Genomic DNA, 183,187 nt, shown 5'->3' on the forward strand with positions numbered 1-183,187 from the left:
AAACTCACTCTACCTTTTACCCAGAAATCAAGCTCATCTAAGCGGAGAAGAGCCGCTGTGCTAATTAATCTTTATTATTTTTCATCGCTAATCACAGAATCAGACACCCACTCAAATAAACAACTGAACACATACAAATAGCACCATTGACTAGCACTAAAAAATAACAGAACTCTTCAAAACGCTCACACTTCTTGTGCCACTCACAAGTGTTTAGACTCCATCCTTAATACATTAAATCAACCGTTCAAAACAGAACATCACGATAGCACGTCCAAACGCATGCCTCTTTCTACTGTCAATCCTTCATCATAGACAATAAAAAAGCCGCTTACTTTTCAGTATGCGGCTTTGCAAAATTATTAACGGTTGGTCAACACACCACTATGGGCGGTAAACCTTAACGTTGTGGAAGCCTTGCTCTTGCAAGTAAAGCGCTTGCAGGCGGCTCATGACACCACGGTCACAGTACAATAAGTACTCTTTCGATTGGTCTAGGTCACCAAACTGAGTTGAAAGCTTGAAGAACGGGATGTGTTTGATTTCAACACCATCGATCTCTAGCGGGCTTTCATCTTCTTCGTCTGGGCTACGGATATCAAGAACGACAGCGTGCTCAGCAACGGCTTGAACTTGCTCCACTTCTGGTGCCTGTTCTTGGCTCTCTTTCTCGATATCACGGATATCCATAATACGAGCGTTCTCGATCACTTGATCCAGCACTTCGAAGTTAAACTTAGCTTCTTCCGCTTCTAGTTTGCCTTTCTTCGCTTTCACGGTTGGCTTCTTAGAGATAACACCACAATACTCAGGCATTACTTTAGCGAAGTCTTCAGTACCAATCTTACGAGACAGGTCGATGATGTCTTCTTTGTCCCAGTTGATAAGTGGACGAAGGATCAAAGTGTCCGTCACGTTGTCGATATGACGCAGGTTAGTTAGCGTTTGGCTAGAAACCTGACCAAGAGCTTCACCCGTTACTAGTGCTTCGATACCGAAACGCTCTGCAACCATACCACCAGCACGCATGAACATACGCTTAAGAACAACGCCCATTTGGCCGTCTTCAACGTTCTCAAGGATCTCTGCAACTACAGGTTCAAAATCAATAGAGATGAACTTCACCTTTGCAGATGAACCGTATTTATCCCATAGATAGTGAGAAACTTGCTTAACACCAATCTCGTGAGCAGGGCCACCAAGATTGAAGAAGCAGTAATGCACTTTAGAACCACGTTTGATGTGTAAGTAGCTTGAAACACCAGAATCAAAGCCACCAGAGATCAAGCTAAGCAGATCTTCTTGAGTACCAAGAGGGAAACCACCTAGGCCTTTATGACGTTCAATAACTTGGTTTAGCTTATCGTTCTCGACTTCAACTTTAACGGTAATATCTGGATTTTTCAGTTTTACTTTTGCTGATTCAACCGCTTGGTTTAGACCGCCGCCTACGTAGCGTTCTAGCTCGATAGAAGTAAAGTCATGCTTACCACGACGCTTAGCACGTACAGAGAAAGTCTTACCTTCAATAAGAGCACCGCTACGCTCAAGAACTTGCTCGTAGATATTGTGCAGGTCTTTAAATTCTGATTGCTGAACTTCAAGGGAGTGATGAATACCCGGAGTTTGCGTCAATACTTCAAGTGTTTCTTTAAAGTATTTGTCGCCCTCAGACGTCACTTCGATATGGTCACGGCGGTTGAAGACAGCCACAGACTCAGTACGACGCTGAAGAATAGTACGAATATTACGTTCTAGAATCTTTGTGAAGCGCTTACGCACCGATTCACTTTTTACAAAAATTTCCGGGTGGGGCTTAACAATAAATTTCATAGTACTTTCACGCCAATAAGGTTCACAATTTTAATAGGTTCATCACCACGTAAAAGGTCATTTCACATAGTTATTGAAGCAATAATAGATCAATATTAAATCTAAGGGCGCGAATTATACATGAGAAAATCAAACAAGGAAAAGAGTGCGTGCTTTGGTGCCATTAATAAACTCACCTTAGTGACAAACTATCGTCTCGATTTCATCCAAGCTCATTTATCCATATCTTCTCTTCTCTTCTCTTCTCTTCTCTTCTCTTCTCTTGCTAGCTTGGTACAAACCCTTTTGTGTATCACACAAAGAAAAGCCCAATCTACGACAGATTGAGCTTTGGGGTGCATATTCTTGGTAAATACTATTCAGTGATTACTGGGACTTCTTCACTGTAAAGCGGTTCGCCCTGCATAATACTGATTTCAACACGACGGTTTAAGCTACGTTGCCATTCAGTATCGTTCGGCTCTACTGGCTCAGTATCAGCCATACCACGCACTCTTAAGCGTTGATGAGAGAAACCACGGACCTTTTCCATCTCTTGAGCCACAGACACCGCACGCTGCGATGATAAGTCCCAATTAGAGCGATAAAGCTCAGAATCAAGACGTTGATTATCAGTATGCCCAGAGATTCGGACAATGCCTGGAACATCTTTCACTAACTCGGCAACCTGTCTAACCAAAGGTCGGAACTTAGGCTGTAGGAAAGCGGATCCTGATGGGAATGCGCCTTTTTCACGAATTCGAATCACAATCTGTTGGCCAAGGTTTTCCACCTCAATCGCGCCTTGGTCGATCTCTCGCTCCAACGCCTTCTTGATGCTCTCCATCAAGGTTTCCATCTCTTGAGACTGTTCTTGAGCTTGCTGTTGCTGCTGATCTGATTCTGAATTTTGGTTGTTGTGCGCAGAAACCTCTGCTGATTTACCCCCCGTCATCTTGCCCTGATCACGCATCGTACCGCCAGCACGCTCAGATTCCCCTTCATGAAACTCTAGAGTTTGCTGCGTAATATCAATGGTTTGCTGCATGATTACATCAATAGGCGTCGGTTCTGGGCGACCAGGACGAAACTCCTGCGCAATAATGCTGGTACCTTTAGGAATGTCTTTCACTTCCAAGCGGTTTTGTACACCAAACGCGAATTTCATTGAGCCTGCGATCTGTTTAAATTTCAGTACGTCCATCTCAGAGAATGAGAGGAGCAGTACAAAGAAACACATCAACAATGACATCAAGTCAGCAAATGTTCCCATCCATTGTGGCAAACCCGGAGGGGGACATTTACATGGATTTTCTTCATCCATTTTTATTCCCCTTAAGCCATTTCACCATCAATCGTACGTTTACCTTCGTTAAGGTAACTCTTCAGGTAACCGTCAATAACTCGTGGGTTTTGACCATCTTGAATCGCGAGTACGCCATCCATCACCAAACGACGATTCAGTGTCTCTTGGTCACGACGTAGAGCAAGTTTGTCCGCGATAGGAAAGAACACCATGTTCGAAAGAATTGCACCATATAGAGTGGTTAAAAGTGCAACCGCCATCGCCGGCCCGATCGCTTTTGGATCATCCATGTTCGAAAGCATGGCAACCAAACCAACCAATGTACCAATCATACCCATTGCGGGTGCAACATCACCAAAAGCTGTAAATACTTTAGCGCCCTGTTCGTGACGTTCTGTGGTTAACGCGATGTCTTTTTGCAGTGCTGCACGCACTACATCACCATCATGGCCATCAACCAATAGGTCGATACCCTTTTGCATGAAACTGTTGCTGATTTCCATCTCTTCAAGTGCTAAGAAACCGCCTTTACGCGCGGCATCCGCCATCTCTACGACTTTAGCAATAAGATCTTCTGGCTCATCGGCTTTAAACATAAATGCTTTACCGGCAATTTTTGCCGCACCAAAGAACTGTCCCATGGTGAATTTCATTAGAACAACAAACGTTGAACCACCAATCACGATCAAAACGGATGTCGTGTCATAGAACATCCCGAGGCTTCCACCTAGGATCATTGCCATAATTACGAAGGCAAATCCACCAATCAAACCTATTAGGGTTGCTAAATCCACTGAGCACTCCTCATGCTTTTTTACAGTTCTACGTCGACGATAATATTCTTATCGGCAAGACTATAAGATCTTTTAGTTAATTCTTCGTCTAAGTATCACACTTTTCGTTTTTGAATCACAACTATTGGCTTACTTTGGACTTATCCAAAGCGTATAAACTCGATAAAGCCACGGTTATTCAATCAAAGTAAATTCAAGCGCCTTAAAAACGAACTTTCTAGCAAAAATTCTTGGTTACATTTGACCATCTCAGCGGCCTAGGGTAACGTTCGTTCATCTTTCCAAACGCAGATTTATTATGGCTACTAAGAAACCTGAAAATATGAGCTTTGAAGCGGCTATCGAAGAGCTTGATGGCTTGGTTGATCAACTAGAAAATGGTGATCTAGCTTTAGATGATGCGCTGAAAAAGTTCGAACGAGGCATCTCCCTCGCTCGTGCTGGTCAAAGTAAACTAAACGACGCTGAACAGCGTGTTAGCATCCTGCTGCAAAATGATGAAAATGCAGAACTGAGTGACTTTAACCCACAACCTGAATAACAAATTGTATGAGATCCCCTATGATCGAGACGTTATTGTCTTATCAAGCACGTAATAACGAGCAACTTAACCTTTGGCTTGATCGCCTGCCACACCAAAATCAGAATCTCATTAACGCGATGCGTTATGGGTTACTTTTAGGCGGCAAACGCGCACGTCCGTTTCTTGTCTACATTACAGGGGAAATGCTCGGTTGCACTGCGGAAGAACTCGACACTCCAGCTTCAGCAATCGAATGTATTCATGCCTATTCTCTGATTCACGACGACCTTCCAGCAATGGACGACGACGAATTGCGTCGTGGCCATCAGACTTGTCACATCAAATACGATGAAGCAACGGCAATTTTAACTGGCGATGCCCTACAAACTCTCGCGTTTACTATACTTGCGGAAGGCACATTAAGTGCTGACGGGGAAAGCAATCGCGTTCGAATGATTCAACGCCTAGCAGAAGCGTCTGGTGCACAAGGTATGTGTATTGGACAAGCACTTGATATTGAAGCTGAAAACCGCTCTGTCACGCTAGAAGAGTTAGAAGAAGTTCACCGTAACAAGACTGGCGCTCTAATGAAGAGTGCGATTCGTTTAGGTGCTCTTGCTGCTGGCGAAAAAGCGTTTGAAGTGATGCCTCAATTAGATAAGTACGCCGATGCAATCGGGTTAGCCTTCCAAGTTCAGGATGATATTTTAGATATCATTAGCGATACCGAAACTTTGGGTAAACCACAGGGCTCTGACCAAGATTTGAACAAAAGCACCTACCCTTCTTTGTTAGGTTTAGAGGGCGCTCAAGAAAAAGCGCAAACTCTGCTACAGGAAGCGCTTCAAGCTTTGGCTGCAATCCCATACAATACCCAGTTACTCGAAGAGTTCGCCCGATACGTCATCGAGCGCAAGAACTAAGACAATAAGCGCGCATTACCTATGACTCTTGATATATCAAAGTACCCAACTCTTGCTTTGGCTGATAAGCCAGAGGATTTGCGTCTACTTCCAAAAGAGACGCTTACACAGCTTTGTGATGAATTACGTACCTATCTTCTTAACTCAGTGAGCCAGTCAAGTGGTCACTTAGCATCAGGCTTAGGGACAGTAGAGCTAACCGTTGCTCTGCACTATGTGTACAACACGCCTTTCGACCAGTTGGTTTGGGATGTTGGCCACCAAGCCTACCCGCACAAAATTCTAACGGGTCGCCGTGACCGCTTATCGACTATCCGTCAAAAAGATGGACTGCACCCATTCCCATGGCGTCAAGAGAGCGAGTACGACACGCTTTCTGTTGGTCACTCTTCAACATCGATCAGTGCCGGACTCGGTATGGCGATCAGTGCGAAGAAAGAAGGCAAGAATCGTAAAGTCGTCAGTGTGATTGGCGATGGTGCGATCACCGCAGGTATGGCCTTCGAAGCGATGAACCACGCGGGCGATATTCATAATGACATGCTGGTTATCCTGAACGATAACGAGATGTCGATCTCTGAAAACGTCGGTGCTCTGAACAACCATCTAGCTCAAGTTCTTTCTGGCAGTCTTTACACGTCAATTCGTGAGGGTGGCAAGAAAGTACTATCGGGCGTTCCGCCGATTAAAGAGCTCGTTCGTCGTACAGAAGAACATCTAAAAGGCATGGTTGTCCCTGGCACCATGTTTGAAGAGTTAGGCTTTAACTACATTGGTCCGGTTGACGGTCACGATGTGAATGAGCTGATTAAAACGCTGAAGAACATGAGAGACCTTAAAGGCCCTCAGTTCCTGCATATCATGACCAAGAAAGGCAAAGGCTACGAGCCTGCTGAGAAAGATCCAATTGGTTATCACGGCGTACCTAAATTCGATCCTGCACACTCAAGTCTGCCTAAGAGCACCAGCTCTAAACCAACTTTCTCTAAGATTTTTGGCGACTTCCTGTGTGATATGGCCGCGCAAGATCCTAAGCTAATGGCGATCACGCCAGCAATGCGCGAAGGTTCTGGCATGGTACGTTTTTCGAAAGAATACCCAGAACAGTACTTCGATGTAGCGATTGCTGAGCAACACGCAGTGACACTAGCAACTGGTATGGCGATTGCGGGTGATAAGCCAATTGTGGCTATCTACTCGACGTTCTTACAACGTGGCTACGATCAACTGATCCACGATGTAGCTATCATGGATCTACCCGTTATGTTCGCGATTGACCGTGCAGGTCTTGTCGGCGCTGATGGTCAGACACACCAAGGTGCGTTCGACTTAAGCTTTATGCGCTGCATTCCAAACATGGTGATCATGGCGCCAAGCGACGAAAACGAATGTCGCCAAATGCTATACACTGGCCACCAGCACACAGGTCCAAGTGCCGTTCGTTACCCTCGTGGTAATGGTATGGGAACTGAGATTCAAAGTGAATTTACTGCGCTAGAAATTGGTAAAGGTCGTATCGTTCGCGAAAGCGAAAAAGCAAAAGATGGCTCGAAAGTCGCTATCCTGAGCTTTGGTACTTTCCTTGAGAGTGCACTTCAAACGGCTGACGCTATTGATGCGACAGTGGCTGATATGCGCTTTGTGAAGCCACTCGATGAAGCTCTGATCAAACAACTTGCTGCTGACCACGATGTATTGGTTACAATCGAAGAAAACGCGATTGCAGGTGGTGCCGGCGCGGGTGTGATTGAATTCTTGATGAAAGAAAAGCTACTGATGCCAGTATTGAACCTTGGTCTACCAGACAAGTTTATTGCTCAAGGTACTCAAGGCGAACTGCATGAAGAGCTTGGCTTAGATGCTAAAGGCATAGAGAAGTCTATCTCTGATTACCTTGCTAAATAGCCTTAACACGTAAGCTCGTAAGCTCGTAAGCTCGTAAGCTCGTAAGCTCGTAAGCTCGTAAGCAATAAAAGCAAAAAAGGTTGGCCCTAGGGTCAACCTTTTTAGTATCCGAGACTTAGCTTAATGTGCTTGCAACTAAATCTTAATCCTTCAGCTAACTTAAACTAAACTAACCAGCCCGCGAAATGTGCCACTGCGTACAAGGCAACAGCCGCCATAATACCTGCCACAATATCATCAATCATGATACCTAAGCCGCCGTGTACTCGTTTATCTAGCCAGCCAATAGGCCAAGGCTTCACCATATCGAAAAAGCGAAATAGGACAAAACCAGTGAATAACCATTTCCAGTCATCCGTAGGGATATTCAATAAAGGCACTAGACCCATGGTGATCCAAAAGCCCGCAAATTCATCCCATACGATAGAGCCATGGTCGTGTACACCCATATCATCAGATGTCACCTGGCAGATCTTGATACCGATAATACAACTAACAACCACTACTGCGACATAAGCAGGAAAAGGTAACTGAACCAGCAATAGATAAAATGGAATCGACGCAAGCGTGCCCATTGTGCCTGGAATAATCGGCGATAAGCCACTGCCAAAACCCGTAGCCAATAAGTGCCAAGGATTTTTAAGAGAAATAAGAGAAAGTGGATTTGTCATCAATTAACCTTAAAGTGATCGTAACCAGTTAAGTTCCAGCTTAGTGGTTCACCATTATTGTGTAATTCAAAATATTCTACAGGTCTTATCTGGCCAATGCAGGTGACTTTTGTACCTGTGTGCGACAAAGCACTTTCCAATGAACCTTTATTCTCTTCCGGCACGGTAAAGCAGAGTTCGTACTCTTCACCACTGGTAAGCGCATACTGCTGTGCAGAAGCGGTATCAGAAGAGAATTGAAGTAATTCAGCAGAGATTGGTAACGCACTCACATCAATGCTTGCACCGACCTGAGAACGCTTAAGGATGTGTTTTAAATCGGCAATAACGCCATCAGAGATATCAATAGCCGATGAAGCTAGGTTCACGAGCGCCTGACCCGCCAATACTCGTGGAGAGCTGATGTAGTGCCTCTCTTCTAGCTCAAGTGCATAAGGCTTAGCTTTGTTCTGTTCTGGGTCTAATATAACCTCTAGCCCAGCTTTACTGTCACCTAAGTTACCCGTTACGTAAATCCAGTCCCCCACTTTCGCGCCATCTCTACGCAGTGCTCGGCCTTCTGGCACAAAGCCCTGCACGGTAAGCGTTAAACTCAGCGGCCCTTTGGTCGTGTCACCACCAATAAGTTGAATACCAAAATAGTCTGCAAGTTTGAAAAAAGAATCACAGAAGGGAGCAAGCCATTCTTCATCGACTTCTGGCATGGTTAACGCAAATGAAACCCAGGCAGGCGTCGCACCCATCGCCGCAAGATCGCTAATGTTCGAAGCCAAAGCCTTATGTGCCACCCAAGCTGGGTTTGCCTCTGCTAAAAAGTGCGTGCCCGCGACTAAAGTATCCGTGCTAATCGCTATCTCAACATTGCCCGGCGCTTTGACCAAAGCACAGTCATCGCCCGCTGCCAGATGTACGTCTTTACGTTGTGGTTGTCGATTTACAAAATATTTTTCAATCAGGTTAAATTCGCCAGACATCACATGCCCTATCTTTAGTCTTCATACAAATCACCGTAATTATTAATATTACAGAAATTTAGTTACAAAAAAGGCCAGCATAAAAGCTGACCTTTAGATTCAATATACGAACGTCTTATTTCTTACGAACGTGCGGTGCAGCTTTATCAAGCACACCGTTAACAAACTTATGGCTGTCTTCTGCTGCGAATACTTTCGCAAGCTCGATAGCTTCGTTGATAACCACTTTGTATGGTACATCTTCGCGACGAGTCATCTCGTACATAGCTAAACGTAGAAGCGCTAGTTCCATCAAATCCAGATCTTGCATAGGGCGAGATACGAATGGACGAAGCTTGCTATCAAGTTCCATGTGGCTAAGAGCAACACCAGTTAGTAGGTCGCGGAAGTATGCAACGTCTGTTTCTGGCATAGCTAGAGCAGGTTCTGCGGCATGATGCTCTTCTTCATCATACTTACCACCAGATAAGAACTGTTCTTCAACGGTAGCAATATTTTCTTTAGTAATTTGCCAAGAATAAATTGCTTGTAGAGCAAATTGACGTGCGTTACGACGTGCGGCTGGTTTCACACTGGCCCCCATTAGGAATCGATTTCAGAAAGAACGTTGATCATCTCAAGTGCGCTAAGTGCGGCTTCTGCACCCTTATTACCAGCCTTGGTTCCTGCGCGTTCAATAGCTTGATCGATCGTATCAACAGTAAGAACACCAAACGCTACTGGAAGAGAAAATTCCAGAGACACTTGTGCCAAACCTTTATTACATTCACTACAAACATAGTCAAAGTGAGGTGTACCGCCACGGATTACTGTACCAAGAGATACAATCGCATCGAACTTACCCGTTTTTGCAACGCGTTGCGCTACAAGTGGAAGTTCTACTGCACCAGGGCAACGAACAACAGTGATGTTGTCTTCGCTTACTTGTCCATGACGCTTTAAAGTATCGATTGCACCAGAAAGTAAACTTTCGTTAATAAAACTGTTGAAACGAGCAATAACGATAGCAATTTTTGCATTTGGCGCTGGGAAGCCACCCTCGATCACTTTCATAAGCCTTCCTTTAACTATTTTCATCAAGTGAGAATCGCCGGATTCTAGCACAAAACTGTGAGCAATATCTAATGCTAATTTAGAAGAACAGACACCGGAGATGTAAAGATGATAACGCAGCACGGCTCTCAACCATATAGGAGCAACCAGTAGTCAAGCTCGTGTATTTAACACGTTTTGAATCGGGCTTAACTACTTTGCTCTTTTGGCAAAACGAATCACCAAAAGAGCCACTGGAATCATCGGTAAATTATGTTGCTATAAGCAGAGATATATCGACTTACTCGCAAACATACTCAACAACGTTAAGACCAAAGCCACCTAATGCGTGGTAACGCTTGGTGCTTGAAGAAAGCAGACGCATATCATGAACACCAAGGTCTTGTAGAATCTGAGAACCCACACCAACACGACGAGAAGTACCCTGCTTTTTAGCCATGGTTGGCTGCTCGTTCTTATCTTGAGCTTCGAATGTCTTCACTTTGTGAATCAAAGAATCAGACGACTCTTCGTTACCCAGAATAACCAACACACCGCCTTCATCGCCAATGCGCTTCATCGCTTTATCTAGTGACCAGCTACGCTCTGTACCACGGTCTGAGTGAAGTAGATCGGTAAACGTGTCATGCAGGTGAACACGCACTAAAGGAGCGCCCACAGACAGGTCACCTTTTTGCATCGCGTAGTGGATCTGGTTATCAATCGTGTCACGGTAAGTCACAAGCTCAAAGTCACCAAACTCTGTTGGCAAATGACATTGTGCTACACGTTCAATCGTCGTTTCTGTGTTGTTGCGGTATTCAATCAAGTCAGCAATGGTGCCTAATTTGATATCGTGTTTTTCAGCGAAGACTTCAAGATCAGGGCGACGTGCCATGGTGCCGTCGTCATTTAGGATTTCAACGATAACCGAAGCTGGCTCACAGCCTGCTAGACGTGCTAAATCACAGCCTGCTTCTGTGTGGCCTGCGCGCGTTAGAACACCACCTTCTTGCGCTGTCAGTGGGAAAATATGACCAGGTTGAACAAGATCAGCCGCTTTCGCATCTTTCGCCACTGCCGCTTGAACTGTCACTGCACGGTCTGATGCAGAGATACCCGTCGTTACACCCTCAGCCGCTTCAATCGAAACCGTAAAGTTCGTGGTGTACTGTGCATTGTTGTCTTGAACCATAGGGGCTAGACCCATACGGCTTGAACGCTCTTTGGTTAGCGTCAGACAGATTAAGCCACGGCCATACATCGCCATGAAGTTAATCGCTTCTGGCGTCACATGTTCTGCTGCCATGATCAGATCGCCTTCATTTTCGCGATCTTCATCATCCATCAGGATAACCATTTTTCCTAGGCGAATGTCTTCAATAATTTCTTGAGGAGTACTAATTGGCATTGTTCTATATCCTTTGAAATGGTTCTGCTTCCTAGAACCGACACTATTTAAACCTGATGATATTGCTTCGCTTTACAAAGTCTCGCTTAACGCACTTTGTATCAACGGTTAGGCAAAACCATTCTGCTGTAAGAATTCCATCGTTAATCGAGATTCAGGCTCAGACTCTTGCTGCTGACCTTGCAGTAAACGCTCCATGTAACGCGCTAATACATCAACTTCTAGATTCACTTTACGACCGACATTGAATTGGTCGATGGTGGTTTCTGAAGAAGTGTGAGGAACGATAGTCAGCTTGAATGCGTTCTTGCGTAAATCGTTCACAGTCAGGCTGATACCATCGACCGTTACTGAACCTTTTTGAGCCACGTATTTTGAGATTTCTGCTGGCATTTCTACCCAGAACTCAATCGCACGACCAACTTGATTACGTTCAACAATCTCACCCACGCCATCAACGTGACCAGACACGATGTGTCCACCGAAACGCGTGGTTGGTAACATTGCTTTCTCAAGGTTTACCTTGTCGCCAGCTTGGTAATCGACAAAACCCGTTTTTTTCAGGGTCTCAAGCGAAAGGTCTGCACTGTAGCTGTGATCGTTATACTCAACAACCGTCAAACAAACACCATTGGTCGCGATACTGTCGCCTAACTTAACGTCAGCCATATCAAGATTACCAACATTAACCGTTACGGTGATGTCTTCTCCGCGGGGAGTGATTGCACTCAATGTACCTACGGCTTCTACAATTCCTGTAAACATTTTAAAACTCTTTTTGTTGTCAACGACATGTATTTGGTTAGCAGAACTATTTCCACTATGGTTTCGTTATTATTTGTTTCGCGATAATAGGTTTCGCGACGATGCGAATATCCACACCAACCTGTCGAACATCTTTAATTTCTAGGTCAATCACATCAGACATTGAAGTGAGTCCTAATGCGCCCATCAAACCTCGTCCGTCACTGCCCATTAGTTTAGGTGCTAAATAAAGGATTAGCTCATCCACTAGCTGCGCTTCAATCAAGCTTTTTGCCAAGGTAGCGCCCGCTTCGACCCAAATATGATCAATATGGTTCGCTGGCAATTGACGCATTAGATCGTGTAAATCGAGCTGACCTGCATCTGTGGTTTCGACTTCAATATCAGCAGAGGTTTCAGCGACTCTCAATACCGATGTTGGAGTTTGGAATAACTTGAGCTCAGGATACAGTTGATTTTGGCGATCAAGAATTACGCGAATTGGCTGACGCAACTCGTCTTCAACGTAATTTGTTTTGGTACTGCTTGGCAACTCTGCCCAACGAACATTCAGCGACGCGTTGTCTTCAATCACCGTTTGGCTGGTTGATAGCACCGCGCCTGATTTTGCTCGAAAGTTCTGAACATCACGACGCGCTTCTGGCGATGTGATCCATTGGCTTTGACCATTTTCCAATGCCGTTTGTCCATCAAGGCTAGCGGCCATCTTTAACTGAACAAATGGCATGCCCGTTTGCATACGCTTAATAAATGCAGGATTTAAATCGAGAGCATCTTGCTCTAACAAGCCGATTTCAACCTCAATACCTGCGTCGCGTAGCATCTTGATACCACGGCCTGCGACTTTAGGGTTTGGGTCCTGCATGGCACAAATCACTTTTGAAACTTGAGCCTTAATCAAACCTTCAGCACAAGGCGGCGTTCTACCGTAATGAGAACAAGGTTCAAGTGTGACATAAGCGATCGCACCTTTTGCCTTATCACCCGCCATTCTTATAGCGTGTACTTCGGCATGAGCTTCGCCAGCTTTGGCATGGAAACCTTCGCCAACGATCTGGCCATCGGTTTGCACGATGACACAACCCACATTAGGGTTTGGCGCAGTAGTGTAAATGCCGCGTTTGGCTAACTGAATAGCACGCGACATCATTTGAAAATCTAGGGGAGTAAAATTAGACATGATTGAGGGGTTAGTCCTCTAATTTAGCGATTTCTTCGCCAAACTCTCGGATGTCTTCAAAGCTGCGGTAAACAGAGGCAAAACGAATGTACGCCACTTTGTCCAATTCTTTCAATTGGCCCATCACAAGGTTACCAATCATCTCGCTTGGTACTTCACGCTCACCAGTCGCACGGAGTTGTGACTTAATCGTGCTGATCGCAAGTTCAATCGCATCAGCACTCACTGGGCGTTTTTCTAGGGCGCGCTGCACACCACCGACCATTTTATCTTCATTAAATGGTTCGCGGTTTCCATTCGACTTTATGACTTTAGGCATCACAAGTTCTGCCGATTCGAAAGTCGTAAAACGTTCACTACATGCAAGGCATTGACGGCGACGACGAACCTGATGGCCATCGGCTACCAGTCTTGAATCGATTACTTTAGTGTCGTTCTCTGAACAAAAAGGACAATGCATATCACCTCCAAATAATTGAATATCAGTGTAACGGAATTGCCAAACGTTAGGAAAGAAAAAGGGCCAATTAAGGCCCTTTTGTGTGGTAATTCATTGATTATTGCTACTCGAGCGCCATTTCAAAAATGAGCTGAGGAGTAAAATTAACGACCAGCGTTAACCGCGAACTAAATAGTTCGCTTTACCTACCCACTTGTAGCTTGTCAGCTCTTCTAAGCCCATTGGGCCGCGAGCATGCAGCTTTTGAGTAGACACAGCAACTTCTGCACCCAAACCAAACTGTGCGCCATCAGTAAAACGTGTTGATGCATTCACATAGACTGCAGCTGAACCGACTGAATTAATAAAGCGTTCTGAGCTCTCTAGACTGTTAGTCATGATCGCATCTGAGTGACTCGCGTTGTGTACGCGCATGTGGTCAATCGCTTCTGCAACGTCAGCAACCACTTTCACGCCTAGCGTGTAGCTTAGCCATTCTGTGTCAAAGTCGCCTTCAACCGCATCACGTTGGTCTTCAAAACCAGTAAGCAATAATTTAGCACTCGCGTCAGCAACCAAGGTTACTTTGCCTGCTAAACGCTGTGTTAGCTTAGCAAGGAAAGCCTCAGCAACCGCTTCATGCACTAGCAGCGTATCCAATGAATTACACGCTGATGGACGTTGAACTTTCGAGTTTTCAACCACATCAACAGACTTATCAAGATCAGCGCTCTCATCAACAAAGATATGGCTGATACCGAAACCACCGATGATAACTGGAATAGTACTGTTCTCTTTACACATCTTGTGCAGACCAGCACCACCACGAGGAATGATCATATCCACGTAGTCATCCAGTTTAAGCAGTTGAGAGACAAGCTCACGATCGGGTTTCTCGATATACTGAACAGAAGCCGCAGGAAGTTCCGCTTTTTCTAATGCAGACTGGATTACTTTAACCAGCTCCATGTTTGAGAAGAATGTCTCTTTGCCGCCACGTAGGATGCTTGCGTTACCAGTTTTGAGACACAGTGCTGCAATATCGATAGTTACGTTTGGACGCGCTTCGTAGATAACACCCACCACGCCAAGTGGTACGCGGCGGCGAGAGAGTGACATACCGTTTTCAAGTACCTTACTGTCAATTTCGCTGCCAACTGGGTCATTCAGGCTAATCACGTTACGCACATCGTTAGCGATACCGGTTAAGCGTTCTTCGTTCAGCAATAGACGATCAAGCAGTGCATCAGTCAGACCCGCTTCACGGCCAAGTTCGATATCTTTCGCGTTTGCTTCTAAAATCGTTGCTGCGTTTGCTTCTAGCTCATCAGCGATGATCGCCAATGCTTTATTCTTTTGCGCCGTAGATGCGGTCGCTAGGTGGAAAGCAGCGTCTTTTGCTGCAATACCCATGTTAGTTAAATCCACGTTTAACTCTCCCTAAATTCTGTCTGTCTTTGGATACAAAAAGGTGATTCGCCTTCTCATCACGAGCTATTCTTGGATTACAACCAGGTCGTCACGGTGAATGACTTCCGACCCGTAATCGTATCCAAGAATATCGCCAATATCTTTACTGTGCTTGCCTGCAATTTTTGCTAGGTCTTGGCTTGAATAACTGGCGATACCACGCGCAATTACTTTGCCTTTGCTGTCTGTGACTTGGGTGACTTCACCACGAGAGAATTCGCCTTTAACTCGAACAACCCCTTTTGCCAACAAGCTGCTGCCTTTGGTGTTAACGGCATTGACTGCGCCATCATCGACCACGATGTCACCAGCTGAAGCTGGGCCTGCTAAAATCCAGCGTTTACGGTTTTCAAGCGCTTCCGCTAAAGGCAAGAAACGCGTGCCTTGTGGGTTATCACTCAATGAGTCAAACACCACATTTTCAGCACTGCCTGCTGCAATGATCACTTCAATACCCGCACGACGAGCAATATCAGCTGCCTGCAGTTTTGTCGCCATGCCGCCGGTACCTAACGTAGTACCACTGCCGCCTGCGATCTTACGCAGTGTGTCATCAATGGTTTTTACTTCTTTGATGAGCTCAGCATTTGGGTCTTTACGAGGGTCAGCCGTAAACAGGCCTTTTTGGTCCGTTAATAGCAAAAGCTTATCAGCACCGCACAAAATACCCACTAAGGCCGACAAGTTATCATTGTCGCCCACTTTAATTTCGTTGGTGGCTACTGCGTCGTTTTCGTTTACTACCGGAATAATGTCGTGCTCAACAAGCGCATTGATCGTGTCACGTGCATTAAGAAAACGCTCGCGATCATCGAGATCAGCACGAGTCAGTAGCATCTGGCCAATCTTAAGGCCATAGATAGCAAACAAAGACTCCCAAACTTGAATCAACTGACTTTGCCCAACTGCCGCAAGCAATTGTTTGCTTGCCATAGAGTTGGGAAGTGCGGGGTAACCAAGGTGCTCACGTCCGGCTGCAATTGCGCCAGACGAAACCATAACCACAGAGTGGCCTTGTTTTTTTAATTCAGCACATTGACGAACCAGCTCAACCATATGAGCGCGGTCTAATGCCAATGTTCCACCAGTTAAGACACTGGTACCCAGTTTAACAACGACAGTTTTACGCTGTGTTGTTGTCCCGCTTTGATGATTTGTTGTCATGAAGTCTTTTATGGATAAAACAAATAAGAGGTGATGTTTTAGCAATCAAAAGGGGAATTCACAAGCAGAAAAGGTGCGAAATCGCACCTTTTTGCTTTATATAGAAGAGTAACCTTTAAAATCAGACGAATTCGACAGACTCTTCGTCTAACTGAACGCCGATTTCAAATTTCTTTTGAAGTTCATCAACCAGCTTTTGGTGAAAGGCTTCTTGAGTTCGAGAGACCTCAGCGATCGCCTTTTTAGGTAATGGCAAAGGATCCCAGTTACCATCGATGTTGTATTTACCCGTGTTGTACTTCGCCGAAAATCCTTCTTCCGACTTATCCAACTCCAACCACCAGCCCCAAAACTCACGTTCTTCTGGCGATTTTTTATCGTTCACACACACAGACAAGCAATCAAAAATATAGTGGCCTTCTTCTGATTGCGGCTCCCTTAAGTAAGGGCCTATAGCCTTTAAAACATTTAACAAGCGATAATGCGTAGGTTGTTGTGTCACTTCTGACATATTGAATCTCCATTTCAATGTTAAGAATGACGTTACTCAGAATGTTATACGTAGAAACTACGCAATTGGATTTTATAAATTACCTCTGAGTATCAGGTACTTACTTTGTACACTTTTCATGCTTAACTAATTTAGGAGAAATGTCATCTAAATAATTCATCCTCAAGCCACTTTATCGCCAATTCGAGGGATTGCTCATAACCTTGTGTAATTGATTTAGCTTTGATTTTCTTCGCTTTACCGTAATCACTGTAAATAGCAACCAGTTGATTATCCATTGGAGGTGATACTGGGTCGCCCTCTAACGCTAATGCCAAGATAGGCACACTGGTTTTACTGTTTGACAGCAAACCTTGCACCTTGAGTGACCACGCCATCAATTGCCCAGAAAGACTATTGATATCAACGGCCCCTTTACCAAGACGCGAAGCCAACACATCTAAATGCATTTTAGGCATCTGTTTCAATTTGTCGGCATGAACAAAGATATCGTGAATTGGTGCGCCTAAAGAGATACACGCTTTAATCTTATGTTGCTCAAGGAAAGATAATCTCACCATCGCATTGCCACCAAAGCGGAAGCCAAACAAGCCGACTTTATGGTGATCGACCCATGGGATGTTAGGCAGTTCATTCAAGACAGCTTGATGAAGACAAGATGAGTCTTCTGTTAACGGCCAATGTGCACTGTGCCCTATCGATGGCATGTCTACCGTTAGCATTGCAATGTTCTTTGGTGCTAAGTAATCCCTAAACAAACGCCACATATCGGTTTGCAAGCTATCTAGACCAGCGCTGACAATCACAACCGGTTGTGGTTTGTCTGTTTTGGTTAGATGCAAGTTCGCTTTGATCTTCTTGTTTTGGTATGGAATATCAATCTGTTTGACGATCAACTTCGTATGCTTAATTGCTTCAGAATAAGCTGCGTTGGCCAACACTTGAGCTTGAGCCGCCAAATTGTCGTTCTTGAGATGTGGGTAACCCGCAATGCTGAAGCACAACGATGCTGAAAACAGCTCTTCAGCCATCTCTTCACCCTTCTTCTCGTTCGAGCGATTTTGATGCTGCATACCCAGTTTGGTCCATTCATATGCCCAGTTACCACTTCGGTAACCCATGACCGTATCAAGCCACTCATCGGTTGTACGAGAGTTATCTGATGACGCGATGCGAGCCAATACCGCTTCTTGCTCAATGGGGTTAACGCCTTGCCATACCCACTGAAGACGTCTTAGGTTTCGGTACCATGATGAGTTTTGCTGTTCACGCTTCTCATCCAATAGCGCTTCAGAGCTTGGCATGTATTGTGTCAGCATTGAGGTCTCTTTAGCCTGCTTGTGCTTTACAAACAAGGTTTCCGAAAGGTTTGAGCTCGTTTCTTCTGATTCAGACATTGGGATACTTAATAAGAAATGGTTGTTACTAATCATATAAAAAAAAATGACCCTATAAAGGGTCATTTCTCAAAAAACTAAGTTTACGCTTATTTTGACTTGCGATTTACCGGCTCAACGTAGCTTAGGCTAGTATCCCAAGGTTGCTCAATCCATGTGTCTTGAGCAATATCAACGATGTACTCGTCTAACAAGTCAGCACCAGATGGCTTTGCACACACAGCGATCAGTTTCGCTTTCGGGTACATTTCGCGAAGCTTACGTGCAGTGTCACCACTATCAACCAAGTCTTCAACGATTAGGAAGCCTTCGCCGTCACCTTCAGGTGCTTTAACGACTGTCATATCACGTTGGTGATCGTGGTCGTAGCTAGAAATACAAATCGTATCTACGTGACGAATACCTAGCTCACGAGCCAAGATTGCACCAGGAACCAAACCACCACGGCTCACTGCCCAGATGCCTTTCCACTGCTCTGCTGGCATTTGCTTTTCAGCAAGTTGACGACAGTAAGTCTGCATGTTGTCCCAAGTGATAACGAATTTGTTGCTCATAGTATAAAACCTAATAATTTTGTCATGTTATTAGAGGCTACTTCAAACATAGCCTCTTCAGCGATTAAGCAGAAATCTAGACGATTAAGCGAAAGTATATTTAAGAATAAAGATAGCCGACATTACCCACACAGCAGGTGAAACGTCGCGACCTTTACCACTTAGCAGCTTAATTGCAGCGTAAGCGATGAAGCCTAGTGAGATACCCTCAGCGATAGAGTATGTCAACGGCATAAGCAGACATGTTACCACGACTGGGGCTGCTTCCGTAAGATCACGCCAATCAATACCAACTAGGCCAGACATCATCAAAATTGCTACATAGAACAATGCACCTGATGTTGCGTAGGCTGGAATCATACCTGCAAGCGGTGAGAAGAAAAGAGCCAGTAGGAACAAGATACCAACAACAACCGCTGTTAGACCAGTACGACCGCCCTCTGCTACACCCGCAACACTCTCAACGTAAGAGGTTGTGTTTGATGTACCTAACAATGCACCAATAGATGTTGCTGTAGAGTCAGCAAGCAGTGCTTTGTTTAAGCGCGGCAATTTGCCGTCTTCTTTGATTAGGTTTGCTTTCGTTGCAACACCAACCAGAGTGCCCGCTGTATCGAATAAATCGACGAACAAGAAAGCGAATACTACTGAAATCATACCTATTTCAAATACAGCAGAGAAATCAAGCTGCATGAATGTCGGTGCAAGACTTGGTGGTGTCGACATGATGCCGCCGTATTGAACGTCACCAATAGCAATACCAACAGCTGTGATAGCTAGAATAGCAATCATCACTGCACCTTTTACACCACGGTGAACAAGAGCAATCGTAAGGAAGAAACCAAGCGCACCTAGGATAGGAGCAATCGCGGTAATGTCGCCCAGTGAAACTTTCGTTGCTGGGTTAGAAACAACGATGCCTGCATTGCTAAGAGCAATAAACGCTAGGAAAAGACCGATACCTGCAGAGATACCAACACGCAGAGACATTGGGATCGAGTTGATAATCCATTCACGGATCTTAAAGATGCTTAAGAAGATGAAGATCACGCCCGATACGAAAACCGCTGCCAGAGCAACTTGCCACGTATAACCCATCCCCATTACAACAGCGTAGGTAAAGAATGCATTCAAACCCATGCCTGGAGCTTGAGCAATTGGGTAGTTAGCAACAAAGCCCATGATGAAACAGCCAATAGCAGCTGCTAAACAGGTTGCTACAAATACAGCGCCATGGTCCATACCAGCATCAGCTAGAATCATTGGGTTTACAAAAATGATGTAAGCCATTGTTAGGAAGGTTGTTAGACCTGCGATGATTTCAGTGCGCACATTGGTGCCATTTTCACTGAGTTTGAATAGCTTTTCGAACATTATCGAATCCTATAAGGGTAAAAAGTAAACGGTTGCGTAATCGATTGGCTGTGGATTATAAAGTTATCAAATAACAAATTCCAGATAGAATTAAGGCTCTAATCGATCTTTATCAGAATGCAGTATGAAACAGAGCGATTAAAAATGAAGATTGAAAGATAAAGTAACGATTAAAAACAATAAGATAAGTAAGATAAATACGATGAAAGTACTTGGCCATTTTTTAAACCATCAGTTATTTTCATTGAGAATCTAGCTAATAAATTCCGAATTCAAACCCACAATAGTTATGTATTTTTCAACAGGATCAGTAATAAGGCGCAAATTGATATTTCGGCGTTTAAAAAACAACCACGCAGAACAGCAGGAAAAGTGATAAGCGAAAGCGGTTTGGAAAAGTAGCAGGCAAAAAAAACGCCACTCAAAACTGAGTGGCGGTAGAATCTGTCAACCAAAAGGGCTGTAAAATAATTCCAATATATAGGGGTGAACAAAACTGTTCGAGTTACATGCTTGTGGTATTAGTAACCAAAGCTTGTAGGGTATGCAAAGTTGCTAGTGTAAACAGAGCTGTTAATCCAGAACATTGCAGATGGTAAACCTTTCATAACTATCACCTTAATAAATCAATAAAAAACGAATTTGATTTCTCGGTTCCTTGGAGGCGATAAAACGGACTCATCCTTTGAGCATTTACTCTTCACTTCAGAAGTTGGTTATTAATATACCCTAAAGAAAAAAGATTACAAGCATTTTTTGCTATGCGTCACACTTTTGGCTATTTGCGGTTATGTTACAAACTCATTTTTGTAATTAAATTACAAAATAGAATTAAACAAACGTTTGCCTGTGCCGTTTATAAGCATCAACGCGCTTATTTATGATCAGATAGACAAGATCGCTTTCAAAATTTGAGCTATTTGAGGTTTAGAACCGCTACTCGTCAAAACGCTCAAGTGGTATGCTGTTGCCATCAAAACAGACCCATATTTTAGATTTTTGTTCTAGTTTTTTGCCATTACAAAACCTAAATATATGGTTATCAAATAAAAAAGGAGTCATCCGTGTCTGAATTCCATTCTGAGATCAGTAAATTGTCCCCTGCCCCTATTTGGCAGTTTTTCGATAAAATTTGTTCAATCCCGCACCCTTCGAAACATGAAGAAGAACTTGCTCAATACATTATTGCTTGGGCAACAGAGCAAGGCCTAGATGTACGTCGTGACCCAACGGGTAACGTATTCATCAAAAAGCCTGCAACGGCGGGTATGGAAAACAAAAAAGGTGTCGTGCTGCAAGCTCACATCGATATGGTTCCACAAAAGAACGAAGACACAGTTCATGACTTCGCTAAAGATCCAATCCAACCATACATTGATGGTGAGTGGGTTACAGCGAAAGGCACAACGCTTGGCGCTGATAACGGCATGGGCATGGCTTCTTGCCTAGCGGTTCTGGCTTCGAACGAAATCCAACACGGCCCTATCGAAGTTCTACTTACCGTAGATGAAGAAGCAGGCATGACTGGTGCTTTCGGTCTTGAAGCGGGTTGGTTAGAAGGCGATATCCTTCTTAACACCGATTCAGAGCAAGAAGGCGAAGTGTACATGGGTTGTGCTGGCGGTATCGACGGCGCAATGACATTTGAAATTGCACGTAACGCGATTCCAGCTGACTTCGTAACACGTAAGCTAACGCTAAAAGGCCTAAAAGGCGGTCACTCTGGTTGCGACATCCACACAGGTCGTGCAAACGCAAACAAACTGCTTGCTCGTTTCCTAGCGGGTCACGCAAAAGAGCTAGACCTTCGCATCGTCGAATTCAAAGGTGGTAGCCTTCGTAACGCTATTCCTCGTGAAGGTTTCGTAACGGTTGCTGTTCCTGCTGAAAACCAAGAGAAACTGGCTTCGCTATACAACTACTACACAGAGCTGCTTTCAACAGAGCTAGGTAAAGTAGAAGACAGCATCGTGACTTTCAACGAAGAAGCTTCTGTAGAAATGGGCGCACTTGCGTCAGCAGACCAGGCTCGCTTTATCGCGGCACTTAACGCATGTCCAAACGGCGTGATTCGTATGAGTGACGAGATTGAAGGTGTTGTTGAAACGTCTCTAAACGTAGGTGTTATCACAACAGAAGAGAACTCAATCACAGTGCTTTGCCTGATCCGTTCTCTTATCGATTCAGGTCGTAGCCAAGTAGAAAGCATGCTTCACTCTGTTGCTGAACTAGCAGGCGCTAACATCGCATTCTCTGGTGCTTACCCAGGTTGGAAGCCAGATGCAGATTCAGAAATCATGCACATCTTCCGCGACATGTACGAAGGTATCTACGGTCACAAACCAAACATCATGGTTATCCACGCTGGTCTTGAGTGTGGTCTATTCAAAGAACCTTACCCGAACATGGATATGGTTTCTTTCGGCCCAACCATCAAGTTCCCTCACTCTCCTGATGAGAAAGTGAAGATCGATACGGTTGAGCTATTCTGGAATCAAATGGTTGCACTGCTTGCAGCTATCCCAGAAAAAGCATAATTCGATAAACTATGTATGTTCAATAAATGGTGTTTCCAATAAATAGGGATCTTCACTAAATAGCACTTTTCAGTAAACACCGTTTATAGACACAAAATAAAACAGGTACTCAATGAGTACCTGTTTTTGTATCCAATCTTTGTAGCTATGTACTTGTGACTAAATAAACAATTAAGCGCGTGAAGCCGCGTAGCTTTCTAACTCATCAATTGAAGTTTGTGCCACTACTTCGCCGTCGATGAAGTATGTCACCATCTCACCATCACGAACTCCGATCAATGTCGCACGCTCACCAGACTGGTAAGTGATGTCCATTTGGATCGTGTTTTCGTCGATCTGCTGCATTTGACCTTTCTCAATCATATCAGCACTCGTAATCGGACCTACTGGTGCTTCAGTAAGTGACTTATCAAGCTGATGGTTGATATCAAGGTAAGTATCAATCTTAGTATCAAATATATGCGGTGCACCTGTTAGTGGGTTGCTGCCCGTCCAGAACTCTAGTGAGTTGAATACCAAGTAATCAGCTGCAACTGTTAGACCGTAAGCCGGTGCAAGCAATATGTTCAAACCACCACGAGCGTAACGGTTATCAACGGCTTTAAGGTTGAACTTCATTAGGTAACCCGTTACTGCGTTGCTACCAACACAGCCAGATAAAGCAACAGATACCACCGCTAGTGCTACAACTTTTGAAATTGTTTTTTTCATTTTCATCTCGATATTTGAATTTGGCCGCCAAAAAATGGCGGTGGATAATAGCAACCAACCAAATGACAAATATCAGTGTACTGTCAGAAAAACCACAATTTGAAACACCCTATAATGAGTCAAATTAAAACTGGAAGCTTATTTATAGACAACTCCATAGAAAACTTTTGTCGTCACCGTAAACCGATTGATTCGTACTAAAAATCAACGATTGGTACATTCCGTGTTAACGAATTATCACCATGTTGAGAACAACCTAAATGGCAAGACTAAAACCTAATCAACCATTCGAATTACTTGGTTATACTGTTCAGCCAGGACAGCGAATGGAGATTGAACTGCAAGCGGCTCAGCTTTACACGCACTCTCCACTTTCGATCCCGATTGAAATTATTCACGGTCGCCAAGCAGGCCCAACACTGATGGTAAATGCGGCTATCCACGGCGATGAGCTAAACGGTGTTGAGATTGCACGACAACTGACCAATGCGATTGATCCAAAGAAACTGAAAGGTACCTTGATTGTTGTGCCTATCGTTAACGTGTTTGGCTTTATCCATAAATCTCGTTACCTACCAGACCGTCGTGACCTAAACCGTTGCTTCCCAGGCAGTGAGAAAGGATCGCTAACATCACGCATCGCTTACACCTTCTTTGAGAATGTGGCGAAGCACTGTGATTTTATTTTGGATCTACACACAGGTGCGATTCACCGTACTAACTTGCCCCAGATCCGTGCAAACCTGTCGAACCCAGAAACATTGCGCATCGCAAAAGCGTTCGCAACACCAGTGATCATTGACTCACCACTGCGTGACGGATCACTTCGTAGCGAAGCGGAAAAATTGGGTATCCCTGTATTAACTTACGAAGGTGGTGAAGCGTTGCGTTTTGATCACCTAGCGATTCGTGCGGGTTACCTTGGCGTACATCAAGTGATGAAAGAAATCGGCATGCTGCGCCCAAACCGTAAAAAGTTGCCAGAACCAGTGTTGAGCAAATCCACCAGCTGGATCCGCGCTGAGTCAGACGGTATTTTGCGTAACATGGTGAGACTTGGCGAACAAGTTGAAGCAGGACAAACTCTCGCTTACATAAGCTCTCCGTTAGGTCACCAAGAAGGCCAAGTGATCACAACCAAAGGCGGTATCGTGATTGGCCAACAAACTCTACCGTTGGTAAACGAAGGTGACGCAGTATTCCACATTGCTTACTTCAAACAAGATGACGATGAAGTGGGACAATCAGTTGAGAGCTATATTGAAGAAGTAGCGGAAGATGATTGGCTAACGGCGCTTAACAACTAATCAATGAATGACATGTAGTCACTAGCAAGAAGTGGCTACATTTTCGAAAATAAACTCCACAAACTAAAAAGCCCCAATACACTTTTGACTAGAAAGAAAAAAGTTATATTGGGGCTTTTTTTACTTGTCCCTTATCTTAAAATTAAGGAACCTGTAAATTAATTAAGCGCTAAATTACTCAGCGTCTTCTTGCTCTTCTTCACGAGCTTTTGCGCGTGCTTCACGTGCTTGCTCAGCTTTAAGTTCTTTAGTATGACGTAGTTCGTCACGCTCTTTACGCTGCTCTGATTTACGCTCGTTACGTTCAGCTTGGTTTGCGATGAAAGATGCTAGCTCTTTCTCTGCCCACTCTTGTGCTAGAGCTTCAGTTTCAAAACCAGACTCACGCTTAGATACTGTTGTGCTGCGAGACGTTACTTGACGAGTAATCTCGGCACACCAACCGTTGCGTTTTTCTGTAAGGCGGATATCAAATTTTTTGTTCTTAGACATGTTCTATTTTTTCCTAAGGGAGATCATTAAGGGATCGGTCAACTTTGATAACTCCATCTAAGTGAGCATCTTTTAACACCATCCCTTGGTAAGCGCGGTATTAGAGCACAAATCAATGAATATTGCTGCAAATATTTGCAGCGGATCACACTCCAGTGCTGTAAATCGTGTGTGCCGGATTTCAATGGGTTCGTAACTCTCCGATTCACCATCAACTTCTATGCTATTTTATCGACAACAATGAAATGAACTGTTCTCAAACAGAGACAAATTAAAGCGATAACTAGCTGCGATCAAAAAGAGAAGCTCAGTGCTTCCCTTTAAAAATGTGTTAGAAAATCAATACGCTTACCCCGGATGACCATCCACTCTTGGTGTTAACAGCATCATGCCAAACTTCCAGATAAACAGACCAAACGCCAACGTCCATAAACCCGCGCTGATGTTGACCATCTCAAATAAGTAAGCAGGGAAGAAAGTGACACCTAAGCTACGAACTAATGCCGCGATAAAGATAGCCGAGAACGCCAGCGCCATACTTGGCCCTTTATAGATAGCACGGCCAGTGTGTCCCATGGTGACACGTGTGATCATCGCAAGAATGAGCCCACTCAAACCGCCAATCGCAAACAGGTGTAGCATGTTATGGCTTGCAAATGGATTATCTAACAAGCCTCTTAGCAACAAGCTCAAAGGAATACACAAATAAGCCGCATGCAGTGACCACACCAAAGGCTCAGACAACGTTGTCCAAGGCTTCCAACGAACAAAGCGAACCAACTGAGTCACACCTGCAAACACCATCAACTCATTACCCACTTGAGCAAAGGTCAACGGGAAGAAACTCAGCACAAACAATCCAACCAAAGGCAGGTTCGCTAGCCATTCCAACCAAACCAGTGGTTGAGCTTTTTCAAAGTCGAAACGACGAGCGGTGAAGAATGGAATCACTCGTCCACCCATCACGGATAATAGCAACGTAAACCACCACAACATCGCTTGCCATACCGCGGATGAAGGGAATGGAGGCATGCCTTTAATCGTCGCGTAACTAGCAAAGTTGGCGACGATAGCCAATATAAACAGCGGCACAAAAAACAGGTTCTTCCAGCCTTTCGATTTCACGACACGGAAACCAATCTCGTAAGCGGCAAAGATCAAGAACAACGCTTCAACCGATGAGATTAACCACAATGGCGCTGGTGTCCAAAATAGAATACGAGGTGCTAGCCACAAACCAACGAGCGCAGCTAATCGATAATGTTTAGTTCCGTTGACTCCCGTCCATGTTTGCACCGCAGTCAGAACAAAACCAACCACAATCGCCATAGAAAAACCAAACAGCATTTCATGTACGTGCCACCAAAGTGCGGGTACTTTTAACACTTCAGGCTGACCATTTTGGAACATGACAACCCAAGCGACGATAGCAATCACGGCATAGAGGCTGCCAAGAAAGAAGAAAGGTCTAAAACCTAAACGAAGATAAGCTGGAATCGCATCTTCTACGCTTTTATCTGTGATATTTAACAAACTCATTCCTCATTTCAGATAACAAGCCAAGTGTGGCTTATATTGAATTGCTACCAATAGCCAAATTCAAGGTGCAGTAATCATCACCGCAATATTGCCTAACACAATGCATGAAACGCGCCAAAGATATAAAACCAATAAAAACAAGCAACAAGGTGTATTTAGAGGTCAAAAAAGTGTCAATTAAACACACCACCAGAGAGTTATTTAGACTCGAAGGTGTGTAAAATAAAAAACTACTGACATTTGATGAAGCCAAACATATAGTAAGACTAGTCTCAAATACAAAAGAACAGACAGGGAACGCGATGTATATTTTTGGTTATGGTAGCTTGATCAACTCCTCTTCTCGTCAACTCACAGGTCAAACAGGACAAGCGATTCCTGCGATAGTGCACGGCCTAGTGCGTCACTGGAGTAAAATCGACGACAGCTATGTTTTGTCACCGTTGATCGTCAATCTTGGTGAGGGACAAGTGAATGGTGTTTTGCTGGAGGTCGATGATGTTGCGTTGGCTGAATTTGATCGTCGTGAGCGTGGTTATCATCGAATTGAGTTAAGAAACGATCAGATAGAGAGCCAAACCGAGTTTAAAGCGGATCAATCGATCTGGGTATACATCAAAGACAAAATCGAAGCGCCTTGTGAAAACAGCCCTATCGTTCAAACCTATGTTGATACCGTCATGGCAGGATGTTTAGAGGTGTCTGAAAGCTTTGCAGCGCACTTTGTAGAACATACACAAGGTTGGCACCATCCATTAGAAAATGATCGCCACCAGCCGAAATACGGCAACCTTGCTGGGGTTTCTGATCACCACCACAGTGTGATTGATGGCTTGATACTGACCGTTCGTAGCTAGTTGATACTCATAATTTGTCGGTCTACATAGCTCGTTGCTCTTAGTCAGTGAGCTCGACCGTTAACTGTTCTAAATCGGGATTAAACAACTCAAACCTGTAAACACCTAAGGGGTTAGAGCTAACTTCGAACAAAAGAAAAAGCGCTAGAGGGAGCTAGCGCTTTCAAGACCAACTAAGTCCGTTTAGCCTGGTAGTTTTTTAAGCTATATCATTAGGATATAACCCATTTTTTTACTTAGGTAAATCAAAAAGCCTATTCTTTACGACTACTTTTAGTCGTAAATTAAGTATAGTCGGGTTGTGAAAAATGGAAGGTTTTATTTCGTTTATTTTTACCTTAGACACAAGGTTGAAAAGTAGAAAACCAGCTCAAATGAACTAACCTTTAATCATGATAGGAAATCTTGATGAAGGGCTATATGGATTCAGAGACGACCACCGCCAAATCCACTCCTCAAAAAGAACAATCAAACTTGTTATCGTCTTTACTTCATGAATTCAGAAGAAACAAACTGATTCTGTATTATGTTGCATTCATTGCCCCGTTTACCTTAATCATCAACATATTTGTTCCCGAGAATATGAAATATGACATCTATAGCTATATCGATGTTTTGATTACAATTTGCTCTGTCACTTTTACTGTTTGGGCTACGTATTACTACTGCTATTTATTGTTTAAACGAGAAAAAAAACCAACGATACGGTTAATAAAAAAAGTGAAATCGCTGCTATTTCCTATATCCAAGCCTATTTATTTTGTTTTGTTAATGCTCGTTTTAAACATCTCATTCTCGAGCTATACGTTTATAAAATCACTGATACCTCACTTCAATCCATACAATCTAGATCTTACCTTTTATCATTTAGATAAGTGGCTGCACTTCGGTGTATCCCCATGGGAAATAACACATTTCTTCCTGCCTAATGCGGCTTCAACTCTAGTGATTAATTTTCTATACAATTTATGGTTTTTTCTTATGTGGGGGATGTTACTTTTTTTCATTGTCTATCGGAAAAATGACCACCTGCGTAACCAATTTATCCTCACCTTTTTGATATCTTGGTTTCTCCTAGGTAACGTCATAGCGACGCTGTTGTCGTCTGCGGGACCCGCCTACTTTCACCACTTCTATGAACAAGATCTCTATCTTAGGTTAATGGAACGTCTACAAGCGCAAGACCTCCAGTTAAAGCAAGCGAATCTATTCCCACTTTGGATGCTATCCGCGCAGGATATGCTTTGGGATAGCTATGTGACAGGAATAAGAGGCAGAGGAACGGGCATATCCGCCATGCCAAGTTTGCATGTAACAATCGCAGTGTTAATGGCTATGACCACATTCCGGTTAAACAAAAACTGGGGATATATTGCGTGGGTTTACGCTTTCTTTGTCCAAGTTGGGTCCGTTCACTTAGCGTGGCACTACGCAATAGATGGGTATATAGGCGCTCTAATGGTAGTTGCTCTTTGGCACTTAATTGGTTATTTGCTAAAAAGAAACGCGTCATCAATCACTCAGCCGCAATGACAATCTCAACCGCTTGAGAGATCACTTTCCTCAAGTGAGTGTTTTTGTCATCTAATTGCTTTCCCTTACGATAAACCAGCTGTATATCAAAATCAGGAACATCTATCGGCGGAGCAACGGCTATCAGTGAACTGTCGACATTAGGGGCATTTCTAGCGACTAACTTAGGCACAATGCACAATAGCTTTCTGCCACTGATCAATCGTTTTACCGTTAAGAAGTTGCTTGAAGATATCGCCACTTTTCTGGTGTAGCCCAATTCAGACAATTTAGTATCAACTGCCGTTTTTAAGGCACCATTAGGAGACACTAAGGCGTGCTCCACAGAGACAAATGATTGTAATGACATAGGCAACTCAACATCCAAAACGGATGCATCAAGCAAGCAAACATGTTGCTCGGTATAGAGATGTTCAATGCCATATAGCTTAGGCACTTCACCAAAACTGCCTATCGCAATGTCTAGCTTAGCCTCTTCAAATACCTGCTGGTAATTGTTTCGATTAACGTTAAGAAATGCGACTTGAGAGTTTGGCGAAGCTTGTTTAATAAAATCGAAGATCATTGGGCCAAACATCTGTTCCGCGTAATCGGTAAGTCCGATCTTCCAGCTGCCTTTATAACTATCAACTTCGAACATTTTGGACAACAGAACTTCAGATTGAATAGTATTAAGCAACGCATCGACGGTGCTCGATAATTCAATGGCTCGGTCGGTCGCCTCCATCTTGCTACCGACACGCTCAAACAGAGGGTCATCAAACAGCTTTCTCAGTCTTTGTAAGCTATGACTCATCGCAGATTGGCTGACATAACAACGTTCTGCCGCTTTACTCACACTGTTGGTTTTATACAGAGCTTGCAGTGCAATCAATAAGTTAAGGTCAATTCCTTTCCAGTTAAAATCAGCCACAAATCAATCCCATATTATTCATAGTTATAATTAAAACAATTAATTTGAATCATAGTTCAACTCCACCTAAATTACGCTAAACATTTATCTGGAATCGATCATGCTTTCAATTTTTAAAACCTTTTTCTGGCTTGGCTGGATTAGCTTCGGTGGACCAGCGGCACACATTGGCTACTTCCGTAAAGCCTTTGTTGAGAAACTGAATTGGTTATCCGACGAAGAGTACGGGCAAATTGTCGCCCTCAGTCAATTTCTGCCGGGGCCAGGCTCAAGTCAGGTTGGCTTCGCGGTTGGTTACAAAAAAGGTGGCTTAACCGGTGCGATTGCCGCATTTGTAGGCTTCACCTCCCCTTCTGTCATCCTAATGTTGATATTGGCCTTAGTGAGCAATCAGTTGTTGGTAGCACCGCTTTTCATTTCAATCATCCACGGACTTAAGCTACTCGCGGTCGTGGTTGTAGCTGACGCCACTTTCGGCATGTACAAAAACTTTTGCCAATCAAAGATAGCAACAGCACTGTGTGTGATCACCGCGATTGTTCTACTTTTGATTCCTGGGATCTGGCCTCAAGTCTTAGTGCTCCTATTTGCAGCGATGGTTGGCAGTAAGTTCTTAACCTCGCAAGACTTAAAAACAACGCCTTCGACACATAAGATATCCATAACACCGCTAGTGATTTTTGTAGCACTACTGATTGGTCTACCGCTGTTCAGTGCATACTCTCAAGGCATTGAAGTATTTGGTTTATTTTACCAAGCAGGTAGTTTGGTATTCGGTGGCGGGCACGTGGTTCTTCCTCTGCTACAAAATGGTATTGGCGACCAACTGTCCCAAGATACCTTCCTAACAGGCTATGCCGCTGCGCAAGCTGTACCGGGCCCAATGTTTACATTAGCCACTTATCTAGGCTATGAGTTGATGCCATCGGCACCGATTACAGGTGCACTGCTCGCAACAGTTGCGGTGTTCTTACCGGGTTTCTTATTGCTACTGGCTGTACTGAAGAATTGGCAGGCGATTGCAAGCAAGCCTTTGGTGGCAGGTGCTCTTACCGGTGTGAATGCAGCAGTTGTTGGTCTATTGCTTGCGGCTCTATACCAACCCATCTTCACAAGCGCAGTGAGCAGCGGCATAGACTTCGCTCTGATCATTGTTGGTGTGTGGTTATTAAAAACCGTAAAGGTCCCGATTGTAGGGTTAGTGGGTGTGTTTATGTTGTTTGGCGCAATTACAGGTTTGGCGATCTAAGCAATAATTGAGAATAAGAAGTGAGTGGTTTCATCACTTACTTCTTACTTTTAAAAACAGAGGCACCTTTAATTTCCCGATAACGGTTTAATACCATGAAAGTTGAAGAACAAATTGCAATCAATAAGCGGCACAAAGCTCAGCGGCCAAAATGATTTTTGGTGTTCAGGAAGGTAATACCTTAAGAAAGCGATTAAGTTATTGCATGGATTGACATGCTCTCTCGCCATAATGTAATCGTAATGCCACCCCTTCTGTAAGGCGTGTTTTCTTGTCGTCATATAGCGACCGATTTTCCAAGCGACCCCAGGATCGGTAGGAATCAAAATAGACAGAGTGCCTCCAGGCTTTAACACTCTTAACCACTCTTTAATCACCAAGTGAGGCTCGTATAAATGCTCCAATATATGGGTCGCGATAACACGATCGAAGCTATTAGTTTCAAAGTCTAATTGCCGAGCATTAGCCAAATTGAAAACAAGCTTACCGTTAGAACCAATATGATTGAGTTGCTCTTTTGCCACCTCAAGCGCCGCAGCATCGCCATCACTCACGATATACTCGTCAAAGGTGTGTTTGACGTGCAGCAAGTGTTCACCTGTACCGGAGCCCACTTCTAACACTCTCGAAAAGTGTTCACTTTCACCAAATGGCTTTTCACATGCTATATGACCAGCTCTCATCACATAACCCGTTGTATTGCCGTTATAAACTCGCTCATCATATTCGTCACTGAAACGAGATAAATAATCGATCCACTCTTTGTCTTCATCCTTGCTTGTTCTCATGCTTGATTCCTATTCAGATAGCGTTTTATCACTCGTTCGTAATATAGAAAGGATCCTCATCTCTCGCCTACCTCGTGATACGTTGTCGAGTATCAACCCACAGAAAAAAGACATCACCGCTATCAATGCAATTGAACTAGACAAAATAGCAGTAGGCACCCTTTCGACGAGCCCAGTATCGATGAAGTCGATGATAACGGGGATTCCTAAAACCAATGAAATGAAGCAAAGCAACATAGACAATACGCCAAAGAAGAACATTGGCTTTACATCTCTCAATAAGAACAAAATGAAATTGAGAATTTTGAGCCCATCACTAAAGGTATTCAATTTACTGGCTGTGCCTTCAGGCCTTGATTGATATTGCGTCGAAACTTCTTTGATTGGCATATTATGATGTAGCGCATGAACGGTAAGCTCTGTTTCTATTTGGAAGCCATCACTGAAAATGGGTACGGTTTTGACAAATCGATGGCTCATAATTCGATAACCAGAAAACACATCACTCAATTGAGCATTGAATGCTAAATTAATCAGCGATGAAAACAGCTTATTTCCTAGGATATGCCCTTTGGGATAAGCCATTGAAGCTCGCTCTCGACTTCCAATAATCATATCGAGTTTTTCATTATCCAATTGTTCGATCAGCGCAGGGCATATTGACGCATCGTAAGTGTCATCACCATCAGCCATCACATAGATATCAGCATCAATATCAGAGAACATTCTCCTGACAACCTCCCCTTTACCTTGGCGAGGCTCATGTCGAACAATAGCCCCAACCTGCAAGGCCTCGTTTACCGTGTTGTCGGTTGAGTTGTTGTCATACACATAAATAGACGCATCAGGTAAAGCCTGCTTAAAAGACATAACTGTCTTCCCAATAGCACCCGCTTCATTAAAACATGGGAGCAATACTGCTAATTTCTGCTTATTCATTCTCACCCCTCACTTTAAAAACTCGGTAACCATCCTTAACTCCGTCGTATGTCACCTCTAGCCAATCTGGAACATTATCCCCATGAAGCCTTTTAACTAGAGAATTATCGCTTCCCGACGCCTCCAGAAGAGATAAATGAGGGTCATTACCAATCAATATATAATCAACCCTTTTGTCTATTATTTCTTTTCTTGCTAAGAGCATGTCCTCTTCTAGCATCACTTCAATTAGGAATTGGTTGCCAGCAATATTTCGATGGTAAGGCGCTGCAATGATACTGTTGTTGGTTTTTGCTAGTACAGGAGCGCCGGTTTCTATCCCAGAAAGAATTGTATGTGAATTAATACCGTTATCTTTTAATACTTTAAATATATCTGGTGGGTTTTCTATATTATCAAAAACAGTGGTTACTTTTTCTTCTGGTGACAAAATAACAATAAAAAGTGCTAAAGCTAAAGGAGCACCAGAGAAGATAACAATAATTTTTAGAACTGAATATCTAACAACATCGGACAATTTTATAATAAAGTATGCTTGAAAAGGTGCAGCTAAAACAAAGCACAGCCTCATTATTCTAATCTGCCAAAATAGCGCAAGAAATAAATTAAACATAAAGATGATGTACAATATTATTGCATGGTGGTTTTTTAACTTAAATATCGGGGATAGAATTGCGGGAACCAATAGCAACGCATAGTTTTCAACAGAAAATAAACCATGGGTTGATATATAACTAGCAACAGATTTAGCTTCCGTGACTTGATCAAGCCAATACATCTTAAGTATTGGAGGGTAATCAATTAATAAAGCACTAGTAAGTGATGGGTAAACAATAAAAACAGGAAGTAAACACAATAAACCAAGAGTAATAAACAGGAAAGTCCTTTCAATTACACTCTTATCATTACTCGCCAACCTGTGATAAAAATGAACAAACAACCAACCACTAAAGAATAATATTATAATAATAAATGATACTTCATCATATTTTAAAACAAAAAACTCATCGTAAGGCCTATTCAATAAAACAGTAATAGATGACAAAAACGTACAAGTAGCGTATAGCTTGGAGATATAACTAAAGTATCCGTTATTAAAAAAACTGAAATAGACCGTATAAAGAAAAAAGAACGGAAAAAACAACAATAGATTATCCACACCCGTCCACAAAGATAAAGATAGGAAAGTGGATTGTATATAAACACGCCATGATTGATTGAGATTGCGAGTAGTAAGAGGTGTAACTGAAAGAAACAGTGCTGCTAATATAAGTTGAATATTATGGTGATCAATAGAACCTGGCAGGAAATGAATAATTGAAGGAGAGGAAATAGCAAACATCATACTTATGAAACGATATTTGCTCCCAAAGTATTGGTCACATAAATAGAAACATGATAATGCGTAAAGTAACAAGTAAAACAATGGCACAACAGAAATCGAGATTGAATAAGCAAGACTATCATCAATTATAAATAGCAATGGGAAAGCGACTATAGATAACATTAGATCAGGAAACCGAGACCAATGAATAATAATGCCATCGAGAGCATTGAAATTACTCATCGGTTCTAAGTACCAATGACCACTTTTCATCCACGCTTGGAACTGAACATAACGCATATAATCATCGTTATCATTTAGATTGAGTGCGGATACTGCTTCCCACTTGTAAAACAGTATCACTGATGCGCAGGCAAACCAAAAAATAGAGATTACAATGACATCTTTATTAAAACTTTCACGGTTAGGCAATATAAAGATCCTTTTCATTGCACTAAAACTGGCGCTAAGTAGTTATTGCTTCATCTCTCTTACCTCTGATAGCGCTCTATTCAGATTTTCATTGGCGATTTTGTAATAAGAGGGTTTCTTATCAATTGCTTGTTGAAGGTAAGGAACGGCTTCATCTGGTCGACCTTGAATAATTAAAAAATACCCTACATTGTTCAGAGCTTCAGGTGCATCCATATGACGCATAAACACATTTATCGCTTTTTTCACATCACCTGATGCCAAATAAATGAGCGCAAGGTTGTTTTGAGCCTTTTCATTGTTCGGTTCTATCTCTAAAGCCGAACGAGTATATTGATACGCTTCTTTGTAGTTACCGTACATGTAATGGGAATACCCCATATTCAGTAGAGCTTTCACTGATGTCTTATCGATAGTAAGCGATTTTTTAAAGTATTCTTGTGCGATTTGATGTTTTCCATCGACATCTTCCAGCACGCCAATACCCATAAAGGCTGATGCAGGAGACATACTGTCAACCTTCAAAGCGGCTACTTCACTTTGATTTAACGCTTGGTAGTTTTTAATCGTGCTACTACTTTTTAAACGAACTTGGTCTGCATTGATCGCTTTAAAGAAATAGCTTCTTCCCTCATCTGTACGACGCTGTTTGGTATATAACACGCCTAACTGCTCCAGCACTTCCGTATGCGCCGGGTTAAAATCTAATGCCGCCAGATACGCTTTTTCAGCCAGTGCATAGTTGCCTCTCGATGAATGAATCCGGCCGATAGTAAACAACGTTTTATCGTGAAACTCTTGCTCAGGAAAAGACAGAGAACGAATGTATTCGTAAAGACCTAAATCGATATTGTTATCCCTTAAAGCTACATCACCGCGCATAATGGCTTCTTTTTCACTGACAGGGGGATCGTCACTGGTTAAGGTGTCAATTGGCTTCCCCGAATACAACTCGGCATCAAACTGATTGGTTGGTTCATCAGAAGAGGCACACCCTAAAATTAATAACGGCAGTAAAAGTAAAACCATTCTATTCATTAGCATCATAAACCGACTCCTGGCGCACTCAATGCGTCCATAACAATCATCATCCCAGGTCCTAGGGCAACAATAAAAAAACAAGGCCAAATAAATAACAACATAGGAAATAACATCTTAGTGGGTATTTTTGCTGCAATTTCTTCCGCAGCTTGTTGCCGCTTATCTCGAAAATCTTCGGTATAGTCTCGTAAAGTTTGCGCCAAGCTCCCCCCCATTCTTGAGGCATGAGACAGCAAGGATACGAGTCCGTCTAACTCATGAAGTCCCGTTCGTTCAACGAGCTGACTCAAAGCGTCTGGCATGGTGACACCTGCTTGTATCTTGGCAAAAACAGTATCCAACTCATCGGCAAGTTCGGGCTGTGAAATGTATAGTTCGTTAGCAACTCGTCCTAGCGCAGCATTAAAACCAAGACCGGACTCTGTACAAACTACCAGCAGATCAAGAGCATCTGGCACACCATTCTTGATCTTTCTCTGTCTATCTTTTTGCATTTTACTCAATATAAAATTGGGTAAAAACGTACCGACAAAGATACAAGTCACGATCAGTAAGTTGTTGTAACTGCCCCCTATCGCTAAATAAAACACCATAAATGCACAAACAAACCCGACAAGGGCTGAAAGTACTTTGAAAGCATAAAAGACAGAAAGCGCACTTTTTTCATGGTATCCGGCATGCATGAGTTTTTCTGAGTAAGTTTCGTTGTCTTTTTTATTCCCTCGTCCAATAAATGGCGTTAACGACTCTAACGTATTGGTAAAATCGTAAGGTTTTCGACTACTCGTATGACGACCACTGGATATCTGCTTTAGCTTTTTATCCAACGGGGAGCGAGTGCCTACAAAAAGAAAACCAAGCGTGAGGGTCAGTAACATAGTGGTCAGCAAGATCATCCCGTACAGTAAGGCTTGGCTACTGATCCCGAACTCAGAGAGTGCTTGCTTCCATACATCTAAATCAAAGAATTCCATAATCTATATCTCGATATTTATTATTTTTCTTATCCACAACGCCCCAATAGCCAACAAAATAACCCCAATACTGACCATCGATATTCCTCTAGGGTCGGTATACAAAGGTTCTATGTATTCTGGGTTTACGAATTTAAGGCCGAAAAACAGAACAAAGGGAGAAAGAGTCAGTATCCAGGCAGAAAGCCGACTCTCAGCAGAGAGAGTTTTGATTTTTCTTTCTAGTTTAAAACGCGCTCTCAGTACTTCAGATACTTTTTGCAGATTCTCAGAGAGATTCCCCCCAGTCTCTTTCTGCAGCATGACTGCACTAGAAAAAGCCAACATCGAAACCGTGGGTGCTCTTTCTGTCATTTGCATAATAGCGAGCCTCAAATCGTAACCGTAGTTCAACAAGTTGTAGGTGTTCTTAAATTCAACGCCAATAGGTTCAGGCATCTCCTCACCCACCTCATTGAAAGACTGAACCAATGGCTGACCTGCTTGTAAAGCTCTCCTGATAATATCCAAAGCTTCTGGTAACTGTTCTTCGAATCGTGCCATTCTGTATGTCACTCTGTTTTGAACAAACAAGTAAGCAACAACCCAAGCAAAGACAAAAGCCGCTACACAAATGAACCACACTTGATTTGATACTAAAGCAACCAAAGCCAACAAAGTGGCGCACAAGAACACAATCAATAAGAAGCGACTTAAAGTGATCTTCAGCCCCGCCAATTCCAGCATACGTTTTAGGTCTGCAAAGAAAGGAATGACAATCAACTTCCGGTCAAGTGGTGATAGTTCTTTGTTGTAGTGATCTTTTAAGAGCGACAAACTCTCTTCATCAATATTTCTTTGTGTCTCTTTTAAGCGACGAGTCAACTCTTTGTGCTTAGCTTTTTTTCCGGCAGCTGGCAATAATAAGGCTTGTGAAATAAACAACACCGCAACAAACAATAGAACCAATGAAACTGTTACGCTATCCATAATCCGCTCCTCAGCTATGTGATTCGGTAAAGAGCTCAAACGGCAAATCAAGACCACGCTTCACCAATTGGTCATGAGACTGAGGCACCACACCGGTTGCTGTGTAATAACCTAAAATATTGCCATGCTCATCGACACCTTGACGCTGAAAGTGGAAGATCTCAGACATAGTGATGACCTCTCCTTCCATACCATTTATCTCTTGAATGCTCACCATACGGCGCTTACCATCTTCCTGCCGCTCCATCTGCACAACTAAATGGATAGCAGAAGCAATTTGCGCTCTGAGGTTTTTGGTAGAAATGTTCCAACCAGCCATCGAAAACATATTCTCAACACGGCTTAGAGCATCACGGGGGGTATTGGCGTGAATAGTGGCAAGAGATCCATCATGACCAGTATTCATAGCCGCTAACATATCGACAGCTTCGCTACCACGCACCTCACCAACCACAATTCGATCCGGTCGCATACGTAAGGTGTTTTTTACCAATTCTCTTTGACTAATCTCCCCTTTCCCTTCTAAATTAGCAGGGCGGGTTTCTAGGCGAATAACATGGGGTTGTTGAAGTTGTAACTCGGCAGAGTCTTCTATAGTAATGATTCGTTGGTCTCGAGGAATGAAACCAGAAAAGATATTCAGTGTGGTTGTTTTCCCTGACCCCGTCCCTCCTGAAATCAAGATATTAAGCTCACCTTTCACTGCAGCCTCCACAAACTTAGCCATTTGTGGAGAGGCTGATTTATACTCCAGTAAATTATCCATAGTTAAGCTATCCACAGCGAAACGTCGTATGGATACCGATGGGCCATCTAAAGCAAGAGGTGGGATAATCGCATTCACACGAGAACCGTCGGCCAATCGAGCATCCACCATTGGAGAAGCCTCATCAATTCGACGCCCCACTTGGCTAACAATACGGTCAATGATGTTTCTAAGGTGTCGGTCATCTAAGAAAGTATAGGGTGTCTTTTCCAATTTCCCCCCTCGCTCAACGAACACACTCTTAGGTCCATTCACGAGAATATCGGATACCGTTTTATCTGCTAATAACGGTTCTAACGGCCCCAGTCCAAACACTTCATCCTCGATTTGCTTGATAACTCTTTTTCGACCTTCAGCACTCAGGGCATGACTTTGATCGTCAGCCATTAGCTGAACAATCGCTTCATGGAGGTCGACTTTAGCACGCTCCTTATCAAGGCTAGAAAGCAAACCAAGGTCGAGTGTTTCTAAGAGCTGCTTATGGAAATAGTGTTTAATTGATAATTCTTGTTCTAAGACTTTTTTTGCTTCATTAACCGATTTTTCTTGTTCTTCTCTGGCATCTAGCCCTTTTAAAGCAACTGAATCACTAGCATCACCTTGAGGAAAGGCAGCAACGTTTTCGCTCTCCTGCTGCGAAAATTGTTCTGCTTTTTTTTCAAACTCCGGATTTATATTTTTTCGTTTAAAGAACATAACGATCCCTCATCTATATGCTTAGAACAAACAATCTATGAAAATATCTTTTTGAGCCAACTCTTCTCTTCTTGTTCTGGAGGAGAAAGGATATGAGATAAATCGATGATCGACCGTGTAATCGAACTCTTCTTTTTTGACTCAACTAAAGGCTGACCTAAATTGGCACTCTCCAGTGCCACTTTAAAATCGTTAGGCATTAAATGGATATCATGCTTTCCAACGGTCTGTTCTATATCTGATAATTTAATGGTTTGTCGTTTCTCATAACGATTTACGATGATCTCTATTGCATCTTGTTGTAATCCGTACTCAAACTTCAGCGTTCTTACTAAACGGTTACTGTTTTTAACAGACACTAAGGTTTGCTGAGCAACAAGTAGCACCTTGGTCGCAGGAGAAATAGCTGACGCAAAGATATGATCCAAACCTCGAGAGAAATCAATGATAATGTAGCGATAGAAACGGCGTAGTACAGGTAATAACTTTCCAATTTTCTGGGCGTGCTCATAATCATCCGCATTATTTTCATGCTTGAAACTTAAAACATGCAACCCAGATGTATGCTTGTTCACTAAACTTCCTAAAGACATTTCATCCAAATCATTAGAACTGTCGATGGCATCCGAAATACTGTAGGACGGTGTGATATTCAAATATTCTGGAATAACACCAAACTGGAGATCAATATCAAGCAACAGCACCTCATTCGGGTGATAACTTGCTATTTCTACGGCTGTATTGAGCGCTAAGGTGGTCGCCCCCATACCACCTTTAGTATTGATAAATAAAAACACTTCTCCGTAGCTCGAGTTTTCGATTTTCTCCGCTGCAGTTTTCTTAAGAAGCGGTAAAAGGCCTGAAATTGAAATGTCATGAGATAGAAAATCAGAAGCACCAAGTCTTAGCGCTATTTTCAATGAGCCGTTATCACTCTCATCACCAAACACAACTAAAGATAAATCATGCTCTTCTAACTGTAGGTTGTAGCTTTGAAGATCCACCATTTTCTGAGCCCAACCACCACTTGCTTCAACAAAAATAAGATCGGGAGCATCTATATTTTTCACATACTCTTCAGTCATACCTAGCAAAGAAAAAGAGTCAATATGAACATTTCGACAGCGTTTTAATTGCTGTCTCATATGTGCATGAAATTTTTCGTTGCTATAGATAAGCCATACATTCAAGTTGGTTTTAAGGCGAATCGCATCGTCTTCACTTGGTAAAATATCAATTGCTTCGCCCATACTACCCACCCTGTACTGGTTCCGGACACCTTGTCCTAGTATTTGTTTCAGCCTTTATCACACCCAAATTCTCAGCTGGTAAAATTGTCTCAAACGCAGGGGCAGTAAGAAAACCATTGGCCCCTAAAAAGCTTAGGTTACTGATCAGTTGAATGCCATAACCTGTAGCTCTTGCTCTAACAAACTTGATCGCACTCAGGTTCGCTTCGAAATCAGAAGTAATTTCAACGCCAGAAGCATCTAAGTACGCGACCTCCAAATTACTATCACTAAAGCCTAGTAGTGGTATGTCTTCTACGACAACCCCCGCAATGTTATCGCGATCTAGCACGTAACAAACGGTCGCTAACCTAGCTGCTTTTCTGGTCGCCTCATTAACAATCTGCAATGAAAATACGTAAGCCCCTAAAGCTAGAATCAAAAAAATCAGCAAAAACACCAACCAAGAAACAATCGTAAATTCGATGATGGCTAAACCGCTATGTTTCTTGATTGACTCCATCAAAAAACCCTCATCACGGACGACACACTCAAGGGAATTGATAAACTTTCAGATGAAAATGGGACAGATAAGAAATGAGGAACATACTCATAATTCACCGTTATTCTCACATAACTGTCCGCAGTGGGAGGAGTAACAACCACATCAGAAGTTGCAAGACTAGAAAGTATGGCTGTACCTACCGTGTTTTTCCCGTAAACCACGATGTTTTGAATTTCCGCAGTCGGCGCCAATGCTCCACCTTGTGTTCCATAAACTTCGCTAACTGCGTAGCGAGCCCCATTTTGAACCGATTTAGATATCACATTGTAATGAATTAGAATGTTTCCCAACTCAAGAACCAACACTAAGAAAAACAATAAGACTGGTGTTGCAATCATCATTTCAATAGCTGCGAGACCTTGCTGCTTGTTTAATTTCCTATTCATAACTAAGAGCCTCCCCCATCAGGGTCTTTATACAAAACAATTTTGTATGGACCTTCAGTTGATGATTCAGAACCACCAGAGCCACCAGCGACACTACAAGAATGTATAAACTCACCAAATACTGCTGGGGTTCCTGAATTATTACTTGGTGCCTTTTGCAATAAGAAGAAACACCCTATTTTCTGCACGGTAAAACTGGTTACTCCACCACTTTTACCCGAACAATCGACCATCGGAATTGGAAGAATGCGTCGCCATGCTGTACCACCAGAAACACAACCCGAACCATTGTTTGTAATACATGCGTTTGTGTCTGACTCATATTGAGCATAGGTATAAGAGCCATCAAAATTAATGTCGCCCGTTTTTTTATCTATCTTAATTTGGGAGTTAGGCTCGGTAGTGACATAATCAGAAGGATAAGCTGAACTTGATAAACCACCACCATAATCACCAAAGCGAGTGTTCAACCCATCAGCAGTGGGGCCGACAGTTCCCCCGGGCTTGGTAGTGACACTATCGCCAATAGCTACGGAGTAGTCGTAATAACCAGCCAACGCCTCTTTTACTGTTTTTCCCCCAGACCCAAAGTCCAGCAAGTGATAGTTACCATTCCCCATTTGTGACAGTTTTTTATCACCCACTTTTAGAGCATGAACGGTTCCTACTTCATAGCCAAATACATTGGTAATTGCTTCACCGGTCGCATCATCATAGCCGTCTTCATTGATGTCATTATCTGAAGTTCCATCACCAATACATACTCCAATAGGTACAATGTTGTTGACGACTTGCAGTCCAGAACTAGGCCCAGCAACCGCTGTTGCCGATACATCTTTAGCTAAACCAAACATCTGAATGAAAAATTCATCCATATCCAGTGAACTAACATTAACGCGAACATAAACGTCATCATCAGCACCAAACGTAGTTGCCCCCGCAAAACTTTGAGGGTCATTGGAATATTCAACACTTACCACTGCTGTAGAAAAATTAAATTCATGATTACCAGAAGCTCCCGCCATAGCATTCAATGTTGATGTAACTTCTGCAGATACCGCAGCCTGGTCTTTGCTGTTATCCAATATAGTGGCTGCAGCTAATGCAGCGGAGTCAACCGCATTCTGTAAGCGCGTTTTATTCACTAGCATATGGTTGATGTCCACCGCCAAAGCAGACACCGCAAGGAATACGAGTAACGCAATGGTCACAAAGATGACCACCAAACCTCCCTGCTTCTTGGGACTATTTGATACTTGATACGACATAAAGTACCTCCACGCTAATTAAAGCTTTGTAAAACCTGGCTATTATTTCCGGAAAGATCCTCATCACCTTTGCCCACATAGCTGTCATAACTAGCTTGCATACGCTCACCAGTCCCATCAGGTAAAACTTCCAAGTTCTCTTGAGTCGCGTTCGGGTTGTACGTTTGTTCCACTTTCAACTGAACAACCGACTGCCCTAAAGGCGCGTCATTCGCACAACCAACTAATACCAGTGCGAGAAAGACCATCATTGTTCTAATCATATCTATCTCCTTACAAATCATGACCGAATGAACCTTCACTACCACCATCAGTTGGTGTGATAGGTTTAGAAGAACTTACATTACTGTTGTCTTCAGAATCAGAAGGCTCAGCAATATAAGCGCTTCTACCTAACAAGTAATATTCCAGGTCATTCGGGTCAACAAAGGCATCAGTTGGCAGTGTGACTTTGCTTCTGTCTACGGGTTTAGCGAGCCTAGGCGTAACAAGAATGACAAGCTCTGTTTCGCCAGATACATACTCTTGACTATTGAAGAGCTGACCTAAAATTGGCACATCCCCAATACCTGGCATTTTGTTACTGACGTCCCGCACGTTTTCACTCAGAAGCCCCGCAATACCAATAGTTTGTCCATCCGCAAGTTCAAGCGTAGAAGAGGCACTTCGACGTGTGATTGGAGGGATAAAATACGTCGCATTCGTCGAACCAGGGTCAATCGTTAACGAGCTGCTGTTCGCAATTTCACTCACATCCACAGCCAAGTTTAGATTGATCTTTTTATCACTCAGAACCGTTGGGATAAATTTCAGACCGACCCCATACTCTTTATATTCAATCGTAATACCATCTTCATCTGGCACAGGGATAGGGAATTCACCACCCGCTAAAAACTCAGCCTTAGATCCACTTAATGCGGTTAAGTTAGGTTCAGCTAATACTTTCGCTACACCATTCTGTTTTGCTACATCCAGGGCGAATGTAAACAGGGTATTACTATCAATGAACGAGCCTAAAATCCCGTAATCAGTAGAGGTTGGAATATCAAAGACAGGCGTAGCCCCTAATACACCAGCAGGAACCGATGATGCACCCCATGAAAAGTTAGAGCCACTGGTCTGGAAGAAGTGGAAATTGGCATCGAACTTTCTCACTAAGCTTCGCTGAACCTCGGCGACCGTCACTTCTAACATGACTTGTTGAGCGCCACCAATCGACATTAAATTGATGACTCCGGTGGTAGCAACTTGCTCACTACCACTCTCTTTAGAGTCGTCTGCAGCTTGCCCTGCTGCGTAAGTTTCAGCAATTCGCATGGCAACATTCATCTTCTGTTGGTTGCTAATTTGCCCACTCAGTAACAAACGATTCTGCGCGCTGTGAACCTCTATAGTCTCATCAGGAAGAAACTCATACAGCTTGGACTTCAAACTATTTAAGTCATGAGTGACCTCGATATTAATCGACTCAATCAACTGTCCTCGTGAATCCCAAGCCATCAGATTTGTCGCACCTAACTTTTTACCAATCAAAAACACTTCGTTAGATTTTAAAATTACGATATCCAAAACATCAGGATCACCAAGTGAAACCTTGCTCGCTTTGCCTGATAACACCACATGTGTAGATTTATGGTGTGGAACCGTCACTGTTTTTCCCGTTTGCAATGCAGCAACACTTGCGGTCGAAAAACAAATCAGGCTCAAAAATAACGCTAATATAATTCTCATATCTCACCTCAATCCTTGACGCGCACACTGGATGTTTCCGTACCCTTGATAATGGTGACACTGGGTCTAGGCACGTATCGACGAACGACTTTTTTATCAACCTCATGAGGGTTTCTTAAGGTAAGCTGAATACTGCCTTTGCTCTTCGCCGTAAGAAGCTTCTCTGCATCTTTTGGGGTCACCTCAAGTGTTACCGCTCGAACTATGATAGGGCTGTTTTCTTTGGTTCTTGCTGTTTGGTCTACGGCTAACACTTTAATATCTTTCAACACTGTTCGAGTCGCCGCAGAGTTTTTGCCATAGGAAACGGTATTAAGAATATCGACCTTATTTCCTGGTAATAGAAACCCTGCCACACCAATAACATCATCGACTCGAATAGTTACTGCTCGCTTATTTTCAGGAATCAACGCAGCGAGTGTTGAACCTTCACCAGGAACGGTAAAGCGCAACTTATGAAGCACCTCTCCTGCGTAGATAGTATTGGCGACAACTTTTCCAATTAGCTCGTTTTGATCTGAGTAATTATTTTCATTGATCCAATCCACTTCCATCAGCTTCGTCGTTAAGTACTGATCTTCAATTACGGTTCCAGCTTCAATTTCTTGAGATGCGACTACAACCGGGTGACGCTCAACCTCTTCAACTTCAATCGTCGGTTGAACTTGGTTATCCATCCATTGCTTAGCAAAAAATACAGCCGCTAAGCCAAATACTACGGACAGTAAAAACAGTAGGAAAACTTGACTCTTATTCATTATTTTCTTCCTCGTGTCCATCAGAGGTAAAATAGACTTCCCATGCCATGGAAAGAATATCGAAGGTAATAACAGGCGGGAGTTGTTCAAACGAAAGAATATCTTTGCTTATACCAACGAGATCTTTCGGTAAACATGGGAAAAGTGGCACCTTAAGAAGCGTGTGCATTTGAGACAAACGCTCAAAGAATCCATCTTGAAGCTCTACTTCTTTATCAGCAACGACGCTCATCCATAAAGCTTCATAGTCTCGTTGGCAAAGAGGTTTAAATTCAATTTTATAACCCAACCGACGCAAGAACGCTGGGTCACTGATCTTATCCGGGTTTAAGTTGGTAGAGAAAGCGAGTGTGAGCACAAATGGCATCGTAACTTGCTGTCCATTCGGTAACGATAAGTAATCGAAGTAGTGCTCCATAGGTACAATCCAGCGATTAAGGAGGTTGTCCACTGGCATTGGTTGACGCCCGAGGTCATCAATAACCAAAATCCCATTATTTGCCATCATTTGTAAAGGCGCTAGCCAAACTCGGCTGTTCTCAGAATGATTAACTTCGAGCATATCCATGGTCAACTCTCCACCCACCTGGATATTGGGTCTTTCACAATTGAGCCAACGCTTGTCGTACTGATCCTTGAGAGAAACCAATGTTTCACTACCGTTACTGTCTAGCGGTTTATGATGTTGCGTAGAAAAAACTTTAATAATATTACCGAAGGCGTAAACGGCATAAGGGATAAACACCGAAGTATGCAAAGCATTGACGATACGTGTTGCTACAAACGTTTTACCTGTACCAGCATGCCCATAAAGAAGTAGAGCCCTGCCGGAATTAATTGCAGGTCCCAACACTGATATCATTCTGTCGACTCCGTAGACGTCACTAAGAGCCGCTTCAACATGCGATCGAGTCACTAATTCAGAACGTAAATCTTGTTGATTAACAATATTGCTATATTGAGAAAGAGATACGGGAACGGGTCCTAAGTAAGCATCTCGAGTGAAAGCTAAATCAGCTTCTTCTATGCCTTTTTCAGACAGTGAATAACGGACATGGCTGTGTGAAGATGAGTCTAACGTTAAAGCTGAAGTTGGTTGAAAAACTTCAATGAATGATTTTTGTCTAAGTACCGCAAGTCCATTTTCTACAATATGCGTAACCACACACAAATAGTTAGATAGATCCAAGACATCTGACTTAGGGTAAGCGGACAGGTGTTTGAGTAATAAATTTTCAATCACAACCTCAGGTACACCAAGCATTTCAATGGATGTAGGAACCACAGGTGCTGATATTTGAGGCTTTAAATTACTCGGGGACGGTATCCCACTAATATCCATATGCTCTCTCCAACACATCGAATAATAATTCAATTTAAATTACGTAAAATAGCTATACATCGCTAAGCCTATAACAACTGAAGGTGCGAAAGGCATCGTCACCTTATTTGAATACCTAGAATGAACCGTAGACAAATTCTTTGTTCTAGTTGACATTCCACTAACTAACATTAATTTCTCTTCAAAATAGTTTCTAACGGTCAGAGATTCACTGTTTGCATTATTATAGAGCAAGTAAAACGTAGCGATTATCCCTGAGGAAATGAGAATATAATAAGAAGTATCAAGTAGATTTCCCCATCCAACATATAGACCTATCACACCCAAAAACTTGACGTCACCAGCAGACATTGCTTTTAATAAATATAAAAAAAGCCCTGGGAAGAAAAGAGTAATAGCCCCCATCAAAGAAATAACAAGTGAATCCCAAGAAAATCCGCCATTAATCAATAAAATAAAGTACAGCAATACGAATAAAATCAGCACCTTATTCGGTATCCGACTTTCTTTCACATCGAAGACTGAAACAATAATTAATAGCACCCAAAAAACTAGAGATTCACTTATCATTCATTTATATACCTGACACAATTAATATGAACTTACTGAATAAGGCTGTAGCTATACCAGAGAATATGGCCCAAGCAAAAATGACAAGTAAAGCAGCACCGATAACGTACTCGACAATAGTTAGTCCTTTCTGCTTTCTAATTCCCTTTTTATTCATAGTGTCTACGGGGCTGTTGTCGTACTAATAGCATTAACAATAGCACTGAGTTTCGCTGACAAGACATTACCAATTCCACTGAATATGGTTGTCAACCCTAACACGAGCATAGCAGCACCGATCACATATTCGATGACCGTTAAACCTTCTTCATCATTCATAAATTCTTTAATATTTTTCAATAGGTTATTCATAAGAATCTCTCCTTGATTTACGTATCAGGTTTTATTTACCTGTAAACTAAATCTAGAGCTGAACGATATATTAGGTTAGGATTATTTTGCCATTTACTTGCACTTTCTTGTGGTACTTCTAATCTAATTACTATTACTTGTTATTCGGTTGTTTTTAGACAAAAAAACCGATATGAAACGAAGATTATATTGATATGAAAATAGTAACTCCGTTATTGTCGGACAAAGATAGTGATTTCAACTCCGTTATTATTAATAAAATGGGCCACTATTTTTCTATTAAAAACTTCAAACAAGACATATCTATAATCAGTAACTTAGATGTAAGATTGGTATTTTTCATATTGAATAGCGCAGATAAAATCCAACTACTTACCATGGCTTTATCTATTTGCGAAAATTTGAACAAAAGAATTGTCATTATTTGCTCTGACCCGTTACCTAATATCGTTCGAAATCATAAGAATATATTTTTCATCATAGAAACAAACAGTAATCATCTGACCAGTCAATTCGAAGAGCTTAAGGCCAAGACACAGCATATGTTCGAGTCCCACTTCGATATCGACAGAGACACAAACAACAACAACCAACTGCCTGTAAAGGTCTTCACATCCGAAGTTATTAACTTTGTGATGGACAACATCAACAAAGAAATCAGAGAAACAGAGATCGCCGAGAAATGTCACTGTTCAACCACCTATTTTTCTAAGAAGTTTCATCTACACTTTGGAGTAAGCTTTAGAGACTTCGTGTGCGATAAACGCATTCTACTTGCCAAAAAGTTAATCGAGGCAGATACCGAATCAAAAATTGCTGTCATTGCCTATCAATGTGGATACAAGGATGTGTCATATTTCTCGAGAATTTTTAAGAAACGGACTGGAGTAACGCCTGCAAGTTACAGGCGAGCCTGCACAGATAACGGAAAACAAAGAACATAAACGCTAATTTTACTCCCTAAAAGAAAAAATCATGTTACATTTAACATGATTTTAACAAAAATAACTTAGCGAAAAACATGGAGTTAGACAATGATTCAGCCTAACGAGTTTAGCCAAGAACAAGCAACAGCTCTCCCTACACCCAATGACATGATTTTAAAATGGGCAGAAGAACGCCCAGATGAAGTCTACTTAAAGCAAATTATTAACCGCCAATTTGTTGAGTTTACTTTTAAAGAAGTGGCCGACAAAGCACTGAAACTGGCGTCAGCATTAGAAGGACTCGGAGCCCAACCCGGTGATCGAGTCGCTCTCGTATCGAAAAACTGTGCAGAATGGTTTATCTGCGATCTTGCCATGATGTTAGGAGATTTTGTCAGCGTCCCAATCTTTCCAACAGCGGGTGCCGATACCATACAGTACTGTATTGAACACAGTGAAAGTAAAATTGTGATTGCGGGTAAACTCGACGATCCTAAGGCCACTCAAATAGTACTGGATGATAATCCAAACTTGGTGAGTATCTCACTTCCCTACGATAGCGCAGCGAAGTGCCAACATACTTTCGAACAACTCATCGATACCCATGAACCCTCAACCAAGCGTCCTCAGCATCACGATGATAAAGTAATGTCGCTTGTTTATACTTCGGGTACATCAGGGCTACCAAAAGGCGCGATGCTCACATACGGCGCCTTTACGTGGTCAGTTCAACGGTTGATCGATCATATTGGTATCCAACCCGGCGATCGCTTGTTCTCTTATCTACCGCTTGCCCATATTACAGAACGCGTTTACATCTTTGGCTCATCGGTAATGGGCGGTATAGTCACTGCTTTCCCGGAGTCTTTAGATACCTTTATTGATGATGTGAAAATGCATCGCCCTACTCTATTTATTTCAGTTCCTCGTTTATGGACTCTGTTCCAGCAACGAATCCAAGATAAGCTTCCGCAGAAGAAACTGAATTTCTTACTTAAGATTCCGTTTATCAACAACATCATTAAGAAGAAACTGGCTGATGGCCTAGGGTTAGATCAAGCCCGCGTTTTGGGATGTGGTTCAGCTCCGGTATCACCGGCTCTACTCGCATGGTATGAGAGTGTTGGTCTACACATTACCGAGGCTTGGGGAATGACAGAGTCTTTCGCCTACAGCACGATTAATCACCCGTTTAGAGCCGACAAAATTGGTACTGTGGGTAATGCTGGTCCGGGCATCGAACTCAAAATTGCAGAAGATGAAGAAATTTTGGTTCGAAGCAAAGGTATGTTCTCTGGCTATTACAAAAATGACATAGCCACCCAAGAGTCTTTTAACTCTGAGGGATGGCTTCATACTGGTGATATTGGTGATATCGACAGCGAGGGCTACCTAACGATCCGGGGACGTAAAAAAGACACCTTTAAAACTGCGAAAGGTAAGTTTGTGGCTCCAGTGCCAATCGAAAACAAACTGTTTGAATACAGCCGCGTAGAAATGATGTGTTTGATCGGCTTAGGCTTACCTGGTCCTATCCTACTAGTGGTACCGCATGACTTCCCTAATTTTGATCGAGCTCGTTATGAAAGAACAAGTAAACGTGTCATTGAAAAAATGAACGAACAGTTAGCCTCGCATGAGAAGATCAAAGGGGTACTGATGATTAAGGAACCGTGGAGCATCGACAACGGTGTACTTACCCCGACTCTCAAGATAAAGCGACATATCCTTGAGCAGAAATACCATGAAATCGGTCATAACTGGCCGAAAGATAAATTGGTGGTTTGGGAAGAATAACCATTACTTGCACCTAACACTGAATAAAGAGTGCTACTAAACTGAAATTGGCACTAAGAGGGAGCTTAAGAGCTCCCTCTTTTTATGTAATTCTACTTCCTAATGACTGTTCTTCTTACTGACAGTCTTAACGCAAGCAATAACCCGCAGACAAGTATTACAAGGTTAACCTGATAATTACGTCTAACATCTCATCAAAACAAGGGCCTAATGCCTCTTCATCGATGGCATGGCAATACACCCCTTCAAGCTGAGCGGGATCATAGTCGGAACTCAGATCTGGATCATCTAAAAGCGCGCTAGAGTTTGCCATTCGTAACAATAAGTCCTCACCAAACTCACTATCAGGTCCAGTTGCCGATGTAAGTGATGAGCCTAAACCCAACGTAAATACATAAATGTCTTCCGTTCTAGCCTTTTCCGCGATGTCTTCAACTAGATTACGAGCAACCCGATTCACTCTGGTATACAAATCATTTGCTGAATGGCTATTAGGGGCATATTGCGCCACTGGGCGCACCGCATGAGTCGGGTTTAAAATTTTGAATTCAGTGGCATTAGTATCATGGGCTGTGTAGTGCTCAGGAATTTCGCTGATATAGTCATCAATATCTCGCCCCTCGTAACCGCCTGGTAAAGTGGTAGCAATCGTATCATGCCTCCAAAGACCTCTAGGCCTACCACTACTACCGTCGCTCGATCTTATGGCTCCAGTGTGAGTTCCCCCCCCTTCGAAATCAAACGTCGTAGCAAAGGTATTTGGCGCTCCATCAGTAAAGAACACGATCACTTTCAAGTTGGCAGGATCAGTCACCGTTCTGAGTTCATTCAGAGCTCGATACATCCCTTCCGATGCATTGGTGTATTGGGCATTTGAGGTGCTACCAAAGTTAAAACTGTCAATTTCAGATTTGATGGTACTCCGACTATGTCCACGCGTCGCATTGAACCCCACAGGGACTTCAGCTCCAAAAGCGAACTTGACCAATGAAATTCGATCAAATCCTTCATGAAAATTTTCAACGAACGACTTAGACCGATCAATAACATCTTGTGTTACATCACCGATGCTCCCCAGTCTCAAGGAGGTTGTATTATCAATCACTAACACTAGATCTACAGGTCGACGAATGGATTGTGCGGAAACACCAGGGTTAAATGTATCTAACCCTATCAAGGGCAAAAAGATAGTGGGCACTTGCGCTGTGGCCGAAATATCTATGGAGATGTTACCAAAAGAATCATATGCGAAGTTCACTGCACCTAAGCTAGGCGTTGCTGAATAAAAGTCGGCGGGGATATTGGCTGAAAAATATTTTTGAGCTGCCGCACGGCCAGCATCTTCGCCATTAGCGACCGCTCTTGCGGCTGCTATGCTCGCGGCATCAACCGCCGCAAATAATTTAGACTTAACAATATAAGCACGTCCAGCATCCACTGAAAGTCCAACAACTAACAAAATAAAAGGCAGTGCGATGATTGACATCAAAGCCACTAACCCCCGACTATAACGATATTTGATTGGGGTTCCCTTATCCATTTTGACCTCCCTACATATATGTTGTGTCGCTCAGAATATATTCCTCGTCGAATACTCGACTAAAAATAGGTGAATAGTCATAGAATACCTCTACGCTGTAAACGATCTCCCCGTCATCAAGTGCAACGGCTAGATTGTTTATGAGCGGAGGATCATCTGAATCCACATCAGAACACTCCCCATCATTTGCCCAATTACTACAACTAGACCAAATAGCACTATTTTTACTTAATCCGTATTGGTTCCATCGATATTGACTTTTAATGTAGGGGGAAGCATCTTCTTGCCCAACCACCTCGGTAATGTAAATGACACCGTCTTGCGTTAAGTCCAATGTTCCCGATGTCGTCGCAATGATGTCCATCACTTCTTGGGGAGTGTCAGTATTACTCCGAGAAATAATGTTCCCACCTTCTCGACTGATACTGATAATGATGTGATTGGCTTGAATGAGGTGCGTGATATCGACAGCAGCAACAATAAGCAACATAAATAATGGTGCTATTAAGGTCATTTCGATTGCCGCAAACCCTTTCTCTGCGGATTTTTTTATCTGTAAAGGAAACATCCTTTTCCTCCTTAAAAAGCTTCGTTTTTCATCGCTGCGCTAACGGTAAATTTGAACTTTCCATCATCGAGCAAAACATACATATAGGGATTTACAGATGGCCACTCACAATCAAGGTGAATAGAAATAATGTCTCCTGAACCACCAAAGCCGGTGATTGCATTGCCATAGACATCCTCAACACGTATGTTTTGAACATCCATCACTTTGTCGAGTAAACCGCTCGACGATTGAGAAATTTTTTCTAAGATTGCCGCTTCGCGATCACTCGATGAGTCAGGATCCAAGTCAGAACGACCTGTGATGGCATATCTTGCGCCCTCTCTTGCCGAATGTTGCATGGTCAATTTAACAAACCCATATATACCAAGATCAACAACCGTCAAAAAAAGCGCAAAAAACAGGCTCACCACGATCGTAAACTCGATAATAGCGATGCCTTTTATTTTGGATTTTAGACCGCTTCGATAGCGGTTACGTTCTGAACCTCTTGAAATAGATCTCATACAGCCCCCACCCATGCATTTTTCTAATCATCACCTCCGGCCCATTGGAGATTCAGAAAATATAGAAAAACATATCCTACATCTATAGATGTGATGGATTGGTTGTTCAAGATTAATACCCCATACGAATTTAAAGGTCGCAAATAGGAAGTGTAATTAAAGCTAAAATAAATCTAACCATCTTATTTTCAATTACTTAATAGAAGTCACAATAACGAAAACACAATAAAGGCTGAGCCTTAATTTATTAACCCTTCAAATAACTGTATGTTTTATATCCATTATAAGAATAAGGATATAAAGATAACAGTAGTTGTTTTTACAACAAACAAGCCCGGAGTTCTCAATAGTGAGACAGAAGCATATAAGGATAAGTCTCAAGCTTTATAGAAAACAAACACAACAACTTTTAGATATTTCCTCAATAACGAAACACATACACCCGACTTAAATGGTCTGATAATTCATAAAGCGAAACTGGTATACTTAACTCAAATAAATGGCGAGAACATCTCATGACACAAGGCAATAATCCACTTCACGGTATCACTCTACAGAAGCTACTGACTGAATTGGTTGAACATTACGGTTGGGAAGAGTTGAGTTACATGGTGAACATCAACTGCTTTAAAAAAGACCCGAGCATTAAATCGAGCTTAAAATTTTTGCGTAAAACAGATTGGGCACGCACCAAAGTAGAGCAGATTTACATCCAACTAAAAACTAACTAGCTCTCACCTTCAACAAAGCGCACCATTTACGGTACTAAAGTATGAAACAATTGGTGCGCACCTCATTTCCCTCTCCCTGATTCCCTTAATAATCAACAATTAATAAAAATAACGCATTCATTACGTTGAATAATACTTAATCGATACTACTATTATTGAACTGGGAATCGTAGGGATTTACTTCCCTAACCTACCGATTAGTCAAGATTTATACGTGAATAAGTAGAGAGGTCATTAATGGAAAATGATTCTGAACTCGTTTTAGAAATTCATGTTCTCACCCGTAATAACTCATACTTACGGGTGATAAAAGACTTACTTGCCGTATCTCTCCCTAACGCCCAGATAACCCATGATCGATGCTTTATGCAAATACCTAAACTATCGCCAGAAACAGTAGTCTTGTTTGATATTCAGACGATGCCTTGTCCTAAAAGGTACGGGTTTATCCTTCATGAACGACTCGAGTTTTGGTTAGCCGTAAATGTTAATGACAATACATCAACGGTATGGTTAGAAAAGGGATTTTCGGGGCAAGTCGGGCAAAACTTCGAATTCATATCGAAAGCAATCCTATCTGTTTATCAAGAAGATATATGGTTTCCTAGGACTATTCTAAATAAACTTGTCTCTTTTTATCAGAATAATGAACCAAGCCTTGAATCTGCTTGCGAAAACCTCGTTAATTATCAAGAGTTAACAAATAAAGAAAGGGATACTTGCTCATTGATGCTAAAAGGGCTGTCAAACTCTCAGATAGCATCTCAGCAACACGTCAGTATTAACACAGTGAAGACTCACTCATCAAACTTACTTCGTAAATTAAACTTACGATCCAGGTATGAACTTCTTGCTCAGGTAAAAAGCTTTAATTAGATTCGATATATAGCAAGGTCACAAGAAAATAGTAAGATCACAAGAAAATTGGAATATAACAAAACTCATTCTAAACTCACCCTATGTAAGCGATATTTTTCACTCTATGTGATGAGGTTTGGCACTTTGTTCCCTCGTAACCTTTAAAAGTGATGCACGGGTATGCATCTTAACTAACGAGGGATTGAACGATGAAAAAGTTACTTCTTGCTACCGCTGTAGCAGCCGCTTCACTTTCTTTTGGCGCTTCTGCGGTTCAGTTTAATAATGCTGTGGACTTTACAACACTGAGCAAAACGGACCAAAAGACGATTCGAATCGAAGGTCGAGTTCCAAAACGCTGTCTATTGCGAATCGGTAAAAAAGACGTGAAGAATAACGTTCTACGTAAAGCGAACAAAGTTCATACTGATTCGTGGAGCAATGGCTTCAACAACAAGAAAGTTTTAGTAGGTAACTTACGTGCTTGGTGTAATTACGGTGCTGATTTGGAATTTTCAGTTACAGCTTACCAACTAAACGGTGTAACCAAGCACAATATGGGTGAAAAAATTAACTATAAAGTAAGAATTGGTTCAGACATGGTGGCGAACACTGAAAACGACCATGCCATAGAAGTAACGGCACCACCAATTCCATCATTGGGCGAACACTTGGTGAACAAAATCAACAAGCATCCCATTTATGTGAAACCTGAAGATTCAGGATTTGCACGAGCAGGTAAATATAAAGGTAAAATCAAAGTGAGTCTTGCAGCAGCAGGTCCAGCAAGCTAATCACCGAACAACACTTTATGGACATTGTCTTATAGACAAACAAAACTTGGCTCGGTTATCGAGCCAAGTTATTTTATGGAGAAATATCTATGGTTAGGATTACCACTCTTCTATCTTCTTTGTTGTTTAGTTCTATTCTTTTCGCATACGAGGTAAGCCCCATCTATTTAGAACTTGATGATGTGGGCCGGAATTCTCAAGGTTTGTATAAAGTGACTAATGTTGAAGAAGAGCCGATTCTCCTAGAAGTAAACGTCTATCAAACTGATTTTTCTACTGGTGAAGAAATCTTAACCCCGTCAGAAGATGAATTTCTCATCCTACCACCTCAAGCAAAAATTGACGGCCAAAAGTCTCAGACTTTCCGCGTACGTTACATGCCAACAGGGCCAATAAAACAAACCGACACCTACCGTATTGTCTTTACGCAAATTGAGCTAGAAAATCAGATTGAGGAAAATGACGACAGTTCTATTTCCATGTTACTAGAGTTTGCAACTTTGGTTTTTGTATCTCCCACATCCAGTAAATCAATTCCAACCACTACACTTCAAAACCGCCAAGTTACTATCCGAAACGATGGTAAGCGAGTACTGAACATGAATGGTATGGAGTTTAATTTCTCTGGCGATAAAGCAAACAAAACGGTCGATTGGGAAGTCCTAAGCAAAAAAACAAGCGCTTACTTGATGCCAGGAACGACCGTCAAATACACCTTACCAAGTGAACTGGGACAGCCAGAGAAAGTTTCTGTTAAAACAATAGACTAATGATGCTTTCATGAAGAGTCTCATTTTATACCTCACTCTAATAATGACTATACCAACCGCGTTCGCTCAAAGTTGGTTATTCCCATTTCCTGTCACTTGGGGTGAAAACACAATCGGTGAAGTAAATGCATACTCTGACGGTATAAGTGTTGGATCTGTCAACGTAGATCAGATAGCTCAGTCGACTAAAAAATTGATTAACCCTGATACATTGGCTGCACTACGAGATTTTTCCGAAGAGTACATCACAGTCGAACAGTTGGATCGTATGGGTATCAATGCAACTTTTAACTCCTCCGAACAAAGCATAAATTTAGTGATTGATGAAACGGCTGCAGCTGAATTTTTGCTTTCGTTTGGTAGCAAATATGAACCCGCCCAATATTCAGAAAGCGCGTTTTGGACAGTACAAAATACACTGAATGCCAGTACGGATTACTCCTTATTCAACGACTCTAATGCAGAAGACACCCAAACTTGGCTTGGTGAATGGTTATTGAAATCCAATATTGGTGGCGTCCGAGGCGCTAATGTTGAAATATCTGGCTTTGTAACTGGTGGTAGCGATCTCAATTCCGACGTGTATCGAGGTGAAGCTCGCCTGTTCTTCGATGAACCAAATACCCCTTTTCGTCTAACCTTTGGTGATGTCACCCAAGCAAGTGCAGGGCACCTTCCTAGTACACCTCTCGGTGGCCTTGCTTTTGAACGTTTGTATCAAGACTTACAACCTACCCGAAACATCCAGAACGGAGGAACTCAACCGCTAGTATTGAATGAGAGTGCCGATGTGGAAATCTATATCAACGATGTTTTTCTCACCGAGATTCGATTACCCCCAGGTCGATATACACTTGATGATTTGCCTCTCGTTTCTGGTACCAATGACGTTCAGTTAGACATTAGTTATCAATCAGGCAGAACCGATACCATCGTTTATAGCCAGTTCTTTAACTCACGCTTATTAAGAGAAGGCATTTCTGATTTCGGCTTTTACTCTGGTTTAACGTCGACAATTGAAGATAACAACTTTAAGTATGACAACGAGCAATGGGTAACTTCTGGATATTACGACTATGGCATCAGCGATACCTTAACAGTCGGTGTAAATGGTTTGTACCACCCAGAAGGACAACAACTCGGTATGATTGCTACCGTTGGTTCCGATTGGGGTAATTTGGGGATTCGAGCCTCGGCACAAAACAACAAGCCCAATAATGAGACAGGTAGTATCTACAGCTTAGATTACTCTCATCAATTATGGGGAACAGACAGCTACGGCTCCCCAAACTTCCGTCTTGGTAGTGAATATCAAGAGAATTATTTCGCATTACCTTGGCAGATTACGGATGCGAATACTGGCCTCCGCGTCTTTTCAAACTACGTTTTCAGTATTACGGATAACCTGAGCTTAATCCTGAGCGGTGACTATCGTGATTTTGAAGAGGCAGAAGTACAATGGCAGGCCTCGACTGAAATTGCTTGGCAATTTTATAACGTGTCACTCTCTGCAGGTATCGAAAAAGAAGAAAACCCAAACGAAAACATTGACGAAACTCGCTTCACCTTTTCTGCTGATTGGGATTGGAACTCTGACGACGGCAAATACAATGCAAATGTATCTTACTCCAACGAACCAGACACCTATCGAGCTCAATTCCAACGTCCATCGGAGGATTATACTGGCAGCTATGGTTATGCGATGACGGCTGAAGGCGAGAGTGACTCTCAAACTTATTCAATCGAAGGTAATTATGTAGCAAACCGATTTATCACCGACGCTAAAGTTTCTCACCTAGCATTTGATAACTCAGCAAACTACCAAACCGCTTCTTTACGAGCGAGTACTGCGTTTACTTTGGCTGACGGTAACTTGGCTTGGTCACGTCCAATCAATGGCCCTGTAGCAATCATCGCTGTCCATGACTCGTTAGATGCTGATGTAGAAATAAATGCGGTTGCAGACGATCCTGCAGAAGCAATATCTACCTATACTATAAGTAATGCAGTTCAGTTATCTGGAGGGCACCAATTATCCAGTATCTACATTGATGTACCGGATGCGCCAATAGGTTATAACTTCGGTGACCACGAATACAACATTACACCAGGTTCACAAACAGGCCATCTAATAAAAATTGGCTCGGCAGCATCGAAAACCATTATAGGTAAGATTGAGATCGGGCCAAAAACACCACTAAAACTTTTCCAAGGTCAGTTAGTTGGACAACAGAAAACATATGAATTTTTCACTAATCGATCAGGTAGGTTCGTTGTGGAAGGCGTTGCGCCGGGTGACTACACCATCGTCATAGATGGCTTTAGCCCAACAAAATTGAGCGTCCCAGAAATCAATGACAATCTGATTTATCTACCAACTTTACTTATTAAAGAGGGATAAACCATGAAACACTTACTTAAGTTCTCAGTGTTCGGTTTAGCCATGTTATCTCAACCGGTTTTGGCCGAATGCAGTGGCAAGTGGATACTTAACGTCGACAGAAGCAATGTTGAATTTAAGCGAGATTTAGCCGCTTATATTCCCGTTTATTTAGAGTTGTCGCGTGATATTCAGACCTGTCGATTCCCGACGGCCATAGTATCGGTCAACAATAAACAATCTAGCTATTTGAGTTCAATTGGAACAAATTTACCTCTGACTATTCTGGACAAAAACTTCCGCCAATTGAGCCACTTTCCTAGTAAAGGCTTTCAACTACCTCTGGATAACAGCCAAAGAACAAAGTTTTGGATAAAAGTGCCAGAGGCTAAAGTGGCCGCATCTGGTCATTATAACGGACTTCTTGAAGCCTCTATTTCCCTAGATAGAAAACAAGAGACAAAAAATGCCAAAGTGAAACTCAACGTACCAGCGTTTGTGGCTTTCAACTCTGTGCCTAACGCACCAAACCTTCAACGCTCAGGGAGCTCAGGTTATCGCTTCCAGCTTGGTGACCTTGAATCTAACCGAACCTATCGATCCGATTTTGATCTTCTTTCGAACTCGAATGTAAGATTGGTTGTAAAGCAGAGATATGGTGAGTTAAAACAGAAGTCGGAATCCAACGTCACGATCCCATATACATTGCGCTTTAATAACGCCTTAGTAAACCAGAAATCGGTCTATACCTTCTCAAACAATGAGGATACTAAGCGCTGGGGAGTTCCCCTTGAGGTGACGTTAGGTAACATCGAATTTGCGCGTGCTGGAAAATATCAAGATACGATCACGGTTGAAGTTAAAGCTATGCCTTAGAAATACGTACTTGAAAAGTCTGCCATTTATTTTTCGTTGGCCTTTTTAATTTCTTCTCTATGTTCTTCAATCAAAACCAAGATCATCCCATAAGCTCTTAAATATAGGCTTAAGATAATAGAACGACGCTCGCTGGTATCATTGATAATAAAAAGCCCCGCAAGCTTTCACTTGCGGGGCTTTTTTAGCTAATTTAGAAAAGGGCTAATTACTTACCAGCTTCTTTTTCTGCTTTAACTTTTGCAATCACTTCGTCAGCAACGTTAGTTGGACATGGTGCGTATTGTGCGAATTCCATAGAGAATTGGCCACGACCAGAAGTGATAGTACGTAGGTGACCGATGTAGCCGAACATCTCAGAAAGAGGTACGTCAGCTTTAATACGAACACCAGTAACGCCAGCTTGTTGATCTTTGATCATGCCACGACGACGGTTAAGGTCACCGATAACATCACCAACGTGATCGTCTGGAGTGAACACGTCAACGTTCATGATAGGCTCAAGAAGTTGCGCGCCAGCTTTAGGCATAGATTGACGGAATGCGCCTTTCGCTGCGATTTCAAATGCGATAGCAGATGAATCGACTGCGTGGAAACCACCATCGAAAAGTTCAACTTCAACGTCTAGCGTAGGGAAGCCAGCTAGTACGCCGTTATCCATCATGCCAGCAAAGCCTTTCTCAACTGCAGGCCAGAATTCTTTAGGAACGTTACCGCCCACAACTACTGAGTTGAACTTGAAGCCAGAACCTGCTTCACCTGGTTTGATACGGTAATCGATCTTACCGAATTGACCAGAACCACCAGACTGTTTCTTATGCGTGTAGCTATCTTCAATTGCTTGAGTGATAGTTTCACGGTAAGCAACTTGAGGAGCACCAACTGTTAGGTCAACGCCGTAAGTACGCTTAAGGATATCTACCTTGATGTCTAGGTGAAGCTCACCCATACCTTTAAGGATAGTTTCGCCAGTTTCTTCGTCAGTCTCAACTTGGAAAGATGGATCTTCAGCAACCATTTTACCGATCGCGATACCCATTTTCTCAGAACCGCCTTTATCTTTTGGAGATACAGCGATAGAGATTACTGGAGTTGGGAAAACCATTGGCTCAAGCGTTACTTGGTCTTTTGGATCACATAGAGTGTGACCAGTTTGAACGTTCTTCATACCAACGATCGCAATGATGTCACCAGCTTGTGCGCTAGTTAGTTCGTTACGGTCATCAGCTTGCATCTCAACCATACGGCCAACACGCTCAGTTTTACCTGTGAATGAGTTAAGGATCGTGTCACCTTTGTTCAATTTACCAGAGTAAATACGAACGAAAGTTAGAGCACCGAAACGGTCATCCATGATTTTGAACGCAAGCGCTTTGAAAGTTTCTTCAGTAGAAACGATAGCGTGGTTGCCTGTTTCTTCGCCGTTCTCATCCATTAGAGGTTGAGGATCAACTTCAGTTGGAGAAGGTAGGTAATCTACTACAGCATCAAGGATAACTTGCATGCCTTTGTTCTTGAACGCAGAACCACAGAACGTAGGGAAGAATGCGATATCACGAGTACCTTTACGGATACAACGTTTGATGTCTTCGATAGAAGGCTCTTCACCTTCCATGTAAGCTTCCATTAGGTCATCGTCTTGCTCTACAGCAGTTTCGATTAGCTCTTCACGGTATTGCTCAACGTCATCAACCATGTCCGCAGGAACATCAGTGATTTCGTAGTTTTCAGGAAGACCAGTGTCATCCCAAACGTATGCTTTACGGCTTAGAAGGTCTACAACACCCACGAATTCATCTTCGCGGCCGATTGGTAGAACCATAACTAGAGGAGTTGCACCTAGAACGTTTTTAACTTGGTCAACAACGTTGTAGAAATCTGCACCCATACGGTCTAGTTTGTTAACGAAGATCAGACGAGATACTTCTGATTCGTTAGCGTAGCGCCAGTTAGTTTCTGATTGTGGTTCAACACCACCAGAACCACAGAATACACCGATACCGCCATCAAGTACTTTAAGAGAACGGTATACTTCAACTGTGAAGTCAACGTGTCCAGGAGTATCGATAACGTTTAGACGGTGACCGTTCCAGAAACAGCTTACAGCTGCTGATTGGATAGTAATTCCGCGCTCAGCTTCCTGTTCCATGAAGTCAGTAGTTGATTCGCCATCATGTACTTCACCAGTCTTGTGGATCTGACCAGTTAGCTTAAGGATACGCTCAGTGGTAGTTGTTTTACCCGCATCAACGTGCGCGAAAATACCAATGTTTCTGTATTTCGATAAATCTGCCATTGTCTTACTCTGTTAATAGGATATAAAATGCGCGCAGAGTATATCACAATCTGTGAGGACTGATAGCTTTGCATGCATTTGGGACTAAAAAACTTTGCCTTTTTCTAACATATAGAAAAAGGCAATCTGAAGAAACAATCTAAATGATTGTTAAGTTTAGTGCTAACTTAAAGCGAAAATAGCGTTTAAGTTAGACTGAATTTCTGCTGTATAGAGTAGCTGAAGTGAGCTCAATTACAACTCATCAAAAGCATTAATTGCTTCCGATAATTTTTTCACACCGTGGATCTGCATTCCTGGAATGCCACCTTTAGGCATGTTAGCCGCTGGTACAATGGCTCTCTTGAAGCCGTGTTTAAACGCCTCATTTAAGCGCTCTTGACCGCTAGGTACAGGTCGAATCTCACCAGCAAGGCCTACTTCGCCAAAAACCACCACATCTTTTGGCAATGCGCGGTCTCTGAAACTCGAAAGTAAAGCCATTACCAATGCAAGATCAGCACTGGTTTCGGTTACTTTAACACCACCAACGACATTCACAAACACATCTTGGTCAGCCATTTGTAAGCCGCCGTGTTTATGCAGCACGGCTAGTAACAATGACAGTCTATTTTGCTCGAGACCAACAGCGACACGACGTGGGTTAGCCAGCTGCGAATAATCCACTAGCGCTTGGATTTCAACAAGGAGTGGACGCGTTCCTTCCCAAACTACCATCACTGAACTGCCTGAGGTTTCTTCTTCACCACGAGACAGAAAAATAGCCGATGGATTGCTAACTTCTTTTAGCCCTTGCCCTGTCATAGCAAACACACCTAGCTCATTCACTGCACCAAAACGGTTCTTGTGGCTGCGCAAGGTTCTAAAACGACTGTCCGTTCCGCCATCTAACAGTACCGAGCAGTCAATAATGTGTTCAAGTACTTTTGGTCCCGCTAAGGTACCGTCTTTAGTTACGTGTCCCACTAGGAATACGGCAACGTTATTCTGTTTTGCGTAGCGCGTTAATGCGGTTGCCGATTCGCGCACCTGAGCAACACTGCCTGGAGACGATTGAACATCAGCGACATGCATAACTTGGATTGAATCGATAACCATGATCTTAGGCTGCTCTCTTTCTGCAACCTGACAGATTTTATCAACATTGGTTTCAGAGAGCATTTTGAGATGCTCTTTTGGTAACCCTAATCGAGAAGCTCGCATCGCAACTTGTTGAAGAGATTCTTCGCCAGTGACATAAAGTGTCGGTAACTGGGAAGAAAGCTGACACATAGTCTGCAATAACAGCGTTGATTTACCGGCACCAGGGTTACCACCAATAAGAATCGCAGCGCCAGGTACAACACCACCACCAAGTACACGATCAAGCTCTTTGAAGCCACTACTAAAGCGCGGGACCTCTTGCAAGTCGATTTCCGATAGCGTTTGAACCGAAGATTCAGTTGCACCACCAGCGTAACCACTTAGTCGTTCATTGCGCGCGACCTGAGGTGAAGCGGCTAACCTAACTTCTGTAATCGTGTTCCAAGCACCACATGCATTGCACTGCCCTTGCCAACGTGGAAAGTCAGCACCACAGTCATTACACACATAAGCTCGCTTTGCCTTAGCCATAAAACCTCAATAATTTGCTTAGTAACGGGTAAATGTTGCTATTTTGTGACCCCGTTGACCGTACAGGTGAAAATAAAAGTTGCAGTAGGGCCACGAATACCTAAAGATCAAATACAACTCGTCGATAACAATAACGCACCATCCATTCTAACAAGAAAAGTATGCAGCAATCTGAAATTCTATCTGTAGCAGAACGACTTATTCCGGCCTACCATGCCGAAGATTTCGAATTCCTTCTTTCTCAAATGACAGAAGGCGAATCACCGTCTCTAAAACTGCTCGTTAAAATGGAACTGAATCGTATCATGGCTCCGTGCACAAAGAGCATTGATTTACGCGGGCGTATTGATAATGAATGTCATCAATTCACGCTAGACGAGCGTAAACATTGGCTTGATGACATAGCTTTGAACGCGTATCAACGTGGTACTAAAAAATTTAAAGGTTATACCGAGGGCGTGTGGGAGTTAGTGATGACACCTCGCATTCAACCTCTTCGTAATATTGTTAAAACATCCTCTCAAGATGACCACGATATCACTAACGCTGATAGCCCCTATGAAGCAGAAGCTATTAACCTCGGTTACGATTTAAAACGCAAAGAAAACAGGCTCAAGATTAGCTCACAGGTTGAAATCACCACGCCTAAAGGACAAAGCCTACATGGTGTGACAGTTGATATTTCTCCGTCGGGTGCAAAGTTCAAGGTACCAAGGGCGTTTAAATACAACCTAGGGGAAATCATCAGTGTTAAATTCACTGAGCTTGTTGAGAAGTCACTAGAAGCCGATGTTAATGAGGCGGTTGAATTTCGTATTCTGGGTATTGATGAATCCTACGAGAACAATGCAGTCAAATTTTTAAGATGCATGAGAATCAGCGATACAACGAGTGTGGCTCGTTTACTCGATGAATCTCTAAATAGTGTCAGCAAGAAAACCAGCCATGAGAATCAAGATAGGCTCATTCGAACGCGAACTCGCGGTATTGAACACACCTATCTAAAGTACACCTGTAATCTCCCTCTATTCTTCAGTGGTAGTGAGTTGAAGCTCGCGCTGCTCACGGATAACAATCATCCCCAATGGCAATACTGGCATGATGAGCGTAACCAACAGGCTCTGGGTACTTTGTTCAACGAACAACGTATGAACTTACTCGCTAAGCCTGGCGTGAAGGGAACCAGTAACGTTATCTACTCTTTTACCCATGAACATAAAAATAAGACCTTGTTCTACTCGATGATGCTGCCTGAAGCTTCTCGTGAAGAGAGGCAACTGTTCTGGCACATCGGCGGTAAACGTAAAAGTTGGAAGGCGTTCAAATTCTCGGTTTTCGAATTATCCGACTCTGAGCGACAAGCCTTAGCTGAGCATTCAGATACGCTTGCTCAAAGCTCTGCGCAACTGACTCATTGCGGTATCTTGCAAGAGATCGGTGATCACGAAAGTGCTGCCGATTACCTATTAAGTGAAAAACCACGCATTCCAAGCAGTGACCTTAATCGCTTTCGTCATCCGCGAACGGTGGTGGGGAACATTCAAAGTATCTACTTTGATTCCCAAAGTCGTCGTAAAGAACCGAGATATAGCTTTAAATCTCCAATTCAACTCACATCACAAGATAGCCCAACAATAAATGGACACACTGTAGACATATCAAAACGTGGCCTAAGCATTACCCTTGAACACCCAATGGTACTCAAGATTGATGATCCGGTTGTGGTGAATTTTAATGAACTGCAACTCTATGATAAAAACTTGCCATTAAGCACAGTGCCTTACCATGTAATTCGTGTAAGCCCGAACGGTTGCAAGGTTCAATTGGTTATCACCGAGAATGCAAAAACAATGCGTACCATCGCCTTCCTCAATGGGCTTATCGATCAGAACCAAAGTAAGCTAAATAAGAAGCAAGAAATACTGCCCACCGATTCACTGCTTAAATCACTGCACACTGTTTTGCTTAACAAAATGGTCAGTAATCCAATTTTCATTGATAAGCCGGGCTCAACGTTGCGTTGTAAGCTCATTGGTGTGAACTTCCCGCTGAACAAGCATCTAGCGTTACTCGCTAAACTTGGGCACAACCAAAAGTTTTCACTGGAACCGATTTTCAAAGGTCACTCTAATTCACTATTAGCTGAGCCACTGAAAAGAATTGAAGGTGCAGAGCCAAAACATCATGACGTATACATTGCTGCGATAAAGTTTGGTAACAAGATTCAATCTGTACATACGAAGTTGGTAAAAGACTTTGCATCTACGAAAGAACGTATTTCGTTCATCAAGAAGGCGCAAGATCTGGGTGATGTGTATGTACTGCGAGTCACAACCGCCCCTATCTTTAATCCATTAACCAGTTTGTTCCAATCAGACTTAGCCGAGCTTTCTCGCATCAGTATGCACCAAGCGAAGAAGTTAGAGAGTGAGGTCACCGCTTTTATTGGTTATGGTGAGATAGAAGACATTACCGATGAAGTATTGATTCGATTAGAACTCTCGCACTAAATAACCAGATCAACTTACCGGTTTGTCGACTTATCGGATTTAAAAATAGAAAAAGCAGGCTCGTCACCTGCTTTTTTGTATCCGTTATACCGCCCTAAATATGACTAAGGCTTCGCTTGCCAGCTGATTTTTTGCTGCTTAGCTAATACACCTGACAAGATACAAAGCACCCCACCTAAGCCAGCATAACGCACAGCAGTTTGAGCTTGTTGTTCAACTTTCGGTTTTGCATGGTAAGCAATCCCTAAACCGGCAGAACCCATCATAACCAAGTCATTGGCACCATCACCCACGGCAACGGTGTTATGCAGTTCCAGTTCATACTCTTCAGCAAGTTCTACCAAGATATCCGCTTTGGTCTGTGCGGAAACAACATCGCCTAATACTTCACCCGTCAATTTACCATTGACGATCTCTAGCGTGTTTGACTGAGCGTGGTCAAGATCAAGCGTATCTTTCAGGTAGTCTGAGAAATAAGTAAAACCACCCGATGCAATCGCCGTCTTCCAGCCAAGTTTATTCAGAGTATTCACTAGCTCAACCAAGTCTGGCATGAATGGTAATGACTGGCGCACTTGCTCCAGTATCGACTCATCCGCACCTTTCAGTGCCCCAACGCGTTGGCGTAGGCTCTGTTCAAAGTCGAGCTCGCCTTGCATCGCACGCTCTGTGATTTCAGAAACTAACTCTCCGACTCCTGCGAGCTTTGCTATCTCATCGATGCATTCAATTTGAATTGCTGTGGAGTCCATATCCATCACGATCAAACCTGGCTTAGATAAGTCTGGGACCTCGCTAAGGCAAGCATAATCAAGCTTCAATGCTTGTAAAATTTCTTCGTGTGCCGGGGTTAAGTTCCCTGACATCAGTGCCACTTCGTAATGTCCCACCTTCCACGTATTGAGGATGGTGTTGTAGGTACCAGTGAAAAAGTCGATGTCATCAAATGATTGTGGAGATAAGTACTCACCGAACACAATCCAATTGGCTTTAGATTTGGCGAGTTGAGAAGCGAAACGTGTCTCGGGGAGTCGGGTTAATAATGTCGTATGCCTTTTAATCGGCAGATATTTCTGAGCGTCCATGTGTATGATTCCTAATTAACTATGCTAAACGTTAACCTATTGCAATTTGAAAACGCAAGTCTCAATATGTCTTAATCATAACATTTGTTTATTTCAGGCTTCGTGAAACATGAATGAATCATTGTTCTCAATACGTAACGCTTTACGAGTACTAGCCCTAATTCTGTTGGCTGCTATGTTCGTGGTAACCATTAAAAACACAGTAGTGATCAGTAAAGGTAATGAGAAGATCCAAGCAAAACAGTTGGAAACGCTGACCAAACTACTGATCTCACAGGCATCACTTTCAGCCAGTAAGATGATCACTCAGCAAGACCAAGAGCGCCTACTAGAGCTCACTAACCAACTGTCTCAGGATCGATTGGTATTTGATACCACCATCTACGATGCAGAAGGGATCCGACTGGCTTCGAGTGAAAAAGCGCTCTCGGTACGCGAGGTTCTTGGCTTAGACACACCTCTTTCAACGGCAAGTATCGGCAGGCAGCAACTCGTTGAACCTATTTACTCTCCAGAGAGTACGATCATTGGCTTTATCCGCGTGACTTTTGAGACAGGAAAAATGACAGCTATTTCTGATCATCACTACCGTAAGAGCGATCGCTACATGATCGGCATGGTCTTAATGGGATTTGTCAGTGGCGTGTTGTTCATCATGCTTATTCGTAAAAGAAAGGCTAAGTCTGGGGAAAACTGGCTGCTTAAAAATGTCAGCTCTTAACAGCTTATACCAATCACAGTAAGTAAGTGATCAGAAATAGCGCAGGAAAAAGGCTTGAGAACAAGGCGTGATTTTCTGATAAGTAGTTATTCTACAATCAAAAATCACAACGCAGTTATCGAGTGTTTTAACTAGCTAGGCTGACCAGTTATTTACTACGATTGGTATTAGTTTAACAAATCCAATAAAAAGCCCCGAAGCTCAGGCAGCAACGGGGCTTTTGTTATCTATTAAACTTTGCGGTATCTATTAAGCTTTTTGAAATCTATTAGCAGATTAGTCTTGGTCACCAAGAAGCACAGAGTCTAGTGCGATAACCATCATGTCATTGAAAGTCGTTTGACGTTCATCTGATGTGGTTTGCTCACCAGTTTTGATGTGATCTGAAACAGTACAAATTGTCAGAGCTTTTGCGCCGTATTCAGCACATACACCATAGATACCCGCCGCTTCCATTTCTACGCCGACAATGCCGTACTTGTCCATGACTTCGAACATTTCAGGATCTGGCGTGTAGAACAACTCAGCCGAGAATAGGTTGCCGACTTTGACGTTTACACCACGCGCTTTTGCCGCATCTTCTGCCGCACGCACCATTTTGTAATCCGCAATAGCCGCGAAGTCATGACCTTTAAAGCGAATACGATTCACTTTTGAGTCGGTACACGCACCCATGCCGATAACCACATCGCGTACTTTGATATCTTCGCTCACTGCACCACAACTGCCGACACGAATGATCTTTTTCACACCAAAGTCTTTGATCAGCTCAGTCGCGTAAATAGAACAAGATGGAATGCCCATACCATGCCCCATTACCGAAACCTTACGGCCTTTGTAAGTCCCCGTGTAACCAAACATGTTACGAACATCGCACACTTGAACCACTTCTTCTAGGAAGGTTTCAGCGATGTATTTTGCACGTAGCGGATCGCCGGGCATTAGAACTACGTCAGCGAAATCACCCATTTCAGCATTAATATGTGGAGTAGCCATTGAAAATATCCTTAATCTCAAAACAAAAAAGAAGAGAGAGGTTTCCCTCTCTCTTCGTTAACTATTATAGAAAGCTTGTACCGTGTCCCATTGGCGATGTGCCAAAGTAAGACGCTAAGCTTTGACCGATATCAGCGAAGGTATCGCGACGGCCTAAAGAGCCAGCAGGAACCTTGTTTCCGTAAACAATCACAGGGATATGTTCACGAGTATGGTCAGTACCTGGCCATGTCGGATCACAACCGTGGTCAGCAGTTAGGATAAGTACATCATCTTCTTTCATCATATCGATGATTTCATTGATACGGCCATCGAAGTACTCAAGTGCCGCTGCGTAACCTGCAACATCACGGCGGTGACCGTAAGCTGAGTCGAAATCAACGAAGTTAGTGAACACGATAGTGTTGTCGCCCGCTTCAGTGATCGCTTCTTTAGTTGCTTCAAATAGCGCAGGAATACCTGTTGCTTTCGTTTTCTGAGTAATACCACAACCTGCGTAGATATCAGAGATCTTACCGATTGAGTGAACGTTACCGCCCTTCTCATCAACCAACTTCTGAAGAACTGTCGCCGCTGGCGGCTCAACAGAAAGGTCACGACGGTTACCAGTACGTTCGAACTGACCTTTACCTGCGCCAATAAACGGACGAGCGATAACACGACCAATATTGTAGTCAGCTAGCTCTTCACGAGCAATCTGACAAAGATCTAATAGGTTTTGTAGGCCGAATGTCTCTTCATGACATGCGATCTGGAAAACAGAGTCTGCAGAAGTGTAGAAGATTGGCAAGCCACTCTTCATGTGTTCTTCACCTAGGTTATCTAGGATTTCTGTACCCGATGAGTGGCAGTTACCTAAGAAGTCAGATAGACCAGCACGCTCAAGGATGCGATCCGTCAGTTCTTTTGGAAAGCTGTTCTCTTTGTCGGTGAAGTAGCCCCAGTCAAACAATACCGGCACACCTGCGATTTCCCAGTGACCTGATGGCGTGTCTTTACCAGAAGACAGCTCTGCAGCGTGACCGTACGCGCCAATGATCTCAGCGTCTGCATCCATACCAGGAGCAAAGCGACCTGTAGACTCTTTGTGAGCCTTAGCTAAACCTAGCTTAGACAGGTTTGGCAGCGTTAGTGGACCTTTACGATCCGCGTTATCTGCAAGGCCTTGATCACAATGGTCAGCAATGTGACCCATTGTATCCGAACCTACATCGCCGAATGTGTCAGCATCCGCTGTTTCACCGATACCGAATGAATCTAAAACTAAAATAAATGCTCTTTTCATTTTCTTCACCAACTTATTGCTCTTTGCACCAGAACTCTGTTTATCGGTATACACGAGGTATACCGATACCTGTTATTTACACGTCTTCAGAACGAATCTGACGGTAAACATCTGGCGTTGCTGTATATTCTCCACCCACAGTGATTGCATTTTGTAATGCCGTCGCAGCTTCTTGCCACTGTTGTTCATTGCGAGCATGAATCATTGCTAATGGTTTATCGTCGCTTGCTACTTCGCCAAGGCGAATGAAGCTATCAAAACCGACTGCGTAATCAATGCTGTCTGTTGCTACGCGGCGACCACCGCCCATACCAACGACAGCCATACCAATTGCACGCGTATCCATCGCTGATACTACACCGCTTTCGAGGGCGTACACTGGTTTAACAATTTCTGCTTTTTCTAGGTAGTTATCGTAGTTCGCTACGAAATCTACTGGACCACCAAGGCCCGCTACCATTTTACCGAAGCACTCTGCTGCTTTACCGTTATCCAGTACTGCCATCAGTTTTTCACGCGCTTCATCTGAATCTTTTGCTAGGTTACCCAACACCAACATTTCCGCACACGACGCTAGCGTGATTTCCAACAAACGTGGATTACGGTATTCGCCTGTTAGGAATTGAACCGCTTCACGGACTTCAACTGCGTTACCCGCTGAAGAAGCCAGAACTTGGTTCATGTCCGTTAGGATTGCTGTTGTTTTAGTGCCTGCACCGTTTGCTACTGCAACGATAGATTTTGCTAACTCTTCAGAGGCTTCATACGTTGGCATGAATGCGCCTGAACCGACTTTTACGTCCATCACTAGAGAATCAAGACCAGCGGCCAGTTTCTTAGATAGGATTGAAGCGGTGATCAGTGAGATGTTGTCTACTGTTGCTGTGATATCACGAGTTGCGTAAACACGCTTGTCAGCAGGAGCTAGATCGCCTGTTTGACCGATGATCGCCACGCCAGCTTCTTTGGTTACGGCACCAAACACATCGTTGGTTGGTGTAATGTTGTAACCAGGGATAGATTCTAGCTTGTCTAGCGTACCACCAGTGTGGCCTAAACCACGACCAGAGATCATTGGAACGAAACCGCCACATGCTGCCACCATAGGGCCAAGCATCAAAGAAGTTACGTCGCCAACACCACCAGTAGAGTGTTTATCAACGATTGGGCCATCAAAGTTCATGTGGCTCCAGTCAATCACCATGCCCGAATCACGCATTGCACACGTCAGTGCGATACGTTCTGGCATCGTCATTTCATTAAAAAAGATAGCCATTGCGAATGCGGCAATTTGGCCTTCAGAAACGGTATTTTTAGCCACGCCTTGAATGAAGAAGTTAATTTCTTCAGTCGTTAGGACTTCACCATCACGTTTTCTGCGAATAATTTCTTGAGGTAGATACATTAGTGCCTCCCAAACTCTAGTGAGTATGGTGTGTAGGGAAAGAGGTAATATGGAGTGACTTAACACCACTCCATCAAACAGACTTTATTGTTATACCCGATAGGGAAATTAGTATGCTGCTGGATCTGCAGTTTCGTCTGTCACTTCTAATGTATTAAGAAGGTTAGTTAGTAGGCTTGAAGCACCAAAACGGTAGTGCATGTTGTCTGCCCACTCAGCGCCTAGTAGCTCATCAGCCATCGCTAGGTAAGCTTGAGCATCTTCAGCTGTACGTACGCCACCAGCTGGTTTGAAACCCACTGTTTTAGCTACGCCCATGTCACGAATAACTTCAAGCATCATGCGTGCGAACTCAGGAGTCGCGTTTACTGGCACTTTACCGGTTGAAGTCTTGATGAAATCTGCGCCCGCTTCGATACAGATTTGAGAAGCTTTCTTGATCAGTGCTTCTTCTTTAAGCTCACCAGTTTCGATGATCACTTTAAGCGTGATGTCACCACAAGCGGCTTTACATTGCTTAACTAGCTCAAAGCCAACTTCTTCGTTGCCAGCAATAAGAGCACGGTATGGGAATACTACGTCAACTTCGTCTGCGCCGTACGCTACCGCTGCTTTCGTTTCTGCAACAGCAATTTCGATGTCGTCATTACCATGAGGGAAGTTAGTTACAGTCGCGATGCGTACTTCTGGAGTACCTTGCTCACGCAACGCCTTCTTAGCGGCTGGGATGAAGCGAGGGTAAATACAGATTGCAGCGGTGTTACCAACTGCAGTCTTCGCGTCATGACAAAGCGCCACTACTTTTTCAGTAGTATCGTCGTCATTTAGCGTAGTTAGGTCCATAAGTTTAAGTGCACGTAGAGCTGCTGCTTTTAAATCGCTCATTTCTATCTCCGATCAATATATTCAAATAGTTAACTACTTCACCATCCATCCAGTATAGATGGATATTTTAGTAATGCTCAGTAGTCACAAATGAACGGACTTGGTTCCCTGAAGACTTGATAACTTTCGCTACCAATTGCAATCCTTGTCACCGCACAGTACCAGTTTGGTCTATGGCACAACAAATCAGTCATGTTGTGTCTAACATCTATAGTGTATTGCTAATATAGCGTATTGCTAAGTTTGGCTTAATCCCAGAAGAATAACGTTCGAGCTAATCTCAATGTTACTTTCTTGCCAGCAGAGACATCCTATCCCTTTAGCTAATACATTATAGGTATCCATCAATAAATTGTAGTGCTCCTTAGAACGCAAACGGTTTGTATCTCAAAAAAACATTCTAGACCCATTTTCGACTCCAAGCATTCACTCATGCTAATGCTCAAAATCACTAGGCCCAAAAACAAAAAAGCCCCGCAGCAATTTCTTGCTACGGGGCGATATTATTATGGCGTCTATATATCGATTTCTAACTGATTAGAAAGATAAGAAGAAGCCAGCAATTGTTGCTGCCATCAGGTTAGATAGAGTACCAGCTACAACCGCTTTAACACCCATACGTGCGATGTCGTGACGACGGTTTGGAGCAATACCACCTAGACCACCTAGAAGAATCGCAATTGAAGAAAGGTTTGCGAAACCACATAGAGCGAACGAGATAATTGCTTGAGTCTTAACAGACATTACTTGACCAGTCGCTTCAACGATTTGAGCGTTTTCACCGATGTATGGTACGAAGTTTAGGTATGCAACAAATTCGTTAACAACTGTCTTCTGACCAATGAAAGAACCAGCAATAGTTGCTTCTTCCCATGGAACACCAATGATGAATGCTAACGGTGCGAAGATCCAACCTAGAAGAAGTTCTAGAGTTAGGTTTTCCATACCGAACCAACCACCGATGCCACCTAGGATACCGTTGATAAGAGCGATTAGACCGATGAATGCTAGTAGCATTGCACCAACGTTAAGTGCTAGTTGTAGACCAACTGACGCACCGCCAGCAGCTGCATCGATAACGTTAGCAGGCTTGTCGTCGCCACCGTCGATGTCTGAACCTAGGTTCTCGTCAACTTCATCAGTTTCAGGCTTGATGATTTTAGCGAATAGTAGACCACCAGGTGCTGCCATGAATGACGCTGCTACTAGGTACTCTAGAGGTACACCCATAGATGCGTAACCCGCTAGTACACCACCAGCAACAGACGCTAAACCACCACACATTACTGCGAATAGTTCAGAGTTAGTCATTTTAGGAACAAATGGACGAACAACTAGAGGCGCTTCCGTTTGACCAACGAAGATGTTTGCAGCTGCAGACATAGACTCGGCGCGAGAAGTACCTAGAGCTTTCTGAAGACCACCACCAAGAACCTTGATTACAACTTGCATCGCACCAATGTAGTAAAGTACAGAGATAAGAGCAGAGAAGAAGATTAGTGTTGGTAGAACTTGGAATGCAAAGATGAATCCGATACCGTCAACTGAGAAGTTAACAAGGCTACCAAATAGGAAGCCAGTACCATCTTTACCGTAGTCGATCACGTTTGCTACACCGGCAGAGAAACCTGCAAGTAGATCACGACCCCAAGGGATGTAAAGTACGAATGCACCAAGTGCGAATTGGATAGCGAAAGCGCCACCCACTGTTCTTAGATTAATTGCTTTGCGGTTGTCGGATAGTAGTACTGCGATTGCAATCAGTGCAACCATTCCGACGAGGCTCATAAACAGGCTCATAGTTTATGACTTCCTTATTAGTTATTTATTGGCGTGTTACAAAATGGGGCTATAAAGCGGAGGCAATTATACTCATGCGACCACTAATAAAGTAATGCCGTCCTCACACTTTCGTAGAAGATTCATGTACCATTCACACGTAAATGTGAGCCGAATCACAAGCCAAGTGCAATTTACGCAAACGATAAACAAAAACCTTCGATTTTATTCACATATACCGAATGCGCGATGGCTATTTTGCCAAATTTGCGCTGCAACCGATTGCTTCGGTTCTTTTCTAAGCAAAAATAGTTCATTTAAGATCGTAACTAAATGCTTGGAATGATTAATATTTCCTTGTTTTCCATGCATGGGCATATCCGGGGCATCCGTTTCTAATACCAGGCATTCAAGAGGCAGTTTTGAGATAGTGGTGCGTGTTTTTTGTGCTCTTGGGTAAGTAATCGTTCCACCGACGCCAATATAGAAACCAAGCTGAATCCACGCCAAAGCCTGCTGTTCGCTCCCTGAAAATCCATGGATCACGCCACCTAAAGTAAATTTATGCTGCTTTATTAGCTCAATAAGTCGGTTAAAAGACTTCCTTTCATGGATGATTAATGGCAGTTCAAATGCCTTCGCGAGTTCCATTTGTTGGATGAAAAAACTCTCTTGTTTCTCCCGTGCAACATCGACAAAAAAGTCGAGGCCACACTCTCCTATCGCAACACATTGGCTGTTTTTTGATGAGAGTAATTGGCGAAGCTCTGAGAATTGCTTGTCATTGGCTTGCTCTAAAAAATAAGGATGGAAACCTAAAGCGTAGTAAACATTAGGGTAAGATTGAGCGATTTCATCAAGCTTCCTCCAGTTACTTTGGCCAATAGAAGGGATGATTAACTTCTCGACTTGCCCCTGTTTCGCCTCTTTAACGTAACCTTCAATACCTTTATCAAGTGAAAAACCTTGCTCAAAGATGTCAAAGTCCGCATGGCAATGGGTGTCAAACAGCGGAAATTCACTTAATTCTGGTGTCATCTTCCCTACTCTCTGTTTGTTGTCCTTGAGGATCACGGCGATAAGCCACGCAGCTGCGCTTATTTTCAGGCGTTAAGCCAAGCTCTTCGCACCACTTATCGTATTTCTTAATCCAAGCTTTTATCCAACTGAACATACTTACCTTAAGCCTCTAACCTCAAAAGACACGAATAAAAAAACGCCTATTGCAGAACAATAGACGTTTTTGTTTAACTCGAATAGAGCGCAGAGTGATTAGTGCTCGCGCGTCGCTCGGAATTGAACTTCTGGGAAACGTTCAGAAGCTAGGTTCAAATTCACCATAGTCGGTGCGATGTAAGATAGGTTATCACCACCATCTAACGCTAGGTTAGCTTGGCTCTTACGTTTGAACTCTTCTAGTTTCTTAGCGTCATCACATTCAACCCAACGTGCAGTTGCAACGTTCACACCTTCGTAAATCGCTTCAACGTTGTATTCCGCTTTCAAGCGCGCTACAACCACATCAAACTGAAGTACACCAACTGCACCAACGATCAGATCGTTATTTTGCAAAGGACGGAATACTTGAACCGCGCCCTCTTCAGAAAGCTGAACCAAGCCTTTTAGAAGTTGCTTCTGCTTCAATGGATCGCGCAGACGAATACGACGGAATAGCTCAGGCGCAAAGTTAGGAATACCTGCGAACTTCAAGCTTTCGCCTTGAGTAAAGGTATCGCCAATCTGAATTGTGCCGTGGTTATGCAGACCAATGATGTCACCCGCGTATGCTTTTTCAGCACGAGCACGGTCACCCGCCATGAAGGTTACTGCATCTGAGATACTCACGTTCTTACCAGTACGAACATGGTTCATCTTCATACCTTGGTCGTAAGTACCCGATACGATACGCATGAATGCGATACGGTCACGGTGTTTTGGATCCATGTTTGCTTGGATCTTAAATACGAAACCAGAGAACTTCTCTTCAGTCGCTTCAACATCACGCTCATTTGCTTGACGTGTTTGAGGCGCAGGAGCCCATCGAGTTAGGCCATCAAGCATATGGTCAACACCGAAGTTACCCAATGCAGTACCGAAGTAAACTGGAGTCAACTCGCCAGCAAGGAACAGTTCGTGATCAAACTCAGGACATGCGCCAATAACCAATTCAAGCTCTTCACGAACGCTGCTCGCCAGATCTTCGCCAACAGCTTCGTCTAGTTCAGGGTTATCTAGACCTTTGATAATGCGAACTTCTTGGATCTCATGGCCGTGGCCAGATTCATACAAGATCGTTTCATCACGGTGAATGTGGTAAACGCCTTTAAACTCTTTACCACAACCGATAGGCCAAGAGATTGGAGCACAAGCCATACCTAGCTCGCTTTCCACTTCATCTAGCACTTCCATTGGGTCACGAACATCACGGTCAAGTTTGTTCATAAACGTTACGATTGGTGTATCACGTAAACGCGTTACTTCCATCAGTTTACGAGTACGATCCTCGACACCTTTCGCAGCATCGATAACCATCAAACAAGAGTCAACCGCGGTTAATGTACGGTACGTATCTTCCGAGAAATCTTCGTGTCCAGGAGTATCGAGTAGGTTGACTAGACAATCGTTGTATGGGAATTGCATTACAGACGTAGTTACCGAGATACCACGTTCTTTTTCCATCTCCATCCAGTCAGATTTAGCGTGCTGGTTAGAGCCACGGCCTTTTACGGTACCCGCTTTTTGAATCGCGTTTCCGAATAAAAGAACTTTTTCAGTAATCGTGGTTTTACCCGCATCCGGGTGAGAGATAATCGCAAACGTTCTACGTTTGCTCACTTCTTGTTGGAAAGACATAGTCGCCCTTTGCTGATCTAAAGCGTAAAAAGGGCAAGTAGATAATACTTGCCCTTGAATTCTGTGTGCGGATTATACAGAAAGCGTGTCACTTTCTAAAGGGTCAGTTTACACCCTATTTTGTGGCTCATTCCGGAGCTACCGGTCTAGTTCGCGAAAAGACGTAACATGACTAGCTAAAAGACATAAAAAGATAGCTCATAATGATGGCATCTTCATTGCCTTGCTTGGTTGGATAATAGTTACGACGGCGGTCGACTTCATTAAAGCCAGCCTTCTCGTAAAGATTAAAAGCATTCACATTACTTTCGCGAACTTCCAGCCAAGCACTTTCCGCGTCAGCTTGTTCACACATATCGAGAAAGTGCTCAACCAAAGCCTTACCGTAACCTTTGCCTTGCTGCTTAGGGTCAACCGCTATCGTCAGCAAAGTAACCTCACCGACAATGTTCTGAGCATAGAAATAGCCGACAACCTTTCCATCGACTTCTAAAACACGGTGGCTGCCTCCACGACTATTAAGATCACGGATCATATTTTCAGACCAAGGATGAGAATGCGCGGCCTGCTCTATCAGCCAAATAGCATCTAGGTGTTGTTGTGAAGTCGGTAAAAATTGATTAGTCATAAGCACAAATTTGTTGCCATAAGTCGCGGCGATGTTGGTTATTACCGTTAATGTCAGACAGTAATGGAGATTGAAGTGTTTTGGCCTTCAGTTCATGAGCAGATTCGCAACCAGCAAACCATACCCAGTCAACCGCCCCTAAATCCACAGAAGATAGATGCTGAGGTTGAATATACAACGCCTGAGATAAGTCGAGCTTGATACTTTTGAGTACTCGCTCAAACATCACGGCGAGATCATCCTGAGGTTTTTCTGGTGAAACCAACAGTAACTTGCAATCATTCGATAACAGAGTCAATTCAGATTCATAACCAGCCAAACGCTCTGGGTGACTTAACTCCCATTGGCTAATGCCCATCTCTTGTAGATATTGCGCGTGTGTTTGTGACATATCTAGCGGTCGTAACCTTTGGTTTGTTGGTATTAATATTCTTCGAGTGAACTTAAACGGTGCTCATTGGGCTGATACTAACAAAAAATAAAGGAGCATCAAGCTCCTTTATTTAGACTAAATCAGTTTGTATCTTATTGAGTGGTAAATCAGCTTATAAGTCGTTGAACTCTGGGCTGTAAGCAATTTCACCAGAATGCCCAGCAAACGCCCCTTCTACCAACTCAATCGCTTGAAAAGCACCTTCAGGCACATCCCAAACACAACTCAGGCCAAATTCGCTCGCCGCCTTGAAACCAAAACGACCGTAGTAAGCAGGATCACCGAGTACAACACAGGCTGGGTAACCAAAATCTACCAAAGTAGAAAATGCGTCTTCAACCAGTGATTTGGCAATGCCTTGATTGCGGAACTCTTCTTTCACAGCGAGAGGTGCGAGCCCCTGCCAGCTATGATCGTCACCATCAAGAGTAAGAGGGCTAAACATCAGGTGACCAACCACCTCCCCTTCATCAGAACAAGCCACCAGCGATAGCGTTAAATGGCTATTCTCACGCAAGCTCATAACCAAATTAGCTTCTGCATCCGTTTCAAAAACAGATTTCAATAAACGATCGATGACAAGTATATCTGCCGGTGCTTCAGTTCGAATAAGCATTCATTACCTCACTTTGTGTATCTGGGGATTGTACTCCCTTCTGCACAAAATCAGCTAATTGATTTAACAAAGTTTTCATAGGAGTCGGCAATAAGTCTAAATCGACGCTATCCATCAAATTTTTCACTTCCAAGCCTAGCTCGGTATCACCCTCAATAGACAGTCGACGTTGGAAGAAAAGCGTATCTGGGTCTTCTTTTCGCCCAGCAATCAACACGAGATCATTTAGATTGCCACTAAAACTCACATCTTCATTGACCTCTTTATCAGCGACAACTAGTTGCTCATTTTTGTAGCTAATACACCAACTTAACCCCATATCTTTTATTGAAACTTTAAGCCACTTGTCTTCTAAGAACTCAAAATCACCATCCTCTAAAGCCTCCTTGAATACATTTTTCAATGCTTCTAATAAGGCTTTTTTTTGTACTGATTTTGGTAATAACTGGACTGGAGATCGCAAAATTGATGCGGCATTTTGAACTAGTTGAGTGCGTATCTTGTTTATCACGTGACTTATCCGTAACTTTGTCAATAATATAGAAAGCATCATAGATGATGTTGAGATCTCAGTTACTGTTATGTATCAAATTAATTCAGTTTGATGCTCGACCTTTAATATATTGATAATCACAGTTATAGTAACTCTGGTCATGAAAATCACAGCGAATCGCTGCACTCACAAGTAAACATCGATAGCTGAACAAAAAGTAATCAATGTTTATCGATAGTGAATATTCAAGCTCTTGGAGAATTGGTAGTACTTTGATGCCTCCCCAGCAACTACAACATTGGTTTACACAGCTTACTGCAAACAGCCCGTTCTTTTTTGCGGTACTTGATGCTCAACATAACTATTTTATGGTGAATGAGCGTTACTGTGATATTGCTGGTTTAAGTAAAACAGAACTTGTAGGCATGAATGACCGCCAAACCTTGGGCGAGCAATTCTACCAACACCTTAAGCCTTACTATGAGCGTGCATTCAATGGCGAAACAATTGAGGCGGAAATCACCCTAAACGAAACGGCTTTAGACACTAGCCTTCATTTCAGCCTATCTCCGCTTACCAATGGTAAAAAGACTGAATACATCATCTTTCACGCCTTCGATACATCTGAAAACCAAGTACTTGTCCGTTCTTTAGAAGAGTCTGAAGCGAAATTCCACAAGCTATCTCACCTGCTCCCAGACGGATTGCTATTAGTTGAAAACGACTACATTCTGTCTTCGAACCCTGCAGCTGCGCGCTTACTTGGTTTTAACTCCACCACAGAATTGATTGGCGAAGAGTTAGGCCGATTATTTATCGATGAACAAACCAAAACAGTCTTTAATAATGACCTCAGCTCCATTATTTCTGAGTCTGGCTTGGTTTGTTTAACGGGTGCTCGATGTGGCTTTGAACGTAAAGTTCAGTTAAATATCGACTCGACGGTCATTCTTGGAAGCAGTACCCAACTCGTACTTATTCAAGACGCTCAAGAAACAACAAAACAATACACACCCGCTAACAGTGAAGATGCCTACATCGATACACTGACTAAGCTCTACAACCGACTTGGGTTTACCAAAAGCCTTGAGCAGTTCATTCACAACAAGACCCCTGTTGTGATGCTCTACTTAGACATCGATAACTTCAAAAATATCAATGACTCACTTGGCCACCACATCGGTGATAAAGTGATTAAAGAGGTCGCATCTCGCTTAAAACGACAACTGCCTCGTCAAGCTATTATTGGCCATTTAGGCGGTGATGAATTTGGTATTATTCTGCCTGAGCCTGAACACCCACGAACACCTGAAATACTCTCTGAAAAGATCATATCTCTGATCAACCAACCCTTCGATCTCCACCATTTTAGCAAGCGTTTAGCCTGCTCGATTGGTAGTGTGAGCTTTCCTCACGATGGCAGTGACGCACGTATCTTGCTGCAGAATGCTGACACCGCAATGTATGAAGCTAAGGATCGTGGACGCAACCGCCTGATCAAGTTCAACGAACAGATGAACAAAGAAGCGCGAATGCGACTGTGGCTTGAGATAGAACTGCAAAAAGCACTGCAACAGAACGGGCTTGAGGTTTGGTACCAACCAAAAGTAAATGCGCGTGACTTCACCATTAACGGAGCAGAAGCTCTGGTACGTTGGAAACACCCCGTAGAAGGTTATATTAGCCCTGCCGCATTTATTCCTGTAGCGGAACGAGCTGGCCTTATTGAACAACTTGGTCGTGTGGTAATGCGCGAAGTATTTGCCACGGTGAAACGTTGGAAGATGCAAGGTATTTTACCTGGTCGCGTCGCGATCAACCTTTCACCAGAGCAGTTTGGTAATCCAAAATTGATTGATTTCATGGAGAAGTTGCTGCGCTCTACTGAGCTAGATCCAAGTGCGATTACCTTTGAGCTTACAGAAAGTGCCGTAATGAGTGATAGTGAGCACACGCTTCAAATGCTGAACGCGATTAAGAGACTTGGCTTTGCGTTATCCATTGATGACTTTGGTACGGGTTACTCTTCTCTATCTTACCTTGCTCGCTTTCCGATTGATGAGCTTAAAATTGACCGAGCTTTTATCTCAGATATCGATACCTTACCAAAGCAAATTACCGTAATTGAAAACATCATCAACCTTGGGAAATCTCTCGATTTAACCGTGGTTGCAGAGGGTGTCGAAACCAGTGAACAAGCAACCCTGCTGTCTAACCTCAACTGTGGTTCAATTCAAGGTTTCCACTTCTATCGCCCTCAACCAAAACAAGAGGTTGAAGAACTGTTCGCCCAAAACCGTCGTCACAAGAATTAATTAAACACGCCCTCCAACACCAAGCTAAAGCGTAAATTCGCCATTCGTCAGTACCTCAAATGGGGTAAAAGCAGATTTATCCATCTAAACCTGCCTTACATCAATTCCGTCATTCATAATTCTTCATAAAATACTCGCTTCAATTTTATTCTATTGGTAGTGAGCAAATGGAACTCTTATGCCCAGCGGGTAACTTACCTGCTTTGAAAACCGCTATTGATTGCGGTGCGGATGCTGTCTATATCGGATTCAAAGACGATACGAATGCCCGACACTTCGCAGGCCTTAACTTTGCGGGTAAAAAGCTCGATCGTGCTGTGCAGTATGTGCATGACCGCAACAAGAAAATTCACGTTGCCTTAAATACTTTTGCTCACCCAAACGGCTTCGAACGCTGGACTAACGCTGTAGATAACGCCGCCGCACTAGGCGTTGATGCGCTGATCATCGCTGACATTGCGGTGCTCGAGTACGCTGCAAATAAATATCCAGAACTAGAGCTGCACTTATCAGTACAAGCATCTGCGACCAATGCAGCCGCTATCGACTTCTATCATAAAAATTTCAACGTTAAGCGTGTGGTATTGCCGCGCGTATTGTCAATCCATCAGGTCAAACAGCTTTCTCGTAACATCACTTCTGACGTTGACCTCGAAGTATTCGCTTTTGGTAGCTTATGTATCATGGCAGAAGGCCGTTGCTACCTCTCTTCATACATGACGGGTGAATCGCCAAATACGGTTGGGGCATGTTCTCCAGCAAAATACGTTCGCTGGCAAGAAACGGATGGCGGACTTGAATCTCGCTTGAACGAAATCCTTATCGACAAGTATGAAGCAGGTGAGAACGCAGGTTACCCAACGCTATGTAAAGGCCGATTTGAAGCAGAAGTAGATGGTGAGCGAAAGCGTTATCACGCACTTGAAGAGCCAACTAGCCTTAACACACTATCTATGTTGCCTGAGCTTTTCGCCGCGAATGTTGCTTCTGTGAAGATTGAAGGTCGCCAACGTAGCCCTGCTTATGTCGAGCAAGTCACTCGCACTTGGCGCGCAGCCATCGATCGCTACTTAGCGAACCCTGAACAATACCAAGTGGAACAAGCTTGGAATGCGACACTGGCGAATGTATCTGAAGGTACACAAACCACGCTTGGCGCTTACCACCGTAAATGGCAATAGAGCCAAATGGAGAACTCAATGAAATACGCATTAGGCCCTCTACTTTATTTTTGGCCAAAACAAGATGTTGAAAGCTTCTATGAGCAAGCAAAATCAAGCTCTGCCGACATCATCTACCTCGGTGAAGCGGTGTGCTCAAAGCGCCGTGAGATGAAAGCAAAACACTGGATGGACATAGCAAAAGAGCTGTCTGATTCAGGTAAGCAAGTGGTTCTTTCAACCATGGCATTGCTAGAAGCCCCAAGCGAAGTCAACATCATGAAGAAGTACATTGATAACGGTGACTTCGCCATTGAAGCCAATGATGTATCTGCGATTCAACTGGCAAGTGAAAGTAAGGTGCCTTTTGTTGTTGGCCCTGCGGTGAACACCTACAATGCACACACTCTGAACCTGTTCTTGAAACAAGGTATGACGCGTTGGTGTATGCCCGTTGAGCTTTCTCGCGAGTGGCTAAGCAACGTAATGAAACAGTGCGAAGAGCTTAATATTCGTAATAAGTTCGAAGTAGAAGTGTTTAGCCATGGCTACTTACCTCTTGCTTACTCTGCACGTTGCTTTACAGCCCGAGCAGAGAACAAAGCCAAAGACGATTGCGAAACCTGCTGCATCAAATACCCAACAGGTCTACAGGTCGAAAGCCAAGAAGGCCAATCGGTATTTAACCTTAATGGTATCCAGACGCAATCAGGTTACTGCTACAACCTAGTCAATGATCTACCGAGCATGCATGACTTGGTCGATGTCGTTCGCCTGAGTCCATTGGGTATCGACACTTTCTTTGAAATCAATAACTTCAGAGCGAACGAGCAAGGTCAAAAACCAATGAAGATTGAAAGCCGCCAGTGCAATGGCTACTGGCATCAGCTTGCGGGTTTAGACGTTAAAAACATCTAGTTTCTAGAGTTAAACCCATCAGCCACAGAGACAAAAAGGTCTAGCATTCGCTAGACCTTTTTAATTCTACTTAAGAAATACGACCTATGCCGCCGCTGTATTCATCGGTGAGACATCGAGCTTCTTTACATCTTTGTAGAGCATCACCATCACCACCACGCTTAGCGCAATATTAGACAGTGGGTACGCAACCCAGATCCCCGGCACACCGTACAACTTAGGCATAATGTACAAGAAAGGTAACTGGATAAGCATATTACCTAGCATGACAAACATCGCTTTACTGCCTTTGTTGACCGCCTGATAGTAAGCACCCGCTACCACTAAGAAACCATCAAGCGCCAGTGCAAACATGTGTAATCGAATACCCAACACGGTGTACTCGACTAGCTGAGGTTCATCTGAGTTAAAGACTGACACAAACTCACGTGGGAACGCGTTCAGAAGCAGCACGAACGCCACACCAATCAATACCGAACTCATCATCGCAATCTTAAGTAACTTACGGATGTTCGCTTGGTTACGCGCACCATGGTTGTAGCTCACCAATGGCTGCATACCGTTGGCGATACCTTCAGCCGTGAGGTAGTAAACCGTCACGATATAGCCCAAAATAGCGTAAGCGCCAATCATCAACTGGTCGCCATATTGAGAGAACAACGCATTGTGCAGCGCCACCATCATCGAACCATAAGCGTACATAAAGAAGCTTGATGTACCGATAGCGAAGATTTCAGGAATTACCGATAACTTCAATCTCAGTTCATTCCAACGCAAGCGCAGGTTTGCTCGACGTGAGAAGAAGTAAGCCAGACCCAGACCGGTTACTACAAACTGAGCAATCGCGGTTGCCAGTGCTGCACCTTTCAACTCCCAACCAAACTGAGCAATAAACAGATAATCCAGAGCTATATTGATCACCGCACCGACAATCATCAGTATGGTGGCTAAGTTAGGGCTGTCATCGTTACGCAGTAAAAACGGCATCGCGATCGAACCTAGCGTGAAGACACTCGCGCCAATCAGAAGGTGTAAGTATTGCAGGCCAAGTTCATACACTCTCCCTTCTGCGCCCTGCCAAAGCAAGAAGTTATCAGCAAACAAAAACAGCAATGCAGAAACAATAGGTGTTATCGCCAACAACAAGGTTAAACCTGTTGCTAAGATCTCCTTAGCGCCTTGAGTATCTTTTTCACCTTGGCGAATCGAGACAAGCGCACCTGTACCTACACCCACCAACATACCAATACCGAGAATCGAACCAATCACAGGCCACGCAACATTGATACCTGCAAGTCCATCAGCCCCCACATAGCGGCCAATGAAGATGCCATCCACCACTTGGTAAAGGCCATTAACCAACATGGCAGCCACAGTCGGGATTGTGTATCGCCAAAACTGACGACTAATTGAGTTACTCATTTCTTACTCTACTTTCTTCTGTGAGTCGCATATCAACAAGATATGACTCGAAAAATTAGTTAACAAGGCTAACTAAATATCTAAATTATTTACTTCAAAGCTTTATTTAATAATAGGTTTAGCTGCTGAGACTCTTGCTCAGACAAACGACTTTCCAATATCTGTGCCATGACCTGATAGATCTTACTTTCTTCTTCTAAGCCGACTTCAGCTTTGCTGGTCAATACGACCAACTTAGACCTCGCATCTTCGAGCGAAGCTTTACGCTCAACAAGCCCCTTTCTCTCTAGTCTCTGAACCATAGTGGTTGCTGAAGGCTTTGTAACCTGCATCTCAATCGCAAGATCAGTCAATCGGATCGGTTCAGGAGAAGATTGAATGACCTTCAAATAGTCATACTCATTGAAGCTCAATTGGCAAATAGGATCTTCATTTACCTGAGTTCGCCATATCTTAGAGGCGAAGCGCTCAATCTTTTCTAAATTCTGGTTCAGCATACTCACCTAATCAAGAATCGCATTTAGTTAGCAAGGCTAACTATTTTAGTGTTGTTTAAATAAAAAGCAATCAAAAACGAGCCCTCCCCCCTCCCTTGTTTATAAAAAAGGAGCATAAAAAAACCGCTGACAGGCAGCGGTTCTTCGGAATCAAAATATATCGTTTACTTTGTGTCGGCTTTTTCTTCGGCCTCAGCCAACTTAACTTTTGCTAAGTGCTCGGCTTTAAGAGTAGTAAATATACGACTTAGCTCTAAGAAAGAGTAACGATGCTCTACATATTCATACACATTGAAAGACACTGACAACTTGTACAAAGAGATCGCATTCGCGTAGTCCCCATTCATGTGGTAACGCTTAGCAAGGTAGAAATATGTCTCAGTTAGACGCTGCGCAAGTAACGTGTTGTCACGAGTACCGGTCAAGATCGCCTTAAAAGCCTGCTCTTCAGTAATGTCATCAAGCATAATCGCGACTAATACCCAACCCCACTGCTCATCACGGCTCTCGTAACGTTTTTGCAAATCAAGCTTGGCTTGCTCTGGCGTGAGTTCGTGCTGAATGATATACAACCAAAGCGCACGGAATGGATCACTTGGATCATCGGTATAATGCTTCGTCATCTCTTCATTGGCTAAATCATAACGTTCGCCGTAGTAGAGTGCGATAGAGCGATTTCTTTCTGCGTAAGAGTTTGCAGGATCAAGCTCTAACGTAGAATCAAAAGATTCATAAGCGGCATCAAACTCCCCTACTTGCGTAAAGTAAACACCCAAAAGGTTGAAGATATCAGGTTGAGCGGGGTTCAATGAAAGAGACTGATTGAAATCAAGACGTGCTAAATCACGCAGGCCAACACTATCGTAGTAGTTACCACGTTCAAACAGCATCTTAGATCGAACTTCATCATTCAAGTCCGGGCGCTGTAATAATTGACTAAGACGTGCAATTTGAACCTCTTGCTGAACGCTTGGTTGCAGCGGCACAGCCATTGGTGGATAAACCCAACGTGAGGTGTTATCTGATGTTGTCGCACAACCTGTCAGTACAAGCAGTAAACACATACTCGCGGTTTGAAACCATTTCACAAATAATTACTCCTGTTATGACCGCAATAAAAAAGGGGAGCGATATGCTCCCCTTTATAACATGCTTTTTTACCAATGGGTTAGAAATCACTAAAAAGCGATAGTCCCATTAATAGGCTAAGAATTACTCAGCAGCAGGTGCTTCGCCTTCAGCTGGCGTTTCAACTGCTTCTTTCATGCTTAGACGTACACGGCCTTGACGGTCAATTTCAAGAACCTTAACTGGTACTTCTTGACCTTCAGTTAGGTAGTCAGACACTTTCTCAACGCGCTTATCAGCGATTTGAGAGATGTGTACTAGACCATCTTTACCTGGAAGGATAGTAACGAATGCACCGAAGTCAGCTAGACGAGCAACTTTACCTTGGTAAATGCGGCCAACTTCAACTTCAGCAGTGATCTCTTCGATACGACGGATAGCTTCTTTAGCAGCTGCGCCTTCAGTAGCAGCAATCTTGATTGTGCCATCGTCTTCGATTTCGATTGTAGTACCCGTTTCTTCACAAAGAGCACGGATAACTGCGCCGCCTTTACCGATAACATCTTTGATCTTATCAGAGCTGATTTTCATTGTGTGGATACGTGGAGCGAATTCAGAGATATCTTCACGAGCACCAGAGATAGCTTCATCCATTACAGAAAGGATGTGCTTACGTGCACCTTGCGCTTGGTTAAGAGCAATTTGCATGATCTCTTTAGTGATACCTTCGATCTTGATGTCCATTTGAAGTGCAGTGATACCAGCGTTAGTACCTGCTACTTTAAAGTCCATATCACCTAGGTGATCTTCGTCGCCAAGGATGTCAGAAAGAACAACGAAATCGTCGCCTTCTTTAACAAGACCCATTGCGATACCCGCAACAGAAGCTTTGATTGGAACACCAGCATCCATAAGTGCTAGAGATGTACCACATACAGAAGCCATTGAAGAAGAACCGTTAGATTCTGTGATTTCCGATACAACACGAACTGTGTATGGGAATTCGTCAACAGAAGGCATTACTGCTTGGATACCACGTTTAGCAAGCTTACCGTGACCAATTTCACGACGCTTAGGAGAACCAACGAAACCAGTCTCACCTACACAGTATGGAGGGAAGTTGTAGTGTAGAAGGAAGTTGTCTTTCTTCTCACCCATTAGGCTATCGATGATTTGTGCATCACGTTGTGTACCAAGCGTTGCAGTAACAAGTGCTTGAGTTTCACCACGAGTGAATAGAGAAGAACCGTGTGTACGTGGAAGAACACCAGTACGTACGTCTAGCGCACGAACCATGTCTTTTTCACGGCCATCAATACGTGGGTTGCCAGCAATAATGCGGCTACGTACTACGTTTTTCTCTAGAGAACCAAGCATGCCGCGGATTTCGCGCTCATCTAGGTTTTCGTCTTGTGCAATTAGAGCTTCAACAGTGTCGTTCTTGATTGCGCCAACTTGCTCGTAACGAGCCATTTTCTCAGTGATCTGGTACGCGTCAGATAGACGTGTTTCAGCTTGCTCAGCAACTTTAGCTTTAAGCTCAGTGTTAACTGCTGGCGCTTCCCAGTTCCAAGATGGAGTTGCAACTTCAGCAGCAAACTCGTTAATTGCTTTGATTACAACTTGTTGTTGGTCGTGACCGTAAACAACAGCTGAAAGCATTTCTTCTTCAGATAGGTTATCTGCTTCAGATTCAACCATAAGTACTGCGCCTTCTGTACCAGACACAACTAGGTCTAGTTTAGAGTTTTCAAGCTCAGTATTTGATGGGTTAAGAACAAGTTCGCCGTCGATGTGACCAACACGTGCAGCACCGATAGGACCATTGAATGGAGCACCAGAGATAGCAAGTGCAGCAGACGTTGCGATCATAGTGATCATGTCTGGATTTACGTCAGGGTTGATAGAAACAACCGTAGCGATAACTTGAACTTCGTTTTTAAACGCACTTGGGAAAAGTGGACGAATTGGACGGTCAATCAGACGAGCTGTTAGTGTTTCGCCTTCAGATGGACGACCTTCACGCTTGAAGAAACCACCAGGGATTTTACCCGCAGCGTATGTACGCTCTTGGTAGTTAACTGTTAGAGGGAAGAAATCTTGACCCGCAACAGCTTCTTTTTTAGCAACAACAGAAACGAATACTGATGTATCGTCCATAGTCGCCATTACAGCAGCAGTAGCTTGACGTGCCATTACGCCCGTTTCTAGAGTAACGGTGTGGTTACCGTACTGGAATGACTTTACAACTGGTTTTTCAAACATTGTATATCCTTCATCTGAAAATCTCTTTTCAGAATAAGTGAATGAATGCTCAGCAATAACTAATCGCGACTAGTAAAAAAAGACGAGAAGTTCAATCAGACTAAACATCTGCTTTTAATAGTCGCGACCTATTGGCCGACATCTGTGACTGTTATTGTTGAGCTAATTAGGGTGCGAAATAATCAAACAATTATTCGCGTGCGAGAGTATAAACTATTTTCTTGGCAAGAGACATTTTCACGATTAAAAATCAGGTTAACCGCACAGAGAACCTTCATTTTTAACATTAAAAATATAACAGGCACAAAAAAAGGAGCATAAATGCTCCTTTTCTTCAAACTGTCTTTGCAGACATCGCTATTAGCGACGTAGGCCTAGACGCTTGATTAGGTCTTGGTAACGAGTAAGGTTTTTGCCTTTCAAGTAATCAAGAAGCTTACGACGGCTAGAAACCATACGTAATAGACCACGACGGCTGTGGTGATCGTGTTTGTGCGCTTTGAAGTGACCTTGTAGGTGGTTGATAGAAGCAGTAAGTAGTGCTACTTGTACTTCTGGTGAACCTGTGTCGCCTTCAGATTGTGCGTATTCTGCAACGATTGCTGCTTTAGTTTCTGCATTCAGAGACATAAATCTCTCCTGATAAGAGTAAGTTTATATTTGTAGCAGCCAATCTCTGATTCAGCCGCTACGCGAGCCGAGGATTATAGGGAAGTTTACGAGTTGGTGCAATAACAATCGAACTGATGAAAAACGAAAAAAGCGAACCATTAAAATTAAGGGCTCGCTTTCTATATTATTGATTCGCTTTTCCAGGCTAAGCGCCAATACCTAACTAGGTTTCAGCGTTATGCTTGTGGCTCTTCATCTCTGAAAACAACCAAACGCTTCGGTGCAACTCGGCCATCTTCAGCAATCTGAGCAACACCAACAAACAGTTTCTCTTCACCACTTGTCATGCGAACCGTACCTTCAGTTGGCGCACCAGAAACCTGAACGGGCATACCGTGCTGAACTAGGTCAGTCAGTTCCGCGTTTAAGTTAACTTCTGGTAAGTCTTCAACGGCTGTGTCCATTGGCATTAATAGTGGATCAAGCAGTTCTTTGGGTGCAATTTCTTGCGCCTGCGCTTGCTCTAGGATCTCGTTCAACTGCTCCAAAGTCACCATACGATCGTACGGATACTTAGCGACACCAGTACGGCGAAGCATGGTCACGTGGGCACCACAACCTAGCATTTCACCAAGATCGTCGGTAATTGTGCGGATGTAAGTGCCTTTTGAACAATGCACTTCCATCTCAACTTCATCACCTTCAAAGCGAAGCAGTTCAATAGAGTAAACAGTGATCTTACGAGATTCACGAGGCACCTCGATACCTGCACGTGCGTATTCATACAAAGGCTTACCTTGATACTTCAATGCTGAGAACATTGATGGAATCTGGTCGGTTTCCCCTTTGAAGCTTGCAATGCAGCGTTCAAGTTGCTCTTGAGTCACGTTAACATCTCGTGTCTCTACCACTTCACCATCAGAGTCAGAGGTATTGGTACGCTCACCAAGCTTAGCGATTACTACGTAGCGCTTGTCAGAATCCAATAGAAACTGAGAAAACTTCGTTGCTTCACCAAGACAAATTGGCAGCATGCCAGTCGCAAGAGGATCAAGAGCACCGGTGTGCCCTGCCTTCTCTGCAAAGTAAATACGTTTTACTTTTTGCAGTGCATCATTAGACGAAATGCCCGTTGGCTTATCTAACAGAATTACCCCGTTGATAGGGCGACCTTTACGACGGCGAGCCATTACTCTTCGCCCTTAGACTGAGTTTCGTCAGTACGGCCAGACTCTTCTTGCTTACGCTTATCGTCGTTTAAAACTTCACTTACTAAGTTAGACATACGCATGCCTTCTACTAGTGTGTTGTCGTAAGTAAAACGCACTTCAGGCGTTAGACGGTGACGAATACGCTTACCAAGAGCCATACGAACTGGCACTTCATGCTCTTTAAGAGCAGCAAGACATGATTCAGGTGTTTGCTCACCGATACATAGGAAAGTAACGAACACTTTTGCGTAAGCAAGGTCACGAGACACTTCTACGTCTGAGATAGTTACCATACCGATACGTGAGTCACGAACTTCACGTTGTAGGATAAGCGCAAGCTCCTTTTGAAGCTGCTGAGACACACGTTGTGTGCGGCTAAATTCTTTTGACATTTTCTTTTCTCACTTAGAAAGATGGGGGGCTTGGTAATTACCAGCCCCCCATGGTGTATTCAACAACCGATTACCTTATTACCTTTATTAGTAATGTTAGTAACCTTAGTCAATATGTCGAGTCGTACAGACTGATTAGTCTAGAGTACGTTTAACCTCAACGATTTCGAATACTTCAATCTGGTCACCAACGCGAACGTCGTTGTAGTTCTTAACGCCAACACCACACTCGTAACCATTCTTAACTTCTTGAACGTCATCTTTAAAGCGACGAAGTGACTCTAGTTCACCTTCGTAGATAACAACGTTTTCACGAAGTACACGGATTGGGTTGCTACGCTTAATCGTACCTTCAGTAACGATACAACCAGCGATTGCACCAAGTTTAGGCGACTTAAATACGTCACGAACTTGTGCAAGACCAATGATTTCTTGACGGAATTCAGGAGCAAGCATACCGCCCATTGCCTGTTTAACTTCGTCAATCAGTTGGTAGATGATTGAGTAGTAACGTAGATCTAGGTTTTCGTTCTGAACTGTATTACGCGCAGTTGCGTCAGCACGAACGTTGAAACCAAGGATGATAGCGTTAGAAGCTGCAGCAAGTGTTGCGTCAGTTTCAGTAATACCACCAACACCAGAACCTACGATGTTCACTTTAACTTCGTCAGTTGACAGTTTCAGTAGAGAGTCAGCAATCGCTTCTACAGAACCTTGAACGTCAGCTTTAAGTACAACGTTAAGTTCAGCAACTTCGCCTGCCGTCATGTTCGCGAACATGTTCTCTAGTTTCGCTTTTTGTTGGCGAGCTAGTTTAACATCACGGAATTTACCTTGACGGTAGTTTGCAACTTCACGAGCTTTACGCTCATCACGTACAACAGTCGCTTCATCACCTGAAGCAGGAACGCCAGAAAGACCTAGAATTTCTACAGGGATAGATGGACCTGCAGTTTCGATGTCTTTACCGTTTTCATCACGCATTGCACGAACACGGCCGTACTCTTGACCACAAAGAACGATATCGCCTTTGTTTAGAGTACCAGACTGTACTAGCACTGTTGCAACTGGACCGCGACCTTTATCAAGACGAGATTCAACAACAACACCAGATGCCATGCCTTCTTTAACCGCTGTAAGCTCAAGAACTTCAGACTGAAGAAGGATAGACTCTAGAAGACCATCAATGTTTGTACCCTGTTTTGCAGAGATGTGAACGAAGATGTTCTCACCGCCCCATTCTTCAGGGATAACGTCGTATTGAGCTAGCTCATTCTTAACGTTGTCTGGGTTTGCACCCTCTTTGTCGATCTTGTTCACAGCAACAATCAGAGGAACGCCTGCCGCTTTCGCGTGCTGGATTGCTTCGATTGTTTGTGGCATTACGCCATCGTCTGCAGCAACAACAAGTACAACGATATCTGTCGCTTGAGCACCACGAGCACGCATAGCAGTAAAGGCCGCGTGTCCAGGAGTATCAAGGAACGTGATCATGCCGTTGTCAGTATCTACGTGGTAAGCACCAATGTGCTGCGTGATACCGCCAGCTTCGCCAGAAGCAACGTGTGCTTTACGAATGTAGTCAAGTGTTGAAGTTTTACCGTGGTCGACGTGACCCATGATAGTAACAACAGGAGCACGACCTTCAGCGATAGCATCGCTATCACGGTCAGCTAGTACTGCTTCTTCAAGTTCGTTTTCTTTACGTAGGATTACCTTGTGACCCATTTCTTCAGCAACAAGTTGTGCTGTTTCTTGGTCGATCACTTGGTTGATAGTCGCCATAGCGCCCATCTTCATCATTACTTTGATAACTTCAGTTGCTTTAACTGACATTTTGCTAGCCAGTTCAGAAACAACGATAGTTTCGCCGATAGCAACGTCAGATTTTGCAACAGTCGCTGACTTATCGAAGCCTTGCTGCATTGAAGTTGGTTTAGCAAGCTTACCTTTACCGCCACGACCACGTTGGTTACGACCACCACGGTTATTGCCAGGTTGAGTTGCTGGAGCTGGTTTCTTCTTGCGACGACGAGGTGCTTTCTCATCTTTTTTGTCTGCCGCATCTTCAGCTTCACGAGCGTAAGTAGAAGTCGTCACATGGTAATCCGCAGATTTCTCTTGCTCTTTCTTCTTCTTCTCTTCTTCAGACCAACGTTCTTGGTTCTCTTCTGCTAACTTACGAGCTTCTTCAACAAGCTTAGCTGCTTCAGCTTCGGCTTTACGAGTTGCTTCTTGCTCTTGACGAGCTTTAAGTTCATCCGCTTCTTTTTTCGCTTGTGCGTTAGCGTCTGCATTTTTTGAATTCATGTCTTTTTTAGCCTTTTCAGCTTGTGCGCGTTGAGCCTTCTCTTCAGCTTCACGTTTTGCATCCGCTTCACGTGTTACTTTTGCTTCGGCTTCGCGCTGTGCTTTCTCTGCAGCATCACGTTTCGCTTGCTCTTCAGCATCGCGTTGTGCTTTCTCTTCCGCTTCACGATTAGCTACTTCCTCAGCTTCACGTTTCGCTTCATCTTCAATAGTGCTGCGCTTCACGTAAGTACGCTTTTTACGTACCTCAACTTGAACATCCTTACTCTTACCGCCTCCAGCGGCAACACTTAGCGTGCTGCGGGTCTTGCGTTGAAGAGTTAAACGAGTCGGTTCTGTTTCACCAGAAGTATCGCCGTGCTCCTTTTTAAGGTGCGTTAGCAATGTTTGCTTCTCTGAATCAGTCACTTGGTCCGACCCTGCTTTCTTCATGCCTGCATCAGCAAGTTGTTCAATTAAGCGGTCAACTGGCGTACCAATCTCTTCACTCAGTGCTTTAACTGTTAATTGTGTCATACCGCTCTCTCTCCTTGCTGAATTATTCTTCGTCGCCGAACCAACAGATGTTACGCGCAGCCATAATTAGCTCGCCTGCACGCTCTGCAGTTAGGTCTTCGATGCCTTCTAGTTCATCAACGCCTTGGTCAGCTAGGTCTTCCAATGTCGCAACGCCTTTTGCTGCTAGCTTGTAAGCCATTTCACGCTCAAGACCTTCAAGTGCAAGTAGGTCTTCAGCTGGCTCAACACCATCGAAAGTTTCTTCTTTCGCTAGCGCTAGAGTTGTCAGTGCGTCTTTCGCGCGGTTACGCAATTCTTCAACGATACCTTCATCTAGACCATCTACTTCAAGAAGCTCGTTCACAGGAACGTAGGCTACTTCTTCAAGCGTAGAGAAGCCTTCTTCAACAAGCATTTGAGCAAAGTCTTCTTCGATATCTAGGTGCTTCATGAAGTTTTCAATAGAAGCAACTGCTTCTTCTTGGTGCTTCTTCTCTAGATCAGCAACAGTCATTACGTTCAGTTCCCAACCAGTAAGTTGAGACGCTAGACGTACGTTTTGACCGCTACGACCGATAGCTTGCGCTAGGTTGTCAGCTTCAACCGCGATGTCCATTGAGTGCGTATCTTCATCAACGATGATAGAAGCAACATCAGCAGGAGCCATTGCATTGATAACGAATTGCGCCGGGTTATCATCCCAAAGCACGATATCGATACGCTCACCGCCAAGGTCGTTAGATACAGCTTGTACACGTGCGCCACGCATACCAACACACGCACCAACAGGGTCAATACGTTTGTCGTTTGTTTTAACGGCGATTTTAGCACGAGAACCAGCGTCACGTGCAGCACCTTTAAGTTCAATTAGCTCTTCACCAATCTCAGGCACTTCAACACGGAATAGTTCAGCTAGCATTTCTGGCTTAGAACGAGTAACAAACAGCTGGAAGCCGCGAGCTTCTGGCTTAACTGCGTATAGAAGACCACGAACACGGTCACCTGGACGGAAGTTTTCACGAGGAAGTTGGTCATCACGAAGGATTACCGCTTCAGCGTTGTTACCTAGATCTAGAATCACTGTGTCACGGTTAACTTTCTTAACTGCGCCAGTGACTAGCTCGCCTTCGTTATCAATAAACTGTTCAACGATTTGAGCGCGTTCAGCTTCACGTACTTTCTGTACGATAACTTGCTTAGCTGTTTGAGTCGTAATACGGTCAAACGTTACTGATTCGATATCATCTTCAATGAAACCGCCAAGTTCGATCTCTGGATCATCGTACTTTGCAGCTTCAATAGAGATTTCTTTTGTTGGGAATTCAACTTCCTCAACAGCTTCCCAACGGCGGAAAGTTTCGAAATTACCCGTTTTACGGTCAATCTCAACACGAACTTCGATTTCTAGTTCGCTTTTCTTTTTTGTTGCCGTTGCAAGCGCGATTTCAAGCGCTTCAAAAATACGCTCACGAGGAACTGCTTTCTCATTAGAAACAGCTTCTACTACCGCCAAAATTTCTTTGTTCATTAATCTAGCCTCTTAAGCTCTTCTCTCTAGGAGAACTAAAATTTAGGGATCAGGTTAGCTTTCGCAATATTGCTCAGGACGAATTCTTCTTCTTGTCCTTCAACCAATACTTTCACTGTCTCGCCTTCGATAGATTGGATATCACCTTTCCATTTACGACGGTTGCCGACAGCCATTTTCAAAACGATGCTTACCTCGTGACCAATAAATTGTTGGTAATGCTCAGCTTTGAACAGTGGTCTCTCTAAACCTGGTGAAGACACTTCAAGGTTATAAGCCACTGAAATTGGATCTTCAACGTCCATTACGGCACTTACTTGGTGACTAACTTCAGAGCAATCATCTACATTGATACCATTTGGTGAATCGATGTAAATGCGTAGCGTTGAGTGCTCACCAGCACGAATAAATTCTAATCCAACTAACTCATAACCCGATGCTGCTACTGGAGCGTCAAGCATTTCAGTAAGTTGTCTTTCTAAACCAGTCATTTAACCACTCCAGAAACAAAAAAAGGGCTCAAAGCCCAATTTAAATTCCAAGCAAACATTATCATCTAAATGCATTTATAAATGCTTAGATAACAAAAAACCCCGTATAAGCCGGGGTTTTTGTTGCTGGACCCTTATATGTTAAGTGTCATCATATTTGATATCACACTTAACTCACAGTGAGGTTCACACTGTGCAAACTTGCTACCAATACAAGCTATATAATAGCATTGTAATTGGTTGCGGGAGCCGGATTTGAACCGACGACCTTCGGGTTATGAGCCCGACGAGCTACCAAACTGCTCCATCCCGCGTCCGACTTGTGAGCATTATACGCCCAACAAGATGTTTTACAAGTTTGTAAACATGGTGCCGAGAGAGGGACTCGAACCCTCACACCCTAAGGCACTAGCACCTCATGCTAGCGTGTCTACCAATTTCACCATCTCGGCATCAAATCTTTACAGATTATTGTGGAATTTCGTCGCCTTGCGCCGGAACTTCACTCACTGCATCTTCAGCTTGTTGAATCACCTGACCTTGAGTCGGGTCAATCCACTGTGACTCAGTTTTATGTGTAGACATATTACCAAGCACTAAGCTAAGGATAAAAAATGTAGTTGCAAAAATTGCAGTCATTCGGGTAAGGAAATTTCCTGAGCCACCAGCACCAAACACAGTGTTTGAAGCGCCAGCACCGAAAGAGGCTCCCATATCTGCGCCTTTACCTTGTTGAATCAACACTAGGCCAATTACACCAAGCGCTGCCAACAGGTAAATCACAAGTAGAACTGTAAACATTTTTCCACCTATGTTCCTAATTGTTGAGCCAGCGCCGTTCAAAAAACTATTTTTAAGAACAAGGCTAGCGACCTCCTAACTGAAGGCCGAGCAATACTAGCGAATGCGACGATGACTGACAAGGGGAATTTACTAAAAAATAAGCCTTTACCAAGCAAGTGGTCAAAAAAAGGGCAAAAGGGACACAAAACTCATTTGCGTCCCTTTTTAATCATCACATAACTAAAACCCGGCCGCCACAAGTGAGACCGACTTCGCCTGTTACGGCAAACGTTTTATTAGCAATTCGCTTTTACTGCATCAGCAATTTTCAGTGCAGAACTCTGAACAAGTTCAGCATCTTCACCTTCGACCATTACGCGCAGTAGTGGCTCAGTACCCGATTTGCGTAATAGCACACGACCTTTCTCACCGAGTTCCGTCTCGACTTCAATAACAGCCGCTTTCACAGCCTCTGCTTCTAGTGGGTTTGAATCACCACTGAAACGAACATTTTCTAGAACTTGAGGGTATAACGTCATACCTTGAGAAAGCTCATTCAGTGTCATTTCACTATCGACAACTGAGGCCAATACTTGCAGAGCAGCGACGATAGCATCACCTGTCGTCACTTTATCTAATAGGATAACGTGCCCCGAGTTCTCAGCACCGATCTTCCAGCCTTTAGCTAGAAGTTGTTCCATAACATAGCGGTCACCAACAGCAGCACGTACAAACGGAATACCTAACTGCTTAAGGCCGTTTTCCATCCCAAGGTTGGTCATTAGCGTACCAACAACGCCGCCTTTCAACTCACCACGACGCAGTGCATCGCGAGCAATAATGTAAGCAATTTGGTCACCATCAACTTTATTGCCTAGCTCGTCAACCATGATGATGCGGTCACCATCACCATCAAAGCCAAGACCTAACGCCGCTTTTTCTTCAAGCACTTTAGCTTGCAGAGCGCGCACATCAGTCGCACCGACTTCGTGGTTGATGTTAGTTCCATTTGGCTCCACACCAATCGCAACAACCTCAGCACCCAGCTCTTTAAATACAGCAGGCGCAATGTGGTAAGTCGCACCATGCGCGCAATCCACCACAATTTTCATACCCGCTAGCGTCATTTTGTGTGGGAATGTACTTTTACAAAATTCAATATAACGGCCTGCTGCATCATTTAGGCGTACCGCTTTACCTAATTCGGAAGATTCCACGCACTCGATATCTTTGTCTAGCTCAGCTTCGATGGCGAGTTCAATCTCATCCGACAATTTAGTACCTTCAGACGAGAAGAACTTGATGCCGTTGTCATAGAAGGGGTTGTGCGATGCAGAGATAACAATTCCCGCTTCAGCACGGAAAGTTTGTGTTAGGTAAGCAACAGCCGGTGTCGGCATTGGCCCCGTAAACGTGGCTTGAAGACCAGCAGCAGCTAAGCCAGCTTCTAAAGCAGACTCAAGCATGTAACCAGAAATACGAGTATCTTTACCGATGATCACTTTCTTTGTGCCCTGCTTTGCAAGAACACGACCAGCAGCCCAGCCAAGCTTCAAAACAAAATCAGGTGTGATTGGGTACTGGCCCACTTTTCCACGTACACCATCTGTGCCGAAGTAACGTCTTTTATCAGACATATTGATTTTCCTTAATTATGATTAGTGATTGTTATTCATCACTTCGATTATCTTCATCGCTTCCAATGTATCTTCAACATCGTGAACGCGAATAATTTGTGCACCTTTCATTGCTGCGATTGTTGCGCAAGTAACGCTAGCGACCATGCAGTCAGCTGGGACTTTGTCTAGTAGCTTAAAGATCATCGATTTTCTCGACATCCCCGCTAAGACAGGCAAACCAAGCGTATGAAACTTTTCAAGGTGCGCTAATAAATGGTAATTGTGTTCGATGGTTTTACCAAAACCAAAACCAGGGTCAAGAATCAGCTGCTCTTTTGATATACCGACCGCCTCACAAGCTTCGACCCTTTCTTGTAAAAAGTCTTCGACATCTGTTAGAACATCTTCGTAGCTTGGATTGGCTTGCATGGTTCTTGGCTGACCTTTCATATGCATCAAGCAAATAGGTACATTAGCCTCTGCGGCCACTTCTAGAGATCCGGGCTCTTGCAGTGCGCGTACATCATTGATCAAATCTGCCCCTGCATCAACAGCCTGGCGCATCACCTCAGCTTTGCTGGTATCAATCGAGATCCAAACATCAAACTTGGCGCGAATCGCTCTAATCGCCGGGATAACTCGAGCTAACTCTTCCTCTAAGGACACCTCTGGAGCACCTGGACGAGTCGACTCACCACCAATATCAATAATGCTAACACCAGCCTGAATCATTCGCTCTGCTTGCAGTAAAGCATTATCTAATGAATTGAATTTTCCGCCATCAGAGAAAGAGTCAGGCGTAACATTGAGGATACCCATCACATGTGGGCGGTCTAAAACGAGCGTTTTATTGTGTGCTTTTAATATCATGGAAGGTGGGTCTTAAAGGTAAAAAATATCTTGGGCTAGAAACAGAAAAACCCTGAGCGTACTCAGGGTTTTAATTTAAAGCTTAGCAATTAAGAATCTTTGTTTTGAGCATCATCTGATTCAGATTTAACTTCTTCAACTGTCGACTCTTCAGCTTTTGGCTCGGCTTCTGCTTGCTCTTCTGATGTAGCTTCAGGTTTAGCTTCTTCCTTTGCAGGTTCTGCTTTCGCCTGATCACCCCAACCAGCAGGCTCACGAATGTCAGTCTTACGCTCCATGAGGTCATCAATCTGACCCGCATCGATCGTTTCGTACTTCATAAGCGCATCTTTCATCGAGTGCATCAAATCCATATTATCTTCTAGAATTTGCTTAGCTCGAGCGTAGTTGCGGTCGATAAGAATGCGAATTTCTTCATCGATAAGTCGAGTTGTATCGTCAGAAACATGTTTCGCCTGGCTCATGCCGCGACCTAGGAAAACTTCGCCTTCTTCTTCAGCATAAAGAAGAGGACCTAGTTTTTCCGAGAAGCCCCACTGCGTTACCATCTTACGAGCAATATCAGTTGCACGCTCGATATCGTTTGACGCACCGGTCGAAACTTTGTCTTTACCGTAGATAAGTTCTTCAGCAAGACGACCACCGTACAAGCTAGAGATCATTGATTCTAGATGCTGGCGAGACATGCTTACGCGGTCTTGCTCAGGTAAGTACATAGTTACACCAAGCGCACGACCACGTGGGATGATTGATACTTTATACACTGGATCGTGTTCAGGTACCAAACGACCAACAATTGCGTGACCTGCTTCGTGGTAAGCCGTTGACTCTTTCACTTCCTCAGACATCACCATTGAACGGCGCTCTGCACCCATCATAATTTTGTCTTTCGCAAGTTCAAACTCAACCATAGATACATTGCGTTTGTTACCACGAGCAGCAAATAGAGCCGCTTCGTTAACAAGGTTCGCAAGGTCTGCACCAGAGAAACCTGGAGTACCACGAGCAATCAGAGATGGTTCAACATCACCTGACAGTGGCACTTTACGCATGTGTACTTTAAGAATCTGTTCACGACCACGTACATCAGGTAGACCAACCACAACTTGACGGTCAAAACGACCAGGACGAAGTAATGCAGGGTCTAGTACGTCTGGACGGTTAGTCGCAGCGATAACAATAATACCTTCGTTACCTTCGAAACCATCCATCTCAACCAGCATTTGGTTAAGTGTTTGCTCACGTTCATCGTGACCACCACCAACACCAGCGCCACGTTGACGACCTACCGCATCGATTTCATCGATAAAGATGATACAAGGCGCTGCTTTCTTCGCTTGTTCGAACATGTCACGCACACGAGATGCACCAACACCAACAAACATTTCAACGAAGTCAGAACCAGAGATAGTAAAGAACGGTACTTTCGCTTCACCAGCAATCGCTTTTGCAAGCAATGTCTTACCCGTACCAGGAGGACCTACCAACAGGATACCTGTCGGGATCTTACCACCAAGCTTTTGGAAGCGGCTTGGGTCACGAAGGTAATCCACAAGCTCTTTCACGTCTTCTTTTGCTTCGTCACAACCAGCAACATCAGCAAACATCGTTTTGATTTGTTCTTCGCTCATCATTCGAGCTTTGCTCTTACCAAAAGACATTGCGCCTTTACCGCCGCCGCCGCCTTGCATTTGACGCATGAAGAAAATCCACACACCAATCAGTAAGATCATTGGGAACCATGAAATGAAGATAGTGCCAAGCAGGCTCTGCTCTTCAGGTGGTGTACCCTGAACTTTTACGTTTTGATTAATTAAGTCATCAAGTAGCTTTTGATCATAAACAGGCATGTAAGTTACATACTTAGAGCCACCACCACGACGTGTGAAAGTGATTTCGCTGTTATTGAACTGTGCGTCTTGAATCTGGCCTTGGCCAACTTCCTGTACAAACGTGGTGTAATCTACTGCTCTGCCGTTACTTTCCCCAGGGCCGAAGCTCTGGAATACCGACATCAACACTACCGCGATAACAAGCCACAGAATTAAATTTTTTGCCATGTCACTCAAGGTGTAAGCCTCTCGATAACTAATTGTAATTAAAGGTAGGGTACTACAGTTTGTAACCTGTAGCCATGTTGTTAACTCTCACTCTTGGAAGAGAATCGTTAACCTTTGTAACCAGTTGCTACGATAAACACTTCACGAGAGCGAGCTCGAGAAGAGTCGGGTTTTCTAACTTTGACTGTTTTAAACATCTCACGGACGTCCTTAACATATTGGTCAAACCCTTCGCCTTGGAATACTTTTACAACAAAACTACCATTGGTAGCTAGAACTTGTCGACACATATCCAAAGCTAATTCAACTAAATACATAGCTCTTGGCTGATCCACAGAATTGTTGCCTGCTATATTAGGTGCCATATCAGACATCACGACATCAACCATGTTTGGTTGTATACGTTCCAGCAACGCATCTAGCACAGCTTCTTCGCGGAAATCGCCTTGTAAAAAGCTCACTCCAGCAATCGGATCCATTGGTAACAAGTCACACGCAATGATTTGACCGTTGTCTCCGATAATCTTAGCAGCATATTGAGACCAACCGCCAGGCGCTGCACCCAAATCCACAATGGTCATCCCTGGAGTCAGCAATTTATCTTTCGTTTGAATCTCTTCCATTTTGAAATAAGCACGCGAACGATAGCCTTTTTTTCTGGCTTCATTTGCGTACTTGTCGTCGAAGTGTTCCTTCAACCAACGGCCCGAACTGGCCGAGTGTTTCTGTTTGCTCATTGGATACCTAAATTGGAGGAAAGTACTAATTGCTGAATAAATTATAGTCTTCAGCTTTAGATGGCGTTAAAATAGGTTTTTTCAACCCTAATACTAAATAAAATTGGCCGCGTAATGAACCTAAGTACCAAACAAAAGCAGCATCTAAAGGGCCTAGCTCACAGTTTAAAACCTGTTGTGCTAATGGGCGCAAATGGACTTACTGAAGCTGTTCTAGCGGAAATCGAATTAGCTCTAGACCACCACGAACTGATCAAGATTAAAGTTGCATCAGAAGACCGTGAGACTAAGCAACTGATTATCGATGCAATTGTACGTGAATCTAAAGCTGAGAAAGTACAGACTATCGGTAAAGTTCTAGTACTGTTCCGTCAGTCAGAAGCACGTAAAATCGAGATTCCACGCAAGTAAGCGAGCTTAATATAAGCTAACTTCATTAAAAGAAAGCCACTGCGCTTAGCTTTTAGTGTAGCGTGAGAAACGAAAAAGGTCGCATTAGCGACCTTTTTACTTATCAAAAACAAAGAAAATTCAATTAGATGTATTCTACTTTGTCGATTTCGAAGTCTTTATCACCACCAGGGGTAGAGATCAGTACTTCATCACCTTCCATCTTACCGATAAGACCACGTGCAATTGGGGATTTCACAGAAATGCGACCCGTTTTGATATCGGCTTCATCTTCAGAAACGATTTGGTAGCGGAATTCTTCATCCGTATCTACGTCAATCAAAGTCACTGTCGTGCCAAAGATAATCTTACCTGTGTTATCCATCTGCGTTACATCGATGATCTGAGCCAGTGATAGCTTATATTCAATATCTCGAATTTGAGCTTCACAGATACCCTGCTCTTCACGAGCGGCGTGGTATTCAGCATTCTCTTTCAAGTCACCGAGTTCACGAGCTTCACCAATAGCTGCTGAAATAATAGGACGTAGCTTAAGTAGGCGATCTAATTCGTCACGTAGCTGCTGAGCGCCACGTACTGTCATTGGAACCTTTTCCATTTTTTACCTCTATGCCAAAGCTTTCTTTGGCCAACATAAATCCACCCAACATACTTATTGGGTGATAGAAACAAAACGATTTGGCTTAGTGTAAACAAACTTTATGGCTAAATCACCTTTATTCCACTTTGCGTTATAAAAGCTTTATCTAGGTCTAAATTACAGACATCACAAAAATGAATAATAACCTCACCATCAATAAGTTGGCGATAAAATATCTAAAAAAAACAAAAATAAACCAAATAAACACAGATCACACTTTTATAAAAATCATATAAAAACAAACACTTAACCATGCCCAAACCCAATAAAACAGTGTTCATAATTTTTATTGATATCATTTTACTACCTGATGGTGGAACTTTAGGGTTAAAAAGTACCCCACGGATTGTTCTGGCAAGTTTCACGCTTTTGTTCTAAGCATGATTATGAAGCTTGATTAATACGAGCAATACACAAAAAGGATTCAAATCCTTGATAAATACCTTTATGGACAGTAATTAGGAATTAATAACATGAACAAGACTATGATCGCGCTTGCTGTATCTGCTGCAGCTCTTGCTACTGGTGCTAACGCTTCAGAACTATACAACCAAGACGGTACTTCTTTAGAAATGGGTGGCCGTGCGGAAGCTCGTCTATCTATGAAAGATGGCAAAGCGTCTGACGAATCTCGCATTCGTCTTAACTTTCTAGGTAAAGTTGAAATCCAAGATGGCCTATACGGCGTTGGTTTCTACGAAGGTGAATTCACTACAGCTGACTCTAAAGCAACATCGAATGATAACGGTTCTGACCTTGATAACCGTTACACGTACGCTGGTCTTGGCGGTACATTTGGTGAAGTAACTTACGGTAAAAACGATGGCGCATTAGGCGTAATCACTGACTTTACCGATATCATGGCTTACCACGGTAACTCGGCTGCAGATAAACTAGCGGCTGCTGACCGTACTGACAATATGCTTTCTTACAAAGGTCAGTTCCAAGACCTAAGCGTAAAAGCAAGCTACCGTTTTGCTGACCGCTCTGAGAACGCAGCAGGAACTGACTATGTAGATAACGGTAAAGATGGCTACTCTCTATCTGCTATCTACGCAATCGGCGAGACTGGCGTTAAACTAGGTGCTGGTTACGCAGACCAAGACCAATCTAACGAGTACATGCTTTCTGGTTCTTACGCTATCTCTGACCTGTACTTCGCAGGTGTATTCACTGATGGTGAAAAGCAATCTCCGGGACTAAACAACAATAATGCCGTTGATTACACTGGTTACGAGTTAGCAGCAGCTTACACACTAGGCCAAACTGTATTCTCGACTACGTACAACAACGCTGAAACTGATAGCGAAACGTCTGCTGACAATATCGCTGTTGATGCAACGTACTACTTCAAGCCCAACTTCCGTGGCTACGTATCGTACAACTTCAACCTAATCTCAGCGGGTGACAAGATCGGTACTACAAACTCTGTAGCAAACAGCATCGCAACTTCTGCACAAGCTGAAGACGAGCTAGCTCTAGGTCTACGTTACGACTTCTAATTCTGATTATCTAATTGATTAATTAGTTAATTGAGAATCAAAACGCCCGCTCTATAGCGGGCGTTTTTTATATCTGTATACTGAAAACATCAGTCATCCAAGAAAATCTTCTATGCGCCTTCTATCCAGTTTACTCCTATGTGGTTTGTCACTGTGTAGCTATTCAATTAGTGCTTTCGAATACCTCCCTCTAGATAAACTGCCCGATGGCAGTAGCACAAGCTTGATACTGAAGTCATTGAGTGATGATTCGAGTAAGTTGAACACCAATAGCGATGGCTTTTACCCCCCCGCCAGTACGTTAAAGCTAGTCACCGCTTTGGCAGCCAAATTGGAGTTAGGAGATAATTTTAACTACACGACCAGCATTGCGCGTTCTAATAAAGATGTCGTGATCGCATTCAGTGGTGACCCTACACTACAAAGAGAGCATCTAAAAAACCTTTTAGATCAATATGCTAAATCGCAATCTAAAACCATCAAGGGCAACTTATACCTCGATAACTCAGCTTTTACTGGCTATCAACGAGCGGTTGGTTGGCCTTGGGACATTTTAGGCGTTTGTTACAGCGCTCCCTCTAGTGCAATGACCTTAGACAGTAACTGCGCACAAGCCTCTATTTATACAAAAGATAACGGTACAACACGCGTATATATTCCCGCTCACTATCCGATAGACGTGACAACCTCAGCAGCCACGGTAACTCGCTCTGGCCAAAAGGCAACGCAATGCGACCTTGAGCTTATTACTACCCCAGATAACACTTACAAGCTCTCTGGTTGCTTAGTTGAACGTAAGAAACCACTGCCGCTCAAGTTCGCGATTCAAAGTCCAGAACTTTACACCTATCAAGTCGTTACATCGATTCTTAAAGAACTGAGAATTGAAGTAAAAGGCAATGTGGTCGTTGGCAAAAAAGCTAAAGCAGGCAAAAGCACGTTAATCGCAAGTCACAGCTCAGAGAAACTTCCCGAACTGATTAATATCATGCTCAAGAAATCAGACAATCTAATAGCAGACAACCTAACCAAAACACTGGGTGCGACATTTTATGTTCAACCGGGCAGCTTTAATAACGGCACTGAAGCGATAAAGCAGATATTACTGACCAAAGCCAATATTGACCTAAGCCAAGCACAGTTGGTCGATGGTTCAGGGCTATCCAGAAATAACCGCATGACCTCGCAAACCATGGCTCAGGTACTTCGTTATATCTGGGAGAACGATAAACAGCTCAACCTGATTGAGGCTATGCCTACATCTGGCACTGATGGAACACTCAAATACCGTCAAAGCATGAGAAAAGCACCAATCCAAGGTAACATTATTGCCAAAAGTGGTTCTTTGTATGGGAGCTACAACATGGCAGGCTTTGGTTTAGATAAAGCGGGAAAACCAAACTCTCTATTTGTACAGTTTGTCCGTGATTACTTTCCTGACACACCAGATCCAGAAAAACCAGTAGAAGCACCCATCACCCAGTTTGAACGAGCTTTCTACACAAATGTAGTTGAATTCAGTCAAACACAGAGCAAACCTAAGTAATGTTCAACTCTGTTTAAGCTTCTACTTAAGCAATAAAAATGGCGCTGAAGATCTTGAATCTTCAGTGCCATTTTTGTCTCTAAGGTGCTTTTAGCTATTTTTATAAATGCTAAGCGATCCCTAAGAATGAATTAACCACAGTGAAGTAGATCCACATTCCAGAGATATCCACTATCGAAGCCAGTACAGGGCTCACTAACACAGCAGGATCAAGTTTGAAGAATCGAGCGACTATCGGTAACCCACCGCCGAGTACAGTTGATATGGTCACTTGAATAAACAGAGCAACAGCAATCGCGTAAGCAATCATATTAATGTCGTAACCACCCGTTGACTGGTTGTCACTGAATAATAAGATTCGGCCAATCATCACCAAGGCGATCGCAAGAGCTAAACAGATAGCAACTCTAAGCTCTTTCCATAGAACGTTGGCCCACTGGCGTTTCTTCAATTCCCCTGTGGCTAAGGCCCTAATGACCAAAGTCGCAGCTTGTGTTCCTGTGTTGCCACCCGCGGCAGCGATTACCGGCATATAGATCGCCAGAAGTACTAGCTGGCTAAGAATGTCTTCATACTGAGCAATGATAAGCCCAGAGACAATGCCCAGCAGTGCTAAGGCAATAATCCAACCGATACGCTGCCTAACATGGCTAAGCACTCCAGTTGAAAGGTAACCTTGTTGAGGTTCAACCTCTGAGTAGATCAGCCCTAGTTGGTGAGCTAGATGTCGAGAGCGCTTCTCAAAGCCCTGCTCTTCTAGCTCACTAAGTAAAGTCTGAATCGTACTAAGAGAGCATTGCCCAAGCACTAACACCGCATCTTCAAGTGGCATGCGGTTCAAAAGGTTAATTTGTTGCTCACGTCCGTACTGTTGAAAAGCATTCGATACAGCTTGGATGTCTTGCTCTGAGTACAGAGCTTCAATAGATAAAAAAGTGTTGTTCATTACCGTCATGGCGAATCTCCCGATTGGCAAAGGTAACGACCATCAAAACAAGTAGCCTATAGAGAGTACCCCGAGAGTATAAAGCGGTGTACACCAAGAGCGTATAGCTATATACATCAAGAATATACAACTAAGCGCACCAAGAGCTTAAAGCACTGATGTGTCTACTTGTTAGAATCTAGAGTGTGGAAAAGAATGAGGGGGAAAAACAAAGATACCCTACCTGAACGGAAGGACAATAGATCAATACCGAGACAGGTTATTCTTCTCCATTCAAACTAGGAGGATGGTCGGTATTGTTCATAAAAATCTCCAAAATTACTGTCAGCTCGACAGCGCGCATAGTGTAACAATCCTGTAAAAAATTCTTCGTCAACTTTCTGTCAATAAATAGGGGTCAATAAAAAAGGCATCCGAAGATACCTTTTCTATAAATCATTGAGATTTAATATTACTTAATAGTAATACGAGCAAACTTACGCTTACCTACTTGGTAGACCGCAGTACCTGCTTCAGGTACCAATTTGCTGTCTTCAATCTTCTCGCCTTCAAGCTTAGCAGCGCCTTGCTTGATCATACGCATCGCATCAGAAGTCGAGTTTACAAGACCTGCTTCCTTTAGAACGTTCGCAATTGGCAGGCCTGCTTCGAATTCAAATTCAGGCATTTCATCAGGAACTTGGTTCTTAGCAAAACGGTTAACGAACTCTTGTTCAGCCGCTTCAGCATCGGCTTCACTGTGGAAACGAGCAATGATCTCTTTAGCAAGAAGTACTTTCACGTCACGAGGGTTTTTGCCCGCCTCAACGCCAGCTTTCAGTTCCGCAACTTCTTCAAGAGGACGGAAAGACAGTAGCTCGTAGTAGCTCCACATTAGATCGTCAGAGATAGACATGATCTTACCAAACATCTCGCTTGGTGCTTCACTGATACCGATGTAGTTGTGCGCAGACTTAGACATCTTCTTAACGCCGTCTAAACCAACAAGTAGTGGCATCATTAGTACCGCTTGTGGTTTTTGACCTGCAGCTTTTTGCAGTTCACGACCCATTAGAAGGTTAAACTTCTGGTCAGTACCGCCAAGCTCAACATCGCTCTCTAGTGCAACAGAGTCGTGACCTTGAAGAAGTGGGTACATGAATTCGTGGATTGCGATCGGTTGACCACCAGCGTAACGCTTTTTAAAGTCATCACGCTCAAGCATACGCGCAACAGTTTGGTTAGAAGCAAGACGAATCATGCCTTCTGCACCAAGCTCAGATAACCACTCAGAGTTGAAACGAATTTGCGTTTTCGCAGGATCTAGAATCTTGAATACTTGCTCTTTGTAAGTTTCAGCATTCTTCAATACGTCTTCACGGCTTAGCGGTGGACGTGTTGAGTTCTTACCTGATGGATCACCAACCATTGCTGTGAAATCACCGATAAGGAACGTCACTTCATGACCAAGCTCTTGGAAAGCACGAAGCTTGTTAAAGATAACCGTATGGCCTAGGTGGATATCTGGAGCGGTTGGATCGGCACCCAGTTTAATGCGTAAAGGACGACCTTCTTTTAGTTTCGCAATCAGTTCGTCTTCTGGAATCAGTTCTTCTACGCCACGTTTGATCTCGGCTAGTGCAGCTTCAATACTCGCCATTCTTGTTCACTCCCACAGATTTGGCAAAAATATAATAATTAGACATCTTACTTGAATAGCGATGTATTTTGAAACCAGTTACACTATTCCGTCGTCTATTTTCATAATATTTACAGAACGAACCGGAACATGTTGTCTATTTTTGCACGCCTTCCCATTTTGCACCGGGCATTTATCGCATTTTTTAGTGCCGTAATTTTTATCGCTATTTTCTTACTCCCCGACGTCAACAGCTTACGTGACGATACGGGAGCTTTAGTCGTTGGAAAACACTACCCACTGACGATCAGTGCATCAGCACTTGTTAGCTCAAGTGACGCACCACCGACGGCAGTACTCAAATGGGAGAAATACACCGTTCGCTCTGGCGAAAGCACCTCTGTTTTATTTGAACGTATTGGCCTTTCATACCGTTTGCTGATCACTCTACTCAATACCAACAACGATATTAAGAAGCAGCTGTCCAATCTAAGACCTGGCGACGTATTACAATTCGGCTTTGATGAAAACAACGACCTTATTCAGTTGAAGCGACAACTTAGTGCGTTTGAAAGCTTCAAGATCACTAAGTCTGGCGATTCATTCACCTCTAGCTTCGACAAAAAGGAAGTGGCCTACCAATACAACTATGCCGAAGCCAACATCACGTCTAACTTCTGGAACGCCGGCGTCAATGCAGGCCTAACCGCAAACCAAATTATGGAACTGGCGGGCATCTTCGGTTGGGATATCGACTTTGCGTTGGATATTCGCAACAACGACAGCTTTAAGATTTTGTACCAAGAGAAAGTCGTTGAAGGCGAAGTGATAGGTCGCGGCAAGATCATGGCGGCAGTATTCAAAAACCAAGGTGATTCATTTACCGCGGTATTAGATGATAGAAGCGGCAACTACTTCGATGAAAATGGTCGTGCAATGAAGAAAGCCTTCTTGCGCTCACCGATTGATTTTCGCCGTGTAACATCGAACTTTAACCCTCGTAGAAAACACCCAGTAACCGGTAAGGTTCGAGCTCACCGAGGCACCGACTACGCAGCCCCTGTTGGCACACCTATCTGGGCAGCCGGTGACGGTATTGTTCAGAAATCGGGTTATAACCAATTCAATGGTAACTACGTGTTCATTCGCCACAGCAACACCTATATCACTAAATACTTGCATATGAAGCGACGTATGGTAAAAACAGGTCAGCGCGTAAAACAAGGCCAAACCATTGGTACTTTGGGCGGTACAGGCCGTGTGACTGGCCCGCACTTACACTATGAATTCTTGGTCAATGGCGTACATAAAAATGCGCGAACCGTGAAATTACCGCAATCTAAGTCGTTAACCGGTAAAGCAAAAGCAACCTTTATTGCCAACTCAGAGATTCGACTGAATAACCTTGAGCGATACGGCCAGTTACTAGCGACTAATTAGGCAACTAGATACCAATTAGGTTAAGAGCCCTATAAACCAACGAAAAGAGCGCCCACCAAGGCGCTCTTTTTTATGTTCATCGAACCACTGTATCTACTATTTTTCAGGCTTCTTATCTCGCCCTAGCATTAATAGACAAGGCGTCAGCACCAAGGTTAGTACCGTTGCAAATGCCAACCCTCCCGCAATGGCCGTAGCGAGTTGCGACCACCATTGCGTACTCGGCGCGCCAAACTCTATTTTTTGGTTGATCAAGTCGATGTTCATCTCTAATACCATCGGCATCAAGCCTAAGATCGTAGTCACTGTAGTCAGCATTACGGGTCTTAAACGCTGAACACCTGTCCTGAGAATCGCATCTCGCTTGTCCAAGCCGCGTTTTATCAGTTGGTTATAGGTATCAATCAGCACAATATTGTTGTTTACCACAATTCCTGCCAGCGCTATCACTCCAATACCGGACATCACAATGCCAAACGGACGCTGGAAGATAAGCAGACCAACAAACACACCAACCGTAGAGAATAGCACCGCACTAAGAATCAAGAACGCTTGATAGAAGCTATTGAACTGAGTAATCAAAATCAACGCCATCACCGCAAGAGCAACCATGAATGCACTTTGTAAGAAGGCAGAAGAGTTTTCTTGCTCTTCATTTTGACCACGGATACGAAATTCTACGCTACTAGGTAGCCCCAATTCACTTAACGCTTGCTCAATCTTTGGCAGTTCGAGGGCAAGGTTATAGCCCTCTTCCATATCCGCCATGATGTTCACTACGCGCTTACCATCGAGGCGTTTAATCGTATCTTGCTTGTGGTCGGGAACAATCTGAGCAAAGTTGGTGATCGGCACCAAGCCAGCAGGTGTTTTGACTCTCAACTGGTCAAAGCGTCCGATATCTCTTTTATCATTAGGGTAACGCACCAAGATATCGACCTCTTCTGATGAGTCATCAGGCAGGTAATCACCAATCTTGAGACCATTGGTAACGAATTGAACGGTATTACCCACCAAGGTCGCATCAGCGGAAAAGCGTGCGGCATCGTCTCGGCGAATATCCACTTTCCAATCAATGCCATCTTTGCTTGCTGTATCACTGATGTTAGTCAGAGCTTGATTACCATCCGCCCAGTTTCTTACAATTTTTGCAGCCTGATTCAGCTGTTCTGGTGTTGTTGCTGACAGCTCAATCACTAAATCATTTTCAACCGGAGGCCCTGCATCTGGAAACTTATATTCAATCTCAACACCAGCGTATTGATCGGTTTGCACCTTTAATTCATCAATAATCGCTTTAACACTACGACGATATTGCCAATCAACAGGAGTAATCGAGATCAAGCCAATCTGGTCGTCCCCCCCCGTGCGTGTGTAAACAGTATCGAACTCATCATGATTAAGCATCATTTGCTCAATATCGCGCATGATGTCATCTTTTTCTTGAATAGAAAGATCACCATGTGAGCGAACTTTGACATTAAAGAATGGTGGATCAACCTCAGGGAAGAACTCTGCACCTAGGCCCGCTTTGGAGTAAGTAAAACCAACTGCAACCGCGAGCAATATCGCACTGAACAGAATCTTAAAGGGATGCTTAATCGCAATCGAAAGCGTGTGGTAATACGCCTTGGTTAAGCCCGTTGCTTGTGAAAAATCACCATTATGCAGTGCCACCATTCGAGTTTGGCTCTTGGGCGATACGTATTGAGGTTTGCCAATCAAGCCACCTAATACCGGTACAAACAACAACGCCATAATCAATGAAGCGGTTAGCGTTGCAATCAGTGTTAGTGGCAGAAACTTCATGAATTCGCCTGTCACATCCGGCCAAAACAGTAACGGAGCAAATGCAGCTAAGGTTGTCGCTGTCGATGCGGTTATCGGCCATGCCATCCGTTTCGCTGCGTCTCGGTAAGCTTCTTTTCTACCTTCACCTTCTTGCATTCGCCTATCGGCAAACTCGGTAACAACAATCGCGCCGTCGACCAACATACCAACGGCCATGATCAAAGAGAACAGAACCACAATGTTGACGGTTAGACCAAACACAGACAACACCAACAATCCCGTGAGGAATGATCCAGGTATTGAAATTCCAACCAATAACGCGGTTCGAACACCAAGAATGGCGATGATAACGATCACCACTAAAATGATGGCGGACAAGATATTGTTTTGAAGATCGTTGAGCATGATCTTCACATCTTTAGATTCATCCCAGGTGTATTTAACCAATAAGTTATTGGGCCATTCCGCTTGTTGTTGAGCACCAGCCATAACCGCTTTAACTAACTCTACGGTTTCGATGATATTTTCACCCGCACGCTTCTTGATATCCAAGACCACCGCAGATTTACCATCTAAACGGGCAAAGCTTTCAGGATCTCGAAACGCTCGACGAACCGTGGCCACATCACCAAAGGTTACAACCTGTTTACCATCCACTTTAATTGGTAGCTCAAGCACGTCTTTTAGAGAGTTAAACACCGAAGGAACTTTGACTGAGAAACGTCCGTAGCCAGTGTCAACAAAACCAGCGGCGACCACTCGATTGTTCAGAGCGATCAGGTTATAGATATCCGCTTGATCTAAGCTGTAGCTCTCCATCAACAGCGGATCGACAATGATCTCAACAATGTCATCGCGATCGCCTGCAATATCGACCTCTAGAATTTGGCGATAGCTTTCGAGCTTATCCCCAAGCTCTCGAGCAATTTGCACTATGGTGCGCTCAGGAACGGTACCAAACAGAACAACTGACAACACTGGCTGCTCAGACGCGAGTGTTACTTCATTTACGGTCGGCTCATCACTGTCTTCTGGCAATTTTGGTTTGGCTAAATCGACGGCATCACGCACATCAGCCATCGCTTTGGTGAGATCAACGCCAACATTAAACTCCAACACAACTGAGGCGTGGCCTTCTGCTGCGGTTGCGGTCATCTCTTTTACGCCTTCAATCGACCTCAGCTCTTGTTCTATCGGTCTAACCAATAAGCGTTCTGCATCGGTTGGCGAAATACCTTGGTGCCCAACAGAAACGTAGATAATCGGGATGGTAATGTCGGGGCTCGATTCTTTGGGGATCGTGATATAGGTAACGACACCTGCGACCAATATGAGTGCCAAAAGAGAGAGCATTGTTCGAGCTCGAGACAAGGCTGCATCAATAATTGAATACATCGGTTATCTCCTACTCTGCGGTTACGTTAGAGAGTTCAGCGCTTTGCTCAACAGCAATCACAGAATCACCATCACGCACAAACCCTTGGCCTACAGTTATAACATCAACTCGCTGACCTAACCCTGTGAGCCAAACGCCATCTTGTTCTGCCTTTACTAGCTGAATACCTACAAATTTCACGGTTGGTGAGTCATCGACTGAAACCAAAGTTTTGACCCCAAGGTTACCGGCCTCATCCAGAGCCAGCATCGCAGGTGTTATCTTGATAGCATCACTTGTTTCTAGGTTGAGTGTTACTTCAGCACTGACACCTGCTGGTAACAAGCCTTTGGAGTTATCGATCTCAATCTCTATTGGGAAGGTATTAGTGGAAGCAGAAGAGATTCGTGAAACATAACGTAAACGACCTTCCGCTTCTTCTCGCCCTAACAGACGAACCAAAGCAGATTGATTGACTAACAAATGCTGGATATGACGCTCACTGACATCGGCCTCAATAACCAAAGGGTCAAGATCAATCACGCCAGCAACCGGATCGCCGACGCCTACGAAATCTCCAAGCTCAACCATCAAGTCTTGAACCACACCGGAGAAAGGCGATGTGATGACTGTATTTTTTAGAGCCAGTTCAGCATTACGCTTCATAGCCTTCGCTTCAGTTAACGAAGCCTCAGCTGTGGTGTAGGCTATCTCGCCTTGCAGGCCTCTTTTTTTCAGCGACTGCGCCGCCTTAAATTCTTTCTGCTTCAATCGATATAAAGCCGAAGCTCGCTCTAGCTGAATCTCTAAGTCACCTTTATCTATCTGAGCAATGGCCTGCCCTGCTTTAACCGCATCGCCTTTTACAACGTTCAACCTAACAATCTTGCCCGCAACTTCCGCTCCCAATCGAGCATGCCTATCGGGTGCTGTGCGACCATAAAGATCTATGGTTTTAAAGGTGGGGGATGAAGTGAATGTTTGAAAGGAAACCTTAGCCAACGGAATTTCTGTCGCTTTTTTTGCTGGCGACTCTTCCGCTTGCCCCACTCCTAAACCAAGCCAAATCGACAACAGTACAACTAGAACCAGAGAAACCAACCACGGCTGCTTCAGTTTCTGAAAAAATGGAGAGTTAGAAAATAGAGTGGGCATAGCAAATCCTTTTGTCCGATGTGATTAAGGCGCGCTAATTAGCTTAACACCGTCATATGCAACATCCTGATGCACAGAGGTAACTTTAACAGACCCACACCCAACGAAGTTGGACGCTATCGACAGTTTAAAAAATATGGCGTTTACTATAAAGCAAATGAATAAAGTGGAGCTTAAGCATAATCACCCAAAATAACCTTGGCGTACATGCCTAGAATAAGTCGACTTACTGTCTGTTTTGTATGGTGTATTTTTTACAAACAAAAACACCGAGCATTGGCTCGGCGTTTAAAATATTTCTAATGTAGCTTTCCGTTCAAGCTACCTTTCAGTGCACGCTAAACGCTAAATGATGCGCCACAACCGCATGTTGTTGTCGCGTTCGGGTTATTCACAAAGAAACGTGCGCCTTCTAGGCCTTCAGTGTAATCAACCATGCCGCCCATTAAGTACTGTAGGCTCATTGGGTCAACAACCAGCGTCACACCGCTATTTACAATGGTAGTGTCGCCATCATTTACTTTTTCATCAAATGTGAAGCCGTACTGGAAGCCACTACAACCGCCGCCTGTAATGTATACACGCAGTTTTAGCTCTGGGTTTTCTTCTTCAGCAATTAGCGTTTGTACGCGGGTAGCTGCTGCATCAGAAAAGGACAATGGGATATTTACTTCGCTCACGACAACCTCTCTTACCTGTGTCAAAAACAACATGATACAAATCTAAATCGAGACCATAGTTGTTGAGTATTTTCTTATATTCTGGGGATTATCTAATACCTGACTGAAACGTTCAAGTATTCACCACAGGATCGTTCCTTTTACTGCTGTAAACTCGCTAATATCTGACAATTAAAACGCGTAACCACACAAAACAACCAGATTCGGGTGATTATATCAGCGAAGGCATTCCTAGTTGGATTCCGGATAGGTACAATGCGTGCCAATTGGTCCGACAGTCAAAAGAGGATATATCAATGACCAAATCAGCAGAGCTGTACGAAAAAGCACAGCAAACTATTCCTGGTGGCGTAAACTCTCCAGTTCGTGCATTCAATGGCGTAGGTGGTTCTCCTATCTTCGTTGAACGCGCTGATGGCCCACTTATTTTTGATGCTGATGGTAAAGCATATATCGATTACGTTGGCTCTTGGGGTCCAATGATCCTTGGTCACAACCACGTTGTTATTCGTGACGCTGTTATTGCAGCAGCTCAACGCGGCCTTAGCTTTGGTGCTCCAACCGAAACTGAAATCAAGATGGCTGAACTTGTATCTGAGATGGTTCCATCAATGGAACAGCTGCGTATGGTGAGCTCAGGTACAGAAGCAACAATGAGTGCGATTCGTCTCGCTCGTGGCTTTACTGGTCGTGACAAAATCCTTAAGTTTGAAGGTTGTTACCACGGCCACGCAGACAGCCTACTTGTAAAAGCAGGTTCTGGCGCACTGACTTTAGGTCAACCAAGCTCTCCAGGCGTACCGGCTGATTTTGCGAAACTAACGCTAACTGCAACTTTCAATAATCTAGATTCAGTACGTGAAATCTTCGCAGCAAACAAAGGTGAGATCGCGTGTATCATCGTTGAGCCTGTCGCGGGCAACATGAACTGTATCCCACCAGTAGAAGGCTTCCACGAAGGTTTACGTGAGATCTGTGATCAAGAAGGTGCATTGCTAATCTTTGATGAAGTAATGACAGGTTTCCGCGTTGCTGAAGGTTGTGCTCAGGCTTACTACAACATCAAGCCAGACTTAACGTGTCTTGGTAAAGTGATTGGCGGCGGCATGCCTGTGGGTGCTTTCGGTGGTCGTAAAGACGTGATGCAATACATCGCACCAACGGGGCCTGTTTACCAAGCGGGTACGCTTTCAGGTAACCCTGTTGCAATGGCTGCTGGCTACGCATGTTTGAACCTTCTAAGAGAAGAAGGCAACGAAAAGCGTCTAGCATCAAAAACTAAGCAGTTGGCAAGTGGCTTCAAGCAACTTGCTGACAAGCACGGCATCCCAATGCTAGTTCACCAAGTTGGCGGTATGTTTGGTTTCTTCTTCACAGACCAAGAAACGGTAACGTGCTACGAAGATGTAACTAAGTGTGATGTAGAACGCTTCAAGCGCTTCTTCCATCTAATGTTAGATCACGGTGTTTACCTTGCACCTTCAGCATTCGAAGCAAGCTTTACTTCTCTTGCTCATGGTTCAAAAGAACTGGATGCAACACTAGAAGCTGCTGACCGCTCTCTTGCGATCATTGCTGCTGAAAGCAAATAATCGAAAGCACTTTATAAGTCGCTAACCGATTGAATTTAGGGCTGCATTAGATGCAGCCCTTTTTAGGGAGTGTTGATCTTTCGAGCTGATTTTTGCAGCGAGTTGCTGGGTATTTATACAAGGCAGAGGCTTTGATGTGTAGCTAGCCTACATGAGAAGCCGATAACGCAGTAGAAATGACCAGCAAACGCTGCCCGAAGGATTCGGCTAAAAGCGTTTTACTCTTTGTTGAGGGAGATTTGCTTAGAATGACTAGGCTACTTCCCCCTCGCCGCGATTAAAACGCTTTTATCTCGAACAAAATTTAACCACGAAAGGTCAACACGCCCTAGTACGTTCAAGTAATCAACCGCGGATATCTCCGCTTAATTACCCGTCAATTTATTCGAAAACCTAACGAAAAACGTCTAACGTTCCCAGAAAAGAAAAACCAACAACATCAGCGTACCTAGGAACATTCTGAACCAAGGGATCTCTTTTTTTATTGGCTGTTCTTCGTCTTGGCATTTATTATCTTTATTACAGCATCCCATTATCAAAACTCCTCATTGCTAACTCTCTGTTTTGCAGCCATTATAAACTCAGAACGCAAATATAGAGACCATTAACGTGTCAGAAAAACTCAAAATCAATACCAGCCACTGGGTGATCATCATTGCCCTACTTGCGGCGGCTTATGCTTGTTACTTGCTTATAGAGCCGTACGTCAACTCAATCGTGATGGCCTTTATCATTTCACTATTGATGTTCCCGATCCATGAGTGGCTTGAAAAAAAGCTCCCGAATAAAGAAAACATCGTCTCTCTGCTGTCTTGTGTGATTCTGACTTTCATTATTGTTATCCCTTTATTGGCAGTATTTGCAGCAATTGTTCAGCAAGGCTCTCTGTTCTCTCAGAACACGTACCAATGGGTAACACACGGCGGTATTCAGACTCTGTTTGCACACCCACTTGTGGTCAAAGCGCTGTCGTTTGTGAATAACTACCTGCCTTTCGACAACATTGAGCCCCAAGCCATCGCACAGAAAGTCGGAGAATTCGCGACAAGTTTTGGTTCTAAACTGGTTGGTATCAGTGCGAAAATCCTTGGTGATGCGACCAACTTCTTAATGGATTTCTTCTTGATGCTGTTTGTTCTGTTCTTCTTATTAAGAGATCACGACAAAATCATCAGTGTGGTTCGTCATATTCTTCCGCTATCTCGTAGCCAAGAAGACAAGCTCCTCACTGAGATTGAGCAAGTTTCTAAGTCTGCCGTTATGGGCTCATTCTTAACCGCAATAGCGCAAGGTTTTGCGGGTGGTTTAGGTATGTGGATTGCTGGTTTCCCTGGGTTGTTCTGGGGCACTATGATGGGCTTTGCCTCTTTCATCCCCGTGGTCGGTACCGCTCTAATCTGGATCCCAGCCGCAACCTACTTATTCCTAACCGGTGATACCACGTGGGCAATTTTCCTAACGGTTTACTGTGTCGCGATTGTTGGCTCAATTGACAACCTACTGCGCCCGCTGCTGATGCAAGGTAGTGCAGGCATGAATACCCTAATGATCTTCTTCTCACTGTTGGGTGGTATTCAACTTTTTGGCCTAATTGGTCTTATCTACGGCCCACTGATCTTTGCTATTACTATCGTTCTTTTCAATATTTACGATGAAGAGTTTAAAGACTTTTTAAACCAGCAAGACAAGAGTTGATCAACTGTTCAGCAACTTGGTTGCCGAACCCGTATTAAACACTTCAAGCTTTGGGCGGATTATGCGAAAATCCGCCCTCATTTTTTGCTAACGATTCAATAGAGTGTCCTATGTCAGCTTATATTGCCCCAAGCCAAATTGCTCAACGTCAACTCGCCTACTTTGAAGGCAAACATGTTTTAGTTGCAGGTGAGGCAGAAGACTTATTCCCTGTTGAATTAGCGAAACATTGTGAATCAGTCACCGTGTTTACTTCTAATTACAGCTACTACCGTCAATTAGAAGGCTGCAGCACCATCCAACGTTTTTATGGTGCGGAGTTTACCGAAGAGACCAAAGCCGACTTAGTGATGCTGTACTGGCCAAAGGCCAAAGCGGAAGCGGAATTTCTGTTGGCGATGTTATTTGCCAAGTTAGGTAAAGATACCGAGATTGTCGTAGTTGGCGAAAATCGTTCTGGTGTTAAAAGTATCGAGAAGATGTTTGCTCCTTACGGAAAAGTCGTGAAATACGATTCAGCGCGTCGTTGTTCTTTCTACTGGGGTCAATGCTTTGAGCAACCACCAGCCTTCAACCTGCAAGACTGGTTTAAAACCTACACGGTTAACATTGGTGAGCAATCACTGACCGTGAAAAGTCTTCCAGGCGTCTTCAGTCATGGTCAATTTGATGTTGGTAGCCAACTATTACTTGATACCCTGCCCAAACTGAAAGGTAAAGTACTGGATTTCGGTTGTGGTGCAGGCGTATTGGGCGCGGTAATGGCATCTCGTCACCCTGATATCGAACTGGAAATGTGCGACATCAGTGCATTTGCCGTGGCGTCTAGCCAAGCAACGCTAGAAGCCAATGGTTTAACAGGTAATGTCTTCGCCTCAGATGTCTACTCTGACACATCAAAAGATTACCAATTCATCATCAGTAACCCACCATTCCATTCTGGTTTGGATACAAGCTACAGTGCGACTGAAACCTTACTTGCTCAGGCTCCTAACCACATGAAGCGTTCTGGTGAGATGATTATTGTTGCGAACAGTTTTTTAAAATACATTCCAATTATTGAGCAAGCTTTTGGAAAATGCGCGACTCTAAATAAGACCACCAAATTCGCGATCTATCACGCAAGCAAATAGCCTATCTAACACAGCGCAGGGTCAATATCTGCGCTGTCTGTTCATATTTCTATCAAAAGCCCATAAAAATGAGCTTTTGCACACGCTTTAAATACCACTTACTTGTCAAAGTAAAAAAACTCGTTAATTTCGTTAAATTGGAACCCGTTAATTCTATTCTCTGTACTTGTTTTCATCCCTTTCAAGCAGTACATCAAAGGAAAGTAGTACCCAATTTATGTTTAGATTCTATCGTAAGCAGAAGTTTAAGCGCCTTCAAAATACCCTAATGCTGGCATTTCTTGTCCTTAGTATTACCCCAGTAACACTTATCGCGATATTTTTCCTCCAATCGCACAGTCAGGATCTTCAGGAACAAAGTACTTCGCACCTTGTTTCCGTCCGTGATACTAAACAGCAGCAAATTGTCGATTACCTACAAGCTCAAGAATCCCAAGTCATGGGCTTTGTTCGCTCAGAGCTTGCCAATGCCAGTGGCGGACGATTCTATGGTTTGATCAATGCATTCCAACGCCTAGGGTTAGACATTGACGAAGCACGCGCTAATGCGCAGCAGCGCTACATTCAAGGATCAGGCGATCAAATCAAAACATCGATTCTTCCTGAGTCCAGTAGCTTTATTGGCAGCGAGCGCTATCGTCTACTTCACAAGCGCTACCACAACTCTTATTTAGAGCTGCTTAAGCGTTCAGATTTTGACGACATTTTATTGGTCGACATTAACGGTAACATCGCTTATTCAGTTTTTAAGCGCGATGACTACGGCACCAACTTGCTGACGGGTAAGTACAAAGATGCAAACCTCGGCAAAACCTTTCAACGCCTGGAAAAGGACGTAAAAGACAAACGCAAATCCAACGAAGACTACACGCCGGTTATCGTTTCTGACTTTAAAGACGAAAATGGTAAACAGACCGCATGGTTAGGCGCACCTATCGTTCAACAGGGCTACCTACACAGTTACGCCATGTTTAGACTGCCCATCAATGGTATTACTAAGCTTATTGCCGATCTCAACAAGAGTTCGAATATTCAAACCTTGCTTGTCGGCGATGATCATCTGCCACGTAGCCTTGCCCATTCACAAGAGTCGATTAATCTGAGTTTAGATGTTGTTGATAAAGCTCTGGCAGGAGAAACGGCCGTTGGCACCTTCGACAACGCTCAGGATCAAGCGATCATCGCTGCATATACTCCAATTGAGCTCAAATATGCGACTTGGGCACTGGTCGTCGAGCTTCCAGAAAAAGAAGCGTTTGCCCGTATTCATCAGTTAGAAAAGATCTTTGTGATCGTGATGTTGACGGCGATTATTCTTGTATTTGTCGCATCCCATTATCTGTCTAACTTCATCACATCACCGTTACTCAAGCTTACATGGGCAGCAGAGAAAGTCTCTGCGGGTGACCTTGATGAAACCATGATTAATACCGAACGAAAAGATGAGATAGGCCGCCTCGCGGTAAGCTTCGAAAGAATGCAACGTTCGATTCGTGAAAAGATGCTGCTCATTAAGAGCCAAAATGATGAGCTTGAGGACAACCTTAAGACCATTCAAAAACAAAATGAAGAGTTGCAACTGGCCAACAAACTTAAAGATGAATTCTTAGCAACAACATCACACGAATTGAGAACGCCATTACATGGCATGGTAGGTATCGCTGAAGCGCTAATATCTGGCGCAAACGGTCCTATTCCTGCCAACCAGAAGTACCAGTTGGATATCATCATCAATAGTGGCCAGAGATTGGCAACACTGGTCGATGATCTACTTGATTACCACAAAATGCGCTACGGCAGTTTAGACATAAATAAATCTGCTGTTGATTTATCTGCTGCTACCAGCTTGGTACTAGAATTGTCTCATCATCTGTTGGGCAATAAGCCAATCCGAATTATTAACCAAGTACCCAGTGACTTAGGGTTGGTTTCGTCCGATCCTCAACGATTAGAACAAGTGATGTATAACTTGGTCGGCAATGCCATCAAGTACACATCAGAAGGTAAAATTGTTATCTCAGCAAGCGTTATCGACGACAACATTCGTGTACAAGTTGTTGATACAGGCCAAGGCATACCTGCTGAATACTTAGAACACATCTTTGAGCCACTGATTCAAGCAGGACAAGACTCCAGTAACTACCGCCAAGGTGCAGGGCTTGGGTTGTCCATAAGTCGTCAACTGATTGAACTGATGGGCGGTTCACTGTACGTAAGTAGCCAACCAATGCTTGGTACGACGTTCAGCTTTACCCTGCCTTTAGCCACCCAAGAAGAATTGGATAACTACAGTGATTCAGGAAGCTATTCGCACTTCCAAGCGCCAGATTTAATTGATAACAGCCAACAAGAAAATAGTGTTATCAGTGAAGATCCAGACGGTCCGTTACTGGTTATCGCCGACGATGAACCAGTAAATTTACGCGTGCTAGACAGTTTCTTGAAATTGGAAGGTTATCGAGTGCGCACCGCATGTGACGGCCCTGAAACCATTGAACTGATTGAGAAAGAGAAGCCAGAGTTACTTCTTCTCGATATTATGATGCCAGGTATGAGTGGCTATCAGGTGTGTGAAGCACTGCGTAAGCAATACGATCATGCACAGTTGCCAATCATCATGCTCACAGCTCTTAATCAAGCAGAAGACCGTGTTCGTGGTTTTGAAGCTGGCGCCAACGATTACTTATCTAAACCGTTCAACAAACAAGAACTGGCGGCGCGAATCACGGCTCACTTATCAGCAAGTAAAGCTGAGCAAAGGCGTCTTGAGAATGATCAATTGCAACTGGAGCTTAAACACAGAGCCATGGTTGAAGCGAACCTGCTAGAAACTCAAGGGCGCTTGCTAGAGCAGCTAGAATCAGCCCCTGAGGCCATCATCTGTATTCGTGATGACCAACGAATTCGATTTGCCAACGAAGCTGCAGCAAAACTATTTAGGCGCGGGCAAGAGCAGCTTAAACGCTCTATGGCCGATGAGATCATTGCGCCTAAATACCTTAAGGTGGAACAAGCTCACTACTGTGGTGATATTGATATCTATATAGACGACACTCGTCAGCGCATACCAAGTGATATCCTTAAGCTACCTGAAGGCTCAGGGCTCGACACCATGTATATCTTTAATGTTGGTGGTGGGGTTAACTCAAACCGAGTCAATAACCTTGAAACGGCGGTTGAGGCACTCTCTAGTTACGCTTTTGAGGGTGACAAAGATAAACTTCAACAACTGAAAGAGCTTGGTGGTGAATTTACTCGCCTTGCAGATAAAGCAACCGGTGAAGGTAAAAACAAACAAGAGCTGATGCGTGAAGTGCTGGTCGATGTCATGACTAATGCCATCATCTACTGGGAGTCTGTTACAGGGGAAACCAAGTTTGCCTTCGCTGAGAAGAGTGGCTTGTGGCGCGTCTACCTAGACCGCAGTACCCTGCAAACTAGAACGCTAGACAAATATCTACGTGTAGAAACCCTACCGAAAACACCTCGCTGGCGAACGGTACTGAGCTCTATCGAGTTTATACTTGAGCACTGTAAAGAACAGACACCTGAAAGAACTCATATTGAGACACTAAGGGATAAGCTACAAAAACTACTGACCAGTTAGCTCTGAAGTAAGCTCAAGCTACTGTAAATAATGAAGCCCACCTAGCGTGGGCTTTTTTGTGAATATCGTACGCGACCAAAGGACAATGATGTCGATTCAAATACACTTCTTTTACGGCATTAAACAAGCAAAATGACACGTTACTCAAACTTAAACAATCACCAGTTCAGTTACTATTTTGAGTCTTATTCTTGGCTGAATTTCACATTCCTCCGGCTCTTTGTTGCAGTTTGAGAAGCGAGTCACAACAGAACGGCAGATTTAATTTTCTAGAAAAATTTAACGTAAAATAGGTAAGTGACCGAGATCTACAATTACATCACAGCAAGATAAGCCTCTATAATTAAAAGCCAAAAAGGTTAGTGCCTACTTACATTGGACCGCCACCACAAAACCAAATGCGAGTCACATCACCTTAACAATTGCGCACAAAAAACCACCAAAGCAAGCTATTTTGACGTTAATGACGTGGTGCTGTGTGTTTTTAACGTTTTTGACGGGAAACGAGTTTGATTAATTCATCGATAAGGTGTTTTCTTACTCCTGCCAAAGGCCTACAGGCCACTCTTACCACTTCTCAGAATCAAAGATGAATCTGGAGCAACGAAGAAGAGGTAGACCTTTAACTAGAGTGTGTATCTACTAACTAATTAGCGACAGATAACATTCAATCCATTAGTGAAATGAAAGCAAATAGTAAGGAACAGCTATGCTTGCCAATATAAAAAAAACAGCAATAGCAACAGCAATTATTGCAACTGCTACAACAGGTTTTGCATCAGTAGCAACCGCTGCAGAGCGCAGCGAACTGACCGTTCACCCGAAAGAGTACACTACATTCGTACGTAACTTTAACCCGTACCTTGGTGCTACTAACCTACATACTACAACTGACTTCATGTACGAGCCTTTAGTAGTATTTAACGAAATGCACGGTAACACTCCGGTGTTCCGTCTAGCTGAAAACTTCAAAATGTCAGATGATCTGATGAGCGTTGTTTTCGACATTCGTAAGGGTGTTAAATGGTCTGATGGAGAAACTTTCTCTGCTGATGATGTTGTTTTTTCTTTCAACCTTGTAAAAGAGAAGCCAGAGCTTGACCAATCTGGTATCAACTCTTGGGTAACTTCTGTAGAAAAACTGAACGACAACCAAGTTAAGTTCACACTAACAGAAGCAAACTCAAACGTACCTTACGAGATTGCTAAAGTACCTGTAGTACCTAAGCACATCTGGAAAGACGTTAAAGATCCATCAACGTTTACCAATGAGAACCCGGTAGGTTCTGGTCCATTTACAGAAATCGATACGTTTACAGCGCAACTGTACATCCAGTGTGCAAACCCGAACTACTGGGATGCAGACAACCTAGATGTTGACTGCCTACGTGTTCCACAAATTGCGAACAACGACCAGTTCCTAGGTAAAGTTGTAAACAGTGAAATGGACTGGACGTCTTCTTTCGTTCCAGATATCGATCGTACATACGCTGCAGCAAGCCCTAAACACCACTACTGGTACCCGCCAGCAGGTACACAAGCATTCATCGTTAACTTCAAACACCCTGATGCTGCGAAGCATGAAGCATTGAGCAACGTTGAATTCCGTCGTGCTTTCTCTATGGCTCTTGACCGCCAAACTATCATCGACATCGCATTCTACGGTGGCGGTACTGTGAACGATTTCGCATCAGGTCTTGGCTACGCGTTTGAAGCTTGGTCTGATGAAAAAACTCACGACAAATACAAAGGCTTCAACACTTACAACGCTGAAGGCGCGAAGAAGCTTCTTGCTGACGCTGGCTTCAAAGATGTAAACAAAGATGGTTTTGTTGACACTCCATCAGGCAAATCTTTCGAACTAATGATTCAATCGCCAAACGGCTGGACTGACTTCAACAACACAGTTCAACTTGCGGTAGAGCAACTAAACGAAATCGGTATTAAAGCGAAAGCTCGTACACCTGACTTCTCTGTTTACAACCAAGCAATGCTTGAAGGTACATACGACGTAGCATACACAAACTACTTCCACGGTGCGGATCCATACACGTACTGGAACAGTGCTTACAACTCATCACTACAATCTGGTGATGGTATGCCTCGTTTCGCTATGCACTTCTACAAAAATGACAAGCTAGATGGTCTTCTAAACAGCTTCTACAAAACAGCTGACAAGAACGAACAGCTAGATATTGCACATGGTATCCAGCAAATTATCGCTGCAGACCAAGTGACAATCCCTGTGATGTCTGGTGCTTACATGTACCAATACAACACAACTCGATTCACTGGTTGGTGGAACGAAGAAAATCCAAAAGGCCGTCCAAACATTTGGGCTGGTATTCCAGAGCGTCTACTTCATGTACTGGACCTAAAACCAGTTAAATAAGTAATCGTTCAATCTTTGCGGCGTAACTTCTTACGCCGCTTATAAAAATCCCCACACTATCAATTGAAAGTATGGCGCTAGTCGTCAGGGGATTTTTCGTTCCAAATTTCGCTAGGAGCGACCTGAATCCAGAAACAGGGAAACAATCTGGGTGAGTAAGGTGTGAGTTATGGGTTATTTTTTAAGACGTTTGTCATTTTATTTTGTCGCGCTATTAGTTGCAGCGACGTTAAACTTTATTATTCCAAGAGCAATGCCTGGTGACCCAGTTACCATGATGTTTGCGAACGCTTCTGTACAAGTTACTCCTGAGCGTATTGCTGCAATGAAAGAACTATTAGGCTTCGTTGATGGGGGCTTACTGGTTCAATACGGCGCATACATGAAGAACATTCTAAGCTGGGAGCTTGGTACATCAATTCAATTCTACCCACTTTCTGTAAATACTCTGTTGGGTGGAGCATTTGGTTGGTCGCTATTCTTAGCAGGCACCGCCGTTATTCTTTCTTTCTCTATTGGTTCAATCCTAGGTATTTTTGCAGCGTGGAAACGTGGCAGCAAATACGATGCATTTGTGACTCCAGGGATGCTGATTTTACAAGCCGTTCCTCAGGTTGTTATTGCCATGATTGCGCTGTTTACCTTCGCAATCGGCTTGAAATGGTTCCCAACAGGTTACGCCTATACCGCAGGTACGATTCCAGATTGGACAAGCTGGGCATTCATTAAAGATGTCGCTTACCACGCCTTCTTACCTTTGCTATGTGCATCTATTGTTCAAATTGGTGGCTTCCTAGTAAACATGCGTAACAACATGATCAACCTGCTAGCTGAAGATTACATCACCATGGCGAAAGGCAAAGGCCTAAGCGAAAACCGAGTGGTATTCAATTACGCAGCTCGCAACGCGATGCTACCAAGTGTGACAGCACTTTCTATGTCGCTAGGTATGGCAATCGGTGGTCAGTTAATTATCGAAATCATCTTTAACTACCCAGGTCTTGGCAGCGTACTTTTCAACGCAATTAACGCTCGTGATTACCAAGTACTGCAAGGCCAACTGCTTATCATGACGCTATTCATGCTGTTCTTTAACCTAGTTGCAGACATGCTTTACGTTGTTCTTGACCCTCGTCTTCGTAAGGGTGGTAAATAATCATGAAAGATATTCTAAAACTCATTTGGCGTAACCCGATGGCCTTAACCGGCGTCATCATCCTAAGTATTTTTATTCTTGGTGCGATTGCGGCTCCATTGATCACAAAACATGTGCCAGACAAACGTACAGGTAATCCACACGAATACCCTGGCTTCGTGGTTAAGTCTGCACAAACTAACCCTGATGGCTGGGTTGCTCAAAACCTAGCAGACGATCGTCGTACGTTGATAATGTCTAAGAAGGCAGACCACGTACTGGGAACAACTCGTATGGGTCGTGACGTTTGGTCACAAGTGGTATACGGCGCACGCGTATCTCTTGCTGTAGGTTTTGGTGCGGGTCTTACCGTATGTTTACTAGCAACGGTTATCGGTGTTTCCGCAGGCTACTTTGGCGGCCGTGTCGATGATGTTCTGACAGCCGCAATGAACATCATGCTGGTTATTCCTCAATACCCATTACTGTTCGTAGTTGCAGCCTTTATCGGTGAGGCAGGGCCACTCACCATAACCTTGGTTATCGGCTTTATGTCCTGGGCTTGGGGCGCGCGTGTTGTTCGTTCCCAGACCTTAGCACTGCGTGAAAAAGAGTTTGTAAAAGCCGCTGAAGTTCTGGGTGAATCTTCATTTCGTATTATCTTCGTAGAGATTCTTCCAAACCTTATCTCTATCGTTGGCGCGAGCTTCATCGGCTCGGTGATGTACGCAATCATGATGGAAGCAACGATTTCGTTCCTAGGTCTTGGTGACCCGAACACAATCAGCTGGGGCATCATGCTTTACAACGTTCAAACCTCTTCATCAATGCTGATTGGCGCTTGGTGGGAACTGTTGGCTCCTTGTATCGCATTGACACTACTTGTAACTGGTCTTGCTCTACTTAACTTCGCTGTCGATGAAATTGCCAACCCGCAACTGCGTTCTCACAAAGGTATGAAGCGTTGGAAGAAATTAGCAGCACAAGACAAAGAAGAACGTGAACCTGAACTACCACCACAAAATGCACTTTGGAGCGGAGATAAATAATCATGTCTGAACCACTAATTTCTATCCGCAATTTATGCGTGGATTACATCACAGAGTCTGGCGATGTACGTGCGTGTAACAACGTAAGTTTCGACATTGCTCCAGGTGAAGTATTCGGCCTAGCTGGTGAATCTGGCTGTGGTAAATCAACTGTTGCTTTCTCTCTTATGCGTCTGCATAAGCCGCCCGCTTACATCAGTGGTGGTGAGGTTATCTTCAATGGTGAGAACATCCTTGAATACAGTGATGACCGTATGCAAGCGTTCCGTTGGAGCGAGATGTCGATGGTATTCCAGAGTGCGATGAACGCACTCAATCCTGTATTACCAATGGAAGAGCAGTTCTGTGACGTAATTATGCGTCACACCAACATGACTCGTGAGCAAGCTAAGCAACGCGCTGAAGGTCTACTTGAAATCGTAGATATTCACCCGAGCCGATTGAGTGACTACCCTCACCAATTCTCTGGCGGCATGCGTCAGCGCTTGGTTATTGCTATCGCTTTAGCATTGAATCCAAAGCTTATCATTATGGATGAGCCAACGACCGCACTTGATGTGGTTGTTCAACGCGAAATCCTGCAAAAGATCTATGCACTAAAAGAAGAGTTTGGCTTCTCGATTCTGTTCATCACCCATGACTTGTCATTGATGGTCGAGTTCTCTGACCGTATCGGCATCATGTACTCAGGTGAGCTCATTGAGGTTGCCAATGCTCAAGATATTCTAGAAAACCCTTACCACCCTTATACCAAAGGGCTGGGAAGTTCTTTCCCTCCACTAACAGGGCCAAAGACAAAACTAGCAGGCATTCCGGGCAACCCTCTGAACCTGTTAGAGATCCCTGAAGGGTGTCGTTTCCAAGCTCGTTGTGATCGTGTACATGAAACGTGTACCAAGGTGCCAACCAAGCTGCGTTCTATCGACCCGGGACATTTGTCTAACTGCCACCTGTACGGTGACCCAATAGTACAAAGGAAGCTATAGCTTGCACGCTGATTCAGCGTGAATAACGAATAAGGCGGCTCGACCGCCGAAATGCAAGCAAAGCGAATAAGGATTCTGGAGACAATTATGAGCAAAGATTTCGGTCAATTATTGGTAGAAGGCAAGAATGTCGTAAAAGACTTCCCAATAAGCAGTACCACAATTCAAACCCCAATGATGCGTGCGATTAACGACGTATCATTCAAGATGTATAAAAGTCGCGGCCTAGCTGTGGTTGGTGAGTCAGGTTCAGGCAAATCAACAACAGCAAAAATGATCGCAAAAATGTACGCGCCTTCGGGCGGTACGATCGAATACAAAGGTCGTGATATCCAAGAGATCTCAAGCAGAAAAGATCTTATGCACTACCGTGAAGGCGTGCAGATGGTATGGCAAGACCCGTTTGGTTCCCTGAACCCAACACATAACATCTTTCACCACATAGCTCGACCATTGTTGATCCACAAAAAAGTATCTCCGGGCAACAAGAAAGAGTTACAGGAACGTGTGTACGATCTTCTAGAGCAAGTTGGCTTAGTGCCACCACAAGCAACGGCAGAAAAGTACCCTCATCAACTCTCTGGTGGTCAGCGTCAACGTGTCAACCTAGCCCGTAACATTGCAGTTGGTGCAGAAGTTGTATTAGCCGATGAACCAACATCGATGCTTGATGTATCGATTCGTGCTGGTGTTTTGAACCTGATGGAAGAAATGAAGTTTGAGAAACAAATGTCTCTACTTTACATCACCCACGATATCGCAACCGCTCGTTACATTGCTGAAGATCTTTCAGTGATGTACGTAGGACACATGGTGGAATGGGGCGATACCGATGATGTGATTGCTAACCCTCAGCATCCTTACACCCAATTGCTTGTTTCTGCGGTTCCAGATCCTAAAAAATCGATCCACGAACAACTCGCAGGCAACAAAGGTGAGATCCCTCTTTGGACACCAGTCTCTGCAGGTTGCCCATTTGCAGGCCGTTGCACTCATGCAATGGACAAGTGTAAAGAGCAGTTACCAGGGGTTACGCAGTTAGCTGATAACCACTTTGTGCGTTGTTACCTACACGAAAGCTAAGCAATAAAACCAAGTTAGGGTCTGCGGGCCCTAACTATTTATATCCAAAATATTTTATATCCAAAACATTCAAGTACCTAGCCAATAGAAACTAGGACTGTCGGAGAATATTGATGCTGTTATTGACCAACCATATTGGCTACGAATCCACGGCTCCAAAGCAGGCTATTCTGCAAACCAAGAAAGCTCGCTTATCAAGTACGACTGCACTTTTGGTGTGTGCCGACAACCATATCACTGTCGGAAGTTTTGATGTGGTTAAACAAGGCCGCGTAGCAAATTGGCATCAAGGGCAATTCTTCACTATCGATTTCAGTTCATTCACTGAATCAGGTCGCTACTACCTACGTTTTGACAACCTACGCTCTGAAGTATTTGTGATTGGTAGCAACCTATTAATGAACCACACGTTTTCTGATGTGCTTCATTACTTTAAGTCACAACGCTGTGGCGGTAGTTTCGACAAAAAAGATCGACAAGCACAAATTATGGGCACTGACAGATACGTCGATGTTCATGGCGGTTGGTACGACGCATCGGGTGATGTAAGTAAGTACTTTAGCCACCTATCTTATGGCAATTATCTCAACCCACAACAAATTCCGATGGTTGTTTGGAACATGCTCAAAAGCGTGCGCTTGACTAGCAATAACCCAGACTTTCCTAAATTCTCTATGACTCGTTTAGTGGAAGAAGCCCTATTCGGTGCCGATTTCTTAGTGCGTATGCAAGACGCTGACGGATACTTTTACATGACGGTATTCGACAAGTGGAGTAAAGACATCAATCAACGTGACATCTGCGCATACGCCACTCAAGAAGGTAACAAATCAACGGACTTGCAAGCGGGCTACCGACAAGGTGCGGGCGTTGCTATCGCCGCATTAGCTGCTGCATCTGAACTTGAAACCTCGGGCAGTTACTCGAGCCACACCTACCTTGAAACGGCTGTTAAGGGTTACTGGCACCTAAAAGAGTACAACCTCCAGTACCTAAACGATGGTGAAGAGAACATCATCGATGAGTATTGTGCCCTGCTCGCAGCCAATGAGCTGTATCGCGTAACTCAAGACCAGCAATACCTAACAGAAGCAAGAACTTGGGCTAGTCGCTTGATCGCACGTCAGCAATCTGATGATTCATTTGAGCACTTTTGGTCAGCTAATGCTGATGGCTCTCGCCCCTATTTCCATGCAGCTGAAGCTGGCCTTCCTGTAATTGCTCTGTGCGAGTACATCGATAATGAAATTGACACTGAGTTGAAAGAACAAGCACGTGTGGTTGTTGAGCAAGCTTGTCAGTTCGAAATCAACATTACCGACAAAGTCATCAACCCATTTGGCTACCCAAGACAATACGTAAAATCTGTCGATGGTGATAAACGTGATGCCTTCTTCGTCGCTCAACAAAACGAAACTGGCTACTGGTGGCAAGGCGAAAACGCGCGTCTTGGCTCAATTGCGACCATGGCGTACTTAGTTCAACCACACATTCAAAATGCCGATCTTCAAAAGCGCTTAATCCAACTGTCACAAAACAGCCTTGATTGGATTTTAGGATTGAATCCTTACCACATGTGCATGCTTGATGGCCACGGTCATAACAACCCAGACTATCTACCACAACTTGGTTTCTTCAATGCCAAAGGCGGGATTTGCAATGGCATCACGGCAGGGTTCGAAGACGAACAAGACATCGCATTCAACCCACCAGCACAGAAAGACGACATGCTTCAAAACTGGCGCTGGGGTGAACAATGGATCCCTCATGGAGCGTGGTATTTGCTAGCAACGGCTGCGCAATTCAACTTCCTAGCACAAAGTAAGGAGCAATAATCATGACGCTTTACTACGTAGGTATTGATGGTGGCGGTACATCTTGCCGTGCTCGCATTCGTGATGACCAAGGCAAACTCATTGGTGAAGCGAAAAGTGGCAGTGCCAACATCCTTTTGGGTGTCGATGTTGCAATGAGTTCAATTGTTGATGCGATTACTAAAGCCGCACAACAAGGGCAACTCAACTCTAACGATTTTTCTAATATGCATGTTGGTTTGGCGCTAGCTGGTGCTGAACAGAAGTCAGCATGGCTCGACTTCATGGCACAAGCACACCCTTTCGCAAGTATGACACTCAATACAGACGCCTATGGTGCATGTATTGGTGCACATAATGGCCAAGACGGCGCGATCATGATTGGTGGTACAGGTTCATGTGGTATCTACCTAAACAACGGCGAACAACACGTGGTTGGTGGTCGTGAATTTCCAATTTCTGACCAAGGCGGCGGCGCAGTGATGGGCCTTCGTTTAATTCAGCAAGTTCTACTCGCTGAAGATGGTATTCGTAACAAAACCCCACTGACTCAACATGTTATGAATCATTTCAATAATGATGTTGATGCGATCGTGGCATGGTCAAAAGGCGCGATTCCAAAAGATTACGGTCAATTCTCTCCCGTCATTTTTCAACTGGCAAATGAAGGCGATGAACTGGCTATAGAGATGCTTAAGCAGACTGCAGCCGATATCGAAATGTTTGTATTAGCGCTGCATCGAAAAGGCGCTGACAAGGTGTGCTTAATGGGAAGTATCGCTGAGCGTATTCTCAACTGGCTATCACCACCAGTACAACAATGGATCGTTAAACCTCAATTTGACGCTATCGAAGGCGCATTGATGTTTGCCGGCAAGTCAAAACACAACTTGTATCAACAGGCTTAGCAGGGAAGTTATATGAATTATCGCATCGACTTAGCTGTTCTTTCTGAACAAAAAAATAACTGCCGATTTGGCCTTACGGTACATAATTTAAGTGACCTCGACGTAAAAGATTGGTCTCTGCATTTTGCATTTGACCGATTCATCCTTCCTGAGAGTCTATCGCAAGGTGAACTGACTCAAGTTGGAAGCTATTGCTCGTTCAAACCAAGTTCGCCCGTGTTAAAGGCCAATAACCATTACTACCTTGAATTCAGTATTCAAAGCGCCCCATTCCGCTTCTATTCTGATGGCCTTAATGATGCCTTTATCCAATCACATCATGATGGCGAAACATCGGTACTGCCTGTCGCGATATCACCCATAGTACTGGCTTCGCCGTACCGTGAACGTAATCAAATACCTGAAGTTAACGCTGCTGAAATTGCATTGATTCCTCAACCAAATCAGATCGAACTCAAGCAAGGTAGCTTCGCGCTAAGCTGTGAATGCAAGATTGAGGTTCAATCTCACCTTGCAGATAAAGCCGTCTCTTGGTTGCAGCAAGAATTACTTTCTACCTTTGAAATATCTCTTTCGAATGAGCTTTCAACTGAACTTTCAAAAGACGAAAGCGGCGACATTCTATTTCGCAGCAATCCAACATTAGACGAAGCAGAATACAAACTCCGCATTACTGAACAACAAATAATTGTTGAATCAGGTAGCCAGTCTGGGTTTACACACGCCGTGGCAAGTCTGATTCAATTGATTCAATTGATTCAACAACTGGATGCCGAAAGTTTTTCTATTCCATGCTGCAAAATCGCCGATCACCCTCGCTTTAAGTACCGAGGCATGATGTTGGACTGCGCGCGTCACTTCCACTCGGTAGAGCAAGTGAAGCGTTTAATCAATCAACTGGCGCACTACAAGTTCAACGTATTTCATTGGCACCTAACTGACGATGAAGGTTGGAGAATTGAGATTAAGAGCCTGCCTCAGCTGACTGAAATCGGCGCTTGGCGAGGTCCTGATCATGCATTAGAACCGCAATACACCCACCTTGCGGATAACTATGGCGGCTTCTACACGCAGCAACAGATTCGCGAAGTCATTGAATACGCAGAGCAACGCAGCATCACGGTGATCCCTGAGATTGACATCCCAGGCCACTGCCGCGCCGCGATAAAATCACTACCAGACATGCTAGTTGAGCAAGCAGACACCACACAATACAAGAGTATTCAGCACTACAACGACAACGTGCTAAATCCAGGTTTACCGGGTACTTACCAATTCCTAGATGCTGTGATTGAAGAAGTTGCAGAGCTTTTCCCTAGCGAATTGATCCACATGGGCGCAGACGAAGTACCACCCGGTGTGTGGACCAATAGCCCTGCCGCTCAAGCACTGATGAAAGAGCACCAGTACCAAGACAGCAAAGATCTACAAGGTCACCTATTCCGCTATGCCGAAAACAAACTCAAGCAACTCGGCAAGCGCATGGTGGGCTGGGAAGAAGCACAGCACGGCGACAAGGTGAGCAAAGAGACCATCATCTATTCATGGCTCAGTGAAGAAGCCGCTATCAATTGTGCTCGCCAAGGCTTTGATGTGGTGCTGCAACCAGCACAGTTTACCTATCTCGACATGACCCAAGATTATGCACCGGAAGAACCGGGCGTAGATTGGGCTGCCGTTATCCCCTTAGAACAAGCTTATACCTACGAAGCCCTCGCTGAGATATCCGACACCGATCCAATTCGTAAGCGGATCCGCGGAATTCAGTGTGCTCTATGGTGTGAGATCGTTACCAATCAAAAGCGCATGGATTACATGGTATTTCCAAGAATTAGCGCTTTAGCTGAAGGATGTTGGACACATAAAAACAACCGAAACTGGCTAGATTACCTATCTCGCCTAAAGGGCCACCTGCCATTACTCGACAGACTCAATGTTGATTATCGCAACCCTTGGAAAGCTCAATAAAACGAAACCAAAGCACACTCAAGTCGAGTACTTGCTTCCCCTGATTAAGGTGCTCAGTCAGATTCGACTCAGCATCACTATTTAAAAATTAGCTGCATAGATGCAGTTTGTTAAAAAGGAAATGACAATGAAATACGGCTATTTCGATAACGACAATCGCGAATACGTCATCACTCGCCCTGATGTACCAGCACCTTGGACCAATTACCTAGGTACTGAAAAATTTTGTACCGTAATTTCGCACAATGCGGGCGGTTACTCGTTCTACAATTCTCCGGAATACAACCGTGTTACTAAATTCCGTCCAAACGGCACCTTCGACCGTCCAGGACACTATGTTTACCTGCGTGATGATGAGACGGGCGATTACTGGTCTATCTCTTGGCAGCCTGTGGCAAAGAGCCTAGATGAAGCGAACTACGAAGTACGCCATGGCCTGTCATACTCAAAATTCAAGTGTGAATACAGTGGTATTACAGCAACCAAAACGTTATTCGTTCCTAAGGGTGAAGATGCGGAAGTTTGGGACGTGGTACTAAAGAACAACACTGACAAACCAAGAACCATCAGTACTTTCTCATTTGTTGAGTTCTCGTTCAGCCACATCCAATCGGATAATCAGAACCATCAGATGTCTTTGTACTCTGCGGGTACGTCTTACCAAGAAGGTGTTCTTGAATACGACCTGTACTACAACACTAACGACTTTGAAGGTTTCTACTACCTAGCTTCAACTTTCTCACCAGATAGCTACGACGGCCAACGTGACAACTTCCTTGGCATGTACCGTGATGAAGCGAACCCAATTGCCGTTGAGAACGGTAAATGTTCTAACAGCGCTCAAACCTGTTACAACCACTGTGGTTCTCTGCACAAGCAATTTACGATTCAGCCGGGTGAAGAAGTTCGCTTTGCTTATGTACTCGGTATCGGTAAAGGCAACGGCGAGCGCCTACGTGAAAAGTACCAAGACACAGCCAACGTCGATGCCGCTTTCCAAGGCATCAAAGATCACTGGGACGAGCGTTGCAACAAATTCCAAGTTAAGTCTCCAAACGAAGGCTTAGACACCATGATCAACACATGGACGCTATACCAAGCGGAAACCTGTGTTGTTTGGTCTCGCTTTGCATCCTTCATTGAAGTGGGTGGTCGTACTGGCCTTGGTTACCGTGATACTGCGCAAGACGCAATCTCAGTACCTCATGCCAACCCACAAATGACCAAGAAACGTATTATCGACCTGCTTCGCGGCCAAGTGAAAGCGGGCTATGGTCTACACTTGTTCGATCCAGACTGGTTCGATCCAGAAAAAGCAGACGTTGAACCTTCAAAATCACCAACGGTTGTTCCAACACCGTCAGATGACGACAAGATCCACGGCATTGAAGACACCTGTTCTGATGATCACTTATGGATCGTTCCGACTATCATCAAGTATGTAATGGAAACCGGTGAACACGACTTCTTTGATGAAGTAATTCCATACGCAGACGGTGGCGAAGCGACCGTTTATGAACACATGAAAGCGGCACTGAACTTCTCTGCAGAATACGTGGGGCAAACCGGTATCTGTAAGGGTCTTCGTGCAGACTGGAATGACTGTTTAAACCTTGGTGGCGGTGAATCTTCAATGGTTTCATTCTTGCACTTCTGGGCTCTACAAGAATTCCTAGATCTTGCTAAGTTCCGTAATAACGATGCTGACGTTGCTAAATACACAGAAATGGCCGCGAACGTACGTGAAGCGTGTGAAACACACCTATGGGATGACGAAGGTGGCTGGTACATCCGTGGTCTAACAAAAAATGGCGACAAGATCGGTACCGCTCAACAAGCTGAAGGTCGTGTACACCTTGAGTCAAACACGCTAGCGGTTCTATCTGGCGCGGTTTCTCAAGAGCGTGGCGAGAAAGCGATGGACGCTGTTGATGAGAACCTATTCTCTGAATACGGCTTGCACCTAAATTCTCCTTCATTCGCAACACCAAACGATGATATCGGCTTTGTGACTCGCGTTTATCAAGGCGTAAAAGAGAATGGCGCAATCTTCTCTCACCCGAACCCATGGGCTTGGGTAGCAGAAGCGAAGCTAGGTCGTGGTGACCGTGCGATGAAGTTCTACGACGCACTGAACCCGTACAACCAAAACGACATGATTGAAACACGTTACGCAGAACCATACTCGTACGTGCAGTTCATCATGGGTAAAGATCATCAAGACCATGGTCGTGCAAACCACCCTTGGTTAACGGGTACCTCTGGTTGGGCTTACTTCGCGGTAACCAACTTTATTCTTGGTGTTCGCACAGGCTTTGAAGGATTAACAGTCGATCCTTGTATCCCGACTGATTGGCCGGAATTCGAGGTTACTCGTCAATGGCGTGGCGCGACTTACAACATCACAGTGCAAAACCCGAATGCAGTAAGCAAAGGGGTTACCTCTATCACTATCAACGGTGAGTCAGTTGAAGGTGCAATCCCAGTACAAGCAGAAGGCAGCGTGAACGATGTTGTCGTTGTTCTAGGCTAGTCACTTAATTTAACGAACAGCTCTTGCCTCAAGTCTTTATCGACTTGAGGCAATGAGACTAAAAGGATTTTCTAATGATTAAATTTGGTACAGGTGGCTGGCGCGCTTTCATTGGTGAAGAATTCACCAGAGACAATGTTCGCCTTGTAGCGCAAGCGCTCGCTAACATCATCAATAATGAAGATGCAGCCAAGAATGGCTTCGTTATTGGCTATGACCGTCGCTTCCTTTCAGATAAAGCGGCATGCTGGTTTGCAGAAGTACTTGCGGCGAACAACATCAAAGTAAGCTTCATTGATAAGTTCGTTCCAACACCTATCGTGATGTTCCAAGCAAAAGAGATGGGATGTATTTACTCTGCGTGTATTACCGCTTCTCACAACCCAGCGGACTATAACGGCATAAAGATCTTCATTGAAGGTGGACGCGATGCTGACGAGATCATCACAGAGAAGATCGAACAGCAAATCGCAACACTGACCAACGAAGATGTTATACGAGTCGATTTCGAACAAGCGTTAAACGACAAAGAAATCGAGATCATCAACCCGATGAACGACTTTGTTGATTCAATCATCAACTTCATTGATATCGACTCGATAAAGAAAGCCAACCTGCGCGTACTGATTGACCCAATGTTTGGTGTTGCGAAAAATGCTCTGCAAACCGTACTGATCAACGGTCGCTGTGATGTCGACGTAATCAACGATGGTAAGAACCCAGATTTCGGCGGTCTTATGCCGTCCCCAAATGCAGCAACGCTATACCGCCTAAAACATTTAGTGGCAGCTGAAGGCTATGACATTGGTATTGGTACTGATGGCGATGCCGACCGTTTAGGCATCATTGATGAGAAAGGTCACTTTATTCATCCTAACGAAGTGCTACTCCTACTTTACTACTACTTACTGGAATACAAAGGCTGGAAGGGCTCTGTCGTTCGTAACATCGCCACCACGCATCTACTCGACAAAGTAGCGGCAGATCATGGTGAGAAGAGCTTTGAGGTTCCTGTAGGCTTTAAGCATATCAGCTCTCAAATGGAAGCAGATGATTCACTGATTGGTGGTGAAAGCTCGGGAGGTTTAACCATTCGAGGTCATATCAAAGGTAAGGATGGCGTATTTGCTTCAAGCTTACTGGTTGAGATGATCAGTGTAACAGGTAAAAAGTTATCTGAGTTACTTGATGAAATCTACTCTAAGTATGGCTATGCCTACACGGCAGAAGGAGATTGCCAGTTTAAGCCTTCAGAGAAAGAAGCGCTCTACACCAAGATTTACGTAGAGAAGCAACTGCCTGAATTTGAATACGAAATTGAAAAAGTTAGCTATGAAGATGGTGCCAAAGTGTACTTCAAGAATGGCGGATGGGTCATTGCTCGCTTCTCCGGAACAGAGCCGTTACTGCGAATCTTCGCAGAAATGGAAGATAAAGACACTGCAGAACGTGTTCTTCAAAAAGTGAAAGACTTCCTCTCTCTATAGATTTATAGAGTGCAGCAGTTTTGAATGGGACTTAACAAACCACTGCCTTGTTAAAGCCTGTAGGTGAAGAACTCTTGCCCAGTACTCTGTATCAAAGTGCTGGGCTTTTTTACGAATGTATTTTACTTTTCGGCAGAACGATACTTACTGCGTATCATTAAAACGCCAATACACCTTTGGTATCTACTTTGACGGTGACTGGCATACCAACACCTAGAGCCTCAGAAGACGTTGCTAACAGTTTCTGACCGTTAGCTTCAATCACATAACGACAGTGGTCGCCCATAAATTGTTGTTCCAACACGGACAGGTTACTGTCGACATCATGACTCGCCACTATATGCTGTGGTCTTAGTAACAACGCACATTCCGCTCCCACTTCGATTTGAGTTTGTGCTTTCGCTTCTATCAGACCCAAGCTCGTTTCAAATTCATTATCTGAAATACGCTGTGCATTCAAGTAGCTACCACCACCTAAGAAATCAGCAACAAACTTACTCGATGGGTGGAAGTACAACTCAGATGCTGAACCATATTGCTCAATCACACCATGGTTCATTACCGCCATTTTATCTGAAAAAGCGAATGCTTCTTCACGGCTGTGCGTTACAAAAATAGCAGTAACACCCTGCTTTTTAAATATTTTACGAATCTGAGAGATCAACTCATGGCGAACTTGAGTATCAATATTTGAGAAGGGTTCATCCAATAATAATAAGTCTGGCTTGTACGCTAAAGAACGAGCAATCGCTACGCGCTGCTGTTGACCACCAGAAAGTTGATGTGGGTATCGGTCACCGAATTCATCTAAGTGAACTAGCTCCAACATCTCTTGAACTTTCTCTTTCTTTTGCTGTTCAGAAAGACCTTTGAGGCCAAAGCAGATATTCTGGTTTACCGTCAAGTGCGGAAACAGGGCGTAATCTTGAAAGATCATTCCGATGTTTCTCTGCTCAGGTGGTAACCAGTTGTCTCCATCGTCGATGGTTTGACAGTTCAAGCTCATGACGCCACTACTCAATGGAAGCAAGCCGGCAATCGCTTTAAGCAGCGTAGTCTTACCACAACCACTGGCACCAAGCAGACAAACAATTTCACCATGCTCAACTTCTAAAGAAAGAGATTCCAAAATAGTTTGGGACTCGTACTTACAAGTCAGATCTTTAATTGATAATGCACAACTCATTAGTGTTTCTGCTCCAAGGAACGGTTTACGATAATCAGAGGAATTAAGCCCACTAACACCAATAATACAGCAGGCATCGCCGCCAACTCTAGGTGCTCATCTGAGGCATAGTTATAAACATAAGTCGCCAATGTTTCGAAATTAAAAGGGCGTAGCAGTAATGCTGCATTTAACTCTTTCATTGATTCGATAAATACCAATAATCCGGCGATCAATGCGCCTCGTTTAATCAAAGGTAAATGAACACGACGTAACATCTGGTTGGTATTGCAGCCCATTGTTTTAGATGCCATATCCAATGAAGGAGAAACTTTACTCAAGCTACTTTCAATGCTGCCAATTGCAACCGCTGAAAAACGCACGACCATGGCAAAGATAAGTGCAAACATAGAACCAGAGAAGATCAAACCTGGTCCTGTCCATTCCATCACTTTTGCAATATCGTTGACTAAGTGATCCATAAACAAAACTGGGACCATCACACCAATGGCTAACACGGTGCCTGGAACGGCATAGCCCATGGAAGCGATACGCATATAAGCCTGATTTTTCTTACTTGGGCTAACACGTTGATTGAAGTTCACAATCAAAGCAATAACGACACCAATAATTGCAGCAACTACCGAAACATAAAGGCTATTAACGGCATACTCTCTAAATTCAGGGGTCCAGCTTTGAGCAAAATATTTGTAGGCATAAATCATTAACTGGGCAAGAGGGAACAAGAATGCGACACACACCAATCCCCAGCACCAAAACAATGCTAACCACTTCTTCCAACCGGAAAGGTCGTAACGAAAATCTTCACGACTACTGAATTGATTCTGGAATAATTTCTGTTTGCGACGGCTGTATCGCTCTGAACTCAACAGTAGGATCACAATAACCAGCATGATCGCCGATATTTTCGCAGCAGCCGTTAAGCTTGAGTAACCTAACCAAGTATCGTAAACCGCAGTCGTTAAGGTATTGACTGCAAAGTAACTTACGGTACCAAAGTCACCAATGGTTTCCATTGCAACCAGTGATAGCCCGACCGCCATTGATGGACGAACAAGCGGCAAGGAAATACGACGAAAGCTTTCCCAAGGTGAACACTTTAACAACCGAGCGGATTGCAATAAGGAGACGTTTTGCTCCATAAAAGCCGCGCGGCATAGCAAATAAACATAGGGGTAGAGAACAAGTGACAGAACAATAATAGCTCCGAACAAGGTTCTAATGTCTGGGAACCAGTACTCTCCGGGCCCCCAACCTGTTAAATCTCGTAGCAGAATTTGAACAGGACCTGCAAAGTCGAACCAATCGGTAAAGATATACCCGACAATATAGCCTGGCATTGCTAATGGCAGCACTAACGCCCACTGTAAAACGCGCTCTCCTGGAACACGGCACATTGCCATAATCCAAGCTGACGGAATACCAAAAGCCAAAGACAGGAATAAGGTTCCTATGACTAAAACCACCGTATTATAAGTATAGGTGGGCATTACTGTGGACATAAGATGAGAAAATAGCTCATCAGTTTCTCCAACAGCAGTCGTAAAAATCGCTAAAATCGGTAAAACCAGCAATACAGCAATGATGCAGCTACTGGTGTTCCATAAATAATTCTTTTCTTTCATCGCCTAACTACAACGAGGCTTAATGAAACACAAATGCATTTGCAAATACATCTCATATCCTTTTAATGGGGGGTTATTTATACCCATATACTGTAATGACTTCAAGGTGAGATGCTCATAACTCTGGGGATTAACGGGGAGCTTTGTATCAAAAAGTGATTTTCCAAAACAAAACAACCCCAAGTTACCGAAATGGCGACTTGAGGCTGTCATTTTACTTGGGCCGAAGCCTACAGTAAAAAATTATAGATCGAACTTAACTTCGTCTAGTAGCTTGATTGCAGCTGCGTGGTGGTCAGCAATCTGGTCTAGAGAAATTGTATCAGCTTTGAATTCACCCCAAGAAGCAACAAGCTCTGAAGGTTTAACATCAGCTTTAACTGGGTATTCGTAGTTCACTTCTGCGTACATGCCTTGCGCCACGTCACCAGATAGGAATTCCATTAGCTTAACCGCGTTCTCTTTATTTGGAGAGAATTTAGCCATTGCCATACCAGAGATATTTACGTGAGTACCTGTTGTCTCTTGGTTAGGGAAGTTAAGGTAAACAGCGTCAGCCCAAGCTTTTTGCTCTTTATCGTTAACCATCTTACCTAGGTAGTAGCTGTTACCAAGAGAAACGTCACATAGACCTTCTTTGATCGCTTTAACTTGTGCACGGTCATTACCTTGAGGCTTACGTGCTAGGTTTGCTTTTACGCCTTCTAGCCATTCTTTCGTTTCAGCTTCACCTTTGTGAGCAATCATCGAAGATACTAGAGAAACGTTGTATGGGTGCTTACCACTACGTGTACAGATTTTACCTTTGAATTCTGGCTTAGCTAGATCAGCGTAAGTGAAATCTTCACCTAGACGACCAACACGGTCACGAGAAGAGTAAACGCTACGTGTACGAGTTGTTAGAGCGAACCACTCGTTAGCTGTGTCTTGGTACTGAGCTGGGATATTCTTTTCTAGAACATCACTTTCTACAGCTTGAACTAAACCTTTTTCAGTTAGCTCAGATAGACGGCTGATATCAACAGTTAATACCACATCTGCTGGGCTGTATTCGCCCTCTTGAGCTAGCTTCTCTGCTAAACCTTTCTTAGCAAACTTAACATTCACCTCGATGCCTGTCTCTTTTGTGAACTCATCAAACATAGGTTCAACAAGGAAAGGTTGACGGTAAGAGTATACGTTTACTTCTTCAGCAGCGATTGCAGCCGTTGGTGCGATTGCGCTACATGCTAGAGCTGAAAGAGTTAGCAATTTTTTCATTGGTAAAGTCCTTTATATCGAAATGATAATCTATATCAGTTGCGTTATTATATTTATTAAAATATTAATTTCAATGATAGAGCACAAAAAAACCTGCTCATGAGAGCAGGTTTCAAGTGGGTAATATGTAAATATTTGTAAATTATGGATTAATACATAATGTTCTATTTTACAGACACAAACTCTGGATAGGCGCCGACACCACAATCGTGCATGTCCATACCTTCAAGTTCTTCATCTTCAGTTACTCGGATACCGATTGTTGCTTTAAGCACTGCCCATACCGCTAGGCTAGCACCGAATACCCATGCAAAGATTACTGCTGCACCCAATAGTTGAGCACCAAACGTTGCATCAGCATTGCTTAGTGGCACAGCCATTAGACCGAAGAAACCACACACACCGTGTACCGATATAGCACCTACTGGATCATCAATCTTAGCTTTGTCTAGAGCGATGATGCTGAATACAACCAATGCACCAGATACCGAACCAATCGCTACAGCAAATAAAGGTGATGGTGATAAAGGATCGGCAGTGATTGCTACTAGGCCAGCTAACGCGCCGTTAAGAATCATTGTTAGGTCAGCTTTACCCCAAGTCGTTTTACATACTAGTAGTGCTGCGATAGCACCTGCTGCTGCTGCTGCGTTAGTGTTAAGGAAGATTTGGCCAACCGCTGTCGCGTTCTCAAAGTCAGAAACCATAAGTTGAGAACCACCGTTGAAACCGAACCAACCAAACCAAAGGATAAATGTACCTAGCGTTGCCAGTGGCATGTTTGAACCTGGAATCGGGTAGATCTCACCGTTCTTACCATATTTACCTTTACGAGCACCCAGCAGAAGAACACCCGCTAAGGCTGCTGAAGCACCAGCCATATGTACGATACCTGAACCAGCAAAGTCACTGAAGCCGGCTTCTGATAGGAAACCACCGCCCCAAGTCCAGTAACCTTCCATTGGGTAGATGAATGCTGTTAGCACGACAGAGAAGATAAGGAATGACCAAAGTTTCATTCGCTCAGCAACCGCGCCAGATACCACAGACATTGCTGTTGCAACGAAAACGACTTGGAAGAAGAAGTCTGATTCTAATGAGTGGTCTGCACCTTCGCCTTGAGTACCAATCAGAGTACCAAATGACGGTAACCAGCCACCTTCGCCGTTATCGACATACATAATGTTGTAACCAACGACTAAGAAAGTCGTACAAGCAATCGCGTACAAACAAATGTTCTTAGTTAAAATTTCTGTGGTGTTCTTCGAACGAACAAGGCCAGCTTCTAACATCGCGAAGCCTGCAGCCATCCACATGACCAACGCACCTGAAATGAGAAAGAAAAAAGTGTCTAGTGCGTAACGTAGTTCCGTTACTGTTGTTGTAAGTTCCATATTAAAGTCTCCAGTCCTTGTAATTCTTTAAAGTGCTTCAGCATCCATTTCACCGGTACGAATTCGTACGGCTTGGCTTAGGTCATACACAAAAATTTTGCCATCGCCGATTTTTCCGGTGTGTGCCGCTTGGCTAATCGCTTCAACAACTCGGTCAACATTTTCAGCTTGGGTTGCAATCTCTAGCTTTACCTTTGGTAGGAAGTCCACCTGGTACTCTGCACCACGATACAATTCAGTGTGCCCCTTCTGACGACCAAAGCCTTTCACTTCAGAAACCGTCATACCTTCAATACCCACATCAGAGAGCGCTTCGCGTACATCGTCTAATTTGAACGGCTTTACAATGGCATTTATTAATTTCATATTCTTTCCTTAAATTCTTCACTTAATCCGTTAATACTCTTATTACAATCCAAGTAGCGTGCCAGAAATTTAAGTTGTTGATTTTAAATAAAATAGAAACAATACCGTTTTGGAAACGAAAAAGGCCGCACCAATGTGGTGCGGCCTTTTCACTATCTTAATGCGTTGCACTGTCGTTGCTCTAGTTTTGGGCCACGAAACTTTCACGATGCAAAATCATTAGCAACTAGTAACCTAAAAAATCAATCCAACGTTCGATGAGCAACTCGAAATCGTCAATTCCGCAGCTTGCTTCGCTTTCACAATTATAGAAATCGAACTCACTGCCCTCTTCCATCTCTTGTTCGTGCCCTAGCACATTTTCTTGAATCGTTACGTCGTCTTCATTGATCGCTAGGCTGATCTCTTTGCCTAGTAGCGTCACTTCATTGCTCAGATCTTGTCGAGATTGCTCAATCAACGCCATCACATGATCCAGTTTCTGCTTATCTTTCCCGATCTCTTCTTGAAGCCAGCGGCCAACAATTTCATGACCCATGCTGCACTTTACATAGTACTCGCCCATTAAAGTGTTTCGTGTAAATTCAAATTCCATAAAGGCTCCGCGCACTAATGACAGATAGGGTAAAAAATGAGGCGAGAGTATATAGCGAAGTCATCAAGAGATCGAGTCGCTCGTAAACTAACATTCAGACATAAAAAAACGCCTACCGAAGTAGACGCTCTATCATTTGGGTTCCTCTAAATAGTTGGAGTTGCAGCTAGGCGACAAGTACGTTCATCCCTATGAGCATAGAAGCTCTATGTGACTAGGGCGGCCGGCGCTCCGGTGAACGTACGCAGTCAACAACGCTGCAGCTACAAATATAACGAGGAACTAAGCTGGTTCTTGGAAGATAACTGTGTCTGCTTTATCCGTGTACTGACCCATTTTATGGAAGTTCAGGTAACGGTATGTATCAGCAGCCGTTGCATTAATCTTCTCAGCGTACTCTAAGTACTCTTCTTTCGTTGGGATACGACCTAGAATCGCGCCAACAGCAGAAAGCTCAGCAGAAGCCAGATAAACGTTCGCGCCATTACCTAAACGGTTCGGGAAGTTACGAGTAGACGTAGACATAACCGTCGAAGCATCAGCAACACGAGCTTGGTTACCCATACATAATGAACAACCCGGAGTTTCAATACGAACCCCAGCACGACCGAAGATGCCGTAGTAGCCTTCTTCTGTCAGTTGGTCTTTATCCATCTTAGTTGGCGGAGCAACCCATAGGCGAGTATTTAAAGAGCCATTAAACTCTTCTAGCATCTTACCTGCAGCACGGAAGTGACCGATGTTGGTCATACAAGAACCGATGAACACTTCTTGAATCTCAGTGCCTTGAACGTCAGAAAGAAGACGAGCATCATCTGGATCGTTTGGTGCACATAGGATTGGTTGATCGATGTCAGCAAGATCAATCTCGATAACGTGTGCGTATTCCGCATCTGAATCAGCAGATAGCAACTCAGGGTTCGCTAACCACTCTTCCATTGCGGTAATACGACGCTCAATCGTACGAACATCACCGTAACCTTCAGCGATCATCCACTTAAGCATAACGATATTCGAGTTCAGGTACTCATCGATAGACTCTTGAGATAGCTTAACCGTACAACCTGCCGCAGAACGCTCTGCTGATGCATCTGAAAGTTCAAATGCTTGCTCAACAGATAGGTGCTCAACACCTTCGATTTCTAGTACACGACCAGAGAACTCATTGATCTTTCCTGCTTTCTCTACCGTTAGTAGACCTTGCTTGATACCGTAAAGCGGAATTGCATGTACTAGGTCACGTAGTGTGATACCCGGTTGCATTTCGCCTTTAAAGCGAACCAAGATAGATTCAGGCATATCAAGAGGCATAACGCCTGTTGCCGCAGCAAATGCTACCAAACCAGAACCAGCAGGGAATGAAATACCTAGAGGGAAACGAGTATGCGAGTCACCACCTGTACCTACAGTATCAGGCAGAAGCATACGGTTTAGCCATGAGTGAATAACACCATCGCCCGGACGAAGTGAAACACCTGCACGGTTCATGATGAAATCAGGCAGTGTATGGTGAGTGTTTACATCAACTGGTTTCGGGTATGCAGATGTGTGACAGAAAGACTGCATCACAAGATCTGCAGAGAAACCAAGACAAGCCAGATCTTTCAGCTCATCACGCGTCATAGGACCCGTAGTATCTTGAGAACCCACTGTCGTCATTTTAGGTTCGCAGTACTGACCCGCACGCACACCTTCAACGCCACACGCTTTACCTACCATCTTCTGAGCTAATGTGTAGCCTTTATCAGAAGCAGAAGGATCGATTGGTTTAGCAAACAGATCGGTTTCAGCTAGGCCTAGAGCATCACGAGCACGACCCGTTAGGCCACGACCAATGATCAGTGGAATACGGCCACCAGCACGCACTTCATCAAGAAGTACTTTGCTTAGCTCAAAGTTTGAAATCACAGAACCGTTCTTGTGAACAACACCTTCGTACGGGTAGATATCAATGACATCGCCCATGTTCATGTCTTGTACGTTCAGTTCAATGGGTAGTGCGCCTGAATCTTCCATTGTGTTGTAGAAGATTGGGGCAATTTTACCACCCAGACAAACACCGCCAGTACGCTTGTTTGGTACGAATGGGATATCTTCACCCATGAACCAAAGTACTGAGTTTGTTGCCGATTTACGAGAAGAACCTGTACCAACAACATCACCAACGTAAGCCAGTGGAATGCCGTCTTTTTGCATTTCTTCAATTTGATTGATTGGACCAACGCTACCCTGTTCATCAGGAGTAATGCCATCACGTTCCATCTTCAGCATCGCTTTCGCGTGCACTGGGATATCAGGACGTGACCATGCATCAGGCGCTGGTGATAAGTCATCAGTGTTAGTTTCACCGGTAACTTTAAATACTTTAACGGTGATCTTTTCCGCTACTTTGTTTTTCGCTGTAAACCATTCAGCATCAGCCCAAGATTGAAGTACTTGTTGTGCTGAAGCATTACCTGCTTTCGCTTTATCTTCTACATCGTAAAACGCATCGAACATCAGTAGAGTATGAGACAGGGCTTTAACTGCGATTGGAGCAAGCTCAGCATCGTCTAACAGAGACACTAGAGACTCGATGTTGTAACCACCTTGCATAGTACCAAGCAGTTGTGCAGCTTTTGCTTTGCTTACTAGTGGAGAAGCTACTTCACCTTTAGTGATAGCCGTAAGGAAGCCAGCTTTTACGTAAGCAGCTTCATCTACACCCGGTGGAATGCGATTTTCTAGTAGCTCAAGAATGATTTCTTCTTCACCTTGAGGTGGATTCTTTAGAAGTTCAACTAGGCCAGCGACTTGCTCAGCATCTAGTGGTCTTGGGACAACTCCCTCGGCAGCACGTTCTTCGACGTGTTTACGGTAGGCTTCAAGCACGACTTTTTTCCTCTCATTGCGGTTCACTTCTTACCTTCATAATTATTAGTAAAATAAAGAAGCGAACATCCTTGGAAACTTGGCTCTCCATTGCCATTTTTGTCATTCAATTTGTATTGATGAGCGGCATCATAGAGGCCAAACTGTGGGCGGTAGAATAGCAAATTTAACGTTAAATTAAAATCTTATCATTTTGACCAACATAGCAAGTTAAGACGAAAGTCCCACTATTTTTGCCTATTTACGCAGTTAAACGGTGACTCTACGCATGATTATTTGTAGGAAGTACCGACAATCAGATACACCGAATCAAAGTTATCTTCGGTTCGACCATAAGCTAATATGATCGGCCCGATGGGTGAGTCGACACCCGCAAAAACAGAGCCTGCAGTATACATTGGAGCTTCATCCAGTTTTAAGTCATTGTTCGACCAAACACCACCATGTTCAATAGAGGCGCCCACGTAGAACGGAGATTCAAAGAGGCCGAAGTCATTTTCAAACCACTTATAACGGTAGATCAAACTGGTGTAAGCTAAGTTCTGACCGATCAAACTATTTCTTGGAATACCGGATAGATTAAGGAACCCTCCTAGCTCTTTCGGATCAATCGGAAAGACTGAGTTTTTACTTTCTACGATGCCGTAATCAACCTTTGCGACTAAAGTATGCTTTTCAATGCTTTGTGCTGCCATAAAATTGGCCGAAAGTTCAAAGACTGTATCACTCTCAGAAGAGAAATCTGAACCACCATTAGAGCTCTCATTCTCAAAATCGTCATGAGAGATAAGGTACTCTAAATCGACAAAATAACCTTCGGTAGGAAGACTGAAGTTATCCAAAGTATCCAATCTATAACTGGCAAAGGCACCAATACGTTTATAGCCACCACTTCCTAGTGAAGGTAATGATGCCACCTCAATACTGCCATCGGTATAACGTGCACCAAATTTCAGCTCTTGCCACAATGTCGGTTGATAGCCCAATGCAAATTCACTCAGATACTCTTGATAAGACATTGGTAAGTAGTCTTTGGTTGCATCCAGTGTAGGTTCTCCAATCTCGCCGATTCCTGCTGGCAGGTTTCGATTCTGGTTGCTGTAAGCAATAGACACAGATGTGAACAACTTTTGACTCGAAAAGAATGGTGAGAAGAGTTCCGCCTCAATGCGTTTGTCCGTTCCCATCTCGATATTAGTTCTTAGCTCTGCACCATGCTTATTAATATCGGTAAAGTTGGCAGAGACACCGAGCGAGTACTGGCTGGTTGTAGAGAAATCATCTTCAAGAAAGAATCGAAAATTGAGGTAGTTTGGACCCCAAGATTTTTCGTTCACATCGACCAGCAGTTGATCCTCACCATCAACATTTTCAAATTCATAAGTAACCAACTCGAACCGATCTAAGGCATAAAGATCTTTCACTTTAGATTCGATTTCACTGGTTTTAATAACCTGACCAGAATCGAGGTTTAAACGATTTTCGATCAACTTATCTGAATAGTGGGTGTTGTTGTTAATAACAACTCTATCAACGACAGTCTGGTCGCCATGTTTTAGCTGCTTTCGAGCTTGCTGTTTCTGATCGATATACTTTTGATAGTCTGCGTTAGAGAGCGCCAACTTAGAAAGCTGATCCGTATACTGCCTTGTTGCTTCGTATCCAGCATGATAAGCCGTCGGCATTTTATCGAACTCGGTGGTCTCCATTTGCCCAACATCAGGACGTAGGAAAAAATCATCGTCTGTTAACGTCGCGGCTTGCTCTTGAGTGCTGCGTTGAACAAGGTAATTAGAGAGTTGGTCTGCTGCGGCTAAAAAGTTAGTGAAGTCTTCTTTGCTTTTGTAGTTAGTACTGATATCAATCGCAATAACTATGTCAGCCCCCATCGCTCTAGCAACATCAACAGGCATGTTATTGGTGACACCACCATCGACCAACATTCGCCCATCAACTTCATAAGGAGGAAGTGCTCCAGGTACTGACATACTCGCCATCATCGCATCAACAAGGTGACCATGATCGATCACGACTTCTTCAAGGTCGATAATATCGGTTGCGACAGAGCGATATGGAATAGCGAGGCTGTCGAAAGAATCGAGGGGAGATAAATTACCAGTGGTCTCGCGCAGAATACGCAACATATTCTGACCTTGAACCACACCTTTTCTGGCTTTGATTTCGCCCCAACCTAAACCGAGATCGGTATTCAGTTGATAACGGTCTTCATATTCTTTGTCTCGCACACGGCGATCACTACGGTTAACGCGATCGCGATAACCACGATTCCAATCAACCGTATAAATAAAGCTCTCGATCTCATCAGCGCTCATACCTGTCGCATAAAGACCACCAACGTATGCGCCCATGCTGGTACCGGTAATGTAATCAACCGGAATTTGCATCTCTTCTAGGGCTTTAAGCACACCGATGTGAGCTGCACCTTTTGCCCCACCACCAGCAAGAACGACAGCAACGGTTGGCCTTTTATGAGCTTGTTTAAGTTCAACATGTTCTGATGAATCAACCTGTGCTGCAGTAGCGGCAAACAGTTGAAAACTGATCACAGTACCGACAATACCCAAGCTACTCACTAACCAACGAGAAATCATTATCTAAACTATCCTTGTCATTCTTTTCTGTTATGACTTTACCACTGAAAAAGCTTCTTTAGCCACTGTTTTGGTTGACTTTCACAGCCCTTTTTAATGCTGCCACTTTCATCCCAGACCGGCAATTTGACTGTACCACCACAGTCAAACTCTAACGCCCCTTCAGAAGTTCGAGTAAAGCTAGCGGTCGCAATTCCTGTTGGCCAAGGCAGTAATAGTTGTTCAGGCGTTCTTTGCTTCAGATAATCGGCATAGACACGCAACGCACCGCTAGAACCGGTTAGTTTAGTCGGTTTATTATCATCTCGGCCTAACCAAATCGTCGTGACTTCACGACCATCAACACCCACGAACCAACTGTCTCGACTGTCATTACTTGTGCCCGTTTTACCAGCTAACCCAGCCCATGCAAACTGACCTTGTAAGAAACGACCTGTACCTTCCGATACACCCCGCTTCATCGCATAGGTTGTTAACCAAGCTGCCTGCTGGTCAACGCTTTGCGATACACGAGGAATCGATTGATACAGAACTTCGCCATCATTATCAACAACAGAACGAAGTGCAGACAAAGGCGCAATGCGACCAGAGTTGGTAATGGTTTGGTACATCTGAGCAACTTGGAACGGAGTCAGTGAGAACGAACCCAAAAACATCGACGGTACTGGGCGAATCTCATTTTTATCGACACCCAGCTTACCAATGGTGTCCGAGACGCTATCAATGCCTAACTGCATGCCTAAACGAACGGTAGGTACGTTATAAGACTTAGAAAGCGCCACATACAAGGGCACATAGCCACGGAACTTACGATCGAAGTTTCTTGGGCTCCATACGCTGCCCTTACTGCCTTTCAAGCTCAGTGGGGAGTCCTTCAATGTTGTCGCCAACGTATACTTCTGAGGTTGTTCCAATGCGGTTAAGTAGATGGCAGGCTTAACCAAAGAACCAATAGGGCGACTCGCATTCAAAGCACGGTTAAAACCATCGTAACCGGTACGTTTACCACCAACCATCGCTCGGATTTCACCAGTATTGCGATCCACGGCAATAGCTGCGGCTTCCAGTTTGTTACCTGCCGTTTTCGATAAATCAGGCACTTTACGAGCAATCGACTTTTCTAACTTGTCTTGGGAAACGGGATCCAGAGAGGTAAAGACTCGAATCCCTTTTTTCGCTTCAAATCGATCGCCTACATACTTCTTAAGCTCAATGTTTACTTGCTGGAAGTAAGCTGGCTGACGACTAGCAATACGTGGGTTGTCTTGAATATCCAAATCACGACTCGCCGCTTCTTCGTATTGTCGCGGAGTTAATATGTCTTGCTGCATCAATAAGCGAAGAACCAGATCGCGTCGAGTCTTAGCACGTTCAGGGTAACGAACCGGATTGTAATACGACGGTCCTTTCACCATACCCACCAGCAGTGCTAGTTGATCGATGCGGAGCTCTTGAATAGGTTGACCGAAATACAAACGAGATGCCAAGCCGAAACCATGAATCGCTTGCCCACCATTTTGCCCAAGGTAAACCTCGTTTAAGTAAGCCTCTAGAATACGGTCTTTGCTGTAACGATGGTCCAAGATAAGCGCAATGTAGGCTTCACGAACCTTACGCCACAATGTACGTTCACTGGACAAGAACAGGTTTTTTGCCAGCTGTTGTGTCAGCGTACTACCCCCCTGTACCGTTCGCCCAGCTTTGACGTTAACGACCATTGCACGAGCGATTGCTAATGGCGATACCCCATCGTGTTGATAGAAGCTTCGGTCTTCAGTTGCTAATAAGGCATCAACCATCACTTCTGGGAACTGATTACGTTTTAAGAACAGGCGTTGCTCATCGTTACTTTTTTCAAGCATACCCAACATTTTCGGCTCAACACGTAGATAGCCCATGTCGCCTTTCTTCTCTAGCGACTGTATACGAGTTAACTCGTTACCGTTGAAATGCAGCATTACATGACGATCCGCTTCCGGTCCATCGACAAACTCGAACGGACGACGAATCATTTCAATCTTGGTTGAAGAAGAAGAGTACTCACCTGGGTGACGAGGAGAATTCACTTTACGGTAATTAAGTACATCCAGTTCATTCTTAACCTGTACCAAACTCACCGCAGTCCCCGGAGACAGATCCAACACACGAGCATAAACAACGGTTGGCAGATCAAAAAGCTGACCTTCAAAACGCTGCTTAACCACTGAATCCAGATAAATACCGACGAACAACAGCAATGCGGCAAGTGCTAAGCCAGCTTTCCAAGAAATGCCCCACAGAATCTTCAACCAACCTCTCTTGCCAGACGGCTTAGCCTTAGGTTTAGTCTTTTTCGCTGCTGATCTTGGCTTTCTAGGCTTGCCTTTGGTCGCTGGTGACTTCTTTGCTGGCGCTTTTTTAGGTGGTGCCTTTTTTGGCGTTAACATTTTGGTCATCATCGGTTCAACTGTCGTTTAGTTTTAGTGGTTGCTACATGATTAGCAGGGTCATCCGGCCAAGGATGTTTGGGGTAACGGCCTTTCATCTCTTTTTGTACTTCTTTGTACGCGCCAGCCCAAAAGCCGGCTAAATCCTGAGTAATTTGCAGTGGTCGTTGCGCAGGAGAAAGCAACTCAAGCACCACCTTTTTACGCCCTTGGGCAATCAAGGGGGAATCTTGCTCACCAAAGACTTCCTGCATTCGAACAGAGATCATTGGCTCAGATTTATATTGATAACGAATCGACTTCTTACTGCCCGTTGGCATCAGGTAATTAGTCGGTAGCCATTGATCTATTTCTTGATTCAGAGGCCAGCCAAGATAAGCCGACAATGCTTGTTCAATCGATACATTCGACAGCCCTTTGGCTGACTTAATGCCATTCAGATAGGGTGATAGCCACTCATCAAGATGTTCAATCAAACTCGCATCATCCATCGCTGGCCAATCATGCTCTGGCATCCAAAGCTGTGCGCAGCGTACACGCTCAACGAGCTGTTTAGCTGAAGACGTCCAATGTAAGCGCTCCAGTCCGCAGCGAGCGATATAATTGAGTAGCGCTTGGCTCGCCTGATTCGCATCGGGTTCTGGTAAAGCTTTGGTGCTGATAATCAACTTCCCCAAAGACACTCGCTGCTCTGCCACTAAGCGACCACGCTTCTCATCCCAATCGGCGTAATCGGAACACACAAACAGTTTTGGAAATTCAACTTCTAGCTGCGCAATATCAACCGCGGTAGCTAAGAAAACTTGACTGGCTCGCCCTGTGCTGCGCATCAAATCAATCACAACGATATAGTCATTATTCGCCAATGGATCATCATCACGAACTTCAGCACCGTGACCATTCGCCAGAAGAAAAGCACTGCTGCTCGCACTTCTCGCTTGTGCAATTCGGTCTGGGAATGCAAAACAAAGCACTAATGGTAGCAATGATTCATCGAGTTGTGACAAATCCAGGTGATGATTGAGTTTGCTGGCGAGACTTTTCGCTCGCTGCATCACACCACTGTTTTTCGAGTGCTTTCTTTGCTTAAGTCGATGTAGCGAGTGTTGAATATCCGTCACGTTACGTTCAGGTTCTTCGAGTAAAGCGGCGGCGACAATTGCGACATTCAACAAGGCTTGGCTGTTTTGTTGCGCTTTGATCAGCATACTGGCGTTCCGTGGCTCAATACCTAAGCGCTGGGCTTGCTTTCCGACTGGAGTAAATTGCCCATTACTATCTAATAAATCAAGCTCTTGTAACAGTTCTGTCGCTTGCTCAATCGATGCCTGTGGCGGAACATCTAACCAATGAAGCTCATCGGCACTACTTGCTCCCCATTGCGTCAATTCAGCCACCAGCGAAGAGAGATCAGAATGAAGTATTTCAGGATCAGGAACGGATGGTTGTTGCATCAACTGTGTTTCACTGTACAAGCGAACACATAAGCCTTCTTCGATTCGCCCAGCACGACCCGCTCTTTGTTCTGCTGAGGATTGTGAGATTTTTACTTGCTCAAGTTTGGTGATTCCAGTTTTCAAATCGAACTTTGCTACTCGCTCCAATCCCGAATCAACAACTAAGCGAATCCCCTCAATCGTCAAAGAAGTTTCCGCAATGTTAGTGGCTAATACCACTTTTCGACGCCCTTTCACCGATGGCTCGATCGCTCTCTGCTGCTGTTCAAAACTCAATTGGCCATACAACGGACACACGTCAATATCACTGACAAGTTGCCCAAGTTGTGATTCCACTTGTTTTATCGCCGAGACACCCGGTAAGAAAGCCAAAAGTGAACCCGATTCTTTCTCCATCAGAGAACGAATCACGTTGACCATCTTAGGTGCTAAATATTCATTCGAGCCTAATGGCTGATAGCGGAAGTCGACAGGGAAAGTTCGGCCTTGCGATTCAACATACTTGGCATCAGGTAACAAAGATTGCAGAGCGCGTTGATCTAAGGTTGCCGACATCACCACCACTTTTAGATCGTCACGCAGCGCATCTTGGATCTCCAAGCTAAACGCCAATGCAGTATCTGCGTGAATGCTGCGTTCATGAAATTCATCAAAGATCACCATATCAACCCCAGTCAATTCAGGGTCGGTTTGGATCATTCTCGTCATGATCCCTTCAGTCACGATTTCCAAGCGAGTCGCACTACTGGTTTTAGATTCACCACGAACCCTATAACCTATGCTCTCTCCCACTTTATCTCCTAGTTGGCTCGCTAAGTAAGTAGCAATATTCCTTGCAGCCAAACGCCTTGGTTCAAGCATAATGATTTTGCCTTGAACAGCATTAGTTTTAACCAACTGTAAAGGGAAGAATGTTGATTTACCGGCACCGGGAGCGGCCTTTAGAATAAGTTGAGTGTGTGTTTGTACGCCAGCGAGCAGATCTGGCATCACAGCTTCTATGGGCAGTTGTGGCAATGGGTGAACCTTGTGGTGTAATGTTGGCAACATTGTACATAAAAACCTACCTCTCTAAATAAGTAATATGCACTTCAATCCTCCATTAGAGCCAGCGACTCTTATTAAACGCTATAAACGCTTTCTCACTGACATCCAACTTCCAGACGGCAGCGAGCGTACTATCCACTGCGCTAACACCGGAGCGATGACAGGATGTGCGACTCCTGGCAATACGGTGTGGTACTCAACGTCAGACAATGCAAAAAGAAAGTACCCAAACAGCTGGGAGATCTCAGAAACAGACAAAGGTCACCGTATTTGTGTAAATACTGCGCGGGCAAACCAGCTAGCGGTGGAAGCAATTGAAAATGGGACTATAGTTGAACTCTTAGGTTATAACGCGTTACGAACCGAAGTGAAATATGGCAGTGAGAATAGTCGCATTGATATTCTGCTTGAAGATAACGAAAAGCCGCCTTGCTATATCGAAGTAAAAAGCGTCACTTTGCTCGACGAAGAAGTGTCAACTAAGCAACAAATATCAACTAAACAACAAGCGTCGACCGAAGGGCAAGGTTTTTTCCCTGATGCAGTAACAACTAGAGGCCAAAAACATCTGCGAGAACTCACAGAAATGGTCGAATCTGGAAGTAGAGCCGTACTTTTATTCACTGTTTTACATTCAGGCATTGAAAAAGTGTCTGCGGCACACCATATAGACGCCAAATATTCGTTATTACTAAAACAAGCACAAGACGCTGGAGTTGAAGTTCTTTGCTATAAAGCAGAGCTCAGCAGTACTCAAATACAACTAAAACAAGCCGTTGAATTTATCAATAGCTAAGCAAAAATGCTGAACTATTCACATTGATTGCAAGTTTTAACAAGAGTATTTGCCACCATTCGTTCTTTCTGCTATAGATACCCGCCTTAAAATTAGCTGCTTTGCAGTTGACTAGGTGTAAATAGGAGATGCTGTATGCCAGAATCTAAGAAAAAAGCGCTAGGCATCCTAGCCATCGCAGGTGTTGAACCGTACCAAGCAAAGACAGGTGAAGAGTACATGTCACCTGAGCAAACGGAACATTTTACAAAAATTTTATCAGCTTGGCGCAACCAGCTCAGGGAAGAAGTTGATCGTACTGTGCACCACATGCAGGACGAAGCAGCGAATTTTCCAGATCCTGTTGACCGAGCTTCTCAAGAAGAAGAATTCAGCCTAGAGTTACGTAACCGTGACCGTGAGCGCCGTCTTATCAAGAAAATTGAGAAGACACTAGATAAGATCGAAGAAGACGATTTCGGCTTCTGCGACTCTTGCGGTGTCGAGATTGGTATTCGTCGTCTTGAAGCTCGTCCAACTGCTGACCTTTGTATTGACTGTAAAACACTTGCAGAGATCAAAGAGAAACAGATGCAAGGTTAATTCTTGCGGATGTAAAGAAAGGGAGCTTTGGCTCCCTTTTTTGTTTGTTCTAAAAAGCGGGTTATATCGTTGTTGATAGCGATAAACTAATCGCCAAACGTCTTAAGAATCGGCTACTGCGGTACCATCAAGATTAGGTTTTCACTTATGAATTATATCGGACGCTTTGCACCATCACCGTCAGGTCCTCTTCATTTTGGCTCACTGGTTGCTGCTCTTGGTAGCTACTTTCAAGCGAAATCTCACCAAGGACAATGGTTAGTTCGTATGGAAGACCTAGATCCACCAAGAGAAATGGCTGGCGCTGCAGACCTCATTCTTAAGACGCTTGAGGCTTACCACCTGTATTGGGACGGTGAAGTCGTTTATCAAAGCCAGCGTCATGACCTATATCAAGCTCAAATTGATCAATGGGTCACTGACAATCAGGCCTACTACTGTCAATGTACCCGTAAGCAGATAAAGTCCTTGGGTGGGTTTTATAGTGGCCACTGCCGGGACAAAGGTTTGGTTGATTCAGGCGAACAGGCGGTGCGCTTGTGCATGGACTTTCCCATCGAGTCCTTTGACGATGTTCGTCACGGCACTATTCAAATTCCCAAAGCATTGGCTGAAGAAGATTTTATTATCAAACGCAGAGATGGGTTGTTTGCCTATAACTTGGCAGTTGTCCTTGATGACATCGAACAAGGGGTAACAGAAGTCGTTAGAGGTGCAGATCTGATAGAACCAACAGGTCGACAAATCAGTTTGTATAAGACGCTCAAGCAAAAAAACGTGAGCTACTTGCACTTACCATTGGCAACCGATGGCTTGGGGAATAAACTGTCAAAACAAAATCATGCCACCGCGATAGATCTCGACAACCCAAAACCGACGTTAATCAATGCGATGCGATTCTTAGGTTTTGATATCCCGAATGCTCTTTTCGAAGCGTCAATGGATGAAGTTTTATTGTGGGGCTGCCAGCAATGGAACGTCAATCAGTTACCTGATAGTTTACAAAAAGAGCACAGCAATGAGTTCGAAACTAACGGCAAATCGCAATAACGATACATAAAAATACCCTAACAAATACCTGTGACTAAGCAGACGATGTTCTCAAATGGCTCGCGCTAAGCTATTATTAGCCGCAATTAAACTCTGCACTACCACTTTGGACTAAGAGAAAAACAAAGCTGGCGATACCTACTTTGTTATAAACTAATGAATACAAACGACAATACCCCAAGCGAACAACGCGGATTCCACGAATTAGCTCTGAATATTTATACTCGTCAAGAGCACAATATTTCACGCAAGCAGATCAGCGACAATGCACTTAAAGTGTTATATCGCCTGAATGGTGCGGGTTTTGACGCATTTCTAGTCGGTGGTGGTGTACGCGACATCTTATTAGGCTCTCAGCCAAAAGATTTTGATATCGCGACCAACGCAACGCCAGAGCAAATCAAGCACCTATTCAGAAACTGTCGCCTTATCGGTCGACGTTTTCGCTTGGCACATATCATGTTTGGTCGTGACATCATTGAAGTAGCAACTTTCCGTGGTCACCACCAAGAGCCATCGAAAAACGTTTCTGCGCAATCTGACGAAGGTATGTTGCTACGCGATAACGTGTACGGCAATGTTGATGAAGATGCAGAACGTCGTGACTTCACAATCAATGCGATGTACTACAACATTGCAGACTACAGCATCCACGATTACGCGGGTGGGGTAGAAGATTTAGAAGATAAGCTGATCCGCCTGATTGGCGACCCAGAAACGCGTTACCGCGAAGACCCAGTACGCATGCTACGTGCAATGCGCTTCGCCGCTAAACTGGATTTTGATATTGAGGAAGATACAGCCGACCCAATTGAAGAGTTAGCACACCTTCTAAAAGATATCCCAGCAGCGCGCCTTTACGAAGAGTCTCTAAAATTACTGCAATCAGGTCACGGTTTAGAAACCTACCACTTGATGCGTGAGTACAACCTGTTCCAGCAGATGTTCCCTTCCGTAGCGGAGCACTTCACAGAAGGCTACGACTCACATACCGAGCAAATGCTTGATTTGGTACTCGACTCGACTGACCTTCGCATCGAAGATGGCAAGCGAGTAAACCCCGCGTTTATGTTTGCTGCAATGCTTTGGTACCCAATGAACAAGTTGGCAGACAAGCTTGTCGCTGAACAGGGTATGGCGCACTACGATGCGATCATGGAAGCAAGTAACATCATTCTTGATCGACAAGTAAAATCAATTGCGATTCCTCGTCGCCATACCGCAACCATTCGCGAAGTTTGGCAACTGCAACTACGACTGCCTCGCCGCAACGGTAAACGTGCCGTTCGCCTGATGGAACTCAATAAGTTCCGTGCTGGCTACGATTTCCTAGAAATGCGTGGCGAAATTGAAGGTGGCGAAACCAAAGAACTCGCAAAATGGTGGGAGCGTTATCAGACAGCAGGACGCAATATGCGTCAAGCGATGGCTAATGACGTAGCAGCACCATCAAAGTCGGGTCATCGCCGCCGTAAGACTTACAGGAACAAAAAGAGTAAGCAATCAGAATGATAACGGCTTACATTGCGGTCGGCAGTAATCTTGCCGACCCCGTTAGCCAAGCAAACTTGGCTATCGAAACGCTAAAGAATCTTCCGCGAACAACGTTTGTTGCGACCTCACAGCTATATAGTAGCACTCCAATGGGGCCGCAAAACCAACCCGACTACATCAACGCGGTAGTAGCAATTAGAACAGAATTAACGCCAATTGAACTGCTTGATTGCACTCAAAAGATCGAGCAAGAGCAAGGGCGCGTCCGTAAAGACGAGCGTTGGGGGCCAAGAACCTTGGATCTCGATATCGTGTTATACGGCAATGAGGTGATCGATTCAGAGCGCTTAACCGTTCCTCATTACGGAATGAAAGAAAGAGAATTTGTGCTCTACCCGCTTGCTGAAATCGCACCAAGTTTACAACTCCCTGATGGGACTGAGCTGACAGAACTACTAAAAATAGTAGATAAGAACGGGCTCAATGTTTGGCAGCAATAGCCAAGCGCATTAAGGAAAATCAATGAAAAAAGTAACCATTAACGACCTAATCAAGTGCAAACAAGAAGGCCGTAAATTCGCGACGTCGACAGCTTATGATGCGAGCTTTGCTCAATTATTCGAAAGCCAAGATATGCCAGTTCTACTTGTCGGTGACTCACTTGGCATGGTTCTACAAGGTCGTAACGATACATTACCAGTAACCGTTGAAGATATTGCTTACCATACTCGCTCAGTACGTGCCGGTAGCCCAAACTGTCTTCTTATGGCTGACATGCCATTCATGAGTTACGCCACACCAGAGCAAGCCTGTGAGAACGCAGCAACCTTAATGCGCGCTGGTGCGAACATGGTGAAAATCGAAGGCGGAAGCTGGTTGATTGAAACTGTGAAGATGCTAACAGAACGTGCTGTACCAGTATGTGCACACTTAGGCTTAACGCCTCAATCGGTAAACATTTTTGGCGGTTACAAAGTTCAAGGTCGCGACAACGAGCAAGCCGATAAAATGGTTGCTGATGCGCTAGCGCTACAAAATGCAGGTGCTCAAATCGTTCTTCTTGAATGTGTACCAGCTTCATTAGCAAAAAGAATTACAGAAGCTTGTGACGTACCGGTTATCGGTATCGGCGCAGGTAATGTTACCGATGGTCAGATCTTGGTTATGCATGACATGTTCGGTATTTCTGCGAACTACATGCCGAAATTCTCTAAGAATTTCCTAGCTGAAACAGGTGATATGCGTAAAGCCGTCGCTCTATACAAAGAAGAAGTAGAGAGCGCACTTTTCCCTGATGATGCTCATACAATCGCTTAGGAGTAACTATGCAAACTTTTGCTGAGATAGCGGCTCTTCGTGAGCAGATTAAACAGTTTAAGCGTGATGGACGTACGGTTGCTTTTGTCCCAACAATGGGAAACCTACATGAAGGTCACCTAACTCTGGTCAAGAAAGCTCGTGAACTGGCTGACATTGTTGTTGTAAGCATTTTTGTTAACCCAATGCAGTTTGATCGCGCCGACGACCTAAATAACTACCCTCGTACGTTAGAAGCCGATTTAAACAAACTAACAGGAGAAGGTGTTGAGTTAGTCTTTACGCCAACACCAGAGGTTATGTACCCAGATGGATTGGACAAACAGACGTTTGTTGAAGTCCCTGGTATATCTCATATGCTTGAAGGTGCCTCTCGCCCAGGTCATTTCCGCGGTGTATCAACAATTGTCACGAAACTGTTTAATATCGTTCAGCCAGACTTTGCATGCTTCGGTGAGAAAGATTTCCAACAACTTGCTGTGATTCGCCAGATGACAACTGACTTAGCGCTAGACATTGAAGTTGTGGGCGTAGCGACTGTTCGTGAAATGGATGGTTTAGCCATGAGCTCTCGCAATAGCAACCTAACGATTGACGAACGTCAGCGAGCTCCAGTTCTAGCGCGCACTATGCGTTGGATCAGCAGTGCTATTCGTGGTGGTCGTGATGATTACGCGTCTGTCATTGAAGATGCAACAGACCAACTACGCGCAGCAGACCTGCAACCGGATGAAATATTCATTTGTGATGTAAAAACGTTACAAGCGATCACTTCAGAATCGACTCAAGCAGTGATTCTAATGTCGGCTTTCCTAGGTAAGACTCGTCTTATCGACAACCAAGTTTTAGATTTGGTCACGGAAACGAAAGAAGAAGTGAAAGAAGAAACTGCTGAGTAATCGCTTTCTTCTCTTTACGTAAACCAGGTTCTACCGCAAAGCACAAATGAAAAACATAAAAAAGGTCGATGTAATATCGACCTTTTTCTTTGCCTGCGATTCAGGATAATTAATAGCTCCTAGATAACTAATAGATCCTGGATAACTAATAGCTCTTGGATAACTAAAAGTTAACTACGTAAGCCGATCCCCTTTGTAACTAAGTAATGTGCAATGCCATACAGCACGACAATAAACACACCTAGTACGCCAAACGACGTCACAATACCCACATCAGACACACCCAAAAAGCCATATCTGAACGCGTTTACCATATACACGATAGGGTTCAACTTCGATACACCTTGCCAGAATTCAGGCAATAGACTGATCGAGTAGAAAACACCACCGAGATACGTCAGCGGCGTTAAAATGAAGGTTGGGATAATAGAAATATCATCAAACGTACGTGCGAATACCGCGTTGATCAAACCACCCAGAGCAAACACAACCGACGTGAGAAATACCGTCGCAATGATCACGCCCCAGTGGTCGACTTGAAGGTCAACAAAGAACAGCGATACAAAGGTGACGATAGTGCCCACTAACAAGCCACGCACCACGCCGCCCATTACGAAGCCGGCGATAATCACGTAGTTAGGAACAGGTGCTACAAGCAGCTCTTCAATGTTCTTCTGGAATTTGGCACTAAAGAACGATGAAGCAACGTTGGAATATGAGTTGGTGATCACCGACATCATGATCAGACCGGGCACAATGTATTCCATGTAGCTAAAGCCGTTCATTTCACCAATACGCGCACCAATCAGGTTACCGAAGATGATGAAGTAAAGCGTCATGGTAATCGCTGGCGGTACCAGAGTTTGCACCCAGATACGCGTGAAGCGATTGATCTCTTTGGTCAACAAGCTGCAGAAAGCGGTCCAATATAGGCTGTACATATTATTTATTCCCCTCACGGACGATACTCACAAATAGCTCTTCTAGGCGGTTTGCTTTGTTACGCATAGAGAGAACTTTTACCTGCTGCTCACTCAATTGATCAAAGATGGTATTCAAACCTCGATTCTTGTCGATTTCGATTTCTAGCGAGCCATTAACCATCACTTGGCTATTCACACCTTCAAGTTTAGGTTCAGTCGCACCCTCTTCAAGATCAAGAATAAAGGTCTCGGCACTCAACTTACCCAACAGCGACTTCATTGTGGTGTTCTCAATCAACTCACCACGATTGATGATACCAATGTTACGACACAGCATTTCCGCTTCTTCTAGATAGTGCGTAGTCAAAATAATGGTGATGCCCTGCTTCTCGTTGATCTCCTTGAGGAATTCCCACATTGAACGACGCAATTCAATATCAACACCCGCCGTTGGTTCATCAAGAATCAACAAATGAGGCTCATGCATCAGTGCACGCGCGATCATCAAACGACGCTTCATACCGCCAGATAAGTTACGCGCACGTTCGCCACGCTTTTCCCACAAATCGAGCTGAGATAAGTACTTTTTAGCGCGTTCTTTAGCAAGAGCTTTCGGTACACCGTAGTAACCGGCTTGTTGTAGCACGATCTGCTCAACCGTTTCGAACGGGTTAAAGTTAAACTCTTGCGGGACTAAACCTAAGTTCAACTTCGCTAGCTCCAGATCGGTATCAATGTCGTAGCCAAACACTTTCACCTTGCCTGACGTTTTATTAACCAGTGAAGAGATAACACCAATGGTGGTGGATTTACCCGCACCATTTGGGCCAAGTAGTGCGTAAAAGTCGCCTTTTTCTACTTGTAAACTCACGCCCTTAAGAGCCTCAAAGCCCCCTGCATAAGTTTTTCTTAGTTGCTCAATTTCTAATGCATACATAGAGATAGACTGCCATTTGCTATAGATAAGATGTTGATGGCCGAATTTGAGGAAGAGAGTAATGCTTAATACGAGCTAGCAGAAAACTAACTCAAACTTGTTTACTCGGCCATTTTGCAAACAAGTTTATCGTTGATTAACGATTAATACAAATACCGAGTGAGGCTTTCTTTCGAAAGCGAACAAGAATATTAGGTACGTAAAGAGCAATTCAGTGTTCAGTAAACATAAAAAATGCCGTTAAGTTATTAACTTAACGGCATTAATCACCAATACTATATTTGGCGTCTATAACTGATTCATGTGAAATTATTGCTGAAGATTAAACCGAGTCAAATTGATGTTCATCTCTATCAACATAGCTTGTTGCAGCTGTCAGGGCTTCATATCTGAATCGATAAGTATTGGATTCAGGTACAAGGTCAATCACATGGAATTTTTCTAATTGCTGACGAGTATTCTCATTAGGACACAATAAGTACACTTCACACTGCGCATCTAGGGCATCTTTAATCGCATTTTCTAGCGCTAAGCCAACGGTAACATCAATCATAGGCACATCAGTTAGGTCTAAGATCATCGCTTCATAATCAGAAATGCTCGAGTGTTGACGTGAAATCGCTTTTGAAACACTGAATATCATCGGCCCAGAAAGGTAGAAGAACAGCACTTTACCATTGGCACTATCCAGTAACTGACGTTCACTGTCAGTCAATGGGATATCGTCTTCATCATCGCCATCACTGATCGCCTTAACTTGTCTAGCTTGCTCTCGACTTAGCCTTTCAATGATCAGAATGTTTGAGATAAAAACGCCCAGCCCGACCGCAATAATTAGATCAACGAATACGGTTAATAACATCACACCGTACATGACACCCATGCCGGCATAACTCACCTTGTGTGCGCGCTGAATAAAACTCCAATCAAGGATGTTGAAACCGACATACATCGCGATACCAGCCAACACAGCCATAGGGATCGGTTCTGTTAAGCCTCCCGCAACCAATACCACTAGCGCAAGCACCAAAGCACGAATAACACCAGAAAGCGGAGAACGAGCCCCTACCTGAATGTTGGTCACGGTGCCCATGGTTGCGCCCGCACCGGGTAGCGCACCAAACAGACCAGAAATCATATTCGCAATGCCTTGGCCACGAAGTTCTTTGTCTGAATCATGCTCTTTACGAGTCAATGAATCTCCGATAACCGCAGTCAAAAGCGTATCAATACAACCAAGAGTACCTAGCACCAAAGCATCGATAACCATTGTGGTGAATTGCTCAGAGCTGATAGTCGGAATAACAAGAGAAGGTAAGCCTGCGGGAATTTCACCAATACGGCGAATAGAATCGGTATCAAAGATAATAACGGATAAGAGCGTTACAGCCACTAAAGCGACCAATTGAGCGGGCACATACTTACGATATTTAGCAGGAAAACCGAAAAGGATACCAAGCGTTAACACCCCCAAAAACAGCTCACTGACTTTCAGATTTGCTAGCGTATCAGGAAGTGCCGAAAGTGTGCCCATCACTCCGCCAGAAGGGGCTGCGTGCCCTAGCAAAGGAGAAAGCTGCAGAATGACAAGAATCACGCCGATACCGGACATAAAGCCAGATATCACGCTATATGGCATCAAAGTGACGTACTTTCCTAGCTTTAATGTACCGAGTAATATCTGAAAAGCACCCGCCATCATTACCACGGTAAAGGTCATTGCCATCCCGGTTTCAGGGTACTTGGCCACCATGCTGGTCATTACTGCCGTCATGATCACTGTCATCGGCCCGGTAGGCTCTGATATCAAGCTGCTTGAGCCACCAAACAATGCCGCAAATAGGCCCACCATGATGGCGCCCCAAAGGCCAGCTTCCGCGCCCGCACCAGAAGCGACACCAAATGCCAACGCTAAAGGCAATGAGATGATGGCTGTAGTTACACCGCCAAACATATCTCCTTTGAGATTGATATCCGTAAAACGACTTCCAAACAAAACACACCTTCCTGATGATGAAATGACAAACCTTATCACTTTAACAAATGTATCAACGGTTCAGAAAGTGTTAATTTAATCACACTATTCGTCTCTTATATTCGGATTATGCCTTTTACGCTAAGTTAATGATTTTAACGACTAGTACACGTCAGATGAGTACTATTTGACACAGTTTTTACAAGATTGAATTTGTAACATTGTGTATAGTTAGAGTTCTTAATTAAGGGATGTAAGACGCAAAATGCCAGAGATTAAACAGCTTTTTGAAAACAACTCTAAATGGTCAGAAGAAATTCGCTCTCAACGACCAGAGTATTTTACAACGCTTGAAGAGGGTCAAAGCCCTGGTTTTCTATGGATAGGCTGCTCAGATAGCCGCGTTCCGGCCGAGCGTCTCACTGGTTTGTATTCTGGCGAACTGTTTGTTCACCGAAATGTCGCTAATCAAGTAGTTCATACCGACCTAAACTGCTTATCAGTAGTGCAATACGCTGTCGATGTACTCAAAGTGAAACACGTTATTGTTTGTGGTCACTACGGCTGTGGCGGTGTTAACGCAGCGATAGATAACCCTAAACTGGGTCTTATCAACAACTGGCTACTCCACATACGCGATAACTATCTTAAGTACCGTAAGCAAATTGAATCTCTGCCTCGTGAACAATGGGGTGACAAGTTATGCGAAATTAACGTTGCAGAACAAGTCTACAATCTTGGTAACTCGACCATCATGCAAAGCGCATGGGAACGTGGACAAGATATTGAAATCCACGGTGTGGTTTATGGTATTGGTAATGGCAAGCTGCAAGATCTTGGTGTTCGTTGCTCAAGTAATGATACTTTAGAAAACAGCCACTTAGCGGCACTTGATAAAATCCTATCGTCTCCAATCCTAGGTTAATTCTTAACGTCTAACCAATAGATATAAGAAAGAATAGATATAAGAAAGGCTCGCGTTTTGCGAGCCTTTTTTGTTTGTGTTCAACAGAGTCGTTATTACTCTTGAGGTACAACTTTACCGATATACGGTAGGTGACGATATTTTTGTGCGTAGTCGATACCCACACCAACAACGAATTCATCTGGGATTTCAAAACCAATCCACTTTGTGTCTACAATAACTTCACGACGAGAAGGCTTGTCTAATAACGTACAAATTTCGATAGATTTAGGACCACGCAGGCTCAGAATTTCTTTTACTTTAGTCAGCGTGTTACCAGTATCGATAATGTCTTCTACAAGTAGAACATCTTTACCTTGGATGTCATCATCAAGGTCTTTCAAAATACGAACATCACGTGAGCTTTCCATGCCGTTGCCGTAGCTAGAGGCTGTCATGAAATCCACTTGGTGAGTTAAATCGATAGCACGAGCAAGATCCGCCATAAAGACAAAAGATCCGCGCAATAAGCCAACTAAAACTAGATCTTCGCTACCTTGGTAGTGCTCCGTGATCTGCTTGCCTAGTTCGTTCACTCGATCCTGAACTTCTTGCTCAGAGATCATGACTTCAACTGTATGCTTCATACTGCTCTCATTTTATTTGGTGATTGCGACGAATGTTGACACTTTCGTCAGTTGTGTCGCTCAATTTTGTGCGTAAGTCTAGCACTGCTCAAATACCCACACCACCTTATGGTTCGAATTTACTGTTAGATTCTCAATGAAATGTGCATTGGTGCGTTATCCAATACTCGCATCCTTTCACATCAACACTGATCACGCTTTATGTATCAAGTTTGATGTAACTGTCTATAAAACAAGCACAAGGGATTGACCATTCACATATGCACCATTACACTCATCTTGGCTTAAATAATAATAAAATCATTAATATAAAAATTCGTTGGCAAGGAAAAACAATATGGACTCAATAACGAAGAGACCTAGAACTAGGCTTTCACCCTTAAAAAGAAAACTTCAATTGATGGAAATCGCACTTGAAGTATTCTCTCGCCGTGGCATTGGCCGCGGTGGACACGCTGATATTGCCGACATCGCTCAGGTGTCAGTAGCAACAGTATTTAACTACTTCCCTACCCGTGAAGATCTGGTTGATGAAGTACTTAACCACGTTGTTCGTCAATTCTCGAACTTCCTTTCAGACAACATTGACCTAGATATTCACGCAAAAGAAAATCTACATAATATTGCGACTGAAATGGTGACGTTAGTGGCTCAAGATAGCAATTGGTTAAATGTATGGTTCGAATGGAGTGCATCAACTCGCGATGAAGTGTGGCCTCTGTTTGTAACCACTAACCGCACTAACCAGATGTTAGTACAAAACATGTTTAGCAAGGCGATTGAACGCGGCGAAGTCTGTGACGATCACGATCCTAAACATCTAGCAAATCTATTCCACGGCATTTGCTACTCGCTATTCATCCAAGCGAAACGTGTAGATACGCAAGAAGAACTTTCGACCTTGACGGATAGCTACTTGAACATGCTGTGCATTTATAAGTAGATTCGATCTTCGAACAAAACTAAAGGGTTGGCTTTTACGCTAACCCTTTTTTATTTCCTCTCACCTAATCAGATTCCCTATTCCTTCCTTCGTCACTCTAAAGAATGACGGATATAAAGAACCACTACGCTTAACTTCATCGTCACTATAAACGACAGACAAAAAAATTAATCAGACACTAAAGCCTGAGCTTCCCTATTCCTTCCTTCGTCACTCTAGAGAATGACGGATATAAAGAACCACTACGCTTCACTTCGTCATCCTCAAGAGCGAGGGAGGAGCGAGTTGGGGATCTCTTACAAGCATGACGACCATCTTTTCTTCAGACATAAAAAAACCGCTGACGAATCAGCGGCTTTTAAAAACATTAGCGAGTGGCTAAAGAAGAATTATTTCTTCTTTTTTACTGCTTTTTTGTTTGGAAGGTCAGTGATTGAACCTTCGAATACTTCCGCAGCTAGACCAACAGACTCGTGTAGAGTTGGGTGAGCGTGGATAGTCAGTGCGATATCTTCTGCATCACAACCCATTTCGATTGCTAGGCCGATTTCGCCAAGAAGTTCACCACCGTTAGTACCAACAACAGCACCACCGATTACGCGATGAGTATCTTTATCGAAGATCATCTTAGTCATACCGTCAGCACAGTCTGAAGCGATTGCACGACCAGAAGCAGCCCAAGGGAAAGTAGCAACTTCGTAGTTCAGGCCTTCCGCTTTCGCTTCTTTCTCAGTCTTACCTACCCAAGCAACTTCTGGCTCAGTGTACGCAATTGATGGAATTACTTTAGGATCGAAGTAGTGCTTCTTACCAGAGATAACTTCAGCAGCTACGTGACCTTCATGCACACCTTTGTGAGCAAGCATTGGTTGACCAACAACGTCACCGATCGCGTGGATGTGAGGAACGTTAGTACGCATTTGCTTATCAACATTGATGAAACCACGCTCATCAACTTCGATACCCGCTTTTTCAGCGTCGATAAGTGCACCGTTTGGAACACGACCGATAGCAACAAGAACAGCATCGTAGCGCTCAGCTTCAGCTGGTGCTTTTTTGCCTTCCATTGAAACGTAGATACCATCTTCTTTCGCTTCAACAGCAGTAACTTTAGTTTCAAGCATTAGCTTGAACTTGTTCTTGATGCGTTTAGTGAAGACTTTAACGATGTCTTTATCCGCAGCTGGGATAACTTGATCGAACATCTCAACAACTTCAACTTTAGAACCTAGAGAGTGGTAAACCGTACCCATCTCAAGACCGATGATACCGCCGCCCATGATAAGCAGTTTTTCTGGTACTTCGTTTAGTTCTAGTGCATCCGTAGAATCCCAAATGCGTGGGTCTTCATGTGGGATGAACGGAAGTTTGATTGGGCGAGAACCCGCTGCAATGATTGCATTATCAAAGTTAATTGTTGTCGTTTCTTCGCCAACAACTTCGATGCTGTTAGGACCAGTAAACTTACCGAAACCGTTAACAACAGTAACATTACGCATCTTAGCCATACCGCCAAGACCGCCAGTCAGTTGATCAACTACTTTGTCTTTCCAGATACGAACTTTGTTGATGTCCGTTTGTGGCTCGCCGAATACAACGCCGTGCTCTGCCATCGCTTTTGCTTCTTCAATTACTTTAGATACGTGAAGAAGTGCTTTTGATGGAATACAACCAACGTTTAGACATACACCACCAAGAGTGCTGTAACGTTCAACTAGTACTGTTTCTAGACCTAAATCCGCACAACGGAATGCCGCTGAGTAGCCAGCAGGACCTGAACCAAGTACAACAACTTGGGCTTTAATTTCTTTGCTCATTGTGACCTCTTGTAGTCATTATCCCTAACAGGCTGAGTAGATGTTCTTAAAATTATTGGGCTTTCAAACAGGAAACATTTTACAGAGATGTTAACAGTGTGAAAGTAGCTTTAAGTTAGCCTGTGAGCTAGACAACAATTCCCCCGCAGTTTATGAGAAATGCCGGAAACTGTTCTCTAAAAATAGTCTTTATATAAAGAATTAAGGTGACCCGAAAGTCACCTTAATAATTACTTTCTCAATTACAGTACTAGACGACGAATGTCAGATAGTGCGCTGTTTAGGAAAGTAATGAAGCGTGCACCTTCAGCACCATCGATCACACGGTGATCGTATGATAGAGACAGTGGAAGCTGTAGACGTGGTTGGAACTCTTTGCCATTCCAAACTGGCTTAATTTCAGACTTAGATACACCTAGGATACCTACTTCTGGAGCATTTACGATTGGAGTAAATGCAGTACCGCCAATACCACCAAGGCTAGAGATTGTGAAACAACCGCCTTGCATGTCTGCCGCTGTTAGCTTACCAGAACGTGCTTTCTTAGAAACAGCCATTAGCTCTTCAGATAGCTCGTAAATGCCTTTCTTGTTCACGTCTTTGAAGACAGGAACAACTAGGCCGTTTGGTGTATCAACAGCGATACCCACGTTTACGTACTTCTTAAGAATGATGCTTTCGCCATCTTCAGAAAGAGAAGAGTTAAACGCTGGGAATGCTTCTAGCGCTTTAGCAACAGCTTTCATGATGAACACAAGTGGAGTGATCTTCATGCCAGTGTCTTTCTTCGCTTCGATTGCGTTCTGTTCTTTACGGAATGCTTCTAGCTCAGTGATGTCTGCGTTGTCCCACTGTGTAACGTGAGGGATCATTACCCAGTTACGGTGCAGGTTAGCGCCAGAGATCTTCTTAATCTTAGAAAGCTTCTGAACTTCAGTTTCGCCGAACTTGCTGAAGTCAACTTTTGGCCAAGGTAGTAGACCAAGAGCAGAACCATCGCCGCCTTTGCCAGATGCTGCTGCACCAGACTCAAGACGCTTAAGTGCATCTTTAACGTAAGACTGAACGTCTTCTTTAAGTACGCGACTCTTACGACCAGTACCTTTAACTTTCGCTAGGTTTACACCGAATTCACGAGCTAGACGACGAACAACTGGAGATGCGTGAGCGTACTCGCCGTTCTCTTGGAAGTCGCCAGCTACTGGAGCTACTGCTTCTGCTTTAGGTGCAGGTGCTGCTGCCGGAGCTGCTGCTTGTGCTGGAGCCGCTACTGCTACTGGAGCTGCGCCTTCAACAACAAAAGTCATGATTGAAGAGCCTGTTGACACTTTGTCACCAGCTGCAATCTTGATTTCTTTTACTGTACCAGCGAATGGTGCAGGCACTTCCATTGAAGCTTTGTCGCCTTCAACAGTAATTAGAGATTGCTCTTCTTCTACTGTATCGCCAACCGCTACCATGATTTCAGTAACTTCTACTTCGTCACCACCGATATCAGGAACGTTCACTTCTTTCTCAGCAGATGCTGCTGGAGCCGCTGCAACTGGTGCCGCCGCTGGAGCAGGAGCTGCTGCAACTGGAGCGCCAGAGCCTGCCACTTCAAATACCATCACTAGAGAACCAGTAGATACTGAATCACCAGAAGCGATCTTGATTTCTTTAACGATACCAGCGAATGGTGCAGGAACTTCCATTGAAGCCTTGTCACCTTCAACAGTAAGAAGAGATTGCTCTTCTTCTACTGCGTCGCCGATAGCTACCATGATTTCAGTTACTTCAACTTCATCACCGCCGATATCTGGAACGTGAACTTCTTTAAGCTCAGCCGCCGCTGCTGGAGCAGCTGCAACAGGTGCCGCCGCTTCAACTGCTGGCGCAGCCGGTGCTGCTGCAGCACCTTCCGCTTCGAAGATCATGATAAGAGAACCAGTAGAAACAGAATCACCTTCTGAAATCTTGATTTCTTTAACGATACCCGCTTGAGACGCAGGAACTTCCATTGAAGCTTTGTCCCCTTCAACAGTGATCAGTGACTGTTCTTCTTCAACCTTGTCGCCAACGTTTACAAGAATCTCAGTTACTTCAACCTCGTCAGCACCGATGTCTGGTACATTAATTTCGATTGTCATTGTATTTACCTACCTTAATGCCAGTCTTATGCGTATTGCGGGTTAATTTTGTCTGCGTCGATGCCGAATTTAGCAATTGCTTCAGCAACTACTGATTTCTCAACATCACCACGTTTAGCCAGTTCAGTAAGTGCTGCAACAACAACGTAGCCTGCATTTACTTCGAAGTGACGACGTAGGTTTTCACGGCTGTCTGAGCGACCGAAACCGTCAGTACCAAGTACTTTGTAAGACTCAGAAGGCATGAATGCACGTACTTGCTCAGCGTAGTTCTTCATGTAATCCGTAACTGCGATTGCAGGTTCGTTACCAAGAACAGTTGTGATGTAAGGTACTTTCTCTTCAGCTTCTGGGTGAAGCATGTTGTCACGCTCTACCGCTTGGCCGTCACGAGTCAATTCATTGAACGACGTTACAGAGAATACATCAGATGCTACGCCGTACTCTTCGCTCAGGATCTTAGCGGCTTTACGCGCTTCGTTCATGATAGTACCAGAGCTCATTAATTGAACCTTAGACTTAGAACCAGCGTAAGACTCAAGCTTGTAGATACCTTTACGGATGCCTTCTTCAGCGCCTTCTGGCATTGCTGGCATTGCGTAGTTCTCGTTCATTACTGTTAGGTAGTAGTAAACATTCTCTTGGTTCTCACCGTACATGCGACGGATACCGTCTTGCATGATTACCGCTAGCTCGTAAGCAAACGTTGGGTCGTAAGAGATACAGTTAGGTACTGTGTTCGCCATGATGTGCGAGTGGCCATCTTCGTGCTGTAGACCTTCGCCGTTTAGCGTTGTACGGCCTGCAGTTGCACCAAGTAGGAAACCACGAGCTTGTTGGTCACCTGCTAACCAAGCCATGTCACCAATACGTTGGAAACCGAACATTGAGTAGTAGATGTAAAACGGAATCATCGGTAGATCGTTTGTGCTGTATGAAGTTGCAGCTGCAACCCATGAAGCCATAGAACCTAGTTCGTTGATACCTTCTTGAAGGACTTGACCAGAAGTCGCTTCTTTGTAGTAAGAAACGATGCCTTTATCTTCAGGCGTGTAGTCTTGACCGTGTGGGTTGTAAATACCAACCTGACGGAATAAACCTTCCATACCGAATGTACGAGCTTCATCACAGATGATAGGAACAATGTTCTTACCAATGTTCTTATCTTTAAGAAGGATGTTAAGCGTACGTACATAAGCCATCGTTGTAGAGATATCACGCTTCTGTTCACCCAGTAGAGGTGCGAATGCGTCTAGCTCAGGAACTTTGAACTCTTGCGTGAATTTTGGCAAACGCTGAGGAGTGTAACCTTGTAGTGCTTTACGACGAGCATGTAGGTATTCGTACTCAGCAGAACCTTCTTCCAGTGTTAGGTAAGGAAGCTCAGATACTTTCTCATCAGAAAGGATGTCTTGTAGGCCTAGACGGTCACGTAGGTATTGTACGTGAGTCATGTCCATCTTCTTAACACCGTGAGCGATGTTCTTACCTTCTGCAGCTTCACCCATACCGTAACCTTTAACTGTCTTAGCTAGGATTACTGTTGGTTTGCCACCTGTCTCTTTTGCATTGTTGAATGCAGCGAACAGTTTAGAAGAGTCGTGACCACCACGTTTCAGTTCGAAGATTTGGTCGTCAGTCATGTCTGCAACTAGTGCAGCTGTTTCTGGGTACTTACCAAAGAAGTGCTCACGTACGTATGCGCCATCTTTAGATTTGAATGTTTGGTAGTCACCATCGATAGTTTCATTCATTAGCTGAAGAAGCTTACCAGTCGTGTCTTTAGCTAGTAGAGAATCCCAGTTGCTACCCCAGATAACTTTAACAACGTTCCAACCTGCGCCTTTAAATAGGCCTTCAAGTTCTTGGATGATGCTACCGTTACCCATTACAGGGCCGTCTAGACGCTGTAGGTTACAGTTGATTAGGAAACATAGGTTGTCTAGCTTCTCACGCGCAGCGAAAGAGATAGCACCACGTGATTCTGGCTCATCCATCTCACCGTCACCTAGGAACGCGTATACACGCTGACCTGAAGTATCTTTCATGCCACGACATTCAAGGTACTTAAGGAAGCGCGCTTGGTAGATAGCAGAGATAGGGCCTAGACCCATAGATACTGTAGGGAACTGCCAGAACTCAGGCATCAGTTTAGGGTGCGGGTAAGAAGGGATACCTTTACCATCAACTTCTTGACGGAAGTTATCTAGCTGCTCTTCAGTTAGACGACCTTCAACGAATGCACGAGAGTAGATACCTGGAGAGATGTGACCTTGGTAGTAAACTAGATCGCCACCGTCAGTCTCGTTTGGAGCACGGAAGAAGTGGTTGAAACATACTTCGTAGAACGCTGCTGCTGACTGGTAAGAAGCCATGTGACCACCAAGGTCTAGGTCTTTCTTAGAAGCACGCAATACAATCATGATTGCGTTCCAGCGAATAATCGAACGAATACGACGCTCAAGAGTTACGTCACCAGGGTAAGCTGGCTCTTGTGCTGCTGGAATTGTGTTGATGTAGTTCGTGTTGATGCCTGTAGCCATATCAACACCATCTAAACGCGCTTTATCTAGAACTTGTTCTAGTAAAAACTGTGCACGTTCTACACCTTCTTCACGTACTACTGACTCAAGAGCTTCTAACCAATCTTGAGTTTCCAGAGCATCAACGTCATGCTTCATGTCAGACATGGCGATCTATCCTTTTTGTTAGTTGGATTCTACTAAACACGTAAAAAGCCGAAGTATTACGACTATTTACCCTGTTGGATTCGACGTAAAGAACGTTCGCGGCGCGATTCTTCTTTGGTCAAATCCATCAATGTTTCTTCGATGTAAGCTAAATGAGAGTGTGACATTTCACGCGCCTGTTCTGGCTGTCCTGAAACGATCGCATCTACAATGTTAGCTCGATGTATACTCACTTTCTCCACAACGTCTTTACGACGATGCAACAGTTTTAAATTTTCTAAGACGTTTTGTTCGAGTAACGGAGCCAAGCTACGAACAATGTGCAATAACACCACATTGTGCGCTGCCTCTGTTAAAGCAATAAGAAAAGCCATCACAGCTGCAGACTCGGCTTCAATATCACCCTTATCTTGCGCACCGCGAATTTTTTCTTGGCATGCTTGAATTCGAGCAAAGTCTTCATCAGTACCACGTAATGCCGCGAAGTAAGCCGAAATCCCTTCCATCGCATGACGCGATTCCAACAAGTCTAGTTGGGTTTCAGAATGGGAGGACAACAAATTAAGCAAAGGATCTGAAAAGCTTTTCCAGATATTTTCGCTAACAAACGTACCTCCACCTTGACGGCGAGTAAGCAAGCGTTTTGCTTCTAAACGTTGTATCGCTTCTCGGATTGAAGGACGAGACACATCGAACTGTTTCGCCAGTTCACGCTCAGGCGGCAGCTGCTGCCCTGGAGCCAGTGTTCCTTCCACTATCAACCTTTCTAACTCTTGTTCGATAACGTCCGAGAGTTTTGGCTGACGAATCCTTTGATAAGCCATAGTTTGTTGTTCTTCTTTTTCTTCGCTGACAATTGGTATTACCAATTTTAAGTTGGGCAGAAATTAACATAATTAAAACGCCACTGTCCAGACTAAAATTGACCTGAATCATAGAACACAGCACGAATTAACCGTGATTTAACAAATGAAATTTAAAACAGCAACCAATTTGGTCTTACCATTTACAGGGGTAATACTTTTGGGGAGTATCCGTGCTAGAAAGTTTCAGGATAAAAATGGATTGTTTCAGAAAAATGAGTGCCACTTGATTAAAAATCAAACCAAGCGCACATTAGAGGTAGAAATCCTGTTCATAATTTTTAATATTAGATCGTTTGATAAGCTCGTCACACTCTCGATTTATTGACGCCCTCCCCCTAACCACTTTATTTACATCGCAACAACAAAAATTCACAAGTGATTATGCCTGGCGTTGACTATTCAACCACCAGCAACAATAAAAGCATCTTCAATAATGAGGCTTAAACCTTGAGCTCGCCTTTAAACTTCTGCCAGTCGAAAACCAAACCAGGGTCAGTTTTTCGTAGCGGGGCTATATATTGATGACCAGTGATACGTTCGGTGGTTATTTGAGGGAAAGTCGATACGATCGTTTCTGTTAATCGAGTAAGCGCTTGGTACTGCAGCTCTGTATAAGCGATAAAGTCGCTTCCTTCTAGTTCAATACCAATCGAATAGTCATTACACCTTTCACGGCCGGCAAAGCTGGACTGGCCAGCGTGCCAAGCTCTATCAAGGAACGAAACAAACTGCACAACCTCACCATCACGACGAATCAAGCAGTGTGCAGACACACCCATTTGGTGAATCACCTGAAAAAATGGATGCTCTTCTGGGTCAAGTTTGCCCGTAAAAAACTGTTCGATGTAAGGCCCACCAAATTGCCCCGGAGGTAAACTAATGTTGTGAACCACCAGCAGAGAGATATCGCAGACACTAGGTCTAACATCAAAATACGGGGAAGGAACATGCCGAGCGTTGTCATACCATCCGTTGGAGCTGATCGTCATCTTGGTCTCACTTTCTTTTCTGCTAGCACAATAAGATGTGACCTTACCCATAGAGCAGTCACGCTAGCCTCTTTAATTTGAAGTTAAGCAAGAGTATCATTCCATTCCCACTCCCTTTCAAGATTAGATTTGCGATGAAAAACACACATAACAGCCACCAACGCCTTGATTACTTAAAAGAGCAACTGCCGCTAGAGATCACTCGCGCAGTCGCTGAGACCATCAAAGAAGATCTAGGTGGAACGTTAGATCCAGCGGCTGATATTACGGCAAGTCTAATCCCTGCAGACGCAATCAACAGCGCAACCATCATTACCCGTGAGCACGGTGTGTTCTGTGGTAAAGCTTGGGCTGATGAAGTGTTTAAGCAATTGGGCGGTGAAGTCACTATCGAGTGGAACGTAGAAGACGGTGACAAGGTTGAACCAAACCAAACACTTTGCACGCTAGCAGGCCCTGCTCGCGCACTTTTAACCGGTGAGCGTAACGCAATGAACTTCATTCAAACACTATCAGGTTGTGCGACGGCGACAGCAATCTACGCTGACAAAATCAAACACACAGAATGCCGCCTATTAGACACGCGTAAAACAATTCCAGGCCTTCGCAGCGCACTAAAATACGCTGTGGCTTGTGGTGGTGGCTTCAACCACCGTATTGGTGTTTTCGATGCCTACCTAATCAAAGAAAACCATATCATCGCATGTGGTGGCATTGAGAAAGCGATCTCGACAGCAAAAGAGCTTAACCCGGGTAAGCCAGTGGAAGTGGAAACAGAAAGCCTAGCAGAGCTAGAGCAAGCGATCAGCGCCGGTGCAGACATCATCATGCTAGATAACTTCACCACTGACATGATGCGTGAAGCCGTTAAAATTAACGCAGGTCGTGCAGCACTAGAAAACTCAGGTAACGTGACTTTAGATACGATTGCAGAGTTCGCTGAAACGGGTGTCGATTACATCTCAGTGGGTGCACTGACTAAGCATCTAAAAGCAATGGACCTTTCAATGCGATTCAAAGCTTAATCTCATAGTTCTATCAATCACTTAACTTCTAGGCATGGCAATCAGCCATGCCTTTTTATTGCTTTTATTATCAGTATATCAATCAGTTAACTAAGCTGATCGCATAATTTTGCGCTCCATATGAAACAACACACCAATAAATACAAAACCACTCGCGCCTGCATCTGAACACCATTCCACTTCTAAATCTCAACTTCTATTCTTTCCATCAACCGGTGCTTGCACTGAAACAAACTAAACGAATGGAATAGAACAATGAAAAACAAAAGAAAAAACCAGAAAGGCTTTACGCTGATTGAATTGATGATTGTGGTGGCGATTATTGGGATTTTAGCTGCGTTTGCTGTGCCTGCTTATCAAAATTATACAAACCGAGCACATGCTAGTGAAATGTTAAGTGCTTCTTCAGCATTCAAGACAGCAACCAGTATATGCTTACTTGATGGACAAGCCGACTGTTCATCTGGAACTGGTGGTGTTCCTGGAAATCAACAATTTCAAAAAAATGCTACTGATGATTTCACTGTATCTTCCACTATTGCTCAAGCTGCATTAGGAACAGCGACAGGAAATATAACAGCAACAGTTGCAGCAAAAGGGGCATTAGCTGCTAATTCTACAGTTGTTTTAACTCCATCAATATCAGCCTCAGGTGTTACATGGGCAGTAACTTGTACCGGTGCTGGCAATGCAGACTGGTGTCCAGAAAGGTAATGTATACTAATCTTTGCACCGTTCTCCGTCAGGCTAACTTACTTAGCCTGACTCAAGAACAAGCCGTTGCGGAACATGTACAAGCTTCAGGTATTTCTACACCTGAAGCTTTGCTCACTCTGGGCTTATTCACCGGCGAGAGCCTCGCTAATAACATCAAAACCATTTTCGGTTTGCCGTTAGTGCAACTGGCCAATACTGACTATGAAATCTTGTGTGACCAATTGGGACTTCGAGAATTGATCACTAAGTATCGTGCTATCCCAGTTGTCCTCACTAACTCTACTCTCACGCTCGCCTCTGCCGATCCAACCGACTTGCAAGCTGAAGACGATTTTAGATTCGCGACTGGATTGCAGATAGAACTCGTTGTCGCTAACTATTCAGAATTAGAAGGCGCCATACGAAAGCTGTATGGTCGCTCTATTTCCGGGCAAGACTCTAAGCGCAAAGAGATCACCCAAGATGAGCTCGCCAATCTTGTTGAAGTCTCTGACGATGAAATGAGTTCAATTGAAGATCTCAGTCAAGACGATTCCCCTGTCAGTCGATTTATCAATCAGATACTGGTTGATGCGGTGCGTAAAGGCGCATCAGACATCCACTTCGAACCTTATGAAGAAAACTACCGAGTGCGTCTGCGTTGCGATGGCATTCTTGTTGAGGTCCAACAGCCCGCGTCTCATTTAAGCCGTCGGTTATCCGCTCGTTTAAAGATTCTCGCCAAACTTGATATCGCTGAACGTCGCTTACCTCAAGACGGCCGTATTAAGCTGCGTTTGAACGACGAGCTGGCGATCGATATGCGTGTGTCGACTCTACCGACATTGTGGGGAGAAAAGATCGTACTGCGTCTTCTAGACAGCAGCGCAGCCAATTTAGATATCGATAAATTAGGTTACAGCGAGGATCAAAAAGCGCTCTATCTCAATGCCCTAAAACGCCCACAAGGGATGATCTTAATGACTGGGCCCACAGGCAGTGGCAAAACGGTATCTCTTTATACAGGGCTTCGCATGCTTAACACCTCTGAGCGTAATATCTCAACAGCTGAAGACCCGGTGGAGATCAACCTGTGTGGTATCAATCAGGTGCAGGTGACGCCAAAGATCGGTTTTGGGTTTGCCGAAGCACTACGATCGTTCTTGCGACAAGATCCTGATGTGGTGATGGTCGGTGAGATCCGTGATTTAGAAACCGCCGAGATCGCGATCAAAGCGTCGCAAACGGGTCACTTAGTCCTCTCGACACTCCATACTAACTCAGCTTCGGAAACCGTGACTCGGCTCGCCCATATGGGTATTGAACCCTTTAACCTCGCCTCGTCATTAAGCCTGATTATCGCGCAGCGACTGGCAAGGCGACTGTGCAACCACTGTAAAGCAGCTGACAACTCGCCGGACATATTTCTACGTCACTCTATTCCTAACAATCAAACACTCTACAAAGCCACCCCACAAGGGTGCAATAAGTGTAATCAGGGCTATTCCGGTCGAGTGGGTATCTACGAAGTGATGCCGTTTACCGACAAACTAAAAAATAGTCTGATCAATAAACCTAACGCGTTAGAGATTGAAGATCTCGCGCGTAGAGAAGGAATGAGAACACTGCAAGAATCCGGTATCGATAAGTTGCTTGAAGGCACGACCAGCTATCAAGAACTGCAACGTGTTCTGTATCTATAATCCATCGGAGCACTCATGAGCACTAAACTGCAGTCACAATTAAAAAACTACCACTGGAAAGGCATAAACAGCTCAGGCAAAAAGGTGTCAGGGCAAACCTTGGCACTCGCTGAATTAGAAGTACGAGAAAAGCTCAAAGATCAGCATATTCAGATTAAGAAAATCAAAAAGAAAAGCATCTCAGCAGTCACTCGTTTAACACACCGAGTCAAAGCCAAAGACATCACCATTTTGACTCGACAACTTGCGACCATGCTTGCCACTGGCGTGCCTATCGTTCAGGCCATTAAGCTAGTGTCAGACAATCACCGTAAAGCTGAAATGAAATCAATTCTATTGCACATCTGTCGAGGTGTCGAAGCGGGAACCCCTATATCAAAAGCGATGCGGACGGCAAGCTCTCACTTTGACGACCTGTACACCGACTTGGTCGCTACTGGCGAGCTTTCCGGAAACCTAGCGCAAGTCTTTGAGCGCTTAGCAACCTATAGAGAAAAGAGTGAGCAGCTAAAGTCTAAGGTCATAAAAGCACTGATTTATCCCACAATGGTGGTCGCTGTCGCTTTTACTGTCTCTTACTTAATGCTCACCATGGTCATTCCTGAATTTGAATCGATGTTTTCAGGCTTCGGGGCAGATCTCCCTTGGTTTACTCAACAAGTACTCTCCCTTTCGCATTGGGTACAGGCTTACAGTCTTTATGCTGCTGTTGGCATAGGGTTAGTCACATTATTTACCTACCAACTACGTCAACGGTCTTATTCCATTCGTTTATCATTCAGCCGTCTAGGCTTGCGATTCCCTATTCTTGGCGGAGTATTGGCCAAAGCCTCAATCGCCAAATTCAGCCGAACCTTATCAACCAGTTTTAGTTCAGGGATTCCTATTTTAACCAGCCTGAAGACCACAGCCAAAACCGCAGGTAACCTGCATTATGAATCGGCCATCATCGAGGTTCACCGTGAAACTGCCGCTGGCATGCCGATGTATATCGCGATGCGCAATACCGATGCTTTTCCTGAGATGGTTTTACAGATGGTCATGATAGGAGAAGAGTCCGGTAACCTTGATGACATGCTCAATAAAATCGCATCTATTTATGAATTTGAAATCGACAACACCGTCGATAATTTAGGTAAGATTCTAGAGCCACTGATCATCGTATTTTTAGGCACCGCTATTGGTGGGCTTGTTGTCGCGATGTACTTACCGATCTTTAATCTTATGAGTGTGTTAGGATAGCTCAAAGCAACCAAACACCCTTCAAGCAGAGAACCACTGCTTGTATTGATTAAGTGGTAAAGGACACTATGGAAGTATTTCACTACTATCCTTGGCTATTCCCCGTATTAGCTTTCATTTTTAGCCTTCTTATTGGCAGTTTCCTCAACGTAGTCATACACCGTTTACCGATTATGATGGAACGAGAGTGGCAACAAGAGTGCTCGGAGTATTTCTCTCAATATAAAATTCCTGCGCCAGAGGGGAAGTTCAATCTCAGTATCCCTCGTTCGGCTTGCCCGAAATGTAAAACCCAATTAAGAATCGCCGACAATGTTCCAATATTGAGCTGGTTGTTCTTGAAAGGTAAGTGTCATAGCTGTGCTAACCCAATCAGTGCTCGCTATCCATTGGTCGAACTGCTGACTGCAATACTATGCACCGTAGTGGCTAGCCACTTTGGTTTCAGTTACTACGCCATTGCTTTGATTTTTTTCACCTTTGCATTGATTGCCGCAACCTTTATCGACCTAGATACCATGCTGTTACCTGATCAAATCACCTTACCTTTGGTTTGGTCTGGTATCGCGTTAGCACTGTTTAACATCAGCCCAGTATCGCTTCAAGATTCCGTAGTTGGCGCAATGGCCGGCTACCTAGCTTTGTGGTCTGTTTATTGGTTGTTCAAGCTACTAACAGGCAAAGAAGGCATGGGATATGGAGACTTCAAACTCCTAGCCGCATTAGGTGCATGGCTTGGCTGGCAACACCTACCAATGATCATTCTTTTGTCGTCGCTGGTTGGTTTGGTTTTCGGCTTGATTCAACTTCGCTTGAAACAGCAAGGCATAGATAAAGCGTTCCCATTTGGACCTTACCTGGCGATTGCGGGTTGGGTAAGTTTGATGTGGGGCAATGACATCATGGGTTGGTATTTCACTTCTGTACTAGGGATTTAATCATGGCAATCATTATCGGATTAAGCGGTGGGATCGCCAGTGGTAAAACGACGGTAGCTAATCTCTTCAGCGAACATTTTCACATTGATATTGTCGATGCTGATATCGTGGCACGTGAAGTGGTGGCGTTGGGCAGTGAAGGTCTAAAACAGATTGCGACTCATTTTGGTGAAGAGGTATTGCTCGAAGATGGGGCGCTAAACCGAGCTAAACTGCGCGAAGTGATCTTTTCTGATCCCACAGAGAAACAATGGCTCAATGAACTGCTTCACCCTATGATCCGCGACAAAATTGACAGTGACCTGTCTAAAATCACATCCCCATATGGTTTATTAGTCGCACCGCTATTGGTTGAAAACCAAATGCAAGGCATGACCGATCGCGTATTAATCGTTGATGTGCCGGTAGAAGTGCAAATAGAACGTACGATGAGTCGCGATAATGTTTCTAGGGAACAAGTTAAATCAATTTTAAAATCACAGGCATCAAGAGAACAGCGCTTAGCAGTTGCAGATGACGTGATTAAAAACCATACTAAAAACCAAGAACTTTTGCCTCAAATCACAGATTTACATCAAAAGTATCTGGCAATCAGTGCAGTAGATGGGTCAGAATAGAACAATGTTGAATGAAGGTTTGCTCGATGATCACCCATAAATTTGAACATCCTCTAAATGAGAAAACACGCATCTACTTAAGAGTTGAATCACTCTTGAGGCAGTTACACTTGTCTTCTGCATTTTCCGATGCTCAACAGTATCAACTCTTTTTCCGTTCTATCTTTGATCTGATTGAAATATTCGAACAGATACAACTTAAGAGCGAACTCGCAAAAGATATTGAGAAACAGCGTGTAACCTATAAAAGTTGGTTAGATGTTGAAGGTGTCGATCAAGAGATGCTGACATCATTGCTCAATGATATTAGTCATATCTATCGTGAACTGATGCAGGCGGAACGTTTTGGGCAATCATTAAAAGAGGACCGCTTCCTTAGCGCCATTCGTCAACGCTTTAACTTGCCAGGTGGCTCATGTTGCTTTGATTTACCGGCTCTACATTATTGGCTTCATCTTCCTCTTGATAAGAGAGTTAGAGATGCTGAGACATGGATGGATAGCCTACAGCCTCTGTATGAAGCACTAACACTATGGTTGAAGCTCACCAGAGAGACTGGTCACTTTAAGGATCAGATCGCTCGTACAGGTTTCTTCCAAAGCGATGCTGATGAAGCGAATATCCTTCGCCTTTCAATTCCAATGCAGTACGGTGCCTACCCGATGATCTCGGGACATAAAAACCGTTTCGCTATTAAATTTATGAGCTTTGAAACTGGGCAAGCCTGTACTCAAGATATTGAATTTGAGTTGGCTATCTGCAGCTAATTCATTTCCTTTATTGTTTGGCTTGAGTTGTCACTTGAGCCTAAACTCACTATTATTACCTCCTCAAATTAAGAATCACTATGTCGAACAAAATCACCATCGTTAAATGCCCTCAATGTAACACTGACGTTGAATGGGGTGAACAAAGCCCACATCGCCCGTTTTGCAGCAAGCAATGTCAGATGATTGATTTCGGTGAATGGGCAGACGAAGAGAACAGTATCGCTGGCGCACCGGACATGTCGGATAGCGATGGTTGGTCGGAAGACCCGCACTAAGCGAATAGCGAATAGCGAATAGCGAATAGCGAATAGCGAATAGCGAATAGCGAATAGCGAATAGC

At 43.9% G+C, this 183,187-nt stretch carries 152 protein-coding genes and 2 tRNA genes; 56 read left to right on the forward strand and 98 right to left on the reverse strand.

Features of this window, described 5'->3' with window-relative positions; genetic code table 11:
• Nucleotides 1-384 precede the first annotated feature (384 nt).
• The 3 genes from thiI to pomA form a co-directional block, all read right to left on the reverse strand.
• Entirely contained in the window at nucleotides 385-1,833 is a 1,449-nt protein-coding gene (thiI, locus tag ACED25_RS06545) for a tRNA uracil 4-sulfurtransferase ThiI (RefSeq protein WP_371694907.1), read from the reverse strand.
• Nucleotides 1,834-2,188: 355 nt separating this feature from the next.
• Nucleotides 2,189-3,136, reverse strand: coding sequence for a flagellar motor protein MotB (locus ACED25_RS06550; RefSeq protein WP_009847463.1), 948 nt, complete (start codon nucleotides 3,134-3,136; stop codon nucleotides 2,189-2,191).
• 11 nt (nucleotides 3,137-3,147) lie between these two features.
• On the reverse strand, nucleotides 3,148-3,912 hold the full coding sequence (pomA, locus tag ACED25_RS06555) for a flagellar motor protein PomA (protein WP_009847464.1): 765 nt from the start codon (nucleotides 3,910-3,912) through the stop codon (nucleotides 3,148-3,150).
• A gap of 298 nt (nucleotides 3,913-4,210) precedes the next feature.
• Between pomA and xseB the strand changes: the two genes are divergently transcribed.
• From xseB to dxs, 3 genes are read left to right on the forward strand one after another with little or no spacing between them, the layout of a single operon-like run.
• Nucleotides 4,211-4,453 (forward strand): exodeoxyribonuclease VII small subunit, encoded by a 243-nt coding sequence (xseB, locus tag ACED25_RS06560; protein WP_004734405.1) that lies wholly within the window; start codon nucleotides 4,211-4,213, stop codon nucleotides 4,451-4,453.
• 20 nt (nucleotides 4,454-4,473) lie between these two features.
• Nucleotides 4,474-5,358 carry a (2E,6E)-farnesyl diphosphate synthase gene (gene ispA / locus ACED25_RS06565; RefSeq protein ID WP_012604642.1) on the forward strand — a complete coding sequence of 295 codons (885 nt, stop codon included), beginning with the start codon at nucleotides 4,474-4,476 and terminating at the stop codon, nucleotides 5,356-5,358.
• Nucleotides 5,359-5,379: 21 nt separating this feature from the next.
• Nucleotides 5,380-7,263 carry a 1-deoxy-D-xylulose-5-phosphate synthase gene (gene dxs, locus ACED25_RS06570; protein ID WP_017633413.1) on the forward strand — a complete coding sequence of 628 codons (1,884 nt, stop codon included), beginning with the start codon at nucleotides 5,380-5,382 and terminating at the stop codon, nucleotides 7,261-7,263.
• A 164-nt stretch (nucleotides 7,264-7,427) separates the two neighbouring features.
• Here dxs and pgpA read toward each other — a convergent pair whose 3' ends face one another.
• The 14 genes from pgpA to ACED25_RS06640 all read right to left on the reverse strand — a co-directional run bounded on the left by pgpA (nucleotide 7,428) and on the right by ACED25_RS06640 (nucleotide 20,205).
• A complete protein-coding gene (gene pgpA, locus ACED25_RS06575) occupies nucleotides 7,428-7,934 on the reverse strand; it encodes a phosphatidylglycerophosphatase A (RefSeq protein WP_009847467.1) in 507 nt (168 codons plus the stop codon).
• Nucleotides 7,934-8,908 (reverse strand): thiamine-phosphate kinase, encoded by a 975-nt coding sequence (thiL, locus tag ACED25_RS06580; protein ID WP_135384141.1) that lies wholly within the window; start codon nucleotides 8,906-8,908, stop codon nucleotides 7,934-7,936. The genes pgpA and thiL overlap by 1 nt, the downstream gene beginning before the upstream one ends.
• A 115-nt stretch (nucleotides 8,909-9,023) precedes the next feature.
• On the reverse strand, nucleotides 9,024-9,491 hold the full coding sequence (gene nusB / locus ACED25_RS06585) for a transcription antitermination factor NusB (RefSeq protein ID WP_004734399.1): 468 nt from the start codon (nucleotides 9,489-9,491) through the stop codon (nucleotides 9,024-9,026).
• A complete protein-coding gene (gene ribE, locus ACED25_RS06590; protein WP_004734398.1) occupies nucleotides 9,491-9,961 on the reverse strand; it encodes a 6,7-dimethyl-8-ribityllumazine synthase in 471 nt (156 codons plus the stop codon). The genes nusB and ribE overlap by 1 nt, the downstream gene beginning before the upstream one ends.
• 280 nt (nucleotides 9,962-10,241) lie before the next feature.
• Nucleotides 10,242-11,351, reverse strand: coding sequence for a bifunctional 3,4-dihydroxy-2-butanone-4-phosphate synthase/GTP cyclohydrolase II (gene ribBA, locus ACED25_RS06595; protein WP_017099517.1), 1,110 nt, complete (start codon nucleotides 11,349-11,351; stop codon nucleotides 10,242-10,244).
• A gap of 108 nt (nucleotides 11,352-11,459) precedes the next feature.
• On the reverse strand, nucleotides 11,460-12,116 hold the full coding sequence (locus tag ACED25_RS06600) for a riboflavin synthase (RefSeq protein WP_004734396.1): 657 nt from the start codon (nucleotides 12,114-12,116) through the stop codon (nucleotides 11,460-11,462).
• 55 nt (nucleotides 12,117-12,171) lie between these two features.
• On the reverse strand, nucleotides 12,172-13,296 hold the full coding sequence (gene ribD, locus ACED25_RS06605; protein ID WP_371694908.1) for a bifunctional diaminohydroxyphosphoribosylaminopyrimidine deaminase/5-amino-6-(5-phosphoribosylamino)uracil reductase RibD: 1,125 nt from the start codon (nucleotides 13,294-13,296) through the stop codon (nucleotides 12,172-12,174).
• 10 nt (nucleotides 13,297-13,306) lie between these two features.
• Nucleotides 13,307-13,756, reverse strand: a complete 450-nt coding sequence (gene nrdR / locus ACED25_RS06610) for a transcriptional regulator NrdR (RefSeq protein ID WP_004734394.1) — start codon at nucleotides 13,754-13,756, stop codon at nucleotides 13,307-13,309.
• 156 nt (nucleotides 13,757-13,912) lie between these two features.
• A complete protein-coding gene (locus tag ACED25_RS06615) occupies nucleotides 13,913-15,163 on the reverse strand; it encodes a glutamate-5-semialdehyde dehydrogenase (RefSeq protein WP_371694909.1) in 1,251 nt (416 codons plus the stop codon).
• Between the two features lie 66 nt (nucleotides 15,164-15,229).
• Nucleotides 15,230-16,414 carry a glutamate 5-kinase gene (gene proB / locus ACED25_RS06620; protein ID WP_012604650.1) on the reverse strand — a complete coding sequence of 395 codons (1,185 nt, stop codon included), beginning with the start codon at nucleotides 16,412-16,414 and terminating at the stop codon, nucleotides 15,230-15,232.
• Between the two features lie 76 nt (nucleotides 16,415-16,490).
• On the reverse strand, nucleotides 16,491-16,880 hold the full coding sequence (gene crl, locus ACED25_RS06625; RefSeq protein ID WP_009847473.1) for a sigma factor-binding protein Crl: 390 nt from the start codon (nucleotides 16,878-16,880) through the stop codon (nucleotides 16,491-16,493).
• Nucleotides 16,881-17,023: 143 nt separating this feature from the next.
• Nucleotides 17,024-18,277, reverse strand: a complete 1,254-nt coding sequence (frsA, locus tag ACED25_RS06630) for an esterase FrsA (RefSeq protein ID WP_122046010.1) — start codon at nucleotides 18,275-18,277, stop codon at nucleotides 17,024-17,026.
• Nucleotides 18,278-18,366: 89 nt separating this feature from the next.
• Nucleotides 18,367-18,831, reverse strand: a complete 465-nt coding sequence (tet(34), locus tag ACED25_RS06635; RefSeq protein ID WP_009847475.1) for an oxytetracycline resistance phosphoribosyltransferase domain-containing protein Tet(34) — start codon at nucleotides 18,829-18,831, stop codon at nucleotides 18,367-18,369.
• An 84-nt stretch (nucleotides 18,832-18,915) separates the two neighbouring features.
• Nucleotides 18,916-20,205, reverse strand: coding sequence for an NCS2 family permease (locus tag ACED25_RS06640; RefSeq protein WP_012604654.1), 1,290 nt, complete (start codon nucleotides 20,203-20,205; stop codon nucleotides 18,916-18,918).
• Between the two features lie 1,064 nt (nucleotides 20,206-21,269).
• On the opposite strand from ACED25_RS06640, the gene ACED25_RS06645 reads away from it, so the two are divergent.
• The gene (locus tag ACED25_RS06645) at nucleotides 21,270-22,742 is read left to right on the forward strand and encodes an aminoacyl-histidine dipeptidase (RefSeq protein ID WP_012604655.1); all 1,473 of its coding nucleotides are present in this window, start codon (nucleotides 21,270-21,272) and stop codon (nucleotides 22,740-22,742) included.
• Between the two features lie 171 nt (nucleotides 22,743-22,913).
• Here the strand turns inward: ACED25_RS06645 and ACED25_RS06650 are convergent, their stop codons facing one another.
• Entirely contained in the window at nucleotides 22,914-23,453 is a 540-nt protein-coding gene (locus ACED25_RS06650) for a DUF3332 domain-containing protein (protein WP_041472888.1), read from the reverse strand.
• A gap of 260 nt (nucleotides 23,454-23,713) precedes the next feature.
• On the opposite strand from ACED25_RS06650, the gene ACED25_RS06655 reads away from it, so the two are divergent.
• On the forward strand, nucleotides 23,714-24,760 hold the full coding sequence (locus ACED25_RS06655) for a succinylglutamate desuccinylase/aspartoacylase family protein (protein WP_012604657.1): 1,047 nt from the start codon (nucleotides 23,714-23,716) through the stop codon (nucleotides 24,758-24,760).
• 174 nt (nucleotides 24,761-24,934) lie between these two features.
• Here the strand turns inward: ACED25_RS06655 and ACED25_RS06660 are convergent, their stop codons facing one another.
• Nucleotides 24,935-25,252, reverse strand: coding sequence for a DUF3622 domain-containing protein (locus ACED25_RS06660; protein ID WP_009847480.1), 318 nt, complete (start codon nucleotides 25,250-25,252; stop codon nucleotides 24,935-24,937).
• 348 nt (nucleotides 25,253-25,600) lie between these two features.
• The gene (locus tag ACED25_RS06665; protein WP_102582469.1) at nucleotides 25,601-26,785 is read right to left on the reverse strand and encodes an NnrS family protein; all 1,185 of its coding nucleotides are present in this window, start codon (nucleotides 26,783-26,785) and stop codon (nucleotides 25,601-25,603) included.
• Between the two features lie 308 nt (nucleotides 26,786-27,093).
• Between ACED25_RS06665 and ACED25_RS06670 the strand changes: the two genes are divergently transcribed.
• Nucleotides 27,094-27,648 carry a gamma-glutamylcyclotransferase family protein gene (locus ACED25_RS06670; protein WP_102582453.1) on the forward strand — a complete coding sequence of 185 codons (555 nt, stop codon included), beginning with the start codon at nucleotides 27,094-27,096 and terminating at the stop codon, nucleotides 27,646-27,648.
• A gap of 408 nt (nucleotides 27,649-28,056) precedes the next feature.
• Nucleotides 28,057-29,181: a phosphatase PAP2 family protein gene (locus ACED25_RS06675; RefSeq protein WP_009847483.1), complete on the forward strand. Its 1,125-nt coding sequence runs from the start codon at nucleotides 28,057-28,059 to the stop codon at nucleotides 29,179-29,181.
• On the opposite strand, the gene ACED25_RS06680 is transcribed toward ACED25_RS06675, so the two are convergent.
• On the reverse strand, nucleotides 29,165-30,094 hold the full coding sequence (locus ACED25_RS06680; protein ID WP_102257768.1) for a LysR family transcriptional regulator: 930 nt from the start codon (nucleotides 30,092-30,094) through the stop codon (nucleotides 29,165-29,167). The genes ACED25_RS06675 and ACED25_RS06680 overlap by 17 nt on opposite strands.
• Before the next feature lie 100 nt (nucleotides 30,095-30,194).
• Here ACED25_RS06680 and chrA point away from each other — a divergent pair, with 100 nt between their 5' ends.
• On the forward strand, nucleotides 30,195-31,343 hold the full coding sequence (gene chrA / locus ACED25_RS06685) for a chromate efflux transporter (protein WP_102582452.1): 1,149 nt from the start codon (nucleotides 30,195-30,197) through the stop codon (nucleotides 31,341-31,343).
• Between the two features lie 68 nt (nucleotides 31,344-31,411).
• On the opposite strand, the gene ACED25_RS06690 is transcribed toward chrA, so the two are convergent.
• The 17 genes from ACED25_RS06690 to ACED25_RS06770 all read right to left on the reverse strand — a co-directional run bounded on the left by ACED25_RS06690 (nucleotide 31,412) and on the right by ACED25_RS06770 (nucleotide 47,472).
• Nucleotides 31,412-32,131 carry a class I SAM-dependent methyltransferase gene (locus ACED25_RS06690; protein ID WP_371694910.1) on the reverse strand — a complete coding sequence of 240 codons (720 nt, stop codon included), beginning with the start codon at nucleotides 32,129-32,131 and terminating at the stop codon, nucleotides 31,412-31,414.
• 9 nt (nucleotides 32,132-32,140) lie between these two features.
• Nucleotides 32,141-33,070: a glycosyltransferase family 2 protein gene (locus ACED25_RS06695; protein ID WP_371694911.1), complete on the reverse strand. Its 930-nt coding sequence runs from the start codon at nucleotides 33,068-33,070 to the stop codon at nucleotides 32,141-32,143.
• Nucleotides 33,063-34,844, reverse strand: coding sequence for a hypothetical protein (locus ACED25_RS06700; RefSeq protein WP_102257766.1), 1,782 nt, complete (start codon nucleotides 34,842-34,844; stop codon nucleotides 33,063-33,065). Before ACED25_RS06700 ends, ACED25_RS06695 begins: the two co-directional genes overlap by 8 nt.
• Nucleotides 34,845-34,868: 24 nt before the next feature.
• Nucleotides 34,869-35,873 (reverse strand): tetratricopeptide repeat protein, encoded by a 1,005-nt coding sequence (locus ACED25_RS06705; RefSeq protein ID WP_371694912.1) that lies wholly within the window; start codon nucleotides 35,871-35,873, stop codon nucleotides 34,869-34,871.
• Entirely contained in the window at nucleotides 35,870-36,841 is a 972-nt protein-coding gene (locus ACED25_RS06710) for a type II secretion system F family protein (protein ID WP_009847490.1), read from the reverse strand. Before ACED25_RS06710 ends, ACED25_RS06705 begins: the two co-directional genes overlap by 4 nt.
• A 3-nt stretch (nucleotides 36,842-36,844) precedes the next feature.
• Nucleotides 36,845-37,810 (reverse strand): type II secretion system F family protein, encoded by a 966-nt coding sequence (locus ACED25_RS06715; RefSeq protein ID WP_009847491.1) that lies wholly within the window; start codon nucleotides 37,808-37,810, stop codon nucleotides 36,845-36,847.
• Between the two features lie 10 nt (nucleotides 37,811-37,820).
• Nucleotides 37,821-39,272 carry a CpaF family protein gene (locus tag ACED25_RS06720; RefSeq protein WP_009847492.1) on the reverse strand — a complete coding sequence of 484 codons (1,452 nt, stop codon included), beginning with the start codon at nucleotides 39,270-39,272 and terminating at the stop codon, nucleotides 37,821-37,823.
• A gap of 35 nt (nucleotides 39,273-39,307) precedes the next feature.
• Nucleotides 39,308-40,522 carry an AAA family ATPase gene (locus tag ACED25_RS06725; protein WP_009847493.1) on the reverse strand — a complete coding sequence of 405 codons (1,215 nt, stop codon included), beginning with the start codon at nucleotides 40,520-40,522 and terminating at the stop codon, nucleotides 39,308-39,310.
• Nucleotide 40,523: 1 nt separating this feature from the next.
• Nucleotides 40,524-41,024, reverse strand: coding sequence for a TadE/TadG family type IV pilus assembly protein (locus tag ACED25_RS06730; RefSeq protein WP_086048851.1), 501 nt, complete (start codon nucleotides 41,022-41,024; stop codon nucleotides 40,524-40,526).
• Nucleotides 41,024-41,452 carry a TadE/TadG family type IV pilus assembly protein gene (locus tag ACED25_RS06735; protein ID WP_009847495.1) on the reverse strand — a complete coding sequence of 143 codons (429 nt, stop codon included), beginning with the start codon at nucleotides 41,450-41,452 and terminating at the stop codon, nucleotides 41,024-41,026. The genes ACED25_RS06730 and ACED25_RS06735 overlap by 1 nt, the downstream gene beginning before the upstream one ends.
• Before the next feature lie 2 nt (nucleotides 41,453-41,454).
• Nucleotides 41,455-42,720, reverse strand: coding sequence for a pilus assembly protein TadG-related protein (locus ACED25_RS06740; RefSeq protein ID WP_371694913.1), 1,266 nt, complete (start codon nucleotides 42,718-42,720; stop codon nucleotides 41,455-41,457).
• 14 nt (nucleotides 42,721-42,734) lie between these two features.
• Nucleotides 42,735-43,004: a hypothetical protein gene (locus tag ACED25_RS06745; RefSeq protein ID WP_032555265.1), complete on the reverse strand. Its 270-nt coding sequence runs from the start codon at nucleotides 43,002-43,004 to the stop codon at nucleotides 42,735-42,737.
• Complete coding sequence (locus ACED25_RS06750) at nucleotides 42,994-44,451, reverse strand: type II and III secretion system protein family protein (protein WP_371694915.1); 1,458 nt, start codon at nucleotides 44,449-44,451, stop codon at nucleotides 42,994-42,996. The genes ACED25_RS06745 and ACED25_RS06750 overlap by 11 nt, the downstream gene beginning before the upstream one ends.
• 8 nt (nucleotides 44,452-44,459) lie before the next feature.
• A complete protein-coding gene (cpaB, locus tag ACED25_RS06755; protein ID WP_009847499.1) occupies nucleotides 44,460-45,209 on the reverse strand; it encodes a Flp pilus assembly protein CpaB in 750 nt (249 codons plus the stop codon).
• Nucleotides 45,202-46,551: an ATP-binding protein gene (locus ACED25_RS06760; protein ID WP_371694917.1), complete on the reverse strand. Its 1,350-nt coding sequence runs from the start codon at nucleotides 46,549-46,551 to the stop codon at nucleotides 45,202-45,204. The genes cpaB and ACED25_RS06760 overlap by 8 nt, the downstream gene beginning before the upstream one ends.
• Before the next feature lie 39 nt (nucleotides 46,552-46,590).
• Nucleotides 46,591-47,121, reverse strand: a complete 531-nt coding sequence (locus ACED25_RS06765) for a prepilin peptidase (RefSeq protein WP_371694919.1) — start codon at nucleotides 47,119-47,121, stop codon at nucleotides 46,591-46,593.
• A gap of 162 nt (nucleotides 47,122-47,283) precedes the next feature.
• Nucleotides 47,284-47,472, reverse strand: coding sequence for a Flp family type IVb pilin (locus tag ACED25_RS06770; RefSeq protein ID WP_009847502.1), 189 nt, complete (start codon nucleotides 47,470-47,472; stop codon nucleotides 47,284-47,286).
• Between the two features lie 194 nt (nucleotides 47,473-47,666).
• Here ACED25_RS06770 and ACED25_RS06775 point away from each other — a divergent pair, with 194 nt between their 5' ends.
• Nucleotides 47,667-48,416, forward strand: coding sequence for a helix-turn-helix domain-containing protein (locus ACED25_RS06775; RefSeq protein ID WP_371694921.1), 750 nt, complete (start codon nucleotides 47,667-47,669; stop codon nucleotides 48,414-48,416).
• Between the two features lie 90 nt (nucleotides 48,417-48,506).
• On the forward strand, nucleotides 48,507-50,195 hold the full coding sequence (locus ACED25_RS06780; protein WP_371694923.1) for an AMP-binding protein: 1,689 nt from the start codon (nucleotides 48,507-48,509) through the stop codon (nucleotides 50,193-50,195).
• Between the two features lie 157 nt (nucleotides 50,196-50,352).
• On the opposite strand, the gene ACED25_RS06785 is transcribed toward ACED25_RS06780, so the two are convergent.
• The 3 genes from ACED25_RS06785 to ACED25_RS06795 are packed head-to-tail and all read right to left on the reverse strand — an operon-like array spanning nucleotide 50,353 to nucleotide 52,809.
• Nucleotides 50,353-51,735 carry a vWA domain-containing protein gene (locus ACED25_RS06785; RefSeq protein WP_371694925.1) on the reverse strand — a complete coding sequence of 461 codons (1,383 nt, stop codon included), beginning with the start codon at nucleotides 51,733-51,735 and terminating at the stop codon, nucleotides 50,353-50,355.
• Nucleotides 51,736-51,745: 10 nt separating this feature from the next.
• Nucleotides 51,746-52,303 (reverse strand): TadE/TadG family type IV pilus assembly protein, encoded by a 558-nt coding sequence (locus tag ACED25_RS06790; protein ID WP_102582441.1) that lies wholly within the window; start codon nucleotides 52,301-52,303, stop codon nucleotides 51,746-51,748.
• Between the two features lie 11 nt (nucleotides 52,304-52,314).
• Complete coding sequence (locus ACED25_RS06795) at nucleotides 52,315-52,809, reverse strand: TadE family protein (protein ID WP_371694927.1); 495 nt, start codon at nucleotides 52,807-52,809, stop codon at nucleotides 52,315-52,317.
• Between the two features lie 515 nt (nucleotides 52,810-53,324).
• Between ACED25_RS06795 and ACED25_RS06800 the strand changes: the two genes are divergently transcribed.
• The 6 genes from ACED25_RS06800 (at nucleotide 53,325) to ACED25_RS06825 (ending at nucleotide 59,218) form a co-directional block, all read left to right on the forward strand.
• A complete protein-coding gene (locus ACED25_RS06800) occupies nucleotides 53,325-53,540 on the forward strand; it encodes a VF530 family DNA-binding protein (protein WP_371694929.1) in 216 nt (71 codons plus the stop codon).
• 237 nt (nucleotides 53,541-53,777) lie between these two features.
• Entirely contained in the window at nucleotides 53,778-54,416 is a 639-nt protein-coding gene (locus tag ACED25_RS06805; protein WP_009847509.1) for a response regulator transcription factor, read from the forward strand.
• 191 nt (nucleotides 54,417-54,607) lie between these two features.
• Entirely contained in the window at nucleotides 54,608-55,192 is a 585-nt protein-coding gene (locus ACED25_RS06810; protein ID WP_086048837.1) for a hypothetical protein, read from the forward strand.
• Nucleotides 55,193-55,281: 89 nt separating this feature from the next.
• Nucleotides 55,282-55,962 carry a molecular chaperone gene (locus ACED25_RS06815; RefSeq protein ID WP_371694931.1) on the forward strand — a complete coding sequence of 227 codons (681 nt, stop codon included), beginning with the start codon at nucleotides 55,282-55,284 and terminating at the stop codon, nucleotides 55,960-55,962.
• Between the two features lie 10 nt (nucleotides 55,963-55,972).
• The gene (locus ACED25_RS06820; RefSeq protein ID WP_371694933.1) at nucleotides 55,973-58,363 is read left to right on the forward strand and encodes a fimbria/pilus outer membrane usher protein; all 2,391 of its coding nucleotides are present in this window, start codon (nucleotides 55,973-55,975) and stop codon (nucleotides 58,361-58,363) included.
• Between the two features lie 3 nt (nucleotides 58,364-58,366).
• Nucleotides 58,367-59,218 (forward strand): hypothetical protein, encoded by an 852-nt coding sequence (locus ACED25_RS06825; RefSeq protein WP_102257752.1) that lies wholly within the window; start codon nucleotides 58,367-58,369, stop codon nucleotides 59,216-59,218.
• Nucleotides 59,219-59,426: 208 nt separating this feature from the next.
• Here ACED25_RS06825 and fusA read toward each other — a convergent pair whose 3' ends face one another.
• Nucleotides 59,427-61,514, reverse strand: a complete 2,088-nt coding sequence (gene fusA / locus ACED25_RS06830) for an elongation factor G (protein ID WP_009847514.1) — start codon at nucleotides 61,512-61,514, stop codon at nucleotides 59,427-59,429.
• 234 nt (nucleotides 61,515-61,748) lie between these two features.
• The gene (radA, locus tag ACED25_RS06835) at nucleotides 61,749-63,128 is read right to left on the reverse strand and encodes a DNA repair protein RadA (protein ID WP_009847515.1); all 1,380 of its coding nucleotides are present in this window, start codon (nucleotides 63,126-63,128) and stop codon (nucleotides 61,749-61,751) included.
• 161 nt (nucleotides 63,129-63,289) lie between these two features.
• Here radA and ACED25_RS06840 point away from each other — a divergent pair, with 161 nt between their 5' ends.
• Complete coding sequence (locus ACED25_RS06840) at nucleotides 63,290-65,638, forward strand: PilZ domain-containing protein (RefSeq protein ID WP_371694935.1); 2,349 nt, start codon at nucleotides 63,290-63,292, stop codon at nucleotides 65,636-65,638.
• Nucleotides 65,639-65,742: 104 nt separating this feature from the next.
• On the opposite strand, the gene serB is transcribed toward ACED25_RS06840, so the two are convergent.
• Nucleotides 65,743-66,723, reverse strand: a complete 981-nt coding sequence (gene serB / locus ACED25_RS06845) for a phosphoserine phosphatase (RefSeq protein ID WP_009847517.1) — start codon at nucleotides 66,721-66,723, stop codon at nucleotides 65,743-65,745.
• A 109-nt stretch (nucleotides 66,724-66,832) separates the two neighbouring features.
• On the opposite strand from serB, the gene ACED25_RS06850 reads away from it, so the two are divergent.
• Nucleotides 66,833-67,444: a YtjB family periplasmic protein gene (locus ACED25_RS06850; protein WP_009847518.1), complete on the forward strand. Its 612-nt coding sequence runs from the start codon at nucleotides 66,833-66,835 to the stop codon at nucleotides 67,442-67,444.
• A gap of 276 nt (nucleotides 67,445-67,720) precedes the next feature.
• Here the strand turns inward: ACED25_RS06850 and deoD are convergent, their stop codons facing one another.
• From deoD to ACED25_RS06910, 12 genes are all read right to left on the reverse strand, one after another.
• On the reverse strand, nucleotides 67,721-68,440 hold the full coding sequence (gene deoD, locus ACED25_RS06855) for a purine-nucleoside phosphorylase (RefSeq protein WP_371694937.1): 720 nt from the start codon (nucleotides 68,438-68,440) through the stop codon (nucleotides 67,721-67,723).
• 64 nt (nucleotides 68,441-68,504) lie between these two features.
• A complete protein-coding gene (locus ACED25_RS06860; protein WP_371694939.1) occupies nucleotides 68,505-69,725 on the reverse strand; it encodes a phosphopentomutase in 1,221 nt (406 codons plus the stop codon).
• A gap of 76 nt (nucleotides 69,726-69,801) precedes the next feature.
• Entirely contained in the window at nucleotides 69,802-71,130 is a 1,329-nt protein-coding gene (deoA, locus tag ACED25_RS06865; RefSeq protein ID WP_371694941.1) for a thymidine phosphorylase, read from the reverse strand.
• 108 nt (nucleotides 71,131-71,238) lie between these two features.
• Complete coding sequence (gene deoC, locus ACED25_RS06870) at nucleotides 71,239-72,015, reverse strand: deoxyribose-phosphate aldolase (protein ID WP_017080007.1); 777 nt, start codon at nucleotides 72,013-72,015, stop codon at nucleotides 71,239-71,241.
• Between the two features lie 537 nt (nucleotides 72,016-72,552).
• Nucleotides 72,553-73,815: a NupC/NupG family nucleoside CNT transporter gene (locus ACED25_RS06875; protein WP_009847523.1), complete on the reverse strand. Its 1,263-nt coding sequence runs from the start codon at nucleotides 73,813-73,815 to the stop codon at nucleotides 72,553-72,555.
• Between the two features lie 204 nt (nucleotides 73,816-74,019).
• Complete coding sequence (locus ACED25_RS06880; RefSeq protein WP_371694943.1) at nucleotides 74,020-74,832, reverse strand: TatD family hydrolase; 813 nt, start codon at nucleotides 74,830-74,832, stop codon at nucleotides 74,020-74,022.
• Nucleotides 74,813-74,968: a DUF5363 family protein gene (locus tag ACED25_RS06885; protein ID WP_009847525.1), complete on the reverse strand. Its 156-nt coding sequence runs from the start codon at nucleotides 74,966-74,968 to the stop codon at nucleotides 74,813-74,815. Before ACED25_RS06885 ends, ACED25_RS06880 begins: the two co-directional genes overlap by 20 nt.
• A 98-nt stretch (nucleotides 74,969-75,066) precedes the next feature.
• Complete coding sequence (gene prfC, locus ACED25_RS06890) at nucleotides 75,067-76,647, reverse strand: peptide chain release factor 3 (protein ID WP_012604694.1); 1,581 nt, start codon at nucleotides 76,645-76,647, stop codon at nucleotides 75,067-75,069.
• A gap of 172 nt (nucleotides 76,648-76,819) precedes the next feature.
• The gene (gene rimI, locus ACED25_RS06895) at nucleotides 76,820-77,275 is read right to left on the reverse strand and encodes a ribosomal protein S18-alanine N-acetyltransferase (RefSeq protein WP_371694945.1); all 456 of its coding nucleotides are present in this window, start codon (nucleotides 77,273-77,275) and stop codon (nucleotides 76,820-76,822) included.
• Complete coding sequence (locus ACED25_RS06900) at nucleotides 77,268-77,666, reverse strand: DNA polymerase III subunit psi (RefSeq protein WP_102249131.1); 399 nt, start codon at nucleotides 77,664-77,666, stop codon at nucleotides 77,268-77,270. Before ACED25_RS06900 ends, rimI begins: the two co-directional genes overlap by 8 nt.
• A gap of 154 nt (nucleotides 77,667-77,820) precedes the next feature.
• The gene (locus ACED25_RS06905; RefSeq protein WP_371694948.1) at nucleotides 77,821-78,324 is read right to left on the reverse strand and encodes a GNAT family N-acetyltransferase; all 504 of its coding nucleotides are present in this window, start codon (nucleotides 78,322-78,324) and stop codon (nucleotides 77,821-77,823) included.
• Nucleotides 78,308-78,835 (reverse strand): SCP2 domain-containing protein, encoded by a 528-nt coding sequence (locus tag ACED25_RS06910; protein ID WP_009847531.1) that lies wholly within the window; start codon nucleotides 78,833-78,835, stop codon nucleotides 78,308-78,310. Before ACED25_RS06910 ends, ACED25_RS06905 begins: the two co-directional genes overlap by 17 nt.
• 257 nt (nucleotides 78,836-79,092) lie before the next feature.
• Between ACED25_RS06910 and ACED25_RS06915 the strand changes: the two genes are divergently transcribed.
• The 3 genes from ACED25_RS06915 (at nucleotide 79,093) to ACED25_RS06925 (ending at nucleotide 83,210) form a co-directional block, all read left to right on the forward strand.
• Entirely contained in the window at nucleotides 79,093-81,132 is a 2,040-nt protein-coding gene (locus tag ACED25_RS06915) for a bifunctional diguanylate cyclase/phosphodiesterase (RefSeq protein ID WP_009847532.1), read from the forward strand.
• 167 nt (nucleotides 81,133-81,299) lie between these two features.
• Nucleotides 81,300-82,313, forward strand: coding sequence for a peptidase U32 family protein (locus tag ACED25_RS06920; protein WP_009847533.1), 1,014 nt, complete (start codon nucleotides 81,300-81,302; stop codon nucleotides 82,311-82,313).
• 18 nt (nucleotides 82,314-82,331) lie between these two features.
• Nucleotides 82,332-83,210, forward strand: a complete 879-nt coding sequence (locus ACED25_RS06925; protein ID WP_371694950.1) for a U32 family peptidase — start codon at nucleotides 82,332-82,334, stop codon at nucleotides 83,208-83,210.
• An 84-nt stretch (nucleotides 83,211-83,294) separates the two neighbouring features.
• On the opposite strand, the gene ACED25_RS06930 is transcribed toward ACED25_RS06925, so the two are convergent.
• The 17 genes from ACED25_RS06930 to rlmE all read right to left on the reverse strand — a co-directional run bounded on the left by ACED25_RS06930 (nucleotide 83,295) and on the right by rlmE (nucleotide 101,573).
• A complete protein-coding gene (locus ACED25_RS06930; protein WP_371694952.1) occupies nucleotides 83,295-84,632 on the reverse strand; it encodes an MATE family efflux transporter in 1,338 nt (445 codons plus the stop codon).
• A gap of 89 nt (nucleotides 84,633-84,721) precedes the next feature.
• Nucleotides 84,722-85,129 (reverse strand): MarR family winged helix-turn-helix transcriptional regulator, encoded by a 408-nt coding sequence (locus ACED25_RS06935; RefSeq protein WP_009847536.1) that lies wholly within the window; start codon nucleotides 85,127-85,129, stop codon nucleotides 84,722-84,724.
• A gap of 164 nt (nucleotides 85,130-85,293) precedes the next feature.
• Entirely contained in the window at nucleotides 85,294-86,217 is a 924-nt protein-coding gene (nlpI, locus tag ACED25_RS06940; RefSeq protein ID WP_009847537.1) for a lipoprotein NlpI, read from the reverse strand.
• A 124-nt stretch (nucleotides 86,218-86,341) separates the two neighbouring features.
• Entirely contained in the window at nucleotides 86,342-88,462 is a 2,121-nt protein-coding gene (gene pnp / locus ACED25_RS06945; protein ID WP_009847538.1) for a polyribonucleotide nucleotidyltransferase, read from the reverse strand.
• A gap of 360 nt (nucleotides 88,463-88,822) precedes the next feature.
• Complete coding sequence (gene rpsO / locus ACED25_RS06950) at nucleotides 88,823-89,092, reverse strand: 30S ribosomal protein S15 (protein WP_004734493.1); 270 nt, start codon at nucleotides 89,090-89,092, stop codon at nucleotides 88,823-88,825.
• 218 nt (nucleotides 89,093-89,310) lie between these two features.
• Nucleotides 89,311-90,264 carry a tRNA pseudouridine(55) synthase TruB gene (gene truB / locus ACED25_RS06955; RefSeq protein ID WP_012604702.1) on the reverse strand — a complete coding sequence of 318 codons (954 nt, stop codon included), beginning with the start codon at nucleotides 90,262-90,264 and terminating at the stop codon, nucleotides 89,311-89,313.
• Nucleotides 90,264-90,677, reverse strand: a complete 414-nt coding sequence (rbfA, locus tag ACED25_RS06960) for a 30S ribosome-binding factor RbfA (protein WP_009847540.1) — start codon at nucleotides 90,675-90,677, stop codon at nucleotides 90,264-90,266. Before rbfA ends, truB begins: the two co-directional genes overlap by 1 nt.
• 135 nt (nucleotides 90,678-90,812) lie before the next feature.
• Nucleotides 90,813-93,503: a translation initiation factor IF-2 gene (gene infB, locus ACED25_RS06965; RefSeq protein ID WP_009847541.1), complete on the reverse strand. Its 2,691-nt coding sequence runs from the start codon at nucleotides 93,501-93,503 to the stop codon at nucleotides 90,813-90,815.
• A gap of 22 nt (nucleotides 93,504-93,525) precedes the next feature.
• A complete protein-coding gene (gene nusA / locus ACED25_RS06970; RefSeq protein WP_009847542.1) occupies nucleotides 93,526-95,013 on the reverse strand; it encodes a transcription termination factor NusA in 1,488 nt (495 codons plus the stop codon).
• A gap of 35 nt (nucleotides 95,014-95,048) precedes the next feature.
• A complete protein-coding gene (rimP, locus tag ACED25_RS06975) occupies nucleotides 95,049-95,504 on the reverse strand; it encodes a ribosome maturation factor RimP (protein ID WP_004734501.1) in 456 nt (151 codons plus the stop codon).
• Nucleotides 95,505-95,741: 237 nt separating this feature from the next.
• Nucleotides 95,742-95,818, reverse strand: a tRNA-Met gene (locus ACED25_RS06980).
• A 53-nt stretch (nucleotides 95,819-95,871) separates the two neighbouring features.
• Nucleotides 95,872-95,956 (reverse strand) — tRNA-Leu (locus tag ACED25_RS06985).
• Between the two features lie 16 nt (nucleotides 95,957-95,972).
• Nucleotides 95,973-96,305, reverse strand: coding sequence for a preprotein translocase subunit SecG (gene secG, locus ACED25_RS06990; protein WP_009847546.1), 333 nt, complete (start codon nucleotides 96,303-96,305; stop codon nucleotides 95,973-95,975).
• A 278-nt stretch (nucleotides 96,306-96,583) separates the two neighbouring features.
• Nucleotides 96,584-97,924 carry a phosphoglucosamine mutase gene (gene glmM / locus ACED25_RS06995; protein ID WP_017101803.1) on the reverse strand — a complete coding sequence of 447 codons (1,341 nt, stop codon included), beginning with the start codon at nucleotides 97,922-97,924 and terminating at the stop codon, nucleotides 96,584-96,586.
• Nucleotides 97,925-97,945: 21 nt separating this feature from the next.
• Nucleotides 97,946-98,776 (reverse strand): dihydropteroate synthase, encoded by an 831-nt coding sequence (gene folP / locus ACED25_RS07000; RefSeq protein ID WP_009847544.1) that lies wholly within the window; start codon nucleotides 98,774-98,776, stop codon nucleotides 97,946-97,948.
• Nucleotides 98,777-98,865: 89 nt separating this feature from the next.
• Nucleotides 98,866-100,836 (reverse strand): ATP-dependent zinc metalloprotease FtsH, encoded by a 1,971-nt coding sequence (gene ftsH, locus ACED25_RS07005; protein WP_371694955.1) that lies wholly within the window; start codon nucleotides 100,834-100,836, stop codon nucleotides 98,866-98,868.
• Between the two features lie 107 nt (nucleotides 100,837-100,943).
• Nucleotides 100,944-101,573, reverse strand: a complete 630-nt coding sequence (gene rlmE / locus ACED25_RS07010; protein WP_009847548.1) for a 23S rRNA (uridine(2552)-2'-O)-methyltransferase RlmE — start codon at nucleotides 101,571-101,573, stop codon at nucleotides 100,944-100,946.
• Between the two features lie 114 nt (nucleotides 101,574-101,687).
• Here rlmE and yhbY point away from each other — a divergent pair, with 114 nt between their 5' ends.
• The gene (gene yhbY / locus ACED25_RS07015; RefSeq protein WP_004734509.1) at nucleotides 101,688-101,984 is read left to right on the forward strand and encodes a ribosome assembly RNA-binding protein YhbY; all 297 of its coding nucleotides are present in this window, start codon (nucleotides 101,688-101,690) and stop codon (nucleotides 101,982-101,984) included.
• Nucleotides 101,985-102,108: 124 nt separating this feature from the next.
• On the opposite strand, the gene greA is transcribed toward yhbY, so the two are convergent.
• A complete protein-coding gene (gene greA, locus ACED25_RS07020) occupies nucleotides 102,109-102,582 on the reverse strand; it encodes a transcription elongation factor GreA (protein WP_009847549.1) in 474 nt (157 codons plus the stop codon).
• Nucleotides 102,583-103,097: 515 nt separating this feature from the next.
• Here greA and ACED25_RS07025 point away from each other — a divergent pair.
• Nucleotides 103,098-104,126 (forward strand): porin, encoded by a 1,029-nt coding sequence (locus tag ACED25_RS07025; protein ID WP_371694957.1) that lies wholly within the window; start codon nucleotides 103,098-103,100, stop codon nucleotides 104,124-104,126.
• Nucleotides 104,127-104,238: 112 nt separating this feature from the next.
• Complete coding sequence (gene dacB / locus ACED25_RS07030) at nucleotides 104,239-105,672, forward strand: serine-type D-Ala-D-Ala carboxypeptidase (RefSeq protein ID WP_371694959.1); 1,434 nt, start codon at nucleotides 104,239-104,241, stop codon at nucleotides 105,670-105,672.
• Between the two features lie 109 nt (nucleotides 105,673-105,781).
• Here the strand turns inward: dacB and ACED25_RS07035 are convergent, their stop codons facing one another.
• Entirely contained in the window at nucleotides 105,782-106,627 is an 846-nt protein-coding gene (locus ACED25_RS07035; protein WP_009847552.1) for a magnesium transporter, read from the reverse strand.
• A gap of 442 nt (nucleotides 106,628-107,069) precedes the next feature.
• Nucleotides 107,070-108,257: a tyrosine--tRNA ligase gene (gene tyrS / locus ACED25_RS07040; RefSeq protein WP_135384165.1), complete on the reverse strand. Its 1,188-nt coding sequence runs from the start codon at nucleotides 108,255-108,257 to the stop codon at nucleotides 107,070-107,072.
• 129 nt (nucleotides 108,258-108,386) lie between these two features.
• On the opposite strand from tyrS, the gene ACED25_RS07045 reads away from it, so the two are divergent.
• Nucleotides 108,387-109,676: a peptidoglycan DD-metalloendopeptidase family protein gene (locus ACED25_RS07045; protein ID WP_371694962.1), complete on the forward strand. Its 1,290-nt coding sequence runs from the start codon at nucleotides 108,387-108,389 to the stop codon at nucleotides 109,674-109,676.
• A 96-nt stretch (nucleotides 109,677-109,772) separates the two neighbouring features.
• Here ACED25_RS07045 and ACED25_RS07050 read toward each other — a convergent pair whose 3' ends face one another.
• The 3 genes from ACED25_RS07050 to erpA form a co-directional block, all read right to left on the reverse strand.
• Entirely contained in the window at nucleotides 109,773-112,862 is a 3,090-nt protein-coding gene (locus ACED25_RS07050; protein ID WP_371694963.1) for an efflux RND transporter permease subunit, read from the reverse strand.
• 10 nt (nucleotides 112,863-112,872) lie between these two features.
• Nucleotides 112,873-113,997, reverse strand: coding sequence for an efflux RND transporter periplasmic adaptor subunit (locus tag ACED25_RS07055; RefSeq protein WP_371694965.1), 1,125 nt, complete (start codon nucleotides 113,995-113,997; stop codon nucleotides 112,873-112,875).
• Between the two features lie 338 nt (nucleotides 113,998-114,335).
• Nucleotides 114,336-114,677 carry an iron-sulfur cluster insertion protein ErpA gene (gene erpA / locus ACED25_RS07060; protein WP_004734539.1) on the reverse strand — a complete coding sequence of 114 codons (342 nt, stop codon included), beginning with the start codon at nucleotides 114,675-114,677 and terminating at the stop codon, nucleotides 114,336-114,338.
• A 296-nt stretch (nucleotides 114,678-114,973) separates the two neighbouring features.
• Here erpA and hemL point away from each other — a divergent pair, with 296 nt between their 5' ends.
• From hemL to ACED25_RS07130, 14 genes are all read left to right on the forward strand, one after another.
• Nucleotides 114,974-116,269, forward strand: a complete 1,296-nt coding sequence (gene hemL / locus ACED25_RS07065) for a glutamate-1-semialdehyde 2,1-aminomutase (protein ID WP_371694967.1) — start codon at nucleotides 114,974-114,976, stop codon at nucleotides 116,267-116,269.
• A gap of 609 nt (nucleotides 116,270-116,878) precedes the next feature.
• Nucleotides 116,879-117,964, forward strand: a complete 1,086-nt coding sequence (locus ACED25_RS07070) for an AI-2E family transporter (RefSeq protein ID WP_004734536.1) — start codon at nucleotides 116,879-116,881, stop codon at nucleotides 117,962-117,964.
• Nucleotides 117,965-118,074: 110 nt separating this feature from the next.
• Nucleotides 118,075-119,097, forward strand: a complete 1,023-nt coding sequence (gene rsmC / locus ACED25_RS07075; RefSeq protein ID WP_009847559.1) for a 16S rRNA (guanine(1207)-N(2))-methyltransferase RsmC — start codon at nucleotides 118,075-118,077, stop codon at nucleotides 119,095-119,097.
• Nucleotides 119,098-119,314: 217 nt separating this feature from the next.
• A complete protein-coding gene (locus ACED25_RS07080; RefSeq protein WP_009847560.1) occupies nucleotides 119,315-122,704 on the forward strand; it encodes a response regulator in 3,390 nt (1,129 codons plus the stop codon).
• Nucleotides 122,705-123,413: 709 nt separating this feature from the next.
• Nucleotides 123,414-125,096 (forward strand): ABC transporter substrate-binding protein, encoded by a 1,683-nt coding sequence (locus ACED25_RS07085; RefSeq protein ID WP_009847561.1) that lies wholly within the window; start codon nucleotides 123,414-123,416, stop codon nucleotides 125,094-125,096.
• 169 nt (nucleotides 125,097-125,265) lie between these two features.
• The gene (locus ACED25_RS07090) at nucleotides 125,266-126,252 is read left to right on the forward strand and encodes an ABC transporter permease (protein ID WP_009847562.1); all 987 of its coding nucleotides are present in this window, start codon (nucleotides 125,266-125,268) and stop codon (nucleotides 126,250-126,252) included.
• Nucleotides 126,253-126,254: 2 nt separating this feature from the next.
• The gene (locus ACED25_RS07095) at nucleotides 126,255-127,280 is read left to right on the forward strand and encodes an ABC transporter permease (protein WP_009847563.1); all 1,026 of its coding nucleotides are present in this window, start codon (nucleotides 126,255-126,257) and stop codon (nucleotides 127,278-127,280) included.
• Nucleotides 127,281-127,282: 2 nt separating this feature from the next.
• On the forward strand, nucleotides 127,283-128,266 hold the full coding sequence (locus ACED25_RS07100; protein ID WP_009847564.1) for an ABC transporter ATP-binding protein: 984 nt from the start codon (nucleotides 127,283-127,285) through the stop codon (nucleotides 128,264-128,266).
• Nucleotides 128,267-128,353: 87 nt separating this feature from the next.
• The gene (locus ACED25_RS07105) at nucleotides 128,354-129,349 is read left to right on the forward strand and encodes an ABC transporter ATP-binding protein (RefSeq protein ID WP_009847565.1); all 996 of its coding nucleotides are present in this window, start codon (nucleotides 128,354-128,356) and stop codon (nucleotides 129,347-129,349) included.
• A gap of 113 nt (nucleotides 129,350-129,462) precedes the next feature.
• Nucleotides 129,463-131,184 carry a glycoside hydrolase family 9 protein gene (locus ACED25_RS07110; RefSeq protein ID WP_371694969.1) on the forward strand — a complete coding sequence of 574 codons (1,722 nt, stop codon included), beginning with the start codon at nucleotides 129,463-129,465 and terminating at the stop codon, nucleotides 131,182-131,184.
• Between the two features lie 2 nt (nucleotides 131,185-131,186).
• Entirely contained in the window at nucleotides 131,187-132,071 is an 885-nt protein-coding gene (locus ACED25_RS07115; RefSeq protein ID WP_017100561.1) for an N-acetylglucosamine kinase, read from the forward strand.
• 12 nt (nucleotides 132,072-132,083) lie between these two features.
• Nucleotides 132,084-134,039 carry a beta-N-acetylhexosaminidase gene (locus ACED25_RS07120; protein ID WP_017100560.1) on the forward strand — a complete coding sequence of 652 codons (1,956 nt, stop codon included), beginning with the start codon at nucleotides 132,084-132,086 and terminating at the stop codon, nucleotides 134,037-134,039.
• A 127-nt stretch (nucleotides 134,040-134,166) separates the two neighbouring features.
• Entirely contained in the window at nucleotides 134,167-136,572 is a 2,406-nt protein-coding gene (locus ACED25_RS07125; RefSeq protein ID WP_017100559.1) for a GH36-type glycosyl hydrolase domain-containing protein, read from the forward strand.
• Nucleotides 136,573-136,646: 74 nt separating this feature from the next.
• Nucleotides 136,647-138,059 carry a phosphoglucomutase/phosphomannomutase family protein gene (locus ACED25_RS07130; RefSeq protein WP_009847570.1) on the forward strand — a complete coding sequence of 471 codons (1,413 nt, stop codon included), beginning with the start codon at nucleotides 136,647-136,649 and terminating at the stop codon, nucleotides 138,057-138,059.
• A gap of 157 nt (nucleotides 138,060-138,216) precedes the next feature.
• Here ACED25_RS07130 and ACED25_RS07135 read toward each other — a convergent pair whose 3' ends face one another.
• From ACED25_RS07135 to hrpB, 10 genes are all read right to left on the reverse strand, one after another.
• The gene (locus tag ACED25_RS07135; protein WP_017097323.1) at nucleotides 138,217-139,245 is read right to left on the reverse strand and encodes an ABC transporter ATP-binding protein; all 1,029 of its coding nucleotides are present in this window, start codon (nucleotides 139,243-139,245) and stop codon (nucleotides 138,217-138,219) included.
• Complete coding sequence (locus ACED25_RS07140) at nucleotides 139,245-140,870, reverse strand: ABC transporter permease (protein WP_371694971.1); 1,626 nt, start codon at nucleotides 140,868-140,870, stop codon at nucleotides 139,245-139,247. The genes ACED25_RS07135 and ACED25_RS07140 overlap by 1 nt, the downstream gene beginning before the upstream one ends.
• A 243-nt stretch (nucleotides 140,871-141,113) precedes the next feature.
• Nucleotides 141,114-142,130, reverse strand: a complete 1,017-nt coding sequence (locus tag ACED25_RS07145) for a Fe(3+) ABC transporter substrate-binding protein (protein WP_012604721.1) — start codon at nucleotides 142,128-142,130, stop codon at nucleotides 141,114-141,116.
• Between the two features lie 164 nt (nucleotides 142,131-142,294).
• Nucleotides 142,295-143,524, reverse strand: a complete 1,230-nt coding sequence (locus ACED25_RS07150; RefSeq protein ID WP_017097325.1) for an ammonium transporter — start codon at nucleotides 143,522-143,524, stop codon at nucleotides 142,295-142,297.
• Between the two features lie 27 nt (nucleotides 143,525-143,551).
• Entirely contained in the window at nucleotides 143,552-143,890 is a 339-nt protein-coding gene (gene glnK / locus ACED25_RS07155; protein ID WP_004738200.1) for a P-II family nitrogen regulator, read from the reverse strand.
• Nucleotides 143,891-144,116: 226 nt separating this feature from the next.
• A complete protein-coding gene (locus ACED25_RS07160) occupies nucleotides 144,117-144,485 on the reverse strand; it encodes a YacL family protein (RefSeq protein ID WP_029223087.1) in 369 nt (122 codons plus the stop codon).
• Nucleotides 144,486-144,767: 282 nt separating this feature from the next.
• Nucleotides 144,768-147,356 carry a bifunctional aconitate hydratase 2/2-methylisocitrate dehydratase gene (gene acnB, locus ACED25_RS07165; RefSeq protein ID WP_029225612.1) on the reverse strand — a complete coding sequence of 863 codons (2,589 nt, stop codon included), beginning with the start codon at nucleotides 147,354-147,356 and terminating at the stop codon, nucleotides 144,768-144,770.
• A 272-nt stretch (nucleotides 147,357-147,628) separates the two neighbouring features.
• Nucleotides 147,629-149,968, reverse strand: a complete 2,340-nt coding sequence (locus ACED25_RS07170) for a patatin-like phospholipase family protein (RefSeq protein ID WP_371694973.1) — start codon at nucleotides 149,966-149,968, stop codon at nucleotides 147,629-147,631.
• A gap of 38 nt (nucleotides 149,969-150,006) precedes the next feature.
• The gene (gene mrcB / locus ACED25_RS07175) at nucleotides 150,007-152,406 is read right to left on the reverse strand and encodes a penicillin-binding protein 1B (protein ID WP_371694975.1); all 2,400 of its coding nucleotides are present in this window, start codon (nucleotides 152,404-152,406) and stop codon (nucleotides 150,007-150,009) included.
• Nucleotides 152,403-154,841, reverse strand: a complete 2,439-nt coding sequence (gene hrpB, locus ACED25_RS07180) for an ATP-dependent helicase HrpB (protein ID WP_371694994.1) — start codon at nucleotides 154,839-154,841, stop codon at nucleotides 152,403-152,405. Before hrpB ends, mrcB begins: the two co-directional genes overlap by 4 nt.
• Before the next feature lie 94 nt (nucleotides 154,842-154,935).
• Between hrpB and sfsA the strand changes: the two genes are divergently transcribed.
• From sfsA to panC, 7 genes are all read left to right on the forward strand, one after another.
• Nucleotides 154,936-155,694 (forward strand): DNA/RNA nuclease SfsA, encoded by a 759-nt coding sequence (sfsA, locus tag ACED25_RS07185; RefSeq protein WP_009847580.1) that lies wholly within the window; start codon nucleotides 154,936-154,938, stop codon nucleotides 155,692-155,694.
• Between the two features lie 135 nt (nucleotides 155,695-155,829).
• Nucleotides 155,830-156,276, forward strand: a complete 447-nt coding sequence (gene dksA, locus ACED25_RS07190) for an RNA polymerase-binding protein DksA (RefSeq protein ID WP_009847581.1) — start codon at nucleotides 155,830-155,832, stop codon at nucleotides 156,274-156,276.
• 147 nt (nucleotides 156,277-156,423) lie between these two features.
• Nucleotides 156,424-157,326: a tRNA glutamyl-Q(34) synthetase GluQRS gene (gene gluQRS / locus ACED25_RS07195; protein WP_371694977.1), complete on the forward strand. Its 903-nt coding sequence runs from the start codon at nucleotides 156,424-156,426 to the stop codon at nucleotides 157,324-157,326.
• Between the two features lie 156 nt (nucleotides 157,327-157,482).
• On the forward strand, nucleotides 157,483-158,838 hold the full coding sequence (gene pcnB / locus ACED25_RS07200; RefSeq protein ID WP_041472901.1) for a polynucleotide adenylyltransferase PcnB: 1,356 nt from the start codon (nucleotides 157,483-157,485) through the stop codon (nucleotides 158,836-158,838).
• Nucleotides 158,835-159,320 (forward strand): 2-amino-4-hydroxy-6-hydroxymethyldihydropteridine diphosphokinase, encoded by a 486-nt coding sequence (gene folK / locus ACED25_RS07205; protein ID WP_017103848.1) that lies wholly within the window; start codon nucleotides 158,835-158,837, stop codon nucleotides 159,318-159,320. Before pcnB ends, folK begins: the two co-directional genes overlap by 4 nt.
• A 22-nt stretch (nucleotides 159,321-159,342) precedes the next feature.
• Nucleotides 159,343-160,137 (forward strand): 3-methyl-2-oxobutanoate hydroxymethyltransferase, encoded by a 795-nt coding sequence (panB, locus tag ACED25_RS07210; protein WP_012604733.1) that lies wholly within the window; start codon nucleotides 159,343-159,345, stop codon nucleotides 160,135-160,137.
• A gap of 8 nt (nucleotides 160,138-160,145) precedes the next feature.
• On the forward strand, nucleotides 160,146-161,036 hold the full coding sequence (panC, locus tag ACED25_RS07215; protein WP_009847586.1) for a pantoate--beta-alanine ligase: 891 nt from the start codon (nucleotides 160,146-160,148) through the stop codon (nucleotides 161,034-161,036).
• 170 nt (nucleotides 161,037-161,206) lie between these two features.
• Here the strand turns inward: panC and ACED25_RS07220 are convergent, their stop codons facing one another.
• The 3 genes from ACED25_RS07220 to ACED25_RS07230 all read right to left on the reverse strand — a co-directional run bounded on the left by ACED25_RS07220 (nucleotide 161,207) and on the right by ACED25_RS07230 (nucleotide 164,850).
• Nucleotides 161,207-161,977: an ABC transporter permease gene (locus tag ACED25_RS07220; RefSeq protein ID WP_009847587.1), complete on the reverse strand. Its 771-nt coding sequence runs from the start codon at nucleotides 161,975-161,977 to the stop codon at nucleotides 161,207-161,209.
• A gap of 1 nt (nucleotide 161,978) precedes the next feature.
• Nucleotides 161,979-162,896, reverse strand: coding sequence for an ABC transporter ATP-binding protein (locus ACED25_RS07225; protein ID WP_009847588.1), 918 nt, complete (start codon nucleotides 162,894-162,896; stop codon nucleotides 161,979-161,981).
• A gap of 322 nt (nucleotides 162,897-163,218) precedes the next feature.
• Complete coding sequence (locus ACED25_RS07230) at nucleotides 163,219-164,850, reverse strand: SulP family inorganic anion transporter (protein WP_029223085.1); 1,632 nt, start codon at nucleotides 164,848-164,850, stop codon at nucleotides 163,219-163,221.
• Between the two features lie 286 nt (nucleotides 164,851-165,136).
• On the opposite strand from ACED25_RS07230, the gene can reads away from it, so the two are divergent.
• The gene (can, locus tag ACED25_RS07235) at nucleotides 165,137-165,796 is read left to right on the forward strand and encodes a carbonate dehydratase (protein ID WP_009847590.1); all 660 of its coding nucleotides are present in this window, start codon (nucleotides 165,137-165,139) and stop codon (nucleotides 165,794-165,796) included.
• A 95-nt stretch (nucleotides 165,797-165,891) separates the two neighbouring features.
• Here can and hpt read toward each other — a convergent pair whose 3' ends face one another.
• Nucleotides 165,892-166,422, reverse strand: coding sequence for a hypoxanthine phosphoribosyltransferase (hpt, locus tag ACED25_RS07240; protein ID WP_009847591.1), 531 nt, complete (start codon nucleotides 166,420-166,422; stop codon nucleotides 165,892-165,894).
• 337 nt (nucleotides 166,423-166,759) lie between these two features.
• On the opposite strand from hpt, the gene ACED25_RS07245 reads away from it, so the two are divergent.
• Nucleotides 166,760-167,365: a LuxR/HapR/OpaR family quorum-sensing transcriptional regulator gene (locus tag ACED25_RS07245; protein ID WP_012604737.1), complete on the forward strand. Its 606-nt coding sequence runs from the start codon at nucleotides 166,760-166,762 to the stop codon at nucleotides 167,363-167,365.
• A 389-nt stretch (nucleotides 167,366-167,754) separates the two neighbouring features.
• On the opposite strand, the gene lpdA is transcribed toward ACED25_RS07245, so the two are convergent.
• The 5 genes from lpdA to ampD form a co-directional block, all read right to left on the reverse strand.
• On the reverse strand, nucleotides 167,755-169,182 hold the full coding sequence (gene lpdA / locus ACED25_RS07250) for a dihydrolipoyl dehydrogenase (RefSeq protein ID WP_004735450.1): 1,428 nt from the start codon (nucleotides 169,180-169,182) through the stop codon (nucleotides 167,755-167,757).
• 242 nt (nucleotides 169,183-169,424) lie between these two features.
• Complete coding sequence (gene aceF, locus ACED25_RS07255; RefSeq protein WP_102249154.1) at nucleotides 169,425-171,311, reverse strand: pyruvate dehydrogenase complex dihydrolipoyllysine-residue acetyltransferase; 1,887 nt, start codon at nucleotides 171,309-171,311, stop codon at nucleotides 169,425-169,427.
• Between the two features lie 26 nt (nucleotides 171,312-171,337).
• Nucleotides 171,338-174,001, reverse strand: a complete 2,664-nt coding sequence (gene aceE / locus ACED25_RS07260; protein WP_371694980.1) for a pyruvate dehydrogenase (acetyl-transferring), homodimeric type — start codon at nucleotides 173,999-174,001, stop codon at nucleotides 171,338-171,340.
• A 62-nt stretch (nucleotides 174,002-174,063) separates the two neighbouring features.
• Nucleotides 174,064-174,825: a pyruvate dehydrogenase complex transcriptional repressor PdhR gene (pdhR, locus tag ACED25_RS07265; RefSeq protein ID WP_009847596.1), complete on the reverse strand. Its 762-nt coding sequence runs from the start codon at nucleotides 174,823-174,825 to the stop codon at nucleotides 174,064-174,066.
• Nucleotides 174,826-175,307: 482 nt separating this feature from the next.
• Entirely contained in the window at nucleotides 175,308-175,907 is a 600-nt protein-coding gene (ampD, locus tag ACED25_RS07270) for a 1,6-anhydro-N-acetylmuramyl-L-alanine amidase AmpD (RefSeq protein ID WP_102249156.1), read from the reverse strand.
• Between the two features lie 83 nt (nucleotides 175,908-175,990).
• On the opposite strand from ampD, the gene nadC reads away from it, so the two are divergent.
• The 8 genes from nadC to yacG all read left to right on the forward strand — a co-directional run bounded on the left by nadC (nucleotide 175,991) and on the right by yacG (nucleotide 183,122).
• Entirely contained in the window at nucleotides 175,991-176,881 is an 891-nt protein-coding gene (gene nadC / locus ACED25_RS07275) for a carboxylating nicotinate-nucleotide diphosphorylase (RefSeq protein WP_102249157.1), read from the forward strand.
• A gap of 255 nt (nucleotides 176,882-177,136) precedes the next feature.
• Nucleotides 177,137-177,595 carry a prepilin-type N-terminal cleavage/methylation domain-containing protein gene (locus tag ACED25_RS07280; protein WP_017103842.1) on the forward strand — a complete coding sequence of 153 codons (459 nt, stop codon included), beginning with the start codon at nucleotides 177,137-177,139 and terminating at the stop codon, nucleotides 177,593-177,595.
• Nucleotides 177,595-179,280, forward strand: a complete 1,686-nt coding sequence (pilB, locus tag ACED25_RS07285) for a type IV-A pilus assembly ATPase PilB (protein WP_371694983.1) — start codon at nucleotides 177,595-177,597, stop codon at nucleotides 179,278-179,280. The genes ACED25_RS07280 and pilB overlap by 1 nt, the downstream gene beginning before the upstream one ends.
• Before the next feature lie 15 nt (nucleotides 179,281-179,295).
• On the forward strand, nucleotides 179,296-180,522 hold the full coding sequence (locus tag ACED25_RS07290; protein WP_371694985.1) for a type II secretion system F family protein: 1,227 nt from the start codon (nucleotides 179,296-179,298) through the stop codon (nucleotides 180,520-180,522).
• Nucleotides 180,523-180,590: 68 nt separating this feature from the next.
• Entirely contained in the window at nucleotides 180,591-181,460 is an 870-nt protein-coding gene (locus ACED25_RS07295) for an A24 family peptidase (protein WP_371694986.1), read from the forward strand.
• 2 nt (nucleotides 181,461-181,462) lie between these two features.
• Nucleotides 181,463-182,077: a dephospho-CoA kinase gene (coaE, locus tag ACED25_RS07300; protein ID WP_017097339.1), complete on the forward strand. Its 615-nt coding sequence runs from the start codon at nucleotides 181,463-181,465 to the stop codon at nucleotides 182,075-182,077.
• A gap of 26 nt (nucleotides 182,078-182,103) precedes the next feature.
• A complete protein-coding gene (gene zapD / locus ACED25_RS07305) occupies nucleotides 182,104-182,844 on the forward strand; it encodes a cell division protein ZapD (protein ID WP_012604748.1) in 741 nt (246 codons plus the stop codon).
• An 80-nt stretch (nucleotides 182,845-182,924) separates the two neighbouring features.
• On the forward strand, nucleotides 182,925-183,122 hold the full coding sequence (yacG, locus tag ACED25_RS07310) for a DNA gyrase inhibitor YacG (protein WP_102249162.1): 198 nt from the start codon (nucleotides 182,925-182,927) through the stop codon (nucleotides 183,120-183,122).
• Nucleotides 183,123-183,187: the final 65 nt, after the last annotated feature.

Origin of the sequence: Vibrio sp. 1F263, from assembly GCF_041439035.1 — a bacterium.
Classification (GTDB): Bacteria; Pseudomonadota; Gammaproteobacteria; order Enterobacterales; family Vibrionaceae; genus Vibrio; species Vibrio tasmaniensis_A.

Coding starts and splice junctions, on each gene's coding strand:
- thiI (WP_371694907.1), bottom strand. CDS start 1,833: ATGAAATTTATTGTTAAGCCCCACCCGGAAATTTTTGTAAAAAGTGAA.
- ACED25_RS06550 (WP_009847463.1), bottom strand. CDS start 3,136: ATGGATGAAGAAAATCCATGTAAATGTCCCCCTCCGGGTTTGCCACAA.
- xseB (WP_004734405.1), top strand. CDS start 4,211: ATGGCTACTAAGAAACCTGAAAATATGAGCTTTGAAGCGGCTATCGAA.
- ispA (WP_012604642.1), top strand. CDS start 4,474: ATGATCGAGACGTTATTGTCTTATCAAGCACGTAATAACGAGCAACTT.
- dxs (WP_017633413.1), top strand. CDS start 5,380: ATGACTCTTGATATATCAAAGTACCCAACTCTTGCTTTGGCTGATAAG.
- pgpA (WP_009847467.1), bottom strand. CDS start 7,934: ATGACAAATCCACTTTCTCTTATTTCTCTTAAAAATCCTTGGCACTTA.
- thiL (WP_135384141.1), bottom strand. CDS start 8,908: ATGTCTGGCGAATTTAACCTGATTGAAAAATATTTTGTAAATCGACAA.
- nusB (WP_004734399.1), bottom strand. CDS start 9,491: ATGGGGGCCAGTGTGAAACCAGCCGCACGTCGTAACGCACGTCAATTT.
- ribE (WP_004734398.1), bottom strand. CDS start 9,961: ATGAAAGTGATCGAGGGTGGCTTCCCAGCGCCAAATGCAAAAATTGCT.
- ribBA (WP_017099517.1), bottom strand. CDS start 11,351: ATGCCAATTAGTACTCCTCAAGAAATTATTGAAGACATTCGCCTAGGA.
- ACED25_RS06600 (WP_004734396.1), bottom strand. CDS start 12,116: ATGTTTACAGGAATTGTAGAAGCCGTAGGTACATTGAGTGCAATCACT.
- ribD (WP_371694908.1), bottom strand. CDS start 13,296: ATGTCTAATTTTACTCCCCTAGATTTTCAAATGATGTCGCGTGCTATT.
- nrdR (WP_004734394.1), bottom strand. CDS start 13,756: ATGCATTGTCCTTTTTGTTCAGAGAACGACACTAAAGTAATCGATTCA.
- crl (WP_009847473.1), bottom strand. CDS start 16,880: ATGTCAGAAGTGACACAACAACCTACGCATTATCGCTTGTTAAATGTT.
- frsA (WP_122046010.1), bottom strand. CDS start 18,277: ATGTCTGAATCAGAAGAAACGAGCTCAAACCTTTCGGAAACCTTGTTT.
- ACED25_RS06640 (WP_012604654.1), bottom strand. CDS start 20,205: ATGTTCGAAAAGCTATTCAAACTCAGTGAAAATGGCACCAATGTGCGC.
- ACED25_RS06650 (WP_041472888.1), bottom strand. CDS start 23,453: ATGAAAAAAACAATTTCAAAAGTTGTAGCACTAGCGGTGGTATCTGTT.
- ACED25_RS06655 (WP_012604657.1), top strand. CDS start 23,714: ATGGCAAGACTAAAACCTAATCAACCATTCGAATTACTTGGTTATACT.
- ACED25_RS06660 (WP_009847480.1), bottom strand. CDS start 25,252: ATGTCTAAGAACAAAAAATTTGATATCCGCCTTACAGAAAAACGCAAC.
- ACED25_RS06670 (WP_102582453.1), top strand. CDS start 27,094: ATGTATATTTTTGGTTATGGTAGCTTGATCAACTCCTCTTCTCGTCAA.
- ACED25_RS06675 (WP_009847483.1), top strand. CDS start 28,057: ATGAAGGGCTATATGGATTCAGAGACGACCACCGCCAAATCCACTCCT.
- chrA (WP_102582452.1), top strand. CDS start 30,195: ATGCTTTCAATTTTTAAAACCTTTTTCTGGCTTGGCTGGATTAGCTTC.
- ACED25_RS06690 (WP_371694910.1), bottom strand. CDS start 32,131: ATGAGAACAAGCAAGGATGAAGACAAAGAGTGGATCGATTATTTATCT.
- ACED25_RS06695 (WP_371694911.1), bottom strand. CDS start 33,070: ATGAATAAGCAGAAATTAGCAGTATTGCTCCCATGTTTTAATGAAGCG.
- ACED25_RS06700 (WP_102257766.1), bottom strand. CDS start 34,844: ATGAAAAGGATCTTTATATTGCCTAACCGTGAAAGTTTTAATAAAGAT.
- ACED25_RS06705 (WP_371694912.1), bottom strand. CDS start 35,873: ATGATGCTAATGAATAGAATGGTTTTACTTTTACTGCCGTTATTAATT.
- ACED25_RS06710 (WP_009847490.1), bottom strand. CDS start 36,841: ATGGAATTCTTTGATTTAGATGTATGGAAGCAAGCACTCTCTGAGTTC.
- ACED25_RS06715 (WP_009847491.1), bottom strand. CDS start 37,810: ATGGATAGCGTAACAGTTTCATTGGTTCTATTGTTTGTTGCGGTGTTG.
- ACED25_RS06720 (WP_009847492.1), bottom strand. CDS start 39,272: ATGTTCTTTAAACGAAAAAATATAAATCCGGAGTTTGAAAAAAAAGCA.
- ACED25_RS06725 (WP_009847493.1), bottom strand. CDS start 40,522: ATGGGCGAAGCAATTGATATTTTACCAAGTGAAGACGATGCGATTCGC.
- ACED25_RS06730 (WP_086048851.1), bottom strand. CDS start 41,024: ATGGAGTCAATCAAGAAACATAGCGGTTTAGCCATCATCGAATTTACG.
- ACED25_RS06735 (WP_009847495.1), bottom strand. CDS start 41,452: ATGAATAGGAAATTAAACAAGCAGCAAGGTCTCGCAGCTATTGAAATG.
- ACED25_RS06740 (WP_371694913.1), bottom strand. CDS start 42,720: ATGTCGTATCAAGTATCAAATAGTCCCAAGAAGCAGGGAGGTTTGGTG.
- ACED25_RS06745 (WP_032555265.1), bottom strand. CDS start 43,004: ATGATTTGTAAGGAGATAGATATGATTAGAACAATGATGGTCTTTCTC.
- ACED25_RS06750 (WP_371694915.1), bottom strand. CDS start 44,451: ATGAGAATTATATTAGCGTTATTTTTGAGCCTGATTTGTTTTTCGACC.
- cpaB (WP_009847499.1), bottom strand. CDS start 45,209: ATGAATAAGAGTCAAGTTTTCCTACTGTTTTTACTGTCCGTAGTATTT.
- ACED25_RS06760 (WP_371694917.1), bottom strand. CDS start 46,551: ATGGATATTAGTGGGATACCGTCCCCGAGTAATTTAAAGCCTCAAATA.
- ACED25_RS06765 (WP_371694919.1), bottom strand. CDS start 47,121: ATGATAAGTGAATCTCTAGTTTTTTGGGTGCTATTAATTATTGTTTCA.
- ACED25_RS06770 (WP_009847502.1), bottom strand. CDS start 47,472: ATGAATAACCTATTGAAAAATATTAAAGAATTTATGAATGATGAAGAA.
- ACED25_RS06775 (WP_371694921.1), top strand. CDS start 47,667: ATGAAAATAGTAACTCCGTTATTGTCGGACAAAGATAGTGATTTCAAC.
- ACED25_RS06780 (WP_371694923.1), top strand. CDS start 48,507: ATGATTCAGCCTAACGAGTTTAGCCAAGAACAAGCAACAGCTCTCCCT.
- ACED25_RS06785 (WP_371694925.1), bottom strand. CDS start 51,735: ATGGATAAGGGAACCCCAATCAAATATCGTTATAGTCGGGGGTTAGTG.
- ACED25_RS06790 (WP_102582441.1), bottom strand. CDS start 52,303: ATGTTTCCTTTACAGATAAAAAAATCCGCAGAGAAAGGGTTTGCGGCA.
- ACED25_RS06795 (WP_371694927.1), bottom strand. CDS start 52,809: ATGAGATCTATTTCAAGAGGTTCAGAACGTAACCGCTATCGAAGCGGT.
- ACED25_RS06800 (WP_371694929.1), top strand. CDS start 53,325: ATGACACAAGGCAATAATCCACTTCACGGTATCACTCTACAGAAGCTA.
- ACED25_RS06805 (WP_009847509.1), top strand. CDS start 53,778: ATGGAAAATGATTCTGAACTCGTTTTAGAAATTCATGTTCTCACCCGT.
- ACED25_RS06810 (WP_086048837.1), top strand. CDS start 54,608: ATGAAAAAGTTACTTCTTGCTACCGCTGTAGCAGCCGCTTCACTTTCT.
- ACED25_RS06815 (WP_371694931.1), top strand. CDS start 55,282: ATGGTTAGGATTACCACTCTTCTATCTTCTTTGTTGTTTAGTTCTATT.
- ACED25_RS06820 (WP_371694933.1), top strand. CDS start 55,973: ATGAAGAGTCTCATTTTATACCTCACTCTAATAATGACTATACCAACC.
- ACED25_RS06825 (WP_102257752.1), top strand. CDS start 58,367: ATGAAACACTTACTTAAGTTCTCAGTGTTCGGTTTAGCCATGTTATCT.
- fusA (WP_009847514.1), bottom strand. CDS start 61,514: ATGGCAGATTTATCGAAATACAGAAACATTGGTATTTTCGCGCACGTT.
- radA (WP_009847515.1), bottom strand. CDS start 63,128: ATGGCTAAGGCAAAGCGAGCTTATGTGTGTAATGACTGTGGTGCTGAC.
- ACED25_RS06840 (WP_371694935.1), top strand. CDS start 63,290: ATGCAGCAATCTGAAATTCTATCTGTAGCAGAACGACTTATTCCGGCC.
- serB (WP_009847517.1), bottom strand. CDS start 66,723: ATGGACGCTCAGAAATATCTGCCGATTAAAAGGCATACGACATTATTA.
- ACED25_RS06850 (WP_009847518.1), top strand. CDS start 66,833: ATGAATGAATCATTGTTCTCAATACGTAACGCTTTACGAGTACTAGCC.
- deoD (WP_371694937.1), bottom strand. CDS start 68,440: ATGGCTACTCCACATATTAATGCTGAAATGGGTGATTTCGCTGACGTA.
- ACED25_RS06860 (WP_371694939.1), bottom strand. CDS start 69,725: ATGAAAAGAGCATTTATTTTAGTTTTAGATTCATTCGGTATCGGTGAA.
- deoA (WP_371694941.1), bottom strand. CDS start 71,130: ATGTATCTACCTCAAGAAATTATTCGCAGAAAACGTGATGGTGAAGTC.
- deoC (WP_017080007.1), bottom strand. CDS start 72,015: ATGAGCGATTTAAAAGCAGCAGCTCTACGTGCACTTAAACTTATGGAC.
- ACED25_RS06875 (WP_009847523.1), bottom strand. CDS start 73,815: ATGAGCCTGTTTATGAGCCTCGTCGGAATGGTTGCACTGATTGCAATC.
- ACED25_RS06880 (WP_371694943.1), bottom strand. CDS start 74,832: ATGACACCAGAATTAAGTGAATTTCCGCTGTTTGACACCCATTGCCAT.
- ACED25_RS06885 (WP_009847525.1), bottom strand. CDS start 74,968: ATGTTCAGTTGGATAAAAGCTTGGATTAAGAAATACGATAAGTGGTGC.
- prfC (WP_012604694.1), bottom strand. CDS start 76,647: ATGTCTTTCCAACAAGAAGTGAGCAAACGTAGAACGTTTGCGATTATC.
- rimI (WP_371694945.1), bottom strand. CDS start 77,275: ATGACTAATCAATTTTTACCGACTTCACAACAACACCTAGATGCTATT.
- ACED25_RS06900 (WP_102249131.1), bottom strand. CDS start 77,666: ATGTCACAAACACACGCGCAATATCTACAAGAGATGGGCATTAGCCAA.
- ACED25_RS06905 (WP_371694948.1), bottom strand. CDS start 78,324: ATGCTTATTCGAACTGAAGCACCGGCAGATATACTTGTCATCGATCGT.
- ACED25_RS06915 (WP_009847532.1), top strand. CDS start 79,093: ATGCCTCCCCAGCAACTACAACATTGGTTTACACAGCTTACTGCAAAC.
- ACED25_RS06920 (WP_009847533.1), top strand. CDS start 81,300: ATGGAACTCTTATGCCCAGCGGGTAACTTACCTGCTTTGAAAACCGCT.
- ACED25_RS06925 (WP_371694950.1), top strand. CDS start 82,332: ATGAAATACGCATTAGGCCCTCTACTTTATTTTTGGCCAAAACAAGAT.
- ACED25_RS06930 (WP_371694952.1), bottom strand. CDS start 84,632: ATGAGTAACTCAATTAGTCGTCAGTTTTGGCGATACACAATCCCGACT.
- ACED25_RS06935 (WP_009847536.1), bottom strand. CDS start 85,129: ATGCTGAACCAGAATTTAGAAAAGATTGAGCGCTTCGCCTCTAAGATA.
- pnp (WP_009847538.1), bottom strand. CDS start 88,462: ATGTTTGAAAAACCAGTTGTAAAGTCATTCCAGTACGGTAACCACACC.
- rpsO (WP_004734493.1), bottom strand. CDS start 89,092: ATGTCTCTGAATGCAGAAACTAAAGCAGCAATCGTTGCAGAATACGCA.
- truB (WP_012604702.1), bottom strand. CDS start 90,264: ATGGCTCGCCGTCGTAAAGGTCGCCCTATCAACGGGGTAATTCTGTTA.
- rbfA (WP_009847540.1), bottom strand. CDS start 90,677: ATGTCAAAAGAATTTAGCCGCACACAACGTGTGTCTCAGCAGCTTCAA.
- infB (WP_009847541.1), bottom strand. CDS start 93,503: ATGACACAATTAACAGTTAAAGCACTGAGTGAAGAGATTGGTACGCCA.
- nusA (WP_009847542.1), bottom strand. CDS start 95,013: ATGAACAAAGAAATTTTGGCGGTAGTAGAAGCTGTTTCTAATGAGAAA.
- rimP (WP_004734501.1), bottom strand. CDS start 95,504: ATGACTGGTTTAGAAAGACAACTTACTGAAATGCTTGACGCTCCAGTA.
- secG (WP_009847546.1), bottom strand. CDS start 96,305: ATGTTTACAGTTCTACTTGTGATTTACCTGTTGGCAGCGCTTGGTGTA.
- glmM (WP_017101803.1), bottom strand. CDS start 97,924: ATGTCTGATAAAAGACGTTACTTCGGCACAGATGGTGTACGTGGAAAA.
- folP (WP_009847544.1), bottom strand. CDS start 98,776: ATGATATTAAAAGCACACAATAAAACGCTCGTTTTAGACCGCCCACAT.
- ftsH (WP_371694955.1), bottom strand. CDS start 100,836: ATGGCAAAAAATTTAATTCTGTGGCTTGTTATCGCGGTAGTGTTGATG.
- rlmE (WP_009847548.1), bottom strand. CDS start 101,573: ATGAGCAAACAGAAACACTCGGCCAGTTCGGGCCGTTGGTTGAAGGAA.
- yhbY (WP_004734509.1), top strand. CDS start 101,688: ATGAACCTAAGTACCAAACAAAAGCAGCATCTAAAGGGCCTAGCTCAC.
- greA (WP_009847549.1), bottom strand. CDS start 102,582: ATGGAAAAGGTTCCAATGACAGTACGTGGCGCTCAGCAGCTACGTGAC.
- ACED25_RS07025 (WP_371694957.1), top strand. CDS start 103,098: ATGAACAAGACTATGATCGCGCTTGCTGTATCTGCTGCAGCTCTTGCT.
- dacB (WP_371694959.1), top strand. CDS start 104,239: ATGCGCCTTCTATCCAGTTTACTCCTATGTGGTTTGTCACTGTGTAGC.
- ACED25_RS07035 (WP_009847552.1), bottom strand. CDS start 106,627: ATGACGGTAATGAACAACACTTTTTTATCTATTGAAGCTCTGTACTCA.
- tyrS (WP_135384165.1), bottom strand. CDS start 108,257: ATGGCGAGTATTGAAGCTGCACTAGCCGAGATCAAACGTGGCGTAGAA.
- ACED25_RS07045 (WP_371694962.1), top strand. CDS start 108,387: ATGTTGTCTATTTTTGCACGCCTTCCCATTTTGCACCGGGCATTTATC.
- ACED25_RS07050 (WP_371694963.1), bottom strand. CDS start 112,862: ATGTATTCAATTATTGATGCAGCCTTGTCTCGAGCTCGAACAATGCTC.
- ACED25_RS07055 (WP_371694965.1), bottom strand. CDS start 113,997: ATGCCCACTCTATTTTCTAACTCTCCATTTTTTCAGAAACTGAAGCAG.
- hemL (WP_371694967.1), top strand. CDS start 114,974: ATGACCAAATCAGCAGAGCTGTACGAAAAAGCACAGCAAACTATTCCT.
- rsmC (WP_009847559.1), top strand. CDS start 118,075: ATGTCAGCTTATATTGCCCCAAGCCAAATTGCTCAACGTCAACTCGCC.
- ACED25_RS07080 (WP_009847560.1), top strand. CDS start 119,315: ATGTTTAGATTCTATCGTAAGCAGAAGTTTAAGCGCCTTCAAAATACC.
- ACED25_RS07085 (WP_009847561.1), top strand. CDS start 123,414: ATGCTTGCCAATATAAAAAAAACAGCAATAGCAACAGCAATTATTGCA.
- ACED25_RS07090 (WP_009847562.1), top strand. CDS start 125,266: ATGGGTTATTTTTTAAGACGTTTGTCATTTTATTTTGTCGCGCTATTA.
- ACED25_RS07095 (WP_009847563.1), top strand. CDS start 126,255: ATGAAAGATATTCTAAAACTCATTTGGCGTAACCCGATGGCCTTAACC.
- ACED25_RS07100 (WP_009847564.1), top strand. CDS start 127,283: ATGTCTGAACCACTAATTTCTATCCGCAATTTATGCGTGGATTACATC.
- ACED25_RS07105 (WP_009847565.1), top strand. CDS start 128,354: ATGAGCAAAGATTTCGGTCAATTATTGGTAGAAGGCAAGAATGTCGTA.
- ACED25_RS07110 (WP_371694969.1), top strand. CDS start 129,463: ATGCTGTTATTGACCAACCATATTGGCTACGAATCCACGGCTCCAAAG.
- ACED25_RS07115 (WP_017100561.1), top strand. CDS start 131,187: ATGACGCTTTACTACGTAGGTATTGATGGTGGCGGTACATCTTGCCGT.
- ACED25_RS07120 (WP_017100560.1), top strand. CDS start 132,084: ATGAATTATCGCATCGACTTAGCTGTTCTTTCTGAACAAAAAAATAAC.
- ACED25_RS07125 (WP_017100559.1), top strand. CDS start 134,167: ATGAAATACGGCTATTTCGATAACGACAATCGCGAATACGTCATCACT.
- ACED25_RS07130 (WP_009847570.1), top strand. CDS start 136,647: ATGATTAAATTTGGTACAGGTGGCTGGCGCGCTTTCATTGGTGAAGAA.
- ACED25_RS07135 (WP_017097323.1), bottom strand. CDS start 139,245: ATGAGTTGTGCATTATCAATTAAAGATCTGACTTGTAAGTACGAGTCC.
- ACED25_RS07140 (WP_371694971.1), bottom strand. CDS start 140,870: ATGAAAGAAAAGAATTATTTATGGAACACCAGTAGCTGCATCATTGCT.
- ACED25_RS07145 (WP_012604721.1), bottom strand. CDS start 142,130: ATGAAAAAATTGCTAACTCTTTCAGCTCTAGCATGTAGCGCAATCGCA.
- ACED25_RS07150 (WP_017097325.1), bottom strand. CDS start 143,524: ATGGAACTTACAACAACAGTAACGGAACTACGTTACGCACTAGACACT.
- glnK (WP_004738200.1), bottom strand. CDS start 143,890: ATGAAATTAATAAATGCCATTGTAAAGCCGTTCAAATTAGACGATGTA.
- ACED25_RS07160 (WP_029223087.1), bottom strand. CDS start 144,485: ATGGAATTTGAATTTACACGAAACACTTTAATGGGCGAGTACTATGTA.
- ACED25_RS07170 (WP_371694973.1), bottom strand. CDS start 149,968: ATGATTTCTCGTTGGTTAGTGAGTAGCTTGGGTATTGTCGGTACTGTG.
- mrcB (WP_371694975.1), bottom strand. CDS start 152,406: ATGATGACCAAAATGTTAACGCCAAAAAAGGCACCACCTAAAAAAGCG.
- hrpB (WP_371694994.1), bottom strand. CDS start 154,841: ATGCCAGATCTGCTCGCTGGCGTACAAACACACACTCAACTTATTCTA.
- sfsA (WP_009847580.1), top strand. CDS start 154,936: ATGCACTTCAATCCTCCATTAGAGCCAGCGACTCTTATTAAACGCTAT.
- dksA (WP_009847581.1), top strand. CDS start 155,830: ATGCCAGAATCTAAGAAAAAAGCGCTAGGCATCCTAGCCATCGCAGGT.
- gluQRS (WP_371694977.1), top strand. CDS start 156,424: ATGAATTATATCGGACGCTTTGCACCATCACCGTCAGGTCCTCTTCAT.
- pcnB (WP_041472901.1), top strand. CDS start 157,483: ATGAATACAAACGACAATACCCCAAGCGAACAACGCGGATTCCACGAA.
- folK (WP_017103848.1), top strand. CDS start 158,835: ATGATAACGGCTTACATTGCGGTCGGCAGTAATCTTGCCGACCCCGTT.
- panB (WP_012604733.1), top strand. CDS start 159,343: ATGAAAAAAGTAACCATTAACGACCTAATCAAGTGCAAACAAGAAGGC.
- panC (WP_009847586.1), top strand. CDS start 160,146: ATGCAAACTTTTGCTGAGATAGCGGCTCTTCGTGAGCAGATTAAACAG.
- ACED25_RS07220 (WP_009847587.1), bottom strand. CDS start 161,977: ATGTACAGCCTATATTGGACCGCTTTCTGCAGCTTGTTGACCAAAGAG.
- ACED25_RS07225 (WP_009847588.1), bottom strand. CDS start 162,896: ATGTATGCATTAGAAATTGAGCAACTAAGAAAAACTTATGCAGGGGGC.
- ACED25_RS07230 (WP_029223085.1), bottom strand. CDS start 164,850: ATGTTTGGCGGTGTAACTACAGCCATCATCTCATTGCCTTTAGCGTTG.
- can (WP_009847590.1), top strand. CDS start 165,137: ATGCCAGAGATTAAACAGCTTTTTGAAAACAACTCTAAATGGTCAGAA.
- hpt (WP_009847591.1), bottom strand. CDS start 166,422: ATGAAGCATACAGTTGAAGTCATGATCTCTGAGCAAGAAGTTCAGGAT.
- ACED25_RS07245 (WP_012604737.1), top strand. CDS start 166,760: ATGGACTCAATAACGAAGAGACCTAGAACTAGGCTTTCACCCTTAAAA.
- lpdA (WP_004735450.1), bottom strand. CDS start 169,182: ATGAGCAAAGAAATTAAAGCCCAAGTTGTTGTACTTGGTTCAGGTCCT.
- aceF (WP_102249154.1), bottom strand. CDS start 171,311: ATGACAATCGAAATTAATGTACCAGACATCGGTGCTGACGAGGTTGAA.
- aceE (WP_371694980.1), bottom strand. CDS start 174,001: ATGTCTGACATGAAGCATGACGTTGATGCTCTGGAAACTCAAGATTGG.
- pdhR (WP_009847596.1), bottom strand. CDS start 174,825: ATGGCTTATCAAAGGATTCGTCAGCCAAAACTCTCGGACGTTATCGAA.
- ampD (WP_102249156.1), bottom strand. CDS start 175,907: ATGGGTAAGGTCACATCTTATTGTGCTAGCAGAAAAGAAAGTGAGACC.
- nadC (WP_102249157.1), top strand. CDS start 175,991: ATGAAAAACACACATAACAGCCACCAACGCCTTGATTACTTAAAAGAG.
- ACED25_RS07280 (WP_017103842.1), top strand. CDS start 177,137: ATGAAAAACAAAAGAAAAAACCAGAAAGGCTTTACGCTGATTGAATTG.
- pilB (WP_371694983.1), top strand. CDS start 177,595: ATGTATACTAATCTTTGCACCGTTCTCCGTCAGGCTAACTTACTTAGC.
- ACED25_RS07290 (WP_371694985.1), top strand. CDS start 179,296: ATGAGCACTAAACTGCAGTCACAATTAAAAAACTACCACTGGAAAGGC.
- ACED25_RS07295 (WP_371694986.1), top strand. CDS start 180,591: ATGGAAGTATTTCACTACTATCCTTGGCTATTCCCCGTATTAGCTTTC.
- coaE (WP_017097339.1), top strand. CDS start 181,463: ATGGCAATCATTATCGGATTAAGCGGTGGGATCGCCAGTGGTAAAACG.
- zapD (WP_012604748.1), top strand. CDS start 182,104: ATGATCACCCATAAATTTGAACATCCTCTAAATGAGAAAACACGCATC.
- yacG (WP_102249162.1), top strand. CDS start 182,925: ATGTCGAACAAAATCACCATCGTTAAATGCCCTCAATGTAACACTGAC.